Consider the following 230686-nt stretch of genomic DNA (forward strand, 5'->3'; position numbering starts at 1 on the left):
ATTTGGTGGCAACTTATAACGACTGAGCTTACAAATGTGATGCGAGATACTGAGAGCTTACAGAATACGATTGAGGAAATAAATAAAACGGAATTGATTAATGTAGACCAACTAAAATCAATGAAAAGAAAATAATCAATTTCTATTAACCTTATTTAAAAAACAGAGGGGGAAGGTGGCAACGAACCGGTTATAGATACAGAATGGGCAACTTAGGGATGTTCCAACTTTGAGGACATCCCTTTTATGCGTCGAAGCAGCGTACGATCCATCGATGAAGTTCAACTCTCGGTTCCTTATTTATTGGATATCGTTTTCAACATGGCAGAACCAAGTACCAACGTCGAAATATTGACAATCATAAATTTTAATAGTGACCAATTTTTCGATATTTGTAAAATTCCTCTTTTGTATAATTGCGACTCAATGACATACATGAAAAGAATCCCTATTGCCTGTATAAAAAAATTCTTTGACCATATTAAAGAAGTCATTAATCCAGATATGATTAAGTTGTATGGAGTAACATAGACGATATGATCCTTTCCTGCTCCCTTCAACATACCAGTTTTAAAGTAATGTGTATGAAAGAAGGCCGTTAAATAAAATCTTTGTGTTAAGAATATAGTTACTATATTTAAGTATAGCATGGCGATATGAAAAAATTTTGAGTGGGATTGTTGCATTAAACGAAACCACATCTTAGTAATTAAAAAGAATATCGGAATAGATCCTCCGGTCAGCCATAACCTCCACCATCCATGTTTATAGATCCCCAATTTTAAAAATATCTTTTCAATAGTGACAAAAATAAGTGTGAATAATATTCCCCATTTAAACTTTAATTGGTATGCGGTCCAAAAGACAGCTACTGTAGGTACAGCATATAATTGAGATACATTTGCACCAAAAATATTATCAAAATAAGAATTTTTTAATATCTTTGGATAGTAACGATAACTTTTAAATAATACAAGGACGATATACTCGAAAAGAAAGGCTAATCCTGCCATCGATAGAAAAAGTGAAAAGAGTTTGCTATCTTTTTTTCTTATGAGTGTAAATCCTAATAAAAAGGTATTTGTGATGATTAACAAAAAATATGGTGTGGAATTTCTCATTCATTTTCCCCTTTTCTTATTACCTCTGCTAACTCAAGTAACAATCTTCAGTACTATTTAATCTTTTACGAATCCCGAAAATATATTCAATCTATAGTAGCTGCAAGCACTTATAAACTTCTCTGAATAATACGAAGTCACTGAAAAAGTAATCGTCTTTCAAATCTTCCTGCGCTCTCACAGAGAGGACACGAGTGACATCTATTCATGCTACACTTCGTTTGGAATACTCGAATAATTAAATAAGCAATGAGCTGGATAGATGAAATGTCATTAAATTCTCAATAGTGTTATAATTAAGTGACGAATAGAAGGGATCGAAAAGCTGGCTTTTAACGCCGAGGTTGAAAGGGGAACATGTCAGTGGAAGACAAGCATATTGAAATAGAAAAGGCTATTGAATACATCCATCAAAACATTTATGAGCCACTGTCTCTTGATGAATTAGCTAGCTACGTCGCTTACAGCCCCTACCACTTTTCGCGTATATTTAAAAAGAAAATTGGGATCTCGCCGCTCTATTATGTTTCCTCTGTAAGGCTGCAGAAAGCAAAGGATTTGTTATTGAGCACAAATTTGAGCATTCGGGATATCGGTATGGAGATAGGACAGCAAAGCTTAGGAACATTTACGACGCGCTTTACTGAAAGAGTTGGTATGACACCTGCACAGTTTCGAAATTCAAGGGGCGAGGCCGACAGCCATTTACAATCGTTAAAGCAGCTTCATCGTTGGCAAGAGGACAATCATACATTGAATCACAATCCGAATGTTAACGGAACGATAGACTCAGAATTGCCATTACAAGGAGTGATTCTCGTAGGGTTATTTGCCAAGCCTATTCCAGAAGGACTCCCTTTATACGGAACACTGCTCCCCGCATTCGGTGATTTTTGTTTCTCGAATGTTAAAACAGGCACCTATTATCTCATGGTTACCTCGGTATCTTGGGGGATGAAGTCTAATGAACTGTTACTCCCGAATTCAACGTTGCGCGGACGAATAAAAGACCCGATTGTTGTTAAACCGTTTACTCCGGTCGCTCATCAGCATGTGATGCTCCACCCACCACGATTAGATGATCCGCCAATATTAATCTCTCTGCCACTTTTAATGAATAACTTCCTTAATAGAATGCGAAAATACCCGTCCACTTTTGAGAAAAAATAAGGAGGAAGACGTATGCAAACAGAAAGTAAACATAAAGAAATCATTCAGAAAGCGATTGCTCTCATAGATGAACATTATGTTTTTCAGGAAAAAAAGGCTGAAATCATTGACAGAATGAAGGGGAAAATGGATCAAGGGACATATGGAAACTGTTCAAACGACGATGCTTTGGCAAAAGCATTAACGACTGATTTAGTCGAAATAAGTGAAGATAAACATTTATATGTGAAGGCTATTCAAGAGAAGGAGACAATTGGTAAAGAACGTGTTGATGAGTGGATGAAGAAGGAAAAGGAAGATGAACGGAACGAAAACTTTGGTTTTATAGAAGTAAAAGTGATGGATGGAAATGTTGGCTATTTAAGAATAAGCCAATTTATGAATCCTGACCGTGGGATCGATACAGCGAATGCAGCGATGAAATTAATTGAGAATGCGGCAGCAACTGTTATCGACGTTCGAAATAACGGAGGTGGCTATGGTGGTTTAGCTGAGTACGTCTCAAGTTATTTTTTCCCAGACGAGCCTAAGCTGCTATCAACGACAGTTTTTAAGGAAAAAGAAATGACATCGTTTCAAACCTTTACCCACCCTTTCGTCGTAGGGAAAAGACGGTTGAATCATCAACTTTATATTATCGTTAACGAGAAGACAGCTTCTGCAGCAGAATATTTTGCCTATGTGCTGCAGGCAAACAAAAAAGCAGTCATAGTTGGAGGGACGTCCGCTGGGGCAGCGAATCGAAATACATATTTTGCATTAAGTGATAAGCTGAGAATCTCGATTTCTACTGGTACACCAATTATAGAGGCGACAGGAACGAATTGGGAAGGAAAAGGAGTCATCCCAGACCTCCCTTGTAAAGACGTCAATGTATTCGAGCGGATTTACGAGCACATAAAAAGTCAATCATAATCCAAGAAAAGGTTTAGAGAAGGTGGATATCTTTAAACCTTAAATAGTCATCAATTGATTGGTTAGATCGTGCGAAACTGAAATTAGTTACAATTCGTCAATATGCGAGTGGGCCCAACATCGTACTAGAACAAGAAGGTGCTTGGTCGCGGTAACATAAAAGGAACGGCAATCGTTTATACGTTTATGAGAATCACTGAGAATAAGGTCACCTATATGGCCCGTTTTGATCATAAGGAAGAAGCTTTCCGGTTAAGTCGGTTAAAAGAAGAAGATATTGTGGCAAAGTAACGGCTTTGTCGAGTCGTTACTTTACCGTTTTGCGAGCTTTTAAGCAAGGTCATAGTGACAAACTCATAATATACTGCTCGCCAATTAGGCCTGTTTTTCTTCTGCCAGTATCTATAAAGCCAACTTTCGCATATAGCTTTTGAGCAGCGACGTTTTTATAGTTAACTGCTAGCACAATTTCATTACATTGAGGGAACTCTTCGGTGACAAAGCTTCGCAAGGCGTTCATCCCTTTCAGAGCATAGGCCTTTCCTTGCTCCCGATGATTAATTGATAAAGCAGTTAACAACATCGCCTGTGAGTTACTAGAGTACTCTTTCACACGCTCACTATTGTGTAATAAGAAAAAGCCAACAACGTGATTTTCATTTAAGATGACAATAGGATGTTGTCCCGGTTTTACATGTAATATATCGCTAGGCATTGCAGTAAATTGTTCTTGGTTTTTCGGCAACTCAAAGGATTTTAGCTCTTCCAAATAATGTGGCTGATAATGCTGTAAAGTAATTCTGTCCATATCGTTCATGATGAACCTCCAGTTATAATTTTGACGGAAAAATGTAGTTAAGATGGAAGGAAAGCTGTAAACATTTTTTTAACCTGTTTAATCGTTGCTGGTTCAATTTCAAACCCACCAGCTAAAACGAGAGTTTGACTCCTCCGATGAATATATGTCCTTTTTGTCAGCTCGTACGACAATAACAAATGTTCCCACGAGTCAACGGCTTCGATCTTCGATACTTAAATCAAATTCGCCCATATGTAGCGGTTGTAAACGAGCTGCTCCTGTACGTGTCATGTCTAATTGAGTAAGTTCAGTTATAAAATGTTTTATCTGTTCGATTTCGATCCAAACAGATTTGTTTTCACCTGAAATACGATCATCGTCAATGCGAATCGATCATGCAACAGAAGAATGAACATCGACTTGAGTTTGAATGAGTTCAATGTCTATATGATTCTTTCGTTTCTGATTCGATCCTCCATTAGCCAACCCTATCAATCATTATTTTAAAACGATAACTCCCATCGTTCTTCGATAAGTTCCTTGTTTGATAGCAACTGTTTACGAGACTCCATTCGTTTAAAACCATGATTCTCATAGATTCGTCTAGCTGTAGTTAATTCACGGTTTGTCCAAAGAATGACTCTTTTATAGCAAGCTTTCTTGCAAAATTGAAGGGCGGTTTCGATCAACTGTCTTCCGTAACCAGTCCCTCGGACAGAAGGTTCAATGAGAAACAATCCTAATTGTGCAGTATGATCATTTACTTTTTTTATACTGATTGATCCTGAACGTTTTCCTTCAATCTCTATTATCCAAATGTTTTCACGTCCATCGTCTCTTTTTATAAAACCGTCTACGCTTTTGGCAATAAAATCGCGGAAAGATAAATCATAATGGAACTCCCGATTGTACAGTTCATAGTGTGAGTGAATGATATAATTTGCATCCTTTCGTGTATATGGTCGGATCATCGTATCACCTTCTCATAAATTCTCCATTTTAGTTTAACATTAAATTCCATAAGCGTGGGCTCTATGACATGCGAAGCGTCAAAATTTTTCGCAAAAGAGCAATTGATAAGAAATGAAACGATGAATGCGATGCTACAATGTTCATTGCATAACATCTTAACATCGTTAGGAGTGAATAAATTGAAAAAGCAATTGTTATTCATACATAGTGCTGGTTCGCAAAAAAGTGGGCAAGGAAGCAGCGGCTTAGCAGCATTTATAAAATCATCTTTAGGTGAGGAGTATCACGTGTTATGTCCGCGAATGCCTGAACCTGAAAACCCTCAATGCACAAGCTGGCAAGAGCAGCTAAAAGAAGAGTTCTCTTTGATAAAAAACGATGTGATGTTGATTGGACATTCTTTAGGCGGGTCTGTTTTATTGAAGTTTTTATGCGAGGAAGAGATCGACATCACGATTGCAGGCTTATTTCTAATCGCAGCTCCTTTTTGGGGAAGTGATGACAATTGGCAAAATGATGAGTTTACGCTGCCGGAAGGCTTTCCTTCTACGCTGCCGTCAATAAATAATCTAGTTTTATATCATAGCAAGGATGATCCGATCGTTCCATTCACACATATGGAGCACTACAAAAAGCATTTCAGCCATGCGCATGCCCGTGTCCTAGAAGGTGATGACCATTATTTTCATGAAGGCTTACCTCGTCTTATCGCAGATGTTCAGAAGTCACCTTCGAAAAACGATCAGGAGGGATTTTAATGTCTTTGGCGAACTTTTTAATGAAAGAGTTTACGGAAGAAATCGCTTCAACACGCCGGATACTTAAGCGGGTTCCGGAGGACAAATTGTCTTGGACACCGCACCAGAAGTCGATGTCGCTTGGTCAACTCGCCATGCACATTGCCATCATTCCAGGAGAGCTATCAAACTTTTTCAGCGAACTAAGCAGGGAAATCCCTTCAGTACCACTACGAGAAGCTACTTCTCTATATGAAATACTTACAACCCTTGACAATAGTGAAGAAATGGCTAAAAAGTGGCTGTCCACATGGAGCAATGAGGATCTAATGGCAGAGTGGAAAATGACGAAAGGGAATGAAACGATCATGTCGGCTCCAAGAATGTTGATGGTCCGTTCGATTATGTTAAACCATTGGTACCATCATCGAGGACAACTCACTGTCTACTTGCGCCTACTTGATCTGCCAGTACCTGCTATTTATGGTCCAAGTGCCGATGAAGACTCATTTGACTAAATGTGTGTAATTGTTTTAATGAAAATATAAAAAAGAGGTGTGTATGATGATTAAAGGAGTTACCCCGTATGTCATTACAGATGGAAATGGTCAGGAAGCGGTTGCATTTTATGAAAATGTTCTAGAGGCGAAAGTTATTCATGTCCAAACGTTTGGAGATTTACCTGAAAGTCCAGAGTTTTCCATACCTGAAGAGGCGAAAAATCGTCTCGTCCATGCTCATTTAAAAGTAGGAGACACTGACCTCATGATCTCTGATACGTTTCCAGGACCGCATCCGGAACAGCAACCTTACGAAACCGGCAATCATGTAACTGTAGCCGTTTCGGTGACAGATGTAGAAAAGGCAAAAGAAGTATTTGCAAAGTTAGAGGATGGTGGCAAAGTAGTCAAGCCGCTTCAAGAAACACATTTTAGTCCATCTTACGGTCAAGTTACAGATAAATTTGACGTCACATGGCACGTTTCTACAGAAAATGTTGAATAATGAAGCTGCTGAAGCACCATTTCACTTGATGTGAACTGGTGTTTTTCTATTTATCCGCGAAAATTTGAGTTTATCCTGTAAAAAAGCTAATTCATCCGCGAAAATAACGTTTTATCCTGTAAAAAAATTGTTTTATTCATGAAAAATAACGTTTTATCCGCTAACTAGAATCATTCTAATTTAACACCGCAACAACACAACACCACAAAAACACAATGGCAAACCACAGAAGAAAACCATTTCATTCGACGTAAATGAAATGGTAGCTTATCGTTTACTTTTGATGGAGCAGCGTTTCTAACTCTTCAAAGGAAAGCTTTTCAGTCATTTTGCTCATCTCGTCCGGTATATCTATATAACACATCAATTCTAAACTGTTTCCATCCGGATCGAGAAAGTAAACAGAAGCATTTTGCTGGTATGGTCGAACGAAAGGCTCAATCGATGTTCTGCTGCCAAACGGGACGATTTCGACATCTAACTGACGGAGCCATCGCAATGAATTCTTCAAGTTTTCATAAGAAACACGGAAAGCGATGTGTCTTAATGACGGGTGGTACGGAGTTTTATATTCTTCTCCTGCCCATAACCCTACCCAGCTTTTTCCTTCTTCAATCCACAGGAAAGCAGTATCCCCATCTCTTAAAAAAAATTTCAAACCTAATTTTTCATAAAAAGCAATCGATTTTTCTAAATTTTTTACCGGTAAATGTGCTTCAAATAAACCTTCAATCATTGTAAAAAACCTCCTTTTGTTTAGAATACACTGCCAGGTAGGGACTTTGCCTGCGTGAATTGTCTGAAGTGATCTACGACTTTAGAAGGAGGTTATTGATTTTGCGCGGAATTTAATGAAAAACGAGTAAAAAAGCGTTTCAACGAATAGAAACGCTCCAAGAAGTACTATACAGTTTAATGAACTACTTATTCCTCGCCAACTTTCGAGCAATGACTTTGAGTTTAGGATCCCTTTTTATTAATTCGAGTTTATTTAAAACGGCCATCATAAATTCATAATGAGCAAACCCTTTACTCGTAATGATGTTTTCGTATAGGCAAACATCGCTGTCTTCATACGTTCCGTGCTGAAAATAATGTGAATAATGATCTTTGATTTGAGGCATCGTCGTATAATTTCCTTGAATACGTCCAGCAGACGCAAGTAAAACAGCCGAAGCGCAGCTCGCTGCAATCATTCCTTCAAAATGAGAGATGCATGCTTTTAATTGTTCGTTTTCTACTAAAACATCTGTCATCTGACCACCAGGCAGCAGGAGAAGCTCGTATTTTTTCGAATCAGCATTACCGACAGGCTTATCAACTTGGATTACCATACCACCATCGGTGACGACGCTTGATCCATCAACGGAAAGAATGTCCATCTCCCAGCCTTTATCTTTTAAAAACTTTTGCAGTAATGTCACTTGCCAAATGGCACAATTGTCATAAACGATCATAGCAAATTTCTTCAAACGATCACTCCTCATTATGAAAGTTAATCACAATTGTACACACACAAATATTGGAAAAATAGTCTTAATTTTCTTGTCAAATCATGATATAATGATCTTAGGGGAAGCGATTCGTTGCAAACGAAGAGATCCCTTTTTTTGTGCTCATTTAAAGAAAAGCTAAACATATAACGACGATAAGTTTTCTATTTTTTATTCTCGGTTGTGGATTTTCGTGAAGCAGGAATAAAAAGGCACAATGTTGAAGTGATAGTGAATCCAAGGCGGATAGGAGGCGTAAGGATGACGAAAAAAATCGTTAGTTTTTCAATGATCGCGCTCATTGTCATCGCTGTTTCTATTGTTTTTCGCGATCCTGTGGAAAAGACGGTCGATGGAACAGAAGATCGCACAATTGAAGAGTTATTAGAAGAAAATGAGCAGCTACAAAAAGAAAACTTACAGTTAAAAGCCGATATTCAACTTCTTGAATCTCATCAAGTAGATCGGAACTTTGAAAATCACAATTTAATGTTAGTAGAATATGCAGATGAATTACACGAATACCTTGAAGTTGCTTTACACGCATTATTTTCTGAAAGTAAAGATGAGACAGATCGAACCGAATTAGATGATCTCTATCAGTATTATGAAGATTGGTTTATCGGGCGACCGAATTATGTGGAAAATGATGAACTGCTATTTCGTGTATCTCCGGATCCAGGGTTGAGAGCTGGCGAATCTTTCGGCTACCTTTTTCATTTTAGCGAACCTTTCGAAACGTATGAAGGAAAAGAATTAGCTATTTATGCGTATCATGAGGAAACAGAAGAGCGTGTCATCGCCGTGTCACCTAGAAAGGTTACCGAACCTAGTTCTGGTTATTCGAGTTTGGAACGATTTACTGCGAACTTTGAATTGCCAATAGGCGGTTTATGGAGGTATGAAGTCGAATTAGATGGCGAACTTTATGGGGACGTGATCTTGTCTGTAAAAGACTCTGCCGATTAGATGAGAAAATGGAAGCCAAACATTTTTCACGAAATGATAGAATAAAAGAATGACAATATAGAATTGGAGTTAAGAAGCATGAAGACGTTCCCATCAGCCGAAGACATACACCTATGCTTGGAACGATTACATACAACCTATAAAGTTCCAGATCGAATCATTAAAAACTTATTTGGCAAAGAAAATTATACGCGGTTAAACCGATTGCTTCAGTCGTTAGATAAAGAAAAGATTGACATGCAACAGCTGGCGAAAATGCTCATTGTAGAAAAAGGAGCTGAGCTCTTTTCCGGAAGCAACGCCGAAGTAAGAGAGCTAAGAAGCTATTTGTTAAAACAGTTACCGGAAGAAGATTTGGTTGCCATATACTCTCGCAACCCAGTTGCAAATAAGACGCTTACTTCACCTGCGTACATGGTCACCCCGCTCGCAAATAAGAGATGGACGATCGGAAGCAGATGGCCGCGTGATTTCATGAGAACACTCGGTTTTCCAGCGGTCTTCGCTGGCGTTTCCTTACCGAAAACCGCATCATCAAGCGCAGTCGTTGACATTGAACCTCGAAAAAAGGTTCCACCTCTCGTTGACTTCCAACGAAAACTTAAGGAGCAAATGTTTAACGTGCTCGCATTAGAAGGGGAGTACACACGCTGTATTGTTACGCTTCCTACTGGCGGCGGGAAAACAAGAGTTGCTGTAGAAAGCTTCATCGAGTGGATGCATAGCCGATTTAATCGTGGTAAATATTTCATTTGGATTGCCCAAAGTGAAGAGTTATGTGAACAAGCAATTACTTGTATAACAGATATGTGGCAGGAAAAAGATTACCCTGAATCATTGAGAATTTATCGATATTTTGCAGGAAATGAGATTGCTGAAGAGCAGCTCATGGGTGGTGCAGTCGTTGCGAGCATTCAACAGCTAAATTCGAGACTGAAAAATGACGACCCAGTCCTTACAGAAATCATCCGTGATTGTGGTGCGATGATTATCGATGAAGCACACCATGCGGCAGCAAAGACCTATCACGAATTACTGACGAAAGCAGCGGACATTTGCGGTCCAAAACTCTTCCCGATATGCGGCTTAACGGCAACACCGGGAAGAAGTGACGGTGAAACGGGCAAACTCGTTAACCGATTTGAAGCCCATTTATTACAGCCGGAACTGACTGAAGATCCCGTTTATGAACAAGATCCACTACAGTATTTTCGCGAACAAGGTTTTTTAGCAAAGCCGAAGCATATTATTTACGATTCAGGCCGTGAATACGCTGTTAATGAGCAAGATGTAGAAGTGACAGAAGATATCATAAATGCGGAGCTACTAGATGAACTAGCTAACGACGAATGGCGTAATGTGCAAATTATGAAACGGCTGCAAGAGATTCCGGCTCGCAGCCAAACACTCGTTTACGCTTGTACAGTGAAACATGCTGAATACCTTGCCACTGTTATGAATGCCCTCGGCAGAAAGGCTGCAGCGATTTCGGCAGAAACACCGAAAGCGACGAGACGCATTTATATTGACGCTTTTAAAAATGGTGAGGTTGAATTTTTGTTTAACTATGGTGTACTCACGACAGGATTCGATGCCCCGAAGACAGAATACATCGTCATTTGCCGGCCGACAACAAGTGTCGTGTTATACGAGCAAATCGTCGGACGAGGACTTCGAGGACCTAGGTTTGGCGGAACGGAATATTGTACGATCATCGATTTTGCCGACAATCTCCACCGTCTCGGAAAACCACTTGCTTATGCACGGTTCCAGCATTTTTGGCATCAAGTAGAAGTAAGCAGCAGCGAATGATAGTGTGATTTTCGGACTCATTTTTTAAAAGGAATATAGAATCTCTTTGCCGAAGTACTCTAAATCTCGTATTTAAAGGAGGTATGTCGTCAGATGAACTGGTCAACAAGGTTAACGAAGCTATTAAATATTAAATACCCGATCATTCAAGGCGGACTCGCATATTTGGCATATTCTGATTTAGCGTCTGCCGTTTCGAACGCAGGCGGCTTAGGACAAATTACCGCGATGTCGTTATCGACACCTGATGAACTTCGAGCAGAAATTAAAAAAGTAAAAGAAAAAACGAGCAACCCATTCGGTGTTAACTATGCAATCGGCCAGCATGGAAGACCGTTTGAACATATGTTAAAAGTTGCGATTGAAGAAGAAGTACCGGTCATCACCGTAACAGGCGGGAATCCAAAGCCTGTTTTTGATCAGCTCGAAGGAGTAGATACGAAGAAAATTGTCTTAGTCGCTGCACGAAGACAAGCAGAAAAAGCCGAGGAGTTAGGAGCAGATGCTGTCATGGTTGTCGGTCAAGAAGGCGGCGGGCATTTAGGCAGAGGAGATACTGGCACACTCGTGTTAATTCCGCAAGTGATTGATTCCGTTCAAATTCCTGTCGTCGCAGCCGGAGGGATCGGTGACGGAAAGTCAATGATGGCAGCGCTCTCCTTAGGGGCAGAAGGGGTTGAAATCGGAACACGGTTTATTGCGACGAAAGAATGTATCCACGCTCACGACTCATATAAACAAAAGATCGTCGAAGCAAGTGAAATGGATACAGTGGTGATCAAACGCTCACTCGGTGCACCTGCGAGAACATTAAAAAATGAACTAACCGAAAAGATTCTCGAACTCGAAAAAACAACGCCGACTTATGAAGCATTAAAAGACTATATTAGCGGTAAAGCAAACAAAAAATTCATTTACGAAGGTGTCGAAAGCGAAGGGTTTGGCTATGCAGGTCAAGTAGTTGGCCGAATTCATGACATTCCAACCGTAAATGAGCTCATTACTCGAATGATTGCAGAAGGAGAGAACATTCGAGCACGCTGGAGCTAGAAAAAAGAGTTTAAATCTGAGTTTCTGCGCTGTCTATTTGTGAACATTGTATGTTTATCCGCGAAATTTCCGGTTTATCCGGTAAAAATATTGATTTATCCGCGAAAATATCAGTTTATCCGGTAAAAAATTCGTCTTATCCGTGAAAAACAAGGGTTTATCCGCTAACTAGAATTATTCTAAACTACCCAAAAGACAGCAAGCACTAATTGGCCTAAACCAGCCCTTTGTAATATCCAAAATTAACCAGGTGCCAGGCACCTGGTTAATTTTGGATAAACTCACATAAGTATTGCTTAAAATTCACATATGAATAACCGGTAGCAGCACGTACGATGCGTAATTTTGGTCATGATAGATTTGCTGATTCGCTTTTTGCGTTTCAGTACTGTCTAGTAAGGATTTCCCTGTATTTGGATTGATATCATACATCGGGAAATTACTCGAAGTAATGCTGATCCCAAGCGAATGACCTTTGAGGAATACGATGCTCGTTGCCCACAAATCAATCTCATACAAGATGACCTCGCCGTTTATTGGCTCCGCTAATGGAGTAGCTTTTCCGTGCCGGTATTTTGCGCGCACGATACCTTCCGTAACATTAATCGACTTCCCGTCTGGCAATACATCTGTAAGTTTTACAGTAAAATCAGTGTCGGGTGCGTCAGATTTTGCGTACAAAAACACTTTAACAGGTCCTGTCACTTCAAGCGGTTCTTCAAGAGGATCTGTTGAATATACAAGCACATCATTGCGCTGCTCGATGTCATTTTGGGCGAGAGGACCGGTGTTCACCCCGCGGTAAAATAAAGTCGGACCACCGACTGTCGGTACGGGATCGTCGGGATCGTATACATATTGGTCATGAGGCTCATCTTGATCTGGCTGCTCAAAACGAAGCATCCCATGTTCAGTCCCAACATTTGCTTTGCCATCACTATGTAAATACAGTTTTGTATATTCAGTTCTCGCGAGCGGCCACTCTTTTTCAGAGCGCCACTTATTAATCCCCATAATAAAAATGCGAATTGGATCTTCATTATCAAAAGCAACATTTTTTTTGTCTTTTAACCAATAGTCAAACCATTTGATATGAAGAGACGTAATATCGTCTTTTCCGTCGATCAAGTCTCCGGAACTTTTTAAGCCGAAATATCGCTCTCCGAAATACGGGTTATGACTGCCGTGCCCCCACGGTCCGATTATAAGCTTCTGATTGTCATTTTTCTTTTTTAAAGAAAGGTAATTATTAATGGTCGGTCCTAAAAAGCAATCATACCAGCCTGCCAAATGAAACCCAGGTAAATCGATGTCTACTTCCTCATCGATGTTTTCATCTTCTTCAGAAGCAGATGATAGAAAAGTTTCATATAAATGCTGAATGTCTTTATGCTTCATGAGTGGCGGCCAATCTTTTACCGGTTTATAGTTGTGCCATTCAAAAACTTGATCTAAATCATCGATAATCTCAACTTGCGTTTTCTCAAATTGAGACTGATCTTGTTTACGTGACAAGTAATCAGTCGCGATCGAACCGAGAATCCATGATTGAATCATCCCAAGCTCTAATGCGCCGTTTCGTTTGGCGATGTCTTGTTGTAAATTGTTGCCCGTAAACGCTGGTGCAATTACTTTTAACGATGGAGGACGTTCCATTGCAGCAAATAATTGCGTAAAACCATAGTAAGATAAGCCGAACATGCCGACTTTTCCATTGCTGTACGGAAGTTTTGCTGCCCATTCGACAGCATCATAACCGTCCTCCCGTTCTTGGTGAAAAGGGTTAAACTCTCCTTCTGATGAATAGCGCCCGCGCACATCTTGAATAATGACGACGTAACCGTTTAATGCGAGTCGCGTTGGATCAATATACCCGTGAGAAAAAGGGGGTAAATCTTTATTGTATGGAAGGCGGTTCAACAAGACTGGAAAGCGCCCTTCACGATCAGGACGGTAAACATTAGCTTTCAGCTTTGTCCCGTCACGCAGCTCGCACGTCACATTTCTTTCAATTAGGATGTTTTCGCTCATCCTCTACACCTCACTTTTTTACTATAGGATTTATAAAAAATATGGATGATCACATAACTGCAATTAGGACTTGCAACAAGCATCATGCACTTGCTAAGAACCTCTGAAACGATAAGCCAAGTTTTGTTTAAAGAGAAAGGCCTGTCCCAGAATCCGGGTAACAGACCTTCATGATTTTTAAAAAAAGATTGAATATTCAATACTTTATTACATATTTTAACGGAGCTAATAAGTTTAGACAAGTTTTATCCTTACAGGAGGGGAGGAGGAAAATGAATTAATTTCCTAGCATCTCGTCAACTCGATCTTGGTTATTGTCGATCCATTCTTGTGCGACAGCTTGCTCATCTTCACCGTCTTCAATTTTTTGGATCATCTCTTCGACATCATCAATTGAAATGCTCCAGTTTTCAAGGAATTCAAATACTTCAGGTGCATGTTCTTCAAGTTCATGATTCGTGACTACGTGGACAGATGCTTGCTCGAAGTAGCCGAAGTCATCTTCTAAAATTTTAATGTCAAACTCATTGAACATTGTGTGTGGTCTCCAGCCATAAAAAATGACAGGTTCTTCATTGTTCATTTGACGCTGAGCTTGAGCAATCATTCCGCCTTCTGAAGATGCAACTAAGTCCATGTCAGCACCTTCTTCTTCAATAAATTCACGGATAAGGCTCGTCGCACTTGCGCCTTCTTCAATACCATAAATTTCATTTTCAAACATGTCTTCGTTTCCGAACAGGTCTTCTAAATTATTAATGTCTTCAAGGTAAGTCGGAACAGTAAGTCCGGCATCAGCATTGTCATAACTAATCGCAGTATCAACAACAGTATCGCTATACTCGTCAAAATAAACTTCGTGAACTGGCATCCAAGAATCCATAAAGACATCGATGTCACCGCGAGAAAGTCCCATAAATACAGAGCTGACATCGGCTTGTGTTTCCTCAACTTCATATCCGAGATCTTCAATTAATAATTTAGCTACTTCAGTTGGAGGAACCGTGCTTGTCCATGGCGTGACACCGAATGAAATCGTGCCTTTCACTTCCTCACTATTGTTTGTTCCTCCTTCAGCGTCTCCACAAGCTGCTAACAATAAAGCTAGTGATGATAACGTTAATAACGATTTTTTCATGTTCAATCTCTCCTTAATTTTAATTTTGGCCAATCCCTTGTGTAATACGGTCTAAAATAATCGCTAAAACGACAATTCCAAGTCCACCGACTAGGCCGAGGCCGACATTGACAGTTGAAATTCCGGTTAAAACGGTAGAGCCGAGCCCTGGAGCACCGATCATTGAAGCGATAACAGCCATCGAAAGGGCGAGCATGATCGTTTGATTGACCCCAGCCATAATCGTTGGCACTGCCATCGGGAGCTGTACTTTAAATAGTAGCTGCTTCGTTGTCGCCCCGAATGCTCGAGAAGCTTCGACGACATCAGTTGGTACTTGGCGGATACCTAAGTTCGTCATCCGCACACAAGGAGGAGTCGCAAAAATAAATGTCGCAATAACAGCTGGTACACCACCTAAGCCGAATAGTAATACTGCCGGAATTAAATAGACGAAGCTTGGTAATGTTTGCATGAAATCAAGTGTCGGTCGAATGAACCGTTGAACAGTATCATTCATCGCACTGACAATTCCGATCGGTACGCCGACAGCTAATGATAGTAATGTTGAAACGATTACGACAGATAGCGTTTGCATCGACTCTTCCCAAATATCAACAGAACCGATAAACAGGAAGCCGATTAACGAAAACAAAGCAATTCCTTTACCTGCAAACTTCCAGGAAATGAGAGCAATAACGATAGCAAAAAGTTCAGGTGGAACAGCTATTAATAGATTGGCAACTCCGTTAATAAAAGCGCGAAGGCTATTACTAAATGCGTCAAACGAGTTGCCTAACGTAGGAAGGAGCCACTCATTAACGAAGGAGTTCGTCCATTCCTCTAACGGAAAATAAAAATAGTTCATGAAGTTGTCACCTCATCTTTTTCTTTACCTAGCACTAACCCGGACAAAATCGAGACACGGGAGATAATGCCAAGTAGCTTGCCGTCGTCAAGGACAGCAATCGGGTATTTCGTTTCGGCTGCGATTCCAATAAGGTCGTTTAATTGTGTATCCGGTGACGTCGAATAGACGTTATCAATTAAGACCTCCTCCATTGGAATCTCTTCTTTATGAGAGCGAATCGCGTCATCGATCGTTAACAACCCTTTGAAATTATCATCTTTATCGACGACGAAAATGCTTGAAGCACCGACCTCTTCCATTTTTCGAATCGCCGTGCGCGGACCATTTTTGTACGTCGTCACGACCTCAGGTTTTCTCATCACTTGCGATGCTTCTAAAACTTTCGAACGGTCGACATCTTTAACGAAATTACTGACGTATTCATTAATTGGGTTTTCAAGAATGTCGTCTGATGTTCCAATTTGGACAATTTGACCGTCTTTCATAATCGCAATACGATCGCCTAGTTTTAATGCTTCATCTAAATCATGAGTGATAAAAATAATCGTTTTTCCGAGCTTACGCTGAAGGTTCAACAGCTCATCTTGCATTTCCTTTCGAATTAAAGGGTCGAGGGCACTAAACGCTTCATCCATTAGTAAAATGTCAGAGTCGTTCGCAAGTGCTCTCGCTAATCCGACACGTTGCTGCATCCCGCCGCTTAGCTGCTTCGGATAGCTATTTTCATAGCCTGTTAGACCGACATCTTCAATCGCTTTTTGCGCCTTTCGTTGACGTTCTTCCTTCTCAACGCCTTGCAGTTCAAGGCCGTATTCGACATTCGCTAACACTGTACGATGGGGGAGGAGACCAAAGTTTTGGAAAACCATCCCGAGTTTTTGCCGTCTCGTTTGAATCAATGTTTGCTTGTCCATCTTTGTGATGTCGTCACCATCAATGAGAACTTCACCATTAGTCGGTTCAATAAGACGATTGACGAGGCGAATCAACGTCGACTTCCCACTACCAGAAAGTCCCATAATGACAAAAAATTCACCGGCTTCGACGTGAAATGAAGCTTGATTTACACCAACGGTCTGACCGTATTCTTTTAAAATACTATCTTTTGACTTTCCTTGATTCAGTTTTTCAAGTCCTAGTTTCGGGTTTGAACCAAAAATTTTCGTCAGCTGGTTCACTTCAATTTTATTCATACACATTCTCCTCTTTTTAGAGATAAGAATCATTTAAGCTTTAGAACCACTTTAAGAAGCTTTTATTTTTTAATTCCAATCGTTCTTCCAGCTTGTTTCGGTACTTCTAACTGATCGTGGTCTTTCATCATTGTTTCGACTGTCGTCATAATTGCCTCAGGGAATGGAGCAGGACGATTTGCTTTCGTATTGATTCCCATTAACATTTGTTCACTCGTTGCGATAAGATCACCACTGCTGTTTTTCATGGAAAAAAAGATGTGTAACCTTTTGGTATCGTGGTTGAGTAGCTGCATGTGAACAGAGAGCTCTTCCTTTTCATGAGCTTCCTGCAAGTAACAAATGTGTGTTTCTAACGTGAAAATCGTATAGCTTTCTTTTTCTCTCGCGTTCTCATCTAGTCCAATCGCCTCGATCAAGGCGTCAACAGCAAGGCTGAAAACACGAGCATATTCTGCATCATTCATATGTCCGTTGTAATCGACCCATTCAGGCCGTACATTTGTTGAAAAATGAAATGGTTTCATAGTAAACACTCCTTATGGCCAATAATCATCGACTAAATCTATCAGTTTGACTAAAAAGTCATTTCGTTTTCGCTCAAGCTCAGCAACGGAACGTTCACCAGCATGTGTTTCACAGCCTGAGATGACCTTTTCCTTCAGTTCTTCTGTTAATTCGGGTGCTTCAAGTTTTGTCCACGGGAGCTTCAACGCTGGTCCAAATTGTTCGAGCATATGGCGCATCCCTTCAGAACCACCAGCTAAGTGGAACGTTAAAAACGGTCCCATTTGTGCCCAACGCAGCCCTGCTCCGTAAGTAATTGCTTTATCAACTTCTTCAGTTGTGGCAATCCCATCGTTGACAAGGTGAAGTGCTTCTCGCCAAATCGCTTCAATTAATCGGTCAGCGATAAAGCCTTCGATTTCTTTTTCGATAATCATCGGTTTCATTTGCAAAGATTCATAGAATGAGTAAGCTCGATTGATTGCTTGTATGTCTGTTTTTTCTCCGCCTACAAGTTCAACTAACGGTAATAAATAAACAGGGTTGAAAGGGTGAGCAACCGTTAACCGCTCAGGGTGCTTGAGATCTTCTTGAAGTTCAGTCGGCTTTAAGCCTGATGTGCTTGAAGCGATAATCGCATCACTTTTTGCGTGTTCGTCTATTTGAGCAAGCACACTCTTCTTAATATCAATACGCTCAGGGACGTTTTCTTGGATTAAATCAGCATCCGCAACAGCTTCTGCAAAAGTTGGAACGAAGGTAATTCGTTCCTTTGCAGCATTTTCTGCAATACCGAGCTCGGTAACAGAAGGCCAAGCGTTATCAATCGTCTCGTTCGTTCTTTTCTCAGCCCCGTCAGCAGGATCATAGGCGATGACGTCATATCCGTTCGCGAGAAATCTAGTAATCCAGCCGTTTCCGATGACACCTGTTCCGATGACGGCAACTTTTCGTATTTCTTGTTGTGTCATTACTTTTTGCCTCCACGTGGGTTTCTTAAGTTGTATGCTTCACGAGCTTCTTGCGGTGTCATAATCTCAATGTTTTGTGCTTGGATCATGCTTACTGCTTTATCGACGAGTTGTTCGTTTGAGGCTAACACGCCTTTTTTCAAATAAAGATTATCCTCTAATCCTACGCGGACATTTCCGCTGAGCTGAGCGACTTGAGCAGCCATCGGTAGCTGCATTCTGCCGATTCCGAATGCAGACCATTGTGCATGCTCAGGAATTCGACTTTTCATGTAAAGTAATGTTTCAATGTCTGCGTCAGCCCCCCAAGGGATCCCTAAACAAAATTGAAAAAATGGGTCTCCGTCAATCAATCCTTCTTGGATTAATTGGTTTGCGAAACGAATGTGACCAGTGTCAAAGCACTCAAGCTCTGGCTTCACACCACTTTTTTGCACGAGTTCAGCTTGCGTTCTTAACCAATCAGTCGGGCTCATATAAATCATGTCGCCAAAATTGACGCTCCCGCAATCGAGCGTGCACATTTCTGGGAGCAATTCACCAACTGGTTCATGACGTTCCTCTGGTGTTTGCATGTCCGTGCCATTTCCTCCAGCTGCAGGAGTAGCAAGGCTTGGAATGAAATCTCCCCCTCCGCCTGACGTAATGTTGATGATCACATCAGTTTCTGATTCGCGAATGCGGTCAACGATTTCACGGTAATGGTCAAGGTCGTGGCTAATCCCACCAGTCTCAGGATCGCGAGCGTGAACGTGTGCGACCGTCGCTCCAGCCTTTGCTGATTCAATGGCCGACTCCGCAATTTCTTTCGGTGTCACAGGAACATGGGGATTTTTATTTGCTGTATCACCAGCGCCAGTGACGGCAGCTGTTAACATTATTTTTTTTGCCATAATGATGTGCCTCCTTTTGTTTGAAAAAACATTTAAATGACTATACCATCCGGACGGTTCTGATTGAACGTTTATTAATGTACCATCCAGACGGTATTCTTTCAAGGCTATAAACAAGAACCTCACGTTTATTTGAACATGTAAATTCGCTTTCAAGCTTATGAGTGCAACGGTCGAATCAGGTCGATATTTTTTTGGAAAAAGGGATGATTAAAGGAGGATTGGAGTGGAAAGAGAAGAATAATGGTCGTGACCTATGCAAACTGTTGGAAAAATTGGTCAAGTATAGTATTGTTCAGTTATACGTAAAATAAGTAAATATAAACGTGTCATTGCTAATGAACCGTCTGAGTGGTATAGTAAAAATCGAAATTGTATTTTTTCAAAAGGGAGATTCTCCATATGAGTAAACAATCGACGAGAAAAATTGAGATTCTTAACGCTGCTTCTAAAATTGTTAGTGAAAAGGGAATCTTTAATTTAACACTTGAAGCAACGGCAAAAGAAGCAGGAATAAGTAAAGGTGGTTTACTGTATCACTTTCCTTCTAAAGAAGCATTAGTTCAAGGGATGGTAGATCATTTAGTAAACAATTATCAGCAAAAAATTGCGAACAATGTGGAAGATGACCCACTTGAAAAAGGTGCTTGGACGAGAGCGTTTTTAAACGTAACCTTTAATCAAGGATATCCAAATAATGATATGACATCAGGTCTCCTTGCAGCAAAAGCTGTCAAACCTGAATTGCTTGAACCGCTTCATAAAGCTTATGAAGATTGGCAGCACAATATTGAAAACGACGGCTTAGACCCGATTGATGCGACAATTATCCGCCTAGCAGCTGACGGCATCTGGTTATCGGATTTGTTAGAAACATACCAAATCGAAGAAGACCAAAAACGTGCCGTTTACAAGAGGCTGCATGAGTGGGTTCAAGATATGTACATGAAATCGAGTAAAAAAGAAAGAGAGTAGGACAAAGTACGACAAAAAGTACGACAACCAAAAATAACCAGGTGCCTGGCACCTGGTTATTTCTGGTTATGTTCTTTCGAGAGGACTATTTCGCTGTGCTTTGTTCTTTCATCCGGAGCTCGATGCGGCGGATTTTCCCTGATGTTGTTTTCGGGAGCTCATCGAGAAACTCAATTTTACGCGGATATTTGTAAGGCGCTGTTATGTTCTTCGTATGATCTTGCAGCTCTTTCACGAGTGCATCACCTGCAGATGCTTCACTCGGGTCCTTCAAGACGACATACGCTTTCACGATGTTGCCGCGTACTTCGTCTGGCGAGGCGACAACGGCACATTCGCGTACTGCCGGATGTTTAAGAAGCGCATCCTCAACTTCGAACGGACCGATCGTATATCCTGAACTAATAATGATGTCGTCACTGCGGCCTTCAAACCAAAAGTATCCATCCTCATCACGAGAGGCTTGGTCTCCGGTTAAATACCAGTCACCGCGGAAAGCAGCTTTAGTTCGTTCAGAATCTCGATAATACTCCTTAAACAAAGCCGGACAATCTTTATGGACGGCGATATCACCGACTTCACCGGTTTTAGCTGGCTGACCGAACTCATCGATAATTTCAACAGGATTACCTGGAGTCGGTTTTCCCATTGAACCAGGTTTAATGTCGAGCGATTGAGTCGTACATACGAGTAACGTATTTTCTGTTTGCCCGTATCCGTCTCGTAAATTAACATTAAATGCATTTGTAAATGCTTCAATTACTGGACGGTTCAGTGGTTCACCGGCAGAGACAGCACTCTTTAAGTGTGGCGCATCATAGGAGGATAAATCATCCACCTTTGCCATAAGCCGATATTCTGTCGGTGTACAGCATAGCACATTGATTTTTTCTTTTTCGATCATAGTTAAGTATGTGTGCGGATCGAAACCGCCGTGATAAACAAATGCGGTTGCTCCGAGCGTAATAGTCGATAGGAACGGACTCCAAATCCATTTTTGCCACCCTGGTGCAGCGGTAGCCCAAACGAGATCATTTTCCTCTACACAGAGCCATTCTTTCGCAGCTGTACGTACGTGCGCATACCCCCAGCCATGTGAATGGACGACGCCTTTCGGATTGCCTGTCGTACCAGATGTGTAGGATAAAAATGCGGTATCATCTCTTGACGTGAGCTCGCCTTCATAGGTAGTCGGCTGCTCAGCAGCTAAAGCTTCTAATGATTGCCAGCCATCTTCTTGTCCGCCGACAATTAATTTTTTCTTAAGCGCACGATGATTAACGTTGATTGCATTCACTTCGCCTGTCGTTTTATGGTAAGCGATGACCGCAGACGCATTCGCATGCTCAATCCGGTAAATTAAGTCTTTTTTACGAAGCATTTCTGAGCTTGGAATCGCAACGATCCCTGCTTTTAAACAAGCGAGGTATGTCATGTAAGCTTCAGGAATCCGCGGGAGAATAATGAGCACCTTATCTCCTTTTTGAATCCCTTGATTTTTTAGAGCAAGCGCGTATTGATTCGTTTTTTCGACGAGCTCTTTATACATAATGTTCCGCCGGTTCCCTTCACTGTCACACCAGCGGATCGCTTCGCGGTTCTCATCTCGCTCATAACGATCAAGCTCTTGGGAGATGTTGTATTGGATCGGTGCAATTAAATCTTCACGTTTCATTTGATGACTCCTCCTTTAAAAACTTGTGTTCATAGTATCTTTATTGCAAAGCACTCGTTGGCATGACTAAGTAATAGATGCTTGAGAAAAAGATAAAGACCGCAAGAACAGCCGCATATGCTTTCCACGAGGTAAACCCTTGTGTCGTTTCATGGATTTTGACGCAAATAAGGTACATCCAAACGACGCCAACTCCCATCATGAATAATGTAAAGACACTGTTCGCTGCTCCCGTTAACACTGGGAGGGCGAAAATGCCTGGAATGAGAGCGACAGACGTTGCTCGGTTCACCTCACTCATTTTTCCCGGTCCGCCAAAGCCTTTTGCTCCCGCCCATAATAAAACGGTCAAACCAATTTTTGTCAACCAAGCGGAAATGAGTCCGAATCCGATAAAGATGAGCGGGACGATAACCGTTCGCAGTAAACCAGATTCGAAGCTTGCAATAAACGTGGCATTGGCGATGATCCCGGCCACGCCGTAAGCGAGGCCGAGACATAAGACAATTAATTGGCTGATCAGTGCCACTTTTTGTTTTTGTAAAAAATGTTCGTACGCTGGACGATCAAGTAACATCATTTTTCCAATCATAGCTGTCTTCTCCTTCATAACTTACATATTCCAAGGCAATGCTGCCCAAATCGCAATAATTGTTGAAAAAACAACGGTAATGACTGCTCCGACTTTACTGTTATACCGTCGCGGATTGACGTCTTTCCAGCCGTGAATTCGTTCAATTAATTCATGGTCAGCCGCCGTCGTAAGTTTTGAGGCGAGACTTGGCATTCGATTTGTAATATACGAAATCACGATGAGTAAAATGAAGCTGATCGGAATCGCAAGCATTGCTCCGGACAAGCCCATTCCGTCTGTCACTTCATGACCGGTCAGGACGAAGCTCGGAAAAACGAAAGGTGAAATCGCAATATAGAGAACGCCACCGACAACGGAGGAAACGATCGCTCCGTACCGGTTCGCTTCTTTCCACCACACGCCAACGAGAATGAGCGGCGCAATTGTAACGCCAGCTAGGCCGAACGCCCAAAGGATACTGACGACGAGAAACGCTGGCGGGTTAATCGCTAACAAAATACTGACGATCCCTCCGCCAAAGATTGCGGCATAACCGAGTCGAACGCGCTTTTTCTCAGAAATACTCGGCTTTAATGTTGTAATGATGTCTTGTGACAACAAGGCGCCGATCGCAAGCAAATTGCCACTTAGTGTCGATAAGCCTGCCGATATTGCGGCTGCGATCACGAGGGCTGATACCCATTCAGGGTTGTAAACGAGATTTAAGATGATCGTCAGCTTGTCTGCATCAGCGGCAGAAATGGTCACTCCTTGTGTTTCTGTCGCAAAAACACCGACGAAGCCCATCGCATATGTCGCAGAGAAGACAAGACCGATGACGAAGGCAAACCAGACCATCGCAGAGCGGGCACTTTTTAAGCTCGATGCTGTGTAAATCCGCATCGCTAAGTGAGGGAGCCCGAGTGATCCGATCGTCAAGGCGATGAGACTGACGTACCATTTCGGTGAGTATTGATAATCAAAGAAATTAGGCATCGCTTCAAGCATCGCAGGTACCATGTCTGCGTATAGGAGCGGCGGGAAAAACCAGCCGCTTCCGCCCATTGCTTTCATAATCGCCCCAAGCGGAATGATAAACATAAGGGCAATGATCACCATTTGGATCGCAGCATTGTTTGATGCACCAGCCATGCCACCGATCGTAATGTAACCGACGATGATTAACCCGCCGACAATAAGTCCTGTTAAATATGGAATTCCGAGGACAGTTTCAAAAGCGAGGGCAATACCGATCATCTGGCCAAGTGCATACATAATGGAGACGAGAATCATAAACAGCGCTGCAATAATCGAAGCAGATACACCGTAACGATCGCGGACGAAGTGTGTAGGTGAAAAAGCCCCCATTCTCCGAAGCGAAGTTCCGTAAATAATCGTGATGAGCGGAATCGCTAAAATAAGCTGAATCCAGAGCATGATGAACGGCACTTGCAGCTGCAAAATAAGCGCTGTAATTCCAAGAAAGGTTGCTAAACTCATATATGTCGATGCCATCGCAAGACCATTCGTAAACGGTCCGACTGTGGCACCAGCGACGTATAAATCTGTAACAGACTTACTTTTCCGGTTTGATATGTAACCGACGAGATAAAATAATAAAAACGTTGCAACGATCGCGACTACACCTAATATTGGATTCGATAACTGCCAAGTTTCTTCTCCCATATCGCGTTAGGCCCCTTTCTCTCCCCGTTTTTTTAACTCAATGAGACTTTCTCTTTCAATGTCTTCATCAATTTGATTGCCCATCTTACTAGCAATGATCGTTAAAACGAAGATTCCGAACCAACCGGATAAAATCGGGACAATGTACATGATCGGAAAGCCAAAGAGCATCCCTTCCACTGGGAAGATCGAGAAGAAAAGACCGACATTTCCCGCGATAATAAACAGTGCTGACATGATGAGAGTAAAACGTACTTCCTTTTTATAAGCTTTCATGAATGACCTCCTTATAAAGGTTAGCTAATCTGACTAGTGAATTCTGAATCCAAACCCTGGATTTCGCTATTCTGATATCTGGATTCTGACTGATCGTTCAGTCATTAGTCACATGACTTAAGGCTTACAAAAATGTCTTTTTCCGTTCCCCTAAAAATCTCTTTTCATATCTTCGAAAACGAATTCGTCCGTGTAATCGCACTTTATTATAAACACCACTCCCTTCCAAAATAAGTAAAACATGCGAAATGTTATTGTTGTATTGTAAACGGTTTCAACTTCAAGTGTCAATATAGTTATTTAAATTTTTAGAAAATTAGTACAGGATTAGAAGATGGAGGTCACAAGTCTCGTTTTATGAAAGAACGATTAATCATTCCCCTTTTTCGTGAACGACTCGCAATGATCGACCATCTTCGTATACAATAGGGAAGGACAGGAATGTCATCGATCGTGATAGTATTCTTTTGCTTTGAGCGGACATATGATTCGTTATTTGTATAACATTGACTATTTTCAGGCTAAAAGGACAGGAGTTCCGTTAATAAGTAAAAAACGTGAGAAAAATACTGCATCAGCGATTGATAGCGGATCCAGTGGCCGTCAAACTTAAATAACTAGCCTTTTTGGCATCCATAGCGGATTCAATGGCCGCGTAAAAGTTTGGATGCGTTACTTACTTGAAGTGGGCTAGTGCTTCACGACAGTTTTTAAACGCGGATTTAAGAAAGGAAGAAGACAATGCAGCTAGGTGGAACATCAGGAGTCATTTATCGTGTAACAGACTGGATATTAAAGCTCGCATTTATTAATGTGATGTGGATCTTGTTTACGATTTTAGGACTAGGAGTTTTTGGATTTTATCCAGCATTCATCGCCATGACAGCGATGATCATTGCCTGGAAAAACGGAGAAGAGCCTCCGTATTTCAAAACCTTCTTCGACATATTTAAGCGTGACTTTTTAAAAGTAAATATGATTGCTCTAGTAGCCTTGATCCTAACAGGGATTTTATTTATGAACTTTTCAGTTATCGGTCATTTTCAAGGCTTTTTCTATTACATTTTCCTCGTCAGTACGTTGATGCTCGTCCTGTTACTTTGGTCGACACTCATTCTCGTCGCGATTGCTGTTGGCCAGTCCGACGAAGGAATAAATATACGTGTACATTTTAAACAAGCGTGGACGATGCTCGCGACAAACCCAATCAAGTTGCTCGCACTCGTTTTGACGATTGTCATCGTCATGCTAACCGTCTACTTCATACCGAGTATCGCCCCATTCTACAGCATGAGCATCATCGCATGGATCGCCGTGTTATTATTTTTGAGAAGCGCAAAACAATTACGAAAAACACATGACTGAAAAAACGTCATGTGTTTTTTAGTTAGTCGGATGAAGTGCGGGGAAGTTGCGTCGAAGAGTAGAGAAGTTGCGTCAAAGCGCAGAGAAGTTGCGCCAAAGCGCAGAGAAGTTGCGTCAAAGCGCAGAGAAGTTGCGCCAAACCACAGAGTTATTGCGTAAAACTGTCGAGTTACTACTACGACGAAATGCCAAGCAACTATGACGAACGACAAACCAATTACGACAAAAAACAGACATTGCGGACAAAACCTCATAATAGTTTTTAGAAAATTTAATTATTAAGCTTGTAAAAGTGGAGGGGTTATTTTATAATGAGAATAATTTAAATATCAGAATAATCGGATTATTAACCGTATATTCTCCTTTAACTATATACATTTTCATTAACTTGTTTTTTTTTATGAAATTTGATTAATCGTTTTACCAAAAATAGAAAAAGAGGTGAAAAGTGGTGGCAAGCTTAAAAGAAATAGCCAAAAAAGCGAATGTATCCGTCGCTACAGTATCAAATGTCATCAATAATAGAGGGCGAGTAGGAGAACAAACGCGGAATAAAATAAAAAAAATTATTGAAGATGCTGAATACAGACCGAATGAAATTGCGAAGAGCCTCAAAATCAAGAGAACTGGAACGATCGGTGTCATGGTAGAAGATATTTCCGTTTTCAATGCACCTGATATCGTCAATGGAATTCATGAAGCAGCTGAAAATAAAGGGTTAAACATCTTGTTGACAAATCTGCGGCTCTATAAAAAATTCGGAAATGATTTTCCTGAAATAGAGGAATGTAAAAGGCAAGCGACTTCTTTATATCATCAATTAATTGCAAACCAAGTTGAAGGAATTATTTACGTTGGGATCCATTCAAGAGATATAACTGGTCTGCTTCCTAATCCGAAAAAGAACATCGTCTATACATATTGCTACACGACAAACAAAGGTGATTATTCCGTTAATTATGATGATGAAGATGCATCATATAAAATCACACAGTATTTAATCAATAAAGGACATAAAAACATCGGGCTAATTAGTGGTTTAATTAATTCAGCTACTTCATATGCGCGTTTTCACGGTTATCAGAAGGCTCTTAGTTTAAATGAATTAGTTTTTAGGCCTGAGTCTGTCAAAACGGGAGACTGGAAATATGATTCTGGCTATTCGATGATGATAGATTTGTTGAAGCAAAAGAATACACCAACAGCGATCATTGCGATGAATGATTTAATGGCTGCAGGTGCGATTCAAGCGATAAAAGATAATGGGTATGAAGTTCCTCGTGATTTTTCAGTTGTTGGTTTTGATGATCGGGAGTTTAGTCAATATATATCGCCAACCATCACGACGATGTCATTACCACTAGAAGAAATGGGAAAAAAAGCAGTTGACATACTAGACGAATCAAGGAATGAACCTGAAATTGATCAAAAAAAATATAACTTAGCTTGCCAGCTTGTCGAGCGGGAGAGTGTGAAGGAATTAAATGAGTAATACCTTTCTTAAATAATGAAAACGCATTCAATTATTTCCTGGGAAAATTTGATGGTGAAATGACACGAAATGGCTGTACTTACATCATTGGGCATCACTTTCTTGAGGTTGATATAGAACTTTATTTCTTTTTATCCTTTCGTTATTTTCTACTTTGATGCTTTCTAGAAGTTTCATAGTAGAGAGTAAAATATAGTTTTATAAATTAAAAAGGAGGTCAAGAAGTTGAATAGAAATGTGCTCAGAAAGCTATATGCAGTCGCGACCATGTTAGGTTTAGCCGTGATTTTAGCAGCTTGTAATGGAGGGGAAGACGCGTCTGGTGATGAAACAGAACAGACTGACAATGGTGAAAATGGGGAAGCTGACAGCTCAGAGTCGATAACGATTCACATGGCCGTTTTTGAAAATGATCCTAATGGAATGATGGCAAATGCGCGGCAAAAATTTAATGAGGAACATAGCAATATCGATATAGAATTTGTAGAAATGTCAAATGATGCTTCACAAATGCATGACCAAACAGTTACACAGTTATCAGCAGGAGCGGCTAACTTAGATATTGTCAATATGGATGTCGTATGGACAGCAGAATTTGCAGAAGCAGGCTGGTTAGTTCCGCTTGATGATAAATTTACCGAAGATATGCAAGCCGACTATGTAGAACGTCAAGTTGACGCCGTTAAATATAATGATGAAACTTGGGCTGTCCCATGGTTTAACGATTTACATCCATTATGGTATCGAACAGATTTACTAGATGAGTATGGGTTTGACGTTCCGGATACTTATGAAGAGGCAGTAGAGATTGCACAAACGATTCAAGAAGGTGAAGGAATACAAGGATTCACAATGCACTGGGGGCGCTCTGAACAATTAATTGTTAGTTTTACAGAGTTTTTGCATGCTAACGGCGGAGACTTCTTTGATGAAAATGGAAACGTTATCATCAATAGTCCAGAAGCAGTAGATGCCCTTCAATTTATGGTAGACATGATTTATGAATATGAAGTTGTATCCCCATCGGCCATCGGCCATACAACGCCAGATGATTCAAGAATTCCTTTTACTCAAGGGCAGTCGGTCTTTAATCCAAACTGGGGTTACGTTTATTCGATTAACCAGGAAGACGGTTCAGCAGTAAAAGATCAGACATGGGTTGCAAGTAACTTTATGTTTGAGGGCGGACAGAAAGCGAATGCTGTAGGTGGCTGGAATTTCGCGATTTCCAATAGCTCAAATCATATTGATGAAGCATGGGAAGTCATTAAATGGTTTACTTCATTTGAAAATCAAAAAGAAATGCTAGTAGGCGGAGGTTATGCTGGAACACAGTTAGATTTATATGAGGATGAAGATGTAATCGACTCAAATCCACATTTAGAAGAATATTTACGCGTTTTTGACGATGCATCAAATCGACCAAGTCACCCGGAATATTCAAGAATGTCAGATATTGCACAGTCTTATATCCACCAAGCTCTTTCACAAGATTTAACCCCACAAGAAGCACTGGACCAACTTGCAGATGAACTAGAAGACATCGGATAAAATGGTAGATGGTTGGGACATGATGTCCTGACCATCTAATAAGGGAGTTTTTACTTTGAATAAAAAATACTTACCTTACTTATTATTGGTTCCTGTATTTTCTATGATCATAGTCGTTGTTTTAATTCCCTTATTAACAACGATTATCTATAGTTTTCAATCTTATAGCTTAACGAATCAAGAGGACCAAACGACGTTCATTGGTTTACAGAACTACATTACCTTGTTTCAAAGCAGCCGGTTCATTTCTTCTCTCATTACGAGTTTCATTTATATAGCTGGAAGTGTTGCAGGAATGTTGATTCTCGGTTTAATTACTGCACAACTAGCAAATCAAGCATTTAGAGGAAGGTCGATTTTCCGAGCTACTATTTTACTTCCATGGGCAGTAGCACCAGTCGTTGCTGCACAAGCGTGGAAATTCATGTTTGAAACCGACTTTGGCATCATCAATCATCTGTTAACTGGTATCGGATTGATAGAAAGAAATATACCGTGGCTCGTTTCATCTGATTATGCGATGTTAGGTGTCATCACGACAAATGTTTGGAAAACGACTCCATTGCTTACGTTAATTATCGTTTCAGGATTACAGACGATACCGAGGGATTTGTATGAAAGTGCTGAAATTGATGGTGCAAATTCGATTAGAAAATATTTCTACATAACTTTACCATTAATTAAGCCTTTTATTATTATGGGGTTAATTTTTACAACATTACAGACGATCAATGTCATTGATATTATTTACGTCATGACTGGCGGTGGACCAGGTGAGGCGACAGAAATTTTTACATTATACAATTATAAAGTGTTCTTCCAGTATCTTGATTTTGGTTTAGGTGGAGCGATGGCGGTAACAGGAGTCACGTTAATCAGTGTTTTAATATTCATTTACAGCAGAAACATGAACAAACAAGTAAACACCTAATCAAAATGAAGAAGGGAGGAATAGGAATGAAAAATAAATTAGGATTGTTCTTCTGGATCGGATTAATCGTCATTGTTTGTATCAATATCATCCCTTATTTATGGACAATATTAACGTCGATGAAACAGCCGAATGAAATTTATGATGTGAAAGTTTTTCCGAACGAATTTTTCTTAGATAATTATTTAGCGGTTATTTTTGAAAGCAATTTTATGACGAACATATGGAATAGTTTTGTCGTATCTGCAACGACCGCCTTAATCTGTATTTTGATTGGTGTTCCTGCAGCATATGCATTTGCCCGATTAAAATTCAAGTTTCAAAACACGTTATTTATGTTAGTTTTATTTATTACGATTTTTCCAGGTATTTTTATTATCAGTCCATTATTCGACTTTTTAAGCCGGATCGGGGCAATTGACACTTACTTAGCTCTTATCATTCCTTACGTTGCCTATTTCACCCCGTTAGTCGTTTGGATTTTAACCGGGTATTTTAAAACGATCCCATCAGCAATTGAAGAAGTCGCAATTATGGATGGTTGCAGCATTTTTAAGCTTATTTTACGTATTATTTTACCGCTATCTTTACCTGGAATATTAACTGTCGGGATTATAGCGTTTACGTTAGCTTGGAATGAATTTATGTTTGCTTTAATTTTTACTTCTTCAAATAGTGCGAGAACAGTCCCGGTAGCAATTTCACAATTTCAAGGGATACACTCGTTAAATTGGGGACAAATGACAGCTGCTGCAATCGTCGCAACGATACCGATCGTTTTAATATCGATCGCGTTACAAAAATATATTATTAGCGGCCTCACTGCAGGATCGATAAAGGAATAAAACGCTTAATAGATAAGACTTTACCGCTTATTAACAATGCAAAGAATAGTAAAAGGAGAGGGAGGCTTTGCTATTCTTTGTTATTGCTTGATTTTCAATTTTCATGAAAAGACTCTACTGATTTACTCCATTTACAACTACTGATGAACCTGCTTTACACGGTTCATTCATTCTTCCATCCAAGACCCACATAATGACACCGCGCGAATACACTGAGAACTCACATTCAATGACTATCAACATCAACAAATTGACCTAGATATTCTTACAAATTTACATGCTATTTTTAGGGGGTGATTCGATCGGGTAGGAACCATATGTTTTTAGGTTAATCGTTTAACTTAGTTAAAGGGGATCAACTCTCCTCATAGGAAGGAGGTTGGTCTTATGGTGTGGTGTAACTAATGATTTGGTGAGACGGTGTGAAAGAATCTAGTAAGGAGGAGAAAGAGTTGAAAACATTGTATAAGAAATCAGTCATATTCGTATTGATTGCTTTACTATTAATCTCAAGTATACCGACTACCATTTTTGCTGCCGACAATTCGGAAACACCTGATGTATATACTTACAAAGATTATCCTGGTATACCTGAGGCTGTTGATCCAGGAACACCTGAATACAGCGGCGAAGAGAATCCAGTTCCAGAAGAACCTGTTCCATATGACCCTTCTAGCAGTATGCTTGAAGATATTTACGAGGCAAATCTAGCAGCTGGAGGAGAAGAATTTTGGTTCGATGAAATTCTTGAACGAACAGGTGCAGCTGGTGGAACTGATTTGTTTACACGTGGAAGAGCACTATATATGTTTGTTCACAACCCGAGTGTGCTTGGATTTGCTGGTGGATATGCATACCGTGAAATGCCTTCTGGAAGTGAACGGGACATGTATACGATTACGTTATCTGACACATCACTTTCAGAGGATTCCTCAGAACGAAAACAATACCCAAGCTATTGGACGAGCGAGCATCATGGAGATGATGTGCGTATTGAACAGAAAAAGTTCATTACTCATAACAATGTGGCGGTGACCATTTTAAATATGACGAATACGAGTGATGATAGTTTGACAAAAACGCTCACCGTTTCGTCTCCTCTAGTAGATACACCTTCAGAAGATGGGACCGAGTTAACGGGGGTTCAAACGGCTAGATTTGATTTAACAACGATGTATCCTCGTTTGAGTGGTGATGGATTAACTGTTGACGATTCAGATTTAACGAGATCAATTACGTTAGAACCGGGAGAATCGACGACAGTAAAAATTCAAATGGGTGTCACGACAGAAGAAATACCAGAATCAACAACTGATTATGAAAGGTTTGCACAATATGATCCAAATACGGCATTTTCGACTCACCTAGATGAGTACAATCAATTCTGGCATGAAAATGTGCCGTATATCGACATTGACGATGAAAATATTAAAAAAATGTCTTATTACAGAACGTTTTTGAATCGTTTTAATTATTTAGATGCAAATATCCCCGGCAATGATTTTCAGTTCCCAGTATCGATTGAGGGGGTTCTCGGTTATAATAACGCGATTCAGTTGACTCAACCGATGCATATGCAAGATTTAAAGTATTTTAGAGATCCATTATTTTCATACGGGAATTGGGTGTCATCAGGAGAAAGCTCAAAATTCTCTGCCTTTCAAGATAACCCAGGCGATCCAAATAATTGGAATAACACATATGCCCAATGGATTGCAGATGAAGCTTGGGAATCTTATAAAGTCCACGGTGGAGATTTAGATATACTCGAAAACCTTGCCCGCTATACAGAAGGGGATATATACGGACAGTTAGAAAAATATGACACGGAAGAAAATTACCTCGTTCAGTATGATTGGGGATCTTTAACAGGGAATGATGCAGATGCTGTTGCCTTAAACTGGAGAGATAGAGACCAAGATCGAACAGATCAAAGTTCATTTAACTATTCAGGAGCGAGAGCAGCGGCTGAAATTTATGAAATACTTGGTAACGAAGAAAAAGCACAGGAAATGACTGAGCTTGCTGACAACATTCAACAGGCTATGCTAGACATATTGTGGGACGATTCAGAAGGGGATAACGGAAAGGTATTTAAGCAAAGAGACATTGAGTCAGGTGAATTAGTACCATGGAAAGACCAGCAAAACTGGTCACCATTCACTCATGGAGTTGTCCCGACTGATACCGATGAGTATATTGAAGCACTTCGGTTTTATGCAGATGCAGAACAGTTCCCAATTATGCCGTTTTTTACTGCGAACCAGTATGATAAACAGTTAGCTGTTGAAGCAGGAAGAGGAGGAACGAATAACTTCTCGAATATAAATTCTACACTTCAGTCAAGACTTTTTTCAGAAGCTATTAGAGAGTATCCGTCAGAATACATTTCACCTGAAATGTACAGAAAGCTGATCGAATGGCTGACGTGGACTCAATATATCGATGGCGATAATCGCTATCCAAACAATGAAGAGTTTTGGAATAGCTATAATGAAGAAACACAAACGATCGAATACAGATCATGGATTCCTCATAACATTCTTGGAGCATATAACTTCTCGATCATTGAGGATATTGCCGGGATGCAGCCAAGGCTGGATGATACGTTGGAACTTTGGCCAATCAATATGGGCTATGAATATTTTACAGTGAACAACTTAAGATATCACGATAGCGACTTGACGATTGTATGGGATGAACCGAATGGAACGCAACATTATGAGAATGCTCCAGAAGGTTATTCAGTCTATTTAGATGGACAACTCGTTTTTACAGTTAGTGAACTTGTTCACCTTACGTATGATCCTGCAACAGGAGATGTCACAATTGAAGATGAAAACAGCGATGCAGACATTTTGTTCAATGAAGCAAAAGAAGATACGTTTAAGGAAGCAACAGATGTCAGTTTGAAGAGCAATGAAAGAGCAGTCGATATGTTTCAAAAAGCAGGTGTTGACCTTTCTGAAGAAACAGGAGGATTAGAAAATCTTGCACAAGGTAAAGATGTATCGGCTTCTTACACTGCTGTCGGTTCTAACCCGGAAGATATGACAGCGGCAGAAAATGCAGTGAATGGCTTTACTGTCAGCGGGCTGCCAACAACTCGAGGAAGCCATTATGCAGCACCAAATCCGATTTGGGGAACGAAAGGTTCACCAAACGAGCAAGATTGGTTTGAAGTAGATTTCGGTGAAGAAACATCTTTTGATAACGTAAAACTGTATTTTTACAATGACAAACATGAAAATAACTACCGAGAACCGTTATATTATATGGTTCAATACTACGACGGCTCAGAGTGGGTAACCGTACCGAATCAGAAACAGAGCCCGCTTCAGGCAAACTTTAATGAAGTGAAATTTAATACGATTACAGCGGAAAAAATGAGAGTATTGATGACACCTTATCCAGGTGTTGATATGGGGCTGAAAGAAATCCAAGTTTTTGAAACAGGTATCGAAGTCCCCATTGAAGAAAATCAGGCACCGGAAGTTGAAATATTTATTGACAACAATTTTGACCAGCCGATGCAAAAACAATTATATGCGACAGTGAGAGACGACGGTCAAGAGTTCGATTTCCCTGAATTAACTTGGGACGTAGAATCAGGACCTGGCACTGTTATATTCTCAGACCCGAATTCGATTACTACCATTGCGAATTTTTCCGAAGAAGGAACTTACACGCTCTCACTCTCAGCTTTTGATGGTGAATATACGACGACTGCAGAAATTGAAGTAGAAGTCGAAATGACATTTGTCAATTTAGCGAGGAGCGCAACGCCATCAACGTCATTTGTCTCTTCATGGGAAGATATCAATGCGATAAACAACGGTATTGACCCTGAAAGCTCGACAGATAAAACGGGTGGTGCTTATGGAAATTGGAATCACCCTTCTGAAACTCAGTGGGTTCAATATACGTGGGAAGATGAGGTCGTCATCAACCAGTCAGATGTGTATTGGTGGACAGATGGTGGCGGTATTCAAATGCCTCAATCGTATGAACTTGAGTATCTTGATTCCGATGGGAATTGGCAGGACGTAGAAGTGATCTCAGGGTTAGAAGTAGAGCCAGACGAATATAACACAACGACATTTGAACCTGTAAAAACAACAGCGCTAAGAATGACGATCACAAGGGGCAATCAATGGACAGGCATATTAGAATGGAAAGTATTTGAGCCTCCGTATACGTTAGAGCCAGAAGACGTGAAAGTCCGTGTTATGACTGGAGAGGAACCTGAACTACCAGAAACCGTGACGAAAGTATACAACCATATCGGGATTACCCACGAAGTTGGGGTTACGTGGGAATCTCTTAGTGAAGAACAACTAGAAGAAACTGATGTGAGCTACGACATCTCTGGAGCTTTAGACTCCTCACATGAAATGATTCAAGGAACAGTGTATATAAGAAGTGAACCTCGATCCAGCATACAAATTAATACAGTAGAAGAAGAAAATCTAATTACGTTAGAAGGAAACGAGCCAAGATTACCGTCCTTCGTAGAAGTACTGTATAACGATGGATCTCGGGATAACTTATTTGCTGAAGTCACTTGGGATTCAATCGACCCATCCGAGTATTCTGAACCTGGTGAGTTTACAGTAGAAGGTACGGTTGAAGGCACAAACCTACCTGCGGTTGCAAACATAACAGTGCTAGAGTTGTGGTCAGATGTTTCTAGGATTATCCCTAAACGAGTAACAACGAATGTCGGAGTAGAACCAGACCTTCCATCTACTGTATCGTTAGTACTTGAGGATGACAGTACGATCGCGAGGGAGGTCACTTGGGATTCGATTGACCCATCCGAATATGAAGAAGTCGGGGAATTTACGGTTAGTGGCTCCGTTTTTGGAACAGACATTGAGGCAGAAGCACATGTAACGGTAGCGTTGACAGTCGATTCGTTTAATCAGTTACTAGATGAAGCAAAAGATTATTCAAATGAGTACTATATTTACACAGAAGACTCGTTTGGAGCATTGCAAGATGCAATCGAGACAGCAGAAAGTCTAGACTTAGACGAGCTGTCAGAAGAAGAACTATACGATGCCTACACGATGTTACAATCGGCAATTGATAGTTTAGAAGAAATCGCTACAACGTTTGACAATCTAGCACACTTAACAGAGACGTTCATAGTAGAAAATGATGCTCCAGGATCAGACGGGATTATTAACGCGTTAGTGAAAAAGCTAGAGAATGCTGAAAAGGCAAGTGATCAAGGAGATACTGAGGAAGCGAACGATTTATTACAATCGTATATCGACCAAGTAATCTCACAAACAGATCGCAGTATAACAGCTGAGCAAGCCGACGTATTCATTTGGTGGGCAGAACAATTAATGCTTGAAGAGTAATTTCCAAAAACTTTCTTGGTTCTTGTTATCACATGCTTATAATTAGACCCGCATTCCACGGACGACTTTGAAAAGCCTCATTATAGTTGGGGCTTTTCTTTTTGGAAAAAATGTGTGTAACGCTCGTTTTTCAAATAAAAGAGGCTAAACTGGAAAAGACGACTGTGCCAAAGTGTCTGATCGTTTAGCCTCATAAACTATTTTTTTGGAATCCAAACTTTCATTGCTCCTGGATCACGATTATCCCAAGCGTAATAGGGGACTGCAGTGAGTTCGACATCCTTTTCTTTTGGCAGATCTGGATTGTACAAGTTGTCATGATCTGCGGAACTTTCTAAAGCTTTAGCATTTCCGGTAATTTTCACTATGCCGCCTAATAATTGCTCATCATATTCAGCTCTTAACTCCTCCTCAGTTGGCAGAATGATATTGTGGATATGATGTTGATTGTCGACACCTTCAATGCAATAAACGAGAGGACCTCTTTGTATCGCGACATGATTGACATTTTGTCTCACTTGAGGATGCGAATACATTTTTTCAACAGCCATCGGCAGCACTAACGTAACATTGTCTTCGCTGCTCCACGTTTTGTCGATCATCACATACCCTTTATGACTATTACTTTGAATATCAATCGTTTTGCCGTTAACAACTAGTTTTGCATCTCTACACCATTGCGGTATTCTAAGTTTCAGTTTGAATGCAGTAGGGTTTTGAACGTTTATTGAAAAATCAATTTGTCCTTCCCATGGATAATTGGATGTTTGATGTAAAGTAACGTGTTCATTTTTTATATCGAAACGAGCAGTACTATCAATATAAAGGTGGACATTAATCGACTGGTTGTCATAAGAGTAAATATATTCTCCGAGTGAGGCGAGTAACCTTGAGATATTTGGCGGACAACAAGAAACTCCGAACCACTCTGCGCGATGAATATCACCTATACTAGCTAACGGGTTATTGTAAAAGTACTTTTTACCATCTAACGACACACCGCTCATCACTCCATTGTATAAAGCACGTTCCATTAAATCAGCATACTTTCGATTACAATCCAGCTGCAGCATTCGATGATTCCAAAATACTAACCCGATTGCTGCGCATGTTTCCGCGTACGATGTTTCATTTGGAAGGTCATAATCAAAAGTAAAGCCTTCATGCTTCGCTTCAGACCCAATGCCCGCAGTAATGTACATATTTTTACTATGTAAGCTGTGCCATAATTTTTCACAAGCTATCTTTAACTCTTCATCACCTAATTCATGCGCTAAGTCAGCCATCGCACAATATAAATACATAGCTCTGACAGAATGACCTACAACTTTGTCTTGCTCCCGAACAGGTTTGTGTGATTGATTATATTCCTTTAAATGATCAAATGTCTTGAAAACATCGTCAAAGTAACCTTTTATATGTTTTTGTTCTTCGTCAAAGTAGTGCGGTTCTTTTCCTCTCTCATCAATAAAAAATTTAGATAGCTTTAAATATTTGTCATTATGAGTGACACGATAAAGTTTGACAAGCGCTAATTCAATTTCCTCATGACCAGGATACCCCTTTAGTTTTCCAGGCTCTGGGCCAAAAACAGTGTCAATATAATCTGCATATTTACTAACGATATGAAGCAGTGACTTCTTTTTTGTCGCCTTATAATGTGCAACACCAGCTTCAATTAAATGACCTGCACAATATAACTCATGGGAGTCACGTAAATCTTTCCAACGGTTTTCCGGACATACGAGCGTCACATACGAGTTCAAATATCCATCAGGCTGCTGCGCCTTTTCAAGTAAGTCAATGACCTGATCGATTAATTCATCAAGTTGTGGATCGTAGTACTTCGCAAGACTATAGCTGCCAGCTTCAATCCATTTCGCAATGTCAGAATCCCAAAATGGATGAGGCTCCGGCGAATCAGGATTTAACTTTAATGCATCAACTCGCCCAGTATCTACACACTGTTTATATTGAAAAGGAATTGTCTGTTCTCGATTTATGTCAATTCTAGGCTTCCAAAAGTTATCACTAATGTCCACCTTTGATAGAGCTAAAGGAATATACTTCTCTTTTTCTAATTTCATGCAACCACTCCCATTCAAAAATTGTAAGTCGGGTTTAAACATGATGCGTATTCATTTGATGATGATAGATTAAAGATAGATTAAAGATAGATTAATCGTTTAACCTATGTACAGTATAATGGTTCATAGTCGCAAATGTCAAATAATTCTGTCATTTAGATTTTGTGGTGTATAAAATTGGAGTTGCTGCGGTATAGAGCGGAGAAGTTGCGTGTAAGCAAGGAGAAGTTGCGTCAAAGCAAAGAGAAGTTGCGTCAAAGCATGGAGAAGTTGCGCCCAAGCAAAGAGAAGTTGCGCCCAAGCAAAGAGAAGTTGGACTTCTGTCAAGAAAGTGGACACCTGATAAACGGGATTTAAATCTTCTAAATCCTACCGCACTGCGTTTGGTTAGACTTTCTAAAGGAATCAGGTAAATTTCCTACCTGATCCTTTAGAAAGCCTGCGAGATATTTATGAAACATTTTGAGATCCAAATAAATAGTAATTGCTCTCAAATTGACTAGGCGAAAAATAACCTAATGTAGAGTGCTTTCTATTTGTGTTGTAACGACTACTAATATAATAATTAATTGATTTTATTGCTTCTTCTCTGGTTTTAAAGCGCCGTCTATAAATATGTTCTTTTTTAATAGTTGCGTGAAATGATTCTATACACGCATTGTCATAAGGGTCCCCTTTGCGGCTCATGCTTAGCTTACAATCTTTCGATTGTAATAAATCTACATAGTCTTTTGAACAGTATTGAGAACCTCTATCTGAGTGATGTATGAGATTTTCAGATGGATTTCTATTTATAAAGGCCATATTTAAAGCTTTAATAGTTAGATCCTTTTTCATATGTTTGTCCATACTCCAACCAACTATTTTTCGAGAGAAAAGATCCATAATACTTGCCAGATAGACCCAACCTTCAAGTGTACGAACGTAAGTGATATCAGAAACCCAAACTCGATCTGGTTCTTCTACTTTGAAATCACGCTGTAATAAATCCGGGTACACTTTCAAATCATGATTTGAATCTGTTGTTGTCACAATATACTTTCCTTCTGGAGACGCTTTTAACCCGAGCTTTTTCATGTATCGTCCAACAGTTTTTTTAGAAATAGTATACCCCCATTCGACTAAGTCTTTGTGTACTCTGGGGCTACCGTAAGTTCCTTCACTTTCATGAAATGACTTACAGATTTTTTGTTTAATTTCTCTTTTTAATTTTTCCTTCTCAGACTCGAGCTGTTCTTGTAATTGACGCCACTTATAGTAACCGCTTTTTGAAACACCAAGGACCTTGCACATCTTCACAATAGAGAATTCTTTTCGGTGTGTATGAATAAAAGAAAACTTTACTCCTGGCCTTTGGTGAAGATGTGCATTGCCTTTTTTAATATTTCATTTTCCTCTTCCATATCACGCAACTTTTTTTCATAGTCACGTTTCAACTTCTTAAATTCAGAAGGAGTAATATATTCTTTTTCTTGCTTGGGACCATACTTCTTTTCTCTATAATTGGATATCCAACGAGACATCGTTGATGAAGGGATCTCTAGCTCGTATGATACCTCACTCATTTTACGTCCTTCATCAACCACCATCTTCGCCACGTACTCTTTATATTCTAGTGAGTATTGTTTTGACATGTGGACACGTCCTTTTAAATGGATTGTTTTAACAGTATGCCCATTTTTCCGTGTCCACTTTTTAGACTAACTTTAAAGTTGCGTCAAACCGAGGAGAAGTTGCGCCTAACCGAGGAGAAGTTGCGTCCAAAAGCAGAGAAGTTGCGTGAAAGCATGGAGAAGTTGCGTCAAAGTGCGGAGAAGTTGCGCCAAAGCACGGAGAAGTTGCGTCAAAGCAAGGAGAAGTTGCGTCAAAGCAAGGAGAAGTTGCGTGAAAGCACGGAGAAGTTGCGTCAAAGCAAAGAGAAGTTGCGCCTAAACGTAGAGAAGTTGCGCCAAACCTGTAAGTAACTACGACGAAATGCCGAGCAGCTTCGGTAGCAAATTTCTGGTAGCAATTTTTCCATATATACAATATAATAATTAGTACATTACATCAGTAATGCACTACCCTACATAAAGAGGAGGGGTGAGATGTTTGCTCCAGTCAAATGGCACAAAACCGATTTATATTCAAATTGCAGAGTGGCTTGAAACAGAAATATTAAATGGACAATTAACGACTGACAGTAAAGTTTTTTCTCAGTATCAATTAGCAGAGATGTTTACGATTAATCCAGCTACAGCGGCAAAGGGGCTTAATGTTCTTGCTGATGACGGAATTTTATATAAAAAGAGGGGGCTCGGTATGTTCGTTGCGGAGGGAGCACGAGAAAAGATATTAACGAAGCGGAAATCAAACACACTCGTTCAGATGATCGATAACTTAGTGCAAGAAGCAGATTATCTCGGGGTCCCGCATGAAGAGCTAGTTCGGATGATGAAAGCAGCAGAAAAGCGAAGAAAGGAAGAGAAACAATGACAGTCATTGCATGTGAAAAAGTATCGAAAGCCTTTCACCGTCAGAAAGCATTGAACGACGTATCGTTTAAGATCCGAGAAAATACGATCACGGGTGTTATTGGAAGAAATGGTGCAGGGAAAACAACGCTGCTGGAGATGATTGCAGGGTTGAAGAAGCCAACATCAGGATCGATTGAAGTTTTAGGGCAAAATCCGTTTAACAATTTATTCGTATCTGCAAATAGTATTTTCATAGATGATCTGATGGCTTTTCCAGATTCGATGAATGTAGATGAAATTTTGACAATGGCAGCGATGTTTTACCCGAATTGGGATGAGAAGATTGCAAGAGGTCTATTAAACTACTTTCAGATTAATGAAAAACAACGTCATAAACATTTATCCAAAGGAAAAACAAGTACTTTCAATGCCATCATCGGTATTGCTTCAAGGTGTCCGGTTACGATTTTTGACGAACCGACAACGGGCATGGATGAATCGGTGCGACGTGATTTTTACAGAGCGCTCTTAAAAGATTACTTAGAAATGCCGCGAACCGTGCTGATCTCGAGTCACCATGTTAATGAAATAGAAGATTTACTCGAAAATTTGCTGCTCATTCATAACGGCAAGGTCCATCTCCACGAATCGATGGATGAGATGAAGCAGTATGTAATAAAAGTCACTGGTCCGGTCGAAGCCGTCAGGGAAGTAACGAAAGGAAAGCTTGTGTTACATGAAGAAGGGCCGACACCTAACCACCAGACAGCAGTCATTCGCGTCGACGGCTCCAAAATCGATGAGAGAGATTGGCGCAACAAAGGCTTAAAAGTGACATATGCCACACCAGGAGAGGTGTGTGTTTATTTGACACAGCATCAGAGAGGAGGAATCGACGATGTCTACCGTCGCACCTAAAACCTCAGATATTGTAAAAAAGTTATTGCTGTATAAATTCCAGTCCTATGTAGGTGTTATATGGACATTAATGACGTTACAGGGCATTGGAATTTTGTTTTCAATGAACGGAGTAGGTCAAGCTGGATTTAGTATGTCCGGCATGCGAATAGATTCTATTCTATACAACGCGAATATGGTTTTTACCTTTACAATGCTTTGGATATTCATATCAGCGATTATCATCACAACGAAGGCGAACCAGCTCGATGATTACACCTTTATAACAACTCGTAAAACGAGTAACATAGCGAACGGGTTATTTTTAATTGTTGCTGCCTTATTCGGTGCGTTGACGTCGATGTTATCAAGTGCACTCATTCGTGTAATATATTCCATTTTTGGTGGAGAAGGAATAACACTGGCTGTCACATACAGTGTCAGTGACTGGTTATTAGGTTTTTGGACTGCATTCTTTTATCTCGTTTTCCTAGCTGCAGCAGGGTATTTTATCGGGATGATTTTTCAATTGCATGTTTTTATCCGTACGGTCGTCGTCATTTTGATAATCAGCGCATTTTTCGGTGCGAGCATAAGCGGTAATGTCGTCGAAGCCATTTTTGTTTTTATATTCCAAGAGTCAAATTTTATTCTTTTTGCCCTGAAAACGACGGTTAGCGCAGGGATCCTCTTTGTGGCTACACTTTTGTTTACTGAAAAAATGGAGGTGAGATCATGATCCAAATTATTATTATAAATGTCCTGATCTTAGTTGCCATATTATTCGTTGTAAGAAAGGTCGCAATGATTCCTAGCAAAAAAATAGGTGTTAAGACAATCTACAAAGTTTTCGCCGCTTATATCGGCCTCCTCCTATTAGCAGTTCCTATTTCATACGTGTTGAGTGCGAACGAAGAAATGCCTGAGATTGTCTCAATGGAAGATAAAGTCCTTGAAGAAGATGAGGCAGAAAAAGGAGCACTCATTCAAGCTGGAGAAGTAGAGACAATTTTATCTGACTATCGAGCTCAACGAGAAGTATTTCAGCTTAACGGTGATACACTGACATGGACATCGGCACTTTCAGAATACACTACATTTGATCTATATGTGGAAGAAACTTCAGAACTCACTTCAGAGTTTGAGGTGGTGCACATATACCCAAAGCTAATTATTACGAACATGGATCTAACGCAATATTATCCAAATGTCGACTTAATAATGGATGACGATCTGTTAACGATTCGTACAGAAAATGATATTGAGGTTCATATGAAAATGTTTGACTACGAATTTATCATCAACCAATTCCGAGACAGTGAAATCTATAGTTGGGGTTTATCAGGTGGTAGCTCTGAAGGACCGCACACCCTTTGGATCCGAGTTCCAGAAGGTACTGTACTGAATAGTGTCGAAACCGAAACCCCATTTCATTTCCAGTACAAATAATATAGCGTAGCTGCCAGAGGAAACCTTGCTTATCGCAAGGTTTCCTTTCGTTAGTGCGCCCAGCATGGGTGTAATCTATAGGGTGAAAGTCCCGAACCACGAAGGCAGAAGTAGTGGTTAGCCAAACGCAAGGGTGTCCATGGTGACGTGGAATCTGAAGGAAGCGAGCGGCAGACCTCCGGTCTGAGGAACACGAACTTCATATGAGGCTAGGTATCACGGGATGAGTTTGCTAAACAAAACAAAGTCCGTTCTGCCGAAGGTGGTACAGAGTAAATGAAGCAGATAGGTGGAGGGAAAGAGTGCACTCTTACCTGGGGAGGCCTGGCTGTAACGCCAAGCTCACTTGGTAACCTATTTAGTGATAAATAGCTGAACAGTCAGGCGTCAGCAGAGGCCATAGTACTTTGAATGACCTAGAGATTTAAGGGAAGGGCCGAATCATTTAAGAAGAATTAGCGCTGGGCGTACGTATTACTCAATGAAGCAGAAACATATAATCCTTCCTAATGGAGGACGTGGTGAATCCCACAGGGGACATAAGAAGGGCTGAGAGTAATACCACACAAGAAGATGATCTAATTCACGTAGGAGATTGATAAGAATGTTGGAACGAGTTCTATCACGGCAAAATTTAAATCGCGCACTCGAAAGAGTGGAGCGTAATAAAGGAAGTCACGGTGTAGATGGGATGAACGTACAAAACTACGACCTTATCTTCATGAACACTGGGCATCCCTGCGAGCTCAGCTCGAAAGTGGTACCTATCAACCTCAACCTGTTCGCCGAGTCGAAATCCCGAAACCGAGCGGAGGTAAGAGGAAATTAGGAATCCCGACTGTGATAGACCGTTTCATACAACAGGCTATTGCACAAACACTGAGTGAGGTTTATGACCCAACATTCTCCACCAAAAGTTTTGGGTTCCGACCAGACAAACGTGCTCACGACGCTGTTCGACAAGCTAGGGGGGATATTAAAGAGGGTTGTCGCTGGGTCGTAGACATTGACCTAGAGAAATGCTTCGATTAGGTCAACCATGATAGATTAATGAGAACATTAAGCTATCGAGTGGATGACCCCATACTACTTAGGTTGATACGTAGGTATCTTCAATCTGGTGTGATGGAGAAAGGCCTTGTCAGTCCTAATACTGAAGGGACTCCGCAAGGAGGACCGCTTAGTCCCCTCCTGTCTAACATTGTTCTAGACGAACTTCACAAGGAACTGGAGGAAAGAGGCCTTGCCTTCGTACGCTATGCCGACGATTGTAATATCTACGTCCGCTCTAGAAGAGCAGGTGAACGGATAATGGAAAGTATTACAACGTTTATTGAGAAGAAACTCAAACTGAAGGTGAACAAAGAGAAGAGTGCAGTAGACCGACCATGGAGAAGAACATTCCTAGGCTTCACTTTCACCAACAACATTAAACAACCGAAAATTAGAGTATCCAAGCAAAGTATTCAACGTTTTCAACTGAGAATACGAAAACTCACCTCGAGGAAATGGTCAATTTCTATGGGGGATAGGATAGAGAAAATCAACCGCTATCTGATCGGTTGGATGGGCTATTATCAACTAGCCGAAACTACCTCAGTCTTTAAAAGGATTGATGGTTGGCTTCGAAGAAGGTTGAGGATGATTCGATGGAAAGAGTGGAAGAAGATGAAAACGAAACAAAAGAATCTTAGGAAGCAAGGAATCAATGAACAACAGGCATGGGAGTGGGCTAATTCTAGACTAGGATACTGGCGTATAGCTAAAAGTCCTATATTAGATAGAGCCCTTGATAACCGATATTGGAATAATCAAGGGCTTAAAAGTCTACTTTTGAGATATCAATCGTTACGTTGGACTTAAATGAAACCGCCGTGTACCGAACGGTACGCACGGTGGTGTGAGAGGTCGGGGGTTAGTCACCCCCTCCTACTCGATTTCGCTAAAATGATTTTGCACCGAAGCATGGAGAAGTTGCGTCAAAGCAAAGAGAAGTTGCGCGTCAAAGTAGAGAAGTTGCGTCAAAGCACGGGGAAGTTGCGTCAAAGCAAAGAGAAGTTGCGCCAAAGCATCGAGAAGTTGCGCCCAAGCAAAGAGAAGTTGCGCCCAAGCAAAGAGAAGTTGCGCCGAAGCAAGGAGAAGTTGCGTCAAAGCACTGAGTTGCGCCAAAGCAAAGAGAAGTTGCGCCAAAGCAAAGAGAAGTTGCGCCCAAGCAAAGAGAAGTTGCGCCAAAGCATGGAGAAGTTGCGCCCAAGCAAAGAGAAGTTGCGCCAAAGCATGGAGAAGTTGCGCCCAAGCAAAGAGAAGTTGCGCGTCAAAGTAGAGAAGTTGCGCCAAAGCATGGAGAAGTTGCGCCCAAGCAAAGAGAAGTTGCGCCAAAGCATGGAGAAGTTGCGCCCAAGCAAAGAGAAGTTGCGCCCAAGCAAAGAGAAGTTGCGTCCAAACGCAGAGAAGTTGCGCCTAAACCTAAAAGTAACTACGACGAAATGCCGAGCTGCCCCTGATAAAACCGAGAATTAATCCCCGCTCGAATTCCCACAGCCTACTAAAATCCCTTCCCCCCTCCCCTGCGGATACGTTTACATTTTTTTGACCAAATTGCTTGGAATATATGGTCAGATCTTCCCATCTCTAATATCCAACTTATACGTCTAAGTATGTTTGGACGAGCTGGCAAGAATGAACTCGATAAAAAATTTATTTATGTAATGTTTAGATAAAAATGACAATATACATTGGTATATATGGGTTGGTAATTTGATCAGTATCTTATCCGTATAAGTTCCGAGTGCGGTGTTGTCTACATATGAGGATGATTGAAAATGTTCCTCTGAAAGGGATCTCCGCAAAGAAAACATGTAAGCGTTTTTCTCAGTAAACATTTATTTTAGGGGGGATTGAAGTGAAGAAGTTATTGTTCGTGTTAGTTGTGGCTTTCATGATAAGTACGATCGCTGCTTGTGGAAATGATGAAGCGACAGGTGGAGGCGACGGTTCTGAAGGGAATGGCTATAAAGTCGGTTTGGCTTTGCCGACTCAATCATCTGAGCGGTGGGTACGTGATGGCGATAATATGAAACAGGAATTTGAGAACCTTGGTTATGAAGTTGATATGCAGTATGCGGAGGATGTTGTTGAAACCCAGATTTCACAAATCGAAAATATGATTACACAAGGTGTCGATATTCTCGTAATCGCTTCTATCGATGGTGAAGCATTAACGAGTGTGCTCGAAATGGCTGAAGCATCAGATGTACCTGTTGTTGCGTATGACCGACTCATTATGAATAGTGAGCATGTCAGCTATTATGCGACGTTTGATAACTTTGAAGTCGGCGTCCTGCAAGGACAATATATTGAAGAACAATTAGGTCTCGATGAAGGCGAAGGACCGTTTAATATTGAGCTATTTGCCGGCTCACCGGACGATAATAACGCTTATTTTTTCTGGGACGGCGCAATGTCGGTTCTTGAACCGTACATGGAGGAAGGTCAGCTCGTCGTAAAAAGCGGCCAGACCGATTTTGAACAAGGGGCAACGTTACGATGGGATGGATCACTTGCACAAGAACGGATGGATAACATTTTAAGTGCCCATTATTCGGATGAAGATGTGGATGCTGTCTACTCTCCATTTGATGGAATTAGTCGTGGAATTATTTCTTCGCTAAACTCAGTTGGGTATGGCAGCGATAATAAACCGATGCCGCTAATTACGGGGCAGGATGCTGAACTGTCATCGATTAAATATATTATTTCAGGTGAGCAGACCCAAACGATTTTTAAAGATACGCGAGAGTTAGCGAAACAGTCTGTAAATATGGCCGATGCGATTTTACAAGACGGTGAGCCTGAAATCAACGATACGGAGACGTATGACAATGGTGTCAAAGTCGTACCCTCATACTTATTATCACCAGTCTCAGTCGATATTGACAATTACGAGGAAGTGCTAATTGATAGTGGCTATTACACCGAAGAGGATTTTGATTAATAACGAATGGATATGAGAAGTGGCTCAGTTCATCATTACTAGCTGAGTCACCTTCTTACTTTTCTCTTGAAAGGTGTGGCAAACATGAGTGAGTTTATGTTGGAAATGAAGCATATAACGAAAAACTTCCCAGGAGTAAAAGCGTTAGATGATGTGAATTTACAAGTGAAAAACGGTGAAATTCATGCGTTAATCGGCGAAAACGGTGCTGGGAAATCGACGTTAATGAAAGTGTTAAGTGGTGTTCATCCGTTCGGAACATACGACGGCGACTTTTTTTACAAAGGTGAAAAGTGTGCATTTAAAGATATTAATGAAAGTGAACGACACGGAATTGTCATCATCCACCAAGAGCTGGCGCTTATTCCGGAGCTGTCGATTGCGGAAAACATTTTTTTAGGCAACGAGCAGGCTTCAAAAGGTGTGATTAACTGGAGCAATACGATTTTAAAAACGAAGGAGCTTTTGTCAAAAGTCGGGTTAAGGGTCGATCCCCAAGAGAAGGTGAAAAATATCGGTGTCGGTCAGCAGCAATTAGTCGAAATTGCGAAGGCACTATCAAAACAAGTAGAGCTGCTAATTCTCGATGAGCCGACAGCTTCTTTAAATGAAGAAGACAGTGCGAACCTTCTTAAACTGCTGAAAGAATTCCAAGGCCAAGGGATGACGTCGATATTAATTTCTCACAAATTGAAGGAACTGTTAACGATCGCCGACAGCATCACGATCTTAAGAGATGGACAGACCGTACAATCGATGTCGCTAAATGAAAATGAAGTAACCGAAAGCATGATTATTAAAGGGATGGTCGGAAGAGAGTTACATCAATTGTATCCAGAGCGCCGTGCGGAAATCGGTGATGTTTATTTTGAAGTGAAAAATTGGTCCGCTGATCATCCGTTAAATCCGGACCGGAAACTATTAGATAACATAAACATTCAAATTAAAAAAGGGGAAGTCGTCGGCATAGCTGGGTTAATGGGAGCGGGACGTACTGAGTTTGCAATGAGTGTGTTCGGCAAGTCTTACGGAAAAAATATTACCGGTGAAGTTCTAAAAGACGGTAAAACGATCGATGTCAAAACGGTCGATAAAGCAATAAATAATGGGATCGCCTACGTTTCTGAAAATCGAAAGGAATTTGGCCTTATTTTACAAGATAGCGTCCGGAAAAACTTAACGTTATCAAACTTGCAAGCAATTTCTCATAAAAACATCTTAAATTTACAGGAAGAAGTGAAGGCGGCTGAATCGTTAAAAGACCGTATGAACATAAAGGCACCGACGGCTGAACAAGTGACCGGCAATTTGAGCGGCGGAAATCAGCAAAAAGTCGTATTAGGGAAATGGATTTACACCGAACCGGATGTCCTCATATTAGATGAACCGACAAGAGGCATTGATGTCGGGGCAAAATATGAAATTTATAAGATTATTAATCAACTAGCTGAAAAAGGAAAATCTATTTTGTTCATCTCCTCAGAGCTTCCAGAAATACTCGGTGTATGTGACCGGATTTATACATTGAATGAAGGAAGAATCACCGGAGAATTGTCCAAAGCAGAAGCGGACCAAGAAACGTTAATGACGTATATGACTGAAAGTTGGAGGTCGGAATAAATGGATTTAATAAAAAACTTGATTCGGAACAATATGAGAAAGTTCGGAATGATCATTGCACTCATAGGGATCACGTTATTTTTCCAAATTCTCACTGGCGGCACGATGCTTACGCCTTTAAATATTACGAACATCATTATGCAAAACAGCTATATCATTATTTTGGCCATCGGGATGATGATCATTATTATTACAGGTGAGATCGATTTATCAGTCGGATCGGTCGCCGCATTTATTGGCGCGATCGCCGGAGTATTATTAGCGACATTCAATTTGCCAGTTACTGTCGGGATCTTCCTTTGTCTGCTTCTCGGTGCTATCATCGGGGCGTGGCAAGGATTTTGGGTCGCCTATATGAAAATACCATCGTTTATCGTGACGTTAGCAGGAATGCTGCTGTTTAGAGGGTTAACGTTAGTCGTATTAGGCGGCCGAACGATCGCTCCTCTTCCAGATGAGTTTCGCTCGATCAGCTCAGCGTTTATTCCTGATTTTTTTGGAGGCGGGGAGTTGAAGCTGCTCACGATCATTATTGGTCTCTTCGCATCAGCACTTTATGTGTTATATGAAATCCGTCAAAGAAAAGTCGCGAAGTTTTATAACTTTAACACAACGCCATACGGCATGTTTCTCGTAAAAATCGCGATCTTACTCTTAGCAATTAATTCGTTTACGTATGTGCTTGCGCTCTATCAAGGGCTGCCAATTGTCGCGATCATTCTGATCGTACTCGTGATCAGTTATACTTTCGTGATGAACAAGACGATTATCGGCAGACATATATACGCGGTTGGTGGAAATGCGAAAGCAGCCCAGCTTTCAGGCGTTCGAACGAAAAAAATGAAGTTTCTCGCATTCGTTAATATGGGCGTTTTAGCAGCGTTAGCGGGGTTAATTTTCACAGCAAGACTAAACGCCTCGACACCACAGGCGGGAACATTATTTGAGCTTGATGCGATCGCCGCAGCTGTCATTGGTGGCGCCTCCTTCACTGGCGGTGTAGGAACGATCTTTGGCGCCGTCATCGGGGCGCTAGTTATGGGTGTCCTAAACAACGGGATGTCGTTAATGGGAATCGGAACCGACTGGCAGCAAGCGATCAAAGGCCTCGTCCTATTAGGCGCCGTCGCCTTCGACGTCCTCAACAAAAACAAAGGCCAATCCTAAGAAGATTCGACAAGTGCCTGGCACTTGTCGAATTTACTTGTATTTCTTTTTATTGAGTTTCTCTTTTAATTGAAACGCTTGTTCAAGGTCAACCTCATAGACATTTGCTAAGCCGATAATGTAATAAAGAACGTCATACAATTCTTCGTTGATCGTCCCTTTAATCGAACCTTGCTCCTCCATCCGCTTGTCTTTCCGCAGTACTTCAGCAAGCTCACCAACTTCTTCAATTAACTTTTGAAAATACTTACCTTTCAGCTCAGGATGATAGTCTTTATCTTTTATGTATTGCTGTAATTGTTTTAGTGTTATATTTTTCTCCATTTGGTAGCCCCTCCATATTAAAGCGGTATGCTGCTACTATTTCTACAATTGCGAGTTCAAGATTCCCATTCTGTTTTTAGCAATGAAAAGACGAAAGCATCGTGAGAATGGTTATTTTGGTAGAGGTAGCCTCTTAGTAATCCTTCTTTCGTAAAGCCAAAACGTTCTAATAATTGGATGGACGGCTTATTTTGCGGGTATGTAACAGCGCCGATTCGAAATAATCCTAATTCTTCAAACGAATAGCGTAACACTTCTTTAACTGCTTCCGACGTCATTCCTTTGTTCCAATGTGTAGGATGCAGTTCATAGCCAATTTCAGCTTTTTTGCTGCGAACACTTAAGTTGTTTAATCCTAATGTGCCAACAAATTCACCAGTCTCCTTTAAGACCATGCCCCACCTCATTCCTGATCCGTTCTCATATGCGTTTTCGAGAGATTTCACCATTTTTGACGCGTCTTCGATCGTTTTCAAGCTATCCATCCCATAATACTTCGTGACTTCCTCTTTCGACATAATCTCAAAATAGCTTTCTGTATGTTCATCTTTTACTTGAACTAAATTCAGGCGATTTGTTACCAACTCCGGAAACCCCATAAAGCCCTCCCCCTTCGATCATCTTATTAAATCCATCTCCGTTAATATTACCAAAGAAAAGGATTTAAAGGTAAAAAAAGTATTTACATAAATACCTAATTAGATTATAGTCTAATTAGATTGGAGGGACTGTTATGCAATTAAATCGACTTGTCGCTTTTCATAAAACGTTAGGTGATAAAACGCGCATTCGCATCATTGCCTTATTAAAAGATGGACCGCTTCACGGGCAAGCGATTGCTGGAAAATTGAAATTAAAGCATCCAACGATAACGCATCATTTAAACAAATTAAAACAAATTGACGTTGTCTATCAGCGCCGCGATAAAAATACGATTTATTTTTATTTAAATGAGCGTAAACTTACACAAATGTCAGATGCGATCAATCGGATCGGCGGAAAAGAAATGTTTGACACGTTTGACATAAGCGAGGAAGAGAAAGTAAACATCATTCGCAACTTTACGTTAAGTGACGGGCGGATCAAAAGCTTACCAGCGCAACGAAAAAAGAAGTTAGTGCTGCTGGAATATATGTTGCGCGGGTTAGAGCAAGGAGAACCCTACGAAGAACGTGACATTAATGAACATATAAAAAAGTTTCACGAAGACTTTGCAACGATTCGCCGGGAATTTATTATGGCTCAGTTTATGTACCGACATGATGGTATGTATGAATTGAACCCGAAAGAAATGTGGCCTGTTTAACAGGCTCTTATTTTTCGAGATCTAATTAGATGTTTATCTAATTAGTAGGGGAGGGAAATATCGATGCACGGATTTGAAATTATGAATATGGAACCTCAGTATCGGATCTTGTTTTGGAGTTCTTTTCTGAATGGAGTAGGCAGCCGTTTTGCTCAAGTTGGTTCTTTTACACTCATGTATTTGTTGACAGAATCGGGGGTTGCACTAGGAATATTGATGGCGTTAAGAGTATTACCTACAATTATTTTTTCACCGATTAGCGGCTACTTAGCTGACCGTTTTCATAAAATGAAGCTCTTGTTTGCAACAGATTTACTGCGAGCCCCGTTTGCCCTTCTGCCTCTCGTCGCTGTTTATACGGAGCAAATCGGCTTCCTATATATGAGTACGTTTATCATTGCGAGTGGTGAAGCTGTCTACCAACCTGTCCGCTATGCGGCAATCCCAGACATTGTTCAGCGGAAAAATTTAATTAATATAAATGGGCTAGAGCAAAATGTCGTAGGAGGGACACTCGTTATTGGATCCCTTACAGGAGGATTGATCGCTTTTGCAACAACGGTAAACATTCTGTTTATTTTCCATTCTCTGTTTCTTCTTTCTGCAGCGCTCATCGTGTGGAAACTCATTCATATTAAAAAAGAACAGACGACTGAAGAGGAAGCTGCGGATCAATCGTTAAAGGATACCGGACTGCTTATATTTAATATCGCGTTGATGCGTGTCTTTTTGCTCGTCATGCTGCTTATGCCGCTTGCGAACGGAGTCGACAACGTCCTTTTTAATTTGATTGCTCTAGACGTTTTTGAAAAAGGTGATTTAGGAGTAGGATTCATCTATGCGGCATTAGGTGCAGGGTTTATATTAAGTTCTGCTGCAACTAAGTGGATTCATCGAAAATATATCGTGATTGGCATATTAATGATCGCTTTAGAAGGTGTCGGTCATCTTTTATTAAGTCAATCCGTCATTTTTGCACAAGCTCTGCTCCTTGCTGTCTGTATTACGTTTGTCGGCGGAATCAGCAATATTTGCTTTGATACAACGCTAATGAAAGTCCTGCCGTCAGCGATACGAGGTAAAGTAGTAGGAATCTTGGCCATGATCCAAAACAGCTCCATGGGGATAGCGATGATTGGGGCAGGCTTTCTAACTGAATGGTTCTCACCGATGCAAAGTGCCTTTTATGTCGGGGTGACATATATCGGGTTCGCTGTCTTATTTATGATCACATTCAAGCAAGTCAAGTTCAGACAATCGTTAAGAGAACTAAAAGGAACGATCCAAAGGTAAAGATTCGACAAGTGCCTGGCACTTGTCGAATTGGAATATTTCACGTACCGTAATGGAGTTATAATGAACAATCTAAACAATAAAAAAGTTACGATAAAAGTGTTCAATAGACTGGAAGTTTTATGGTATTGTGGAGGCATTGAGGACAAAATCGCAAAAGCTAGGAGTAGGAGAAACATTATGCACCTTGATCATCAGACGTACAAAAAACGAAGAAACCTTGCGCTTATATTATCAGCGGCACTCATCTACTCTACGATTTTTACATATTCGATCTACCAAAATCTCACTCACGACGAACTGCTCATCCACGATGTAAGCCAGCTGTTTCCTGCCCACGTAAAAGAAATCGTCGAAGGGGAGGAAGAAGAATCATTAGTGGCTGCACTGCAGCAAGCAAATGAAGAGGACTTGAAGGTGTCGATAGCCGGGACGAGACACAGTCAAGGCGGTCACGCGTTTTATGAAGATTCACTTTGGCTCGATATGACGAGCTACAATGAGATTCTTGCGCTTGATGAAGACGAGAAGACGATCACTGTTCAAAGCGGAGTGACGTGGGAGCAAATCCAGGAGGCGGCGAATGAGCACGGCTTGTCGGTGAAAGTGATGCAGTCATCAAATATTTTTACCGTCGGCGGCTCATTGAGCTCAAATGTACACGGTCGTGATCCGAACTATGGACCGATCATTGAGACGGTCGATTCGTTTCGGCTCCTTATGGCTGACGGGACGATTCAAGAAGTGAACCGAGATGAGAACGAAGAGCTGTTTGAGCTTGCGATTGGTGGGTTTGGTTTATTCGGAGTCATCTTAGATGTCACGCTCGAATTGACCGATGATGAGTTGTACGTGTCGACGACGGAGAAGATCGATTATAAAGACTATCCTGACTATATTGAGAACGAAATCAAAGGTAGCGAGGATGTCGGGCTTCATTATGCTCGCCTATCTGCCACACCGAACGGACTTTTTGAAGATATGTACATGACAACCTACCACTCTTTGAAAAAAACAGATGAGCTGTACCCCAAAGAGGAGAATCTACCCGAGTTTTCAACATTGCAGGAAGAAAAAAATGTTCGTCGTGATCGGTTCTTCCTCGGTTTATCCCGCCATTTTGACTGGGGAAAAAATCTCGTCTGGTCGCTGCAACAACGGTTATATGCCGAGGCAGAGGAAGGGGAAGTCATCTCACGTAACAATGCAATGAGGCCGCCTGTCGAGTTCTTGGAATACGATTCATCACGTAACACAGACATATTGCAGGAATATTTCATCCCAACGGACGATTTTCCGCAATTCGTCGAAGAATTGAAAACGATCGTCGAGGCAGAAAATATTAATCTATTAAATGTAACCGTCCGATTCACACCGGAGCATGATGAAGGGCATTTGAATTATGCGACAGAAGACACGCTCGCACTCGTATTGCTCATTAACCATTCGCTTTCTGATGATGGCGTCGCGCACATTGAGCAAGCGACACAGCAAATCGTCGATGCAGTATTGGATCTAGGCGGCACACATTATTTGACGTATCAGAAGTTTCCGACGAACGAACAAATTCGCGAAGCGTACCCGAACATCGACAGCTTCTTTGAGGAAAAACAGAAGTACGATCCTGACGAACGGTTTATGAACTATTTTTATGAGGAGTATGTAGATGAACAATCTTAAATGGGTCGTCATTTCACAAAGCTGGGTATTGTTCGGAACAGGACTCGTCTTCCCATTTTATATCGTGTTTCTCCGGGAAGTGGGCGGCGATTTCTCCGAATTTGGTCTCGCATACGGGTTGTTCACATTAAGCGCTGCACTCGTACACCGTTGGATTGGCAAATTTTCCGACCGAATTGGGAGAAAACATTTATTACTCATCAGTACATGGGGCACATCAATCATCTTTCTCATGTTCCCAGTCGTCACTGACATTTGGCAAGTGTACGTCCTGCAAATCATTTTAGGTATGTTCGGTGCCATCCAAAAAACGAGTGAAAAAGCTCTCGTCGCCGACTTTACCGAAGGCAGTCAACGCGGAGAGAAAATCGGCTCCTACCATTTCTGGGTCTCGATCTTCTCCGGGCTCGCCGTCATCGCCGGCGGCTTTCTCATTGACCTTCTCACCGTTGACATCATCTTCTACATCGGCTCCCTCACCCTCTTCGTGAGCGGCGTGTGGATTATGAGGATTGAGGAGTGAATGTTAGAGAAACCAGAGTAGAAAAAAGGATAATCTTTAAAAAGCTTTAATTCTATTTTGATAGAGTTAAAGCTTTTTATTATATTCTTTGTAAACCACAGACTCTGCCTGTATAAAATAACCCTTTAAAGGTTGTATTCGTGAGAGCTAAAGTAACGAATAGTTGGAAGGTATACTGCTTGCTTTCACCCAAGGGTACAAGTGCGATATCCGCTCTTAACTTTGTACGTATTCACGGTGTCTTCTTTGCCACGGATGAACGGTTGAGCTACTTCGATCAAGCTCGAAGGGATCTCAACTCGTCCGTTTTTCCATAGGAAAGAGCATTGCTTCTTCGAAAATACATCGATTTGTCTCGACGGATAAACGACAAAGCCATACTAGTAGAGGAAGAGACAGTCGCGCAGTACATTCCACTTTTGGTGACAACTTTATTTTCGTTATGTCATTTATTATCTTAAATGATGGATACGAAATGAACATAAATATCTTTGATAACAAAAGCCCATCCCCATTTAAATGAGATAAAAATGAGAGCTGAGATACAACTTTCCACAACGTTTTTCTATGCTATTAGTATGCCATTTAACTATCATCATGTACTCGAAAGAGCGTCAGGCGGCGACTCAGGCGGGAAAAGCAATAGTCGAAAATCCCCTAGGTGCACACAGTGTGACACCTAGGAAGTTGAGGCATTGCCCGCTGCAAAGAAGACACTACGAATGCAAACGAAGTGCAGCACGAGTAGATGTCGCACTTGTGCTTGGTGAAAGCGTCCGCCTATAGCGATTTCGAATTCGATTATGAAAAGGGATATTCTCAAAAAATTTTTGGCACAGCCAAATTAAATAAGGTTCCTTAAGGGACTCTGGTGGTAAAGTGCCCTTATAACGCGAAAATAAAACCGCCCGTTTTACGGGCGGATATTTATTTTGAAGTTCCATAGGACTTATTCGATGTTTATATCCGATCAAATTTAATACTTTTCCACAAGAAAACAAATAATAAAATATTCAATAAATACTGAAAATTATCTTTATTTTTGAAATTTATTGTGCTAATATTGTAAAAAATTAAGTATGACTGAAATTATTATTGTATTATCAAACAAATATAGAATTTTTAGGAATACATGAGGGGGAGTTTTATGATTGAAGTGTCAGACAAAATACGTGCGAAGCGGACAGAGCAAAAACTAACATTAAAAGGTTTGAGTGAAAAAACGGGCTTATCTGTTAGTTTTCTCTCCCAAGTGGAACGCGGGTCTTCATCATTAGCTATTACATCATTAAAAAAAATAGCTGATGCACTAGAGACGCCAATCACCCAATTTTTTGAGGGATTAACCAACCATAACTATTCGGTAAAGTCTACAGATCATAAACCATTTCGAATTGAAGGATCTTCTGCAGAATATGTCAGACTTGGTGGCTCTTTTACTGGTAAAGCATTAGAGCCGTTGCATGTAACATTATCACCAGGAAAGCCTCAAGATAAGGTTTTCAGTCATCCCGGAGAAGAATTTTATTATGTTTTAGAAGGTGTTGTACTCTTCACTGTTGATGGGAAGGAATACATTCTTAAAGTGGGAGATTCAATTCATTTTCCGTCCCATTTACCACATACTTGGGAGAATCCGCTCAATGAAGATGCAAAAGTTTTATGTGTGTTAACTCCTGTCCTCTTTTAAGAGGGGAGAGTTCATAAATATTAAAAAAGAAGGGTGGTTTACCTATGAGAGTTGCGACGGATATTGGAGGTACATTTACAGATTTAGTATACGTGGATCAAGACGGCAAAATGGGAGTAGCGAAAAGTCACACAACACCTCCTCATTTTGAACAAGGTGTTATTGACGTTGTGAATGTAAGTGGAATTAACCCAGAGTTATTAGAAACATTTATTCATGGTACAACCGTCATTATTAATGCACTAACAGAACGAAAAGGTGTAAAAACAGGACTTATCACTACGAAAGGATTTCGTGATGTTTTAGAAATTGCACGTGGAAATCGCCCTGACTTATTTAATGTTCGGTATGAAAAACCAACTGCATTCGTTCCAAGATACTTACGTCAAGAAGTGGAAGAACGCTTAAATTACAAAGGAGAAGTCATCGAGCCTTTAAACAAGCAGCAAGTAAAAGAAATTATCGCAAACTTTAGAAATGAAGGTGTCGAAGCGATTGCTGTTTCGTACATTCATGCGTACAGCAACCCTTCACATGAAAAAGAAACCGTTAAACTAATAAAAGAATTGTGGCCAGAAGTTGCTGTGACAGCTTCACACGAAGTAACAAAAGAATGGCGCGAATATGAACGAACTAGTACAACAGTCTTGAACTCTTACGTAAAACCAATCGCTTCATCATATGTGAATCGATTAGAACATGAATTAAAAGAGATTGGGACAGATTCACAGAAGTACATTATGCAATCGAATGGTGGGACTACTACATTTGAACAGTCAAAGGAAACACCAATCAATATGATTGAATCTGGTCCAGTTGCCGGAATATATGGTTCAGCCATGCTTGGGAAAATGTTAGGTGAAGACAATATCATAGCTTTTGACATTGGTGGAACGACAGCAAAATGCTCTCTCATCGATAATGGAGAAGTAAAAGTTTCAACTGAATACAGCATTGAACGAACAGATAAAATGGCGGGGTATCCAGTAAAGGTACCAGTTGTAGATATTGTAGAGATCGGTAATGGCGGCGGATCGATCGCTTGGATTGATGATGGAGGCTCATTACGTGTAGGGCCAAAATCTGCAGGAGCTTTACCAGGACCAGTTGCTTATGGTAGAGGCGGAGAGGAACCAACGACGACGGATGCAAACTTAGTTGTAGGCCGATTATCGCCGGAAAACTTCGATAATAACGTCGATATGGCTAAAGTGAAACACGCAATTAAAGAAAAGATTGCTGATCCGTTTGGCACATCTATAGAAGAAGCAGCTCTTGGCATTATCCGGATTGCCAATTCAAACATGCTCAATGCCTTGAAACTGATTTCTGTAAGAAAAGGGTATGATCCTCGTGAATTCGCACTCGTTGCATTTGGAGGAGGAGGCTCCATGCATGCACCTGCCCTTGCAGAAGAATTAGGTGTTAAAAAAGTGATTGTACCGGTTGGAGCTTCTGTATTTTCTGCATTCGGTATGCTGATGACAGATTTACGTCATGATTTTATTCAAACATTTATTCGACGTGTCGAAGGAATTGACTTAGTAGAGCTAAATGAAAAGGTAAAGAAACAAGAAACCGAAGCAAATGAACAATTCAATGAGGAAGGGATTGAAGAAAGTCAAGTGATCCTTACTCGTTTTGCAGACTTACGTTATGTCGGACAAGAGCATACAGTTAAAGTTCCGGTTCCCGCAGGTGAAATTACTCAAGAAACGTTGAAACAAGTCATTCAAAAGTTTCATGAAACCCACGAACAGCTTTATACATTCAAATTAGAAGAGTCGCCGACTGAGATCGTAAACATTCATGTAACGGCTTTTGGGACAGTTAACAAGCCAGATATAGCAAAGTTAGAAAAAATCGGCGGTAAAGCAGAAGATGCTTTGAAAGAAGTTAGACGAGTTTTATATGAAGGTGAAGGTTGGATTGATACGAACGTTTATGATCGTACACAATTAAGTGTTGATGTATCAATAGAAGGTCCTGCTGTTGTGGAAGAACAAACAAATTCAACCATTTTATATCCAGGACAAAAGCTGACAGTTGATCATTATGGAAACTTAATGATTGATACGGGGGTGTAAAAAATGACAAAACCTGTCATGAGTTCAAAAGTAGATCCGTTTACGTTAGACATTGTAAAAGATTCATTAGTTGCCATCGGAGAGGAAATGTTTTACGCATTGGCAAGAACATCAATGAGTCCGATTATTTATGAAGTACTCGACTATGCTAGTGGATTGACCGACTCAAAAGGGCAGTTATTAACACAAGGGAATGGTGTTACAGGTTTTATCGGCATGCTTTCTTTCATGGTGAAAGAAACGGTTGAAAGATATGCGAAAGAAGGCGATTTAAAGCCAGGAGACATCATATTAATTAATGACCCATATGGAGGTGGGGGATCTCACCTTTGTGATGTTGGTTTAGTGATGCCGATTTTTTATGAAGGAGAGCTCATAGGTTTTTCTGCAAACAAAGCTCACTGGACAGAAGTAGGCGGGAAAGATGCTGGCTCAATGTCAACCGACTCAACTGAGATTTATCAGGAAGGTCTGCAATTTCCGTGTGTAAAACTTTTCGACGAAGGAAAGCTCAATCAAGCAGTTGTTGATATTATTGCTGCAAATGTGCGCTTCCCTGATCTTTCTCTTGGAGATATGTGGGCACAAGTTGCTGCATTAAAAACAGGTGACCGTCGCTTTAGAGAGTTATGTGACAAGTATGGAAAAGAAGTTGTAAAAAATTCGATCGATCACTTATTAGATCACGGTGAACAATTAACACTTAAAGCACTTAAACAGCTCCCTAAAGGAGAATATGAAGCCGTTGATTATATTGATGATGACGGAATTGAAGAAGGTCCGTTCCGTGTCCAATTAAAGCTGAAGATTACGGATGATGAGTTCATCTGTGACTTTCGTGGAAGTCACCCGCAAGTGACAGGATCAATAAATTCAACTTTAACTGGAATGATCTCCTCAGTGCGGACGATATTCCTTGCGGTAACGAACCCTTCTCAAGATGTGAATGATGGTGCGTTTCGGCCGCTCAAAGTCCTCACAGATGAAGGCTCCGTTTTTAATGCTGTAAGACCAGCACCAGTGTCGATGTATTGGGAATCAATGTTATTTGGTTGTGACCTAATTTGGAAAGCACTAGCACCTGTAATTCCTGAGCGGCTAACTGCAGGACACCTCTTATCTGTGTGTGTAGCAATCGTTTCAGGAAAACACCAAGATACAAATGAACCATTCTTAATTGTTGAACCTTCTGTTGGTGGCTGGGGAGCAGCAATAGATCGTGATGGTGACGCTGGACAATTTTGTATTCTTGACGGAGAAACGTTTAACATTCCTGTGGAAGTATGTGAAACAAGGAATGGAGTATTAGTTGATGAATACAGTCTCAACTCTGACGGTGCAGGAGCAGGAACATTCCGTGGTGGACAAGGTGTAATCCGTTCGTATCGAGCACTTACAGATAATCAGTCGTTCACAGGATCTTTTGGACGTCATAAGTTTAACGTTTGGGGTACAGATGGTGGAAAGGATGGATCAACGAATAAATTTGAAATCGTAAAAGCTTCTGGAGAAACAGACGGTCCATTTGGTAAATACAATCAATACCCACTGAACAAAAATGATGTCGTTCGCCTCATCACAGCAACAGGTGGAGGTTATGGAAGTCCTTATCAACGTCCTGCAGAAAAAGTAGCCATGGATGTGAAAAATGAATATATCACGGTCGAGCAAGCAAAAGAAGACTTTGGAGTGATCGTAGATCCAATTACATTCGATGTTGTTGGAGTCACTGAAGCAAGATCCTAAAGGAGTGAGATGATGCAGGTTGTAACAGTAAAAGATAAACTAGCAGACAATCATCACAACATCGAAATGAAAACACTTTTTGATGAATCTGTGTTTCAAGGTGCACGTGCTAAGTTTGGAACAGTTACAATTCCTCCACGGTCGCGAGTTCCTTTAAAAGGAACTGGTTCACATGAAGAAGATGAATATGCTCTCGTCATTAAAGGGGCAATCACAACTATGAGTGGTGGTAAACAATATCATGTTAAGGCCGGACAAGCTACCTTCATTCCAGCAGGTGAAGAACATTGGGCTTACAATGAACGAGAAGAAGATTGTGAAATTATTTGGACACTTGTAAAACGATAGTTTTTTACCGTCACAATGTTTTTAACGTAGAGGAAGACTCAAATTAGTGGCTAATTCATCCTTCAAATACAATAGCCATCTTGTGGAGTGCCAAGTCACATGAGTCTTCCTCGAACAATATTTTCTAATCAATTTCTGCGACAAATTTACAGAATATTCTAAAATTATCCAGGGGGGATATGTGTGGAGGAAAAAAATGTACCGAATACAGTGGTTAAAGATGAGGCTTTGTCGGCAATTCCGTCAACAGAACGACAACATTGGTTAACTCCGGCGGTCATTTTTGGTGGTTTAGAGTTTACAATTCCGGTCTTGATGGTAGGTGCAACATTAGCTGTTAGTTTTGGGATGTCGTCAATTTTTTGGATTTTAGTCGTTTCATTATTAGTTTTCCAATGGATTGGTAATGCTCTTCAAGGGTATATTGGAGCAAAAACAGGACGATCATCTTCCGTTATTGCACGGACTAGCTTTGGAGCTTTACAAGCGCGGTTTATTGTCGGTCTTACGATTTTTGCCGTATCGACAGGTTGGTGGGCACTGCAAACAGCTGTAGCAGGCAATGCGATTTCTGCAATGATGGGGATTAATTATACGACACAGTGGTTTGCTTGGGCATTGATTACGATCATTGCAGGTTTATTATTTGCTATTCCATCTATAATCGGCTATGCATCGATGAAGTGGACAGACTATATCGCTGTACCGGCTGGGCTATTATTAATTGGCTCTGGGATCTTTTATGCATTGACTACTACAGGGTGGGAAACGATTGCAAATTGGTCTCCAGAACCAACGATGACATTTCTTATGGGTGTAAGTTTAGTGATTGGTGCTAACGTTTCGCAATGGGTAATTGCATCTGACTATACACGTTATGCAAAACCGAGAGCAAAAGATAACATATTGATTCCATTAGGTATTATTGCTGTTGGGTTTCCGTTGTTTTATGTTGGCGCCATTATGTCAGTCGGTGTTGGATCTGCAGACATCGTTGAAGTTATGCTTGGACTTGGTTTTCCAATTTGGGGCTTCTTTATTCTATGGTTTGCGACTTGGACAAGCCAACTAGTAAACAACTACAGTATGGGACTAGCATTATCTAATCTTATGAATGTTAACTCTGGTAAAGGAAGAGCGATCCTGACGTTTATCGGAACAATCCTTGCAATTATCGTTGCATTAGCGGGGGTTCTTGATTATTTCATGGACTTTTTATACATGACAGCACTTATTTATCCTGCTATCGCTGGAGTTATGTTCGCTGACTTCTTCTTTGTAAGAAAGAAAAACTGGGCTGATCATCAAGGCTGGAACTGGATGGCTACCATTGCAATTGTCGTTGCAACGGCCGTTGGTTACTATACACAGTATGTCAATGAGTTCGGGCTACCTGCTGTTCAATCGTTAATATCAGCTGTTGTCGTATATATTATTGCGATGAAAATAAAAGCAAATGTAGCACCGGACCACTTTACTCCTGAAGAATGGTCAGATAAAAACACAAGCTCTGATTCTGAAAGTATTAGCTAAATAAAACAGCTGACTCAAGAGTGCCAACAAAGCACTTTTGAGTCTTTTTACGTGCAGTAAAGAGGGGAATATGCTTCGTTTATATGATCGAATAGGACGTTACTTAAAAGAGTGTTAACGCCAATAAAATGATGCATGATACGGAGACACTGCTCACTAGTGTTGATACGATTACTGCTTGTGCAGCAAATTCAGGCTCTTTATTATATTCTAAAGCGATCATCGCACTGTTTCTAGATGAAGGATAAGCACTTGATATAAGTAAAACTTGTGCGACCACGCCTTGAAGATCTAATAAAAAAATGATGAGCAAGGCGATCACAGGGCTAATTATTAGTCTAGTAAATGCAGTGAGGATCACATGACCGATCGCTTTCGAGAACGTAATGTATGCAATTTGAGCGCCTAACGTTATAAGGGCTATGCCAATTAAGGCAGAAGAGGTATTATCGAAAACGGTTAGAACAAAAGCTGGCAGCTTGATGTTAGTGACATTGAAAAACACGGCAAAAAAGAGTGCGAAAAAGATCGGGGTTTTAAAATAGTTTATAAGATTTTTAAAACTATTTTTTAAATTCCCTTTAGTTTTCGTTAAATTGTAGATCCCATATGTAAAAGCGAGCAGGTTTTGCGTGATCATTACAATGACTTGGATCGTCATAGCAAATGGGTCGTGACGAAAGGTTAATTCTGTTACGGGTATACCGAAATTTCCTGAGTTTTGAAGCATCATACTGTTTTGGAATACTCCCATTTTAGCAGGTGGTATACGAAAAAGCTTTATAATGATCAGGCCAATAATATGTAATGAGAGAATGAATAAAACGATAAAACTAATTAAGTTTAAAAAAGTTTGTAGCTGCAACGTAGGTGTTTCATATAATCGAATAAAGATAACAGAAGGAATAAAGATGTTCATCGTTAATTTTGACAATGTATGCATGTCATAGTTGAAAATACGGTGAGTGATCGCACCAACCGCTATTAAAATAAATAGGGGTAAAATAATGTTCACGAATATATGAAAAGTCATTGCCATCCTACCACTCCTAATTTCTGAAAATTCATAATTGACAATATTGTATTTTTGTATACAATTATACAATGAGAGCGCAACAAAATGACGATTTATTTTTAGGAGGGGAACAATGAGTTGGCTTATATCAAACAGAAAGAGAAATGAAAACCCTTTCAACGGACCTGAAGAAAAGATTACTATCATTCCCGGTGCTCATGATGCGATTACAGCTTTAATTGCTCAAAAAGTCGGCTTTAATACGCTATATATATCTGGTGCTGCTGTATCAGCTTCTTACGGGTTACCTGACCTTGGAGTTATGACAGTAAACGAGCTTTCACAACGAACAAAAGAAATCTATCGAGCAACGAAAGCAACTTTACTCGTTGATATCGATACAGGTTATGGCAATGTCATCAATGCTGTTAGAACAGCAAAAGAACTAGAAGAATCAGGTGCAGCGGCATTACAAATTGAAGATCAAGTTATGCCTAAGAAGTGCGGACATTTAAATGGAAAAAAGCTAGTTCCACCGAATGAAATGATGCAAAAAATTATAGCCATTAAAAAGCATTGTCCGAATCTAAAGGTCATTGCTAGAACAGATGCAGCAGGGGTAACAGGGCTAGAAGATGCGATTGACCGCGCCAATAAATATGCAGAAGCCGGAGCGGATGTCATTTTTCCAGAAGCTCTAAAAACAGAGGAAGAGTTTAAAGAAGCTTCAATGAAAATACATGCACCTGTACTGGCAAATATGACAGAGTTTGGGAAAACCCCTTATTACACAGCAGAGCAATTTGAGGACTGGGGGTATGATTTTGTTATATTTCCCGTGTCGTCTTTACGTATAGCCAACAAGGCTGTAGAAGCCTTTTATGAAAAGCTATTAGAAGGGGGGACTCAAAAGCCTGTTCTTAGTAACATGCAGTCAAGAGAAGAGTTGTATGAACTAATAGGTTATTTTGACTATGAAACACTCGACGAATCGATAGCAAAAACGAAATTATAAGGAGGTGGTATTTACATAGATGGAGGGATCAACGTGATAAATGAAAACCAAAGACAAAATACAAGTACATTAGCATATGAAAAAATTCGCAATAAAATTATTGAGCTAGAGCTTGAGCCTGGAGAGCATATAATCGAGGTTAAGCTTTCTGAAGAATTAAATATAAGCAGAACACCATTAAGACAGGCATTAAATCAATTACAGCTTGAAGGACTTGTAATGAAAGGGACGAACGGACGTATTTATGTAGCAGAACTGGATGTAAAAGACATCATTGAAGTTTTTCACGTTAGAGAGGTGTTAGAAGGATTAATCATTCGTGAGGCAACGAACCATGTAACAGATGATGATATTGAACAGATGGATCATTTCATTCAATTAATGAAAATGACGGCTGCTGAAAAAAAATACGATAAAACCGTCTTCTATGGCAGTCAATTCCATCATCGATTGTATGGGCCGAGCGGGTGTCAAACAGCAGTACGCTTTCTAGAACAAATAAAAGGTCACATTGAAAGGTTTAGACGAATTCCAGGTTATCGCCAACCAGATTATAATGTAGATCGAGTAGTTAAAGAGCATGAAGAGCTATTATTTTTAATAAAACAAAACAAACCCGAGGAAGCTGAGGCATCCATGAAAAAGCACATACAAAGAAGCTTAAAAACAACCCTGGAAGTGATCAATACTCATTGTAGGTTAAAATAATTTTTCTTAAGGGGATGAATGAATTGAAACGATCATTTTTTAGTAAGCGCTTACACTTTGTTGGTGTGTTCATTTTACTGTTCATGCTCGCTGCTTGTGGCGGAGATGGAGATGAAGAAGCAGCTGGAAATGATGACGATGGATCAGGTGGCAGCTGGGAGCCTGAAGGGACAATCGAAATGATTGCTCCAGCTGGAGCTGGTGGGGGCTGGGATACGCTCGCTCGAACGACATCAAGTGTTTTAGAAGAATCAGGTTTATTACCGGTAGCAATGGGAGTTGAAAATATGCCAGGTGCCGGTGGAGCTATTGGGTGGTCACATATCGCAAACCATGAAGGAGATCCTCACCACCTTTTCGTAACGAGTCCCCCAATCATTCTCGTTCCGATGACAGGTGATTCAGACCATGATCATACAGATTTTACTCCTTTAGCAAGACTCATTACAGATTATATGATTATCGGAGTGAGTGATGATTCACCGTACGAGACTCTTGACGATTTAGTGAATGACCTTAAAGCTGGTGAACAGGTAAGCGTTGCTGGCGGCTCTGCTCCTGGAAGTATGGATCATATTGCATTAGCAGGCGCACTCATTGAGGCTGGAGTTCCTGCCGAAAACATTAACTATACTTCCTTCGAGGGGGGAGGAGAAGCGATTGCTGCAGCTGTTGGCGGTCATGCGGATGTCGTGACGACCGGAGTCGGTGAATCGAGTGAGCATGTTCGGTCTGGAAATATTCGTATACTCGGGGTTTCTGCTCCAGAAGGAACCGAATTACCAGGGGACGCAAAAACATACCAGGAACAAGGAATCGATTTTACGTTTGACATTTGGCGAGGTGTCATGGGTCCAAAAGATATGCCTCAAGAAGCAGTCGAATATTATGAAAATTTATTTGCAAATATGCTCGAGTCAGATGAATGGATCCAAGCAGCTGATGACTTAGGCTGGGTGGATGCGTATTTAAATAGTGAAGACTTTAGTAGCTTCTTAGATGAACAGCAAGAATTATTTTCAGAAGTTTTAGAAAATATCGACTATTAGAGAGGTTCAGCTTTAGCTGAGCTTCTCTCAAGCAGGTGAATGATATGACAAACCTTAAATGGAATGCCAATCGAACAATCTCAGTTATTTTGTTCTTTTTCTCGATATTTTATCTGTTTATCGCATTTACAGGAATAAAAGAGTTTCGTGGATCTGTAGCGATTGATTCCGATGTTTTTCCAAAGATTTTAGGAGTTTTTCTTTTCGCTCTGTCGATTTTTCTATTTTTTGAAAAACGGGAGAAACCGGAAGGAGAAGAGAGTGATGAAAAGAACGAGAACGCCGGGCTAGCTAACAAAAATGAAGGTAACTCGACACATTGGATGTATAATCCATCTGCAAAGATTGTCGTAACAGTTGGAGCATTTTTGTTGTACATCTTTCTGTTTTCTAGACTAGGCTTTGTGATCAGTACATGGCTCTACTTATTTTTAATGCCGATTTATTACGGCTACAAGAAAATAGTTGTCAATTTAATCGTCGCAACTGTGTTTAGTGTTGGAGCTTATTACGCCATTTCAGAATGGTTAGGAATCAATTTACCTTCAGGTATTTTATCATTTTTCTAAAACTATGAGCAGGACCCGTAAAAAGGGGGTTATCCATTGCTAGCTGATATCTTGTACGGATTTAGTGTTGCATTGCAACCTGAGAATTTGCTGTTCGTTTTTATTGGAGTTACGGCAGGTATGTTAATAGGGGTTATCCCTGGATTAGGTCCGATTAGTGCAATCGCTCTTATGATCCCTATTACGTTCGGTATGAACCCTGCAACTGGATTGATTTTAATGGCTGGTGTTTATTACGGAGCTGTTTTTGGCGGTTCGACTTCATCAATCTTATTAAATGCACCTGGAATATCTGGGACCGTTGCTACGTCATTTGACGGTTATCCATTAGCAAGAAAAGGATTTGCCGGGAAGGCACTGGCAATTGCTGCATGGGCCTCCTTCGTCGGGGGAACGCTCGGGTTAATCGGATTAATGGTATTAGCACCTGTTCTCGCAGCGTTTGCTTTAAGCTTCGGACCGGCAGAGTACTTTTCATTAATGGTATTAGGCTTAACTGCTGTCATTTCTCTTTCTGGAAAGTCGATTGTAAAAGGGTTAATAGTGGCAGTACTCGGAGTGATGATTTCAATCGTCGGATTTGATCGTCAAACAGGGACGCTCAGATATACGTTTGGTTCGAGTAACTTATATGATGGAATCGACTTTTTGATCGTTGCTTTAGGAATATTTGCTATTGCAGAAGTGATGATGATGCTTTTAACGAAAGTGAACGATCAGAAGAAACAAATAGGCTCACTAAAGCTGAAAAAAGCAGAAGTGAAGGAATTAAGTGTGCCGACTTTAAGAAACTCGGTGTTAGGTTTTTTTACTGGTGTTTTACCAGGAGCAGGTGCAACGATTGCATCTTTCTTAGGCTATTCAATGGAGAAACGTTTATCAAAGGATCATAAAACGTTTGGAAAAGGGAATATCAAAGGGATTGCGGCCCCAGAGTCAGCAAATAATGCAGCGACTAGTGGTTCGTTTGTTCCGTTGCTGACTCTTGGCTTACCTGGATCATCAACGACTGCCGTTTTATTAGGGGCATTATTAGTTATGGGAGTTGCTCCTGGCCCACTTATGTTCCAAGAAAGACCAGATGTGTTCTGGGGCGTTATCGCAAGTATGTATATAGGAAATATGTTTTTGTTATTTTTAAATCTGCCATTAATTCCGTTATTCGCAAAGATTCTTGAAATTCCTAGAGCAATTCTAATGTCATTGATTGTCATTTTTTGCGCAATAGGAGTATATAGTTTGAATTTTAGCGTTTTCGATCTGTACTTATTAGTGTTCTTCGGTTTAATTGGCTTTTTTATGAGAAAATACGGCTTCCCGCCTGCCCCTTTAATATTAGGTCTCATCTTAGGAGCAATTATGGAGAGGTCTTTACGACAAGCGCTACAGCTGTCTCATGGGGATTGGAGTATTTTATTTACAAAGCCGATTTCATTAACGTTATTTATTTTAGCAGTCATTTCTGTAGTCGGTCCGTTGATGAAAAGATTAGCTTCAAAACAAAAGGAGGAGACCTATGACAGATAATACAAAACAGCAGAAGGACATTATTTTAAAACAAATTGCTAATTACACGAATGATTATCAAGTTAAGAGTGAAGAAGCGATTAGTACGGCAAGATACGTATTAATGGACACATTAGGCTGTGGAATCCTCGCGCTAAACTATCCTGAGTGCACGAAGCTGCTAGGTCCGATCGTTAAAGGGACAACAGTGCCAAATGGAAGCCGTGTCCCCGGCACTCAATTTGAATTAGACCCGGTAAAGGGTGCATTCGATATCGGCTGTACCGTTCGTTGGCTTGACTATAATGATACGTGGCTTGCTCAAGAGTGGGGTCACCCATCTGATAACTTAGGGGGCATTGTTGCAGTCGCTGACTATATGAGCAAAAAAAATCTTCATGTCGGAAAACCTCCACTAACGATGGGGGATGTGTTGGACAGTTTAGTGAAAGCACACGAAATCCAAGGTGTTTTAGCTCTCGATAATAGCTTTAATCGTGCAGGTCTTGACCATGTTTTGTTAGTGAAGGTCGCTTCAGCTGCCGTCGTTACAAAGCTACTTGGTGGAGAAGAGAACGAAATTGAAAATGCCCTTTCTCAAGCCTGGCTTGATAATTCAAGTTTAAGAACATACCGTCATGCTCCAAATACGGGTTCAAGAAAATCATGGGCAGCTGGAGATGCAACGAGCAGAGCTGTAAGACTAGCGATGATGACAATGGAAGGAGAGATGGGCTACGAAACACCATTAACTGCTGAAAGGTGGGGCTTTCAAGATGTCCTGTTTAATGGAGAAAATATTACATTAGCTCAAGAACTCGATTCATACGTCATGGAAAATATTTTATTTAAAATTTCCTATCCAGCTGAATTTCACGGACAAACCGCAGTAGAATGTGCGATTCATTTACATCCTCAAGTGAAAGATAAACTAGATGATATAAAGGAAATAAAACTAACGACACAAGAGTCAGCTGTAAGAATTATTAATAAAACGGGTCCGTTATATAACCCTGCAGATCGTGATCATAGTTTGCAATATATGGTAGCAATCGGTTTGATTTACGGTGAATTACATGCTGATCACTATGAAGATGAGACAGCTGCAAATCCATTAATCGATACGTTGCGTGACAAAATGATCGTAGAAGAAGATGAGCGGTTTACGAAAGAATACCTGGACCCAGGAAAGAGATCGATCGGAAACTCAATTCAAGTCGTATTCAATGACGGTTCTGCAACAGACAAAATTTCAATCGATTATCCACTAGGACATCGGCTTCGAAGAGATGAAGGAATACCTAAACTACTGGAAAAGCTAGAAAACAACTTACACACGAGATTCCCGAAGCATCGAGTAAAGAAAATGATGGATGTAACGAATGATCTCGACCAACTCAGATCAATGAAAGTTAACGAGTTTATCGATATGTTTGTCATCTAATCTCTGAAACGAACAAATGAAACAAAAACCAAAGCCAGCCTCTAATCGCATCGATTGGAGGTTGTTTTCATGACTTCAATTCACTACTGATCAAAAAGTTTAATAGTAATTTTGCGACAAAATAAGGCATATGACCTATCTATTTGGAATAATAGTAAAAAATACTGAAATTAGTAAGGGAACCAAACTTTGGTTGGGAATTATGTTGCAAGGAGGAAGCCATAATGAATGTACAGCCAATTATTAAAGAAAATCTTTATCAAAATCAGCTTTATTAGTAGTATAGTAGCTGTCTGTTATAGAAAAAAATCAACACAACTATTACTTAAAAAGTATTAGAGCTTCTTATTATGAGAATTTTATACCACACGAAAATAAATAACTTGTTATTTTACATTCGAAGTGTATGATCGTTTATTTTTAAAAAACTTTTTTGTACACCGTTCCATCAAAACGGAACGGTGTTATGCGTGTTTTGAGTTTCAAAATTAAACTAACAACTCTCCCCATTGTTCGAGTCCTTTATTTGATGTAAGAATAACTCGAACTCGTTCGTATAGATGTATTAACGAATTGGAAGAACAGATTTGCCTCGTTCTGGTCCATTGTCATAAACATGAGGTCATCAATTATTATTAAATCTGCCTCACGAATCCGTTTCATTTTTAACTGTGTCTATAAAGGTATTACTCTGTGTTTAATAGCGGTACATGGATAGGTTACACTTGATTGGACAAGTTAGTTAAGGACATATACACTTGGTTCAAATAAAAAGCCGAATAGAATTAAAATGGCCAAACGAGAAAGAAGAAGCTTTTCTACGATATGAAATTATCAAAGAATACGAGCTGATGCCATCTGTCTTTGATAAGTGGGTTCGTTAACACCGGGACAGCGGATCTTTTGAAGAGAAAAACAAACGCACACGAGTGATACAAACCACTAAAATAATCTTAATATTCAGAACTTTTTTGGTTTGTAATCGTTGCGAAAGGAGGGGTGTCTTATGTACTTAAATAAAAAGATAGCAGAAAAAATTATTCAAGATATGAGAAGTGTTGTAGACTATCATATTAACATCATTGATAGTAATGGATTCGTTATAGCAAGTACCAACGCTCGAAGAGTAAACAGTTATCACGAAGCGGCTCATATGATTATTAGAAACAATTATCATGAATTAATAGTAGAATATGATGAACAGTATAAAGGTTGTAAGAGTGGAGTCAACTTGCCAATCTATTTTTCTAATGAATTAATTGGGGTTGTTGGGATTACTGGTAATTCTCAAGAAGTGGCTAAATATGCTCGAATCATTCAAAAAATGACGGAAATGATTATGTATGAATTTTTTGATCTTTGGAATCGGAATAATCAAGAACAAATTAAGCTTGTATTTGCTAACGATTTAATTAGCGGGAACTTCCTTACATCACTTTTTGACATTGAGGAACGTTTGCAGCAAAATAACCTAAATGTTAAAGGGTCCTTCACAGTGGCTTTAATAAAGTATTCAAATCACAAAGATAAGAATAGTAATCGTAAATTGAACACCGTTCGACATAATATCGTAAAAAAATACATTTCTGATAAATTAGGATATAGATATTCTTTAGTTTCTTATAACGGAGAGTTTTTTGTCGTTATAACCAATTTACACTTAAGTGATCTCAGTAAAGAATTGGAGTATTTATGTAAAAAGGTTAGAGAAATTCATAGTGTATCACTACTATGTGCAATAGGGAACACACATGAAACATACGAGGATATACCAAAATCGTATAATGAAGCGCTAAGCATTTTTCAGTATTTAGGTGATAATGTGGGTGTTTATCAATTCAGCCAAACATCGCTTAATCTCACAATTAGCAAAATTCCAGAGAGTTACAAAATCACATTAAAAAACCAAGTCTTTTCTAAATGTAATCAAAAAGAAGTAGAAGAATTTACTGGTTTTATAAAAAGTTATTTTATATATAATGGTTCATTAAATAAATTAGCTAAGAAGTATTATATTCATAAGAATACAGTACAGTATAAAATTCAAAAGATTAAGGAGAAAACAGATTACGATTTACGTGTATTTAATGACATGGTTATATTGTATTTAGCATCCAAGTTTTAATAAGCATTATATGAGTGTCTACTGAAACAAACACAAGCAAATATCTCCCTGCACATTATATTTTTACTAAGCTAGTCTATGAAAATCCCAAAGTGTGGGGTGACTTTACTTTTTGATTCGTCTAAAAATAATGAGAGTTATAAATGTTACATTTTGAAAAATACCTCTACCTCCTCAGGCAGAATAAAGGAATAAACTCTTTGTATTATCTTCTTCACTGATATTTTTTCAGCCCCTAGTATTTAGAATAATTTCACAAGTAACGATTCACTCTGATAAAAGTTATGAATTTCAATAGTTCAGCCAAGGAGCAGCTGCGTTTTTGCACAAGTCGCTGTACTTCTATAGTCCGATTATGTCCTATATAACAATTGGAATAACACAAATGAAGTATAAGAACAAAAGATACATAGAAATTCTTTTTAAAACACGGATTCAGGGATAAGAATAAGTATAATTAATAGAAAAATTTCTAATGTGAAATATAAAACAAACTAGAAATTTATTATAAGGAACATATAAAGATCACTATATATATTATCTATAACATATCATCAGAAAAGTCTCTAAATTATAATAATTCATACAAATACCAGTTGTATTGACGTTTTAGATTTAAATATGTAAACGGTAACAAATTGATGTAAGAGAGGTTATGTGTAATGAAAGTAGTTATTGCAATTGATTCATTTAAAGGGAGTTGTACAACTTTTGAAGCTGCAAGTGCAGTGGAGAGGGGACTTCGTTACTATCGTGATGATATAGACACTGTGAAAGTCCCGATTGCAGACGGAGGGGAAGGAACAGTCGATATTCTAGTAAAAGCACTAAATGGAAGGTATGTCGAAGCTAATGTTTTAAATCCAGTTGGGAAAAAGGTTAATGCTAAATATGGTATTCTTCCAGGCGATATTGCTGTCATAGAAATGGCAACTGCATCTGGATTGGCGCTAATAACAAAGGAAAAATATAATCCACTAATTACAACAACCTACGGTACCGGAGAGTTAATTAAAAATGCAATGGATCAAGGGTGTAAAAAAATATATATAGGCCTTGGTGGAAGCGCTACCAATGATGCTGGTGCTGGTATGGCTCAAGCAATAGGAGTTAGTTTCAAAGATAAAGACAATCAAGAAATTGGTTTTGGTGGGGGAGAACTAATAAATGTTGAAACAATTGATACTTCCGCAATCGATGCTAGAGTTAAAAACACTGATATTGTCATGCTTTCTGATGTGACAAACCCCCTCTGTGGTAAGAATGGAGCTTCAGCTGTATACGGGCCTCAAAAAGGGGCATCTGGAAGAACGATTGAAATATTAGATCGTAATTTAGAGCACTTTGGAGAGTTTATCAAAGAACAAGTTTCGATAGATGTTTTGGAAATCCCCGGAAGTGGTGCTGCTGGAGGATTAGCAGCCGGTCTATTTGCATTTTGCAGTGCAAAATGCCACTCAGGTGTCGAAAAAGTAATAGATATTATTGGCTTAGAAAAACACCTTCAAGATGCAGATTTGGTAATCACAGGTGAGGGGAGGATTGATTTTCAGACAATTAATGGAAAAGTACCTATTGGTGTAGCTAGAACAGCAAAGAAATATGGTATTCCTGTTATAGCGATAGTTGGAAGTATAGGAGAAGGGGCAGAGGTTGTTTATAACTATGGGATAGATGCGATCATCGATATTGTTTCTGAACCGATATCACTTGACAAAGCTCTAGAAGAGGGAATTTCATTAATTGAAAAAACAGCCGAAAGAACAATGAGAATTTGGGATACTAGTGAGAATAGTAGAATTAGTTAAAAAGTAGTACAGAAAGGGCAATAAAACGGAGCATGTTTTTTAACTTATATTATGACTGGTAGGCTTAATATCAAATAAATAAAGATTAGGAGGTAATCAGATTATGATTAAGAGGAATAATAAATTATTATCATTTTGTGGTATGGCAGTATTAACTGGGGTATTTTTAACTGGCTGCGGTGAATCAAGTGATGAGTATAGTAGTTCTGGGGATTCAGGTGAGTACAGACTTGGAATGGTAGCAGCACAAAATAGTGTCCAACACCAAGCTGCTGAAATGTTTGCTGATTTAGTTAACGAAAAATCAAACGGAGAAATTTCTATTGATGTTTTTCCTGCAGGTCAAATTGGTAGTGATGAATCACTGGGGCAAGATCTTGCTCAGGGCAACTTGGAGTTTGCATTTATAAATCAAGGTTCACTATCTGGAATGGACCAATTACTAGATTTTCATTACTTACCTTATATCGTTTCTAACTATGAAGAAGCAGATGAATTGTATTATGGGGATGGTATCATTCCTAAAACAATGAGAGAAACGTTATCTGAATATGGAATCAAAGAACTTGGTTGGTATGAACTAGAATTCAGAGGTTTATCAAATTCAAGAGGAAAAGTAGAAACACCAGAGGATATAGCAGGATTATCTTTAAGAGTACCTGGTTCTCAAGCGATCATGGGATTCTTTAATGCTGTTGGTGCACAAACGACTACAATTGCAATGCCAGAATTATACACTGCCTTGCAACAAGGAACTGTTGATGGACAAGATAATGGTTTGTTGATTACATACGATAATCAGCTTCATGAAACAAATGAATATTATACAAGGTTAAACCATGTATTTGCTACAGGTACAATTGCTATGAGTGAGGAAATCTGGGAAACAATGTCTGAAGAAAATCAGGGAATACTGAAAGAAGCTGCAGAAGAAACACAAGAATGGCAGGTTGCAAATCAAAGAGAAGAGACTGAGAGTTATGTACAGGTGATGGAAGAAGAAGGCGTTGAAGTTATCGAATTAACGGAGCAACAAATCGGAGTATTCCAGGAAATAGGTATGGAGGTTTGGAATAGCCTCCATGATGTATATGGAAGTGAAAGGATAGAGGAACTTATTGAAGAAGTTGAAGAACTAAGAGATCTATAACAACGAGCGAAGGGTTATTTCTATTACCTTCATAGAGATGTCATGGTGAGTAATGGAATTGAATCATTTCTATCGAAGGGATAAAAATGATTTGTATGGGAAGGTGAGTACAGTTGTTGTCTATATATTCAAAACTTGAAAATGTATTATTCCACATTGAAAAAGCTATTGTAACTTTGATGATGGTGATCATGTTTATCACCGTATTTTTACAAGTACTTGCGAGGTTCTTCAACCTTCCAATACGAGATACTAGCGATATAAGTTTAGTATCATTTGCTATTATGACTTTTATTGGTGCAGGTCTGTTGGTCTACACTAAAGGACATATTTCTATTGAACTTACTAAACTTATTAAATCAAAGAAAATAGTATTCACATTTGACCTGTTAACGAATATTGCAATGCTTGTGATTGTTGCCGTTATTTTAAACATGGGGTACTCATTACTTGCCTATTCCATTGATAGCCGTGAAGCGACAATGGCATTACGGATTCCTATGGCTATTCCGTACTCAGCATTAGTTGTTGGGCTAGTTTTGATGCTTATTCATACAATAGGGAATATCATCGAGTTATTTAGCAATAAAAAAGGTATTGTTGCTTAACAATCTAAATAAAAGCGAGGGTAAATGAGATGGTACTTACAATAATGGTAGTATTACTCTTCATTTTGTTAATACTAGGTGTCCCAATTGGGTTTACATTTGCTCTTTCTGGCTTCTTAGGTGGCTGGCTAGCAGATTTACCACTAGGTATCGTAGCAACAGCACCTTATTATGCTGTTGCATCATTTCCTCTATTAGCGATTCCCTTTTTTATACTAGCAGGCGAATTAATGAATAGGGGGAAACTTATTGACAAATTGGTAGATGTAGTTGAACTTTTCTTTTCATGGTTACCAGGACGGCTAGGTCACGTAACACTAGTATCAAGTGCTTTTTTAGGAGCTATGACTGGATCATCAGTTGCTACCGTTGCTGCTATTAGTAGTAGTGTGGGAGAAAGAATGATGGGGAAAGGGTATAAAAGAGGTTATGTAGCCGCTTTAACAGGGTGTTCTGGATTGTTAGGCGTTCTCATTCCACCATCAATTCCGCTAATTGTATATGGGGCTGCAGTTGGTGTATCTGTCTCCTCACTTTTTTTAGCAACGATCGTTCCTGGAATCATGATGACCGTTATTTATATGATTGTTCACCGGATTACTCTTCCTAAGGTAATTGATACTGAAGGTATTGGTGAAAAAGAAAAGAGTTCAAGTTTTGATAAGGACACGTTTAAAAAAGCTCCTAAGTTAATGTGGAAATCGCTGCCTGCGATGATTCTTCCCGTTATTATTTTAGGTGGGATTTACTTAGGGGTTACAACACCAACGGAAGCAGCAGCAATCGCCGGTGTTTACGCGTTGGGTGTCATTCTATTTGGGAGAATAGTGAAGTTTTCCCAATTACCAGACATTTTTTATCAGGCAACACTTATTTCAGTTTCAATCATGTGTATAATCGCATTTGCAAGCGTCTTTAATAGAATTATGACGTTGATGCAAGTACCACAAACAATATCTGAATTTACAACAACTGTTACTGAGAATCCGATCTTGTTCTTGATTTTTGTTAATCTTCTCTTATTTGTCGTTGGAATGTTTATGGAAACAAATGCAGCAGTACTTCTCATGTCTCCTTTATTGTATCCTTCAGCAATGAGTTTTGGTATTGACCCCATTCATTTTGGGATCATACTTGTTACAAATATTCAAATAGGTTTAATTACACCACCTATGGCAGCAAATATTTTCGTTTCAGCAAGAATTAATAAGTCTAATATAGTAGAGATGTGGCCATACGTTTTGAGATTTTTAGTACCAGCAGTAGTAGGGTTGTTAATCATCACATATTTTCCTGCTTTAACATTATGGTGGCAGTAAAGCTAAAAGAAAATACCGTCAATTTAAGGGTTAGTAGATGATAATTTATAGAAAGTTAAAGGGAGGGTTTACTAATGAAAGGTAAAGTTGCAGCAATGACGGGGACTCGGGAAGTCGAAATTAAAGAATATGATGTCCCTAAAACAGATACAGGTTGCGTAACAATGGAAGTGATTAAAAGCAATATCTGTGGCTCAGACATTCACATGTGGGAAGGTAAACATCCTTTTAAAAATCATGTCCTTGGACATGAAATGGTTGGAAGAGTGCTAGAACTTGGGGAAGGTGTGACGACGGATTATGCAGGAGAAGAGGTGAAAGTTGGGGACCGTGTTGTTCCAGTTTACTATCTTACATGTCAAAAATGTGAAGCATGTTTAAATGGACATTTTAATATTTGTACTCATGGTAGCGACTTTCAAGGTCAGCATGCTGAAAAATATCCACATTTTACTGGAGGATTTGCAACACATTATGTGATTCAAGCAAACCAATATTTTTACAAGGTACCTGAGAATGTTCCTGATAATGTTGCATCTGGAGCAAACTGTGGGATCTCACAGATGGTATACGCTATAGACACTTCCGGTCTTAAAATTAACGACACCATAGTTATTCAAGGAGCCGGAGGTTTAGGACTATTTTCTTCTGCGATCTCTAAAACGATGGGAGCAAATGTCATAATTATTGATAGTATAGACTCGAGACTCGAAGAAGCAAAAGAGTTCGGAGCTGACCATGTTATTAATATGAAAGAGTTTGATACCGTTGAAAGACGTATCAATGAGATTTCACGTGTGACAAATGGAAAAGGTGCAGATTTTGTTCTAGATGTTGCCGGTGTGCCTGCAGCGTTTGATGAAGCGGTACGAATAGCAAAAATGGGTGGAATAATTCTTGAACTTGGGAATGTGGGTATTGATGAAAGTCAAAATGTATCGATTTTACCTGGGTTAATTACACGTAAGTGTTTAACTGTAAAAGGTATACTGCGATATCAACCATGGTACCTCCATAAAACATTACAGTTTCTTGAGAAATATAATGAGCAATACCCATTTAACAGTTTGACGGACAGATCTTACAGTTTAAAAGAGTCACAATTAGCAATAGAAAAAGCGGCAACAAAAGAAGTGACTAGGGCGATTATTGAGCCGAACAAGGTAGAGAAACTATAAAAATAGGTGGTGAAGGTCTTGGCACTAAATTCAGTGAGAAGATCGTTATTATATGTACCTGGCAACTCAGAAAAAATGATCAATAAAGCTCTTAACATAAACGCGGACAGTGTGATTCTTGATTTAGAAGACGCAGTAAGTGTGTCTGAGAAGGGATTTGCTCGGAAGACTGTTAAAAAGAGTATACGGAATTTTAAGAAAATTGGGAAAGAAATAATTGTCCGCATAAACGACATAAAAACACAACATGGGGTCTTAGATCTAGAAGCAATCGTTGAAGAATTACCCAATACAGTCATTGTTCCAAAAGCGGATAAAGAGGCGATCTTAATATCTGATATTTTAATCAAGTCGACTGAAAAACGCTACGGTATTGAAAACTTTGAAATAGGTATTATTCCTTTGCTAGAAACAAGTTATAGTATTGTTCATGCTTATATTATTTTATCCAGTTCTGATCGGATTTCTGCTGTACAGTTTGGGGCAGAAGATTTAACAAATGAACTGGGAATCGAGAGAACGAGGGAAGGAAAGGAAATCGAATATGCTAGAAACGTGATTGCTCAAGCTGGGAATGCATGCAATATTGATATTCTTGATACCCCATTTACAGATATCGAAGATGATGAGGGCTTAATAAGTGACACAATGTTTGCAAAAAGTGTCGGGTTTACAGGTAAAACATGTATCCATCCAAAACAAGTAGAAATTGTGAATGATATTTTCACTCCTGCTTCCCAAGATGTAGAGAAAGCAAGGCAGTTAATCAATACATTCGATGAAGCAGTGAACGCAGGAAATGGCGTCTGTATGTATGAAGGAAAAATGATTGATAATCCAATTGCTGACAGGGCAAGAAGACTTGTAACAAAAGCTGATCAAATCTTAGATTATAAATCTAAAGTGTAAATGGAGGTTTGTCTATATGACTAGTACAACAAGTGAATTAACTGATATCTCTAGGTTAATAGAAAGGGCAAGGAATGCACAAGAGACGGCAGAACAGTATAGCCAAGAAAAAGTAAAACGTATTGCAGCGAGTGTAGGCTGGTTCGCTGTAAATAAAGCAGATGATTGGGCGAATTATATTTATGAAGAGATAAAATTAGGAGATATCCAAAGTAAAATTAACAGAACCCAAGCACGAGCTAGGGGGATCATGCGTGATATTAAGGATGCGAAAACTGTCGGTGTGATCGAAGAAGATCATGAAAAGCAGCTTGTGAAAATTGGTAAACCAGTTGGTGTTGTTGCTTCGTTAGTTCCGATGACTGTTCCTGAAGGTGTCGTTTTTATTGGCATGATGAATGCGATTATGGGAAGAAATGCAATGATCTGTGCTCCACACCCAAGGGCAAAGAAAACTACGAAAAAAGTTGTAAGTGATATTAGACAATTATTTAAACGAATTGGAATACCAGAAGATTTGCTTCTTTGTGTTGAAGAACCAACAATTGATAAAACAAATGAATTAATGAAGCAATCTGATCTTGTTGTTGCAACTGGCGGTGCTGGGATGGTTAAGGCAGCATATTCATCTGGTACACCAGCCTATGGGGTAGGTGCAGGGAATGTCGTCGTTGTCATTGATGAAACAGCAGACCTTAAGACTGCAGCCAATAATATCATGGAAGCACAATTAAATGATTTAGCAAGCGGATGTTCAACAGAGAATGGTGCTGTCATCCAGGAAGATATATACAATAAAACCGTAGAAGAAATGGTTGCTTCTGGAGCTTATCTTTGTAATGAAGAAGAAAAACAAAAGTTACAAGAAGCACTATGGAAAGATGGGCACTTAAATCCAGACTTAATCATTAAGCCAGCAACGTTCATCGCAGAAAAAGCAGGGTTTCAAATACCTGAAGATCGAACTTGGTTAATTGTAGAAGAGAGTGGTGTAGGCCAGGACCATCCATTCTCAGGTGAAAAATTATCTGTTGTTGTTACATTATATAAATATGACACATTTGAGAATGCTATTAAACTAGTTAATAACATTCAAGCATACAGCGGAGCAGGACATTCATGTGGAATTCATAGTAAAGATGATGACCGTATTTTAAAATACTCTCTTGAAACGAAAACAAGTCGAGTTGCAGTAAACATGCCTGTAGGAAAATCGAATGCAGGAAATTGGAATAATGGAATGCCATTTACGATTAATCTCGGTTGTGGAACATGGGGAGGCAACATCACTTCAGAAAACATTACTCATAAGCACTACATTAATACTACTTGGGTTGCAAGAGAAATAAAAGGTTTCACAGCTCCAACGGACGAGGAACTGTTTGGGAATGTAATGAGGGATAAAAACATACTAGATTAAATTCTTAATGATATTTTAGACAGTCTTTCTTATGAGAATAAAGTTATTTCTTTTGAGATAAAGGAGGAGGAAATGTTAAAAGCTGTTGTATTAGACGGTTACACATTAAATCCCGGAGATTTAGATTGGTCACCATTAAAGGAATTAGTTGATGTGACAATTTATGATCGGACAACATATTCACCCGATGACTTATCATTGTTAATTGAACGTGCAAACGATGCTGATATTATACTAACTAATAAAACACCAATTTCAGAAGAGGTGATACAGAATTTACGGAGATTAAAATATATTGGAATGCTCTCAACTGGTTATGATGTTGTGGATGTGAAAGCTGCTAAGGAAAATGATATTTTCGTAACAAATATTCCAGCCTACGGAACAGAGACAGTGGCTCAGATGGCGATAGCCATGCTCCTTGAAGTATGCAATCATGTTGGAGTTCATAATGCAGCTGTTAAACGTGGGGAATGGTCAAAAAATGATGATTGGTGTTTTTGGAACCAACCATTGATAGAGCTAGCGGGTAAAACTATTGGCATTATTGGCTATGGCCGTATCGGTCAAGTAACTGGTCGAGTAGCTCAAGCTTTAGGGATGAAAGTATTAGCCTATGCCCGAAACAAAAGGATTCGACAGGAAAATGAGAATGTTAAAATCTGTGAGGAACTTGATGAATTATACAAATATTCAGATGTTATAGCATTACATTGTCCATTAACAGATGAGAATAGAGGTTTTATTAATGAAGAAAGCATTAATAAAATGAAAGATGGAGTAATTATTATTAATAATTCAAGAGGACAATTAATAAATGAAGAGGACTTAGCAAAAGCCCTGAATAGCAACAAAGTTGGTAGAGCAGCTCTTGATGTAGTATCAACTGAACCAATCGAGGAAAATAACCCTTTACTTTATGCAAAAAATTGCATTATTACTCCACATATTTCCTGGGCGACAAAGGAAGCAAGGAAAAGATTATTAGATATAGCGATAGAAAATTTAAAACGATATCTAGAAGGGAATCCAACAAATATAGTAAATGACATGTCGTAATAAAATATTGCGTACTGTATATAATCAAGAAGAGTTTATGATAACGACCGGTAGTAGGACCTAAGACTATATGTATAAAATCTTAATGGAAAGAGAAGAGGAGTGTTTATCATCTAATCATTGAAAAAAACGAATGAAACAAAATCAAAGTAGCCTCTAATCGACAAGATTGGAGGTTGTTTTCATATCTTTAATTCACTACTGATCAAAAAGTTTTATAAAAATTTTGCGGCGAAATAAGGCGTATGACCTATGTATTTGGTATAATAGTAAAAAAAATACTGAAATTTGGAAGCTGGGACGCTTCTTCACAGATTTGAATAAGAAGAGAAGCCCCTATATTAAAGGTGTGAAAGACATGAGTCACAAGTTAAAAGTAGGTGAGTTACAAGAAACCTATTTAACGGATGAAGATATTTGGAGAATTTTTACGATTGTTTTGTCGAGTAAATCGGTAAAATCATCAACCTATAAATATGCTTTAATCAAAGCATTGATCGAAAACTTATACCAAGTCAATGACAACCTTGTGCTAACTTATGACCAATTAGCCTATTCATTTACAAAGATTTATTGGAACTTAATCGTTCATCATAATCTAGTGAAACAAAACAGAGGGAAAAATGCGAGAGTTGTAACCATCATTAAAGACATACAGGTAAAGAATGCAATTCCTACAGAAATAAGTTTTGATAAAATTGACGCCAATTTACAAGTAGCGTTAGTGAGTAAAGTGAAATCAACAATGAAAGAAAATGTGTATGGTGCACTTTATGGTGATACAAAAGGTAGCTTCTATGCGTTTGATCACAAAAGGGAATATTTAAAGATTAATGCTGCTGTTCATCGTTTTATGTTGAACTATCAAAGGCTTATTGTGAACCTTACTAACTATCATATGGCAGCAATGATCGAACAGCTAAATGAAGTACCGAGTATTAATTATCTTCTTGGTAAGGTAGAAAGTATTGCAAAACGTTCATCATTACGTCCATTTGAAAAAATATTGCTACAGTACTTTCAGCCTAATTGTTTCTATTGTAATAAGGAACTAACTGGGAAAAAGAGAGAAATCCAAGTCGATCATTTTATCCCATGGTCATTTGTTCAGTCAGATAACATTTGGAACCTTGTCTTATCTTGTAACAAGTGTAACAGTTCCAAAAGTGATAAGCTGCCGAACGACCTTTATCTTGATTACATAATAGATAGAAATAATGAATTAAATGAACAAAAGGATGATCAAAACATTAGTAGTTTAATGACTAATTATAAACAGAAGAAAATCGTTATGCTCTATGATTATTCCATGAAAAATGGATACGATGAAGTTTGGAGCCCTAGATGAAATAGGGAAAATATTATTAACATATGGTATAAAATGGATTTTGGGAAAATTAATGATTATTCCATTAACTCTCATTTCGGGAAATTTAAAGTAATATAAGGGAAAATAAACATAAGGAATTTATATTAATCTTAAAATTGTTAAAAGGAGGGGCTAGTGGTGGCTAAATCCACTTTAGAAATAGGGATGACATATAAAAGAAAAGACATATATAAACTTTTTAAAGTTCCTATAGAGCAACAAAATGGTAATTGGAATACTGGTTATAATAGATTTCATGATGACTGGTTTATATTTGCAAATATTAATACTTCTGGACGAACAGGGCACGATTATAAAAATAGATTATTAGGGAATAAATTTGAGTGGTTCGGAAAGAACGGTTCTAAATTAAATCATAGCTCAATACAATCTTTAATTAATCCAGTCGGAAAGATATATATATTAATTCGTAGAGATAATAAGAATCCTTATTTCACCTATATTGGAAATGGTGAAGTAAAAGAAGTATATGATGAAAGTCCAGTTAGGCTTATTTGGAATATTTTACTGTAATAAGAAGAACGTGTATATTTTATAAGAATCCAATTAACATCTTTACACTGTTTCTCCTCATTTTATATAGTTAATAATAATAATATTATAGAGAATGACTTTGGAAAAATCCAAAGTCATTCCATTTACTCTTAAATTAGAGGTAACTGTTGAAAGGATTGCCTTTTATCTTTTAGAAATTCCATGTTTGCAGCACTCCATTCCGCTATGGGGCGAGAAATAACCCTTGCTAGCTCAACTGGGACAGCATTACCTATTTGTTTATATACTTTGTCTAATTTACCGTTTTTACTTATGTTCTCAGATCCATAACAATACTCGAACCAATCTGGGAATGTTTGTATTCTTGATACTTCTTTTATAGAAAGTCGTCGGTGTTTACTTTCTCCTCCTGGTAGTTCCCATTTATCTTTATCGATTTTTTTCATTGGTGGTCCGGAAGGGTGGAGAGGAGCTTGTCTACCGGATGCTTGTATTGTGAAGCTTTGCTCTGTCCATTTCTTTTTTCGGTTTCTAGACAGGTACATTGATGAATAGCTGCCTTCATACCATTCGCCAGGATCGTCTTTTAAATCACCGATAGCATCTTCCAAATTTTTGCGTGCTATTAACTCTTCTTTCTCACCGTGAGTAGGGGCTGGAAAAGTGTAATTATAGTTAATATCCTTCCTTACCCCTACAATGAACACGCGTTCGCGGTTTTGCGGTACACCATAATCAGATGCATTTACTAATTTAAACTGAACTTTGTATCCGGCAGATTCAAAGTCTTGAATAATTTGTTTTGCGACCTCACCTTTTCCTAACGTTAATAAACCTTTAACATTTTCAGCAATAAATAAAAATGGTTTTGTTTGTAATAAACATCTAATAAAGTGGATATATAAAAAGTTTCTTTCATCGTCAATTAATCTTGGACCCGCTTCACTAAAACCAGGACAAGGAAATCCTCCTAAAACAATATCTCCAATAGGAAAGTTTTTTATTTTTCTAATGTCCTTTTCTAATTGGATTACTGTTTTTGGAAAATTTTTCTTAAAGGTTAAGTTTGCTTCTTTAAACATATCTACTGCACATACTACATTAAAGATACTATTGTGCCTTTCATGTATAAATAAACTTTTATTCTTAAGAAGGTTGTTAACTTTTTTTTCACCGAAAATAACATCTAGACCAGATAATTCCAATCCTAAATCTAAACCACCACAACCTGAAAATAAGCTAACAACATTGAATTTATTGGATAAATAATGTATATTTTCAATCTCAACGTGTTCATCTATTTTTTTTATTCTCTGCTGTTCTTCTTCTAGTTTATTAATTAGGAGTTTTTTAACTTCGCTAACATCATAATTTTTTATAGGTCTAAATTTAGCCCGTCCTCTAGATTCAAGTTTCATAAAAATCACCTCGTATGTTAAAATTTTATCATTAAACACGAGAATCGCCCAATTTTACTTTGGAAAAATATTATACAATCTTCAAGGAGGGATAATTGTTGAAAGTACAGAAGTCAATTGGAAACGATCATGTAATAAAGGTCGCTGAATTAATAAATAATAAATTACATGGTACCAATTCACAAGCTCAATACGATGATACAGTTTTAAAAACTGTACATTACATTATAAATAAATTCCCTAATTCTGTAAAAGTAAGGTCGAAATTTGCAAGTGAATCTCCGGATAATCATTCAGATATTATGATTACACTGGATAATAATAAAGTAATTAGAATAAATCTTTTTAAAATAAAAGGTCAGGCGAAAATTCAACCAAAAAACTTAGGTGCTCTTAGTTTTCTTAAAAAGTATTTTTTAACAGAAAATCTCCAACAAAGGTTTAATTTATTTATTGAAGAAGAGTACAAAAGGTATTTAAAACAGATTATAAAGACGCAAAAGGTAACAACTAATTATAATTCAATGAGAGAAATGAAAAAAATAGTAAAAAAGATGTTTCCAAAATTTAATGAGGAAATTAATCCCATAAGAAATTATTTCTTGTTCAACTTAAGAGAATATTGTTATGAGCTTTTAAGTGAAGAATATAATAATAGAAATAATGGTATAAATAACGCTTTTAGAAAACTATTACTTTTAGATTCTAAAAACATTATAACACGATACAAAGATGGGAACAAGTGTTTGTCTGTGGAGGAGTTGAATTTTCAAATAGATCCTAATGAAAAAATATATTTATTTAAAAATGGAAAAAACTCAATAGGAATCAGGGTAGGATCAACTGCATTGTTATTGAGATTTAAATTTGAAAGCAACCCTACATCATCTATAAAGTTAGCAACAAGTTATGAAATATTTGAAGTGAAAGATAATGAAATAACACAGAATAATTTAGAGGATATTAAGAGGTTTGAAGAATTAATTTCCCAACATTTCTATCAAAGTGATGGAAATAAAAGTAATGCTATTGGTAAGTGTAATGAAGCAATAACCTATTATCAAGTATTAAAAGAAAATCCAACAATTAATCAAGTTGAACCTGACGAATACAAGCAAATGTTTATTAAATATTCTCCACTTGTTACAAAAAGTACAATTAACAAGATTATTACTACTGCTACTAGTATGAGTAGAGAAATATGTAATTATATTAAGTTGAAGCATGATGAGTTTATTATTGATAGCATTCAACTTGTACCAGATAGTTATTTAGAAGATAGATTAGATACAAGTGATTTAAAAATAGGAATAATAAAACAAGGTAAATTAATAGAAGAAGCTTTTTCATTAAAAGCTTATAAGAAAAGAGTAAAAAAGCTCACTTCAAAAAACCCTGGTGTTGGTACAATACTAGGGGATCAATACTTTGGTATTGGAACAATGAAAGATAAAATTAAAGAAGTTAAAGAGGAGTTTCTTGCAAAGTCAGTTGATCATCAACATTGTTTAGAAGTAATTTCGGGGACTATTGGGGATAAGCTGGGAAGTGCATCACAAAGTGAATTGAAGAGGGGGATACAAGCGTTACTAGGTAAAGCCCCACTCGCTGTATCTTTTTATGAAGATTCTGAGAGTATAGTTTTGGAGCATGGAGATATTAGCACAAAAATTAAAGTAATCAGAAACTATCCATCAAGTATTCAAAATACACTTATCTGGAATGACGATAGAGAAGAATTATCTCTTCGTGTTAAATTTAGTGGTGGTCACTCTAGAGGGTGGACGTCGTTAAAATTATCTTGTGAAGTGAAAATAAATTAAAAAACTATTTAAGTTCTCTAAGGGGGTTTAGAGCAAACTCAAGTTGCTTTAGAAAATAACCTCGATTTCTTAGAGAAAATTAAGGCAAAAAAAAAATTGAAATTTACTCTTATGTTTTTTTAAAAGTGATGTTAATGCTATTTATATGGAAGAAATTTGTAGGAGGGTAAAAACTGAAAACTTTATTTGTTATTTGAATAATTTTAATAAAGAGATTATCGGTAGCCAAATTACTAGTCTGGAAAAAAATGGATTCAAAGGGCATTTCAACACCTTCAGTATTGAGAAATAACACGGTAGATTATTTAGAGGTTTTAAAATAGAAAACGGCTGAAATAAAAGAGACATTAAAATAGTAATTTGTGAAGAAATACACCTAGGAAAGCGTGCGTTAATTCAACAATTATAAATGTTTTACAGAGCAAAATATACATTATTTTATTCATAGGAATGTATATTTTGCTCTTTGTTTCAACTTTGTCTATAAATTAAGACTATGATTTATAATGTCTTGTTTTTAGAGACTGCATTTCGCTTTGAAATAGGGACGATAATCTCCAGTAATGGTATGTCAGTTAGTTCAGAATAAATTGTGTTAATTTACATAAACAGGTTTAAACGTTATACAGATGAAATTCTAAATTAGCCCCTTTTAATTCCTTTAAGAGCGCATATTCCGCCTCTTCAACTGACTGATTATAAGGTATGTAAGCTATTCCATCTATATCAGTGGGTTTTTCGACGCTTGATTTTAAAATGCAACATACTTTTGAACGCCCCAGCTTTCCATAGAAAAAGCCAAGTTCAAATAGTACATTTTGTCTTGCACGAAATTTATGGTTAAGTGATTCTATTGGTGCGTTTTCATATAAAGCTCCTATATCATCAGGCGTAAGCAAAACAATGGCATATGAAACCTCTGAATACTTTTCAAACTTTTCAATCAAGGTTAAACCACTGTTTGCCATTCTATTTAGAACTATTGGTTTTAACCCCACTCTGTTTAAAATCCCTTCTGTCTCTAATAAAGCTGTTTTATCTCTTCCATGAACAATGAATACCTTTTTACTATCTTGTTGATTTTTTTCATTTTGTGGTTTCTGTTCTTTTATTGCAAAGACATTTGGCAACATTTCTTCTAATATGCTTATGTGTGTTATAAGTGAATCATATCCAACATCGTTTATTGTCTTTCCTGTATTTGAATAATGAAAGCTTTCAAATTCAAAAATAGGCAACTCTAATCTTTTCGAGCAATTATTTAAGATTAATACATATCTTTCAAAAGCATCGATATATCGCCACTCTTTATTATAGTTATTGATATCCCTGATCACTTTTTTCAATTGAAATACAGTGTTATTTACTGATTGTTTCAATAGACTTCCCTCCTATTTAAGACGGTAATATATTATAATGCTATTATAAATATTTTCTCATAGGGGCTGTGAAATGGACAGTAGAAGAGAACAAAAAATTAAAATTTTGATACAGGAAATAAGAGAATTCGAGCTGAATTTTAATTCCTATTTGGTAGATTCGGGGTACATTGAATTAGTTGATAGCATTTTAGAAGGAAAAGTGAGGGCTTTAAAATATTATCTTCACTACTTGAATATGGATACTCTTTTAAAAGAATTTGACAATCTTTCATTTGAAAGTGGTCAATCTGTTATAAACTTAGAGATTTTAAGAAATTTCATATTGAGCGAGGTGGAACTGGAATTAGAATATCATAAGGAATAGCCATTATTCGTAAGTAGTTAAATAATATAATTGACATTTGTAGCATTAAATGAGACTAACTATTTAATTTTTGTTTTATTTGGAAGTCTACTTTAGTGTGAATGACGATGTACTTAATGAGCTAACGTGCAGGATGGTAGAACAAGGGTTTACGTTCCTTTTTAAGTAAAGGGGAGAAGAATAAACGGGTGCCTTATGTTTAACTGTAAAGAAAATTATCAGGTCTAGCTGCTGCACAGTACAACCATATTATTCACTAGAAAATAATAAATCGGCAATTGTCAGAGTAGTGTAAGACCAAAAGTAATCCCTCGGCAAAGATAAGAGGATTATGCTTTTTTACTTCAAATTTTTTGATGATCTTCTAATAGTAAACGTTGACAGCAAGTGGTGTTTTATGGGAACTATTGGTACATTCTTAAGGCTGTAATCAAGCCCATTTTAGTACATTTTTCAAATATAAACACACCTACTTTTATGGTTGGCATGATGTATTTTTAACAATAGTGTTCTTAAGTAATAAAAGTTCTGGATTTATTAAAGGCATTGGATATATGTATTTCAATGCCCTAGTTTTTGCCTCTTAAATCACCACGGTGAACCATACCATAAATAAAAGTAACCATTTCATACGTATAATGGGGACTGATTGCTCCCGAATCTCGCAAAATGATACAAAAATAAACGCTTCAACTCCTGAACCAGTGAGTTGAAGCGTTTCATTCAAAAATAGAAGTATATAATTTTTCTCCTGGATTGTTGTCTCTCCAGCGCCCACTCGCTCGAGGTCGCTTCGAACCGTCATTTGAAGTCTAAGTTCGGACTACTTGCATGCCGGTTCTCCAGAGCTTTTAGCTCGTGGGAGAGGGCGCTTGGGCTTTTCCTAATAAATTATTCCAACACGCGTATTTGTACAGGCTGCCTTCCGAATGCTAATGCATCAGAGCGGTCATTCATAAAGATGTCGATTTTATTTCCAACAATGGCGCTGCCAGTGTCTGCAGCTAAAAAAGTTCCAAGCCCTTTCACTTCAACACGTGATCCTAATGGAATGACGTTTGGATCGACGGCAATGACTTTTGCATTAGGGTTTGCTTCTAAGTCAAGTCCCGTACTCGTTACACCTGAACACCCGTCGCAATTTGCCGTGTAAGCTGTCGCTGTGAAGGTCCTCCAATCGTTTTCATCCGAATTTGAACTTTCGTCTTCACTAGGGCTTGTTGAAGGATTTGACCTGCTGACAGTAGGACTGCTATTACGTTTTTCTTCCTCTTTTTTAGCCTCTAACTTAGCTTGCCTTTCAGCTTCTAAACGCGCTTCTTCTTGAAGACGTAATTCTTCAATTTGATCGCGCAGCGAATTCTCTTTAGAAGCTAATTCATGATCCTCATTCATTAATTGACTGATGAGAGCTTCTTGCTCTGCCTCATTCGCTTCCATCTTGTCTCGTAATTGAACTGTTTCTTCTCGTTGTTCTTCAATCTTTTCATGAATTTCATCCAGCTCAATGGCTTGATTGACTAGGTTATGTAACGTTTCTTCATAGTCACTATGCACATCAGCAAGCTCTTGCTGTCTTAATTCAAGCTGTTCGATAAAGTGATTGTCTGCTTCTGCTATTTGGTTGATACTAAAAACGCGACTAACGAAATCACCAAAATTCTCAGCCCCTAAAATAACTTCTAAATAGGAAGCAGTAGACGTTCCATTTCTTTGATAAGATCTAGCTCTATCTTTTAATAACTCAAAACGGTGGTCGATATCTTTCTCAAGTAACTCAATTTCAGATTCCAAATGGTTAATCTCTTCTTCATTGTCCTTAATTTTGTTTTCTATCTCATCAATTCTTTTTTCTTTAGCTTTAATCGCTTCGTCAAGTTCTAAAACCTCGTGATTTAATTGTTCGCGTTCTCGTACTAACTCTAAAAGTAAGTCTTCAGCATCCTCAAGCTCTGATTGGATCGCCTCACGTTCTTCTTGGACTTGCTTCTCTTCATCCACAAGTGCTTCTGTCGCAAAGACTCCGCCAGCGATGAACATATGTATAAATCCGCTGAACATAGTGATTATGATGACTTTTCTTAGCACGCTGTCATCCTCCTCGTATAACTTGTAAAAATAGTAAGCTACATTAACAATACCAGCCAAGTGTGACAACCTTGTAATAGAATTATGATATTTATGTAACAATTTAAAAGTCTATTTTACTATAACACTAGAATGATTTGTGAAACGGGGTGTGATTTCCGTCTAATAGACTAGAAAATGAAAATTGATAGGGGTTAATAATATCGTTCTTATACAGATTATGGGAAAATGAGAGGCTGATTTACTGGTGGGAAGATTCTCTTTTTTTCGGATGCTCTTTTGTTAAAAAAGGGAGATCGTTCCTCTTTAAGATGATGTTCAAAAAGTCCGGTCAATATGGCACATCGAATTTCTTCGTGGTTTGCTTTTCTGATTCTTTTAAAAGGAGCAAATTTCAATTGCTTTTTCTCCGAAGTGGGCGGAGCACTCCTTTACTTGTTCGAACTTAAACTAATCAAGATTTGGAAGAAACTTGTTAAATATTATATTTTTTATGTTAAAATAGTCGTGAACAAATGTAGTTATTTCCACTGAAATTTTCTCTATTTCGGAACATTTACGTTCAATGCAATTTTAGCTGTTATTGAGCTTTTAAATAATGGGGAGGATGGCTTAACAACAGTATAATTGTTATATTTTTTCTATTAATCTTAAATTCGACAAAAGGTTGTATTCGATTTAAATAAGTAGAAAGAAGTGTGAATGATGAAACGAATAGAGTACGGTATGCCAGCACTCACTAATTCAACAAAAGAGATTAAAGTAAAAGATCACACTGGTGAAGAAGTTTTTACATTGAAAAAGTATTATAATAATAATTTTCAAAAGTTTTTAAGCATATTAATGCCTGGATTCGTATCAAATGTTCTAGTAAAAAAACACGGAAAGTTAGTTGCAAAATCTAAAGATATTTTTACATTAGGTAGACCGAAATGGGACATATACGATCATCAACATAAAAATGATGAGGCTATTAGATTACAAGATATAAGAGTTGTGAGAACACATCCTAAAGCAAAATTCAGTATAGGTTCAGATAATTATAAAATAGAACGAGTTTTTGGTAGTAAGACTACAACTGTAATAAAAAATGGTAATAAAATTGTCGAGATGAAGTTTGACAAAAGTTTACCTCCTCGTAACATGGAAATTCATTTTATTGAAGAGAATAACTATGTTCCATTATTGTTATGTATACTTCATACTTACGAACTTTCCAGTTAATCAGTCTGATCAAATCTATTATAGTCAAAGATATTTCACTTTAGCAGGGATATAATATTCAACAAATGTTAAACGATCGGGGGAGAACATTGTTTGGTCTTACGGAAATGAAGTTGTATTACAAGTTTATTTAAAATAACGTTTCCTTATTAATATTATTAACCAGTACTGTGTAAGATACTTTTAATTAATCGGAGAGCTTTACTTCAAGCAGGAAGTAGAGCTTTTTTATTGAAGGAATGTGGATAAGGAAGTTTTAAGTGTTATCTACATAAACCAATTTTTACGGTCATTATAAAAGGAGGGATTGTGTGAAAAGGTTAAACAAGAAACATATGACTTGGAGTTTGCTAGTTTGTTTTTTTATTCCGTTTTTTATACCGAGTCCTTTTATGAATGATGGTATCGGAAGTTATACTTATGGTTTTCCGTTAGAATACATAACAATTTATCAACGACAACCTAGCAGTGGATGGTTTTTTAATAACTTTTTTTCTGGAAATGCTGGTTTACATATAAATCCTGCAACTTATGTATTGAATGTATTTATCATTTACTTAATAGTTAGGTTCGTCGTGAATATACGTTATAAGAAAAAAGGAATAGCTGTGAGTCAATAAGAGGCGATAGTTGTACAACTGTCGCTATTTTTGTGTCCGCAAATAAGGGTAAAAGTTAGAAACTTTTATCTCGCAAAATTCGTAAAAATGAACCTAGTAATTGATGAAATTAACGTGAAAAGAATGAACATTGGAGGATGGAACGTCCGAATGACTAGAAGCTGTAATACTCTCCCTCCTGAAAAATAATGCAATGATTCTAGTGGATAAAGTTGGGACGTGTAATCGGTGGAGCTTCGTTTAATTGATTATATACGAGTACTTATTAGTAGAATTCCCTCTTTGTAAATCATGCAACGTAAACATATTTCTGCAAAATTGGCCGTGTTTGGCGTACTTTATTCTCATAGGCTGACGTTTTAGTTAATTCCATGGACATTGTCCATTTTTCCCCTGATGGTTGATATTTGAAAAAAACTAGAAATATCTTTTTGCGGCTTGAAGTATACATTACAAAGGGGGGGAGTGGAAATGTCATTTGGACAATTCATGGAAGTTTTAGTTGCACCTATTGATTTCGTCGTAAACAGTTTTTCTTATGAAGTACTCATCGGATCTGTCTTTGTAATTCCCGCTGTTATCATGATATACGGGATCGTCGAATATCGTAAATTACACAAAGAAAATAAAGCATCATTTAATACAAAGCCTTAAGCGGAGGCTTTGTTTTTTATTCGATTCGAGATTATTTTTACGTCGTCATGAATCGAACATAGTGAATCACATAAACGTTAGCCTATTTATTTCGGTACAAGATGATTTGTTTTCGCTTTGTCATAGGATGATATTGACCTACGTGTTAATGACCTATATAAGGGGAGGTAATCGCTTGTACCCATATGATTATAACCAACAATCTTTTGATGGAAATAGTTATGGAAATGATCTTCAACCAATGCAGGAACAGTACGTGAGTGAAGCTGATGATCTAGAGAGGCAGTTTCAAATTGGGATTTGGCCACCAGGAAGACCGCCATTTGGACCACCAGGACCACCGGATGGAAGGCCACCTTTTGGACCACCGGTTGGCCCTCCAGGACCGCCATCACCACCTGGACCTCCGGGTGGAAGACCGCCTTTTGGCCCGCCAGGACGACCACCGGCATTTACTCCGGCTCCGACTGCAGATATTGGCTTGTTAGCAGTTGATCCTGGAGCTATTCGCAGATGTTTGTTCCGCTTTACGTATGTATGGCTAACGAATAGACAACAGTTTTGGTTCTACCCAATCTTTGTCGGACGAACTTCTGTAGCAGGATTTCGATGGACAGGATTCTCTTGGGTATATTTCGGAATCGACCTTAGATTCATCGCTTCATTCACATGTTTTTAAGCGACGTACGAAACCGTCTGATTAACGTAAACATCAGTTATTGAACTCGTAAAAATAGATTTCATTCATGTAAAGTCAACTATCAAGAATATCTTACTTTCTTATCTTTTAGGCTAACTGATATGGAACAGCAACAATACAACTCGCTGCAGAGTCGGTTCACTTCTATACAGAAGGATACTTGGAAAAGGAAAGAGGGCAGAAGCTTTAACAACTCCTGCCCTTCGTTTTCTTATTCAGATTTAGTTCCTTGGAATGGGAGAGTATCCCAGAAGCTAATGTCAGCAGAGTTAATAGAACCATCAGCAATGGCTTCAATTGCTGCGTTGATTGATACGACACCTTGCTGTATTAAGTAACCATTGCTCTTCTGGCCAAGGACATAAGGCTCATATTCGTGATCAGTCATCCCTCTCATTTCAAATAATAACGTAGCAATGTCATACTCGTATGCAAGCCCGTTTCTTGAAATGGTTGTCGCAGAACCACCATTATATTTTCCCAAGTGGCCAAATCCTCTGTCCTCAACTGCATCATACATAACAGAACCTAGCTGCTTGGACATTTCAACGACTTGTGGATCAACATCTTCGTTCGTTGGATAAAGAATTGAACCAGACACATATTTGTCATCAACTGCAGACTGTGTTCCTTGATGGTGGAAATCTACTAAATAGTCAATGTCATACTGCTGCAACACATTTGTGTGTAACGCATAAGTTTCCGGCTCTAGACGATCGACGTGGTCACGGTTCAAGTCTACTCCGTTAGCATTTAATCGAGTAGCTTGTCCTCCACCGACGTAATGAGAGATATCAAAGTTCACGTCTCCTTCTGCACCGTCGACGTTTAACCTAGGTACAAAAAGAACATTCACTTCATCTGCTAGCTCTCTGTTCGCTTTTTTGTTATTTGAAAGGTCTCGAATAACATTTAGCGCCGCCTCAGTGACTAACGCTTCATTCCCATGCTGTTGTGTAAGGAATAAAATTGTCGGGTTATCCGGGTTATTTCCGAATTTCACTAAGTGTAAATCACGTTCCTGTACGGACTGTCCGAACACTTCCAACTCTATATGTTGAGAGCGACTAGCTGCACGCTCTAGCTGATCTACCATATCTTCATAGCTTGCTAATCTTTCGTTTTTAATTGTTTCATTACCGTTATAGTTCGGTCCTTCCCCTACTGCTCCGGTCTGTGCTGGTAAAATTGCAAATGACAAAAGAAGAATAAATGATAATACAAGTGTTATAGTCTTTTTCAAAAAAAACATCTCCTTTTCATATTTTTAGTAAGGCGAAACAATTAAGTAAAAAAATCCCCCCTTAATTATACAGATTGTCAGTTTATGTATGTCTATTCATGCTGCAATATCTATTTTACCGTTAGAAAAAGAAGAATTATATCGGTCGAATCTATTTTTTGTTATAATATAAATGTAAGCGTTTTATGGAAATTGAATGGTTATTTCATTTATTGGTCATAGGTATATTTGATTGGGAGAGAGCTGTTACCTATAAAAGACAACGACTAATGGTCTAGGTATTTTATTGAATTTTATGAATTTTCACTGTTATCACTTCTTCACGATGTTTGCTGTATAGGGGTTATTCAGTTGTGAACTCAGTCTACGTTTCTTTACTATTCTTTAACGAATAAGCTGATAGATATTTTGTAACCGCACTAGAGTCCCTTATTGTCCGGTGAAGAATGGTGCCTCGTATTTAAAAGTTTTAGCTGGTATCAAGGTATGGTGCTCCAGCTCTTTCGATCCATTACAAGTCAAAAAATGCCTGCCTTCCTAACGGGGGAGGGCAGACACTTTCAAAATGGACGTTATTCTACTTTTTCACCTAAAACTTCTGGAATCATCGTAAACCCGTCAATGACAGTGTCTTCTTCTACTTCGATCATAAGGTAGCGTTTCCCTTCAAAGTTGATCTGTCTGACGTAGCTTAAATCCTGAGGACTAATCGATACGTTCGCGACCTTCGTTTCGATTTTAATTGATTTCGACGTATATTTTGGTACGATATTGCTTGCCTTTATTTCATATTGATTGTCATTGATCACTCTTTGGAATGCGGATTCGACTTGTTCCGTTTCAATATCCTTCACTCCGCTTTGTTTTAAAACCTGTTCCACGTCTTTGTAATCTAGCTTTGGATCTTCCTCTTCCTCATTTTCTTCAACGACCCGATGAATATTTTCATACACGTTAGAAAGGGTCGCTGGATTGAGCTGATCACCTGTGACGTTTTTGACGATTTCTTCAAAAACAATTTTGTCTTCCGCTGCTGTCATCGCTTCTTCGCCATTTAAGACTTCCTCTATGAACAGATAGTCGGGCTCATTTGCTTTTCCTGCTGAATAAAGAACATGGTTTACATCAGCACCACTATCGGTAAAACACGGGAAGAGAAAACCTCCGATCGGAGCGTTTAAATTGATAATCGGGTCAACGACAATGTTGTACTTAAATTCTTTACCGACATAGTCAAAAAGCAATTCTTTTTTTGGATCTTGGGTGCTATTCATTGTACATAAAATAAACGGATGAGTATAAACGGAATCTCGTTCACTTTCTTCAGCCTCTTCATTTTTCCGTTTCGCAGGCTTAAAATATTCACCGCGAATAAAGGTAATAACAACATCCATTTCGTATTGGCGATTTTGTAGCAATTTCTCAACGATACGAAGCATTTGTGCTTTCCAGTCCTCCGTATCGTCACTTAATAAACCTTGATGCAAAATAAGCTGACTATTGTCTTCTGTATTTCGCTTAAACTTTAGTTCAAACAACTTTTCATCTAATCGACCGCCAAGTGTTTTTTTAAAGCTATTGAAAAATAACTCTTGTTGGTCTGGATCAAGCATTTCGAAAGGCTGACTTTGATGGTGATAGATTTCACTAGATTCCTTCATAACATAAACGGTAAACATATCGCGAATTTTGAGTGAGTCGTTATTTGCTTTAAATTGCTTGCGTATATGTGCGATGTCTTTTTTGTTCATTATTAATATTCACTCCTGCACTGAATTGATTTGCAAATCTATGAGAATGATAAAATACAAAGATTCGAAATGCTACTACATAAACGATTCTATTATTTTAACATAAGGATGAAGAAGTATGGGGACGCTAAAACAATGATTAGCGTAGCACCTAGTTGGGAATCTCTACAATGATATAGAATCAATCTACCTTAGCAGTCTTTTTTGATTTGTAATAGGGAGAGTAGGTGCAGTAAAAACATTATGGGGTTCAATCTATACTATGAAAATAAATGCAGGTCATCGACACAATGTCTTGTCCGTACTCATTTAGATTATGTTAGACTGTTAGTAATCATCAATGGGAGGTATGTCAATGAAGATATTCGTCACACTTCTTATCATTATGGCTATTATTATGGTTGTAGTTGGCTTTAAAAAACAAAATCGCAAAATGATTACACTTTCTTCGATAACAACGATAGGACTTCTTGTGCTATATATGTTGTTATTTAGGTTTTAGTCGATAAAGTCGTCTGCCGATGATTAACTGAGCATGTGGATTTTTTATCATTCACATGCTTTCAGTTAGAAAGGCTTCAAGTCGAACGTTCTAATGAATGATAGCAGTCATAGTTTCAAAATCCCCTGTTCATTTTATGAACGAACGACTTAACAAAAGCAAATGACATGTCTTACTTTCCCTTTCATTCTTCATCTCCTCTTAGGACCCCAGTTTGTAAGTTTTCCATTAATTCTTCTTTTGTCTTATCTTTAGTTAATATTCATCTTCTTTTTGTGGACGAAAGAGAGTGAATGATTAGCAAATGTTATTTTCAGGCTAGCTTAAGAGAAAAATGTTTATAAAGACAAAGATTTTACAACAGAAAAAATAATTGTTATTATCTTTCAGTTATGTTTTTTTGATAGTACATTATAATAAATAAGTATGCTTAAAGAGCTATAATTGAATTTTTCATAGACGCACTCTGTAAGATGAAGAATGAAAATGAATCTAGCAAAAGCAAATTTGAACGGGTAATCGGATTTTCGTGTGGAAAACCATTTAAAGCGATGCTTACTGATCTACGTCCAAAATATGTTAATAAAAAAATTATACGTTTACCTTAACGGTACGTCATAATATAAACTTGTAGGAAAACAGCTATTTTTTCAGAGGAGTCATTTTATGGTTGATAATAATACGACTATGGAGTCTGGTAGATGTATTGAATGTGGGGCAAAGGAAATAGATGGTTTTTCCTGTTATGAATTATTTTGTTTTCCTCTTGCTTGGGAGCATAATGACCCAGAATTATATACTTTACATTTTTGGCTTGTTTCATGTTACATGATACAACACCCATCAAACTATACACCAGAAGGTTACAAGCATTTGATTCATTTATTTACTGACGCTTTTGATAATGACTGGGATACTGCTTATATTCTCAAGAAAAATCGGGAGAGAGTAACCAATATAAGTAAAATAACAAATCCCCTCCCAAATGAAGAAAGAAAGCGTACACCTAAATTATGGTCAATGACAATTGAACAAATTTACTTAGGCGGAGAAAAAAATGCAATAGAAAACATAATTAAGTGGAGAGAAAAAATAAGAGCTGAACTAAAATGAATTGAAAAAGACCCCGCCATGTTTTTCAGGATAGCCAATAGATAAAGTGTTTAAAGGAGTGACAACTATGTCTGAACAAGTCGGAAAAACGTTTGATGCAAAAATAGATAAATTAGATCGAAAAGGATCGGGCTTAGCTGCGGTATGGCGTGAAAATGAGGAAGGAAATCCAAAGAAATTAAAGCTGATCATTCCACAAACGCTTCCAGGAGAAACAGTGCGTGTGACAGTCGACAAAACGAAAAGCAGAAAAAGAAAAGTGATGCCAGAAGAGATTTTAGAGGAGCATCCAGAAAGAATCACCCCTGAATGTCCGCACTTTGATCGTTGCGGTGGCTGTGTATGGCAGCATTGGCGTTACGAGGGACAACTTAAAGAGAAGATGGAACATGTGAAAGAAGCTGTTACTTCTCAAGGGTTTGATTCTAGTCTCGTTCGCGAGACAATCGGCATGGATAATCCGTGGCATTATCGTAATAAAATGGAGTTTACTTTTTCGCCAGATGGTGAACTTGGTTTACACGAGCAAGGAAATTGGCGTAAAGTGATTTCGCTAGAGACATGCTTAATTGCGGGCGTTGAGATGGTCGAGGCTGCAATGGAAGTAGCAAGATGGGCGAAGCAATATGAATTAAAAGGGTATAATAAAGACCTTCATGAAGGATTACTTCGTCACTTAATGGTGAGACAATCATTTGCGACGAATGAAATCATGCTAGCGTTGTTTGCAACAGAATCTCCTACTGGAAATCTAAAAAAGGCCGTTGATGATTTAGTGAAACGAATCGGTGAAAAGTTCCCACAGGTGAAAAGCTTCATGTGGATGGAAAATAATGATGTAGCAGACCGTGTTCAATCAGAAGAGAGCCATATTCTCGCTGGCCGTGATTTTATTTATGATGAATTGGCTGGCTATCGCTATCGCCTTTGGTTTGATACCTTTTTCCAAACGAACCCGACACAAGCTGAAAAGTTAGTGGAACTTGCACTAGAAATCGGAGATCCAAAGGAATCCGAAAAAATGATTGACCTGTTCTGTGGTGTTGGTACCTTTTCACTACCATTTGCTAGTCGGGTCGCGGAGCTTGCTGGCATTGAAATTGTCGAGAGTTCAATTGAATCAGCTAAGCGGAATGCCGAAGATAATGGGATTTCAAACACTCATTTTTTAGCGAAGGATGCAAGGAAAGGAATTGACCAGGTGCTAGAGAGCTTTGGCAATCCAGAGCTATTGTTACTTGACCCTCCACGATCCGGTGCAGGCGGTAAAGTGATGAGAAAAATTGGTCGTTCTGGGCCGGAACGTATTGTGTACGTATCGTGTAATCCTGACTCGTTTGCGACAGATATTAAAGAGCTGGTGCCATTCGGTTATACGTTGAAAATGGTTCAGCCAGTTGATTTATTTCCGAACACAATTCACGTAGAATGTGTCGCTTTATTAATAAAAGAATAATTCATCATGATGGAGAGCTTTTCTGAATGGGAAAGTTCTCTTGTTTGTCAATAAATTCCCTAACCTATCAAATACTGTTTCTACTGTTACAGTAGTGTAAAAGCTCACAGGAGTAGATATCATTGGAGAAGAAAAGAAGTAAACTTAGATGGGGGATATTTGCTTCTGTATTGTTTGCTTATTTAATGATGTCCAGTCAACGAACAGCTCCGAGATTAATGACAGACTAATTGATGCTGGACTTTAGTGTAACAGCTTCGACGATTGGATTCGTGACAAGTATCCAATTTTTCGTATACACTAGTTTGCAAATTCCAATGGGGTTTTTGGCTGATCGTTATGGACCTAATTTTTTTCTCATAATAGGTGCCGCGCTTACAGGTGTAGGTACTATCGTTTATAGTTTTGGTACACATGAATTTGTCTTAATTTTTGCTAGGATCCTAACAGGAATAGGGGATGCGACCATCTGGGTAAACATGGTGTTAATTTTGAGCCAGTGGTTTAATGAGAAGGAATTTACTCGATTAATTGGTTTTGCAGGAATGACAGGAAGTCTTGGTTTTCTATTGGCAACAGTACCTTTCTCTGTATTAATTGTCTTACTTGGCTGGAGGGAAGCCTTTCTTTTAGCTGGGATACTTTTATGTTTATGTAGTCTTTTTCTTTATTTGGTTCTTGTAAAAAAAACAAAACAATCGGTATTTGTAAAAAATAAAAGACAACATGAAAAAACATCGGTTTTACTGAGAAGAATATTTTCGGCTCGTCAGGCATGGGCCTTATTCTTTTGTCACTTTGGGATTGTTGGAGGGTATTTAGGGTTTATCGGTTCGTGGGCAGTGCCATATGCGATGGATGTGTATGGAATGACACGCATAGATGCTAGTAAGCTCATCATGCTTAGTCTGATAGGAGCACTTATTGGTGCCCCTTTAATTGGTTGGGTTTCGAGCTGTTTAAAAACAATTAAACGGCCTTATATTGTTTTTCATATTACGGTTTTATTGTGTTGGTCTACTTTTCTTTTGTTTAGTGAGCATCCGCCATTTTACTTACTAATTATCCTTTTCTTTATCATTGGCTTTGGGTTTGGAGCAAATTCCTTAACGTTTGCAGTCGTACGCCAATCTTTTCCGGTTACAGAATCGGGCATTGTCACTGGATTTGCGAATACAGGTGGATTTCTAAGCGCAGTTTTGCTGCCAAGCATTTTTGGTTATATATTGGATTATTTTCAGTCAACTTCAGGTAGTTTTGGTGATGGATACTACTACGGCTTCCTCACCCCAGTGATCTTTTCCGTGTTGGGCTTAATTGGAGTGATATTGATTAAGGAAAAGCGTCAAAATGCTAAAAGGAAAGCGAGAAAAGAATGGGTTTCTCAATAAAGAAATATCGAAGCAAACGTACTAGCATCTCATGTATCGCAGCATACACGCTGGATATGTGAAGTATTTGTCGCAGGTTGAAAAGTAGTAGGTACCTAATAAAGGGAATTTGTTCCTTATTATGTCTTTTCCATAGAAAAAATCCCTGCACGAGTGTGTACCGCACAGGGATTTTTTTCGAATAGAGGGGAGTAAGTTAGCAGTCTTTTACTTTATAGGGAAAACAACTTACACCAACAATGATTAATAAGACAAACAATACGACAATTAAAGTAAAATAATTGGTATGACGAGCCGGAGCTGGATAGCCATAACCAAAAGCATGGTCATCATAGCCATAAGCTGGAGCTACTTGAGTAGGCATAGGTGGAATATTTGGATGAATATTTGCTCCGAGAGTCGGAGGTGCGTTTACATTAGAATACATTTTCACACTTCCCTTCGTTGAGTTAGTATGTTTATACCTATATACTACTCTCAGAGCTGAAATTGGAGCCCGTCTATACAAAAAATGGGTGGGTATAATGGGTAATACGACGATACAACAAGGAACTTAATAGATACATGTCCGTTCGGGAAAATGGATGTTAACGCATTAATGATGATTTCCGTTAGATAGATAATACAAATATTTGATATATGATATGGAGCTTTCATGATGGTATACAATAGGATGCAGCATTTTGTTTGCGCGATGACGTGTTTGCTGACTTACTAAGCTGGCTAAATAAGTAAACGAAGGTCTTGTTACTAAATTTGTCAAATAAGCCGATCGATAACTGCCCGGACTTCTCATGTCATTTAAAATTTCTATGATTTGTTCCTGCGTCCTTATCGAAAAACCATGTCCGAAGTATCTCCCATCGTCGAGAAGGACCGCATTAAGGCCTCTAAACCATGGAGTATGTGGGTGAAAGTCTGGATTATTAAAATAAATAACATCACCGGGTAAAAAATGATTCGAATAAAAGGTGACAATACCAAGGTCAGGGTCAGTATGCCAGCTATAAAGATAAAGCTCGCGAAACAAAGAATTAAATAAATTTCTGCCAATGCTTTTTAAAGTGGCATAGTATAAGAGGATGACAGCAGCAGTTGCACATTCAAATGCATAGAGTGTACTGTTCCTAAAAATATCCTGAATCGCATCAGCCGGCTGCACATCAGGTCTTAACAAGAACCCTCCTTCCATCGTTAATTGCCAGTAATTTGGATTGCATCTGTGCTCTTCGAAACTTACAAACAGAGATTCTCCTTCATTCATTTCGTTTGCACTTTCGATCATGTTTTTTCGTACGTTGAGTTCAAACAACAAGCCATCGACCGAATGATATGAATAATGGGTGGGAGCATGAAGCATACGTTGAACGATTGATTCTTCAACTCGATCGAGCTGCAAATTTTCATTGTGTTGAAACGGGACCCCCGATATTAGTATCATACATACCTCCATTCAAAGCTTACTTTTCACCGTATTCATACTAATCATATTCCCACTCCGCCTAAATCATGATCTCCTCCACAAATCAATTATAAATTTACATATCGTGGAAGGTGCCAGGCACTTGTAAATTTTTTTACAAGTGCCTGGCACCTTTATTGATCATATTGACGATACTCCTTCGGTGAACAGCCTGCTTGCTTGTGAAAAGCTCGGTAGAAGCTGGACAGGCTGTCGTAGCCGACTTGATAGCAAATGTCTGTGTTCGTTGCGTTTGTTGTCAGGAGGAGTTCTTTTGCTTTTTCGATTCGGACTTTTTCAACATATTGGCGCGGGGTGAGCCCGACTCTCTCTTTGAATGTCCGGTTTAAATGATAATCACTCACGCCAACTTCTTGTGCTAAGTCCTTCAATGATAGTTTTTGGCGGTAGTTTTTTTCGATGATTACCATCGTTTCGTGAATGATCGTTGAATAGGGATCGTATGTTGGTTTATTTAGCTGAGGCTGACACCTTTTACAGGCTCGAAACCCTTGTTTTTCAGCTTCAGCTGCATTTTTGAAAAAACAAATGTTACTCATGTTCGGCGCTTTCGATTTGCATGATGGTCTGCAATAAATGTTTGTCGTTTTCACCGCATAAATGAATTGTCCGTCATAGCTTCGGTTACACGAAACTGCTGCCTGCCACATCTCTTCAAAGCTTAATTGATTGATTACCTTCATCATTAACACCTTTCTGTTTTTCTCGGAAAGCTTTCATATAACCAAAGTAGAGGATTGCCACTACGATGGGAATATACAAATGGAGCTCGAAAAATGGAAGGATTGAGACGCATAGTAAAAATGCTAAAAGTGAACTAGTCCAAGCTAACGTTCCTCTCTTGAATAACTTCACCCCTGCTGCCATCGATAAAACATAAACGACTAGCCCTAATGATGTTGGAATAAATAAGAGGTCATAAAAGCTCATCGTCAATACTTCGGTCAAGATGACGCCAACTCCTGCAATCATAATTGCAAAGATGATCACCCTCCTAGGAGATTGCGAGTTACGATCGATTTTCATAAACCATGCAGGAAATGCACCGTCTCGACTTAAAGAATAGCCGAGCTGAGCAATACTTGCAACAAAGGCATTGACCGTTCCGATACAAATAATAAAGGCAAGGGCGGCGGTTATCATTTTTGCTCCGATCCCTAGTGTTTGCTCCATCATGATTCCGATAGGTGACAAATCGCTTTCGAAATTTCCATATATTCCGGTTCCAATAGTGACGACACTTAACATAAAGAAGAGAATGCCGATGATGACTGCGCTTATGAATGTACTTCTAACAATGTCTTTATTCGGCTGTTTAAATTGAGTTGACAAGCTGCAAATGGCTTCCCAGCCGAAGAATGACCAGAGGATCATCGTGATGGCGATGCCGATATGGTTCCAGCCGAACGGGTTAAACGGTACAAATTGATTCCAGCTTACGTTTGGCAAGTTTACGACGATAACGGTGACTAGCAAAATGAGCAGACATAAGCTGATCATTAAAGCTGCTTTTCCGCTAATGCGTAATCCAAAATAATTTGTCGTGCCGCCAATGAATAAAATGATGAGTGCTGTCATGATCGTATAGATGTGTGGGAGGTTGAAAGCATTGACGACATAAAAGGCTCCGGTAAGAGCAACAACCGTTTGTCCAATGGTTGCACAAACGAAGTAAAACCAGCCGACTAAATTGCCGAGATGGTAGCCAAATGAAAGCCTTACAAATGACGCTGTGCCTCCTGCATCAGGGTATTGACGGGAAAGACATGCAAATGTATAAGCAAGCGGAAAGCTTAAGACGATCACGACGAGCCACGATAATAAGGAAGCGGGTCCGGCAACGGAAGCTGTTGCACCGGAAATAAATAAGACCCCGGATCCGAGTATGGCTGTGACATATAATCCGATCCCTTCAAATAACCCTATCGACTTGTTCTCCACGACTCCCACTCCTTCAATTATTTTTCCTATGAATAGATATATCAAAGTGGAGGAGGAAAATCGTCTTTTTTCTTGCGGTGTCATTCAAGGTGCCAGGGACTTGTCGAATTCGACAAGTCCCTGGCACTTTGCAGTATATATGCCCGTGAGAGGAGTTGATCACCGAATGTTATCGCTTTCATGAACGAATTGCCCATTATCCTCACTATCTCACTGCTCCCCCTTGAAGTGAATGTTTGGCATGTTACGATAGATAGCGGAGCAAAAAAAGCAAAGACAACAACATCTTTGTTTAACAAAAGGAGTACGAATACAAATGACTAAACATCTACGTGTTGCGTTTATCGGTGCTGGAAATATGGCAGAAGCGATGATTTCCGGAGTCGTCAAAACGGGAACACTGGAGCCAGAGCAAGTAATGGTAACGAATCATAGTAATGAAAAGCGTTTACGAGAGTTACACAATCGGTATGGCGTACAAGGTATTGTGCGTGACCTTTTGCCAATTGAGACTATAGACGTGATCATCTTAGCGATGAAGCCGAAAGACGCAGAGCAATCACTGCTTTCAATAAAAGATCGAATCAAACCGAACCAAGTAATTATGAGTGTCTTAGCGGGCATTTCAACCGAATATATGGAAGAGCTTTTACCGGCAGGGCAGCAAGTGATCCGCGTTATGCCGAACACATCAAGCATGCTTCAGGAATCAGCGACAGCGATTTCACCTGGCGAAAATGTGACGATGAAAAATGTGAAGCTTGCGAAAGCATTGTTGAAAGCGATCGGAGAAGTGTATGTGATCGAGGAAGATCAAATGGACTTGTTTACAGGCATCGCAGGGAGCGGACCTGCTTACTATTATTATTTGATGGAGCACATTGAAAAAATAGCAAAGGAAAATGGTATGGATCCAGAGCAGGCGAGAGAAATCGGTGCACAAACGATCCTCGGCGCAGCAAAAATGATGCTTGAGCGCGATGAATCACCGGAAAAACTGCGTAAAAACATCACATCGAAGAATGGAACAACAGCATCAGGACTTGAAGCGTTAGCCGAAAACGGTGGCGGAAAAGCAATCAAAGCAGCGATCGAAGGCGCAATGAACCGTTCGAAGGAAATTAGTGAAGAACTCGAGAAAGTTGCGGTTGTACAATAAATGGGAAGGACTTGTCCTCACTATGTTGGAGTGGAGACAGGTCCTTTTTTGATGGTTGATGTTAAAATTACACACTTTTACAACTTTTGTTTTAGCAGATGAAGGTGGAATGTCCGTTGTACGACCTAAGCCCGATGTGAAGGCAATCAAAGATTGACAATGTTAATACTTTATTGAGGGAAATTTTTATAGTTTTTTAGGAATCCTTCTTGTATTGTGTTTTGAATAGAAAATTTAATTTATAGACCGAAATGATATGTTAGAATAGCAGACAAGTTGCTATGTGAGAGGAGTATGATCATATTGAATAAAAAGTGGTTTTTAAGTTTAGCATTAGTGGCATCAGTTTCAGTTATGGCTGCGTGCGGAGATGCTGACGAAACAGAAGAAGAAAATAATGAGGACGCAGAGACTCAGGAAGAGGAAGCTGCTGATGATGAAGAAGCGGCCATAGATGAAGGTGCCGAACAGCCAGAAATGCCTCAGCCTGACTTAGATGGTATTCCTGATGTCGTTGCAGAAGTGAATGGTGAAGACATTTCAGCTGAAGAGTTTGAAACAACTTACCTCGGGCAATTTGACCAAGCAATGATGCAAATGCAAATGACTGGTGAAGAGGTTGACCAAGAACAATTAAAACAGCAAGTTGCAGAAAGTATGATTGGTCAAGAGCTTCTTATCCAGGAAGCTGAAAACCGCGGTTATGATGCTTCAGAAGATCATATTAATGAACTATTAGAAGAATTAGTTTTACAAAATGGACTTGGTTCTGAAGAAGAATTTTTTACTGCGTTGGAAGAACAGCAAGGGATGAGTGAAGAGGAAGTCATGTCATTGCTTGAAACGCAAGTAAAAGTCGACCAGCTTGTTGAAAGTGAATCTGATGGTATTGAGCCAACAGAGGAAGAGCTAGAAGAAGCGTATGAACAGATGGTCGCTGAACAAGAAGCCATTGCTGGTGAAGATGCAGAGATTCCGTCATTTGAAGACGTTAAACCAGAAATTGAACAGCAATTGATGATGCAGAAAGAAGGAGAAGTCTACGAAATCCTAATAGATGAACTTCGTCAAGATGCAGACGTCACAGTCAACTTATAATATATTCAATCAAATAGTAACACGAGTATACCTCGTCCTCAGCTTCTCTGAGGGCGGGGTTTTGTTTTGTCTAGCAGTGTTTCAAAAAAGGGGGCGTTACGCGGCCATAGGATCCGCTATTTGTGACGAAAAGGGTGAAAAGCGGAGTTGAGCGGCCACCCGATCGCCGGCGAAATTGCGCGGCCATAGGATCCGCTATTTGTGACGAAAAGTGTGATAAGCGGAGTTGTGCGGGCCCCCGATCGCCGGCGAAATTGCGCGGCCATAGGATCCGCTATTTGTGACGAAAAGGGTGAAAAGCGGAGTTGAGCGGCCACCCGATCCGCTATTGAATAAAAAAGTCGCTGATGACTTGTGTTTTGGAGGAGATAACGGAACAGGTGTCCTCGAAGGCAGAGAAAAAGCTGTTTTTTAGTCAAATAAGAGATCTGATGTCCGCCAAAACCTCCTCAGACCGTGAGCGAGATTGAGCGGCCATAGGATCCGCTATTTGTGACAAAAAGGCTGATTAGCGGAGTTGTGCGGCCGCCCGATCCGCTATTGAAAGAAAAAGTCGCTGATTACTTGTGTTTTGAAGGAGATAACGGAACAGGTGTCCTCGAAGGCAGTGAAAAAGCTGTTTTTTAGTCAAATAAGGGATCTGATGTCCGCCAAAGCACTCCTCCGATCACCTGCGAGATTGAGCGGCCATAGGATCCGCTATTTGTGACAAAAAGGGTGATTAGAGGAGTTGTGCGGCCACCCGATCCGCTATTGAAAGAAAAAGTCGCTGATGACCTGTGTTTTGAAGGAGATAACGGAACAGGTGTCCTCGAAGGCAGAGAGAAAGCTGTTTTTTAGTCAAATAAGGGATCTGATGTCCGCCAAAAAACACCTCCGATCGCAGGCGAGATTGCGCGGCCAGTCCGCCCAAAAGCACATCAAATCACCTGTCAATTCCAGTTGAGGTGACTCGATCGGGTAATAAACGGCAGCTTCTCACAGCTGCCGTTAACCCGAAGTGTGTTCCCCTCAAGTAAATTATTCTGACTCAAACAGAATATTGATCACTTCCTCTGTGGCTGTAGCAATGAGTGTATCGTCATGTTCTGCATCAAGTTCGTCCTTGCTGGAAAGCACGGAAAGGAGAATGGGATCTTTGTCGGGCGGCCAAATGATGGCAATATCGTTTCGGGTCCCATGAGAGCCTGCGCCTGTTTTGTCTCCTACTTCCCAACCTTCTGGTACCCCTGCGCGGATTAAATCATCTCCGGTTGTGTTTCGCTTGAGCCAATCGATGAGCAACTCTTGTTTATCAGCGGGCAGAGCATCTCCTAAAGTGAATTCTTGAAGACTTAGCGCTAGTGCCTTCGGAGTGCTCGTATCTTGTATTTCTCCAGGTTCGACATCATTTAGCTCAGGTTCAATTCTTTCTGGTTCTGTTACTTCGTCACCGATGGCTCGTAGTCCTTCTTTAAAGCCTTCTGGCCCACCGATCTCATTAAAAATCAAATTTGCAGCTGTGTTATCACTGTATCGAATCGAGGCATCGCTAAGCTCTTTTAATGTCATTCCTGAATCAACATGATTTTCTGTAATCGGGTTGTAGTTGACTAAATCATCACTCGAATATGTAATGAGCTGATCTAAGTCGTCAATCGTTTTTTGTTGCAGAAGAACACCTACAGCGAGTGGTTTAAAAGTTGATCCATAAGTAAATCGTTCATCAGAACGATAAGCAACCGTTTCCCCAGTGCCTGTGTCTAACGCATAGACTCCTAAACGTGCGTCGTATTCTTCTTCTAGCTGACCAAAAATCTCTTCAGTCATATTGGCAGGACTTTCAGGTTGATCTGAATTAACTTGATCATAATCATTTGAACATCCGAAAAGTAAAAAGGCTCCTAAAAGGGTGGAGCATATCATTTTTGCCATCTTCATATATAATCTCCTCGTCTCTATGGTATTGATCTAGTCTATTTTTCTACTTTTTAATAGTTGGATCCAATATTTTAATAGTTTGTAGACTACATCTGTAATCGAATATTACACGTGTAATCTCGAATTGTCAACACCATTTTACAATCTGAGCCTAAAATGCTAAACTTTTAATGTTTATTAACGTGTAGTGCAGAACATGAAATAAAATCAAAGCCGTCGAAAAGACGATATTGGAGCTAAAAAATGACATTACCACATATGCTCACTTCTTTTGTTTTGTCAACGGTGACGATCATCGTAATTCTTTTAGTGAGAAAAATATTTCATAATCAGCTATCAGCAAAGTGGCGTTATCATCTATGGTTTTTGCTAATTTTTGTATTAACGCTCCCGTTCATACCGGTTAATCTTATAACGGTTCCAAATTTCTTTCATTTTGATCAACATGAAAGCCAAATTTTTTCTTCTGCTCAAAACAGTTTAAATCTTGCTGTACAAAATGAGCATTGGATGAGTGATTTTGGTACGGAGGTAAATCGTTTTGATGATACTTTCATCCATTTAACCGTCCTATCGATTTGGGCTATAGGAATGATCCTTTTCTTTTTGGTGACGTTATATCACCATGTCAAATTACGACGTATCGTAATGACAGCGACTAAAATAAAAAGTGTAAAAGTACGACAGCTATTTGCCGATTGTACGAACACATTGGGCATAACTAAGAAACCAATGCTACTAGAGACATCATCTATACAATCTCCACTGACATTCGGATTGTTTAAAACGTACATTTTGTTACCAAAAAATATGACATCCTATCTGTCAGAGAATGAAATCAAATATGTGTTGCTCCATGAGCTTCACCATTATAAAAGCAAGCACATCAAAGTGAATTATGTATTTGTAATTTACCAGATTGTTTATTGGTTCAATCCGCTTGTCTGGAAGGCTTTTAAAGAAATGCGACTAGATAGGGAAATGGCGTGTGATACAGAAGTCTTACGTTCATTGGATCGTTCCGATTATAAAAAGTACGGCAATACGATTATTCGTTTTGCGGAAAGGAATGCACAGTCGTCCTATCTACATTTAACGAACCCATTATATGGTCCGAAAAGGCATGTAAAGAGACGGATCATCAATATTGTTTCCTTTACTGAAGAATCCAAGCTGCTACAATTAAAAAGCCTCATTATCTTTACGTTGCTTAGTTTATTTGTCATCGCCCAATTTCCTGTTTTAACGGGAGCAGCTGTTTCCAGTGAGCGTTATGTATTTGATAATAATCAAACGGTATATGAGGATTGGAGCACACACTTCGGCGAGTATGAAGGCAGCTTTGTATTATATAGTACAAACCAAGATCAATTCCAGATTTATAATAAAGAAAAAAGTGTCACGAGGGTTTCTCCAAATTCAACATTTAAAATATACACCGCGTTAATGGCATTGGAATCAGGCGTGATTACAAGGGATGATTCACTGTTAGAATGGGATGGCGTGCATCATAATTATGATGCATGGAATACAAATCATAACTTGGCAACTGCAATGAATCAGTCTGTTACCTGGTACTTTCAAGAATTAGATAGACATATGCAAAAGGACAACATTCAACATTATATCAATGAGCTGGATTACGGCAATAAAGATCTCTCGGGCGGATTAAGGGAGTATTGGTTAGAATCTTCCTTGAAAATATCTCCTGTTGAACAGGTGGAGCTGCTTCGCGAGTTCTATGCAAACCAATTCAATTTTAGAGATAACAATGTGCATCACGTAAAAGAGGTATTAAAATTAGAAGAAAACAGAGGTGCAACCCTTTATGGAAAAACAGGCACCGGTATGGTTAACGGTAAAGTCATTAACGGTTGGTTTATCGGATTTCTAGAAACGGATACGGATACTTACTTTTTTGCAACGAACATCCAACACGATGATAACGCGTACGGAAGTGATGCCGCCGAAATCACGTTATCCATTCTGAACAGCGAAGGGATTTATTAAAGATCTGAAGAAAAGGAGGGGAAAAAGATGTCTAATCAACCACCTAGTATTTCAGAAGCAGAGTGGGAAGTTATGAAAGTCCTTTGGACAAATGGATCACAGACAGCGAATCAAGTGATAGCAGCTATACAAAAACAAACGGATTGGAAACCGAAAACGATCCGAACGCTACTGGACCGATTAACCAAGAAAAGTGTAGTGGGCGTCGACAAAGAGCAAAAAGTGTATAGCTTTTTCCCTCTATACTCTGAAGATGAATGTAAACGTGCGGAGGTACAATCTTTCATAAAGAGAATTTATGGTGGAACCGTTAAACCGATGCTGATTCAATTTATAGAAGAGGAACGGCTGACAAAAGAAGAATTGGACGAACTGAAATCGATTTTAGATCAAAAACAGGATGATCAATAAATTCCTACACAGAGGGAGGATGTATCATGGCTAAACATCAAATTTTTACAATGAGTGTCGCAAGAGTTTATCCCCATTATGTTGCGAAAGCGGAGAAAAAAGGACGTACGAAAGCAGAAGTCGATGAAATTATCCGTTGGTTGACAGGATACAGCCAGGAAGAGTTAGAAGCGCATCTAGAAAAACAAACAGAATTTGAGACCTTTTTTGCGGAAGCTCCCCAGCTGAATCCTTCGCGGGCTTTAATCAAAGGTGTAGTTTGTGGAGTCCGAGTAGAAGACATCGAAGAACCAACTATGCAGGAAATACGTTATTTGGATAAACTGATCGACGAGTTAGCAAAAGGCAAAGCGATGGAGAAGATTTTGCGGACATAATATTTAAAAAGAAGAAACACTGATTTCATTTATAAAATATAAAAGGATCAGTGTTTTTTTGTTGGCAAAAGTCTTGAAATTTCAGGCAAATGTGTATGAGGTTATTGATAAATAACCACGTTATTTCCACGCCATTTTCCAATCATCGAGTGATATAGCACAAAAGGTATCATATATTTCTATTAATCAACGAGCAGTTTAGTTGAAAAGCAAATATAGGTATAAAGGATTTAAAAGGAAAGATGGAGAATTATACATTATTTAGACTATTAATTTAGTTAGACAAATAGACTAAAGTGACTTAAAGGAGGAATAATAGATGGAAATGAAATACCCAATTGGAAAATTTGAATTCAAAGGCGAGATTACTAACAGCGTTACAAAGGATTGGATAAATGAGATTGAAGATTTACCAAGATTATTACAAGATGCTGTAAAAGACTTAGATAATGAACAGCTTGATACACCTTATCGTTCAGGAGGGTGGACTGTTCGACAAGTAATTCATCACCTTGCGGATAGTCATATGAATGCATATGTTCGCTTTAAATGGGCTCTAACAGAAGAAAAACTTGTAATAAAGCCATATGACGAAAAGAAGTGGGCGGAACTTTCTGATTATAAATTACCAATTGATATTTCACTATCTATGCTTGAATCGTTGCACAAACGCTGGACAACCCTTTTACGAAGTCTAAGTAGGACTGATATAGAAAAGACATTTATCCACCCAGAATTAGGTGAAGTTTCACTAGGTAAAAATATAGGTATTTACGCTTGGCACGGGCGACATCATCTTGCGCATATTACTTCTTTGTGTAATCGTAAGGGCTGGTAAGATAATTTGTGAGATTAACTTAAAGTAACGGGGAGCTTTAGTAAATTTACGTGTGGCAGTGTAGTAGCTTTTTTGCCAAAAAATGGAAAATATGTTATAATAATAAATCATCTATTGGGAAACGGACGATGAACGACAATATAGAAATTTTGGTTGGATAATAACGAAAAATTCTCAACCTTTTAACGTAAGGAAAAGTTTTGCAAGTTTTAAGAAAAACAAGGTAAAATAATATTCTTAAATTAGTAAGACTTTAGAAAAATTCACTATTCTTGAGTTTTTCTAAAGTCTTGACTAGCGATACAAATCGTTATTTATATTATTGAAAAGTCGAAGGTCCATTATGATTTATAAAGCCATACATTTAGACCGATTCCATCTTTTGTAATATTATGCTTTGAGAACTTGGTTTGAAGGATTAGGTCGCGAAACCCCTCGGCAGTGTATGCTCCGCTTTTTAGAAAAGTTTTGAAACTGAGCTTAACAAACCAGTTGTCAAAGCCTTTCATGTTTAACCGTTTTAATTCATATTCCAAATCTTTTTTTGAATAGGCATTATTCATATCAAGGATAAGTGCTGTACCACATGGTTTTAATACTCGATACATCTCATGCAAAGCTTGTAAAGGTTCCTTAAAATTTTTGAATGCAGCTGAACAGATGATGAAATCAAATTCCCCGTCTGGAAGAGGTAGGTCTGAGGCATTACCTTGTTTAAAGTCAATATCAACACCGGCCTCTTTTGCGTTACGTTTTTCTATTTCTACGAAATCGTGGCTGATTTCTACACCTGTAACGTGAAAGCCACGTTTGGCCAAGTCAATTGCAAGATAACCAGGTCCTGGGGCAACTTCCAATACGGTTGCATTCTTTTTTGTATTTGCTTCAACTAAATCGGCATAGCGTCGCATTTCATCGAGTCGACTGTTACGCGTATTTTTGTCATACCACTTTGCCATAATACCATTAATGCCCACATCTTTCTTTTTACGCTTCTTTTTCATGTAGGTCATATTCATAACTCCTCACTTTCTTTTGATAGCCATGAAGATGGCATTACTAATCAGTCCGCAAGCTACACCTAGCATGACACCTGCGCCTGCTCCTATGAGTGTATTAATCCATCCCTCACTTAAAAATGCAGAAACACCTCCACTAGATAAAAATCCAATTAAGGAACCAATGGTTAAACCCATAATCGTAAATCCACCGTAAAATAATCCCACAGTCTCTCCATGATAGACATTCCACTCTTTGGATATTGCCGCAGTGTATTCTTCCAGTCCAAAATCATCAAATTCATTCATAAATTCTTCAAAACTTTCTTGGAGCTCTGCCTCGTTAAATTTTTCCTTTGTAATCCGTAATGCCTCTTCTTCAGAAAATCCTTCTTCTATAAGGTCATATAGTCCATCCCTTAGATATGACTTAATTTCCTCTGCAAAATCAGTATTACTTGATTCCAAGCTAAATTTACGACGATATTTATCAACTTTTTCACGTGCTTTTTCCACAGTATCAGCAAATTTATTTTGGAGATGTTCCTTATATGTGATCTCTCCTCCTGCATATCCGGATTTGCGTGCGACGCGCTCCACCATACGGTCAAGTTCTTTTTGTGTTTCCCGTCTCAGCTTTTTCTCAGTCATCCAAATTTACCCCTTTCAAAAATAATTCAACAACTTGTGTGAGGACTTCAAAGTCTCGCTTTCTTTGCTTTAAAAATGCACGTCCTTCTGGTAGAAGTCGATAGTATTTACGTCTTCCACCGACTGACTCTTTCCCCCAATAGGATTGAATCAGCCCGTTTTTTTCCAGCCGTTTGAAGGCAAGGTACAAGGTTCCTTCTTTCAATTCAAACTTACCCTCTGTTTTCTCTGTAATCTGTTTTGCTAATTCGTAGCCGTATAATTCCTCCCGAAAGAGGCTAGAGAGAATAATAATATCGATATTACCTCTCAGCATTTCTTTATCGATTTCCAAAACTACCACCTCTTCTCCGAATAACGATGACGCTAAATACTATATCACACAGAGTATCATATCATAACTTACTCTATATAGCAAGGTATTGAAGCAAAAGTTGGAAGATGGGGACCTATCATGTCTTTATTACTTGTGTTAATAATCGTAATGATAGCAATGTATGTACCTCAAGGTGAGTTACGCTCTTTTTTGGGGGACAACATTATTTAACCTTTTCTAGGTCGTGGGAACCATAATTTCTATTACGTATTCATGGTCATCCATCTGATGGTTTGCTACTGCTACGTTTGTTAAAAAGTTAAGATATAAATAACGATATTTTAGAAACGGCGGGCAAGAGTAGGGGAAGAAACAATGCTTTATACTTTTGGTTTCACTATTATTTTTGCTGGTATTGTTTGATAATTGCATTTACATTGAGTGACGCTGCTGGTACCGTTATGGTAACTCAAATTAAACTATGGGCTCATTGTTGGTGCCTTGATTTGGGTTAGTATAAAATTGACCGAAAGATAAGGTACGTGCAAAGTGAAACACCTACTTAAGTTTTAAAAGGTAGTATCCGAACTGATGGAAGTTACATACATTTGATGAACTCTATCGAAGCAGCAGAGGTGATGCTTCCTTTGTAACGATTGGAATAGATTTTTTCAGGTTGAAAGATATGATTAAACTAAAATAACTATTCAGGAGGTTCGTGATGAGGATAATTAGGGATACAGGTAGAAGTTTTGATTTAGATAAGTTTCTTTCTATGCCATTAGTCGCGCATTTATCAACGGTGGCTGAAGATTTACCAAGAGATTCACCTGTTTGGTTTTATTGGAAGGATAAAAAAATTTGGATAATAGGTACAGCTTCAGATACATTTCCACATAGAATAAGGAAAAATCCAAAATGCGCTATCGGATTAGTAGATTTTGACCAACATACTGGTCTGTTTTTGCATGCAGGTTTTAGAGGCACAGCAACCGTTGAACCTTTTGATAAGAGTATAGCTAATCAGTTACTTTCTCGTTATTTGGGAGCTGAAATCGAAAAATGGGACCCGCGTTTTAAAAATTTAGATGATAGTAATGTTTTAATATGCTTTATCCCCGAAACAGTTGTAGTTCGTGATCAATCATATGTCCGTCAAAACAACAAAAAGTACGATTACTGAAAAGTATAGTCGCTTCTATTGCTAATGGAGAGCGTCAGCAAATTATGATAAACAGCATTTTATTGAATATTAGTAAATAGTTAATACCTAAAGATTGCTTCAAATATTAAGGACTGTATTTGCTCATGGAGTAATCTTACGTGATTTTTACATTAAACATACTAAATCTTAGTCAAGGTTGGGAGACTTAGTTGGACAAACCTGTTGTTCGTGAGTGGGGAGTAAAAGAAGAAGTTATCGGAGATCCAGATGGGTATAAAATATAGTTAGTACAAACCTTAGATTAAACGAAGGTAAAATTATTTTCTGATGCAGCAGTACTTCTAGTGGATGAGAACAAACAATAAAAGGATTATCTTATAAAACTTTTGGAAGTGTAACATGAATATTTCAATAAGTAAAGCATCTTCAGAGCATACGAAAGAAATTAGTAGAATTTGTTCAGTAGGTTGGAGGCAAACCGTCCAGAGTTTTTATAGTGAGAAATACCAAATTAAAATTGTAGAATATTGGTATAACCACAATAGAGTTCATGAGGATATTACCAAAGGTATATATACTCATGTAGCAAAGGTAGATGAAAGAGTTGTAGGGACGATTGGAGGGATTATGACTGAACTAACAGTAAGTGAAATTTATGTTTTTTATGTAGACGAAGCGTACAGATATAAAGGAATAGGGATAGATGCATTTACTAAAGAACATATAAAGAAAGGTGCAATAGAACAATATGTATCTGTACAAGAAGGAAATAGACTAGGCATACCTTTTTATGAATCTTGTGGTTTTCAACAAAATCATCAAACCAAACGCCATTGGAGAACAATTGCAAAATAGCGTAAATTTAGACTAAAGAAGGTTTTAGTGTAGCAAGCAGTTTTTGACCTTGTGTTGCTAACGGGAAGTTTTGTGGAACAGGAGTCTTTTATTATGGTATTGTATTCCAATAATAAGAGGAGGAATAAAGATGTTAGGCTTACCAAAAGGAGAGGTCTTTTTAGTTCCTTGGACAAAAGAGTGGGACAAGGAATTTTTATTAGAGAAAGAAAAAATACAAAATAAAATAGGTGAATACATTATAGATATTTACCATATTGGAAGTACATCAATAAAACATTTAAGTGCAAAACCAATAATAGACATAGCTATTGAAATCAAAGATTTTAATGATGGAGAAAATACTGTCTTGGAATTAGAGAAGTTGGGCTATTCATATAAAGGAACAAACATTTTACCAGATAGACATTATTTTAGTAAGGGCGAACCAAGGACCCATCAAATCCACATGTATCAAAGTGGAAATAAATATTTACTTGAACAGTTAAAGTTCAGAAATTACTTGAGAGACAATGATGAAGCAAGAATTGAATATGGGCGGCTCAAAATTAATTTAGCAAGGTCAAATAAAAGTAATAAACATAAATACGCAGAAGAGAAAACTGCTTTTGTTAAATCAATATTAGAGAAAATTTAAAGTGTCTCTTTGTTTAGCTAAAGGGTGCGTTAGTTGTAGAAGTAAAGATAAAATGAAAAGCGGAGAAATTCCCTGCTTTTCATTTTCTGAGCTAACTCCATCCTCTTCCATTTCCCCAATTTGTCCTGTGCTTCATTCTTCACTACTGCTCTTTTGTTTCACGTGTCACGATGTTTTCACGAAATCCAGAAACTTTTTCAAGGTAGGAGACACCCATTTATCGGAATGGATCGCAGAATATATCCCTATCTTCTGATCATCGCCTTGTAAAGGCAGCACATCAAATTGCCGTTTCTCCTTTTCATCTGTGACAGCAAAATCAGGAAGAATAGAGGACCCAAGTCCACATAAAACGCATTTTTTTATAGCCTCAATACTTGGAAGCTCTATTTTATGAGCATTATCAGCAGTTGTTTTCAAGTAGTTCTCCACTATTGGGCGCCAGCTGCACGCATACTCTGTAACTAACATTTTACCGGGTAATGTGGTCATATTAACGGGTTTTATGAGTGAAAGGTGTTCCTCTCTTAAGTTGACCGTCGTTAATCTGGGTGGCTTCCAATCGTGGGTTTCGACTAATAGGGCGGCATCAATCTCCCCTTTCTTTAATTGTGTTTCAAGATTATCGTAATGCAGCGCCTTTAAAGTCAGTTCTACCTTTGGATGCTTTTCCATAAATAAGAGAATAATTTCCGGCAGCCAGTAGATCATCAGTGATTCACTGGCTCCTATTGTAAGCTCTCCTGCAGGACCTTCATCACTTATAACCTCTTTTGATTTGGAATATAAGCGAATAATATCCGCAGCGTATGGGAGAAATTTCTTTCCTGCGTGAGTCAGTGAAATAGTTTTTCCCATGCGGTCAAATAAAGGCTGTTCCAGCTCTCGTTCTAATTCTTTAATATGGGCAGTAACAGAGGATTGCGCATACCCCAGTTCATCTGCAGCTTTTTTAAATCCCCCTGCCTCAACAATGGTGCGAAATGTAATCAGATGGCGAAGTTCCATCTTATCCCACCCTCTCTTTATATCATTGAAAATGATTATAATGATCGAAACTATCTATTTTACTGATCCACTCTTTTATTCTAAACTTTTCTTGAAGGTTAATCAATCTGCTAAAGCTGGTACGCCTTAAATGATGGTAAAAGGAGAGATTACGAGATGAAAATAATGGCACTGTTAGGCAGTTCGAGAAGGAATGGTAATACAGAATATTTAGTGGATCGCGCCTTAAAGGGCGTTACGTTTAAAAAGCGGTATCTTCTTGATTATCAAATTAATCCGATTATCGACCAAAGACATACTCCAGAAGGCTTTACCGAGTCGGAAGATGATTATGAAGAATTGTTCGCTGAGTTTATGAAGCAGGATATTATTATTTTCGCCACGCCATTATACTGGTTTGGAATGTCTGGCCAGATGAAAACCTTTTTTGACAGATGGAGCCAGTATATGAGGGAGGACCAGTATGAGTTTGAACATTTAATGAGCAGAAAAAAAGCGTATGTGATTGTGACAGGTGAAAATCCGGACCCGAAAGTAGCTGCTCTCCCTCTCATACAGCAATTTCACCATATCTGTGCTTACACAGGTATGGAATTGGCGGACTACATCATTAGCAAAGGTAATAAGCCTGCGGAAATTGAAAAGGATACATTGTCTTTACAGAAAGCATCATTATGGAATAAAGAATTCTCAAACTTAACAGCCAAAGCTGGCATAGTTGATTAAAAAAAGCCCTCTCTGTTCTTAAAACGGAGAGGGAGAAACCTTTCTATATAAGTTTTATTAGCAAGCTGATATCACCCAAAACCTGGGCTCACACTTTATGTTCCTGTCTTCTTCACCCGTGTCTGCAGATCCGGGTTTTTTCCCGTTCCACAGGTTTCTTTGACCAGATCGTGGCCAGAATCGGGCCCGGAAATGTTGTGCCAGACTGCGGCAATCACGTTTGGAAGCACCTTTTACTTTCATCCAGACGTATAAGGAACGCGGTCAGATAACCAAAGAACAGTTCCCCCCAGATTGTGGAGAAGAACGGCTGTGAAAATCAGAAGTCCCAAAGCAGCAATGCTTTCCACGTTGCTGCTCACTCCGAAACAATAATTATAATGGACGGTGAATTTAATAGTAAAAAAATTGTTGGAAACGGAGTTACTTCAGCCTTACTTAAAAGAAATGGGTTACAAGTAATTTCAGAAGAACAATTTGGTGAAAATTACTTTTAGTTATTAAACTAACGGGGAGCGATAGGGATACAACGGGTATCGGTTATTGTGCTAACGAGCAGAAGAGTGGAAGAAGCATAGCGAATTTTATGTTGCGAAAAAGTATCTATGGGGGAGAAAAATGAAAAAACGAATTCATATAATGGGAGCTTCGGGGTGTGGAACTTCAACACTAGGCTCTTCATTATCAAAAGTTTTGCCTCATACATACCTTGATACCGATGATTATTTTTGGATAACTAAATTCACTGAACAAAGAGAGGTACCTGAAAGAAGGTGTATGCTTAAAGAAGATTTATCACTTTATGAAAACTATATTCTTTCTGGTGCAGTGTGTGGTTGGGGTGATAACTTTTATTCTTATGGATTCCACAAGATATAAGGCTTGAAAGGTTACAGCAGAGGGAATTTCAGCGTTATGGAGATGAAATATTAGCTGGTGGTAGTAAATATGAACAATCGAAAACATTTTTAGAGTGGGCATCTTTATATGATAGTGCGGGATTCGAAGTTAGAAGTAAATCTTTACACGAACATTGGATGGCAGACTTATCTTGTCCAATATTAAAGATTGAAGGTGATTATTCAGTCAATGAAAGAGTTAATATTGTCTTAGATTATCTTAATACTAATTGAACTAAAGGGGGCGTTAGTTAAATTGTGAGTTGCACTGTTGCAGCTCTTTTTTGTACTTGAGGGTTGGGAAATAATGTTAAACTAAAGGGGGGGGTTCTGCAATAAATCCCCTTGATAAGTAATTTTGGAGAGAAGGTTGTATGAATGTCAAATCTGTTTGATTGTATTACTGAATTTATTTTTGTTGAAATGGAAGTTTCACCAGCAGATGTAATTTTGGTACCTGGTGCAAACCATCCTCAACTTATGGAGAAGGCTTCTACCTTGTATAAACAAGGGTTGGCTCCCTATATACTTCCTTCTGGTGGATATAAGCCTCACGTTGGAACTACTGAATGGGAGTATTTGAGAAACATCGGAATTGCAAGTGGAGTACCTGAAGAAGCAATTTTAATAGAAGATAAAGCTCAACATACGTTAGAAAATGCACGCTTTTCATTAGAGGTACTTCATAGAAAAGGTATATCCCCTAAAAAAGTAATTATTGTTTGTAAAGCAAGTCATTCCCGTAGAGCATTACTATGTTATCAAGCTGAATTCCCAAAAGGCTGTGAGATACTTGTATCGCCTTGTATTGATAGGTATGGAATAACAAAGGAAAATTGGTTTTTGTCTGAAGCAGGGATAAAACGCACAATGAGTGAAGTAAAGAAAATTGGTGCCTACTTTGGAGATTTCATCCCAAGTTGGGTTGAACAAAACAGTCATAAATTGTATTAGGAAAGTTCTTGCTTCTATTAAAGTATTGGGAAGCATTGTTCAATAATATTAATCGCTTCTTGTGGTAAGAAAAACATATTTAATTAAACATTAAAGGAGAGAATTTAATGGTATCATATTTGATAATTTTTATCTTACTAATAATAAGTGTTGCAAGTTTTAGTGCAGCAGAGAAAGCAAAGAAAAAAAGAAAAGGTTTAAAGTTTACCTTTAGCGTTACTTTAGCTCTAATGCTACCATTTTTAGTTGAAGGAACTGTACTATATGCTTTGTCTATCGTTCTTTATACAACACTTCAGCTTATTCTTTATGATATTGGATTGATGGGAAAATAGAGATAAATCGCTCTGCCTTCTTCAATAAAATAAGTGCGAGAGCTCAATAATCTATGGCAGACCCTATTAAACAAACAGGGAGTATACTGGAACATGAGCAGTAATGCTTTTCTTGAAATATTGAAGTAAAGTAGTTGTAGAAAAGGAGAGGGTTATTTGAGGAAAATTCTATCTTTCTTGTTATTAGTTACTTTGTTAATGATGGGATGTAGTGACGGTACAGATATTGAAACTACTAATAATAATGCATATAAAGAGGAAATTTCCACAAATAGTTCCTTATTCGGTATATCCGATGAGAAAGTCCTCAGTGGTGAGGTTATCAAAAAGAGAAGGAAAGAAATCACTCTAAAAGTAACCAGCGATTTCATGATGCCTGATGGTACAATCTGGGTTACCGTTGAAGATAAAAGTATGTTGGCTGACATAAAAAAAGGACAGAAAGTGAACGTATGGTATGACTACATTAGGGAGTCCAACCCTCCACAAACTAGAGGTTTAAAAATTGAACGTGAAAGCAAGTAGTGGTTTGTTGGTGAAAATTAACCAGATAATCAAACGCACCTTTTTTCACTAACGGAAGCAATGGTTTAATATGCCAGTTACTACTGTTATAGTGCTCCCCTCGCTAACTCGCAGGATTTCATATGATTTAAGGCGTGTGCTATCTGTATGGTAAACGAAAGAAGAAAGGGGTTTTAAACATGGAAAAAGAAAGAGTTCTCCCTGAACCTAATAGATATGCTGTTTGTGCGTCTGAAGGCGTATCAATTAAAGAATATTATAAAGGTGTTTTTGATGAAATCTATATTTTCTTCCATCCTTTTATTAAACCAGTAACTATTGATTCAGAACTGTTCTATCCTGAAACGTATCCAGACAAGTTTCAAATAATCAATAATTGTAAAATAGTAACATGGAAAGAATTTTTATCTCTTAGTGGAATGAAGAATTACGAGGAGTTAGATATTGGACTTCGCACAGGAATACTCGGTTTAAACCATAAATATGAGAATAAGAAATTAGAAAAGATTATTGATAATGTGAGTGAGAAGCATAATCTCGTTCCACCATCAGAAGGATCCCTGCCTGATATTTTAATAAATAATCTGTTAGAAGCAATAAAAAAAGAAAAATATGATTGGATTTGGGTAGGCGATGAATTTGATACTGAAAGAAAGTTAGAATATATAGATGACCTAATTAATCAAGATACATTAGCTAGAAATAATCTCTTTACACATGACAATTCAATACTCATAACCACTCATTGGGATAGCCATTTTTCGATGATATGTTCAGATGATAAAAAGAAGGTAGATAGAATAATCAAAACGTGTAATCTTGACGGCTTTTATTGTGATGATAACACCGAGATATATTGGAGCGTTCGTAATACTCACAAAGAGTTGTAAAATACCTAGATTTGTTTTGATCAAACAATAAGGATGAATTATATATTTTTACCTCTTAAAAACATACTTAGTAAACGATTCTGAGCTAAAATAAATAAAAGTATTCACCCTCACCAACTTTAGACATAGTTATGCGACTCATATGTTGAATAATCGTGCCCCGTTAGAAGTAATACAGAATCTACTAGGCCATGAGAAAAGTGAAACAACAAGGATTTACGCACAACTTAGTGGTGTGATGCGGCGAGAATTGTACCGTAAATACTTTTAATAATTTGAATAAACATCCCTTTAGCTAACCAACTATTTGGAAAATCATGTTAAACTAAAGGGGGAGCTACAATAAAGAAAAGGATTTTCTTTTTATTTTGAGTGTAGTTAATTTTGCACTTTTTAGTAGAGAATCATGCTAATATATAAAGAGTTGTATTTGATAGTATGATTTTACTTTTGAGAGGGTGAAATATTTGTGAAAACAATTGCAGTTTACTGTGGTTCTAGTAAAGGAATTGACCCAACCTATATGGAAGAAGCTAAAAAACTCGGGAAGGTTTTAGTAGATAATGGGATGGACCTTGTTTATGGAGGAGCGACAGTTGGTTGTATGGGGGCAGTTGCAGATGCTGTAATGAATGCAGGTGGTAAAGTAATAGGTGTTATCCCAGAGAAGTTAAAAAACGTTGAGATAGCTCACCAACAACTATCTGAATTACATGTCGTTAGCACTATGCATGAAAGAAAGGCGCTAATGGCAGAGTATGCTGATGGATTTATTGCATTACCTGGTGGTTCTGGAACTTTAGAAGAATGGTTTGAAGTATTTACATGGGCTCAACTAGGATACCATAATAAACCGTGTGCATTACTCAATATTAATGATTACTACTCACCTATATTATCGCTCTTTGACCATATGATTGGACAAGGGTTTGTTAAACCAGAGTATAAAGATTTAATAGTTATTGATAGAGATTCAAAAGAGTTAGTTAATAAGCTCAAAAAATATGAGGGTACTTATATACATAAATGGTAATAAAATATCACTATTTTTAATATAAAAGAGGGAAGAAATTATGGAGCAATTGCTAAAAGAAATAAAATTACTTAGTGAAAGAGAACCAAAAACGTTAGAACAAATGGCACTAAAGTTAACCGAGGAAGTCGGTGAAACTTCTCAAGCTGTATTATCTTACCTTAAAGCAAGTGGAAGTGACTATAAACAGTTAGGAATCGATGATGTAAAAGAAGAATGTATCGATGTTGTTTTGGTCGCCTTAGCTATATATTATAAGTTATCTGAAGATGAAGAAGAGTTCCAAAAGTTAGCTAGCAAAAAGTTGAATAAGTGGGAAAGTAAAATAAGTTACAAAAGATAATTTAATGATAGCAATGTTAAAAAATACATTTACATTAACGGATAGCGATAGCTGAAGAAGTTTATGCAGTTCTTGTTCAACAAACGGGGAGTAGATTTTATAATGCGCAACAACTACGGAAAGTTAGTATACTTTCACGAATAAAAAGATAACCGCCTTCATTAGACGGTTATCCTATAAACGCATGTAACATTTGAAGTAATTGTGGTCTAAATTTATTACATTGGCTACAGTGCCTGTAGCTTCATTAATAGTTCTTACTTGCTCGATTGCAAACAATAAATTTCCATTGGTACTTATTAGAACTTAAATTATTATCTATTTTTTTCATAATTAATGTAGAAAAAGAAGTTTTTTAACCTATAAAACTTTAGTCATTTTGTATTGGAAGAATAACAATGAAACTTCTTACTTATTTTTTCTTAAGAGTAACCATATCACTTATGAAAATTATGCAACAATCTTACCGTATACTCTTGTAGACCACCATAACACAATGATTGTTAAAGGTATCATAATAATAAAGGCTAACCAGATTTGCTGATCAATATAAACACCGTCAGCTAATAACCGTGAGGCTTCCACTACATAATACATCGGATTAATATGTGCAAGGGTTTGAAGCCAATTTGGCCCTAGTGAGATAGGGAGCAACACTCCTGAAAGTAACATAATAGGTAATTGTAAACTGGTTACAATAGCTGCTAGGCTTCCAATATCCTTTAAAATTAATCCTAGACTACTTGATACTGCTGAAACGATAGCTGTAAATAAAGACTGAAGAACTAATAAAATTAATATACCTCCCCAGTGTATCTGAAAACCAAAGAAAGATGCTACAATAATTACTAAAATGGCAGGGACAATAAACATCAAAATGTCTCTAAATACTGTACCCATAAGTAGAGAAAATCTACGTGTCGGACTAACACGAAAGCGTTCAATCACACCACTTTGTAGTTCAAATATAATCCCCCAGCCTGCACCCATTCCTGAACCAAATGCCAGAAGAGCTAATAAACCCGGTAAAAAAACATCAAGTACATCGCCAGAACCAAATATAGGCGCGTTCAAATTATTTAGTAGAGGTAAAAATAAAGCAAGATATAGAAGTGGAGTTGATAACCCAGCTATAATCCAGCTAGGTTCTCGCAATGTCTCTAACATCTTTCGCCAAAATAGTAACCTTATTTCCTTCAATAAAACCATTATTTTTCCTCCTTGTTAACTCCGGAATCACGTAAGGATTTTCCAGTTTGCTTTAAAAACACATCATCAAGTGATGGTTGAGAGAGAGAAACGGTATTTAATATTATCTGATTTGCTTTAAGCCACTCAATGATGCTAGGTAGGAAGGTTGCACTATCGTCAACATAAAGTCGAAGGCCATGTTTATCCCAATGAACCTCACGAATATACGGCTGGACAAGTAGCTCTTTCTTTAAAGATTCTGATTCTTTAATACTTTGTTTTAATTCTATTTCAATGACATCACCAGCAACTTGTTTTTTTAGAGCTTGTGGTGTACCTTGTGCAACGATTATCCCGTGATCTACAATAACTAACCTATCGGAAAGGGCATCTGCTTCATCTAGGTAATGGGTTGTTAGAAATATGGTTGTTCCCATACTTTTCAACATTTCAATCTGCTCCCAAAGGTTAGCTCGATTTTGAGGGTCAAGGCCAGAAGTAGGTTCATCTAGAAATAACACTTCTGGTTGATGAATAATTCCAAGTGATATTTCAAGTCGCCTTTTTTGTCCACCAGAATATGTTTGAACTTTACGGTCGATGACTTCCTTTAAGTCAAATATTTCTATTAGTTCATCAGTACGCCTCAATATTTCTTCCTTGCTCATACCGTACAGAAAACCTTGAAGAAGTAAATTTTCACGCCCGCTTGCATTAAGGTCACCGCCACCTAGTTGGCTAACATAACCAATGCGTTTCCTTACTTCTTGAGGTTGTTTTCTTACATCAAAACCTGCAATATAAGCAGTTCCTCCGTCAATTGGCAAAAGTGTAGTTAACATTCTCATAGTGGTTGTTTTTCCAGCGCCATTTGGCCCAAGGAAGCCAAATATTTCTCCGTGTTGAACACTTAAAGAAATATCTTTAACAGCTTCAATGGTTTCTTTTTTTCCTTTCACCTTCAATGGAAAAACTTTTTTTAGATTCTTTGTTTCAAGGGTAATAGACATATAATCCTCCTTTTCTGTTATCCACAACTAATTTAATTTATCTCGTGAGATAAGATAAAAAACATTAGTCTTGTGTCACAGCATCTTAGGTTAATAGATTTATTTCTGATATCGCGTTGTGCCATCATAACTGTTTTTTACTATAAATTAAAATTGTGATATAATTATCGTAATAGAAATTTTATCTCACGAGCTAAGATAATTTTATAGGAGGAAAATTGATATGTCAACAGACAATTTTTCTAGGGAACAACAACTTCAAAAATTGTTTTATGAATTCAGAGAAAACAGTACATTGACAATAATGGTTCATCAGGCAATAGCAACAAAGTTAGGACTTAATGTAACCGATCACAAATGTTTAGATATAATTGTAAAAAACGAACCTATGACTGCTGGACAATTGTCAGAATTAACGGGCTTATCAACTGGAGCTGTAACTGGTGTACTAAATCGTTTAGAAAAAGCAGGATATGTTTTTCGAGAAAAAGACACTATTGATAAGAGAAAAGTTATCATTAAAGTAAATCAAGTTAAATTAGAAGAGAAATTACCAGTTTTTGACAAGTTGATTATTGAGAGTAGAGATATGTTATCAATTTATAGTGATGAAGAGCTTCAGTTTATCTATGAATTTTATAAAAGGTGTAATCACGCTCTGCATAATGTATTAAAGGGAGAATAATGTTAAAAAGCACAAAATTTGAAAGGATTCTTTAACAAACTAAGCGTCACTTAACAAGATTATCATATATATCTAACGAACAAGCGATGTTGTAAAAGGCATTGCTTTATCTGTTTTTATGTAAAAGAGATTGTGAATAATTATACTTAAATGATAGTTCATTTTGAGTTGCAAATTTGCAGCTCATTTTTTAACCAAATAAATGGAAGAATATGTTACATTTATGTAAGAAATGTTCTACCTTGATATTCAAGTTGAGGAGGAGACTCCATTCACCATAACCAAAAATAAGGAGGGGAATAATGGATGAGTTATTACATAAGGTAGCAAATTGGATAAAGAGTCAAGACAAAAAAGTCATGATCGGGATTTCTGGTCATGGTGCTTCAGGAAAAACTTCGTTTGCAAACAATCTTATTAAGCTTTTGGGAGAAAATGAGGTGAATTACCTTAATACAGATCCCTATATTGTTAGCTCTACTCTTAGGAAGAATGCTTTTATAGACTATGAATATAACAATGAAAATCATCATTTTAAAATGACGGCTTGTCATCCTGATGCTCATCATTTATTGGCTATAGAGCGAGATATAAAGATGATAAGAGCTAATTTAGACATTTATACAATTGGCACCAATTATATGAAGAGCACCTTACTTTCTTCTAAAAAAAGTGTAAGTATTGTAGAAGGTATGAGTGTTGCCTTTATTCATCCAGATTTATTTGATTTAAAAATTTATTTATATACAGATGGTAAAACCGAATTAGCTAGAAGAGGTATAAGAGATGTCTCGGAAAGAAGTGCGGATATTAATTTTTTAAGACAATCTCATGAAGAGCGAAGAATTCAGTATGAATTATTTATGCACCCGTATCATGAACATTTTGATATCGTTATAAAAAATTCCAATGAAGCTTATAGTCTGGTAAAAGATCAATTAAATGGATCCGACTAGCGAAAAGTGTATTAAGTAAGATATATAAACGAAATGTTATCTTCTTTTACTAACGGACAGTGGAAGATGATGTCGTTGATGTTGTGTCAATAACGGGGAGAGGTCTATAAAATAATCTTCTAACAACAAAAGTAAGGAGGTCATTGCATTGGAAGGTCATTCAATAAGCAACAGATATAAAGGATGGACGATTTTTCTAACAATTGTGCTTATCTCGGTCATGACCATTTGGTTTTTTCAAAACAAGAATGCAAATGAGGAGACGGATCGGCAATACAGTTTGTTTCGAAATCATCTGTTCTCGACGATCATTCATACAGATCATTCTTTGGATATTTTGCTTGAAGGAAACCTTGATGAAGAAGAGGAGCAACCGGAGTTAATTCGTTTAGCACAACACCTTACAATACTTGAAAACTTGACGAGGAGGATTCCTAATTATTTGGATGATGTGAAGCCAGCGATCGGACCTTCAGACCCTCCATTTCGTCATTCTCTTTCGTTCATAACATCTGGGGTTGACGATGAAACTGTACAATTTCGACCAATTCAGTACAGTACTCCATTGAATGACACTGAGCTCGACTACCTTAATGAAGTAAAAGAATATATAACTTACCTTAGAGAGGAGATGGCTTCAGCAGATAATTATTGGTCAGAAGATCGCAATTTTACGCCTGAACAGTTCAATCAGCTAATGATCTCTATGAGGACGTATACCGAACAGTACAGATCGGTCTTTTCTGTAGAATCGGAATGTGAGGAATCAGGGGAAGTCAACGATGATAATACGGTTACGGTTGAAATTGAATGCAAAATGACCGAGCCGATTACGTTGACAGTGCCATCGAGAGAAATAGTCGTTGGTGATACGGTGAAAGTTCCGTTAGAGGAAGGTGACGGTCAAGCTTATTTTGTGATGGAAGAGGCATTCTTTGATGCTGCAATCATTGTCAGGAATCTCGATCCAAATGAGCTACACAAAATTGAAATTCATCAAGAGGGTACTTCTATTGCTTCATTTGGATCAGAAGAAAACGTCCATGTTCGTTTCGGAGAGAGTGATGGTGAAACGCAATTTCGACCAGCAGGTGACGGAACCCTTTATGTATCTATGATTATCCCAACAAGTCTAGTCGAGCATCCAGGTGAAATCCAAATTAAAGTTTGGAAAGATGGAGAGAAAAACGAAACTGCGGTTACTGAGCCAGTTCATTTGAGAGTAAATTAAGAATAACACACATCACACAGTATATCGGTGTTGGGCTTAAAAAAAATGATGGAAGTGCTCAAAGCTTGGATTGCTAAAAGACTATTGAGAGGAAATATTAGTTTTTCATTGGTTTTGTGGTAGAAAAGAACTTCATAGTATATTTACAGATTTAAAAATATAAAAACAAATAGAGGAGATACGATGAAAAAGAAATTTTATGTAGCATCTAGCTTTACTAATTTTGAAATTGTTAGAAACGTTGCTAGGCAATTAATGCAAAAGGGGTTTCTTCATACATACGACTGGACAGCAAATGATAGGGCTGACACTATTGAAAAGTTGAAAAAAATCGGCCAGGAAGAGAAAGAAGCAGTGAGAGACTCGGACTTTATTGTAATCATTTTACCTGGTGGAAAGGGAACTCATATTGAGTTAGGGATCGCATTAGGACTCAATAAAAGGATTTACCTTTATTCTCCCAACGAAGAAATCAATGACCCGTCTATATCAAGTACGTTCTATCAACTTCCGGAAGTAAATAAATTTGTCGGTGAAATCAATACTTTTATTGAAAAGGTAATAACGGAAGAAGGTAAACATATTTAAGTGTTGGAATACGTTAGTTAATTTTTGATTTGCAATTTTGCAGCTCATTTTTTAAAACGAAATAAATGGAAGAATATGTTCATTACGTGAGAAATGTATAGTTAGGTTGAAATAGGATGTTTTCTGACTATAAAAGAAGTCCATTCACCATAACAACATAATAGGATCGAAATGATGGAATCAAATTGGCTAAAGAGTCAAGACAAAAAAAGTTATGGTCGGACTTTCGGGGAAAACCATTGATGATTCAAACATTGGTCACTAGTTTCTATGAACTATTGAATGTGTCAAATGAAAAGTCATTAAATAGCTTCATCCTATGTTCGGAGTAATTTATAAACGTTAGTACCAACTAGACCTAAGATATTATTAATTTTATACACCGATTTTTAAGGAGGTTTAGGATTGGAGAGTGAAGAACTAAAATTATTTAAGAGAGAGTTAAAAAAAGAAATAGCTATTTTAAGGAAGGAGCAAAAATCATTCAAGCGACGTGTTAGTACTATTGCAAATTTACTTATACCTGGAGTTGGCTTTGTTGTATATGGTAGTTCTTATTTAACAGGTCTCATTTCATTTGTCCTTTTTATAGCATATAATTATTTCTATTTTAACAAGCTCACTCCTTCAATCGGTGAGTTGGCTGTAGCAATTATATATTATATTCCAGCACTAATCATTTGTATTGTTAGTACAATAATGGTTTTAAGTTTGGAAGATTGACTCTTGTATTTAATAGCTCAACTAGCGATAATTCCTTGAAGCTGAGACAATGGTAGAGAGAAATATGTTGATGGTTTGCAATAGTAAAAGATATCTCCAAAAAAGTAATCGTTTGGGACATTAAAATGATAAGATAAGGGGAATTTTTTATGTGGATTTTAATAGTTATTGTCATTATTGGGATAGGAACAGTTATTAGTTATCTAAGAGACCAAAAGAATCAAAATGAGAAAATCATCGAACTACTTGAGGAGTTAAATAAAAAATGAAACATAAGCTAATGTAAAACAATAAGTTGATGATATAAAGAGACATTTCAGTAGTAGAGAATGTGCAAACGAGGAGGAAAGGGAAAATTTGAGGGGGATGGCAGTTGAAAATATTATTAAAGGTCATTACTTGTCTCTTTTTGTTGAGTTCATGCAGCACAAGTGAAAATGGGGAAAAACTAGCTGAAGAAATGCCTGAAGATTTTAGTTTTGTCCTAAAATATGGCTTTGAGGCAAGAGACATTATAAACACATATGAAAACACGTATACAAAAAATATGATTATAGATGATGATCTAACGATCGAAATGATTTTTTCGGATGAGGAAATGGAAGTGATATACGAGGAAATGAAAGAAGCTGATATTCTCTATACCGCGAAAAAGGCTAGTGAGAATCAATGTGCAGAACCTCATGAACAAAATGAACTGACACTAACGTTAGATGGCAAAATGTATGAACGAGAATGGATAACATCCTATTGTGACAAAACGGCTGATAGAAAATTAAAAGAATTTATTAACTTTCTACACCATGAAATGATTATGGAAAAAGAAGGGTACGATGATTTACCGGAACCTTCAGGAGGATACGATTAATCTCTCCCGATCTGTTGGTGTGATTCTCAAAGTGCTGTTTTTTGGGTGAATAACGGATCTGATGTCCGGGAAAAACTGAAGTGGACTTAAGCGGCCATAGGATCCGCTAAATGCGCTAAAAAGCCTGGTATGCAGTGTTAATCGGCCATACGATCCTTTATTGAGACAAAAAGTCGCTAAAATCATGTGTTTTAGAGTGAATAACGGAACAGGTGTCCTCGAAGATTGCGAAAAAGCTGTTTTTTAGTCAAATAACGGATCTGATGTCCGCGAAAAACTGAAGAGGAAATATGCGGCCACAGGATTCGCTATATGCTCTAAAAAGGCTGATTTGCGGTGTTAATCGGCCATACGATCCTTTATTGAGACAAAAAGTCGTTGATTTGTTGTGTTGTGGAGGAGATAACGGAACAGGTGTCCTCGAAGATTGCGAAAAAGCTGTTTTTTAGTCAAATAACGGATCTGATGTCCGCGAAAAACTCAAGTGGATGTCCGCCCATAATCTCACATTAAGCTACTACCCCTCTAACTGGAAAAAGGTGTTAAACTAAAGGTGGGAATCAGTTAAGAGGGGGAGCGGAGCTTGGATTATCTAGACTTTAGCGCAATTATTTTTACTCTATTATCGTTATGGGTTATTTTCCTATTTTTTCACAGGTTGATCCATCGTAATCCGCAGAAAAATACGTGGAAAAGAGACCTGATCATTTCTTTTCTTCAATGTATTGTCGTTTTATTTATTATTTTCCCTATACTTAATTATTTTTTATAATAGTAAAAAGTCAGAATATTCTTGTTCGATCAAGTTGTTATCTTGGGCTATTTTTTTAAGGGAGAGTGAAATTGTCATATGAAAAATAAAGCTTTTGTTGATTTAAGCCATACGATAGATGAAGGGACAATCACTTACAAAGGATTTCCAGCACCAATAATCTGTGATTATTTAAGTCGAGAGGAATCTCGAAAAATCTATGAGGAAGGCACGGAATTTCAGATTGGAAAAATAGAAATGGTCTCTAATACGGGAACTTATGTAGATGTTCCATTTCATAGATATCCTAATGGAAAAGACCTTACAGAAACGACAATTGATAAGATGGCTGGATTAGAAGGAGTCATCGTTCATGTCGATGAAAGCACGAAAGAAATTGATGAACATTTATTTCATAACCTTGAGGTTGAAGGAAAAGCGGTTTTAATTCATACAGGCTGGGACAAACATTGGAATACAGATCAGTATTTTGAAAATCATCCTTATATAACTGAGAGAGCAGCAAGGTATTTAGTCAATCGTAAAGCTGCATTAGTTGGGATTGATTCTGTAAATATCGATGACACGTCGGGGAAAGCTCGTCCCGCGCACACAATATTATTAGGACAAGAAATATTAATTGTTGAACATATGTGTCATTTAAAGGAACTCTCAAATAAAGACTTCTTATTTTATGCTGTTCCCCCGAAAATTAAAGGATTTGGAACGTTCCCTGTTCGAGCTTTTGCAGAAATCGTAGCTAAATAGCATTTTGGGAAGCAGTAGTGCTGAAAATAGACTTTTAAAAAAAAGAAGACATGGAGGTATTTATGGAAGAAATATTAAATAAAGCTAAGACAGTAGCATGTAATGTCATTATAGAAGCGGGGAATATAGCAAAAGAAAGGTTTGATAACTTTACTAGTTTGGAAGAGAAAGGTGATTATGGAGATGTCATTACTGAAGTCGATCATTTAGCTGAAGATGTAATCTTGAAACAGTTAACTAGAGAATTTCCTGAGCATAAAATACATAGTGAAGAAGCTGGTGATAATGGATTGCAAAGTGACTGGCTATGGCAAGTAGACCCATTAGATGGAACGAATAATTTTGCCATTGGGCTCCCAGTGTTTTCCTCTTCTATTACACTTTTGTATAAACATGAGCCCGTTCTTGGCGTGATATATGAACCTATGGTTAATCGTTTATTTTTATCTAGTTTACATGGGGGAACATTTTGTAATGATAGAGTCATAAATATTAAAAAGAAGGATAACCCTAAAAGGTTTAATATTGCCTGGATACAAGGCCATAAAGTTCAAAATGAAGAGAACGCTGTAAGACTTAGGCAGTACATTGATTTAAATTGTAAGAGGATGATAAGACTTTGGGCCCCAACTTTACAATGGTGTATGCTTGCCAAAGGTAATATTGATGGAATTATACTTTATAACTCAGAAGGTGATGACTTATATTCTGGAATCCTCATGGTGAAAGAAGCCGGAGGAGTTGTCATAGACTTTCACGGAAATGACTTTACTGGTATGAACAACGAACCTTATCTAATTGCCTGTCATCCGGGAAATAAAGATTATTTTTTAAGCATGGTAAGTAATGGTTTAAACCTCTCCAAAGTGCCGGCACCGTAGTTAGCGATATCGTACACGTTTAGTATAACAAGTAAATTTCAAGGGGCTAGCACAAAAGTACAAACGAATTCGTCATTATTGGTTAAAATTTGGCCTCGGAATGGTTCTAAGAAAAGTTTAAACAATGCTATGCAATCTAGAGATAACATTCAGCAAATATTGGGTTAAGTTCAGCGAACGAGACGAAGTTACGATAAAAAGGCTGAAAGTTCAAAGATAAGTGAAAAATAAGACCAAAAAAAGAGGGAATGCTCAGTTTTTAGCATAAAGCCATGGTAATCACTGACCGTGCATTTTAAAAAATATACATAAAGAATGGACAACATTAAACAAAAAAGCTAGATATACGGAATGGAATAGGCCAGCCTAAAATGAAAAAAGGTGCGCTGGTTAGCACCTTTGTTTCTTCCCTTTTTGACGTCTCTATTAATCAGGAATATTTCAGTATCATCATTTTTCAATAATTGGATGCTTGATAGATTATTCATAAATTTGATCTATCAGCCTAGCAAATGCAAAAATCCCTTGAGTGAAAGTAACAAAACGGCAGTAAACAGGATTGATGTTGCTGCTTGTTTTGCTGTATGAGCAAATGCCTGCTTTATGCTAAACTCCCTTGCTATCGTCCAAATCGTAACAAGACATCCGGACAACGTAGAAGCGAGGAATATGAGGACGAATATCTCTGTTAGCGTGAATGTTGCGAGTAAAGCGCCGCTGCCTTCATTAAATAAAAGAATACCATCCTTTCTTAGTATGGAAAAAAAGACACCAAGCCCAGCCTCTTCGGGTAATGACAGTATGGAGATTAAAGGTTTAAATATTTGAGTGATCAGATAAATGATTTTCCATTCATCCAATAAAAATGCAATGAAACAAATGAATAAAAAGATTGGCATCGCCTGCTTAAAAAATTGACTGAGCATTCCAAACAATTGATTTTTTACATGCGTCAATGATGGTTTTCGGATTTTTCCTGGATTGGTGAATATCATTGGTATTGTTGGAGCTTCGTTGTACCAAACTCTTGTATGGATGGCACCAGCAACAAAGAGCAAGCTGATATATGGAATAAACAGCCAAGGCGCATTTGCAGCATTAAAGATTGATAACGTTGCCCCAATTTGATAGCTGCAGGCTGAACCAAATGATACCATTGATACACATTGCTTTCGTGTACAAGATTGACATGCTTTTGATTGCAGCACTGCAACAACATTGCAACCATATCCTGTTAAAACCGGGACGAAATCTGCACCTGAAAGACCAATTTTTCTCAGAAGAGGTTCAATCGTAAAGATCAATCTTTTCTGAATACCTGATTGTTCGGAGAGTGCAATGCTTAACCCAACAAAGACGACGACAGGAAAAGCCCATATAAACGAAAATGTCCCTAATGAGATCAAGCCGTAATCTCCAAGAAACAAAGAGTATAGAAAAGGTGGTGACGGAGCCAGTGCAGTTGAAATTGGGGAGATGAATACCGCATCTGCGATCGGGTCCAACGCCAGAGATACTTGATAGGCGATAAACACGGGAAGTCCATAAATAAGGAGAATGATAATAATCGCTGCTACTAGCTTGACCGGTGGCGGAAAAAGTGGAAGTTCCCGACAATTTGCAATCGAAGTATGTTTGCTCATGAAATTACTCCTAACAAATGCAACTATTGTCACAGCATGATAAATCATTTAAATACATGTGTGATTGGCGGTAAAATTCTAGCACACTTTCGTCGACGTTAAGTCCTAAACGATTACAGATTTCATTTGCAATGACAGCGAACCTTTGACGGTATTTATAAATAAAGCAGAAGATAACATCTTTGTGCTTTACTTGAGGACCAACTAAAAACAAACCATCAGAAATCGTCGATTCATCAATATCGGTCAGTTCAATGTCTCCATTATCATCCCAATAGAAATGCTCGAAAATTAACGTTAAGCTGCTCTTATATCCCGTAGCCATAATCGGTTTAGTAGAAGAGGTCAGGACTTCACCCGTTTTTAATTGAATGTAGAACTGATTGTCTTCCCGTATGATCTTCACAACCTCATGATTTTCAGCTAAGGTGAGCTCGCTTCTTTCTTCAATTGAGCATAAGCGGTCACTTGTAAACGGTGAAAGGGAAACGCTTGGATCTGGATCATCATTTGACCATGGAGCACCCTTTGCTAAAACGGTAGTATGATTACCGTTGTAAATAAGATGGTAGGCCGCATCAATACCGCTTTCGTATCCTCCAATAATGTAATAATGTTGTGGAGCGGGGAAATTGGACCACGCATCGACTTGGCTTGTATGAATACAATATTCACTTCCTTCGAAAGGATGAAGGTTAGGATACTGGAATTCTCCAGCTGCCCAAATGACGTATTTACTTTCGAAGGTACCTTTATTTGTCGAAATTGAAAATTGATGTTCTTCTTTTTCAACTTCATTTACTTCGACTCCTGTTTGTACCGGCAGTTTAAAGTGGTCAGAAATTCGCTGCAAGTAATCAGCATATTCTTTTCCGGTTAAGTGTTCGGAGGCGTAAGCGTATCCTGGTGATGTTGAAGGGACAATAGCATTTAAGTCAAGCTGGCCAAAGCCATGACCGGGAAAAGAAGGGGTTAGCAGTCTTGTTTCGGCTGGCCATCGTTTAAAAGTGCTTCCAACTTCATTTTTCTCAAGAATGGTAAAATTGTTTACACCTAATTGTTTGAGAATGGCTCCCATACCGACACCAGCTGGACCGGCCCCAACAATGATGATGTCAAATTGCTTCATGAATAAATTCCTCTTTTCAAGTGATTTTATGTGATTATTGTTCCTCCACAAATCGTAATGATTACGATTTAAATGTATTATAGTTGTATAGTCTTTTTTTGTCAAAGGAGAGGTAATTCCAAGTGTAATATTCTCTCCAAAAAGGTAACCTCATTTGTTCCAAAACTCGTCTTTTCTGCAATCGGTGTTCCAAGAGGGCGAGGGAATATAGATAGATTCTGTTTAACCATTTATCAATTATTTTTACAAGATTTACCCGGTTATTAACAGAATATTTATGCTAAAGTTTATAGAGAGATTTTGAAGAGTTGCACTAAGCATGATAGGTTTGTTTAACAAGGATTTGAAAGAATGAATGGTATAAAATTTTCTAAAAGGAGTGTTGGAAAAATGAAATTAAAAATTTTAGATTCAGTTTTTTCCGTTGTGAAATTTTCACCTACTGAAACAATACCATTGTGGGCAATGAACTCCGATGTATTTTCTATTACCCGAACAGATGAAGAACTGTCTATTGTGTGTCCTTCCGACTGTTTATCGATGAACGAAGTATTTAAGGATGTTGAAAATGATTGGAAATGTATTAAAGTAGAGGGAGTTTTAGACTTTAGCTTAACTGGAATATTAGCCTCATTAGCAAATCCATTAGCCGAAAATAAAATCAGTATCTTTGCTATTTCAACTTTTAATACGGATTACCTCCTTATTAAAAGCTATTCAATTGAAAAGGCAAAAGTCGTATTAGAGAATGAAGGTCACACTTTTAGCGATATTTAAAAAGACTTTATTGAATCATCGTGTGCTTATCTTAATAATTCCGGAGAAATGATAAAAGTCCACTTTCTTAATTTTAATGTTGAGAAATTGGACTTTTTATATTTATTTATAGTGCAAAATAGCGCTTAAAATAGGTGAAAAATAACTCCTGAAGTGACAAGAATCTCAATAAATAACAAATGATTTGAAAGAGTGCTAGACGCCTTGACACCATTTCCTAGGTGCCTGGCACTCTTTTACTTTAAGAGTTAGTAATAAGTTTTGTTTAAATATTAATCTTAAATTGGAAAATAGTGTTAAACTATAGAGGGGTGGAGAAATGATAATTTGAGATTCATAATAAGTGTAAACGTTTAAATTTTATAATGTAGAGTTAAACATATACTTAAGGAGAGAGAAACATGAATTTAGGCGAACCTATAGCTACCGGAAACACGGCCAAAATCTATCGATACGAAAACAAAGCCGTCAAGATCTTCAACGATTTTTTACCAGATAATGAAGCAACTAGAGAAGCACATAAACAAAAACTTGCCTCTTCATGTGGCCTTCCAGTACCAAAGGTTTTCGATGTCACGCAAATTAATGGTAGACAAGCAATTATAATGGAATTGGTCGAGGGAAGAACAATAGGGGATATTGTATTAGAAAACAAAGAAAAAAAAGAAGACTATATGAAGATTTCTATTGATATTCAACAAGAAATTCATAGGATTGTTCCGCGATCTCTTGAAACAATGACAGAAAAGTTAACCCGTCAAATTGAATCAGCTCATCATTTGGATAAAAAACAGAGAATCGCTTTACTTCAAAAAATGGAATCGATGACGTTTGAAGAGAGGCTCTGTCATGGAGATTATCATTTGTTTAATTTGATTATGTCAGAAGACAAAGAAAAAGTGACCATCATTGATTGGGTAGATTGCAGTGCTGGAGATATACGTGCAGATGTATACCGCACGTATTTATTGTATTCACAGTTTTCAGTAGAGTTAGCTCATATGTATTTGCGCCAGTATTGTGATCATAGCGGTTTGTCGAAAGAGGAAGTGTTTCAATGGGCGCCAATTATTGCGGGAGCTAGATTATCTGAAAATGTCTCATCAGAAAGCTCTAAGCGGCTTTTGGAGATCGTTCATGAGTTTTGTCCATCATCATGATAAAGTAAGTACCGTTTGCTAAATTAAAATAACATAACGTTGATTCGTCTTTTTGAGCGATTCTATCTCAAATGATGTAGGGGAGGATATGTCATGAAGTATGACAAACAAAATAAAACGATTACGACAAATAGGCTAGTTCTAAGGCTTTTTCAAAAATCAGATGCAGCAGCTGTAACGAAACTTTGTAATAACTACAATATTTATAAACATACGTTGTACCTACCTTATCCATACTCGATCGAGGATGCACTATCGTGGATTGTACATCATTCTGATCATTTTAACGCTGATAAATCGTATGAGTTTGCGATAACAGATAAGGAAAGTGGAGAATTATTTGGAGCGATAGCGCTATCTAACAACGAAACGTTTCAAAATGGCGAAATTGCTTATTGGATTGGTGAACAATTTTGGGGAAATGGATATGCTACTGAGGCAGCGCAAGCTATTATACAATTTGCATTTGATGAAAAGAACTACCATAAAGTATTTGCTCGTTACTTTCATTCCAATCCAGCATCAGGACGTGTGCTGCAAAAATTAGGCATGAAAAAAGAAGGAGTATTCCTTGACCACGTGAGAAAAGAAAACCGCTATGAAGATTTAGTTTATTACGGGATCATAGATGAGCGATCGTAAATGATTGATTGCCATTTTAGGCTTGATTAAATGTGTTTTAAATCGACTTGTGTATACTGACCTTGTTTATATTAGAGGATGTTGAAAAAGTCCGAGAAATATAGCTTTCGTATCTCTGCGTTGACTCGTTTCTCCGTTACTCACGTATGAACACCATACGCTCTATGACTCAAAGCATCGTCGCCTAGACAAAGCTTTGTCCCCTCCTCTACAAGCAAAGCTTTGTCGTGTATCCGTCAACCGGGCAAAACGTCATGTCCTGTGGAATGTCCGGCATTAGGATGTCCTGTCCGTCGAGATGACTCGTAAGACCAGATCTTCGGCTAAAACCCCCCTCGTCCTACGTGAACGCCAAAGTTACCAAATCCGTGTGGAAGCTCATAATGTGAAGCTTGTGTCTTTTTTTATCCTCCTTTCTGAATACTCACTATTGGTCTTTTTCTTCTTGTCCCCCATTGATAGCAGGAGTATTGAAGTTATCATTATTATTGCCCCTAAAGTATTCTTAATTGTTATCTCTATTGGGAAAAATGGAAAAGAAACAATTGCTAGCAATAATGGGCTAAAAGCTCTCGTTGCATTTGCAATAGAAAATCTTAAATATTTTAATGCCTCATATAACAATAGTGTTCCAAGAAATCCTCCTAAAAGTGTTGAAACTACTAAGTATCCAATTCCTTCAAATGAATAATTCCCATCAAAAAGTTCGCCGATTAATAATGAGTAAATCATGACAAATAGTAATGAAATACAATTATTTGTAAACATGATGGAGTTTGAACTCTTTTGGTTTGACATTGATTTTTTTATAAAAATGTTTGTTAAAGCAAAAAAGAATGTATATAAAAGAGCGAAAAAACTCCCCCATAAATTATTCGTGTAATCATCACCTGTTTCAACAAATAGAAATGCTCCGAGAATGGCTAAAGTGATAAAGGAAGTTTCTTTTCTAGTTAACTTTTCTTTGAGAATGATCACAGATAAAATGACAGCAAATACAGTATAGAACCTTCCTATAAAACCGATTTCCACTGGTGATAGCAAATCAATACTTAAAAATAGGAAAATGATACCAAGGGAATTAAAAACAGCTAATAGGATAATATTTTTCTCTAAATATAGTTTTACATAATTTTTCGTAAATAAACCTAATAAAAAACAGGCTGTTATGATTGTTAGCACATTGATAAGTGCAGCTTTTGCAGGGGAAATTTGCAGCAGTCCAAACTTCGATAATAACGGACCTATCGCTAACATGAAAACAGATAGCATATTAAAAAAATGTCCTTTTTGTATATCACTCATTATGATCACGTCCGATCATCATTTATTTCAGCTTTTAGTTTTGTAGTTACATGATTGATTATAGTTGTTAAAAGGAGAATAAAAAGTGTAAATTAGTATTAGTTATTACACCTTTTTTGAATGGGGGCCATCATGAGGTTAATTGAATATTACATTAGACTTTTTATTACTTATGCTGCAATCAAAACAGACTATCCAACCATCCTATCAAGGCAAACTATTAGCAATGAGCTAGAATGTTCAGAACGAAATGTTAATCATGTCCTAAGTAAAATGGAAGAAAACCATTGGATAAAGGTTATTCGTGGAAGGGGCAGAGGAAATAAGACTAAAATTACTTTTTTTAAGAAGCTTGAGGAAATGTTTGAGCTCTATGAGGAAATAAATCCGAAAACGGAAGATATTGAGCGTTTGATATCAATATTAGAGAATAATCATTTGATAAACAAAAATAATTTACTCGTAAGTATGTTGCTTAATAAGCTTTTTAGTACGAAAGATAAGTCGTTTTATAATGGACAAGACGAGAATGAATCCTTAAAAATACCCTATTATCGCTCTCTCTACTCTATGGACCCTGCACAAATCGAAAGGCAAACAGAAAGACATATCGTGAAACAAATATTTAATACGTTAGTAACATATAACGAAGAAAAAAGCGAAGTAGAGTCAAGTCTTGCTCATTACTGGGAGATGGATCATGATGGAAAAACATTCACATTTTATCTGAGAAAAGGAGTGACGTTTCATAATTCAAGAACGTTGATAGCCGAGGATGTCAAATTTACATTTGAAAGGTTGAAGCACACCCCATCTAAATGGATAGTTCAAAACTTAGCAACGATTACATGTATTGGGAAATACGTCATTCAATTTACATTTACTAAGCCTTCATTTCATTGGGTCCATCTTATTACGTCACCTAAATGTTCAATTATACCTTGTAATTATGCTAATAAGTCTATGGAAGAGTTTGCAAAGCATCCTATTGGGACTGGTCCTTATAAGATTCAGGAACATAGTATGAATTTTTTAAAGCTTTGGATTCATGATGGATATTTTCAAGAACGTGCTCATATTGAAGAGATCGCAATATACATACTCCCATCTATCGAAAAGTATTTGAATATAAATGATACTGATCAGGAACTGATTTTTTATATTCCATTTACGATTAAGAAAAATAATGATCCTCACCTTCAATATATAGAAAGAAAAAGATTATCTGTTAAGTATTTGATGTGGAATATGAAAAAACAAAAAAATACGAACAAAGAAGGATTTAAGAAAAATAATAGCAACAATCATTAATAAAGAAAGGATGGTAAATGATCTAGGGCATCCTAGATACGAACCTGCAAGTTCATTTATTAAACAATGTTCTTTTTCTAAGTGTGGTATGTATAATGAGAAAGTATCTACTGGAAACTTTAACGAACCACTAACCTTAATGACATATGATCTTCAACCACATATAGAGGATGCAAAATGGATACAGCAGGAATGTAAAAAACACGGAATTACAATTGAAATTAAACCTTTGCCGTTTTTGTCCTTTATAGATCAAATAAATGATGCTGATTTGGTTCTTTCAGAGTATGTCACCGAAGAAGCAGAAGAAGCTTCACTATATAACTTAGTTGAGTCTCAAACTGGAATCATAGATAACCTTATTGATTCAGAAAACAAATCAATCATACAAAGAGCACTGAATAACACTTTCCAGCAAGAAAAAATGCAAAATAGAATAGAAATGTTAAAAAAAGTGGATAGGTTATTAAACGAAGAGTGTATTTCGATACCTTTGTATTGGACTTTCCAAAAAGCTTTATATGACCAAAGCTTGATGGGAGTATCACTAAGTACAATTGGATTAGTCCCTTTTAAAAACTTGTTTTACAGAAAAACATAAGTTTAATGTTATTTGGCTTCAAACTTAACAAAAGGGTATTATGCTACCATCATATATAAATGATCCCCCTTAATAAAAGTCCAGTCACCCAATATTTTAAAAAAGTAAGTCATATTCGCTTAAAATTGTTGAAGATGTTAGTCAAATTCCATCCCTCTTAGGCTTCTCTAAAAATAATTGGTATCCGTATAGAAAGATTGAATAGATAAGATAGGTTATAAAAATGTAAATCGGTCTAAAGTTAATCAATTTAAAAAGCTTTAACTTTTGAAGGATCGTACATATCGGATAGGCAAGTAGAAAGTTCATTACTACATTTAACAATACATACAATCGAAATTTACCAAACGTGAAGTGGAATATCCATAAAGTACCGATAAAGAACGGTCCTAAAATGATGCTTAAATCAGTTGAAAGCTTCTCCTTCATTCCACCGTTTTCGACTACCCACAATTTTAAAGGGACTGAAATTAAGCTAGTGATTAATATTAAGCTTGCTGCAAAATTTGCAACAGGTAAATACTTTTTAAACGAGTTTTTCGGTAAATAAATAATCGATATCCATGATATAACGAGCATTGCGATTCGAGTGAATGTTGCCACGAAAAATCCTCCAATTTTCTATAAAATGACCTAATCCGAAAGGCTAAACGTTTTTTCATATGGTGTTGGAGATAGGGGCAAATTATGTAACCAATATCTACTATGTAGTTTGATTGAACGTCATGATCATGGTGGGGGTCAATCATATGTATCGTCTGAAAAATGTTGAGATACATGAGTAAACGCGTTTTCATAACAATCATAAAAATTGGTCTGTTTGGAAAAAAATGTGTTACTATCGATAGTGATACATTTTTTAATTGATGTTCATTGTTCAAGCTGATTGTTCAATTGTTAGCCTTTCAAAAAATAAAGTAATTGAAGGATAAGCATGTACCGTCGTTGTCCGACAAGCAATGATACATCTTTTATATCTGTGCCTTTACTATTATTCATAAATATAACCTTGGGGGTGAGGTGGTTGGGTAAATCAACCATTTTGTTAGTGGACGATGAACAAGGGCTTTTAGATTTACTGACCTTTACATTAAGAAAGTTTGATATCCATGATGTTTTAACAGCTACTACAGCGAAAGGTGCTTTAAAACTGCTTGAAAAATATGAAGTATCTTTAATTGTTTTAGATATTATGCTGCCTGATGGGGACGGTTTTGAGATCTGTAAGGAAATTAGATCTTTTACATCGGCTCCTATTTTATTTTTGACTGCAAAAAACCAGGATATAGATAAAATTAATGGGTTTAACCTTGGCGCAGATGATTATATTACTAAACCATTTAACCCTACTGAAGTTGTTGCTAGGATCCAAGTTCATTTAAGAAGGTATCAAATGATAGATAATGTATCTAAGTCCATATACGATTTTGGCTATTTTAAACTGAATAAGAGAAGTGGACAACTATTTGTCCAAAATAAGGAAGTAACGTGCGCTCCTATGGAATTTCTACTGTTAACTTTTTTTTGTGAGCATATAAACTTTATTTTTACAGCGAGTGATTTATATGAAAAGGTTTGGTTGCCATATCAACATGGGGATGAAAAAACAGTCGTTATACATATTTCAAGGTTAAGAAAAAAAATCGAACCTAATCCTAAAAAACCACAGTTTCTTATCAATGTTCGAGGGTTAGGCTATAAATTAGTTAAACCAGAGGCGAAGCTGTAATGAACATTTTTTATCGCTCAATTATATTTTCGTTCCTTTTTATTCTATCAGTGTTTTTTTTAGTAAGTTTAAGTGTAGTGTTAATCGTTGTTTTCTTAATTTTGATGATGGAAATATTCCCCTTTTTAAATAATATTGATATAAAAATTTATTACTTCTTCGTTTTGCTGTTTGTCTTACTGTTATTCAGTTATATGATGGGGTGGCTTATTGGTAAGCCATCCTTAGCTATTATTGAGTGGTTAAAAGGCTTATCGGAAGGGAATTTCGAAATAAACTTTTATCTTGAAAAATTTTCTTTTCTTTGGAATAAGAAGAATAATTTAAAAGTCTATTACTTTCCATTTAAAGGGATTTTATTATTTTTAAATGAGTTAACGATCTCTCTTCAACAACATCAATATCAAATTGAAAAATCGAGTAATTTAAAGGAACAATGGATAGCTGGTGTATCACATGATATTAAAACTCCTCTTTCGTATATAAAAGGTTATCTTGATATTATGTCTAGCGATGATTTAGAAATGACATATCATGAAAGAAAGCAAGCCATTCATATTTTAAAGCAGAAAGTGAATGATATTGAAGGATTAATGAATATGTTTCAGGTTAAACAAAGTCAAGATATTATACAAAAGGTTAAAAGTGACCTAGTAAGTTTTTTAAAAGAGCTTATTTTAGATGTTGCGAACAACCCAAAATCATCTCAATATACTTTTACTTTTGAGTCTAGAGCTTCTACTTATCACTACTATTTTGATCAGAAAATGATAAAACGGATTATGCAAAACCTTTTAATGAATGCCGTCTTACATAATCCGCCTGAAACGAAAGTAGTTGTTAAATTAGAGATTACAAAACAAGTGAATATTAAAGTCATTGATAATGGAACTGGAATCGACCCTTCTATTATTCAACATGTGTACACACAGCAGTCTAAAAAAAGAGTTAACACTTCTGAAAAAGAAGGGCTTGGTTTAGTTGTAGTAAAAGAGCTTGTCGAGAAGCACCAAGGGAGCTTACATATTGATACAAATCCAAATAAAGGTACGATCGTTACTATTGAGCTTCATAAAAGTGGATAAAGTTGTTTACCTTCTGTTTACTTCTCTCATATATAGTGATGTTAAGAATAAAAGTAAGAAGGTGAACAGAAAATGAATGAGTACGTATTAGAAACGAATCATTTAACGAAAGTTTATGGCAATCAAACGTCTGTGGATAAGGTCGATTTAAAAGTACCTTATGGTTCTGTATATGGTTTTTTAGGGCCAAACGGTGCTGGAAAAACGACGACAATTAAAATGATCCTTGGACTAGTCAAACCTAATGATGGAGATATCAATATATTTGGATCTCCTTTTTTGAAAAATCGTATTGACATTCTTAAACAGGTAGGTTCATTAGTTGAATCACCATCATATTATGGTCACTTATCTGGCTATAAAAATTTAAAGATTTTTTCTACTCTCTTTGGCTTGTCCGAATCAAATATTAATGAAGCATTGGAATTAGTTCGTTTAAAAGAGGCAGCCAATAAAGCTGTTAAAAAATATTCATTAGGGATGAAGCAAAGACTAGCTATTGCAATAGCAATACTCCATCGTCCTAAGTTACTTATTCTAGATGAGCCAACGAATGGATTAGATCCTTCTGGAATTCAGGAAATGCGTCAACTAATTAAGGATATGCCTAAAAAATATGGAATGACAGTGCTAGTTTCGAGCCATTTGTTATATGAAATTGAACAAATAGCAGATCAAGTAGGGATTATCAGTGAAGGGAAATTAATTTATCAGGGTTCGTTAGAATTACTTCAAGAGAAAAGTCCAAAACAATCACTAGAAAATATCTTCTTAGAAATGACTGGTTCAAGGAGTAGTCTATGATAAATCTTATTAATATGGAGTTTTTGAAGATAAGAAGGTTCTGTATTTTATTGCCGGCTTTAGCAGCGATCTTCCTTCTTTTTATGACAGGAGGATTATGGTTTTTAAATTACCGTGGTGGTCCTGGAGGTTTATTTTCTGCATTTTCGGTAATGTATTTCTTTCTTACATTAACACTTATGCTAAGTACAACCATTTTAGCGAGTATTATTGCTTTTAATGAACATGAAACGAAAACGTGGAGTCTAGTTTGTACTCTTCCAATATCAAAAATAAAAATTTACATAAGTAAATTTTCCATCGTTAGCTTATTAATTTTATTTGAGGTTGTATTAATTGTTGCTGGGACATCTATCATTTGGATGTTCATTGCAAATGAACCTATTCCTTGGGATATCGTGATAAAACAACCTTTATATTGTTTTTTTGCTTCGATTGCGTTTATTAGTATCCAAACGTGGCTTTCTACCTTTTTTCAAAATCAGTCTATTCCGATCGGATTTGGGGTGTTAGGCTCTATATCAAGTCTTTTTTTAGCAAGATCTGACTTTTCCTATTTTCATTATTTACCATGGAGTTATCCTGCTTTGTCCACCCCGTTAATAGCAGATCATTTGCAATGGGTAATCATGGGGATTACGACAGGAGTTGTTTTACTGATTATAGGGTCCCTACATTTTAATAAATTAGAATGGTAGAGGAGGATTTTTTTGAAAAAATTAGTTTCCGTTGAATTGATAAAAATACAGTGGCTTTTAATTATCGTACTAATATCTTTTGATCTTTTAGTAAATATTTCACTAGGGATCAGTGATTTGGATATGTTGACAGAATATTATGAACCTGTATGGTCAAATTATTTTATGTATGTGTTAAATCTTCATGCAATGTTTTTATACCCGCTATTTTCGGGTGTTATTGCAGCTTTAATTTGTTCTTATGAGCATAAGTCAGGTGGTTGGAAACAATTATTTACTTTACCTTATTCACGCACGAAAATGTACGTGGCCAAATTTATCGTATTGATCTCAATATTGGCTTTAATACAACTTTTCTTTTTTGGAACAGCTGTAACTGCTGGGGGCATCGTTGGTGTTGAAGGGACTATTAGTTGGTCGTTTGTCTTTCAAAGCGCTTTATTTGGTTGGATAAGTATTTTTCCATTGGCAGCCATTCAATTATGGTTTTCGACAAAGTTTAAAAACTTCGGTATAGCGTTTAGCATCAATTTGATCTTTGTACTACCTAACATTATCTTTTCTGGTATTCATTCGATGTATGGAATGTGGTTCCCATTTATTTTACCATTTTATGCGATGATGCCTCAGGGGACACCTTTTGCACCAAGAGTGGATGAAATCAGTTTATATTTGCTAATAGCGATAAGTTTTTTCTTGTTTCTATTTTTAGGGAATCGATCCTTTAAAAAAAGAGAATTTAGCTAATTTTTTATCGGAATGGTTAGGTATGAATGGTTAAATACATATCATCTCAGGATGATATGTATTTAACCATAAAATAGTGATTGATATTAATGGAGAAATAGTAAGGGATTGCTCGTAAAAATATAGATATTAGTTAAGGAGAAAGCAACGGTCCCATTTTAAGCATTTATAGTCTAAAGACGACAGTAGAGTAAGGGCAATACCAGGAGATCCTTCAAGTAGACCACCTTTGTTTACAACTATTTTTGTTCCTTTCTCGGTGGGCTCAATATCTTGGAACCCGAATGGTAAATCTGAGTTATATAATTCAAGTATTTTATTAACTAATTTATGAATTGACATTTTAAAAGGTATGCGTTGGGTATCTGCGTACATTGCAAGTAAGATTTGAAGTAACCCCGCATAACCATGACATAATATTGGTGAATCAATATTCCATAAATAATCAGGTCTAGTTAAAGTGCTTTCCAATGCATCTGTTGATAGTTTTTGCAATTTTTCGTCTCTTAAAGCTTTACCTGCTAAGAACAATGATCTTGAGACACCGGGAGTTCCATAACACCAAACTTCTCTTCCGCGTCTAGTGTTGTATTCTGAAAATTCGGCTTCGTATGGGACGACATGAGGCCAAAAAATGCCATATTGATCTTTAGACATATGTTTTAACAACCATTCAGCTATAGTATTTATTGCTTCTTTTTGCCCTTTTATCTCAATGCCGTTTATTAATGCTAATGACAAAATGCTTAAGGGTCCTGTAATACCGTGAGAGAGACCGATATTAAAATTTCCAAATGGAAAGTTCTCTTTGTCACTGTCTAAGAAAAGGTTTTCTTTTGGTATGTACCACCCTGGAACCCATTTGTTATTTATCTTTATAGGTTGGGTCAATACTAATAAATAATTTAAACATTTTATCAAAGAGTTTTGAAATTTTTCTTTTCCTAGTAAATAACTTGCAATACCGGAAATACCTTGAATGACATCAAAGGAACTAGAATGAGCACCTTTTTGTTGATTTAGTATCTTACATTCTAAGTCTACTCTTTTATCTATTTCATTAATGATATGATGGTCAACATTTGATAAGAAATTTTGATATCTCTCTCCATTTCTGGATGCAAGTTCTATAGAGTGGGCAATTCCTGTCCATCCGCTAAACAAAGAGATGTCACCAACACCTTCTTTTTCAATGCTCTTACCTAGCATGATAACTTGGTTATGAACCTCGAGATCCCAGCCTGAATCGGGATAAAGCTTGTCCATAAAGCTAAATAGTATAATCGATCCTGGATAACCATGAGATAGAGAAATACCATGCCAAGGATTTGTATCATTTAAAGTCGTTTTATTGTCTGAAGCATATATGATGGATCTTATATACCTATCATTTTTAAAAACGTCGGCAATTTTCTCTGTAACTGATTTAACTGTGTTATGACTATTTTGAACATTTCTCATTAAATGTGTCCTCCCTAGTTCTTTTTCAAGTACTAGTTAAAGTATCATAAAGGGTTTACAATGATCCTTAAAAAAATCTAAATTTTTTTTAAGATTATATTAAGGATTAAAAAATGGAAAAAATGTATTATTATTACATAACTTAAGAGAGGAGGAAAATTATGGCACAGAAAAATGATTTTGATCTAGATGTACAAGTTCAGAACATTCAATCTAGTGAATCTGACGTTGCTCCTTTAACTGGTGGAATTTGTACGCCTTCATGCTTAACTGGTACATTAAATTGTAGAGTAAGTCTTACATTTTGTAGAACATGCTAAAGACAGACTAGGGCACAGTAACACTGTGCCCCCTCTATTTTGTTTTTGAAGTTAAACATTCCTTAGTACATAAATAAAATAGTTGAGCGTTACACCACAAAAGCTTTCCCTTTACTATAAATAAAAGAAGTAGGAAGGAGAAAACGATGAAGTGTATTATCCTTGTTTCAACTAGTGAGTTATTTGAAAAAATGACAATAGAAGTGTTTTCACCAATAGTTAAGGTTATTACGATCTCTAATTTTTCTACCTTAAACAAAGAAGTGTTGAATAATTGTATTGGTATTATCATTGATGTTTCATCTACAAAATTATTACAAATGGATTTATTAGCCATTGAACAGCAAAATGTATATGTAGTTTTGTGTAAATCAACTAACCAATTATTAAACCTATCAAATAGTTTTATAGGCCAATTATCAGGTTATAAAGAGGAACATGAACAGGTAGTTAAATTATCTGGTGGAAATATCATCATCGATCTTTTAAATAATCAAATTATAAATGATAAGAAATCCTACTATATTACTCAAACAGAAAACAAATTATTACGTTACTTATTAGAGAACAAAAATACTGTTTGTTGTACTGAGTCGATTTTAGCTAATGTCTGGGGAGACGATAACTTTTCAACTTCAAGTACTGTATATGTGTATATACGGAAGTTAAGAGAAAAAATAGAGGGGGACCCTAGTAATCCAGAGTATATAATTACACATTACGGATATGGGTATGAACTCCAGTGGTATGACATAAATAATAATTATGAAAGGAGCCAAGCTGATGAATCATCAGTCTATGAGTTTATCTAATAAAAATCCTTATTTAAATTATGAAGTAATAGATTTTTTTCTTCTTCGTTCTCCAATCTTCCCTATGGAATTATATAAAAAGTTTTTTCTTACAGAATATAAGAGTAATGATTGGGATGAAATGTTGGAAGAAGCAGCAAGGCATTTAGAGCCTATTATACATAATGATCTTTTTAAAGAAGCAATCTTTTTAAGCAGTCCTTCTCTCTATAACAATCTAGATAATTTTAAAAGTAAAAATAAAAAAAAAAGAGAACAAGTAATTAAAAGTGTTGTGAGATATGTTATTAGGATGACAATGCGGAGTACCCCCTATGGCGTCTTATCAGGAGTTAATCTTGGTAAATTTGGGGAAAATTCAACTCTATCTATAAAGAAAATAAAAGAACACAAGAAAATAGCTAGACCTGATATGCATTGGTTAATAAAAGTAATCACGGGTTTGGAGAAAAATGATCAATTTCTACTCTCATTAAAATTAAGACGAAACCCTCTATATATTGAAAATGGATCAAGAGTTAAATTACCCTTTAATACAGCTTATGTAAAGGACTCTAAGTACGATATTAATATCACCACTAATTCTATTAGATTCACCCCTGTAGTTAATATGGTATTTCGTGAAACGGAAGAACCCATTTTATATGAGGACCTATTATATAAATTGAAAGGTCACTTTAATGAGGTCCCAATAGAATCTATTAAGAATTTTTTAAATCAATTAATTCATTTTGAATATCTAATAACGGATTTAAGGCCACCATTGACAGAAACATCACCTTTCGATTATATCTTAAAAAGACTTCAGATTATCGATTCTATAACTTATCCAATACCACAATTAAAGGAAATAAAAGATATGCTTAAGCAATATAATGAATTAGAGGTTGGGAAAGGGCAACAATTATTGATATCACTTACTCAGAAAATGAAGAACTTGGCAAAAGTAGATAACTATTTGCAGGTGGACCTAAACGTTAAAAAAGATGAATTGAGGTTATCAAAGCAACTTAAAAACGAGATTGGACAAGCAGCAGAAGTATTATGTTTACTGTCTCATAAAGATGATTCATTAGAGATGAGCGACTATTTAAATAAATTTTTAGAGCATTATGGAACGAGTAGAGAAGTTCCGATAGCCGAACTGTTAGATCCCGAAGTTGGATTAGGGCTACCAGAAGTATATAGAACGAATGATTATGAAGATAGGTCAACAAAGAGTTTTAATGAAATTCATAAAGCAAATTTATTTTCTGAATGGACAATGTCTGCTATTAGAGATAAAGATATTGAAATATGTTTAGATGAAGATAAGTTAGATCAATTGATAGATAATGAGAAAAACTATCGTAACCTTCCTGATTCGTTAGATATATATTTTCATATTGATGCATTATCTGAAAAACATATTGATAATGGTGAATATAATTTAGTACTTGGAGCTAGTGCAGGCTCTAATATTGCTGGAAAAACAACCGGTAGATTTTATCACATAATAGGCAATGAGTTTAAGGAATATTTTAAAAATATTAAAGAGGTACATCAAGAGATTCAAAAGGACAAGGTGATAGCTGAATTAGTTTATGTACCGACATCCGGACGTACAGCAAATATAGTTCAAACGTATAACTTTAGAGAATACGAGGTAGTTATTGGTACTAACCCAGCCAATAATAAAAAAAGTCGTATTGAGATTGATGATTTAGTAGTTGGCTCAACTTTGGAGCGCTTTTATATACGATCTAAATCCCTAAATAAAGAAGTGATATTAACAACAAATCATATGCTGAATCATAAAATCGCACCACCCATTTATCGTTTTCTTGTAGATATCAGCCATTCAACAATGGGGAATTGGTCATTTTTAAATTGGAATAGCGCAGACTTCCTTCCTCTTATACCTAGAGTAAAGGTTGGAAAAGTTGTTTTATCACCAGCCCAGTGGAAACTCAACAATGGAAGCTTACCTAGAACGGAAAATAGGGAGTGGTATCGTAATTTTAAGAGATGGAAAAAGCAATGGATGGTTCCTCGTTATATTTATTTAACAGTCGGTGATAACAGATTACTACTTGATTTAGAAAATCCTTTGCATATTAATGAGTTAAAAAGGGATTTCGGAAAAATAAAAGAAGGGGAGAGCTTACTTTTAACAGAAGCCTTAGGTGTTTTTTCATCTCCTTTATCAAGTGAGGAAGGATGCTTTAACGGTGAATACGTGTTTTCTCTCTATAATAAAAATAAAAAGGTAGAAAAATTACCTAATTATATCTTTGAAAGGAATTTTGGGAATATTCAAAATGATAATAGACGTTTCCTTCCAGGTAGTGAATGGCTTTATTTAAAACTTTATGGTTCCGGAGAACGCCAAGAAGAGTTGCTCGTTGATTTCCTCTATAATAAATCTTCACTATTTAATCAATGGAGTGAATCTTTTTATTTTATGAGGTATGTTGATGAAACGGATCATATTAGATTAAGATTCCAAGGATCTCCAAAAAAGTTGTTAAATGAAGGGATGCTGGAGTTAAACAAACATCTAGAAGTCATGGTAAGTGAAGGCATCATTTCGAAGTTTACAATAGATACTTATGAACGAGAAATTGAAAGGTACGGAGGTACAGAATTAATCAGTTACAGTGAAGAACTATTTGCTATTGATACCGAGTTTGTTTTGTATTGGTTAGCACATATAAGGTCAGGCGACGTTAATATAAATAAAGATATACTTGCAGTGACGAGTGTAATGAGCTATCTGAAGTGTTTTTATCAAACGTTAGATGAACAAATAGATTGGCTGAATTCAAGAATTAACCCTAAAAAGTATATGGAAGAGTATAGAAAATTAAAAAGGCAATTACTAGTTTCTAATATCGAGAATTTTTCGTCGGTCAATCAACATATTAAGGAGATAAATTCCAGAAGAGAAGAGGTACTATTAAACTATGCAAATAAAATATCTATATTTAACGATAAACAAGTTTTAACTAGTACTCCAGAAGAAATATTAGCTAGTATTATTCATTTACATTTAAATCGCTTTATAGGTATTGACCGAAATAGGGAAATTAAAATTTTAACCTTAACGAGGCATACGTTACTTTCGTTAAAACATATGGGGGGATTATAAGTGAACCAAGATTTAGTCTCGCTAAGTCCCAAAAATGTGGCTAGAACTTTTAAATTCTGGCCACGTATTTTTAAATTATTATGGAGAACCAATAAAACTTATTTTATCGGGATCTTGACTGTTAATATTCTGCAAGGATTTGCCCCTGCAGCGATAATATTGGCCATTCAAACTTTGATTAATAGTGTAGTAATTGCGACTTCTTCTGGGGAATTTCAATACATTTTAACAGCTTTCGTGCTTTTTTTGGTGATAACGTTTGCTAATGATTTACTTTCAATCATGGATTCGTACTATAGGAGCGTATATAATACAGCCTTAGGTAACCATATTAATTATGATATTGCAAATAAAGCCACTCAATTAGATCTTGAAAACTTTGAAAATGCAGAGATTCAAGATCATTTGAAAAGAGCTAAAGGAGAAGCAAGCTATAAACCATTTCAAATTTTTAGTGAAATACTTAATGTTATCAGTACTTTAGTAACTATTATTTCTGCATCATTGATATTGATTCTTTGGAATTGGTGGTTCGCTTTTTTTATCATCTTAATACCATTTCTCTCTTTTATATCTTTTCTAAAATTAGGGCAACAAGAATTTTTAATCCACTTTAATAGAGCACCAAAACAAAGAGAGAGCTGGTACTTATCCTATCTGATGACAAGAGACCTTACATATAAGGAGATTAAACTATATGGACTTGCCCCCTATCTTTTAAAGAAGTATAAAGGCATCTTAGATAGCTTTTTTTCTGAAGATAAAAAAATCGCACGGCAAAGACTACGGATTTTTATTTTATTTCAAAGTATAAATATTACAGCTATAGGTTTTATTGTTTATTTTATATTAAGAGAAGCATTCTTGGGAGCCGTTATGATCGGGAATGTTGTAGGTATGATACAAGCTGTTAACTTAACTCAAACGAATTCCAAAGGGTTAGTACAAGGGATTCTTAGTTTATGTCAAAATAATCTATACATCACCCAGTTATTCTATTTTTTAGATTATAAGTCTAAGTCAAATAAAGAGTTGGGAACATCAAAAGATGCCATTAAAAATATTGAAAGCATAGAGGTAAAAAATGTGAGTTTTAAATATCCTAATACTCATAAGAATGCTTTAAATAATATTAATTTAAGTATAAAAAAAGGGGAAACCGTAGCGGTTATTGGCAAAAACGGTTCAGGTAAAACGACTTTAATAAAAATCTTAACACAGCTATATAATAATCATGAAGGTGATATACTTGTTAATCAAAAGTCTATACAAAGTATAGATCTTGATTCTTACCACAAAAAAATAGGGATTGTTTTCCAAGATTTTATTCAATATGAAATGAAAGTAAGGGATAACATTGGCTTTGGAAACATTGGTTTAAAGGAAAACAACTTATATCTAAATAATGCTATAGAAAATGCAGGAATATCAGACGTAATAAATGCAATGCCAAAAGGGTTAGATACACAGTTAGGAAAATGGTTCCATAATGGTGAACAGCTGTCTGGTGGACAATGGCAAAGAATTGCGATAGCACGGTCTTTCTTTCGCGATGCAGACATGTATATTCTTGATGAACCAAGTTCTTATTTAGATCCAAACGCAGAGAAAGAGGTATTTACAAAATTTAAAGAATTAATAGATAGAAAGATAGGAATCTTTATTTCACACCGTATTTCTTCTGCAAAGTTGGCAGATAAAATTATTGTAATGGACAATGGAAGTATTGTTGAAGTTGGTACTCATCAAGAGTTAATGAATTTAGAAGGGTTATATGCAGAACTTTACAATATACAAGCAGAAGCATACAATAATGAAAGTTTAAGTGAAATTCAGCCTGTTTAATTATAATTTTCTCTACGATACTGAATGAAAAAGGAGTTGCTTTTCCGCAACTCCTTTAACGTTCGTCCATCATTACTGTTAAATATGGATGATTCACCATCTTCCGGTACAAATCTATTAGATGAAATTTCTTTGGCAGCAATTTTTAACATATAGCTTCTTTCAAAAATAGTTAGGAGGAATGTGAATCAAAAACATCTTTGCTGTTTTTATCTTTATCGATATGCTCTTCGAAGTCTTCTCTTAGCGCTTTACTTATTGAAACAATCTATAACTATGAAAGGGAATGCTGATACAATAGATGCTGCCTGCAATGCTCCAAGTCCTCTAAATGCTAGAAGTACAGGTGCTATAGTAACACCCATTCATAGATCCAAAAAAAGTTTCTGAGGCAATGGTATAGCTGCGAAGGGGCAACTTCATAAAAAATTTTTTCGATTACAAAAAACCTTCGTCGAAAGACGCAATGTCTTGTGAGACGAAGGCTAATACGATTCTTATTATTCATATGACGTGATTGTCTGAAATGCTGTACTTGGTGAAAAGAGTGGAATTAATCAATCTGGACAGATTTTACAGTGACCGCGCTGCCTATATCTGCACCAATACCGAGTTTGAAATGACATGATGAATAATCACCTTTTCGTTCAAAAATGGTTTTACCGTCGACGATGATTGAAGTTTGGCTCGCTTCCATTTTCCACTCGAGCGTTGTTAATGAATCATATGGCAATGCAGCATTTTGAACCCATATTTCTTCTTTCGTAATCGGATCGGTAAAACAAAGAGTACCTTCTGAACTCCATTTTACTCGAGCAGAGTGTCCACCGTAAAACACAGCCGAGCGTGTAAAACTATGAATGTCGGTTTTTAATGAAAAAGGGACTGAATAACTGTTTTCTGTACGGGCATAGCCCCAACGATCATCACAGCTAAGCCATAATCCTTCGCTTGTTGTAACCGCATGGCAGGAAGGGTCTGCGACTAGGCGGTCTTCGCCCGTTTCACCTGCTTTAACTAGTAAGTAAGCCGTTTTATCGTTATTAGACAACGTATCTACATTGAAAGATTTAACGGTTATTTGGCCCATTACCCCTGCTAGCGCAGCTTGACCGACGACGTTTCCGAAATATCCATCCTGACGATGAAATAGTTTACCATCAATGTGAATCTCCATACTGCGTTCATTGATTGTCCATGATACGTTAGCCCATTGCCCTAAAGGGATTGAGCCTTTATGATGGAACGTAAAATGTTTATTCATCTTCGGATTCACGATAAATAAATCATCACCGCTTCCATTTTTTTGAAGGTCCGGTGAGTTGCAAAAATTCAAAGCGACTAAACCATGGCGGCCATACGTTAAATAGAGGGAGCCTTTATCTATTCGAACAGTTGCTTCGATTTTTAAAGGTGCTTCATACGAAGTCTCCGTACGAGCATAACCTGTCAATTCAAGTCCATCAGAAGTTATTTTAGCGTGTTGAGCTTCGTCATTCACAATGAGCTGCGAACCTCCAGCATTATAGGTAATCTCTTGATTGTCAGTATTGGAGTTTTCTTCTTCGATTTCTTCACCAGTTCCTGGATCGCCACAAATCATGAGAAGGTTCCCGTCCGGATCTCGAAAGGTGAAAAAGGACATCCCTGGAAAATCCATAATATCTTCGACAATTTCAATTCCGGAATTTTTCACAAACTGATATGCTGCTCTTACATTTGGTGAATCGAACATAAGGATCGCTCTTTCCTCAGGAGGTAAGTTGCTATCATACCCATTTTGATCCAAAATAAAGTCTGATCCGCCATCCATCGAAATGGCATGTACTTTCTCTGTTGAGACCGATCGTTCAGACATTCCGAATAACTTGTGGTACCAGTTGCTTGATCGTTCCATGTTGCTAACATGCATAAACACTCCGCCCACCTTATTTCGGATCGGGTGAACGTTCTTTGATTTCACTTCCATTGTTTTGTTTTCCTTCATCTTATAAGCCTCCTTAATATGATTGGACATTTTATTGCCCTCAAACAATGTGATGCTGGAAATGATTTTTTCTTACATGTATGACTACGTTTTTTTTCGATTTAATAACAAAGCTGCTTCTTCCAATGCATTTGCTGCTTCTATTTCTTCTTCAGAAGCACGGCACAATAGCTGAGCAGAATGATCAGCTGGGCCAGGTGCGGTAGGGTCGGCACCAAATGGGAGCGGGAACAGTCTCGTGATAGTTTCCATTTTTTCAGAAATTCGGTCAAAAAGTAGAGCAGAATGTGCGATAGCTGATAATGATGATTCCGGCAGTGTTCGATCACCTTGTATGTTGTTACTTAAAAGTTTTTGTAAATACATTGAAGAATGTAAACGAGACTCCCGAGCTACAGCTAGATTATAGGCTACACTTAAAGGTTCAATCGATTGCTGCCGGTTGAATGAATCGATCCATTTGCGATAAGCAGACGTTCCACTGACAGAAAAACTAGCTTCCGTCATATCGTTCCCGTGGATGTTCTTTACTGCCTGTAACAAAATTTGAGCGATGAGATTTCGACGGTGCCCATTGAATCTTTGTTTCTGAGGAATGACGACGAACCATTCCATTGGCTGCTGATTTCGACTGAGTTTATTGTAAGGCAGTTTTTTACCACTTGTGGAAGTGTCTAAAATGACCCAGCTCTTCGTATCGTCGTTAAAGCCTGTGATCAGTCCAAACTCTGCATTATTCAAGCCCCAAGAAATAACCGGAATTCCATCTTCAAGTGCTTGATACATGTCTTCCATACAAGCAGTTAGCTCATCAGGTTGTTTCAACTGATAACGGGGGCTACCATGTATTTTTGCAGACAATCCAAGGTTATCCATTCCGGATAAAACCGATGAAGTCCAGTCATAGGAATATGGACCACTAATCCCAAGGTCATTTGCAGCATGAAACCGGAAGGCATGTCCTGTAGCAGCAAAAACATCAGTGAGGCTCATTTTACGAAATCCTAGTGAACCGGCTGCGATCAGGATCATCGAAGACAACGTGTCATAAGCACCGGCATAACGATGATATTGCGTGTGAAACGATCCTCCGGTATATGGTTTTCCACGTCGTCGTCTGGAAGAAATATACGTTTCTAGCTCATCTTCAAAACGAAAGTTAGTTAGCTTCGTCCTTGCACGCGATAATGCTGTGTAGACAGAACCACTTTTGATTCCAAGCTTTTTAGCTGTCTCAGAAATGCTCAGACCTTCCAGTACATGCGATCGGATAACCACACGTTCACGTTTACCTAATCTTTCGATGCTAGCTTCGACTTCCGAAAGTACTTGTGAACCAAGAGTATATGTAAAGGCTTCATCCGTGTCGTTATGGTGAAAGGTTGAACGAATCTCATCTAACGATTTATCCTCGACGAGCGATTCACGCCGTACTCCTGGTGACCGGAGAGCCATTAATGACTGATTACGGACGATTGACTTAAGCCAAGGTAAAAACTTTTCAGGATCCTCAAGGCTGCCAATATGACGGAGCGTTTGAATGAGAGCGTCTTGAACGATATCCTCAGCTTTCGTAGAATTACGTACTATTTTATTTGCCCATTGAAGCATTTTCCTCCTGTGTTGTCCGATCAAAGTACTTAGCGCTTCATGGCTGCCTTTTTGTGCTTTTTTCACTAACAATACGTGTGAAAGTTCTTCGTATGACTTCATTTTCATTCTCCTATAGCAGTAATTTTATTTATTAAAAAGTTGAATAGTAGAGTTTAATTTGGTAGCTCCGGACAATGGTATAGTTTCATTGCTCAAAATTTAATAAACAGAATTGAATTGTATATTGTCTATGAATGTAAAGATACGACAAGCAGTAGAGGAATCCTTCTAATAGTGTGAATCGACTTGTCTGGGACTGGATTTGTTTTGATGTGCAGGTTTTCGGGGGGGGGCTAAGGTGATCAAAAGGCTTTTTTTGGTCGAATAAGGTATCTGATGTCCGTGAAAAACTGAAGAGGAATTGAGCGGCCATAGGATCCGCTATGTGTGACGAAAAGGGTGATTAGTGGAGTTGTGCGGACACAGTGGACCTATGTCAAGAAAGTAGACACCTAAATAACGAATTTTTGGATTTATAGTTGCTTTAACTAGTTGGCCTTTGTTCACCTTTCGAAAAGTATAGATAATTCAGCGGAAGCGTCAAGCCCAAACCGCTTGACCCCTCCACTTCATCATCTGTTTGATGGTTAGGTGAAGTAAGGGCCAAACTACTACTCGTATTAAGCAGCTTTCCTATCAAACTGCTTTGCATATTGCATTGGTGACAGGTATCCAATAGAACTGTGTATTCTTTTGCGATTATAGAAAAACTCAATGTATTGGAACATACTAGTATAAGCCTGCTCCTTGGTTTTAAACCGACGACCTTTTAATAATTCTTTTTTCAAAACACTAAAAAATGATTCTACACAAGCATTGTCATAACAATTGCCAGTACGACTCATACTAGCTTCCATACCATAACTTTCGAGTCGTTGACGATATTCTTTTGATGCGTATTGAGTACCTCGGTCTGAATGATGGATTAAGTCTTTGTTTGGATTTTTTGATTCATAAGCATTTTCCAGAGCTTCTAACACGATTTCATTTGCCATGTGACCTTTAAGACTCCAGCCAACAATTTCACGAGTACAAAGATCAAGGATGACCGCCAAGTATAATTTCCCCTGGCGACAAGGAATATAGGTAATATCAGCACCCCAAACCTTGTTAGGAGCTGCTATACGAAAGTTTTGATCCAATTTATTAGGAGCGATAGGATTTGCATGATTAGAATCTGTTGTAACGACCTTGAACTTCTTTGACACACAAGAGCGTAACCCTAGCTCATTCATATATTTACTAACTGTTCTTTGACTAACTTGATAGTTTTCTTTCCACAACATTTGGGTGATTTTCGGACTACCATAAATCCCATGACTATCTTTAAAATGGTACTCGATTCGGTCTTGAATTTCTCTTTTTCGAAGCTCTTGTTGACTAACCTCACGTTTTTTCCACTTGAAATAGCCACTCCGCGATACTTGCAGTACTTTACACATCTTCTTCACTGAAAATTCGGAGCTATGCTTTTCAATGAATTCGAACCTCATGGCCGTGGTTTGCTGAAGATGTGCACCGCCTTTTTTACAATTGCCAACTCTTCTTGAGTGTCTGCTAGTTTGCGGTCTTTTTCTCTTAATTGACGTTCTTGACCTCGTAACTGTTGTTCTAATTTACGAATACGTTCTTCACTTGCCAGTGGTTCATTATCAAATTCTCGATATTGAGTCATCCACTGATGTAGACAACTTAATGGAATATCTAATTCTTGTGCTATGTCTCTCATCGTTTTCTTTTGCTTCTGCTCTTGAGCAAATTTAACTGTTTGACGTTTAAATTCTTCACTATACCTTTGCCGACGTTCACCCATGGGAACCCCTCCTTGTATTATCATCTCATCATGTCCAATTATAATGTTCGTTAAAGGGGTGTCCACTTTTTATTCTATATTCACAGGATCCTCTATTTAGTAAAAAAGTCGATAATTTCATGTATTTTGAGGTAGATAACGGAACAGCTGTCCTCCAAAGCTACCGAAAAGCTGAATATTGGCCAAATAAGGGATCTGATGTCCGCGAAATCACCTATCGTACAGGAGAACCCTGATGTCCGCGAAATCGCCACGCAATCACAGGTAACCACCTGCAGAACTATGCGGCCACAGGATCCGCTATATGTGCCGAAAATGCTCTTTTTTAAAGTTATGCGGCCACAGGATCCTCTATTAACCCCCAAATGAGATGATTACACGTGTTTTGGAGTAGATAACGGAACAGGTGTCCTCCAAAAGTATGAAAAAGCTGATCATTGGCCAAATAAGAGATCTGATGTCCGCGAAATCGCCTATCGTACAGGGAGATACTGATGTCCGCGAAATCGACTATCGTACAGGTGGAAACCCTGATGTCCGCGAAATCCCCACCGTACTGTGGGAAATTGATGTCCGAGAAATCGCCTATCGTACAGGTGAACCACTGATACCCGCGAAAATCTCCAGCCCGAACGGACTTCCATGTTCATTGTCATTTAAGATTCTAGAGTAACCCCGAAGGTTGTTTTCAGATTTTGTTTACCAACTTCTGTCACTTTGATCGCTCGAGTGTCAGGGACTTTTTGTATCCATTGTAGCTCAATAAGTCTTTTAAAAAGAGCGTTACCTACAGCTCCTGATACGTGATAACGTCTTTCACTCCAATCTAGGCACTTGTTAATGTATGCACGACGTTTCCTCTTTACTTCCTTAAGGTCAATTTGGAGATCTTCGAAAAATGTTTCCCCTTTTGAGGTGAGAGTAAATGAGTTTCCCTCATCTTTTACAAGTTCGTGGTCGAGCAAAAAATCTGTTATTTTCACGCCTACTTGTCCAGCAAGGTGGTCATAGCAGGTTCTCGCATAACGCATAGCTTTATCTTCGGTAGCTTGCTTAAAGGACTTAATCTCAACTTTTGGAGCAATAGACAACAAAGATTCTAAAGCGGTTGCAACCTCGTGGTTGTCTATGCCGTAATAACGGTGTCTTCCTTGTTTTACAACTTTGACGACATTCGCTTCTATCATCTTTTTCAAATGAAAGCTTGCCGTTTGGGGCTTAATTCCAGCTACATATGCGAGGCTGCTTGCAGGATGAAGCCTTCCGTCTAACAGAGCAGTTAAAATTGCAGCCCGGGACGGCTCACTAATTAATGAAGCGATGGAAGCAACATTCGGACTCATGTTCATATCATCTCCTTCTATGTAATCCATATTTCGATGATAATGGAAATGTTCATCGATTACAATGTTTATATCATGAAGGAGGTTATAGAATTGGAACAACAATCAGCTAAAAAAATTGAAATGGAAACGATTTATCCAAAAATCCTGTACTATGGTACACCTGTCATTTTATTAACAACATTAAATGAAGATGAAACTGTTAATATTAGTCCAATTTCATCATCTTGGGCATTAGGGAACTATATTATTTTAGGACTTGGTGTAGGAGGAAAAGCATTTGAAAATGTAAATCGACATCCTGAATGTGTAATAAATATTCCGAATCCAGTTCTTTGGAATCATGTAGAAATGTTAGCTCCCTTTACTGGTAAAAATCCAGTACCAGAGTATAAAGCAGAAATAGGGTTTACATACAATAATAAAAAATATGAAGAGAGTAAATTAACTCCTGTAAACTCAAAGTGTGTCCAGCCTACACGAATTCTAGAGTGTCCTATACAAATTGAGGCAAAAGTACATGCAATAAGGATTCCAAATTATTGCCCTGATCTATCAATCGTCGAAACAGAATCACTCCATGTTCATGCCCACAAGAACATCCTCTCAGAGGAAAACCACATTGACCCTGAAAAGTGGAGTCCATTGATTTATAATTTTCGTCACTATTTTGGCTTAGGGACGCACCTAGGAAAGACGTTCCGAGCGTAAAGGAGCGAACGCCATAAATAAAAGGATTTTGATAATAGATATCATGCTTTGACTCATGGTATCTATTTATTTACATTCAGTTTTTTGTCATAAGTGTGAAAATGATGATTGCACGTTGCGTAATAACGAAAAATGAATGTCCAACATTTTCATAGATTAGTAAGAAGATTGATTCCAACCTTGATTATTGATATAATTATATTGATTAACTGATCAAAAAATTGACTAATTAGTTAAAACGTTATAGAAAAGAGGAATTGTTCTTGGATTTTAAAACGGTTCTTGGTTTATCAAAGGTTGAGAAATTAATCATTATTATATTGCCGCCAATATTAGGCGGAGTTGTAGGATGGTTCGGGCAGACAGTAGCTTATTGGTTATCGAAGATTCCTTTTATTCCATTTGGAGGACCACTTAATTGGTATTCAGCTTTGGAGAATCCATGGATTCCAATCATATCTGGAAGTGCAGGTTTACTTGCTGGAATCCTTTTTACGATATATGCGTTTAGTGAATCACTTAAAATGACGATTTCAGATAAAGAATTGGAGCTGCACTTAAAAAATAAGGTGGAGATCTTTGCAAAGAAAGACATATTTGCACTTTTTATAGAAGGAAAAAAATTAGTTTTATTAGATCATCATGGAAACGAGCTTTTCCGGGGACAATTTGAATCAAAAAAAGATCATGTTGAAGAGTCTCTAAAGCGACATAACTATCCTCTGAAAATGAACGATCCTTATGAAAATCAATATCAACGTTGGGTAAAAGATCACCCTGACTTTTCAGGGCAAATCAATACACTTTTATCAGATAGGTATGATGCCTTGAAAAAAGGGGAACAAGAAGAAATACAATCATTACGTAAAGACCTCGTCAAACTAGGCGTAATTGTGAAGGATGAGGATGATCGACAGTATGTAAGGAAAGTAGAAAGCTAATATTTTTATAACAGAAAAGCGCACATGAGATATAAGTAAAATCACACCACTTTCACAACATGAATCACAAAAATGATTGACATTTAACAAGGACATGGAGAACACCTCCATGTCCTTGTTTTAGTGCGCCCAGCATGGGTGTAATCTATAGGGTGAAAGTCCCGAACCACGAAGGCAGAAGTAGTGGTTAGCCAAACGCAAGGGTGTCCATGGTGACGTGGAATCTGAAGGAAGCGAGCGGCAGACCTCCGGTCTGAGGAACACGAACTTCATATGAGGCTAGGTATCACTGGATGAGTTTGCTAAACAAAACAAAGTCCGTTCGGCCGAAGGTGGTACAGAGTAAATGAAGCAGATAGGTGGAGGGAAAGATTGCCCTCTTACCTGGGGAGGCCTGGCTGTAACGCCAAGCTCACTTGGTAACCTATTTAGTGATAAATAGCTGAACAGTCAGGAGTCAGCAGAGGCCATAGTACTTTGAATGACCTAGAGATTTAAGGGAAGGGCCGAATCATTTAAGAAGAATTAGCGCTTGGCGTACGTATTACTCAATGAAGCAGAAACATATAATCCTTCCTAATGGAGGACGTGGTGAATCCCACAGGGGACATAAGAAGGGCTGAGAGTAATACCACACAAGAAGATGATCTAATTCACGTAGGAGATTGATAAGAATGTTGGAACGAGTTCTATCACGGCAAAATTTAAATCGCGCACTCGAAAGAGTGGAGCGTAATAAAGGAAGTCACGGTGTAGATGGGATGAACGTACAAAAACTACGACCTTATCTTCATGAACACTGGGCATCCCTGCGAGCTCAGCTCGAAAGTGGTACCTATCAACCTCAACCTGTTCGCCGAGTCGAAATCCCGAAACCGAGCGGAGGCAAGAGGAAATTAGGAATCCCGACTGTGATAGACCGTTTCATACAACAGGCTATTGCACAAACACTGAGTGAGGTTTATGACCCAACATTCTCCACCAAAAGTTTTGGGTTCCGACCAGACAAACGTGCTCACGACGCTGTTCGACAAGCTAGGGGGTATATTAAAGAGGGTTGTCGCTGGGTCGTAGACATTGACCTAGAGAAATTCTTCGATAAGGTAAACCATGATAGATTAATGAGAACATTAAGCTATCGAGTGGATGACCCCATACTACTTAGGTTGATACGTAGGTATCTTCAATCTGGTGTGATGGAGAAAGGCCTTGTCAGTCCTAATACTGAAGGGACTCCGCAAGGAGGACCGCTTAGTCCCCTCCTGTCTAACATTGTTCTAGACGAACTGGACAAGGAACTGGAGGAAAGAGGCCTTGCCTTCGTACGCTATGCCGACGATTGTAATATCTACGTCCGCTCTAGAAGAGCAGGTGACCGGATAATGGAAAGTATTACAACGTTTATTGAGAAGAACCTCAAACTGAAGGTGAACAAAGAGAAGAGTGCAGTAGACCGACCATGGAGAAGAACATTCCGAGGCTTCACTTTCACCAACAACATTAAACAACCGAAAATTAGAGTATCCAAGCAAAGTATTCAACGTTTTAAACTGAGAATACGAAAACTCACCTCGAGGAAATGGTCAATTTCTATGGGGGATAGGATAGAGAAAATCAACCGCTATCTGATCGGTTGGATGGGCTATTATCAACTAGCCGAAACTACCTCAGTCTTTAAAAGGATTGATGGTTGGCTTCGAAGAAGGTTGAGGATGATTCGATGGAAAGAGTGGAAGAAGATTAAAACGAAACAAAAGAATCTTAGGAAGCAAGGAATCAATGAACAACAGGCATGGGAGTGGGCTAATTCTAGACTAGGATACTGGCGTATAGCTAAAAGTCCTATATTAGATAGAGCCCTTGATAACCGATATTGGAATAATCAAGGGCTTAAAAGTCTACTTTTGAGATATCAATCGTTACGTTGGACTTAAATGAAACCGCCGTGTACCGAACGGTACGCACGGTGGTGTGAGAGGTCGGGGGTTAGTCACCCCCTCCTACTCGATTTAATTTGTTGAAAAACGACCTTTTGATTGTTGAAATACAGTTGTTGTTAAGCTTCAACGTTTTTGGGCGATTACATCAGTAAACGTCTGAGATTGTGCGGACACTGGATCCGCTATATGTGCTGAAAAGGCTCATTTTCGAAGCTCACCGGACACCATGTTCCTCTATCTAGTCAAAAAGTTGATGATTTCTTGTGTTTTGAAGTGGATAACGGAACGTATGTCCTCGAACGCATCAAAAATGCCGTTTATTGACCATTTAAGGGCTCTGATGTCCGCGAAATTCCATCCCCCTCAAGGTGAATGAAGGCAGATGGATGTCCGCGAAAATTCACTATTCCCTCTGAGAAACACGCGATGTCCGTGGATCTCGAGCAGAAATGACTGCAAAAGGATTTAGTAATCGATTTGACCTTGGGATATGAATCCTTTACAATAAAGTTTAAATCGTAATAATTACGATTTACAAAAAGAATTTACAAAAAGATACTAGATCAAAAACTGGAGGAATGACATGTTAAATGATCTATATCGTAACTTGGTGATGGAACATGCTAAATATAGACGAAATTATCGTAAGCTTGAAGGAGATATGGTGAGAAAAGTGTATTACAAAAATCCAACGTGCGGTGATGTCATCACACTTTACTTAATAATAGAAGAAGACACAATTAAGGAGGTTTCGTTTTTAGGAGAAGGGTGCAGTATTAGTATGGCCTCATCATCGATGATGACAGAGCTTATTTATGGTCAGAAGTTATCTCACGTATCAGTGATGAGAAATGAGTTCGAGCAATTTATACGTCAAGGTCAACTGCCTTCTAGCGGAAGCGACTTTGGAGATGCTCTGTCATTACAAGGAGTCTATAAATTGAAAGCTCGTCATAATTGTGCCCTCATGGCGTGGCAAGCATTAGACAAACTATTAGATCTATCTGTTAAAGGAAAAGATGATTAATCAAATGAACTAACCTTAAGTGTACGAACACTTCAAATGGAGGTATTCACGATGAATATATACAACAAAGTTCCAGTTACGGTCCTGACAGGGTTTCTAGGAGCGGGAAAGACAACCTTATTGAACTATTTATTAAGTGAAAATCATGGGAAGAAGATTGCCGTTATTGTGAATGAGTTTGGCGAAGTAGGGATTGATAACAAGTTAGTTGTTGGAGCAGATGAAGAGTTTTTTGAAATGAATAATGGGTGTATCTGTTGTACGGTTCGCGGTGATTTAATTCGAATTCTTCATGACTTAATGGAAAGGAGAAGAGGGAAGGGTGAACAGAAAACACTTGAGTTTGATCGGATTGTGATAGAGACTACCGGGCTCGCGGATCCTGGACCGGTTGCCCAAACATTTTTTGTTGATCAAACCATTTCAAGTTATTATCAATTGGATTCAATTGTCACTGTCGTGGATGCCTACCATGCACATGAACAGCTCGATCGATCGATGGAAGCACAGGAGCAGGTTGCCTTTGCTGACGTCCTCTTATTAAATAAAATCGATCTCGTTGATGATGATGAATTATCAAAACTGGAAAATCGTTTAAGAAGGATAAACCCTTCCGCATCGATTCAATATGGAACATACAGCAAAGTTGACTTAGATTCATTGTTAGATTTGTATTCATTTGATTTAGATAAAAAGCTTGAAATAGCTCCAAACTTTCTTGACGATCACCATCACCATCATCATGATGATGATGTGAAGGCGATCGTTATGAGGTCCGAAAGACCATTGAATTTAAAAAAAGTGGAAATGTGGATGGAGACGATCATCAAAATACTCGGTCCGAATATGTACCGCTATAAAGGGATTTTAAATATTAAAGATGTAGAGGAGAGGATTGTATTCCAAGGCGTTCATATGATGTTTTCTGGGCATTCGGACAGGCGATGGAAATCAGATGAAAAACGGACGAGTGAAATGGTCGTCATAGGAAAAGAACTAGATGAAAACTGGTTTCAAGAACAATTTGAAAATTGCATTTGAAGATCAGGAAATCATTCGGTTTAGCTGAAGCGATCACGATTTTTTGATTAAAGGAGATAACGAAAAATGGCAACTTGGGATTTAACGAAGACACGCCACCATCTATTCATATGTAATGGTAGCAGCTGCAATAAAGCTGGTGCGGAAGAATTAACGCAAGCGGTAAGAAAAGAGATTTCATCTCATGGTGCAGATGAAATCATTCATACATCAAGAACTCTTTGTAACGGCAGGTGTCAAGATAAATGTGTGTTAATTACATATCCGGAAGGGTATTGGTATAAAGATATGACAAGAGATGATGCTTCAGAATTGATCAATGCGTTACTGGAAGGAAGATTTATGAACGAGAAAATCAGTCACTCTTTTACAGGGGGAAGTTTTGAACGGACTGAAGGGACGATTATCGGAATAGAAAAAGATCGAGAGTTAGTGGAAAAGGTATCAAAGAAGCACCAATGCTGCATATATAAAAACACGATTTCATAGCCAAGCAGCTAGAAATCGTGTTTTTATGTGACATTTTATCATTTCGTATTTAAATGGGTTATTGGCACTTCGGGGAAAAGGCATTCTTCTAAACGTTCCGCTATCATTTGTTTATCAAGCTGGTAGCCAATAAACAATAACTCCGTTAAAAAAGGAGCGCTCACTCCCTTTCCATAAAGAGAAATGTCTGAGTGAAATTCAATGGATGGACCTATTTGTGAAATATAATAGATCTCCTCCCCGATTGTTGGAGTGCACATCCCTTTTGTACGTAATAATCCGTCCGGGAGGTTATTGAAAAAATTCTCCAGTTTATTGAGATCGATCGGAAGATGACTTTGATATACGAACGTATTCATTCCGTGACCGCCAACGAATGATAATGGTGATGTTCGTTTAAATAGCTCAATTTGGTGTTTGTAAAGTGAGTGTGAAGGATAAACATTTTCCTCGAAATCAGTCTTCATAGTCATGAATTGTTCAATAGTGAAAATATTCGCTAACGGCTGAAGTTTTCGAATGAAACAAATTAATTCAGCCAGGTAATCATCTGGAGCATTCTTTGCATTGGATAAAATGATTGTGTGAGCCTCTTCTAAGGTAGTAATGAAAAGTTCTCCTAATGTATAGGCATCCTGTCTGTTCATAAGTGTGTCGCTCGAAGAATAATCGAACCAAAAACGTTCCGCATCAAGAACATAGATATGCTCCTGTAAACGTGAGAAGGGGTATATGTCGTAGAGTGATTCCACTTGAAAGCTAATCGGCACATCGATAATCATTTGAGCATTGTCTTTATCGTTTCGTCTGTTAGTTAAAATAGAAGAAAGCTCCTCAGATGTAGCTGCTTTTACGTCATGAACAACCTCTCTAATCACACTTTTTCGAATAGAATGAGGTTCATTTACATAGTTTTCTTTTCTCATTCTATCTTCATAAAGAAGGATTTCCCGATTGGGTTCTATTTTCTTAAGATGCTTTAGAACATCCGTTTTTTCTGAATCAGAGATCCCCGTTACAAGAATGTAAGGAATGTGTTCTTTCGGATTCATCTTACCTCTCCTTCTTATGCTGGAAAAGAACACCCGTGAAGGGCGAGTGTGCCGTTACAATCCTTTGTGACAAAGGGTTGGTGAGAACCATATGTTTCTTTACCAGCTGGATTTCTTCACCCCTGGAATTTGTCCTTTGTGAGCTAATTCCCGAAATGCAATTCTAGACAGTTTAAACTTACGTAACACACCTCGTGGTCTTCCGGTCATTTCGCACCTTCTTGTTAACCGGGTCGGGGAGGAATCCCTTGGCAGTTTTCTTAATGCTTCGTAGTCTCCTTTTTCTTTTAATTCCCTTCTTAAATCAGCATATTGAGCAACAAGCGCTTGGCGTTTTTTCTCTTTTGCAACCTTTGATTTTTTAGCCATATTCGAAATCTCCTTTCATTAAAGCGTAATGATTACGATTTGAATCATGTAAGTATCATAACGAAAGATAGAAAAGAAAGTCAACTGTTACACATTTTTTTGACAATAAAAAAAGAAAAGCGTAAAATACAAATCGTAATAGTTACGATTTACACTGTGGATGTCCAAAAAAGCAACTATGAATGAGGGGAACACGCTGACGTTTCCCCTCTATCATGTTGCTAAATAGGAGGGAAAATAATGGAGAGGAAAATACCAGTAACTGTATTAAGCGGCTATTTAGGATCAGGGAAAACGACAATATTAAATCATATGTTGAAAAATCGAGACGGGTTAAAAGTTGCTGTCATTGTGAATGACATGAGTGAAGTCAATATCGATGCAGAATTAGTCAAGCAAGGAGGAGAACTTGCGAGAACTGAGGAAAAGCTCGTGGAGATGTCTAATGGATGCATTTGCTGTACATTAAGGGAAGACTTACTAGTAGAAGTTGAAAAATTAGCGAATGCCGGAAATATTGATTACATTATGATCGAATCAACGGGGATAAGTAAACCCGTTCCGGTTGCGCAAACCTTTTCCTATATTGATGAAGAACTAGGGATCGATTTAACGAGGTTTTGCCAATTGGATACAATGGTGACGGTCGTCGATGCCAATCGGTTTTGGAAAGATTTCCGGTCTGGGGACAGTTTATTAGATCGAAAGGAAGCGCTAGGTGAAGAAGATACGAGAGAGATTGCTGACTTACTTATTGATCAGATTGAATTTTGTGATGTACTCGTCTTGAACAAATGTGACCTTGTGTCTGAGGAAGCTCTAGCCAAACTTGAAAAGGTGCTTAGAACTCTTCAGCCAAAAGCAAAAATGATTCGCACGACAAATGGGAATGTTTCTCCAAGTGACATTTTAAACACGAATTTGTTTAACTTTGAAGAAGCGAGTTCTTCGGCAGGATGGATTCGTGAATTAACACATGGGCATGATCAACATACACCAGAAACTGAGGAATATGGAATTTCATCTTTTGTCTATATGAGAAGATTACCTTTTCATTCCGAACGTTTTTACCAATTTGTTCAAGCGATGCCAAGTGAAGTCGTAAGGGCGAAGGGGATCGCTTGGTGCGCAAGTCGAAATAACCTTGCCTTGCTCATGTCGCAAGCAGGCCCATCTGTTTCGATTGAACCGATTTCATACTGGGTAGGTTCGTTACCAAAAGCTGAACAGCAGCAAATGTTAAGAGAAAACCCGCAACTGCTTGATGATTGGGATCCACAATTTGGTGACCGTCATACGAAGCTAGTTTTTATAGGGACAGATTTAAATAAAGAAGAAATCATTCAACAATTAGACCAATGCCTGTTAACAGCGACTGAATATGACTCGGATTGGTCACTCCTTACGGATCCATTTAAGTGGCAGCTGCAAAAAAATAACTAGGGAGTAAAAAATATTATGATTTTATCGGGGAAAACGATTTTATCAAAGCAGACAAAAGGAGAACTACTGATTGAACCTCTCACAAAAGAACAAGTTCAGCCAGCTTCTATCGATTTACGATTAGGTAGCCATTTTTTAGCAGTTGATGAACATAACAATCAAGTACTCTCGATGGAAAAAGAAGCGAACTATAGAGAGGTTCATTCAGAACAGAGTATTATTCTTCCACCGCAATCATTTTTGTTAGCGACAACGGTGGAAAAAATCGAGCTTCCGAACAATTTAACTGCATTTGTTGAAGGACGTAGTTCGATTGGAAGGTTAGGGTTATTTATCCAAAGTGCTGGCTGGGTCGATCCAGGGTTCAAAGGAGAAATTACGTTAGAGTTGTATAATGCGAACCGACTTCCAATAGAATTAATAGTCGGACGGAGAATTTGCCAATTAGTCATTGCTGAAGTCAATGAAGAGGCCGTTCCTTACAATGGGAAATATCTCTATCAGTCAGGGGCGACGAATAGTAGAGTATATGCGGATCAAGATATAGAAACCTAGACTCCTGATTTAAATAGGAACAATTACGATTTGAACTGAGTATGGATAGAAGGAAACCGTTGATTGTGCGCAACTTCTGTACGATTGCGCGCAACATCTGTATGATTGTACGCAACTTCTTCATGATTGCGCGCAACTCTATATGATTGTGCGATTTTATGGCTCTATTGATTACGTATTTAGAGTAAAAATCTCCCGGTTGCAATTCAAGCCGATATCTTATATGATATAAATCGTAATTGTTACGATTTGACCAAAATGAACAGGTGGTGATTGATTGTTAGACTGGATAATCATTGGAGGAGGCATTCACGGATGTACGGTTACCAACTTCCTCCTGAAAAGCGGAAAGACGACAACTGATAAAATACGAATCATTGACCCGCATCCAGAGCCTATGTATAAATGGCGGCGAAATACAGCGTTTATCGGGATGGAATTTCTTCGTTCACCTTCTGTTCACCATATTGATGTCGATCCACTCGCGTTGGAGAAGTATGCAAAAAAGAACAATGAATCAAACCGATTGTATGGAAAATATGACAGACCGTCTTTAAGCATCTTTAATGAATATTGTGACAAGATTGTTGAGGATGTTGGATTACGTCAAACTTGGGTGAAAGGGAAGGTCAATGGAGTTTTTAAGGAACAGGATGATTGGTGCGTGCAAACTGAAAGCGGCCAACGTTTTCATAGTAAACATGTCGTCATTGCTATTAGTATTAATCATCGTTTAAACATTCCGGATTGGGCAAAGGAGATCAACGAAGAAAAAGCGTCAGCCTATCATGTATTTAATGAATCATTGACAAATGTCACCGAACTTAGCCCTCCGATTACTGTCATTGGCGGGGGGATTACTGCCGCACATACGGCAATAAAACTTTCATCTATTTATCCCGGCAAAGTGACATTACTAAAAAGACACCCATTTAGAATCCATTCATTTGATAGCGACCCTGGCTGGCTCGGTCCAAAGTATATGGCTTCATTTAATAAGGTAAAAGACTATAGCAAACGGAGAATAATGATCAATGAAGCAAGACATCGAGGTTCATTGACCCGAGAGTTGTATCATCGGTTATTGCATTTACGAAACGATGGAAGTTTGTCAATTGTTGAGGGAGAAGTGGAAGATGTAAAACAGGAGAACAACGATCCGTTAACGTTGCATTTAAAAGACGGGCAGCATATTAATACAAGTTCTATTCTCTTCGCTACTGGGTTTATCCCATCATTCCCAAATGAAGAGTGGTTGATTGATTTAATGAAAAGAGAAGATCTTCAATGTGCAAACTGTGGCTATCCTATTGTTCGATCTTCTTTGGAGTGGTGCCAGCATTTGTTTGTAACAGGTCCGTTAAGTGAATTAGAACTAGGTCCTGTGGCAAGAAATATTTCAGGAGCGAGGAGAGCAGCAGAGCGGATTGTTCAAAATATAAACTAATTTTCGTAATGAATATGATTATCGATTGGAGAAAGGGTGCTAACATTGGACCGAAAAATACCAGTAACGGTTTTAAGCGGATATTTAGGATCAGGAAAAACAACATTGTTAAATCACATTTTAGCAAATAAAGAAAATAAGAAAATAGCTGTTATCGTAAATGACATGAGTGAAGTAAATATTGATGCTTCTATGATCAAGCAAGGCACATTTGCCCGTTCAGAAGAGAAGCTCGTCGAGTTGCAAAACGGCTGCATTTGCTGTACGTTACGGGAGGACCTTATTATAGAAGTAGAAAAATTAGTTCAAGCCGGGAATATTGACTATATTGTCATTGAATCCACGGGAATTTCCGAACCGATTCCGGTTGCTCAATCGTTTACGTATATGGATGAGGAATTGGGCATAAATCTTCCAGAGTTATGTCACTTAGATACAATGGTGACAGTCGTGGATGCGAATCGTTTTTGGGATGACTATGCTTCAGGTGAAAGCTTGCTGGATCGAAAGCAAACGGATGATGAGAATGATGTACGTGAAGTCGTTGACTTATTAATTGATCAAATCGAATTTGCGAACGTGATCGTTTTAAATAAAACAGACCTCGTCAGTCGTGAAGATGTTCAGGAGCTAAAAGGCGTATTAATGAAATTGAATCCAGAAGCAACGATCATTGAAAGTATCCATACAAACGTACCTTTAAATCAAATTATCGATACAAATGCCTTTGATTTTGAAAAAGCAAGTCAAGGAGCTGGATGGATTAAGGAACTGAATGAGGAGCATGTTCCTGAAACGGATGAATATGGAATTCAGTCATTCGTATACAAACGAAGACGTCCATTTCATCCAGAAAGATGGAAGCAATGGTTGGAAAGTTGGCCGGAAGACGTAGTCCGTGCAAAAGGCTTCTTTTGGCTTTCCACACGAAATAATATGGCAGGACTATTATCGCAAGCCGGATCTTCTTTAACGATCCAAGGTGCAGGAGAGTGGGTCGCTGCATATCCGGAAGAAGAAAGAGAACAAGTATTAAAAGAAGAACCAGAGCTTTTAGAGCAGTGGGATCCGAAGTTCGGAGACCGAGTAACAGAGCTCGTTTTTATCGGCATTGAGATGGATCAGAATGAAGTCGAAGCTTCACTTGACACATGTTTGTTAACCGATCAAGAAATGGAAGAAGACTGGGTAACTTTCGAGGATCCACTGCCAGCTTATACTTATTAATTGGCTCATACGCAAACGATACTTGACGATCGTTTTAAAAAGTCTGTTAATCTAGAATCTGAAACAACCTTTGCAAGCCTCGATGTTTGACTTGTAAAGGTTGTTTTTAAACTTGTATCGGGGTTGTAACTTTTTGAATCTTGACAGTGCTTTACAGTCAAATGTTGTTGACATACAAATAAAAAATCTAAACAGGAAGAGACGAACCTGTCAGAAGGTTCGTCTTTTCTAATACGAAAAATAATACCTTTTTACAAATGAACGAATATCGTCTAATTGTTTTTCGGATTCGTAGGAAAGAGAACAAAGTGGAGTTCCATCTACTAACGGGGTTTTGTCATAAACCTTACTCACTTCCACTTTTTCGGCACCAGCTACGTAACCGTCTTGAATTGTGATTTTTTCAGGATGTAGCATAATGACCGTTAATATTTCGTTTACCTCATCCAAATCAGCGTCTCGTAACTGTTGCAGCAACTCATGATTCGTTAAGGAGGTAATGGACTGTAAACCAATCTTTTTTTGCTCCGTAAAAATAAAAATTGCTTTTGCTAGTAACGCATCTAAAGCGAGAACGACGGGATGTAAGAACGTTTTGTGATCCTCATAAATAGCTGACATAATATGCTTACTCGTTTCCAAATCAGCTTCTACGTAGTTTCCGCTAAAAGAAATGTTTTTCAAAATCGAAGATGGTTTGACGTGCATTTTTCCAAGCATATAACAATCTCGCAAAAAACTATCTAAATGATCTGCGCTTAGAAATGATGTTTTATGGGCCAACGGGGAGTCCTCGTTAAGAATGTGTGTGATCCTTTCAGGTGAAAAATCGTATTTTCGTAAAATGCTTGAAATCTCTTCTCCTTGAATCTTTTCCTCCGTAATGTCATGGTGGTTAAAATTAAGTGTTCGTTCAACTGCATGTGAAAAAGGAAGATGCCCGATATCGTGAAGAAGCGCAGCTAGTCTCAGTTCTTCCTTTTTTGGAAAAAATGTCGAGATAATCGTCCAAACGCCGACAGTATGCTCATATCTAGAATGCTTGGCAGAAGTGACATAAGAGCCGGTTCCATAATGGGATAAACCTTTCAATCTTCGAACCGTTTTTGAATGTAACAATTCAAATTCCCACGGATAAGGCTTAATACTCGTCTCATAAAAAGGATCATAAATCTCTTTTTCATTGTTGAATATATACATCTTCTTCCCCCTTAAGATACAAAATAAAAAGCCAGCTTCATATCTGGTAAGAGATACGAAGCCGGCCCATTTTCATAAATGAGAGTGGAATGTCCACGGTTTATCAGCTCGTAGTAAATTGTTATAATATACCATCGATTATACAATAGTTATTTTTGGAGTCAACAGAAATAAATGTGATTTGATCGAACTATATTTAAAATGGGTTCGTCGCCCATTGTGCAGCTGTTTTGATGAAGGTTCGCTGTTCGAGTTTAAGCTGGCTAACGATATATTCTGCAACGTCTTCTGCTTGAGTATATTTATCGGGGGTTCTTTGATCATTATTTTTTCCACGAGTAAGGTCTGTTTCAACAAGGCTTGGCGTCAAGATACTTACGCGAATGTTATGCTTTCGTACTTCTTGCATAAGCGATTCACTCATCCCGATGACGGCAAATTTAGATGCACTATAAGCACTAGAGCCTTCTGTTCCTTTCAATCCGGACATTGAGGAGATGTTGACAATGTCTCCTTTGTTACTTTCAATCATTCTAGGCAAGGCAGCTTGAGTGACATGGACGATTCCCATAACATTCGTATCAAGAACTTTACGCCAATCATCAGTTTGGAGATCAAGAAATGATCCTCTCACGCCAACCCCTGCATTGTTGATCAAAATATCGATGGAACCTAGCTTATTTTCAATCTTTTTCACAGCTTCGTGAGCGCCTGATTCATTCGCAACATCTGCAACTGCGGTAACAAAGTTGACGTCAAGTTCAGAAAGTTCCTTTCGAACGGACTCAAAACTCTCTTCTGAACGTGCAATTAGCCCGAGATCCACACCTTCTTTTGCGAGTGCAATAGCCGTTGCTTTACCAATTCCTCTGCTTCCTCCAGTGATCAGTGCTTTTTTACCGTTTAATGATTGCATGTAGAAATCATCCTTTCTAAATCGTCTATGTATCCTATTGTAAACAGGACTCCAATGAATGAACAAAATTCTGCTCAACGTTTTGCACAGATAGCTGTTAAAATACGTTCGTCAGTTCACAACTATGAGGGGTATATTAGACTTTTGGCGGCCATGAGATTCGTTAAATCGAGGAAAAGAGGCGAAATCGTTGTGTTTGAGGACATCAGATTCGTTATTGCCTGTAAAACATCAAAAATGATCGCCAAATGGCGATGATAGCGGAACCGATGTCCGTGAAATTGCTGAAAACATCGTTTTTACAGGAGATAACGGAATGGATGTCCGCACAATTGTTAGAGTGTGATTAAGCACTGTTCGATACGTGCAGCGTGCTACCGTATCAGCAAATAGCTCCTCGATCGATACGAAAGCCCCACCATTGCAATGGCGGGACTTTAATTTTATTTTCGTATTTTTGCGATTTCATCTGCAACAAATTGGACATGTGTGCCGACGATCACTTGAATACTATGTTTGTCGATGACGTTAACTCCAGGTACACCTGTTGCTTTAATGCGGTCCTGGTCTACTTTATCCATGTCTTTCACTTCGATTCGCAGACGAGTAACGCAGTTGTCAACGGACGTAACATTGTCGTCTCCGCCTAAACCTTCATAGATTTCTTTTGCTGCAGTTGCATATGCTGTTTGTTTGTCAGTAGGTTCTCCGTCTTGTTCATCTTCTGCAACAACCTCTTCATCTTCACGTCCAGGTGTTTTTAAATTGAACTTAACAATTAAGAAACGGAAGAGGAAGTAGTAAACAACTGCAAATCCTAAACCTTGAACGATTAACATATAGGGATGGTTCGCAAGCGGGAGTCTTGAACTTAATACAAAGTCAACGAGACCGGCACTAAATCCAAATCCTGCTGTCCATTGGAAGGATGCAGCGATAAACATCGATAAGCCCGTTAATGCGGCGTGAACGACATAAAGTGCAGGAGCTAAGAACATGAATGCGAACTCTAATGGCTCAGTAACCCCTGTAAAGAATGCAGCAAATGACGCTGCTAGTAGTAATGATGCAGCTTGTTTTTTCCTTTTCGTTTTAGCAGTATGATACATAGCTAGTGCTGCTGCTGGTAAACCGAACATCATAATCGGGAAGAAACCTGCCATATATCTTCCAGTAATACCTAACTCACCTGTTCCTGCCCAGAAGTTACCGATATCATTGATTCCAGCAACGTCAAACCAGAACACAGAGTTTAGAGCATGGTGGAGTCCTGTCGGGATTAACAGGCGGTTAAAGAAACCATATAACCCGGCACCTGCAGCTCCTAGTGTACTGATGAATTCTGCAAAGGAAACGAGTCCAGAGTAGACAACAGGCCATACAAAGATTAAAATGGCTGATGCAACTAGCATCGCAACAGATGTCATAATTGGGACGAGACGCTTTCCGCTAAAGAATGCGAGCGCGTCAGGTAATTGAACATGACTGAAGCGGTTGTACATATTTGCAGCGACTAAACCCGATAAAATCCCGACGAATGCGTTTTCAATATTTCCAAAAGCTGCATTGACGTTATCCGGTTCGATTCCTTGGAACATTGCGACAGAGTCAGGATGTAAGATAGTCGTTACGACAAGGAAGGCAACTAAACCACTTAATGCCGCGGAGCCATCTTTTTCTTTCGACATCCCTAATGCAACACCTACCGCAAACAGAATTGCGATATGGTCAATAATAGAACTTCCGGCTGTAATTAAAAATGCCGCGATGACATTGTCTTCACCCCAGCCGCTAGGGTCAATCCAATAGCCGATCCCCATGAGGATCGCTGCAGCTGGTAATACGGCAACCGGGAGCATTAACGATCGGCCTAGCCGTTGTAAATATTTCATCATAAATAATTCCTCCTAAAAAAATCGTAGTGCATGTCATTGTTTGTCCTGCTGAAAATAAGGAATCTACATGATAATGTCTTTATAGTTTTTAATAAAAATTAGAAATAAATTCATCCTTTTTGCAGCCTTTCTATGTGGAGCGTAATGTAGCCCAGTTCTTCTTCAGGCAAGTCAATTCCATGTAACGAAGATAATTCATGTCGAACTTCCATTGCACAGCTATAAGAACGTTTAAATTTTTTCTTAATCATTTCTAGCATTTCTTTGTCCATCGTATGTGCTTCATAGTGATGGGCGCGCGTTAATGCAAACCGAATATGCGTAATGAGACGTTCATATGCTAAGTCTTCTTCGTTAATCGTAATATCAAGATAATTCGCGATGGTATCTACCATATTTCTTAAAATCGTTGTCTGTCTGACTGTTTCGTGTAAATCACCTCCTTGAATTTTCATCGTATGAATATGAAGCGCAATAAAAGCCGCCTCATCTACTGGCATTTCTATATCGAGCTTTTCTTTAATGCGTTTGATCGCCCACATGCCAATATCAAATTCTTGTTTATATAAAATCTTTATTTCTTGCAGCAGCTTGTTTTTTAAATGGATGCCTTGTGATTCTCTTTCGATCGCAAACGATAGGTGATCGGTAAGAGCTAAAAAAATGTGTTCATTCAGTTTCGTATTTAATCTTTTTTCAGCATGTTGAATGATTTCTTCTGAAAGGATGAAGTGCTCTTCTGGAATACGTAGTAAAAGCTGCTGTAGCTTTTCATTTCCTTTCAAGACGAAAAGCTTTTCAATTTTATGCCGGTTCACAACGTCATTTTTCCTTTTATTAAAGGCGACCCCTGTACCAATTGCGATTTTTTCCTGATCTTCGTCTGTTATAATGACGGCATTGTTATTTAAAACTTTACTTATTTTCATACATGCCACTTCCTTATTAACTTTAACTTCGTCGATATGAAATGAGGACAGTTTCTCCTGCCTTCGCTTTTTCGGTAACTTTCAAAGAATAGTTTTTGTCCTGATCGTGACTGTTCGTAATGACAACTGGAGTGATCACATCTGTTGCATGCTCTCGGATATATTCCAAGTCAAACTCCATTAAAGGTTGTCCAACTGAAAGTTTGTCACCGGTGCTGACTTGTACTTGAAACCCTGCCCCATTTAAGGAGACTGTGTCTAAACCGACATGGATTAAAAGTTCTGTACCATCGTCTGTTTGGATCCCTATTGCATGCTTCGTAGGTGCGACTTGAACGACCTTTCCATCAACGGGTGCAACGACGACTCCGTGATTAGGGATGATCGCAACACCTTCACCCATCATTTTTTGGCTGAAAACTGGATCCGGTACCTCTTCAATATTTACTACTTTCCCATCTATTGGAGAAAATATTTCTTTTTCACTAGTTTTCTTTAAAAGCTTCTTAAACATTCTTTTTCCGCCTTTCTCTGTTGTCATTAACATGCTGTTGATCATTTTTAATAGAACGAAAAAAGGCATGGCGGTATTTAAAGGAATAGAGACTACTCCCTCAAACATACCACCATGCCTGATCTAATCAGTAACATGTGATCCATAATTTATTTGTGAGTAAATAGTAACATTAGTCTATGTCGAAATCAATCATTTTTTGTAAGCGGAATCAGAAAGTAGGTGAATGGTTGATTTTTTTGGATGATCGTTTCGCGGCCAGGAGATCCGTTAAGTCGATGGAATGAGGCGTTATCGAGGTGTTTGAGGACATCAGATTCGTTAATAGCTGCAAATCTTCAAAAATGACCGCTCGAATTTGATAATAGCGGAACCGATGAATATAGAATAAAAAGTGGACACCCCTTTAACGAACATTATAATTGGACATGATGAGATGATAATACAAGGAGGGGTTCCCATGGGTGAACGTCGGCAAAGGTATAGTGAAGAATTTACACGTCAAACAGTTAAATTTGCTCAAGAGCAAAAGCGAAAGAAAACGATGAGAGACATAGCACAAGAATTAGATATTCCATTAAGTTGCCTACATCAGTGGCGTAATAACTTCGTATAGCATACATTATACGAAGTTATAAGATTACGAGATCAAGAGCGTCAATTAAGAGAAAAAGACCGCAAACTAGCAGACACTCAAGAAGAGTTGGCAATTGTAAAAAAGGCGGTGCACATCTTCAGCAAACCACGGCCATGAGGTTCGAATTCATTGAAAAGCATAGCTCCGAATTTTCAGTGAAGAAGATGTGTAAAGTACTGCAAGTATCGCGGAGTGGCTATTTCAAGTGGAAAAAACGTGAGGTTAGTCAACAAGAGCTTCGAAAAAGAGAAATTCAAGACCGAATCGAGTACCATTTTAAAGATAGTCATGGGATTTATGGTAGTCCGAAACTCACCCAAATGTTGTGGAAAGAAAACTATCAAGTTAGTCAAAGAACAGTTAGTAAATATATGAATGAGCTAGGGTTACGCTCTTGTGTGTCCAAGAAGTTCAAGGTCGTTACAACAGATTCTAATCATGCAAATCCTATCGCTCCTAATAAATTGGATCAAAACTTTCGTATAGCAGCTCCTAACAAGGTTTGGGGTGCTGATATTACCTATATTCCTTGTCGCCAGGGGAAATTATACTTGGCGGTCATCCTTGATCTTTGTACTCGTGAAATTGATGGCTGGAGTCTTAAAGGTCACATCGCAAATGAAATCGTGTTAGAAGCTCTGGAAAATGCTTATGAATCAAAAAATCCAAACAAAGACTTAATCCATCATTCAGACCGAGGTACTCAATACGCATCAAAAGAATATCGTCAACGACTCGAAAGTTATGGTATGGAAGCTAGTATGAGTCGTACTGGCAAGTGTTATGACAATGCTTGTGTAGAATCATTTTTTAGTGTTTTGAAAAAAGAATTATTAAAAGGTCGTCGGTTTAAAACCAAGGAGCAGGCTTATACTAGTATGTTCCAATACATTGAGTTTTTCTATAATCGCAAAGGAATACACAGTTCTACTGGATACCTGTCACCAATGCAATATGCAAAGCACTTTGATAGGAAAGCTGCTTAATACGAGTAGTAGTTGGGCCCTTACTTCACCTAACCATCAAACAGATGATGAAGTGGAGGGGTCAAGCGGTTTGGGCTTGACGCTTCCGCTGAATTATCTATACTTTTCGAAAGGTGAACAAAGGCCAACTAGTTAAAGCAACTATAAATCCAAAAATTCGTTATTTAGGTGTCTACTTTCTTGACATAGGTCCACTGTGTCCTCACAGCTGACAAAGTGCTCTGCTTTCGTCGTCATATCTCCTCGATGACTTCATGAACGAATTCGTGTGTTAAAATAAGGGCTGTGAAATTGAATTTGAGCAGGATGAAGGGATGAACGTTCGTGAATGGCATGTTATATGATTTATTTTTAATTTTATTTGGAATTGTCCTCGGGATGATCGTGAAAGATCCATTAAAAAATCTTGTGACTGGAAAATTTAAAGAAGATGCGCGGCAAAAGAAACGGGTTAAGCTTTTATTACATATTCGTCAAAACGAAAAGACACATTTTACGACAGAGGATCTTGCTCAAAAGGTGTTTGCTGGAAAACTAGATACAGCAAACGTTTCGAAGCTATTGAAAGATATCGAAGAAACCGGATTAATTAAAGGGGTCGTCAGCAGAGATCAGGATGTGCGAAAAACGAAGTGGATCTATCAAAAGCAACAGTAAATATGTACAAGAAAAGCCACCAACAGCTAGATGGTGGCTTCTCATCATTGCTCAAGTGAGATATTCGGCAGTTTATCAGGATTCAGAATCAAATACATTTCTTTTACTTTCTTATTTATAATATAAAAGCTGACAATACTATGAATTGTTCCGTTTGCATAATTGACAATCGCTGGCTGACCGTTTACATTTTTTACTTCAGGAACAAGATTGTCAGGAAATTTCTTAGCGATCCCCAATAAAAAGAGCACACTGTTCGCTTGACTGACAATCGGTCGAATAGCGGCTTTCACTTTGCCGCCACCATCTGAATAGAGCGTAATATTTTCTGAGAGCAATTCTAACAAATCTGCTCGATTTTGGGTTTGAAATGCATGGATGAATCGTTGGATGATCGATTTATTATGCTCATAATGCAAGCTTTCGTCACTGACGTTTGCAAGCTTTTTCTTAGCTCGACTGTACAATTGACGGCAGTTTGCTTCCGTTTTGTCGATGAAGGTGGCAATCTCAAGATAAGAAAATTGAAACACTTCTCTTAACAATAAAACAGCCCGTTCATGTGGAGATAAATGCTCCATCATTCGTAAATAAGCAATACTTAGTCCTTCTTGTTGAAGGACGACTTTAGCGGGATCATTTTCTTCGTCTAATGATGTCAACAATGGTTCAGGTAACCAAGGACCGACGTATTGTTCACGTTTATAGCGTGCAGATTTAAGTAGATCGAGACAGCGATTTGTCATCATTTTACAAAGGTATGCTTTTTTATTTTCGATCTTCTGCTCATCTACTTGGTAGCATCGTAAAAAGGTTTCTTGTACCATATCTTCAGCGTCTTTCACCGACCCTAACAGCCGATACCCTAATGAAAACAACAATGGTTGAAGCTGTTTGTATTCCTCATTCGTAATTTGCACGTCGTTACCTCATTTCTTTTTGGATAATTTCTTCAGCAGCTTGTTTTCCGCTGCACACTGCTCCTTCTGCTAAAATTGAATGTGGCGATGCCCAATCTCCAGCGATGTATAGTCCATGAATCTTCGTTTCTGAACGGATCAGCTCAGATTCGTCTCCGAGTTGAGGCAAACGTTGGTTTACGATGATCTGAGGCAAATACCTGCTCGTAATTTCATGCTTTTTCCAACCTGGTTGGATCATTTCTAAAAACTGTTCAAGCTCTTCCTGCACAGCACTGCTATTTATTCTCTCATCTAATTGATGATATTTTAATACGTGCAGAACATTACTTTGTCCATCTTCAGAAAGGCTCGCGTACTTTGAATGGACAGAATAGTAGAAGGGGGCAGTCACTCCCATCGCAAACAGCCGCTTTTCGTTAGGCAGTTTCTTTAATGCAACATCTAATACTGCCGCTTTAACTGGAGTTCGATTTTGTATGGCGCTATTGATTGGCTCGACTTCCTTTTCTTCAATTAAATAATTCAATTCACTTGGTTCGCCTGTGTAAAGCAAGTTTTTTCCGTGAATGACCTCGCCATTTGATAAATCAATACGAAAACTTCCATTGTTATGTCGGGCAAATTGTTTTAATGCAACTTGTGTTTGTACATGAACCCCGGCCATAATTGCTTTATTGTGAAGCTGGTCAATGATTGTTTGCCACCCTCTATCTTGGTATATAACACCTCGCAGCGCACATTTCATATGAGAGACAATGACATATGCACTGCTTTTTTCTGGAGAGTGGCAATAGGTTGCGAGCCTGCCAAGAGTAAACAGTAATGACTGGACTTTTTTATTACTTGTTGCTTGTTCAACCCACTGTTGAAAGGTCGTATCTTTTAAAAGGTCTGGAGTCGTTTTCGTCAACGCTTTCAAAGTTTTCAGCCATTCAATTCGTTCTTTCCAGCTAAAGTATGAGGATGTAAGTAACCCCTGAGGAGAAAATGGGGCTTCGTAAAATGCCCCTTCCTCTACTAAAAGACCACTCGTTTTCGGACTTTGCCCTTCTATTTTTATATTTAATTGTTCGAGAATCGGTACAGCTCTTCCTCCTTTGTATAGCGCATGCGGACCTGCATTAAAGTAGTTTTTCTTAATGTTATCTGTTTTTGCTCTACCGCCAACTCTTTTGCTTCTTTCTATTAATAAAACAGATAACGTCGATCGTGATAAAAAATTTGCTACAACAAAGCCTGCAAGTCCACCGCCAACAATGACAACATCCCAATTGTTGTGCATAAAAAAACCTCCTTTTTCGCTGTTTCATCAATCATGACGAAGATAGGAGGTGATTTGTGACAAGAGGACGAGCAAGGAAAGATTCGATTGGAAAAGATTACTACTTTTCTTGACAACAACGATCAAATAATAATATTATAATATTAATTAAAATGAAAATATTGTGAAAAGGGTGGGGTGAATGCTAAACATTTTTAAGCTAGGATATGTCGACTTTTATGTAAGAGACATGGAAGGAATGGCAAATTACTACTCTCACATCATGGGTTTTACATTGACTGAGTATGACAATGATGGAAGCGCTTACTTTAGCAGTTCAACAGATCATCACAATATCGTTTTGACACCTTCGGGAAAAACGGGGATACGAAAGTTTGGTTTACAATATCAATCCGACCGCTCGATTTATGAAATTGCTGAGTACTTGAAAAAATTGAATATTGATGCTGAGATCAAAATTAATCCGAAGCCAGGTGTCCCTGAATTGTTAGAGTTTACAGACCCTGAAGGTTACGTTGTAGACTTATATCCAACAATGGAAATGACAACACCAGGCTTTAAACGTGAAGGGATCATCCCAAATAAGGTCGGTCATCTTTCTGTTCGAGTGAAAGATGCGAAAAAGCAAGTTGAATTTTACCGCCAACTAGGTTTTGACAATACGGATTGGATTGAAGATTTCTTTGGATTTATGACATGTAACAGAGACCATCACGTATTGAATTTCTTTACTTCAGAAAAAGAGGGGATGCACCACCTTGCATTTGAAATGCGAAACTACTCACATCTTATGGAAGCACTTGATTACTTACGACTTCATGACAAATCAATTGAATGGGGACCGTCTCGTCATGGAGCAGGGCATAATATTGCCAGTTACCATTATGATGCGGAAGGAAATTTAATTGAACTTTTTACAGATGCTGATGTCTATATTAAGGAGCTCGGTATTTTTGATCCACGCCCATGGCACAAAGATTTTCCGCAAAAGCCGAAAGTATGGAGTACGGATGAATGTCTATCCCTCTGGGGTGTCGATTTTGAAAAAGCACTTGTATAAAAAATAACTGTCGTACATGATTGCTGACACCTTACATAGATGTGATGTAAGGTGTCTTTCGCGAGTGGCAGCACATGTGCTAAAGGGTGAAAGTCCCGAATGCATCGACTAGCCGGCAAGCATTAGCTGACAGGTAGTGCGTTGACTGTGAAGTAGCGTGCGGAGGATCTGAAGGCAAACCTCTGAACAGAGCTGATATCCCATGTTGGCACGAGAGTTGGATGACTGTGCAAGACAACAGAAAGTCCGAATAGTTAGAAACTCAAAGTGTTATGAGGGCTGGGTTAGAGGGAAAGTACATGATGTGACCCATTGAGATCTCCCTGCTTCCTAAAGTAGGTACTGATGTCACAAGGCTAAGCCAAGGACACAGGATGAGCTTTAAAGGGAGAAGTCAGAGATCGCCATAGTAGTGAAGAAGCACATGCCAATGACCTACTGGCGACAGTAGCGAGGACAGCACATGAGTGAAACTGTACATAGATACAGTTGCGAACCTATACTCAAAAGGTAGGGATTCGTGCGAAGGGCGTGACCCATAGAAGAACAATGTGAGTAGGCTTACTTATGACTGCGGAAGTAGACAGAAGCTGGACAAGAGCCAAGGGGGCTGATGCCAGGGTGGAACAGAAGGGTACACCGTCTACCGCCAAATGAGATGCACAAGTTATTGCCGTGAGCTATCAACCTTGTAGAATCACATTTATATGGGGAAGCAGAAACAAAGGAAGAAGCGAAAGCAATGGCGTAAGGGGAATAACAGATGAAAAGACGTGTATGGTACAGTTTGTATGACAAAGTGTACAAGAAAGCGAATCTAGTAAGTGCCTTCTATCAAGTGAAGAAGAATAAAGGTGCACCAGGGGTTGATAAGGTAACAATTGAAGGCTATGAAGCAAAGCTGGAGGACAATCTAGAAGTGCTCCAACAGAAGCTAAAAGATAAACAATATCGACCCAAACCTGTTCGACGAAAGATGATCGACAAAGATAATGGCAAGAAACAACGTCCACTAGGGATACCAACGGTGGAAGATCGCATCGTACAAGCTTCTCTTCGAAATGTATTGGAACCGATCTTCGAAGAAGAATTCCTTCCGTGTAGCTATGGTTTTCGGCCCGGAATAAGTGCTCATATGGCTTTAGACAAAGTCACTGAACACTTGAATGCAGGATACCATTATGTCATCGATGCCGACTTACAATCCTACTTTGACACGATCCCACATGATAAACTGGAACATCAAATAAGGAAACGAGTGACAGATGGGTCTATAATCAAACTCATTCACCGTTTTCTCAGAGCAGGTGTCATGGTAGGAGATCGATACGAAGATACCCCTGAGGGAGCTCCGCAGGGTGGCGTGCTAAGTCCATTACTTTCGAACATCTACTTACATCAGCTTGATCAACTGATGACTGAGCGAGGTCACCGAATCGTCCGTTTTGCGGATGATTTTATCATTCTTTGTAAAAGTTCAAAAGGCGCAGAAAGAGTTATGCGAAGTGTCTCAAGATTTCTTGAGGAAGAGCTAAGTCTAACTGTGAATCAAGAAAAGACTAAAGTTGTCAACGCCAACAAAGAGCCATTTACATTCTTAGGCTATGAATTCATCGGAGATATTCGAAGAATAGACCCTAAGAAAGAGGCGACATTCAAGGAACGAGTGAAAGAAATGACTCGTCGAAACCAAACAGTTGATATTCAACTACTTATCCAAGACAAATTAAATCCATACATTCGAGGTTGGGCAAATTATTTTCGTTATGGAAATGTGAAGAACAAATTCAAAGTATGGGATAGCTGGATAAGAAGACGGTTACGAATGGTACAACTAAGAAGCTGGAGACATATAAAGAACCTCCACCGCCTTCTGAGAAGAAAGGGATGGAGGGAAGAAAACCTTAGAGGAATCCGTATGTTTGCTTGGCGAAGTTCCAAAAGTCCAATGGTTCATGCGGCACTAGACAATAAGTTCTTTTCAGAACTTGGACTCGTTAGTTTATCATCTGTTTATGATGAACGTTATCTCTAAAAGGGATATATGGGAAGAGCCACATGCGAAGATCCGCACGTGTGTGCTCTGTGAGAGGCGTGGTCAGTAATGGCGACGCCTACTCGGTTGTAATTCTCATACTGCTGATTACCTATTTTCAGACAGGATGAATATGATATGATTATTTTTGTTATCGAGTAAAGTGCTGAAGTGTTTATATATACATTAGGGGAATTTACAGTTATGTGGAAGGAATGAACGATATGCCGCCATTGAATTTAAGCGAGCAATTATTGCATGACCTGGGATCACAAATTGTACAAGGGGAACTAAAGCCAGGCGATGTTCTGCCAAAGGTTGAAACGTTAAGTGAGATTAAAGGAGTAAGTAGAACGGTTGTCAGAGAAGCACTGAAAGGATTGTCTGCAAAAAGACTTGTAGAATCTTCAACGAAGGTCGGGACAGTCGTAAAGAATCGAAATGACTGGTTATGGTGGGACCCTGATGTGATAAGCTGGGCTGCAAATTCGAAAGATGGCAGGAAAATGCTGCTGCAGCTTTCAGACGTAAGGTTAGCAATCGAACCGTCTGCTGTCAGGTTAGCTGCGAAAAATGCAACCGAGGAAGATATCATACATATTAAAGAAAGCTTTAAGAAGCTAGAATCATCGCTGCATGATGAGGAAAAATGGGCAAAAGCAGATTTTGAATTTCATAACAGCATCCTCGATGCGTCACATAATGAATTGATGATCAGCTTAGTGAAAACATTACAAAATGGGTTAGTCCAAAGCAGGCAGACGACGATTAAAAAACTGAAAGAAAAAGATGAAATCGATGGGACGAAGGATGAGGCTTTAGCTATGCATAAAGCAGTCATGGAAGCGATAGTGACAGGTAATGACAGTCTCGCGTATGAAAAAATGCATGAACTGCTTTTATATGTCGTCGAACTAATAGAAGATTCCGACATATAACGAAAAAACCAATTTCTCAATTCGGAATTTGGTTTTTTCATGTTTTATAGAAATTAGACAAATTTCATTTTCTTGACATGAAAAAAATATAAATAATATAATAATATTAATAGAGAATTCTGAAAAAATATTTCATTTGGACAACTCACATGTTTAGAGGATGGTGAGAAAGTGAACGAGTTTACTAACCGATCCTTACTATTTATTCACGGGGCAGGAGGTAAAAAGGAAAAATGGCGGCTCATAAAAAAAGAACTGAACGATTACGATTCTACTTTTATTGATTTACCAGGAAGGGGGGCTGATGCGAATACTAAATTATTAACTATTCGTGATTATGCTGATTCCTTGAATCATTCGTTCAAAGGAGAGAGGATTTTGGTCGGACATTCAATGGGCGGATTAATTGCGCTCGAAGCGGCATCAAAAAATCGGAACGTCAAAGGGGTTGTATTGATTTCCAGCCATTATCGCTTGCCTGTCCATGAGAAAGTCTTAGAAAAACTTGCGAATGGAGTATTTCCGGACGGTTTATTTTATTCCTCTTTCAGTAAAAAAGTAGATGATGAGCTGCTAGCTGAGGAAAGAGCGGATATTGAATTAGTGAATATTGAGCAAACGTATTTTGATTACAAAGCTTGTGATGAGTATAAGAATGGTGCAAATGCCCTTCAGCAATTGGATATCCCGATCCTTTTTGTTTATGGTGATGAAGACAGACTCATTCCGGAACGCGCTTCTGAACAATTCATTGCTGTAAACAACACTACTGTTGTCAAAACGATTAAGCAATCCGGTCACTATATTATGCTGGAGCAGCCTGAAGCTCTAGGGAAAATAATCAATGAATTTTACGAACAATTTTTTTAGGAGGGAACGCGATGAAACTAGTCGCTCTTATTGGAAGTATTCGAAAAAACTCATACAATCATCAAATCGCTAATTTTGTGAAAAAGAGATATGAAGAATCGGTTGAGATTGAAAAGTTGAACATAACAGATCTCCCCTATTTTGACCAAGACATTGAAGAACATCCACCTGAAACAGTGAAACAATTTAAACATCATGTCAAGCAAGCGGACGGTGTGCTCATTTTTACACCAGAGTACAACCATTCTGTTCCCGGAGTTTTAAAAAATGCACTAGATTGGTTGTCAAGAGTCGATAGAGTATTAACAGGAAAGCCGGTCCTCATTATCGGAGCTAGCATGGGGATGCTAGGAACAGTCCGCTGCCAAATGCATTTAAGGCAAATTCTCGCAGCACCAGGTTTAAGTGCGAAAGTTCTTCCTGGAAATGAAGTTTTAATCGGAAATGTTCATGAAAAACTAGATCGCGACGGTCATTTGACAGATGAATCAACGGTACAATTTTTGGATAAAGTCGTTGAAAATTACCTTCAGTTTTCGAAGCAAATGATAAGGGAGCAAAATTAACGTATTTTTTTAGATTAGAGGAGGGGAAAAGATGGGGATCAATATCGTTCGATTTGATGAAAGAGGAACAATAAAGTGGGGCGTTTTAGATGATGAAAAAGTTTATGAAGTAAAGGGGGACTATCCGACACTAGCTGTTTTTTTAGAAAAAGGGGCTGATGTTGCTAGAAAAATTGTAGCTGGTGATAAACAACATGGAGGACTTGATCTTGATTCATTACATTTACTGTCACCGGTTACTTCTCCAGCACAAATTGTGTGCCAAGGTGCTAACTATTCTGCACACCGAGAGGAAGCAGGTTTGGAAAGTGAACGCCCTCCATTTAACTTAATTTTTACGAAAGCAAATAGCTCATTGACGGGACCGAATGATGATATTCTCTGTCCGAGCCATGTTAGATTATTAGATTACGAGATAGAGGTAGGTCTGATTGTCCGTAAAGAAATCACCGAACCGATTCATGTAACTTTAAATAATATTGCTGAATACGTAGCTGGCTTTGTTATTACGAACGACGTTTCCGCTCGCGATACACAGCTTTCTGAAGGGCAGTGGTTTAAAGGGAAGAGCTACCGTTCGTTCTGCCCAGCAGGACCGATCCTCTATTTAATAGAGGATCATGAAGCATCGTATATCCATAACTTAGAGCTGAAATTAACAGTTAATGGAGAAGTGAGACAGTCTGCTCATACGGAGCAACTGCTGTACAAGCCAGAGGAAACAATCACTGAACTTTCAGAAACGATGAGTTTTTACCCAGGAGATTTACTCATGACAGGGACACCGGGGGGAGTCGCCTTAAAGTTAACTTCAGAGGAATTTAACTTGCTTTCAAATCCATTTACAAAATATGAAGATAAAATGAAAATTTTAATCGACAGTCAAAAAGGGAATCGACACTATTTAAAAGATGGAGATGTCGTTACTAGCGAGGTTCAAAGCTCTGATGGAAAAATACATTTAGGAAAACAAACAAACCGTGTTGTGTTTAATTAGACGATACGATTCACCTATGAAAAAAGGAAACTATTTAATCCACTACTAAATCAAATCTATTAAAAATGGGGGATTGACAATGAACCGGAAACTTTTTAAAGGTGGGATTGTTTTAACACTCGATCAATCAATTGGTGACTTTAAAAAGGCAGATGTACTAGTTGAAGGCAGTAAAATCGTCGATGTCAAACCGAACATAGAAGCAGAAAACTGTGAAGTCATTGATGCAACAAATATGATCGTTATGCCTGGACTTGTCGATACACATCGTCATACGTGGGAATCCGTCGTTCGTAATGTAGGAGCAGATTGGTCGCTGCAAAAATATTTAAGCAGTATTTATTATGGAAATATCGGGTCGCAAAGAACGCCGCAAGATGATTATATTGGTAACCTGCTAGGAGGACTGGAGGCACTTGATGCAGGTGTTACGACCTTTCTTGACTGGACGATGATTATTTCACGTGATCATACGGAAGAAATGATTAGAGGGTTAGAGGAATCAGGGGCGAGAACAGTTTTTGCTCACGGATGTCCTGGTGATGGAGAATATTGGAATAGAGAGAGTCAAATCCAAAATGCAGATGAAGCAAGATATATAAAGGAAAAACACTTTTCATCAAAAGATCAATTAATGACGATGGGCTTAGCGATTCGTGGGCCAGAATTCAGTTCATGGGAAACGTCTGTTAAAGAAATTAAATTGGCTAGAGAATTAGATGCGTTATGCAGTATGCATTTAGGCTTTGGAACTTGGGGGGCAATTGATCGTTCGATAGAAAAGTTACATCAAGCTGGCCTTCTTGGTGATGATTTAAACTTTGTCCATGCAAATGCCGTAAGTCCAGAGGAAATGAAAATGCTCGCAGAAAAAGGGGGATCTGTCTCTGTTACGCCTGAAGTGGAAATGATGATGGGACATGGTTACCCTGCTACTGGTTTATGTGTTGAAAATGGGGTGCGGCCAACGTTAGGGGTCGATGTCGTGACATCGACTGGCGGAGATATGTTTGCCCAAATGAAATTTGCTTTGCAAGCGGAACGGTCGAGAGTGAACGAAACGATTTTAGCAAGCGGGGAAATGCCAGGACCGCCGCTACACATTTCCGCAAGAGATGTATTGGAATTCGCAACGATAGACGGTGCGAAAGCATTAAAGTTAGATAATAAAATCGGCTCATTAACACCAGGCAAAGAGGCAGACATCATCATGATTAGAACGACAGATTTAAATCTCTTCCCTGTTAATGATCCAGTCGGCGCTGTCGTTCAATGTACACATACAGGAAATGTCGATTCTGTTTTCGTCGCAGGAAATGCTGTGAAACGGGACGGGAAATTAGTAAACGTTGATATGGAACGAGTACGAAAACTCGCTTTACAATCAAGGGATTCCATATTTGATAAATACGGCAATCCTGATGGAGCTTAGTTAGTGTAATATGAAGTAGATTTAAAAATATAAAATGGGAAAATCTCGCAAATGGCTAAAGTTTGCGAGATTTTTTGTTAGTGTAACTTCCAAGGCTTTTGAATAATGTCATATTTTTTATATAACGACATCAGTCACTGTCTATACAAAATGATTCCATGGGTGGATTTTCCTAAAACGACTATGATATCGAGAAACTATATTGTAAATGGTGGAATATATCGTCCATCAATGTCAGTAAATTGATACTCTTCAGCTAAATCACCTGTTTTTAAAACCTGTCCACTTTTCTCCATGACATCAGGATCCTTTGCCAATGCGGCTATTGCACGTCCGACATAATAAGGCGTTTCAGTTCTCCTTAAATCTTCTGACTCCTTCCAATGTTCCTCATCTGATTTATGGTGCTTCAACACAAGTTCAGTTCTCATAAATCCTGGGGAAACTGCAAAAACAGCAATATTATCCTGTTTTAATTCTATAGAAAGTCCATAAGCCATGCGTATTAGTGCATTCTTAGCTAAATCATAGTAAAACTGTCCAGTGTACTTGTCATCATCCCAGAAGGTCGTATGAATAATGAGAGCTTGATTATTTTCACGAAGGAGTGGAATGGCGAAGTGATTCGTAGCCAGCTGGGCACGAACACCAGCAGTGAACATCGTATCCCAATGCTTCAAGGGTAATTCCCAAAACGGCTTGGCTTCAACACCTAGATCATGTGCCCCCCATACATTATTAACTAAAATATCTAATGTTCCTTGTTCTTCTCGAATTTTACTAATTACAGATTCCGTTTCTGAATCTTTCGTATGATCACAGCGAACAGCAATCCCTTTTCCACCAGAAGATTCTATTTGAGACACAGTGTCATCAATTGTTCCAGTCCAATTATTTGTGGAATTGCCTCTAGTGCTACGCCCTGTGACATAAACGGTTGCGCCTGCTTTTCCTAACTCTATGGCAATGCCACGTCCAGCTCCTCTGCTTCCTCCTGTTACGAGAGCAATTTTTCCTTTAAGTGGTTTCATAAACCCCATTCCTTTCATCTAAAGTTATTTTCATTATAATAAGTGATTCTTGACAACAAGTGTCATATTTAATTAAATAAATACAACGTTTTAAAAAAGGGTGAGTATGATGAGAGGGGATCGGTTAGTATCTATTCTTTTGTTATTACAGTCACATGGGCAAATGACGGCAAAAGAATTAGCAGAGAGGTTGGAAGTCTCCGAAAGAACCATTTATAGGGATATGGAAGCATTAAGCAGTACTGGTATTCCAGTTTTAGCAGAGCGTGGAAAAAATGGGGGCTGGTCATTATTAGAAGACTACCAGACGAAGCTAACGGGATTGAAGGAATCTGAAATACGAGCGTTGCTTGTTTCACCTTCCGCACAATTGCTTGACGATCTAGGATTAACCCGTACATCTGAAGATGCTAGAAATAAACTCATAGCTTCACTTCCTGCCATATATCGTGAAAATGCAAAAGATGTATGGAACCGAATTCATATTGATACTAGTTCATGGCGGAATAAGAAAGAAAAAATAGCGTCTTTTGAAGCTCTGAAAAATGCTATATGGAAAGATCGTAAATTAAAAATCATCTATGAGCGTGCAGATGGACAAACGAATGAACGTATTGTAGAACCACTTGGATTAGTGGCGAAAGGGATCAATTGGTATTTTATTGCCTCTAAAGTGAATGGTGAGATTCGAAATTATAGAGTTTCACGGATTCAAGATGCTGTACCTGTTAATGAAACATTTGACAGACCAAAAAACTTTGACCTTGGACAGCATTGGAGGTCCTCAACGAAAGCCTTTTTGGAAAAATTACCTACTTACGAAGTGTCGGTAGAGGTCATGGAGTCAATCGTACCGAGGTTAAAATTTACTGACCGTTTTGTACGAATAATTGAAATTGGAAATAGAAGTAAGGATGACTGGATACGTGTTAAACTTTCTTTTGATACAGAAGAAGAAGCTAAGGGATATATACTAGGATTTGCTGACCAAATAAAGGTAATTGAACCGAAAGAATTATCCAGTAAGATTGTAAAAATGGCTGAATCCACTGTTTCGTTTTATAAGCGGGAGGAATGATGTTCATTCCTTAGGAGATGTTATGATCCTAATTCAAATCGATAGCAAAGTAACTCGAGTACCTAAATGAGAGTTTGAAGAGTATAAGAAGTGATGAAAGAGACGATAAAAATTAGCTAAATCCGTTTGACAGGTGAACAAACGAAAAGCATGAAGATACTGCAGCAGCAATAGTAGATGAAGATCACAGTGAGGTTGAAAAAGTCTGAACCTCACTGTTTTTTGTCATTTAACCGTGATGTCTTTGTGACAATATAACTGAATGTTTTCTTTTTTTGTTAATTGTCTTACAATATGAATAGATGATGCTGAGGAGGTAAACATATGGATTTTAATAAAGAGGTGGAAATTAAATCGCTTAGCAGGAAGTCCCTTTCCAAACAAGTGATTGATGAAATTATTGATTTACTCATGACAGGACAATTACAGCCTGGTGATCGAATTCCATCCGAAATGGAATTAATGGAAATTTGTGATGTTAGTCGTCCTGTTATTAGGGAAGCACTAACATCATTAGAAGTAATGGGGATTGTCAATCGAAAAACACGTAACGGTACATTTTTCTCCGATAAAATCGGGAGTAAGCCATTTTCTATGATGCTTGCACTTTCAGCTAGTGATCTTCCTTCTATTCTTGAAACTAGAGTTGCACTTGAACTTGGCTTAGTCACTTTAGCAGCTGAGAAAATTACAGATGAAGAGCTAGAACAACTATGGAGGACCATTGAGGTAATGGAAGCACTTCCTACAGAAGATTCAACAGAGATCGATATGGAATTTCATAAAATCATTGCACATAGTGCGAGAAATCCATTGTTTGAGGGAATTGTAGATGCGTTACAAAATTTCCATCAAAAAATACTCTCACATATCCCTTTAGAGGAAAGAAATTTAAAACAAACGTTAGCATATCATGTTGATATTTATAACGCTTTAAAAAAACGTGACCCTATAGATGCTTATAACTGTATGTATCGGCATCTTGATTTTGTTAGGAAAAAAGCATTAAAAGGGTTAGAAAAAAGTCAGTAGAATAAATCCCGGATAATAGATCATGACATCTGTTATCCGATTTTTTTTTACGAAAAAAAACGATGGGCTATGTTTAGACAAGCACAGTTTGCTTGGAGATAACCTAGACATGTTTTTTGAATATGTAAGTGTACGGAAAATATTTTTTGAATATTCGTTATTGACTTATATTTTTAATTGTCTTACAATAAAAACATAAAATATTCAGTCAATTTGAATGATGTAAATTAACTATTGAAATGAAAGCGTATTCTTATGATTAAGGCGTCGGTTCATATAAAAAAATCGTGGAGGGGAAATGATGAAAGTATCGGTAACGACTACAAAATTTGAGTTAACGGACAATGAGCTTAAGCAAATGTGTCAATTAGGTGTAGATTGTATAGATTTTGGTATGGGCTCCTCTTTTCCAGGGGTTCGTGAAAAAGGGTATCCAGATTTAGATGCATTGTTAAAAATGAAACGGAAAATCCGGTCATTCGGACTTGATATCAATCGAGTTACACTTCCAAATCTATCTGAAAAGTTTATGAATAATGTCGACGGAAGTGAGATTGAATTAGAAAACTCAGTAAACGCTGTTAAAGTGTTTGGAGAAGCTGGAATTAAGATCGTTAGACAAAGGTTTGCTGGGGATACGTTCAACTATATGACGAAAAGTTATAGAGCGAGACAAAGAGGCGGAGCTATTGCGCGAGGGGAAAGCTTAGGTTTTCAAAAAGAGTCATTTGAAACACCTACATTAGAAGAACATGAAAATTGGTGGGGGCGTTTTCGTGAAGCTTATTCAAAACTTGTTCCTATATGTGAAGAGTATGATGTAAAGCTGGGGATGCACCCTTCTGATTCACCTAACCATGATACCCCTTTTGGCGGGTTAGGGTACCGAAGAATTATGGATGAATTTCCGAGTAAAAATGTCGGTTACATATATTGTGTTGGAACGAGAGCGGAAGAGGGCGGGAGTCCTTTAGTATTAAATGAAATTAATCATTATGGGAGAAAAGACAGGATTTTCTTAGTGCATTTTCGAAACGTCAGAGGTTCATTGCCAACAGCTGGAGCCTTTGAAGAGGCTTTATTAGATGATGGTGATATGAATATGTTCAAAATTTTACTAGAACTAAGAAAAGTAGGCTTTCAAGGGTGTTTAAACCCTGATCATGTACCTGTGCTTGAAGGGGATCAACCTGACTTAGACGGCAATTGGGCATTTTCAAATATTGGCTGGAGCTATGGAAGTGTTGGCTTTGCATACTCAATTGGTTATATTAAAGCGTTGCTTGCTGCGTTAGTAGAATTTGAAGGATAGTGATATAAAGAAATGAGGGAGGATACGATGTTTAAGCAATATAAAGATACTTATTCAAGCACTTTCTTATTAATTCTTTCTTTCATTATGTTTGTAGCCACTTTTTATTTCCAAAGGTTGACGGTTTCAAATGTAGGAGCGGAGTTTGTTCCCCGGTTAGTTGCGATTGGTATCTTTTTCTTAAGTGTACTTCTCTTAATAAATGCAATAAGACGGGTAAGAAATCCAGATAAACATCCGGATATTGAAGAGGAAGATGATCAGGAAAAGAACGATACACCTGCAAGCCCTCTTTCAGTAGTAACGACAATTGGTTTATTAATAGGGTATTTGATTCTGATGCCAACTGTAGGATTTCTTATTATGACAACGATCTATTTGTTCTTCCAAATGTACTTACTAGCTGCAAAAGCACAAAGAAATGTTGCTTTATTTTTAATCGTTTCTGTCATTTCTTCTTCTGCCATTTACTATTGTTTTAAATCTATCTTTTATTTAAGGCTGCCATCTGGAATTTTAGGATAAGGGGGTGCTCAAGTGTTTGAATTATTTTTGGAAGGGCTTACAGAAGTTCTCACAATTAAAACAGTCTTATTTATTTTAGCTGGCGTTGCAATGGGACTAGTTTTCGGATCTATTCCAGGGTTGACAGCGACGATGGCGATAGCGATTGCATTACCAATGACATTCGGGATGAGTGCTGTCGATGGTATGTCTTTATTAATGGGGTTATACATAGGAGGGATTTCAGGAGGATTAATCCCAGCCATTTTATTAAGACTTCCCGGAACACCGTCTTCGATCGCGACAACCTTTGACGGATATCCAATGGCGAAAAATGGTGAAGCTGGGAAAGCATTTGGATATGCCATTGTATTTTCCTTTTTAGGTGGTTTATTAAGTATTTTAATCTTAATGCTTTTAGCTCCCCCACTAGCTAGTATTGCTTTAAAGTTTGGTCCGTTTGAGTATTTCGCAATTACGATTTTCGCATTAACGATGATATCCAGTTTAGCTGGCGGATCATTAATTAAAGGAATACTAGCTGGGTTAATAGGAGTAGCTTTAGCTACTGTTGGATCTGCTCCTATTGATGCATTCCCGAGGTTTACGTTTGGGTTTAATGCGTTGGATGCAGGGTTTGATTTACTGCCCGTCCTCATTGGATTGTTTGCGGTATCTGAAATCATAAAAGCTTCTGAACGGAAAATTAGAAAGGGGAAATCCATTCACTATAAAATGAAAGGTTTCGGTTTTTCTGTACGAGACTTTTTCAAACAAGGATGGAATGGTTTAAGATCTAGTTTAATAGGAACAGGAATTGGTATTTTACCAGGTATCGGTGGTGGAACAGCCAATATTATCGCTTATATTACTGCCAAAAATCGTTCGAAAAACCCTGGGAAATTCGGGAAGGGGACACCGGATGGGGTCGTAGCTTCTGAGTCGGCAAATAACTCTGCTGTTGGGGGAGCTCTCGTCCCTTTGATCTCTTTAGGAATTCCGGGAGATACGGTAACTGCGCTTCTGCTTGGTGGGTTAGTCATCCATGGCTTAACTCCTGGTCCATTACTCTTTCAAAACAATGGGAGTGCCGTTTACGGAATCTTTATTGCTTTAATCATCGCCAATATAGGAATGATTATTTTATTGTACTTTGGTATGAGGTATTTTACGAGAGTGTTAAGTGTTCCTAGATATATTTTATTACCTATTATACTAGTGCTTTGTGTTGTAGGAGCAATTGGTGTAAATAACCGTATGTTTGATGCTGGTGCACTATTATTTTTTGGATTACTAGGATATGCAATGCTCAAATTTAAATTCCCGATAGCGCCAGTAATTCTAGGATTTATTCTCGGACCTCTCGTTGAAACAAATTTAAGAAGAGGTCTGATGCATACACAAGGCGACTTTATGCCATTTTTAACACAACCAATCGCTGCATTATTTTTAGGATTAGCCCTATTATCTATTGTTTTGAAAGTGAGAGATAATTTTAAGAAAAAGAAGAATCTAGATACTGGTAGTATAAATACTGGCATATGACGAAGTGGTTTTAGTAGGACAGGAGGACGTTCCTGACTATTAAGATATATTCATTATTGACATTAGGAGGGGAATTATGAGAAGGAGATTAAAGCTTATTTTGTTTATGTTGTCTGTATTGTTTATAGCAGCAATCGTTGTCGGATGTTCTGATGATGAGGGAGCAAGTGAAGCGAATACAGAGGGAGAAGTTCAAAATAGTGAATCGGATGATAGCGATGGTAATGAAGACGAAGCAGTAAATTATCCAACAGAGCCAATTACGGTAGTCGTTCCTGCTGGGGCTGGTGGAGATACGGATATTAATGCAAGAATTTTAGGAAAATATTTAGAAGAAGAGTTAGGGCAACCAGTTGTTGTTTCCAATGTAGCTGGTGCTGGCGGAACAGTTGGATCTACAGAAGTATTAGATGATGAAGCAGATGGTCATACTGTACTATTTTTCCACAACTCATTATTACTTAATCATATTTTAGGTCTTGCTGACTTTAGTTACAACGATTTTAAACTAGCTGGTATTGCGTTGTTAGATCACGGAAATACATTTATGGTCAATGCTGAAACAGGCTTTGAAGACCTAGAGGATATGGTTGATTACGCACGTGCTAATCCTGGAGAAGTTTCGATTGCTACTGAAGTAGGCGGGTTTACACACTTGCAATTATTAGCTTTAGAAGAAGACCAAGGTATTGAACTGAACATTGTCGATGTAGGTGGAGCAGCTGATAAACTAGCAGCACTCCTAGGAGGACAAATTGATATTAATCCAACAGCTTTAGGGTTAGTTCGGGAATACGTAGAATCTGGTGATCTTCGAAGTCTTGGGATTATGGCCGAGGATCGTATTGATTTAATGCCAGACGTTCAAACGTTTACAGAGCAAGGAGTGGATAGTGTTTTTGAAAAGTTCTTCTTCTATGGATTCAATCCTGATACGCCGGATGAATTCGTTGAAATATTTTCTCAAGCAGTAGAAAATGTCGTAAATAATGAAGAGTATAGAGCAGAAGCTGAAGAATACCTTGTATCACCAACTTTTATGGATCCAGAGGAAGCATTTGAATATATCAAAGAAACCGAAGAGTACTATAAAGAATTGCATGGGGAGTAAATAACGGTTTTATTTAATGCCCATAACAAAATAAGTGACGATGTTATGGGCATTTTATTATTTTTTTATGAATATATATCGTTTTAAAAAAATAAAATTTATTTGTAAGACAATTAAAATTACGAGAAGGGTTGGGTTTAAATGACGGTTGAAAGAAAAGCACCACGAGGAATACTAGGTTTTCCTACTGCACCTTTAGATGAGCAGGGAATGATCGATGAAACAGCGTTAGCAGCAAATGTTGAGTATCTCATTAAGGGAGGATTAGCTTCGATCTTTATTGCATGTGGTTCAGGTGAATTTCATGCTTTAAAAAGAGAAGAATACCGTACAATGGTTGAGGTTGCTGTGTCTGTAGCAGGTGGCAGAGTCCCTGTTTATTCTGGTGTAGGTGGAAATGTATCTGATGCCATTGAATTGGTTCGATTATCAGAAGAGTTAGGGGTGGATGGCTACTTAATCCTCCCACCATATTTAATTCAAGGTGAGCAGGAAGGTTTATACAATTATTACAAAGCAATTGTCGAAAAAAGTGAATTAAATGCTATTTTATACAATCGTGATAATGCAATCATTGAGTTAGATGTACTGCAGCGACTAGTAGATGAATTTCCTCAGATCGTAGGATTGAAGGATGGGCATGGAAATATGGAATTAAATCTAGAGTTGATACAGACAATCGGGAATCGTCTTGAATGGTTAAATGGGATGCCGTTTGCTGAAATAACGATGCCTGCCTATACACAAATAGGATTCAACTCTTACTCATCTGCTATGTCTAACTACATGCCGCACATTTCAAAGCTTTACTATGATGCTCTTTTAGATGGAAATGAACAATTAGCTAATGATATTTATGTAAATGTACTTCTTCCAATTAATCGTATTCGTAAGGCAAGAAAAGGGTATGCGGTGTCATTAATTAAAGCAGGGATGAACATACAAGGTTTGCCAGTGGCAAATACTGTCCGTCCTCCTTGTGTCCCTGTTGAAACAGAGCATTACGAACAATTGAAACAAATTATTGAATTTACTTTGGAAAGGTATCCGGTTGAACAAAATGAGGCGTCCAATCTATAGTTTCAAAGTTTATAAGGTAGAAGTTCGAATACTGCCTAAAGCATTGATAAGAGCAGGAGGATAAAAAATGACTGTAGACACAAAAAAAGAAACGTATTTAAACTTTGTAAATGGGTCTTGGGTGGAATCATCTAGCGGTGAAGTGAAGGAAAGCGTAAACCCCGCTAATCGAGATGATATTATCGGATCTGTTCAAATGTCTAATGTCCAGGAAGTTGATCAGGCTGTGGCATCTGCAAAGAAGGCTCAAAGCGCGTGGAGGAAACTCTCAGGGAATGAAAGGGGCACGATTTTATACAAAGCAGCGGATATTCTAGAAAGGAATTTAGAGGATGTTGCCAAATGTATGACGCGCGAAATGGGAAAAACCTTTCGTGAAGCAAAAGGAGAAACAGCTAGAGGGGTAGCAATCCTTCGTTACTATGCTGGAGAGGGATTACGAAAAACAGGTGATGTGATTCCTTCAACTGATCGTAAAGCGCTAATGTTTACGAATAGAGTCCCTTTAGGAGTTGTTGGCGTTATTACACCTTGGAACTTTCCAGTAGCTATCCCAATCTGGAAAATGGCTCCAGCACTCATATATGGAAATACTGTTGTTATTAAGCCAGCTCTAGAAACAGCAATTACTTGTGCAAAAATTTTTGAATGCTTTGAAGAAGCAGGCTTTCCTGATGGAGTAGTAAATATGGTCACCGGATCTGGATCAGTCGTTGGTAAGGCGATTACGGACCATCCAAATATAAATGGAATTACGTTTACAGGTTCAAACGGAGTTGGAAAAACAATTGGGCAAGGAGCGTTAGCGCGAGGTGCAAAGTATCAGCTTGAAATGGGAGGCAAAAATCCAGTCATTGTAGCTGCTGATGCTGATCTCGATCTTGCAGTAGACGCAACTATTAGCGGAGCCTTTCTTTCAACTGGGCAAAAATGTACGGCAACTAGCCGTGTCATTATAGAGGATTCAGTTTATGACATTTTTAAAGAAAAACTATTAGCTAAAACGAAAAATATTACAGTAGGAGATGGACTTAACGAAGAGGTATGGATGGGACCATGTGCAAGTGAAAACCAACTTCAAACCGTGCTTTCTTATATTGAAAAGGGTAGACAGGAAGGGGCTTCAGTCCTCGTTGGTGGGACACAGCTCACGGGAGAAAAATTTGAAAAGGGCTTTTTCGTAGAGCCGACAATCTTTGAAAATGTGACAAATGACATGACGATTGCTCAGGAAGAAATATTTGGTCCTGTCATTGCTTTAATGAAAGTAGATCATTTAGAAGAGGCGCTTGCATTAGCGAATGACGTTAAGTTTGGTTTGAGTGCATCGATCTTCACATCAAATATTCAAAAAATGCTCTCATTTATTGAAGAAATGGATGCCGGTCTTGTTCGTATTAATTCAGAAAGTGCGGGAGTCGAACTACAAGCACCATTTGGTGGGATGAAACAGTCGAGCTCACATTCACGTGAACAAGGTGAGGCAGCGAAGGAATTTTTCACTTCCACGAAAACGATTTTTGTTAAGTGACCGTATTTACTTTGAAATGGGGTGAAGGTGATGACTCATCGTACCGAACAACTAACTGAAGAAAAAGCGATAGATGCACCAATCATTACTGAAGTGAACGTAATTCCGGTAGCAGGCTATGATAGTATGCTATTAAATTTAAGCGGGGCACATAGCCCCTTCTTTACCCGTAACGTCGTTATTGTAAAGGATAATTCCGGAAATATCGGAGTGGGAGAAGTTCCGGGTGGTGAATCGATTCGAAAAACAATGGAAGATGCAACGCCACTCATGATCGGGCAGCCAATTGGCAAATATAACAATATTCTTAAACATTTAAACGTCCCAGTGGCAGCTCTGCTAGGTGAAGGACAGCAGAGAGACAAGGTAGAGATGTTAGGATACTTATTTTATATTGGGGACCGAAAAAAGACGGACCTTCCTTACCTTTGTGATCCTAAAAATGAAGTTGATTGGTTACGACTTCGTCATGAGGAAGCTATAACTCCAGAAGCAATTGTCAAGCTAGCAGAAGCAGCACATGAGAGATATGGATTTAATGACTTTAAGTTAAAGGGAGGCGTGTTACGTGGAGATGAAGAGATCGAAGCAGTAACAGCCTTAGCAGAAAGGTTTCCTAATGCGAGGATTACATTAGATCCGAACGGTGCTTGGTCTTTAAAAGAAGCGATTCGACTTTGTCAAGATAAACATCATATTTTGGCATATGCTGAAGACCCTTGTGGAGAAGAAAATGGCTATTCATCTCGAGAAGTGATGGCCGAGTTTCGCCGTGCTACAGGTTTGCCTACGGCTACTAATATGATTGCAACCGATTGGCGTCAACTCGGACATTCAATTCAGCTTCAGTCAGTCGATATTCCATTAGCAGATCCTCATTTCTGGACGATGCAAGGTTCGGTACGAGTTGCGCAAATGTGTCATGACTGGGGATTAACGTGGGGGTCTCATTCGAACAACCATTTTGATATATCACTTGCGATGTTTACCCATGTGGCTGCAGCTGCACCAGGAGAGATTACGGCCATTGATACACACTGGATTTGGCAGGATGGTCAGCGTTTAACGAAAGAACCGTTTCAGATTCAGGATGGCATGGTCAATGTTCCTAATAAGCCTGGTTTAGGGGTTGAAATTGATATAGATGAATTAGAGGATGCCCATCGACGCTACAAACAAAATGCCCTAGGAGGCCGTGATGACTCTGTTGCGATGCAAGCTCTTATTCCTGGCTGGAAGTTTGATAACAAACGTCCGTGTTTAGTAAGGTCATACACCGAATGATGAAGGCGGTTAACGAATGAGCTATACAATCCTTATTGCAAAGGGTGTCTCAGAGATTGGGAAAAAGTATTTACTCGAGCGGAATTATGACGTCATCTCTGAAGTAACAGAAGAAGTCATCCATGAGAAAATAACTAGCTGTGACGCAATATTGGCTAGAACAGAACCGTATACTGCAGAAATGTTAGCGAGTGCAAATCATTTAAAAGTCATCGCAAAAAATGGAGTCGGTGTTGACAACATTGATATCAACAAAGCGTCTGAGCTTGGAATTTATGTTACAAATGCCCCTCTCTCAAATGCTAACTCAGTTGCAGAACATACATTAGGTCTTATTATGGCGTGTGCTAAAAATATCCTTACAATTGATAATGAGTTAAGGTTAGGGAACTTCGATATAAGAAATCAAGTGGTGAGTTATGATTTAGATGGGAAAACCGTCGGAATCATTGGATATGGACGAATCGGGTCACTATTAGCAAAGAAAGCAGTAAAAGGGCTTGGCATGAGAGTAGTATGTTATGACCCTTATGTAAATCTTGAATCATTATCTCCTGAAGTTGAATTAGTCAATCATATAGAAACTCTCCTTAAAAAGGTTGATTTTGTCAGCCTTCATTTACCATTCACGAGTGATACAGTAGGACTCATAGGAGCAAATGAAATACAAATGATGAAAGAGACCGCATATTTAATCAACACAAGCAGGGGAGAATTGATTCATGAAGATGATTTATATAGAGCGTTGAAAGAGAATCAGATAGCAGGGGCAGCACTAGATGTCTTCAATCAGGAACCACCTAGTAAAAGGAACCCTCTTTTTCGTTTGAGCAATGTCATTGTTACTCCTCATAGTGCTGCTATGACTACTGAGGCAAAAGATCGCATGTCATTACATGCTGCTATCGGAATAGATGATGTATTATCTGGTAAAAAGCCAAGTTGGCCAGTAAATATTCCTATAATAAAGTGATTGAACACCTTCTACTAGAGTCAAGATTAAAAAGTCATTGTAAAGGAGAGGTATGATGTCTTTGAATAAGGAAGTAAACGAAGTCCCCCTTTACATTAAAGTTCATACAAAAGATAATGTTGCAATCATTGTAAATTCTCGAGGTTTGAGAGAAGGGACACAGTTTTCCTGTGGACTTACCTTACATGAATTTATACCTCAAGGACACAAAGTCGCTTTAACAAATCTTGAATTGAATCAAGCAATTATCCGGTATGGTGAAACTATCGGATATGCACTTGCTCCGATTAAAAAAGGCAGCTTGATTAAAGAGTCTCTTGTCAAAATGCCCACTCCACCAGAGTTAGATCAATTGTCGGTTACAAATGAGCGACCTGATGATCTGTCCCCGTTAGAAGGGTATACGTTTGAAGGATATCGCAACACTGATGGAACAGCAGGTGTTAGAAATATTCTTGGGATTACGACGAGTGTACAATGTGTCGCGGGTGTTCTTGATTATGCAGTTGATAGAATTAAAAAAAAAATCTTGCCAAGGTACTCTCATGTCCACGATGTAGTGGCATTAAATCATACGTATGGGTGTGGAGTTGCTATTCATGCACCTGAGGCAGACATTCCTATTCGGACGATTCAAAATATGTCGACCCATCCAAACTTTGGTGGTGAAGTCATGATTGTCGGATTAGGATGTGAAAAATTACAGCCTGAGCAAATAGGTGAACAAGCAGATATTGTAACACTCCAAGATCAACCAGGTTTTATCCACATGGTCGAACATATTATGAAAATGGCTGAAGAGCGTTTGAAGAAATTAAACGACAGGAAAAGAGTAACTTGTCCTGTATCAGATTTAGTCATTGGCTTACAATGCGGTGGAAGTGATGCTTTTTCAGGTGTAACTGCAAATCCAGCAGTAGGATATGCGGCCGATTTATTCGTTCGTGCTGGAGCAACGGTTTTATTTTCAGAAGTGACTGAAGTGAGAGATGCTGTTCATCTTTTAACTCCTCGTACGATAAACAAGAAAGTAGCCGAACGGCTGATTGATGAAATGCAATGGTATGATGATTACTTACAACGAGGAGAAGCAGACCGCAGTGCAAATCCGTCTCCAGGTAATAAAAGGGGAGGCTTATCAAATGTAGTTGAAAAATCGCTTGGATCTATTGTTAAATCAGGAACGAGTCCAATTGTAGATGTCTTGTCACCCGGAGAAAAGGTGAGACGAAAAGGACTGACTTTTGCAGCTACTCCTGCGAGTGACTTTGTATGTGGGACATTGCAATTAGCTTCCGGGATCCATTTACAAGTGTTTACGACTGGGAGAGGAACACCATATGGGTTAGCAATGGCCCCTGTCGTGAAAGTGTCAACTAGAAACGCCTTATCAGATCAATGGAGTGATTTAATTGATGTGAATGCAGGGAAGATTTCAACAGGTGAAGCTACTATAGAAAAAGTAGGATGGGAATTATTCCATTTTATTTTGGATGTTGCCAGTGGTCGAAAACAAACATGGGCTGAACATTGGGGGATAAGTAATGATCTCAGCTTATTTAATCCAGCTCCAGTAACGTAAAATAAATAATCTATATAGTACGTATTCAAAAAGGAGATATCAACGCGACGAAGTTTTGAGTCGCGGAGTGTATCATGTTCAAAGGAGAAACGAGCGAACGCAGAGACACGAAAGCTATTTTTCCAGGCTTCTTGAACATCCTAAGGTAGCAATTTTTTTCCGCTTTTCATTGAAAGGAGATGAAAGCTGTATGCGCAGTCATCTCATTTTGCTCATGTGTCTATTATTTCTAATATACTATTTCGTAGATTTCACATGGTTAGGGAACGTTGTCATCGTTGTATCGATTTTAGCATTTTTAGCAAGCGCAGCAAATGCTTCTCGTTTTCCTAAGGTCGTATCAATTTTAATGATGAGTACCGGAATCATATTAGAAATAAATAAAGGATCTGGATTGGATGGAGTGAGTCATGGGATATTATTAATTCTTCCACTACTCTGTTTAGTAACGCTTGCTCCTCTCCTTTCTATTCCATTAAAACTCGGAGGATACTTCGAATCGGTCGATTCTTTGTTGCGAAATTTGCTACATTACCCTAAACGAATGTTTGCAGGAATAACAATGATCCTATTTATTTTGAGCCCTATATTAAGTTTGGGGTCGGTTAGAATTATTAGTGAATTTCTAAAAGACCTTAAGCTTCCTTCAGCAATGTCTGCAAAAGGGTATTTAATTGGATTCTCTACAGCGATCATGTGGTCTCCATATTTTGCCTCAGTCTCTCTCGTTCTCTATTATTTAGACATACAAGTTGGAAGTTATATTTTATACGGAATCGGCTTGTCGGTACTTTCATTACTAGTCGGTAATGTATTATTTGCCTTTTGGGAAAGAAATCATCCTCTTGATCAATCAGTCATTTTACAGGAAGAAGGACTGGACAAACATTACCGTATTAAACTTTTACAATTGGCAATGTTTGTGCTGATGCTTTTAGCTGTTTCTTTAACAATAGAGTATTTAACGAAATGGTCAATGATTATTATCGTCTGTTTGATTTCAATGATATTGCCATTATTATGGGGGCTAGTAACAAATGGATGGAAGCGGCTGATTCCGTTACTAAGAACGTACCGTGACGATTCTGTACTCATGTTGAATAATGAGATTGCTCTTTTTATGAGTGCCGGTTTATTAGCACATGCGGTCCAAGGAACTCGTTTGGCTAATCAAGTAAGTCAGTGGTTAACAGACATTGCAAACGTGTCGTTTTTATTATTTGCCCTATCTGTTATGTGCATTGTTTTAGTTGTAACATATGTCGGAATTCATCAGATTGCAGTTATTGCTGCATTAGCGATGCAATTAAATTATGAGGAGCTCGGTATGACAAGCTTGTCACTTGCAATGCTCCTTTTATTAGCTTGGTCCGTTTCATCATCATTAAGCCCATTTTCCGGATTAAATTTAATGGTCAGCAGAATAGTAGGCATTTCTGGTATTGATACAGGTGCAAGGGCAAACGGGTTACACTTATCACTTCTGACCGTGATGGGAATTGGCATTTTTCTATTGATTAGTTAAAAAATGTGATGGTATAAAGTGAAGTTGTTAATGATCTTCTTTTGCTAATTGGCATTACTTGCCATGAAAGGGATGAGAGAGATGATCTTTACGCATGATTTATTAAAATCATATGTGATCGACGTATTAAAATCAGTCGGATTAACAGAGAAGAATGGGAGTATTGTAGCTGAAAGTCTAGTTTCAGCAAACCTTCGTGGTGTTGATTCACACGGTGTCACACGGCTTCCGATCTACGTTAAACGAATCAAATCGGGGGCAGTAACACCGAACCCGAAAGTCTGGATTGAAGAAGAAGGTCAGTCAACCCTTTTAGTAGACGGCAATGATGGTATGGGTCAAATTGTCGGACTAAAAGCAATAGAATATGGTATTAAAAAGGCAAAATTAAATGGTGGAGTTTATGTAGGTGTGAAAAATTCTACGCACTTTGGAACCGGGGCGTTTTTTGTTCAACACGCATTACAACATGATCTCATCGTTGTTGCGATGTCAAATGCTCCTTCTACAATGGCTCCTTATGGAGGAATTCAGCCGTACTTAGGAACGAACCCCTATGCTTTTGGACTACCATCTGATAAATATCGCCCGGTTATTTTTGACATGGCTACAAGTGTAGTAGCTAGAGGAAAAATTATATCAGCAGAGCAAAGAGGTGCGGATATTCCGTTAGGTTGGGCGATTGATCAAAATGGTAAAGAGACAACGAATGCAAAAGAAGCATTGGAAGGGACTGTTCTACCATTTGCAGGACCAAAAGGATATGCAATTTCATTAATGATCGATATAATGAGCGGAGTCTTAACTGGAGCGGGGTTCGGTCAGCACGTAAATAATATTTATGGTGATTACGATAAACCACAAAAGGTTGGTCATTTCTTTCAACTGATTGATATTAACAGCTTTATGCCAGCTGAAACCTTTAAAAAAAGAGTGGACCAAATGATTCGTGAAATAAAGTCTTCACCTAAAGCAGAAGGTGTAGAAGAAATATATTTACCTGGAGAAATAGAGTTTAATACTGAAAGGGAGAGGTTAAGAAATGGTATCCCTCTAGATCAGGAAGTGTACGAGGCATTAAAAATTGTCGGAGAAGAAGCAAATGTCGATATATCAAAATATCACACACCTGAAAAAGCTTTATAAACTCATCCATTGAATGAATCACATTTGTGAAGAGAAAGTAATCCCCGCTAAGGTTAAATAAAGATGTTAAGCTTCTAGTACAAACGATCCTTAAGGCGAAAGCTGAAAGGTTCGTTTTTTGTTTTGTATAAATCTTCTGTATATTTGTTCGATAAATATTGAACTTTTATTAATGTTCAAATAATATAGAACTATATAGAAGTTCGATAAGAGGTGAACGTAATGAGTTATGAAGTAAATATTGATTTTTGTGAAGCGTTCGAGCTGTTTAGTAGCTTTAATGCTTATACAAATAAAAAATCACATAAAGGTTTAGAATTGGGAAGCGGCTGGGTCAAGCGTATTCGAGAAAAAATGAGTCCAGCATTTCACGAAACGATTAAAGGTGTTCAATCGAGTGACCTTTCTCTTGACCTGCTTTTACTTGATTGTCCGCCTGAAAAGCGTTCTGCAAAAGAATTTTTGACTTGGATGGAGCAATTATCAGTTGGTGAACTGTATGAGCGAATGTCACCTTTCATACTAGAGGGAAGTGAAACGATGCGTGACTTAAACAATTGGCGGAACCGAATGGTCTACCTTTTTTCTTGTTGGAATGAAGAATACTTTCAACATTGCGATCGTTCGATTGTTGCGAGTCTCCAAAAAGATGCTGAAGAGAAGCAGTCTTTCATAAAGAAATCTTCTCCTGTTGAAATCGTTGAAGAAGTAACAAATGGACTGATGGTGGAGTCGATTGAAGGATTAAAGAAAGTCATTCTCGTTCCGCAATATCACTTTCGCCCATACAACTTAATCGCCAATTATCGAGGATTGCATTTTTACTATTATCCAGCAGATATACAAACATCAGATCCTGATATTCCTCCTTCATCACTGATGAGATTGACGAAAAGCTTAGCTGATGAAAACCGTTTGCGAATTCTTCGCTTTTTAATGGCAGGAGAAAAAAGTTTCACTGAAATTGTTCAGTACACAGGGCTTGCTAAAAGTACGGTTCATTATCATATGGTTTTGCTGAGATCATCTGGGTTAATAAGAGTTCATCTTGGATCAAACTCTGGAGAAACATTCAGCTTAAGACAGGGGGGAGTTGATCAGTTACACACACAATTGGCCGAGTATCTTCGACAATAGGACACGAAAGCTTTTGACTTGATTCAGCAATATCATTATCCGAAAATGGGAGGAAAAATCAATGGCTGAACTGTTAAGAAATCGTGCATTTATCTTTTTAGGTTTAGGGCAGGCTGCATCAGGGTTGGGAGGAACGTTTGCGACTTTTATTATGTCTTGGCTCGTATACGAACTGACCGGCTCGTTAGTCGCAATGGGGAGTATTTGGGTTGCAACGATGGTTCCGAGCATCATGACACAATTGTGGTCTGGGCCATACTTAGATCGCTGGAATCGCAAGAAAGTGATGATCTTTTCGGAGTGGATGCGTGCCGCAGCTTTTCTAATCCCAGCAATCATGTTTTCTCTAGGTGAGCTGCAAGTTTGGCATTTATATGTTACAGCTGTCATTATTGGGGTCGCTGAACCGTTGTTTCGTCCTTCAAGTATGGCGTTCGTCGCAGAAATTTTACCTAAAGATCGATTAAACAAAGGGAATGCCATCTTAGAAGGAACGATGCAAATCATGCTTCTCATCGGACCTCCGTTAGGCGGACTTATTTTACAATGGATCGGGTCACAAGCGGTTCTATTGTTACTAGTAGGTACAATGGGTGGAGCAGGCGTTTTACTCATGTTTCTTCCTAATAAAAAAGTGGAGGTTTCAAAAGCGAAAGAAACGTGGTTCAAACAATTCAAAGAAGGACTGCGATTTTACCGCGTTAACCCAGTGTTGTTGGGAGTTGGGTTGTTACTTATGCTCTGTAACTTTACAAACGGAGCTTCTACCCCGATGTTTCTCCCTTTCGTCACTGAAAACTTAGGAGGAAGCCCTTTTCAATACGGGCTGTTCACCTCGTCTTTTTCAATTGGTATGATCTTAGCATCTCTCGTGACTGGGATGACGAAAGAGCCTCAAAACCGTCGTCTTGTGATGCTCGGGTCGCTGATGTTTACAGGGGTATTTATGGCACTATTAGGCTGGATTAGTTATTTTCCATTAGCGATTTTAATCGTCATTTGTAGTGGATTTTGTATGATTATATTTAATGTCAACAATACAACTTTATATCAAAGAAAAGTTCCTGATGAAATTCGTGGCAGGGTCTTTGCGGTTCGGATTTTGTTAGCACAGGCCGGAGTGCCAGTCGGGGCATTCATTGGCGGAACATTTGCTGAAGCATGGGGAATTCCGACCTTATTTACAGTAATGGGAGGATTAGTGATTATTGCGACTGTAACAGCGTTTTTCCTGCCTGTTTTCTATCAGTTGAATGATACGACTTCTGCATCTGTTGCAGCTAAGGAGAAAGTACCTTCATAGAGGTTATCAAAGTAGCTGACTACTTTAGTTTCCAGTTTCCTGTTTTTGGATTTTCGGTAGAAACGGGTAACGGATGTTCGTCGTAGTCATTCATGGTTTCGTAGTAGTAACCCAGCATTTCGTCTTATTAACATCGAGCTTCTTCGCAACCTTTCTTTTTAGGCGTAACCTTCCTAGTAACGAAGCGGACACCAGATCCTTTATTTCAACCAAAAAGCTCAATTTGAAAGCATTTGCGGACTCAGGGTTCGCTATTTACACGTATTCACTATAAATGAACTCTAAAATTGCTTCATAGCGAACCTCATGTCCGTTTATTTTTCAAAATAAGGCTTTATGACCGAAATAGCGGATTACATGGCCGCGAATTAATCCTGTTCAAAATTTTGTGTAAGGGGGGAAACAAAAACATGGTTTGTTATAAAATAACAAACCAAACACGCATGGGAGCTGGTTAACTCCCACGCGATCAATATAGAAATTTAGGATTCTTCTTTTCTTCTGGAGATTTCATGTTTAATTTCATTTTTATCGGTACTAGGAAAACTAGTTAATTTAGGAGCTGCAGGGAAGTCGAATTTTAAATGAGAGTGAGGCAGCTCAAATATCAACGTACCGATTTTTTCTTGACTTTTATTTTCGATGACAATCCAGAACACACGAGTTTCATAGTGGGGTGTTCCCCATTTCGCCTTTTCGATCGAGTTTCTGAAATTTAAGCAGCCAGCAATGATAAAATCATCTTCCTTCGTTTCTTCAGCAGATTGATATCCAGCTTTTTCGATTTTCTGCCAAATGGGAGGGAGTAAATGGTCTAAATACATTCCATACGTTGCATCTTCGTACTCAGGAAATATATTTTCAAGTTCTACTCTATTCGTGTTTAGTACTTCTTCCCAATGGTGATGAATGTAGCTGGAGAAAACGTCGCCTAACTCCTCGATTGACATTTGTGAATGGAAATTATAATTTTCCAAATGAATTCCCTCCTAATATTTTTTAAAAGCGGAAAAAAGAACAGTGCAGACGAGCTTAATAGCAGTAATTCTTTTTTCTCTTCTTTTTTTACATATTCATCGTATAACATTAAAGCAAATTGAAGGTTTTAAATAAATGATTAGAATTATATAGCCTTTTCTATCTTAAAACTTTAGATGAGCTATAATGTATGTATGGAGGGAGGACAGAATATGAACAGCATCTATAAACCAATCGATATTGCAAGAAAACTTAATGTGAGTACGAGTACGTTAAGAGGTTATGAAGAGAGAGAACTCGTGCCACCAGCTGAGAGGATGGAACAGGGCTACAGGCTCTATACGAATATCCATTTTGCATATTTTGAATGTATCGTTCATATGTCTCCCGGGTTTGGGATGGAAACAACCTCTTCAGTAATAAAGAAAATTCAAAGGAATGATCTCGACTCGGCTTTATGGATCATAAATGAAGCACAAATGCAAAACTATAAAGATATAAATTTATTGAACGACGTAGAACATAACGTCTACGATATATTTCATTACAAAACTCGGATAGAAAAGCCTGAAACAATTCGCGTCATATCAGAAGAAACGAAAGTATCTCCTTCAACCATTCGATATTGGGATACAGAAGGTTACATTCAATCTCATAGAGACGAGCAAAACAATTATCGTATGTTTGATTCGTTTCAATTCTTAAAAATATTGTTAATGAAGTTAACTCAGTCGATGGTTTACTCTGAAGACGTCGTCCTCTTAAAACAATCCATTAAAGATTTGCAAGCTCAAGATATAGAAAGGGTAAAAACGATTTTAGATCAATGCAGGAAGCAGTTTAATAAACGAAATGAACGTCAGCTTCGAGCACTGTTTTATTTGCAAAAACTATGTGATGAAATAATGATCAATCATTGACCTGGAAAAAAAGTGATGGATCTCCATGAACGAGGGGATCCTTTTCTGCGTTTGGTCATAGTAATTCATAATTTTGTCATAGTAGCATGGTGTTTCGTCGTAGTCATTCATGATTTCGTCATAGTAACGCGGCATTTCGTCTTATTAACATCGAGCTTCGCCGCAGCTTTTCTTTTTAAGCGTAACCTCTCCTAGTAACGAATCGGACACCAGATCCTTTATTTCAACGAAAAAGCTCAATTTGACAACATTTGCGGACTCATTGGACCTATGTCAAGAAAGTAGACACCTAAATAACGAATTTTTGGATTTATAGTTGCTTTAACTAGTTGGCCTTTGTTCACCTTTCGAAAAGTATAGATAATTCAGCGGAAGCGTCAAGCCCAAACCGCTTGACCCCTCCACTTCATCATCTGTTTGATGGTTAGGTGAAGTAAGGGCCAAACTACTACTCGTATTAAGCAGCTTTCCTATCAAACTGCTTTGCATATTGCATTGGTGACAGGTATCCAATAGAACTGTGTATTCTTTTGCGATTATAGAAAAACTCAATGTATTGGAACATACTAGTATAAGCCTGCTCCTTGGTTTTAAACCGACGACCTTTTAATAATTCTTTTTTCAAAACACTAAAAAATGATTCTACACAAGCATTGTCATAACAATTGCCAGTACGACTCATACTAGCTTCCATACCATAACTTTCGAGTCGTTGACGATATTCTTTTGATGCGTATTGAGTACCTCGGTCTGAATGATGGATTAAGTCTTTGTTTGGATTTTTTGATTCATAAGCATTTTCCAGAGCTTCTAACACGATTTCATTTGCCATGTGACCTTTAAGACTCCAGCCAACAATTTCACGAGTACAAAGATCAAGGATGACCGCCAAGTATAATTTCCCCTGGCGACAAGGAATATAGGTAATATCAGCACCCCAAACCTTGTTAGGAGCTGCTATACGAAAGTTTTGATCCAATTTATTAGGAGCGATAGGATTTGCATGATTAGAATCTGTTGTAACGACCTTGAACTTCTTTGACACACAAGAGCGTAACCCTAGCTCATTCATATATTTACTAACTGTTCTTTGACTAACTTGATAGTTTTCTTTCCACAACATTTGGGTGATTTTCGGACTACCATAAATCCCATGACTATCTTTAAAATGGTACTCGATTCGGTCTTGAATTTCTCTTTTTCGAAGCTCTTGTTGACTAACCTCACGTTTTTTCCACTTGAAATAGCCACTCCGCGATACTTGCAGTACTTTACACATCTTCTTCACTGAAAATTCGGAGCTATGCTTTTCAATGAATTCGAACCTCATGGCCGTGGTTTGCTGAAGATGTGCACCGCCTTTTTTACAATTGCCAACTCTTCTTGAGTGTCTGCTAGTTTGCGGTCTTTTTCTCTTAATTGACGTTCTTGATCTCGTAACTGTTGTTCTAATTTACGAATACGTTCCTCACTTGCCAGTGGTTCATTATCAAATTCTCGATATTGAGTCATCCACTGATGTAGGCAACTTAATGGAATATCTAATTCTTGTGCTATGTCTCTCATCGTTTTCTTTTGCTTTTGCTCTTGAGCAAATTTAACTGTTTGACGTTTAAATTCTTCACTATACCTTTGCCGACGTTCACCCATGGGAACCCCTCCTTGTATTATCATCTCATCATGTCCAATTATAATGTTCGTTAAAGGGGTGTCCACTTTTTATTCTATATTCACATGGTTCGCTATTTACACGTATTCACTAAAAATGAACTCTAAAATTGCTTCATAGCGAACCTCATGTCCGTTTATTTTTCAAAATAAGGCTTTATGACCCAAATAGCGGATTATATGTCCGCGGAGCGAATTACGCTTAAGATTGACGTTTCATTGAAAAGAGAAAATTTACTCGAGAAATTTGGATTAGCAGCCAGCAATGATAAAATTAATGAATCTAGTAATCGGGGCTCTATTTACTCCAATTAATCCTTAGTTGGACTACTAGATTTAACGAATAAAATAGCTGAAAAATAGTAGAGTAGAGACTTACTAAATTAGACACAATCGGTTAAAATAGTCGATATTTTATATTAATACACTTGTGCATAAGTTTAGTGTGTTTTATAATTATATCAAATATCATCCGTACAAGTTGGTATTAGTTGAAAACGCTCTAAAAGATAAATTTTGATAAAAACCCATCTATATCAGTTTATGTAAGTTTATTGATAGAGTGGTATAACTGGTGATTAATAGGGAGATGTTCAACTTTGAAAGATAAAACATACAGGGTAATTTGTACGTACATATCGATCTGCATATTGCTATAGTCATGATGGTATTCATTAAATCATGGATGAAGAAAGAGAATTGAAAAAGGTACTATCATGGTTGTTCTATCTTATCTTTCCATTGTTTCACTTTATGTATTATTTTTAGGTGCCTTAATTCCGGTTTCGATCCATTTTGAAGGCGGTGCGCTATCTATTATAAAAAAATGCTTTCAATTTATTATCGGGAGAATACACATTGCTCTTTTATTTATTGTGTTAATTTGGGCTTCGATGTATCTTTCTCTAGCCTTCCCGGCAGCGATTATCTTTTTCTCGGGAAGTGTGTTGTCGTAAATGCTCATGTGGTTCTTTATTTGAAGTTTAGAAAAAATTGAAACGAAACAACAAGTAAAAGAGCGCTATTCTTAAAACAAGATTTATCTGTTTTAAATATAACTGTTTTGTAGTCACTAGATTTACAACGTAAGGAGAGAGTATGATGGACACATTACAATATCGAAACCCAGTTATAGAGCAACGGGCAGATCCGTGGGTTTATAAGCATGAAGATGGTTATTATTATTTCACTGGATCTGTTCCGGAATATGATCGAATTGAAGTAAGAAGAGCGAAAACGATCCAAGGTCTTGGTGAAGCTGAACCAGTCACAGTATGGCGTAAATATGAAACGGGTTCACTTAGTGCGAATATATGGGCTCCAGAGATTCACTATATCGAGGGTAAGTGGTATATCTATTTTGCTGCTGCAAGAACGACGGAAACGAAAGATGGTTTGTTTGATCATAGAATGTTTGCGCTAGAGTGTGATTCAGCGAACCCACTTGAAGGCCATTGGGTCGAACGTGGACAAGTGAAGTCAAAGTGGGAAACATTTTGTTTAGATGCTACCTCTTTTGAACATCGTGGAACACGTTACTACGTTTGGGCGCAAAAAGACCCGAATATTGAAGGGAACTCAAATCTTTATATCGCTGAAATGGAAAACCCATGGACGTTGAAGGAAAAGCAAGTGATGATTTCCACACCAGAGTATGACTGGGAAAAGATTGGTTTTTATGTAAATGAGGGAGCAGCAGTACTGAAGAGAAATGGCAAAATATTTATGACGTTCTCTGGAAGTGCGACTGATTTCAATTATTGTATGGGGCTTCTTTATGCAGATGAAGATGCAGACCTTCTTCATCCTGATTCATGGAAAAAACTTGATCATCCAGTCTTTGAAACGAGTGAGGAAAATAGCCAGTTTGGCCCTGGTCATAATAGCTTCACAGTAAGCGAAGATGGTAGTGAGGATATTCTCATCTATCATGCACGAAACTATAAAGAAATTAAAGGTGACCCGCTGTATGATCCGAACCGTCATACACGTGCACAAGTGATTAAGTGGGATGAGGATGGGTTCCCGATTTTCGGAGAACCTGTACCAGACGCGTAATTTAGTTGGGAGTGTTGGTTAAAAAGAGCAGTGGAGGAATCGAATGTCTCTTAATAGATGATCGTGCATAGGCTTTTTTACAGGGGCATGCTATACTAGATGTACGTATAAGTGGAGGTTACGAGGTGTTATAGTTATATGGAAACGAAATATAATTTTGTTAAAAATGAAATTATGACCAAAATTCTGCAAGGATTCATTCTTCCTCATCAAAAAATTGGTTCAGAAAATGAGCTGATGAAAACGTATCAAGTAAGTCGTCATACGATTCGAAAAGCGATTGATGACTTAGCACATGATGGGTGGCTGTATAAAAAACAAGGTTCTGGAACGTTTTGTGCTGACCGCTCGAATTACAAGCAGAGTTCAAACAAGAGGAAGAAAAATATTGCTGTCATTACGACGTACTTTTCAGAGTACATTTTTCCTACGATTATCCGTGGAGCTGAAGGATACTTAAGTGATCATGGATATCAAGTGACGGTTTTTAGTACAGATAATAATTTGGAGCAAGAACGTCGTTGTCTTGAGTCAGTACTTTCTCAACAATTTGATGGATTAATTGTTGAGCCGACAAAAAGTGCAATGCCGAACCCGAATATTAATTATTATTTAAATATTGAGAGAACAGGGATTCCTTACGTAATGATTCATGCTTATTATGATGAACTTGAACCGATTCACGTCGTTATGGATGATGTAAAAGGTGGCTTCGTACAGACGAAGCACTTGATTGATTTAGGCCACCAGCATATCGTTGGCTTTTTCAAACACGATGATATTCAAGGGATCAAACGAATGAAGGGATTTATTAAAGCTCATCGCGAAAGCTGGATTCCACTCAGTCCGCAAAACATTATTACGTATACAACAGAAACGAAGGACACTTTACCGAAACAAGTCTTAAAGAAAAAGCTGGAAGAGAAGAAAGAGTTACCGACTGCGATCGTTTGTTACAACGACGAGTTAGCGATCTTGCTTTTAGACATACTCCGAGATATGAAGCTGAAAGTGCCAGAAGACATTTCCGTAGTAGGGTTTGATAATTCAATTTTGTCTGTAGCTTCAGAAGTTAAACTGACGACAATAGAACATCCGAAAGAGAAAATGGGAATGCAAGCAGGAAAAACGATTCGACAGCTGATAGAACAAAAGGATGACCCCTCATTTACAAAACATGTTGAATCCGTCGTGTTTGATTCTGAGCTTGTCGCACGAAAATCTACAAGCAAACTAGGTGTAAAAGATTTAAATTAAGCACGTTCTTTTCGTCTCGTTGCAAGATACTCTAGTGTTCTTCTAATGAGAGAGCGATTTTAAATAGGGCCGAAGCATTTATGTGCTTCGCTTTTTTTGTACTATCAGAGTTTATTAATCTTATGGACGCTCGTATAGCTGCAACTAAGGCTCTGCCATTAAGAATTATACGAAAGCATAAGAGTTTCTAGACAAGTACAATTTGCTTGCTGAGAATCTCTGTAGTGATAAGTTAAGTTTTATTTATGGTTGCTCGTCTTGTTCATTCATTGATAAAGGAGTACCTGTTGAAGTATGCTCGTTTATCCAATCGAGAGAAGTATTTGACACAGCTTGCCAATCAGGAATTTGTTCTTTATGCTGCTCTACCCAGCCCATACAATATTGCGGGTCAATACTTTTTTCTTCACATTGTTCTAAAAATGATAGAATAGTCGAAGCTGTACAGTTTTGCCAAGTACCACAAGTGTTTTCAAAGATTTCTTCCATTTTTTGTTGAATATCATTAGCCATTTAACGAATCCTCCTTTAAAAAACGTAAGTACTGCCAACAATAAGTATGTCCAACAATAAACAATATATGAATAAATATAGAGAAAGAATCATTGTTAGATTGACGATAAGGGTGACGGTGTATATACTTAACCATATGGTTGATTATCCCACATCATTTTTTATAATATTGGAGGTGGCGGTTTGGACGAAACGGTACGTCGTTATTTTCAAGATCTTGAATCAAATGATAAGACTGAGCAGTATGAAGCGTATAATCAAATCATGAAAGCAATCGATAAAAAGGTAGACTGGGTTTATGACGTCTGGGATCAGTTGGTAGATGACTTGGACGATGCAAATAATCACCGAAGATCGAGAGCGGCTCAATTTTTAGCCGGTTTAGCAAAAAGCGATCCAGAGAAAAGAATATTGACTGCTTTTCCTAAGGTTTGGAAAGTGACATATGACGAGAAATTTGTAACAGCAAGACATAGTTTACTATCGATATGGAAAATTTGTCTGGCAGGTGATGAGCAGAAAGAACTCGTGATGCAGCACTTAATCGATCGCTTTAAAAGCTGTAAAGATGAAAAGAACTATACGTTAATCCGCTTTGATATTATCGAAAGCTTGAAAAAATTGTATGATGCGTTGGAAGAAGAAGAAATTAAACAAACTGCAATGGAATTAATTGAATTAGAAGATCAAAATAAATTTCGAAAAAAATATTTATCCGTTTGGAAATAAAGTTAAAAACACCACGTTCTTCATATAAGTGTGGTGTTTTTTTGTTGTGTGCCCCGCAGTCACACAGTCTAAGTGGTTCAAATCCACTCAGTAACTTTACCCTTTAAAGTACTGTAGCCGAAGCAACATCCTCCCTCTAATGAGAAGGATGGACAGGGTGCCCTCTGAGAAGGGGGATCTGAAAGGTCTGCAGGCAAAGTCCAGCCCGGAACAAAATGTGAACCAGAGGTGGCGGCAGTGTTGGGTGACCCGCCATCAAAACGGGGAAACCTGTGCAGACGCACACTTTATAGGAAAATACGAAAGGGACATGACCTATAAAGCCCACTGACGTGATTAGGGTCAGGATGGATGGAACAGAAGGTGTGATGACCGGGGGAAGCACTGTAGGTTCCTTCGTGTAAACATACGGAGGTAGGGGAGGTATAACCCAAAGGGGAAAACCAAACCGATGACACTGCAGGTGGCGGATAGATTCGTAGTAGTGACGAAGTTTGAGCCAATGAACTCTGGCAACAGGAGGGAGGATAAAACTCAAACGAGGAAGCGCTGGTCGCTTCACCCACCATCAGGCCAAAAGCCGGATGATGGAGGCGAAGGAATCTAACTTCGTTAACATTGTGAATGAACGTGAGTGGATAATGTAAGCGCCTTAATGAAAAGAGGTCTCCCGAGTAGGTGCGACCTTGCCAACCGTGAAACCCACGCGAGGAAGAGGGAACCGGCGACCTGAGTACACAAGGAAGAAAAGGAGCGATTGGGACATCCTAGACACGCATTTCTGACTTGATGGAAACAGAAAGGAGTCATTCTCTGTAGCGGACATAAGACCAATGTGGTGAGAAGCGCAGAAGGTGGTGATAACAATGACACCAACGCGTAAATATTATTCCATTATCGATAAAGTGTACACCATGACAAATCTACATGATGCTTGGAAAAAGGTGAAAGCGAACAAGGGAAGTGCAGGAATCGACGGTGTAACCATCGAATGGTTTGACGTCAACCTGAAGCAGAATCTCGAAGAGATTCAACGGCTACTAAAGGAAAAACGTTACGAACCTACTCCGGCTCTAAGACATTATATTCTAAAAGATAACGGGGAAAAACGACCGCTAGGAATCCCAATCATCCGCGATCGTATTGTCCAACAAGCTGTTCGTCAAATGATTGAGCCACTATTTGACCGAGACTTCTATCCTCATAGTTACGGGTTCCGAATCGGACACTCGCAACATCAAGCACTTGATACAGTCATAAGAGCGAAAAAGGCGGGATACGAATACGTCGTTGATCTAGATATTCAAGCTTATTTTGACACCATCCCCCATGACAAGTTGATGGAAAAGGTGAGAGGAAAAATCGCTGATGGGCGAATTCTAGACTTAATCGAAGGATGGTTAACAGTCGGAATCATGGAAGGTGATCAGTTTCATGATTCTGAGAAAGGATCCCAACAGGGCGGAGTGATTTCACCGCTATTAGCCAACATCTACTTGGACGAATTTGATTGGGAGATGAAAAAGGCAGGGTTCCCCGTTGTTCGTTTCGCAGATGATGCTTTAATTATGTGCAAGACGAAGAAGCAATCACAGAAGGCACATAACTTAGCAAAGAAAATCATAGAACAGAATCTAGATCTGACCATGCATCCAGAGAAAACAAAAGTGGTTCACTTCGATGAAGGTTTCCGTTTTCTAGGGTTTGAATTCTGGAAAGACTTTCTCGTTCTTCCGGAGAAAAGAATGATGAAATTCAAAAAGAACATCAGGCTTCTCACAAGAAGACAACAAGGGAAGAATCTTGAGCAAGTGATTTCAAGATTAAACCAAACCATCAGAGGTTTCGGAAACTACTTCGGCATTGGAAATACTAAAAAGAAGTTCCAAAGACTTGATGAATGGATTCGCATGAGGCTTCGTGCCTTCATGAGGAAGAAGAAGTCAACACTATCGAACCAAAGAATACCGAACAAGTTCTTCGAAAAATCAGGACTGATTTCGTTGGAAAGTCTTCTCACCGCTCGTTCCTAACTTAAGAGTGAAATTAATCTCTAACTCACTCCCGGGTATGGGGAACTAACGAAGGGAAAGCCGGATGCGGGAAATCTGCACGTCCGGTTTGATGAGGGGTCCGAGGGCGAAAGCCCTCGTCCTACTCTACTGTGAGGAGGAGTGTTTCTCAAAACAACTCCTCGTTTCGTCATAATAATCGAATCACTCTTGCCTTTCAATGTCAGACTGATTTAAACGATTAAGTTGGATTCGTTTGTTCATCTGTCTTTTTCAATTTATCTCTTACTCGTTTGCGTTCTTTACCAGGACTTGGCTTCGGTTTTACTTCTGCTTTAAAGGCTTTTAGCATAGAAAGTGACACGACGAACAGGACGAGAGTTAAAGGAAAGGCACTGACAATGATCGCTGTTTGCATCGCTTCCAGACCACCGGTTGCCATTAGTACAACAGCAGAAGCGGCTAAGATGATTCCCCAGATATATTTAACGATGTTTGGGGGCTCTGTGCTTCCGTTTGTTGTTTGCATTCCAAGTACAAATGTTGCTGAATCAGCAGACGTAATAAAAAATGTACTAATGAGAAAGATCGTGATTGTTGCAAGAATACCGCTGAATGGCAGCTGCTCGTAAACGAAGAATAGTGCCGTTTCAATGGCTTGTCCTGACACGTCGAGTCCCATCGTGTATTCGTAAAAGATTCCTGTACCGCCAAAAACACAGAACCATAACGTACAAACGAGTGTCGGCGCAACTAAGACAGCAATAACAAACTCACGAATCGTCCTCCCTTTAGAAACGCGGGCAATAAATGTTCCGACGAATGGTGACCAGGCGATCCACCAAGCCCAATAAAAGATCGTCCATCCTTGAAGCCAAGCAGCATTTCCTTCATCAAAGGGTGATAAACGCAAACCCATCGCAGGAATATTTTGTATGTAACTGCCTAATGTTGTAGTAAATAGGTCTAATAAGAAGATTGTCGGACCAAGAATAATGACGGCAATGAATATAATGCTCGCCAAAGCCATATTCGTATTACTTAAGTATTTAATCCCTTTTCTGATCCCTGTACCTGCGCTAATTAAAAAAAGCAATGTAACGATGGCAATAATCGTAAATTGAATCGAAAAATTGTTTGGAATCCCAGTTAAATAGCTTAATCCTCCATTGATTTGGGCAGCACCTAATCCAAGGGATGCACATACCCCGAAGATTGTCGCGAAAACGGCGACAATATCAATGATAACGCCAGCTTTCCCTTTGACGCGGTCGCCAAGTAAAGGACGCAACGTGGCACTCATAAGCCCTGGATACCCTTTTCGAAACTTAAAATATGCGAGTGCAAGCGCAATGATCGCATAAATCGCCCATGCATGAAACCCCCAATGAAGGTATGTATAGCGTAAGCTCATAATCGCTGCTTCACCTGTATCTCCTTCAATAAATGGAGGATTGGCAAAGTGTGAAATTGGTTCTGATACACCGAAGAATAATAACCCAATCCCCATCCCGGCACTAAATAACATCGCAAACCACGTTGGACGGCTGAATTCAGGTTGATCTTCGTCTTTACCGAGCTTGATTTTTCCATACTTACTGAAAATGAGAAAAAGAGCAAAAACTAAAAAGAACGTAGCTGCGATTTGATAAAACCAGCCGAAATTTTGCATGAAAAACCCTAGTGTCACATCCATAACACTTTCCAAGTGACCAGGTGCGAGCACGCCCCAAAGAACAAAAATAACCGAGATAACAATCGCAATCCAAAAAACAGTCGTTACTTTATTCATACAATAAAGCCTCCTTCCCTCACTAGTCTTTGAACATTCAACATTTTTATGTAGCGAAGTTCGTTCGACAAGTGCCTTCGTTCGACAAGTGCCTGGCACTTGTCGAATAAGATATAATGAGGGGGAATCGGTCAGACAATTTTGTGCACGAAAAGTCGGATCAACTTTTTCAGGTCCTGATATTCTTTTGATAAAGGAGGTCATACACATGGATTTGCTTAAAAATGTGAATGGGGCAATTGAGTACATCGAAGAAAACCTTACGAATGATATTGACTTTAAAAAGGTAGCCAGTCTTGCTCTTTGCTCGGAATACCATTTTAAAAGGATGTTTTCCTTTCTTGCCGGTGTCTCACTATCAGAGTATATTCGTCGCAGACGTCTTACCCTAGCAGCTTTTGAACTGAAAGGTAATGAGGGAAGAATTATCGATGTCGCGATAAAATACGGGTATAATTCTGCTGACTCATTTGCGAGAGCGTTTCAAAAAATGCACGGGATTTCCCCTTCTGATGCAAGAGATAATGGCCAGTCACTTAAAGCTTATCCACGTATGACTTTCCAATTATCAATCGAAGGAGGAAATGAAATGAACTATCGAATTGAAGAAAAAGATGCATTCCGTATCGTCGGAATCATGAAAAGAGTTCCTATCATTTTTCACGGGGTGAATCCCGAAATTGCTGAAATGTGGAAGAGCTTAAGTGAGGAAGACTTTGAGAAACTTAAACAGTTATCGAATGTTGAACCAAGTGGACTGATCAGTGCATCCACAAATTTTTCTGAAGGAAGAATGGAGGAAAAAGGAGAGCTCGATCATTATATTGGTGCCGCGACAACGAAGGAGTGTCCAGATCATTTAACAAAACTTGAAGTCTCTGCTTCAACTTGGGCTGTATTTGAAGCTGTCGGTCCTTTTCCTGACACATTGCAAGACGTGTGGGGACGCATTTATTCCGAATGGTTTCCATCTTCAAACTATGAACAAGTAGAAGGACCGGAAATCCTCTGGAATGAAGACAAAGATTTAGAATCGCCAACGTTCAAAAGTGAAATATGGATTCCAGTCGTGAAAAAGTAATGACATAAAAGCCGAGTGGTGAGGGGGAAACCTCAATCCACTCGGCTTTTAACATGAGTTGTCGACCTGTTTCACAATATTAATTTTTGGCGGAACGATCATAGCGCTACTGTCTTCCATTGCAATTCGTGAACGGAAATATGAAATCGGTGTTTTACGTGCAATGGGTATGAAAAAGCATAAAGTCGCTCTCGGTCTTTGGTCAGAGATGCTGATCATTACTTGCCTCTGCTTAGTTGTCGGTTTGACTGCCGGTACGATCATTGCTCAACCTGTAACAGATGTATTACTTAATCATCAGATTGAAGCTGCTGAAGCATCGTCTCAGCCTTCAAGTCCAATGGGGGGCATGGTGATGGGAGGAAATATAATGAATTCAGATGCGGAGCCGCTTCAAGATATTCATATTTCACTTGGTTTTAATACGATGCTCCAAGTGATCGGAATCGGCTTGTTGCTGGCGTCGCTAGCTGCACTTATCTCAATTAGAAAAATTACACGATACGAACCAATAAAAATTCTCATGGAAAGAAATTAAGGAGGAATATCGGATGAGTGTTTTAGAAGTAAAAGACGTATCATACTGCTATGATGGAACGAAAAAGGATGTCCTAAAAGATATCAATGTAGCGTTCGATAACTGGAAGGTGTATACGATTGTCGGGAAATCCGGATCAGGAAAATCTACTTTATTGTCTCTCATTTCGGGATTAGATATATGTAAGAACGGAGAGATTTTGTACGGCGGTACGAGCTTGAAAAAAATCAACCGAGATGAATACCGTTCAAAAAGAATTGGTGTGATCTTTCAAGGGTTTAATTTATTGACGAATGCAACTGCTGTTGAAAACATCGTACTTTCGATGAACATTAGCGGCAGGAAAGAAAAGGACAAAAAAGCAACCGCATATGAACTCTTACAAAAGGTCGGTATTGATAAGGAAACGGCTGCACGAAAAATATTGAAGCTTTCAGGTGGGGAACAGCAACGGGTAGGTATTGCCCGTGCTTTATCTCACAATCCAGACGTTATTATTGCTGATGAACCGACTGGAAATTTGGACCGTGATACAGAAGCAGAAGTGTTAAAGATTTTGACCTCACTCGCCCACAATGAAGGGAAATGTGTCATCATCGTCACACACTCAAAGAAAGTAACATCGATTGCTGATGAGGTTTGGGGAATAAATGCCGGAAGGTTGTTGCAAATCGATAACAAATAGCAAATAGGTGTTTTAACATTTCAGACAAATCGTCCAGAAAGGCAGTTGAATATGAACAATAAAAAAATTTCAATCATTAGTGTTACGTTGTTCGGTCTTGCAGGCTTACTTTTCCTTTATACTGTATGGGGGATATACCATTCATACAAATATATAACAGAAATGATCGAATTAAATCAGTTGACAGTGAGCGGGAATGTGTACGATATTGTGACCTTCTATATGACGAATAGCGGACAATATGCAATTTTTTCGATCATCCTCTTTATACTAGGGTGGCTGTTACAAAATCAGTATATAGAACAGAAGAATAATAGAGAGCCGGTAGTGATAACTAAAGCTGAAGTTGATGATAATTCGACGGATGAAGAAGAGGATTTTGAGGTGTGGTTTAGAAATAACGAGCAGTGAGAAAGGCTTTTGAAAAGTAAGATATAGTCGTAGTAATCACTGGTTAGGTTTTACGCTAAAAAATTATTTATCTTATAAAAAATTTAATAATCTTCGAATATAGAAGTTATCCTGTAAAAATCTTGGATAATTCTAATGTAACTGACCATACCCAAACGGTACAAGGGGCTCTTGCCACGCGGTATGAGTACTATTGATCGAAGCGGTTTGTTGACTTTTCCGTGCAAGGATCTTATAATAGCATCTGATATTAAACGATAAATTTAAGGAGGATTATTAAAAAATGTTACCATCCAGAATTCGATTCCGAACTTTGAACTCGTTAATTTAATACGTTCAAAGGCTCTGCTTGTGGATGCAGAGTAAACGGGATCAGTCTGTCCTTTTTTAATAATCTTCATACTCATTATATTATGTACAATGTGGAGAAAGGCGGCTCGTTCTGCCTTTCTTTATTTTTATTTGAATTGAATTTACAAAAGCAGGTTATTTCTTGATCATAATATTCCGGGTCGTGATGAATACTCTGCTTTAGAAAAAAATTTATGTGACAGTTCCTGAGCTTTTTCCTTATTCAAATATAGATAGGTTTACTTCCGTTTACTCTCGAGCACAGGCAGATTTGCCTGTGATTTTTTAATTTCAAGATTTTATTCAAAATAAACTGGAGGTAATGAGTAATGGAAAGGGTATTAATAGAATTGGAAAAAGTTGAACTTTCACTTTTAGATAAAGTGATATTAGATATTCCGCGGCTCGCGATTCATCAATTTGATCGGATCGGGATCGTTGGGAAAAATGGTGCTGGAAAAAGTACGTTATTAAAGCTGATCGATGGAAAAATAAAACCAAATAAAGGTCAAATCCATCGTTCTACTAGCTTTGCCTATTTTGATCAACTCGAGTCACCGATTGAAAAAGAGGCAGATTATGAAATGTTGGGCAAACTTTCGGTACCCCAAAGAGGCGTTGAACATTTAAGCGGTGGTGAACAAACACGGATGAAGTTAGCCCAATTGTTTTCCGAATACCATGAAGGGTTATTAATCGATGAGCCGACGACTCATCTCGATGCATCAGGTACTCAATTTTTCATCGATGAATTGATGTATTATTATGGTGCGCTTGTTCTCGTCAGCCATGACCGATATGTGTTAGATCAACTCGTTACGAAAATTTGGGAAGTGGAAGACGGGACAGTAAAGGAATATACAGGAAATTATTCAGAGTATGTCACTCAAAAAGAGCTTGAACGAAAACAGCAGCAAGAGCAGCACGAAAAGTATGTAAAAGAAAAGAACCGCCTTTTTAAAGCAGCTGAGGAAAAGAAGAAAAAGGCGGAGAAAATTACGCAAGCAAGTGGCAGCATGTCAAAAAAGGACACGAAAGCGACAGCAAATCGAATGTTTATGACGAAATCAAAGGGAACGAGTGAAAAATCCGTTCATCGAGCAGCGAAAGGACTGGAGCAGCGAATCGAACAGCTTGAAGTTGTCGAAGCACCTGAAAAGGAACAAACAATTCGTTTTCAACAGCCAGTTGCTCTTAAGCTGCACAATAAGTTTCCGATTATGGCCGATCGATTAACGCTGAATGCCGGAGATAATGTGATTTTAAACGAAGCAAGCTTTCAATTTCCATTAGGCAGTACGATTGCGATAACTGGAGAAAACGGTGCAGGAAAAACAACACTTCTTCGTTACATTAAGGAGCATGGAGAAGGTATTACGATTTCTCCGAAGGCTGTCATTGGCTCATATGAACAAATGGGATACCAATTTAAGAAAGACAAAACGGTTCTAGACTATATGAAGGAAAACAGTGACTATGATGAAAGTAAAATCCGTGCATGCTTACATGCAATGAATTTTACCGGAAACGATATTCGGAAAAAAGTTAGGAATCTAAGCGGTGGAGAGGCAATCCGTCTCGTGTTGTGTCAACTTTTTTTAGGAAGGTACAATATACTCATTTTAGATGAACCGACAAATTTTTTAGACGTCTTTTGTATTGAAGCGTTGGAGAAGTTTTTGACAGCATATGAAGGAACAGTGCTCTTAGTCTCACATGATCGTACGTTTATTGACCGAGTTGCCGATCATATTTATGTCATTGAAGACAAACAGCTTAAATTAAAAAAATCTTAAAAGGTAACGGTTGAATCAGAACTTAGATCGCATGAATTTCCAGGTCGGAAACTTCATGCGATTGTTTTAGATTTTTAGTTAAAACCTTTTTAGAAATAAAGGTGTTTGGAAAATGTTGCTAGAATAAAAGAGTATTAACGTTGTAAATCAGTACTAGAAGAAGCGATTTTAGTTTTGACTCTGATTATCAAATAGACTCAATAATAGATTCTATAAAAAGGTGGAATGAAACGGTGGTTAAGCACATCTTTTCTACAATAATTGTATTAGCTTTTTTGGTAGGGTGTACAGATGAAGAGTCAAGTAACACCAAAGAGGAAAACGATAAGTGGGAACGATCTCCAACTTTTGTTTCTGCAAATAGGGAGATGGTGGGCATAGAAGGAAAAGTAGGATTACTTGGTGGGGACTTCGTTGCTAATGAAGAATCCAAGCAGATGTGGCATTTTTGGGGAGATAGCGAATTCCTCTTTGAGAATTATTTTATTGTAGAAGCCACTCATGAAGATACGGATATAGTCATTGATTTATTTAGATTAACCCCCTCAGGTCCAAACAATGGAGCTGATGCTCATCAACCATCTAGTATAGAACTCCCTGAAACAGGGGGATGGAAACTTGACGTTTATTTTTATGATAAACATGAAAACGATCCTGATGAGAAAGGTTTATTCGAAACGATCGTTATTGAAGTTAAGTAAGGTTATGGATGTTATTCTTATGCCCCCACCTTGCGCCCTCCGTTACGTCATCAGTTAACATGAATTTAACTCTAATACGAAAGGGTGTTGTAAATGAAAGATATGACTTATACGATTAGTGAATTTGCCCGGCGAACGGGGTTGACGGTTAGGACTCTTCGCTTTTATGAAGAAGTGAATTTGCTAGTACCGAAAAATTTTAATGATGCAGGCCATCGTCTTTATGGGATCGATGAACTTAAGACATTACAACAAATTCAATCATTGAAGTTTATCGGGTATTCTTTACAAGAAATTCAACAGCTCCTACGAGAGTCAACTCCTTACTCCGAGTCATTTGAAAAGTCACTTTCTATGCAGCATAAATTGTTAACAGAAAAGAGAGATGAAATAGACAGAGCAAGAAATGCGGTCGAAACGATGCAGGTTCTTTTACAACAAGGCCACGAGCTCAATTGGTCAATTGTAAGTCCATTACTACACAGTATGAAGAACGAAGAAGAGCATAAAGAATGGATGAAAGAATACTTCTCAGAGGATTTTGTGAATAACGTGTATAACCTTTCAAAAGAAGAAAGACAATCTCTTGATATTGAATGGGTTAATTTATTAGCAAAGCTTAAAACACTTGTGAAAAATAATGTCTCACCACAGTCTGATGAAGCGAAAGCTGTTCTACTTGAATTAATAGATCTTGTTTTCAAATATGTTGATAAAGAAGAATTTACAAAAGGGTTAGAGGAAAATTATGAGGAAATAAGTAAGGATATGGACGATTTTCGTTTCCCAAACTTTTTTACCGAGGAAGAAGAACAATTTTTAGATAGCATATCAAAGGCGTTTGAAGAGGGAAGCCAGAATCAAAAGGATGAATAAGTCCAACGAGTGCAAATTAATGGTGTTTCATTAGTACAATAAAGATAGGTGAAAAGCGTCTCTATGTAGAGGCGCTTTTTACAATTCATAAAAATTAAAAGGATAAGAATGTTAAAATTAAAATAGATTTTTGGGAGGGATCACGTGCGACACTTTACTAAAAAAAGGTTCACCATATTGCTTCTTTCCACTTTCCTTCTTGTCTTTTAAGAGGTAATAGTACCGTCAAGAGGAGATTTTGGGCTCCTTGGTGGTAGGAAAAGTCGTAATAGAGCCGTCAAGAAGAGATTATGAGCCTCCAGAGAGCTTTACTTCAAGAAGGAAGTAAGGTTTTTTTATAGAAGTATTGGGTGAATCATTAAAGTGAAAATAAGAATTGGAAATCGTTATATTTATAAGCTGCTAAGAATTTAGAAACGTTTAAAAAATAAAAACGTCGATTTTAAATAGAAGGGATAAAATTCCAGATTACTTTATCCCATCAATAACGTTTCTTAAGGAGGTAAGCTTATAAAAAGGTTAGTAATCATATTACTACTTATTACTGTCACTATATTGGCTAGCTGCTATGGAGAGGAAGAAGATGGAATTCAAGAAGGTAAAACGAAATTACCTTTTCCTGAGGTCATTGTAGGTACAAGCAATATCCCAATTGTTCAAGGAGGGTATTGTTTGTATAAAAGCGAGGATGACAGAGATTGGAACGAATGTGCTGACGCTCCTTCTATACCACAAATTTTAGAGGGAAAGAGACCTACTGTAGTATCAAAAAATACCGATATATCTATCAACTTTGTATCCTCCGATAAGCCAAGTGATGTATACATCACTCAAATGAAACAAAATGAAGATAAAGTCTCTAATCAAGAATTAGAAACCCCTTCAGAACCAGGAATTTATTATTATGACATTTTTGTAAGGTGGGATGATCATCATCTTAATGCTGATTCATCATATGCCTTCGTGATTGAAATTAAGTAGCATTAGTATTTTTTGACGACGAAGTAAAAAACTGTTTTTTGGGGTGATTTGTTTGTTAACGGAAGTAGAGTTCGTTTTAGATGCCCGAGCAACATTAGGTGAAGGACCTTGCTGGAATCCAGAACTACAGTCGTTGTATTGGGTTGACATTATCGAAAATAAAGTATGTATTTTTGACCCAAAGATGAACAAAAATCGAGAAATTCAGTTCGAGCAGCATGTTAGTGCTGTCGTTCCAAAGAGCTGGAACAAAGCGGTTGTCACTTTAGAAGATGGTTTTTATGAATTACACTTGCAAACAGAAACTCTCTCTTTAATTCGTGAAATCGAGAGCCGATTCCCGAATAATCGATTTAACGATGGAAAGTGTGACGCTTATGGACGTTTTTGGGCAGGTACGATGAATAAAGTTAATCCTCATGAGAAACAGGGAGCGCTATATTGTTTGGATACGGATAGGACTGTAACGATGAAACTAAATAAGGTCGGTATTTCAAATGGGATTGCCTGGTCGAAAGATAATCAGTATATGTATTACATCGATACACTTACTCAAAAAGTAGTACGCTATCGCTTTCACATTCAATTTGGGGAAATCGAACATCCTGTTGAGATTATAAGTTTTGCTGAAGAAGAAGGATTTCCTGATGGGATGACAATTGATGAAGAAGGTATGCTCTGGATCGCCCATTGGGGAGGCTCGAAAGTATCACGGTGGAATCCGGACTCTGGAGAAAAATTAACTGCAATTGACGTCCCTGCTTTAAATGTTACTTCTTGTACATTCGGAGGACCTGATTTAT

General features: G+C 38.1%; 215 protein-coding genes and 7 pseudogenes (2 of these 222 running past the window's edge). 157 read left to right on the top strand and 65 right to left on the bottom strand.

Annotation, left to right across the window (positions count from 1 at the left end; all coding sequences use genetic code 11):
• Positions 1-135 carry the 3' portion of a VOC family protein gene (locus CD001_RS09140; RefSeq protein WP_096187203.1) on the top strand. Its footprint begins 93 nt before the window's first position, so 135 of the gene's 228 nt are visible here — the last part of the coding sequence; the start codon falls outside the window, past its left edge; its stop codon occupies positions 133-135.
• Between the two features lie 161 nt (positions 136-296).
• Here the strand turns inward: CD001_RS09140 and CD001_RS09145 are convergent, their stop codons facing one another.
• Positions 297-1121: a hypothetical protein gene (locus CD001_RS09145; RefSeq protein WP_096187204.1), complete on the bottom strand. Its 825-nt coding sequence runs from the start codon at positions 1119-1121 to the stop codon at positions 297-299.
• 363 nt (positions 1122-1484) lie between these two features.
• On the opposite strand from CD001_RS09145, the gene CD001_RS09150 reads away from it, so the two are divergent.
• Together CD001_RS09150 and CD001_RS09155 are read left to right on the top strand one after the other, a co-directional pair.
• The gene (locus tag CD001_RS09150) at positions 1485-2291 is read left to right on the top strand and encodes a helix-turn-helix transcriptional regulator (RefSeq protein WP_096187205.1); all 807 of its coding nucleotides are present in this window, start codon (positions 1485-1487) and stop codon (positions 2289-2291) included.
• Positions 2292-2303: 12 nt separating this feature from the next.
• The gene (locus CD001_RS09155; protein WP_096187206.1) at positions 2304-3206 is read left to right on the top strand and encodes a S41 family peptidase; all 903 of its coding nucleotides are present in this window, start codon (positions 2304-2306) and stop codon (positions 3204-3206) included.
• Between the two features lie 340 nt (positions 3207-3546).
• Here CD001_RS09155 and CD001_RS09160 read toward each other — a convergent pair whose 3' ends face one another.
• Together CD001_RS09160 and CD001_RS09165 are read right to left on the bottom strand one after the other, a co-directional pair.
• On the bottom strand, positions 3547-4023 hold the full coding sequence (locus CD001_RS09160) for a GNAT family N-acetyltransferase (RefSeq protein WP_096187207.1): 477 nt from the start codon (positions 4021-4023) through the stop codon (positions 3547-3549).
• A gap of 485 nt (positions 4024-4508) precedes the next feature.
• Positions 4509-4976 (bottom strand): GNAT family N-acetyltransferase, encoded by a 468-nt coding sequence (locus CD001_RS09165; protein ID WP_096187208.1) that lies wholly within the window; start codon positions 4974-4976, stop codon positions 4509-4511.
• A 171-nt stretch (positions 4977-5147) separates the two neighbouring features.
• Here CD001_RS09165 and CD001_RS09170 point away from each other — a divergent pair, with 171 nt between their 5' ends.
• The 3 genes from CD001_RS09170 to CD001_RS09180 are packed head-to-tail and all read left to right on the top strand — an operon-like array spanning position 5148 to position 6719.
• Entirely contained in the window at positions 5148-5735 is a 588-nt protein-coding gene (locus CD001_RS09170) for an alpha/beta hydrolase (protein ID WP_257009971.1), read from the top strand.
• Positions 5735-6232 (top strand): DinB family protein, encoded by a 498-nt coding sequence (locus tag CD001_RS09175; protein WP_096187209.1) that lies wholly within the window; start codon positions 5735-5737, stop codon positions 6230-6232. The genes CD001_RS09170 and CD001_RS09175 overlap by 1 nt, the downstream gene beginning before the upstream one ends.
• A gap of 46 nt (positions 6233-6278) precedes the next feature.
• Positions 6279-6719, top strand: a complete 441-nt coding sequence (locus CD001_RS09180; protein ID WP_096187210.1) for a VOC family protein — start codon at positions 6279-6281, stop codon at positions 6717-6719.
• A 274-nt stretch (positions 6720-6993) separates the two neighbouring features.
• Here the strand turns inward: CD001_RS09180 and CD001_RS09185 are convergent, their stop codons facing one another.
• Positions 6994-7455: a VOC family protein gene (locus tag CD001_RS09185; RefSeq protein ID WP_096187211.1), complete on the bottom strand. Its 462-nt coding sequence runs from the start codon at positions 7453-7455 to the stop codon at positions 6994-6996.
• A gap of 184 nt (positions 7456-7639) precedes the next feature.
• Positions 7640-8191, bottom strand: coding sequence for a DJ-1/PfpI family protein (locus CD001_RS09190; RefSeq protein WP_179298678.1), 552 nt, complete (start codon positions 8189-8191; stop codon positions 7640-7642).
• Between the two features lie 282 nt (positions 8192-8473).
• Here CD001_RS09190 and CD001_RS09195 point away from each other — a divergent pair, with 282 nt between their 5' ends.
• The 3 genes from CD001_RS09195 (at position 8474) to CD001_RS09205 (ending at position 12043) form a co-directional block, all read left to right on the top strand.
• Positions 8474-9181: a hypothetical protein gene (locus CD001_RS09195; protein ID WP_096187213.1), complete on the top strand. Its 708-nt coding sequence runs from the start codon at positions 8474-8476 to the stop codon at positions 9179-9181.
• Between the two features lie 78 nt (positions 9182-9259).
• Positions 9260-10993 (top strand): DEAD/DEAH box helicase, encoded by a 1734-nt coding sequence (locus tag CD001_RS09200; protein ID WP_096187214.1) that lies wholly within the window; start codon positions 9260-9262, stop codon positions 10991-10993.
• 93 nt (positions 10994-11086) lie between these two features.
• Positions 11087-12043: an NAD(P)H-dependent flavin oxidoreductase gene (locus CD001_RS09205; protein WP_096187215.1), complete on the top strand. Its 957-nt coding sequence runs from the start codon at positions 11087-11089 to the stop codon at positions 12041-12043.
• 303 nt (positions 12044-12346) lie between these two features.
• On the opposite strand, the gene CD001_RS09210 is transcribed toward CD001_RS09205, so the two are convergent.
• From CD001_RS09210 to CD001_RS09240, 7 genes are all read right to left on the bottom strand, one after another.
• Positions 12347-14074, bottom strand: coding sequence for a CocE/NonD family hydrolase (locus CD001_RS09210; protein WP_096187216.1), 1728 nt, complete (start codon positions 14072-14074; stop codon positions 12347-12349).
• Positions 14075-14351: 277 nt separating this feature from the next.
• Positions 14352-15212, bottom strand: coding sequence for a glycine betaine ABC transporter substrate-binding protein (locus tag CD001_RS09215; protein ID WP_096187217.1), 861 nt, complete (start codon positions 15210-15212; stop codon positions 14352-14354).
• Between the two features lie 19 nt (positions 15213-15231).
• Positions 15232-16059 (bottom strand): ABC transporter permease, encoded by an 828-nt coding sequence (locus CD001_RS09220; RefSeq protein WP_096187218.1) that lies wholly within the window; start codon positions 16057-16059, stop codon positions 15232-15234.
• On the bottom strand, positions 16056-17255 hold the full coding sequence (locus CD001_RS09225; RefSeq protein WP_096187219.1) for a quaternary amine ABC transporter ATP-binding protein: 1200 nt from the start codon (positions 17253-17255) through the stop codon (positions 16056-16058). Before CD001_RS09225 ends, CD001_RS09220 begins: the two co-directional genes overlap by 4 nt.
• 62 nt (positions 17256-17317) lie before the next feature.
• The gene (locus tag CD001_RS09230; protein WP_096187220.1) at positions 17318-17782 is read right to left on the bottom strand and encodes a thioesterase family protein; all 465 of its coding nucleotides are present in this window, start codon (positions 17780-17782) and stop codon (positions 17318-17320) included.
• A 12-nt stretch (positions 17783-17794) separates the two neighbouring features.
• Positions 17795-18733 carry an L-carnitine dehydrogenase gene (locus CD001_RS09235; RefSeq protein ID WP_096187221.1) on the bottom strand — a complete coding sequence of 313 codons (939 nt, stop codon included), beginning with the start codon at positions 18731-18733 and terminating at the stop codon, positions 17795-17797.
• Entirely contained in the window at positions 18733-19626 is an 894-nt protein-coding gene (locus CD001_RS09240) for a BKACE family enzyme (RefSeq protein WP_096187222.1), read from the bottom strand. The genes CD001_RS09235 and CD001_RS09240 overlap by 1 nt, the downstream gene beginning before the upstream one ends.
• Before the next feature lie 402 nt (positions 19627-20028).
• Between CD001_RS09240 and CD001_RS09245 the strand changes: the two genes are divergently transcribed.
• On the top strand, positions 20029-20601 hold the full coding sequence (locus CD001_RS09245; RefSeq protein WP_096187223.1) for a TetR/AcrR family transcriptional regulator: 573 nt from the start codon (positions 20029-20031) through the stop codon (positions 20599-20601).
• 85 nt (positions 20602-20686) lie between these two features.
• Here the strand turns inward: CD001_RS09245 and mbcS are convergent, their stop codons facing one another.
• From mbcS to CD001_RS09265, 4 genes are read right to left on the bottom strand one after another with little or no spacing between them, the layout of a single operon-like run.
• Complete coding sequence (gene mbcS, locus CD001_RS09250; RefSeq protein ID WP_096187224.1) at positions 20687-22276, bottom strand: acyl-CoA synthetase MbcS; 1590 nt, start codon at positions 22274-22276, stop codon at positions 20687-20689.
• Between the two features lie 40 nt (positions 22277-22316).
• Positions 22317-22868: a hypothetical protein gene (locus tag CD001_RS09255; protein WP_096187225.1), complete on the bottom strand. Its 552-nt coding sequence runs from the start codon at positions 22866-22868 to the stop codon at positions 22317-22319.
• Between the two features lie 21 nt (positions 22869-22889).
• Entirely contained in the window at positions 22890-24536 is a 1647-nt protein-coding gene (locus CD001_RS09260) for a solute symporter family protein (RefSeq protein WP_096187226.1), read from the bottom strand.
• Positions 24537-24542: 6 nt separating this feature from the next.
• A complete protein-coding gene (locus CD001_RS09265) occupies positions 24543-24812 on the bottom strand; it encodes a hypothetical protein (protein WP_096187227.1) in 270 nt (89 codons plus the stop codon).
• Positions 24813-25553: 741 nt separating this feature from the next.
• Here CD001_RS09265 and CD001_RS09270 point away from each other — a divergent pair.
• The 7 genes from CD001_RS09270 (at position 25554) to CD001_RS09295 (ending at position 36368) form a co-directional block, all read left to right on the top strand.
• On the top strand, positions 25554-26177 hold the full coding sequence (locus CD001_RS09270; protein WP_096187228.1) for a YesL family protein: 624 nt from the start codon (positions 25554-25556) through the stop codon (positions 26175-26177).
• 46 nt (positions 26178-26223) lie between these two features.
• Positions 26224-26379 (top strand): hypothetical protein, encoded by a 156-nt coding sequence (locus CD001_RS26360; RefSeq protein WP_179298680.1) that lies wholly within the window; start codon positions 26224-26226, stop codon positions 26377-26379.
• 249 nt (positions 26380-26628) lie between these two features.
• The gene (locus CD001_RS09275; protein ID WP_096190541.1) at positions 26629-27669 is read left to right on the top strand and encodes a LacI family DNA-binding transcriptional regulator; all 1041 of its coding nucleotides are present in this window, start codon (positions 26629-26631) and stop codon (positions 27667-27669) included.
• Between the two features lie 225 nt (positions 27670-27894).
• Positions 27895-29220: an ABC transporter substrate-binding protein gene (locus CD001_RS09280; protein ID WP_257009758.1), complete on the top strand. Its 1326-nt coding sequence runs from the start codon at positions 27895-27897 to the stop codon at positions 29218-29220.
• Positions 29221-29275: 55 nt separating this feature from the next.
• Positions 29276-30151 carry a carbohydrate ABC transporter permease gene (locus CD001_RS09285; protein ID WP_096187229.1) on the top strand — a complete coding sequence of 292 codons (876 nt, stop codon included), beginning with the start codon at positions 29276-29278 and terminating at the stop codon, positions 30149-30151.
• A 26-nt stretch (positions 30152-30177) separates the two neighbouring features.
• Positions 30178-30996 carry a carbohydrate ABC transporter permease gene (locus tag CD001_RS09290; protein ID WP_179298681.1) on the top strand — a complete coding sequence of 273 codons (819 nt, stop codon included), beginning with the start codon at positions 30178-30180 and terminating at the stop codon, positions 30994-30996.
• A 452-nt stretch (positions 30997-31448) separates the two neighbouring features.
• Positions 31449-36368: an Ig-like domain-containing protein gene (locus tag CD001_RS09295; protein ID WP_096187231.1), complete on the top strand. Its 4920-nt coding sequence runs from the start codon at positions 31449-31451 to the stop codon at positions 36366-36368.
• A 197-nt stretch (positions 36369-36565) separates the two neighbouring features.
• On the opposite strand, the gene CD001_RS09300 is transcribed toward CD001_RS09295, so the two are convergent.
• Positions 36566-38455: a glycoside hydrolase family 127 protein gene (locus CD001_RS09300; RefSeq protein WP_096187232.1), complete on the bottom strand. Its 1890-nt coding sequence runs from the start codon at positions 38453-38455 to the stop codon at positions 36566-36568.
• Positions 38456-38632: 177 nt separating this feature from the next.
• Here CD001_RS09300 and CD001_RS25970 point away from each other — a divergent pair, with 177 nt between their 5' ends.
• On the top strand, positions 38633-38812 hold the full coding sequence (locus tag CD001_RS25970) for a hypothetical protein (RefSeq protein WP_142303565.1): 180 nt from the start codon (positions 38633-38635) through the stop codon (positions 38810-38812).
• A 93-nt stretch (positions 38813-38905) separates the two neighbouring features.
• Here the strand turns inward: CD001_RS25970 and CD001_RS09310 are convergent, their stop codons facing one another.
• The 3 genes from CD001_RS09310 to CD001_RS27270 all read right to left on the bottom strand — a co-directional run bounded on the left by CD001_RS09310 (position 38906) and on the right by CD001_RS27270 (position 40483).
• Complete coding sequence (locus CD001_RS09310) at positions 38906-39838, bottom strand: IS3 family transposase (RefSeq protein ID WP_142303566.1); 933 nt, start codon at positions 39836-39838, stop codon at positions 38906-38908.
• The gene (locus CD001_RS09315) at positions 39796-40089 is read right to left on the bottom strand and encodes a transposase (RefSeq protein ID WP_096187235.1); all 294 of its coding nucleotides are present in this window, start codon (positions 40087-40089) and stop codon (positions 39796-39798) included. The genes CD001_RS09310 and CD001_RS09315 overlap by 43 nt, the downstream gene beginning before the upstream one ends.
• Before the next feature lie 61 nt (positions 40090-40150).
• Positions 40151-40483 carry a hypothetical protein gene (locus tag CD001_RS27270; RefSeq protein WP_179298682.1) on the bottom strand — a complete coding sequence of 111 codons (333 nt, stop codon included), beginning with the start codon at positions 40481-40483 and terminating at the stop codon, positions 40151-40153.
• 63 nt (positions 40484-40546) lie between these two features.
• Here CD001_RS27270 and CD001_RS09325 point away from each other — a divergent pair, with 63 nt between their 5' ends.
• From CD001_RS09325 to mmsB, 9 genes and pseudogenes are all read left to right on the top strand, one after another.
• A complete protein-coding gene (locus CD001_RS09325) occupies positions 40547-40930 on the top strand; it encodes a GntR family transcriptional regulator (RefSeq protein WP_096187237.1) in 384 nt (127 codons plus the stop codon).
• Positions 40927-41829, top strand: a complete 903-nt coding sequence (locus CD001_RS09330; RefSeq protein ID WP_096187238.1) for an ATP-binding cassette domain-containing protein — start codon at positions 40927-40929, stop codon at positions 41827-41829. Before CD001_RS09325 ends, CD001_RS09330 begins: the two co-directional genes overlap by 4 nt.
• Positions 41810-42547 carry a hypothetical protein gene (locus tag CD001_RS09335; RefSeq protein WP_096187239.1) on the top strand — a complete coding sequence of 246 codons (738 nt, stop codon included), beginning with the start codon at positions 41810-41812 and terminating at the stop codon, positions 42545-42547. Before CD001_RS09330 ends, CD001_RS09335 begins: the two co-directional genes overlap by 20 nt.
• The gene (locus CD001_RS09340; protein ID WP_096187240.1) at positions 42544-43257 is read left to right on the top strand and encodes a hypothetical protein; all 714 of its coding nucleotides are present in this window, start codon (positions 42544-42546) and stop codon (positions 43255-43257) included. The genes CD001_RS09335 and CD001_RS09340 overlap by 4 nt, the downstream gene beginning before the upstream one ends.
• 604 nt (positions 43258-43861) lie before the next feature.
• Positions 43862-45120: pseudogene (gene ltrA, locus CD001_RS09345) on the top strand (group II intron reverse transcriptase/maturase).
• Positions 45121-45231: 111 nt separating this feature from the next.
• Complete coding sequence (locus CD001_RS27440; protein WP_179298683.1) at positions 45232-45777, top strand: hypothetical protein; 546 nt, start codon at positions 45232-45234, stop codon at positions 45775-45777.
• Positions 45778-46159: 382 nt separating this feature from the next.
• Positions 46160-47251 (top strand): multiple monosaccharide ABC transporter substrate-binding protein, encoded by a 1092-nt coding sequence (gene chvE, locus CD001_RS09355; protein ID WP_096187242.1) that lies wholly within the window; start codon positions 46160-46162, stop codon positions 47249-47251.
• A gap of 84 nt (positions 47252-47335) precedes the next feature.
• The gene (gene mmsA, locus CD001_RS09360; RefSeq protein ID WP_096187243.1) at positions 47336-48871 is read left to right on the top strand and encodes a multiple monosaccharide ABC transporter ATP-binding protein; all 1536 of its coding nucleotides are present in this window, start codon (positions 47336-47338) and stop codon (positions 48869-48871) included.
• Positions 48872-50038, top strand: a complete 1167-nt coding sequence (gene mmsB, locus CD001_RS09365) for a multiple monosaccharide ABC transporter permease (RefSeq protein WP_096187244.1) — start codon at positions 48872-48874, stop codon at positions 50036-50038.
• A 33-nt stretch (positions 50039-50071) separates the two neighbouring features.
• Here the strand turns inward: mmsB and CD001_RS09370 are convergent, their stop codons facing one another.
• Both CD001_RS09370 and CD001_RS09375 read right to left on the bottom strand, forming a co-directional pair.
• Positions 50072-50362, bottom strand: coding sequence for a MazG nucleotide pyrophosphohydrolase domain-containing protein (locus CD001_RS09370; protein ID WP_218839249.1), 291 nt, complete (start codon positions 50360-50362; stop codon positions 50072-50074).
• 56 nt (positions 50363-50418) lie between these two features.
• The gene (locus CD001_RS09375) at positions 50419-50961 is read right to left on the bottom strand and encodes a GNAT family N-acetyltransferase (protein WP_096187245.1); all 543 of its coding nucleotides are present in this window, start codon (positions 50959-50961) and stop codon (positions 50419-50421) included.
• Positions 50962-51095: 134 nt separating this feature from the next.
• Here CD001_RS09375 and CD001_RS09380 point away from each other — a divergent pair, with 134 nt between their 5' ends.
• From CD001_RS09380 to CD001_RS09420, 9 genes are all read left to right on the top strand, one after another.
• Entirely contained in the window at positions 51096-51668 is a 573-nt protein-coding gene (locus tag CD001_RS09380) for a DUF2087 domain-containing protein (RefSeq protein ID WP_096187246.1), read from the top strand.
• A gap of 63 nt (positions 51669-51731) precedes the next feature.
• The gene (locus CD001_RS09385) at positions 51732-52961 is read left to right on the top strand and encodes an MFS transporter (protein ID WP_096187247.1); all 1230 of its coding nucleotides are present in this window, start codon (positions 51732-51734) and stop codon (positions 52959-52961) included.
• A 180-nt stretch (positions 52962-53141) separates the two neighbouring features.
• A complete protein-coding gene (locus tag CD001_RS09390) occupies positions 53142-54641 on the top strand; it encodes an FAD-binding oxidoreductase (protein ID WP_096187248.1) in 1500 nt (499 codons plus the stop codon).
• Complete coding sequence (locus tag CD001_RS09395) at positions 54628-55164, top strand: MFS transporter (RefSeq protein ID WP_096187249.1); 537 nt, start codon at positions 54628-54630, stop codon at positions 55162-55164. The genes CD001_RS09390 and CD001_RS09395 overlap by 14 nt, the downstream gene beginning before the upstream one ends.
• 1147 nt (positions 55165-56311) lie before the next feature.
• Positions 56312-56854: a helix-turn-helix domain-containing protein gene (locus tag CD001_RS09400; protein ID WP_096187250.1), complete on the top strand. Its 543-nt coding sequence runs from the start codon at positions 56312-56314 to the stop codon at positions 56852-56854.
• Positions 56855-56898: 44 nt separating this feature from the next.
• Positions 56899-58941, top strand: coding sequence for a hydantoinase/oxoprolinase family protein (locus CD001_RS09405; protein ID WP_096187251.1), 2043 nt, complete (start codon positions 56899-56901; stop codon positions 58939-58941).
• A 3-nt stretch (positions 58942-58944) separates the two neighbouring features.
• Positions 58945-60687 carry a hydantoinase B/oxoprolinase family protein gene (locus tag CD001_RS09410; RefSeq protein ID WP_096187252.1) on the top strand — a complete coding sequence of 581 codons (1743 nt, stop codon included), beginning with the start codon at positions 58945-58947 and terminating at the stop codon, positions 60685-60687.
• 9 nt (positions 60688-60696) lie between these two features.
• Positions 60697-61035, top strand: coding sequence for a cupin domain-containing protein (locus CD001_RS09415; RefSeq protein WP_257009759.1), 339 nt, complete (start codon positions 60697-60699; stop codon positions 61033-61035).
• Between the two features lie 183 nt (positions 61036-61218).
• Positions 61219-62568 (top strand): cytosine permease, encoded by a 1350-nt coding sequence (locus CD001_RS09420; RefSeq protein ID WP_096187254.1) that lies wholly within the window; start codon positions 61219-61221, stop codon positions 62566-62568.
• Between the two features lie 103 nt (positions 62569-62671).
• Here the strand turns inward: CD001_RS09420 and CD001_RS09425 are convergent, their stop codons facing one another.
• On the bottom strand, positions 62672-63607 hold the full coding sequence (locus CD001_RS09425) for an AEC family transporter (protein WP_179298684.1): 936 nt from the start codon (positions 63605-63607) through the stop codon (positions 62672-62674).
• A gap of 109 nt (positions 63608-63716) precedes the next feature.
• Here CD001_RS09425 and prpB point away from each other — a divergent pair, with 109 nt between their 5' ends.
• From prpB to CD001_RS09455, 6 genes are read left to right on the top strand one after another with little or no spacing between them, the layout of a single operon-like run.
• A complete protein-coding gene (prpB, locus tag CD001_RS09430; protein WP_096187256.1) occupies positions 63717-64598 on the top strand; it encodes a methylisocitrate lyase in 882 nt (293 codons plus the stop codon).
• A 33-nt stretch (positions 64599-64631) separates the two neighbouring features.
• A complete protein-coding gene (locus CD001_RS09435; RefSeq protein ID WP_096187257.1) occupies positions 64632-65306 on the top strand; it encodes a GntR family transcriptional regulator in 675 nt (224 codons plus the stop codon).
• A gap of 23 nt (positions 65307-65329) precedes the next feature.
• Positions 65330-66355, top strand: a complete 1026-nt coding sequence (locus CD001_RS09440; RefSeq protein ID WP_096187258.1) for a tripartite tricarboxylate transporter substrate binding protein — start codon at positions 65330-65332, stop codon at positions 66353-66355.
• Between the two features lie 44 nt (positions 66356-66399).
• Entirely contained in the window at positions 66400-66924 is a 525-nt protein-coding gene (locus tag CD001_RS09445; protein WP_096187259.1) for a tripartite tricarboxylate transporter TctB family protein, read from the top strand.
• Positions 66925-66960: 36 nt separating this feature from the next.
• The gene (locus tag CD001_RS09450; protein ID WP_096187260.1) at positions 66961-68451 is read left to right on the top strand and encodes a tripartite tricarboxylate transporter permease; all 1491 of its coding nucleotides are present in this window, start codon (positions 66961-66963) and stop codon (positions 68449-68451) included.
• Positions 68441-69874 (top strand): bifunctional 2-methylcitrate dehydratase/aconitate hydratase, encoded by a 1434-nt coding sequence (locus CD001_RS09455; protein ID WP_096187261.1) that lies wholly within the window; start codon positions 68441-68443, stop codon positions 69872-69874. The genes CD001_RS09450 and CD001_RS09455 overlap by 11 nt, the downstream gene beginning before the upstream one ends.
• 494 nt (positions 69875-70368) lie before the next feature.
• Here the strand turns inward: CD001_RS09455 and CD001_RS27285 are convergent.
• A pseudogene (locus tag CD001_RS27285) lies at positions 70369-70549 on the bottom strand (ATP-binding protein); the annotation flags it as partial.
• 331 nt (positions 70550-70880) lie between these two features.
• Between CD001_RS27285 and CD001_RS09465 the strand changes: the two are divergent.
• From CD001_RS09465 to CD001_RS09515, 11 genes are all read left to right on the top strand, one after another.
• The gene (locus CD001_RS09465) at positions 70881-71999 is read left to right on the top strand and encodes a CdaR family transcriptional regulator (RefSeq protein ID WP_096187264.1); all 1119 of its coding nucleotides are present in this window, start codon (positions 70881-70883) and stop codon (positions 71997-71999) included.
• A 662-nt stretch (positions 72000-72661) separates the two neighbouring features.
• Positions 72662-73807: a glycerate kinase family protein gene (locus CD001_RS09470; protein WP_096187266.1), complete on the top strand. Its 1146-nt coding sequence runs from the start codon at positions 72662-72664 to the stop codon at positions 73805-73807.
• A 103-nt stretch (positions 73808-73910) separates the two neighbouring features.
• Complete coding sequence (locus CD001_RS09475; protein WP_096187268.1) at positions 73911-74957, top strand: TRAP transporter substrate-binding protein; 1047 nt, start codon at positions 73911-73913, stop codon at positions 74955-74957.
• A gap of 116 nt (positions 74958-75073) precedes the next feature.
• Positions 75074-75565 (top strand): TRAP transporter small permease, encoded by a 492-nt coding sequence (locus CD001_RS09480; RefSeq protein WP_096187270.1) that lies wholly within the window; start codon positions 75074-75076, stop codon positions 75563-75565.
• A gap of 29 nt (positions 75566-75594) precedes the next feature.
• Complete coding sequence (locus tag CD001_RS09485) at positions 75595-76884, top strand: TRAP transporter large permease (protein WP_096187272.1); 1290 nt, start codon at positions 75595-75597, stop codon at positions 76882-76884.
• Between the two features lie 74 nt (positions 76885-76958).
• Entirely contained in the window at positions 76959-78062 is a 1104-nt protein-coding gene (locus tag CD001_RS09490) for a zinc-binding dehydrogenase (protein WP_096187274.1), read from the top strand.
• A gap of 18 nt (positions 78063-78080) precedes the next feature.
• Positions 78081-78971 carry an HpcH/HpaI aldolase/citrate lyase family protein gene (locus CD001_RS09495; RefSeq protein WP_096187276.1) on the top strand — a complete coding sequence of 297 codons (891 nt, stop codon included), beginning with the start codon at positions 78081-78083 and terminating at the stop codon, positions 78969-78971.
• A gap of 16 nt (positions 78972-78987) precedes the next feature.
• The gene (locus tag CD001_RS09500) at positions 78988-80391 is read left to right on the top strand and encodes an aldehyde dehydrogenase family protein (protein ID WP_096187277.1); all 1404 of its coding nucleotides are present in this window, start codon (positions 78988-78990) and stop codon (positions 80389-80391) included.
• A 72-nt stretch (positions 80392-80463) separates the two neighbouring features.
• On the top strand, positions 80464-81450 hold the full coding sequence (locus CD001_RS09505) for a D-2-hydroxyacid dehydrogenase (protein WP_096187279.1): 987 nt from the start codon (positions 80464-80466) through the stop codon (positions 81448-81450).
• Between the two features lie 358 nt (positions 81451-81808).
• Entirely contained in the window at positions 81809-82798 is a 990-nt protein-coding gene (locus tag CD001_RS09510) for an HNH endonuclease domain-containing protein (protein WP_096187281.1), read from the top strand.
• Between the two features lie 159 nt (positions 82799-82957).
• Positions 82958-83353, top strand: a complete 396-nt coding sequence (locus tag CD001_RS09515; RefSeq protein ID WP_096187283.1) for a DUF3427 domain-containing protein — start codon at positions 82958-82960, stop codon at positions 83351-83353.
• A gap of 131 nt (positions 83354-83484) precedes the next feature.
• Here CD001_RS09515 and CD001_RS09520 read toward each other — a convergent pair whose 3' ends face one another.
• Entirely contained in the window at positions 83485-84753 is a 1269-nt protein-coding gene (locus CD001_RS09520; protein ID WP_096187285.1) for a DNA cytosine methyltransferase, read from the bottom strand.
• A gap of 98 nt (positions 84754-84851) precedes the next feature.
• On the opposite strand from CD001_RS09520, the gene CD001_RS09525 reads away from it, so the two are divergent.
• Positions 84852-86576, top strand: coding sequence for a hypothetical protein (locus CD001_RS09525; RefSeq protein ID WP_096187289.1), 1725 nt, complete (start codon positions 84852-84854; stop codon positions 86574-86576).
• Between the two features lie 614 nt (positions 86577-87190).
• Here CD001_RS09525 and CD001_RS09530 read toward each other — a convergent pair.
• A complete protein-coding gene (locus tag CD001_RS09530; RefSeq protein WP_096187290.1) occupies positions 87191-87955 on the bottom strand; it encodes a TIR domain-containing protein in 765 nt (254 codons plus the stop codon).
• A 73-nt stretch (positions 87956-88028) separates the two neighbouring features.
• Between CD001_RS09530 and CD001_RS09535 the strand changes: the two genes are divergently transcribed.
• Positions 88029-88322 (top strand): hypothetical protein, encoded by a 294-nt coding sequence (locus tag CD001_RS09535; RefSeq protein WP_096187292.1) that lies wholly within the window; start codon positions 88029-88031, stop codon positions 88320-88322.
• An 891-nt stretch (positions 88323-89213) separates the two neighbouring features.
• Here CD001_RS09535 and CD001_RS09545 read toward each other — a convergent pair.
• Positions 89214-90410, bottom strand: coding sequence for a PcsB-like coiled-coil domain-containing protein (locus CD001_RS09545; RefSeq protein WP_257009760.1), 1197 nt, complete (start codon positions 90408-90410; stop codon positions 89214-89216).
• A gap of 702 nt (positions 90411-91112) precedes the next feature.
• Between CD001_RS09545 and CD001_RS09555 the strand changes: the two genes are divergently transcribed.
• From CD001_RS09555 to CD001_RS26370, 4 genes are all read left to right on the top strand, one after another.
• Positions 91113-91634: a tubby C-terminal domain-like protein gene (locus CD001_RS09555; RefSeq protein ID WP_142303569.1), complete on the top strand. Its 522-nt coding sequence runs from the start codon at positions 91113-91115 to the stop codon at positions 91632-91634.
• A gap of 311 nt (positions 91635-91945) precedes the next feature.
• Positions 91946-92254, top strand: a complete 309-nt coding sequence (locus CD001_RS09560; protein ID WP_096187299.1) for a hypothetical protein — start codon at positions 91946-91948, stop codon at positions 92252-92254.
• A gap of 471 nt (positions 92255-92725) precedes the next feature.
• Positions 92726-92908 carry a hypothetical protein gene (locus CD001_RS09565; protein ID WP_096187302.1) on the top strand — a complete coding sequence of 61 codons (183 nt, stop codon included), beginning with the start codon at positions 92726-92728 and terminating at the stop codon, positions 92906-92908.
• Between the two features lie 175 nt (positions 92909-93083).
• A complete protein-coding gene (locus CD001_RS26370) occupies positions 93084-93587 on the top strand; it encodes a hypothetical protein (RefSeq protein WP_257009761.1) in 504 nt (167 codons plus the stop codon).
• A gap of 232 nt (positions 93588-93819) precedes the next feature.
• Here the strand turns inward: CD001_RS26370 and CD001_RS09575 are convergent, their stop codons facing one another.
• Together CD001_RS09575 and CD001_RS09580 are read right to left on the bottom strand one after the other, a co-directional pair.
• Positions 93820-94851, bottom strand: coding sequence for a M14 family zinc carboxypeptidase (locus tag CD001_RS09575; protein ID WP_407081101.1), 1032 nt, complete (start codon positions 94849-94851; stop codon positions 93820-93822).
• A 572-nt stretch (positions 94852-95423) separates the two neighbouring features.
• Positions 95424-96602 carry a DUF4317 domain-containing protein gene (locus CD001_RS09580; protein ID WP_096187306.1) on the bottom strand — a complete coding sequence of 393 codons (1179 nt, stop codon included), beginning with the start codon at positions 96600-96602 and terminating at the stop codon, positions 95424-95426.
• A 355-nt stretch (positions 96603-96957) separates the two neighbouring features.
• Here CD001_RS09580 and CD001_RS26375 point away from each other — a divergent pair, with 355 nt between their 5' ends.
• From CD001_RS26375 to CD001_RS09595, 4 genes and pseudogenes are all read left to right on the top strand, one after another.
• Positions 96958-97104 carry a hypothetical protein gene (locus tag CD001_RS26375; RefSeq protein ID WP_179298685.1) on the top strand — a complete coding sequence of 49 codons (147 nt, stop codon included), beginning with the start codon at positions 96958-96960 and terminating at the stop codon, positions 97102-97104.
• A 666-nt stretch (positions 97105-97770) separates the two neighbouring features.
• On the top strand, positions 97771-98217 hold the full coding sequence (locus tag CD001_RS09585) for a DUF5946 family protein (protein ID WP_096187307.1): 447 nt from the start codon (positions 97771-97773) through the stop codon (positions 98215-98217).
• A 67-nt stretch (positions 98218-98284) separates the two neighbouring features.
• A complete protein-coding gene (gene rlmD / locus CD001_RS09590) occupies positions 98285-99673 on the top strand; it encodes a 23S rRNA (uracil(1939)-C(5))-methyltransferase RlmD (protein ID WP_096187309.1) in 1389 nt (462 codons plus the stop codon).
• A gap of 122 nt (positions 99674-99795) precedes the next feature.
• Positions 99796-101064, top strand: a pseudogene (locus CD001_RS09595) (MFS transporter).
• A 196-nt stretch (positions 101065-101260) separates the two neighbouring features.
• Here the strand turns inward: CD001_RS09595 and CD001_RS09600 are convergent.
• The 4 genes from CD001_RS09600 to CD001_RS09615 form a co-directional block, all read right to left on the bottom strand.
• The gene (locus tag CD001_RS09600) at positions 101261-101491 is read right to left on the bottom strand and encodes a YjcZ family sporulation protein (RefSeq protein ID WP_096187311.1); all 231 of its coding nucleotides are present in this window, start codon (positions 101489-101491) and stop codon (positions 101261-101263) included.
• 168 nt (positions 101492-101659) lie between these two features.
• A complete protein-coding gene (locus CD001_RS09605) occupies positions 101660-102505 on the bottom strand; it encodes a protein-glutamine gamma-glutamyltransferase (RefSeq protein WP_096187313.1) in 846 nt (281 codons plus the stop codon).
• A gap of 155 nt (positions 102506-102660) precedes the next feature.
• Positions 102661-103233 (bottom strand): bifunctional transcriptional activator/DNA repair enzyme AdaA, encoded by a 573-nt coding sequence (locus tag CD001_RS09610; protein WP_257009763.1) that lies wholly within the window; start codon positions 103231-103233, stop codon positions 102661-102663.
• Positions 103202-104488, bottom strand: a complete 1287-nt coding sequence (locus CD001_RS09615) for an APC family permease (RefSeq protein WP_096187316.1) — start codon at positions 104486-104488, stop codon at positions 103202-103204. The genes CD001_RS09610 and CD001_RS09615 overlap by 32 nt, the downstream gene beginning before the upstream one ends.
• A 316-nt stretch (positions 104489-104804) precedes the next feature.
• Between CD001_RS09615 and proC the strand changes: the two genes are divergently transcribed.
• From proC to CD001_RS26890, 4 genes are all read left to right on the top strand, one after another.
• Positions 104805-105647, top strand: a complete 843-nt coding sequence (gene proC / locus CD001_RS09620; RefSeq protein ID WP_096187318.1) for a pyrroline-5-carboxylate reductase — start codon at positions 104805-104807, stop codon at positions 105645-105647.
• 294 nt (positions 105648-105941) lie between these two features.
• Positions 105942-106745 carry a SurA N-terminal domain-containing protein gene (locus tag CD001_RS09625; RefSeq protein ID WP_257009764.1) on the top strand — a complete coding sequence of 268 codons (804 nt, stop codon included), beginning with the start codon at positions 105942-105944 and terminating at the stop codon, positions 106743-106745.
• 280 nt (positions 106746-107025) lie between these two features.
• Complete coding sequence (locus CD001_RS26885; RefSeq protein WP_257009765.1) at positions 107026-107160, top strand: hypothetical protein; 135 nt, start codon at positions 107026-107028, stop codon at positions 107158-107160.
• 77 nt (positions 107161-107237) lie between these two features.
• Positions 107238-107372 carry a hypothetical protein gene (locus CD001_RS26890; protein ID WP_257009766.1) on the top strand — a complete coding sequence of 45 codons (135 nt, stop codon included), beginning with the start codon at positions 107238-107240 and terminating at the stop codon, positions 107370-107372.
• A 393-nt stretch (positions 107373-107765) separates the two neighbouring features.
• Here CD001_RS26890 and bla read toward each other — a convergent pair whose 3' ends face one another.
• On the bottom strand, positions 107766-108665 hold the full coding sequence (gene bla, locus CD001_RS09630; protein ID WP_096187322.1) for a class A beta-lactamase: 900 nt from the start codon (positions 108663-108665) through the stop codon (positions 107766-107768).
• Positions 108666-108908: 243 nt separating this feature from the next.
• Here bla and CD001_RS09635 point away from each other — a divergent pair, with 243 nt between their 5' ends.
• The 4 genes from CD001_RS09635 (at position 108909) to CD001_RS09650 (ending at position 112301) form a co-directional block, all read left to right on the top strand.
• The gene (locus CD001_RS09635) at positions 108909-110675 is read left to right on the top strand and encodes a BlaR1 family beta-lactam sensor/signal transducer (protein ID WP_096187324.1); all 1767 of its coding nucleotides are present in this window, start codon (positions 108909-108911) and stop codon (positions 110673-110675) included.
• Between the two features lie 27 nt (positions 110676-110702).
• Positions 110703-111086: a penicillinase repressor BlaI gene (gene blaI, locus CD001_RS09640; protein ID WP_096187326.1), complete on the top strand. Its 384-nt coding sequence runs from the start codon at positions 110703-110705 to the stop codon at positions 111084-111086.
• A gap of 26 nt (positions 111087-111112) precedes the next feature.
• Positions 111113-111463: a DUF2200 domain-containing protein gene (locus CD001_RS09645; RefSeq protein WP_096187328.1), complete on the top strand. Its 351-nt coding sequence runs from the start codon at positions 111113-111115 to the stop codon at positions 111461-111463.
• 319 nt (positions 111464-111782) lie between these two features.
• Positions 111783-112301: a YfiT family bacillithiol transferase gene (locus tag CD001_RS09650; protein ID WP_096187330.1), complete on the top strand. Its 519-nt coding sequence runs from the start codon at positions 111783-111785 to the stop codon at positions 112299-112301.
• A gap of 341 nt (positions 112302-112642) precedes the next feature.
• On the opposite strand, the gene CD001_RS09655 is transcribed toward CD001_RS09650, so the two are convergent.
• Genes CD001_RS09655 through CD001_RS09665 form a run of 3 tightly spaced genes read right to left on the bottom strand, consistent with a single transcriptional unit; the run spans position 112643 to position 114284 of the window.
• A complete protein-coding gene (locus CD001_RS09655; protein ID WP_257009767.1) occupies positions 112643-113314 on the bottom strand; it encodes a class I SAM-dependent methyltransferase in 672 nt (223 codons plus the stop codon).
• Positions 113315-113326: 12 nt separating this feature from the next.
• On the bottom strand, positions 113327-113950 hold the full coding sequence (locus tag CD001_RS09660) for a hypothetical protein (protein ID WP_096187331.1): 624 nt from the start codon (positions 113948-113950) through the stop codon (positions 113327-113329).
• Complete coding sequence (locus CD001_RS09665) at positions 113943-114284, bottom strand: PadR family transcriptional regulator (RefSeq protein WP_096187333.1); 342 nt, start codon at positions 114282-114284, stop codon at positions 113943-113945. Before CD001_RS09665 ends, CD001_RS09660 begins: the two co-directional genes overlap by 8 nt.
• Before the next feature lie 703 nt (positions 114285-114987).
• Between CD001_RS09665 and CD001_RS09670 the strand changes: the two genes are divergently transcribed.
• The 3 genes from CD001_RS09670 (at position 114988) to CD001_RS09680 (ending at position 116923) form a co-directional block, all read left to right on the top strand.
• Positions 114988-115449: a pyridoxamine 5'-phosphate oxidase family protein gene (locus CD001_RS09670; protein WP_179298686.1), complete on the top strand. Its 462-nt coding sequence runs from the start codon at positions 114988-114990 to the stop codon at positions 115447-115449.
• Positions 115450-115830: 381 nt separating this feature from the next.
• Complete coding sequence (locus CD001_RS09675) at positions 115831-116286, top strand: GNAT family N-acetyltransferase (protein WP_096187335.1); 456 nt, start codon at positions 115831-115833, stop codon at positions 116284-116286.
• Positions 116287-116416: 130 nt separating this feature from the next.
• On the top strand, positions 116417-116923 hold the full coding sequence (locus tag CD001_RS09680) for a GrpB family protein (protein WP_096187337.1): 507 nt from the start codon (positions 116417-116419) through the stop codon (positions 116921-116923).
• Positions 116924-117088: 165 nt separating this feature from the next.
• Here the strand turns inward: CD001_RS09680 and CD001_RS09685 are convergent, their stop codons facing one another.
• Positions 117089-117931, bottom strand: a complete 843-nt coding sequence (locus CD001_RS09685; RefSeq protein ID WP_096187339.1) for a LysR family transcriptional regulator — start codon at positions 117929-117931, stop codon at positions 117089-117091.
• A gap of 156 nt (positions 117932-118087) precedes the next feature.
• Between CD001_RS09685 and CD001_RS09690 the strand changes: the two genes are divergently transcribed.
• The 10 genes and pseudogenes from CD001_RS09690 to CD001_RS09735 all read left to right on the top strand — a co-directional run bounded on the left by CD001_RS09690 (position 118088) and on the right by CD001_RS09735 (position 123636).
• Positions 118088-118657, top strand: coding sequence for a flavodoxin family protein (locus CD001_RS09690; protein WP_096187341.1), 570 nt, complete (start codon positions 118088-118090; stop codon positions 118655-118657).
• Between the two features lie 377 nt (positions 118658-119034).
• Positions 119035-119154 (top strand): annotated as a pseudogene (locus tag CD001_RS26895) (DUF523 domain-containing protein); the annotation flags it as partial.
• A gap of 121 nt (positions 119155-119275) precedes the next feature.
• Positions 119276-119790 (top strand): annotated as a pseudogene (locus CD001_RS09700) (ATP-binding protein).
• Positions 119791-119934: 144 nt separating this feature from the next.
• Positions 119935-120510, top strand: a complete 576-nt coding sequence (locus CD001_RS09705) for a YdcF family protein (RefSeq protein ID WP_096187343.1) — start codon at positions 119935-119937, stop codon at positions 120508-120510.
• A 107-nt stretch (positions 120511-120617) separates the two neighbouring features.
• Positions 120618-120845: a hypothetical protein gene (locus CD001_RS09710; RefSeq protein WP_096187345.1), complete on the top strand. Its 228-nt coding sequence runs from the start codon at positions 120618-120620 to the stop codon at positions 120843-120845.
• 156 nt (positions 120846-121001) lie between these two features.
• Entirely contained in the window at positions 121002-121370 is a 369-nt protein-coding gene (locus tag CD001_RS09715; protein WP_096187347.1) for a DUF3221 domain-containing protein, read from the top strand.
• Between the two features lie 179 nt (positions 121371-121549).
• Positions 121550-122260 carry a DUF2711 family protein gene (locus CD001_RS09720; RefSeq protein WP_096187349.1) on the top strand — a complete coding sequence of 237 codons (711 nt, stop codon included), beginning with the start codon at positions 121550-121552 and terminating at the stop codon, positions 122258-122260.
• A gap of 84 nt (positions 122261-122344) precedes the next feature.
• Positions 122345-122531 (top strand): annotated as a pseudogene (locus CD001_RS09725) (tyrosine-type recombinase/integrase); the annotation flags it as partial.
• A gap of 198 nt (positions 122532-122729) precedes the next feature.
• Positions 122730-123293: an LOG family protein gene (locus CD001_RS09730; RefSeq protein ID WP_096187352.1), complete on the top strand. Its 564-nt coding sequence runs from the start codon at positions 122730-122732 to the stop codon at positions 123291-123293.
• A gap of 40 nt (positions 123294-123333) precedes the next feature.
• Entirely contained in the window at positions 123334-123636 is a 303-nt protein-coding gene (locus tag CD001_RS09735) for a MazG-like family protein (protein ID WP_096187354.1), read from the top strand.
• A 450-nt stretch (positions 123637-124086) separates the two neighbouring features.
• Here CD001_RS09735 and CD001_RS09740 read toward each other — a convergent pair whose 3' ends face one another.
• Positions 124087-124845 (bottom strand): ABC transporter permease, encoded by a 759-nt coding sequence (locus CD001_RS09740; protein ID WP_096187356.1) that lies wholly within the window; start codon positions 124843-124845, stop codon positions 124087-124089.
• Positions 124845-125837 carry an ATP-binding cassette domain-containing protein gene (locus CD001_RS09745; protein ID WP_096187358.1) on the bottom strand — a complete coding sequence of 331 codons (993 nt, stop codon included), beginning with the start codon at positions 125835-125837 and terminating at the stop codon, positions 124845-124847. The genes CD001_RS09740 and CD001_RS09745 overlap by 1 nt, the downstream gene beginning before the upstream one ends.
• Positions 125838-126060: 223 nt before the next feature.
• Here CD001_RS09745 and CD001_RS09750 point away from each other — a divergent pair, with 223 nt between their 5' ends.
• The 8 genes from CD001_RS09750 to CD001_RS09785 all read left to right on the top strand — a co-directional run bounded on the left by CD001_RS09750 (position 126061) and on the right by CD001_RS09785 (position 133288).
• A complete protein-coding gene (locus tag CD001_RS09750; protein ID WP_096187360.1) occupies positions 126061-126522 on the top strand; it encodes a MarR family winged helix-turn-helix transcriptional regulator in 462 nt (153 codons plus the stop codon).
• A 302-nt stretch (positions 126523-126824) separates the two neighbouring features.
• Positions 126825-127478, top strand: a complete 654-nt coding sequence (locus tag CD001_RS09755) for a uridine kinase family protein (protein WP_096187362.1) — start codon at positions 126825-126827, stop codon at positions 127476-127478.
• A gap of 148 nt (positions 127479-127626) precedes the next feature.
• Positions 127627-128709, top strand: coding sequence for a hypothetical protein (locus CD001_RS09760; RefSeq protein ID WP_096187363.1), 1083 nt, complete (start codon positions 127627-127629; stop codon positions 128707-128709).
• A gap of 183 nt (positions 128710-128892) precedes the next feature.
• Positions 128893-129297 carry a nucleoside 2-deoxyribosyltransferase gene (locus tag CD001_RS09765; RefSeq protein WP_096187365.1) on the top strand — a complete coding sequence of 135 codons (405 nt, stop codon included), beginning with the start codon at positions 128893-128895 and terminating at the stop codon, positions 129295-129297.
• A gap of 405 nt (positions 129298-129702) precedes the next feature.
• Positions 129703-130020, top strand: a complete 318-nt coding sequence (locus CD001_RS09770; RefSeq protein ID WP_096187367.1) for a hypothetical protein — start codon at positions 129703-129705, stop codon at positions 130018-130020.
• Positions 130021-130393: 373 nt separating this feature from the next.
• On the top strand, positions 130394-130888 hold the full coding sequence (locus CD001_RS09775) for a hypothetical protein (protein WP_096187369.1): 495 nt from the start codon (positions 130394-130396) through the stop codon (positions 130886-130888).
• An 850-nt stretch (positions 130889-131738) separates the two neighbouring features.
• Positions 131739-132407 carry a cyclase family protein gene (locus tag CD001_RS09780; RefSeq protein ID WP_096187370.1) on the top strand — a complete coding sequence of 223 codons (669 nt, stop codon included), beginning with the start codon at positions 131739-131741 and terminating at the stop codon, positions 132405-132407.
• 62 nt (positions 132408-132469) lie between these two features.
• On the top strand, positions 132470-133288 hold the full coding sequence (locus CD001_RS09785; protein ID WP_096187372.1) for an inositol monophosphatase family protein: 819 nt from the start codon (positions 132470-132472) through the stop codon (positions 133286-133288).
• 500 nt (positions 133289-133788) lie between these two features.
• Here the strand turns inward: CD001_RS09785 and CD001_RS09790 are convergent, their stop codons facing one another.
• Together CD001_RS09790 and CD001_RS09795 are read right to left on the bottom strand one after the other, a co-directional pair.
• Positions 133789-134931, bottom strand: a complete 1143-nt coding sequence (locus tag CD001_RS09790) for a nucleoside recognition domain-containing protein (protein WP_257009769.1) — start codon at positions 134929-134931, stop codon at positions 133789-133791.
• A 10-nt stretch (positions 134932-134941) separates the two neighbouring features.
• Entirely contained in the window at positions 134942-136060 is a 1119-nt protein-coding gene (locus CD001_RS09795; protein WP_096187374.1) for an NAD(P)/FAD-dependent oxidoreductase, read from the bottom strand.
• 390 nt (positions 136061-136450) lie between these two features.
• Between CD001_RS09795 and CD001_RS09805 the strand changes: the two genes are divergently transcribed.
• The 3 genes from CD001_RS09805 to CD001_RS09815 all read left to right on the top strand — a co-directional run bounded on the left by CD001_RS09805 (position 136451) and on the right by CD001_RS09815 (position 138639).
• Positions 136451-136837, top strand: coding sequence for an ACT domain-containing protein (locus CD001_RS09805; protein WP_096187377.1), 387 nt, complete (start codon positions 136451-136453; stop codon positions 136835-136837).
• 401 nt (positions 136838-137238) lie between these two features.
• Positions 137239-137997, top strand: a complete 759-nt coding sequence (locus CD001_RS09810) for a phosphotransferase family protein (protein ID WP_096187379.1) — start codon at positions 137239-137241, stop codon at positions 137995-137997.
• Between the two features lie 93 nt (positions 137998-138090).
• A complete protein-coding gene (locus CD001_RS09815) occupies positions 138091-138639 on the top strand; it encodes a GNAT family N-acetyltransferase (RefSeq protein ID WP_096187381.1) in 549 nt (182 codons plus the stop codon).
• 378 nt (positions 138640-139017) lie between these two features.
• Here the strand turns inward: CD001_RS09815 and CD001_RS09820 are convergent, their stop codons facing one another.
• Positions 139018-139944, bottom strand: a complete 927-nt coding sequence (locus CD001_RS09820) for a DMT family transporter (RefSeq protein WP_096187383.1) — start codon at positions 139942-139944, stop codon at positions 139018-139020.
• Positions 139945-140076: 132 nt separating this feature from the next.
• On the opposite strand from CD001_RS09820, the gene CD001_RS09825 reads away from it, so the two are divergent.
• Both CD001_RS09825 and CD001_RS09830 read left to right on the top strand, forming a co-directional pair.
• Positions 140077-141255, top strand: a complete 1179-nt coding sequence (locus CD001_RS09825; RefSeq protein WP_179298687.1) for an ABC transporter substrate-binding protein — start codon at positions 140077-140079, stop codon at positions 141253-141255.
• A 10-nt stretch (positions 141256-141265) separates the two neighbouring features.
• Positions 141266-141856: a periplasmic substrate-binding domain-containing protein gene (locus tag CD001_RS09830; RefSeq protein WP_142303570.1), complete on the top strand. Its 591-nt coding sequence runs from the start codon at positions 141266-141268 to the stop codon at positions 141854-141856.
• Between the two features lie 141 nt (positions 141857-141997).
• Here CD001_RS09830 and CD001_RS09835 read toward each other — a convergent pair whose 3' ends face one another.
• A complete protein-coding gene (locus CD001_RS09835; RefSeq protein WP_257009770.1) occupies positions 141998-142459 on the bottom strand; it encodes a hypothetical protein in 462 nt (153 codons plus the stop codon).
• Between the two features lie 421 nt (positions 142460-142880).
• Here CD001_RS09835 and CD001_RS09840 point away from each other — a divergent pair, with 421 nt between their 5' ends.
• The 5 genes from CD001_RS09840 (at position 142881) to CD001_RS09860 (ending at position 146919) form a co-directional block, all read left to right on the top strand.
• Complete coding sequence (locus tag CD001_RS09840; protein WP_096187389.1) at positions 142881-143585, top strand: response regulator transcription factor; 705 nt, start codon at positions 142881-142883, stop codon at positions 143583-143585.
• The gene (locus CD001_RS09845; protein WP_096187391.1) at positions 143585-144670 is read left to right on the top strand and encodes a sensor histidine kinase; all 1086 of its coding nucleotides are present in this window, start codon (positions 143585-143587) and stop codon (positions 144668-144670) included. The genes CD001_RS09840 and CD001_RS09845 overlap by 1 nt, the downstream gene beginning before the upstream one ends.
• Before the next feature lie 72 nt (positions 144671-144742).
• A complete protein-coding gene (locus CD001_RS09850) occupies positions 144743-145474 on the top strand; it encodes an ABC transporter ATP-binding protein (protein ID WP_096187393.1) in 732 nt (243 codons plus the stop codon).
• Positions 145471-146172, top strand: a complete 702-nt coding sequence (locus CD001_RS09855; RefSeq protein ID WP_096187395.1) for an ABC transporter permease — start codon at positions 145471-145473, stop codon at positions 146170-146172. The genes CD001_RS09850 and CD001_RS09855 overlap by 4 nt, the downstream gene beginning before the upstream one ends.
• A 12-nt stretch (positions 146173-146184) precedes the next feature.
• Positions 146185-146919: an ABC transporter permease gene (locus tag CD001_RS09860; RefSeq protein ID WP_179298688.1), complete on the top strand. Its 735-nt coding sequence runs from the start codon at positions 146185-146187 to the stop codon at positions 146917-146919.
• Positions 146920-147048: 129 nt separating this feature from the next.
• Here the strand turns inward: CD001_RS09860 and CD001_RS09865 are convergent, their stop codons facing one another.
• A complete protein-coding gene (locus CD001_RS09865) occupies positions 147049-148380 on the bottom strand; it encodes a lanthionine synthetase C family protein (RefSeq protein WP_096187399.1) in 1332 nt (443 codons plus the stop codon).
• 161 nt (positions 148381-148541) lie between these two features.
• Between CD001_RS09865 and CD001_RS09870 the strand changes: the two genes are divergently transcribed.
• From CD001_RS09870 to CD001_RS09885, 4 genes and pseudogenes are all read left to right on the top strand, one after another.
• Positions 148542-148700 (top strand): gallidermin family lantibiotic, encoded by a 159-nt coding sequence (locus CD001_RS09870; RefSeq protein ID WP_096187401.1) that lies wholly within the window; start codon positions 148542-148544, stop codon positions 148698-148700.
• A gap of 530 nt (positions 148701-149230) precedes the next feature.
• Positions 149231-149443: pseudogene (locus tag CD001_RS27290) on the top strand (winged helix-turn-helix domain-containing protein); the annotation flags it as partial.
• 40 nt (positions 149444-149483) lie between these two features.
• Positions 149484-152642, top strand: a complete 3159-nt coding sequence (locus tag CD001_RS09880; RefSeq protein ID WP_179298689.1) for a lantibiotic dehydratase — start codon at positions 149484-149486, stop codon at positions 152640-152642.
• Entirely contained in the window at positions 152643-154487 is a 1845-nt protein-coding gene (locus CD001_RS09885) for an ABC transporter ATP-binding protein (protein WP_096187404.1), read from the top strand. It begins immediately after the preceding gene.
• 553 nt (positions 154488-155040) lie between these two features.
• Here CD001_RS09885 and CD001_RS09895 read toward each other — a convergent pair.
• From CD001_RS09895 to CD001_RS09910, 4 genes are all read right to left on the bottom strand, one after another.
• Complete coding sequence (locus CD001_RS09895) at positions 155041-156474, bottom strand: VOC family protein (protein ID WP_179298690.1); 1434 nt, start codon at positions 156472-156474, stop codon at positions 155041-155043.
• A gap of 84 nt (positions 156475-156558) precedes the next feature.
• A complete protein-coding gene (locus CD001_RS09900) occupies positions 156559-158187 on the bottom strand; it encodes an RNA polymerase sigma factor (protein WP_179298691.1) in 1629 nt (542 codons plus the stop codon).
• A gap of 560 nt (positions 158188-158747) precedes the next feature.
• Entirely contained in the window at positions 158748-159620 is an 873-nt protein-coding gene (locus CD001_RS09905) for an IS3 family transposase (protein ID WP_096186060.1), read from the bottom strand.
• Entirely contained in the window at positions 159617-159940 is a 324-nt protein-coding gene (locus CD001_RS09910) for a transposase (RefSeq protein ID WP_096185832.1), read from the bottom strand. Before CD001_RS09910 ends, CD001_RS09905 begins: the two co-directional genes overlap by 4 nt.
• 421 nt (positions 159941-160361) lie before the next feature.
• On the opposite strand from CD001_RS09910, the gene CD001_RS09915 reads away from it, so the two are divergent.
• Positions 160362-160613, top strand: coding sequence for a hypothetical protein (locus CD001_RS09915; protein ID WP_096187412.1), 252 nt, complete (start codon positions 160362-160364; stop codon positions 160611-160613).
• Here the strand turns inward: CD001_RS09915 and CD001_RS09920 are convergent.
• Complete coding sequence (locus tag CD001_RS09920) at positions 160597-161289, bottom strand: ArsR family transcriptional regulator (protein WP_096187414.1); 693 nt, start codon at positions 161287-161289, stop codon at positions 160597-160599. The two genes, CD001_RS09915 and CD001_RS09920, sit on opposite strands and share 17 nt — an antisense overlap.
• A gap of 117 nt (positions 161290-161406) precedes the next feature.
• Here CD001_RS09920 and CD001_RS09925 point away from each other — a divergent pair, with 117 nt between their 5' ends.
• From CD001_RS09925 to CD001_RS09950, 6 genes are all read left to right on the top strand, one after another.
• Entirely contained in the window at positions 161407-161994 is a 588-nt protein-coding gene (locus tag CD001_RS09925; protein WP_096190549.1) for a flavin reductase family protein, read from the top strand.
• A gap of 263 nt (positions 161995-162257) precedes the next feature.
• Positions 162258-162935: a YqeB family protein gene (locus tag CD001_RS09930; protein WP_257009771.1), complete on the top strand. Its 678-nt coding sequence runs from the start codon at positions 162258-162260 to the stop codon at positions 162933-162935.
• 674 nt (positions 162936-163609) lie between these two features.
• Positions 163610-164869: a group II intron reverse transcriptase/maturase gene (gene ltrA, locus CD001_RS09935; RefSeq protein WP_096187418.1), complete on the top strand. Its 1260-nt coding sequence runs from the start codon at positions 163610-163612 to the stop codon at positions 164867-164869.
• Between the two features lie 589 nt (positions 164870-165458).
• A complete protein-coding gene (gene sufU, locus CD001_RS09940) occupies positions 165459-165902 on the top strand; it encodes a Fe-S cluster assembly sulfur transfer protein SufU (RefSeq protein ID WP_096187420.1) in 444 nt (147 codons plus the stop codon).
• A 51-nt stretch (positions 165903-165953) separates the two neighbouring features.
• Positions 165954-166943, top strand: a complete 990-nt coding sequence (locus CD001_RS09945) for a CobW family GTP-binding protein (RefSeq protein ID WP_257009772.1) — start codon at positions 165954-165956, stop codon at positions 166941-166943.
• 66 nt (positions 166944-167009) lie between these two features.
• A complete protein-coding gene (locus CD001_RS09950; RefSeq protein ID WP_096187424.1) occupies positions 167010-167432 on the top strand; it encodes a (2Fe-2S) ferredoxin domain-containing protein in 423 nt (140 codons plus the stop codon).
• A gap of 38 nt (positions 167433-167470) precedes the next feature.
• Here CD001_RS09950 and CD001_RS09955 read toward each other — a convergent pair whose 3' ends face one another.
• Both CD001_RS09955 and rpsN read right to left on the bottom strand, forming a co-directional pair.
• A complete protein-coding gene (locus tag CD001_RS09955) occupies positions 167471-168484 on the bottom strand; it encodes a GTP-binding protein (RefSeq protein ID WP_096187426.1) in 1014 nt (337 codons plus the stop codon).
• 99 nt (positions 168485-168583) lie between these two features.
• The gene (gene rpsN / locus CD001_RS09960; protein ID WP_096187428.1) at positions 168584-168853 is read right to left on the bottom strand and encodes a 30S ribosomal protein S14; all 270 of its coding nucleotides are present in this window, start codon (positions 168851-168853) and stop codon (positions 168584-168586) included.
• 240 nt (positions 168854-169093) lie between these two features.
• Here rpsN and CD001_RS09965 point away from each other — a divergent pair, with 240 nt between their 5' ends.
• The 4 genes from CD001_RS09965 to CD001_RS09980 all read left to right on the top strand — a co-directional run bounded on the left by CD001_RS09965 (position 169094) and on the right by CD001_RS09980 (position 173525).
• A complete protein-coding gene (locus CD001_RS09965) occupies positions 169094-170296 on the top strand; it encodes a GTP-binding protein (protein WP_096187431.1) in 1203 nt (400 codons plus the stop codon).
• A 15-nt stretch (positions 170297-170311) separates the two neighbouring features.
• Positions 170312-170851 (top strand): dCTP deaminase, encoded by a 540-nt coding sequence (dcd, locus tag CD001_RS09970; RefSeq protein WP_096187433.1) that lies wholly within the window; start codon positions 170312-170314, stop codon positions 170849-170851.
• Positions 170852-171128: 277 nt separating this feature from the next.
• Entirely contained in the window at positions 171129-172298 is a 1170-nt protein-coding gene (locus tag CD001_RS09975) for an FAD/NAD(P)-binding protein (RefSeq protein ID WP_096187435.1), read from the top strand.
• A 45-nt stretch (positions 172299-172343) separates the two neighbouring features.
• Complete coding sequence (locus tag CD001_RS09980; protein WP_096187437.1) at positions 172344-173525, top strand: GTP-binding protein; 1182 nt, start codon at positions 172344-172346, stop codon at positions 173523-173525.
• 228 nt (positions 173526-173753) lie between these two features.
• Here CD001_RS09980 and CD001_RS09985 read toward each other — a convergent pair whose 3' ends face one another.
• The 5 genes from CD001_RS09985 to CD001_RS10010 all read right to left on the bottom strand — a co-directional run bounded on the left by CD001_RS09985 (position 173754) and on the right by CD001_RS10010 (position 178979).
• Complete coding sequence (locus CD001_RS09985) at positions 173754-174725, bottom strand: HD domain-containing protein (protein WP_096187439.1); 972 nt, start codon at positions 174723-174725, stop codon at positions 173754-173756.
• 196 nt (positions 174726-174921) lie between these two features.
• Positions 174922-175641 (bottom strand): 3-ketoacyl-ACP reductase, encoded by a 720-nt coding sequence (locus tag CD001_RS09990; RefSeq protein ID WP_096187441.1) that lies wholly within the window; start codon positions 175639-175641, stop codon positions 174922-174924.
• A 443-nt stretch (positions 175642-176084) separates the two neighbouring features.
• Positions 176085-177536, bottom strand: a complete 1452-nt coding sequence (gene nagE, locus CD001_RS10000; protein ID WP_096187444.1) for an N-acetylglucosamine-specific PTS transporter subunit IIBC — start codon at positions 177534-177536, stop codon at positions 176085-176087.
• Between the two features lie 110 nt (positions 177537-177646).
• A complete protein-coding gene (locus CD001_RS10005; RefSeq protein ID WP_096187446.1) occupies positions 177647-178465 on the bottom strand; it encodes a PRD domain-containing protein in 819 nt (272 codons plus the stop codon).
• Between the two features lie 22 nt (positions 178466-178487).
• Complete coding sequence (locus CD001_RS10010) at positions 178488-178979, bottom strand: PTS sugar transporter subunit IIA (protein ID WP_096190550.1); 492 nt, start codon at positions 178977-178979, stop codon at positions 178488-178490.
• Between the two features lie 460 nt (positions 178980-179439).
• Here CD001_RS10010 and CD001_RS25985 point away from each other — a divergent pair, with 460 nt between their 5' ends.
• The 3 genes from CD001_RS25985 (at position 179440) to CD001_RS10025 (ending at position 181259) form a co-directional block, all read left to right on the top strand.
• Complete coding sequence (locus CD001_RS25985) at positions 179440-179595, top strand: transposase (RefSeq protein ID WP_179298692.1); 156 nt, start codon at positions 179440-179442, stop codon at positions 179593-179595.
• Between the two features lie 134 nt (positions 179596-179729).
• Positions 179730-180602 (top strand): IS3 family transposase, encoded by an 873-nt coding sequence (locus CD001_RS10020; RefSeq protein WP_096187448.1) that lies wholly within the window; start codon positions 179730-179732, stop codon positions 180600-180602.
• Between the two features lie 333 nt (positions 180603-180935).
• Positions 180936-181259 carry a cupredoxin domain-containing protein gene (locus tag CD001_RS10025; RefSeq protein ID WP_257009973.1) on the top strand — a complete coding sequence of 108 codons (324 nt, stop codon included), beginning with the start codon at positions 180936-180938 and terminating at the stop codon, positions 181257-181259.
• 44 nt (positions 181260-181303) lie between these two features.
• Here the strand turns inward: CD001_RS10025 and CD001_RS10030 are convergent, their stop codons facing one another.
• Entirely contained in the window at positions 181304-182179 is an 876-nt protein-coding gene (locus CD001_RS10030) for an RNA polymerase sigma-70 factor (protein WP_096187453.1), read from the bottom strand.
• Between the two features lie 4 nt (positions 182180-182183).
• Positions 182184-183464, bottom strand: a complete 1281-nt coding sequence (locus tag CD001_RS10035; RefSeq protein WP_096187455.1) for a phytoene desaturase family protein — start codon at positions 183462-183464, stop codon at positions 182184-182186.
• Between the two features lie 181 nt (positions 183465-183645).
• Between CD001_RS10035 and CD001_RS10040 the strand changes: the two genes are divergently transcribed.
• The 7 genes from CD001_RS10040 to CD001_RS10070 all read left to right on the top strand — a co-directional run bounded on the left by CD001_RS10040 (position 183646) and on the right by CD001_RS10070 (position 191362).
• On the top strand, positions 183646-184524 hold the full coding sequence (locus CD001_RS10040) for a VOC family protein (RefSeq protein WP_096187457.1): 879 nt from the start codon (positions 183646-183648) through the stop codon (positions 184522-184524).
• Between the two features lie 763 nt (positions 184525-185287).
• Positions 185288-186559: a group II intron reverse transcriptase/maturase gene (gene ltrA / locus CD001_RS10045; RefSeq protein ID WP_096186455.1), complete on the top strand. Its 1272-nt coding sequence runs from the start codon at positions 185288-185290 to the stop codon at positions 186557-186559.
• A 215-nt stretch (positions 186560-186774) separates the two neighbouring features.
• Positions 186775-187497, top strand: a complete 723-nt coding sequence (locus tag CD001_RS10050) for a FadR/GntR family transcriptional regulator (protein WP_257009974.1) — start codon at positions 186775-186777, stop codon at positions 187495-187497.
• 171 nt (positions 187498-187668) lie between these two features.
• Positions 187669-188367 (top strand): alpha/beta fold hydrolase, encoded by a 699-nt coding sequence (locus CD001_RS10055; RefSeq protein WP_179298693.1) that lies wholly within the window; start codon positions 187669-187671, stop codon positions 188365-188367.
• Positions 188368-188378: 11 nt separating this feature from the next.
• Positions 188379-188933, top strand: a complete 555-nt coding sequence (locus CD001_RS10060; RefSeq protein WP_096187463.1) for an NADPH-dependent FMN reductase — start codon at positions 188379-188381, stop codon at positions 188931-188933.
• Between the two features lie 31 nt (positions 188934-188964).
• Complete coding sequence (locus tag CD001_RS10065) at positions 188965-189930, top strand: fumarylacetoacetate hydrolase family protein (protein ID WP_096187465.1); 966 nt, start codon at positions 188965-188967, stop codon at positions 189928-189930.
• A 79-nt stretch (positions 189931-190009) separates the two neighbouring features.
• On the top strand, positions 190010-191362 hold the full coding sequence (locus CD001_RS10070) for an amidohydrolase family protein (RefSeq protein ID WP_096187466.1): 1353 nt from the start codon (positions 190010-190012) through the stop codon (positions 191360-191362).
• A gap of 197 nt (positions 191363-191559) precedes the next feature.
• Here CD001_RS10070 and CD001_RS10075 read toward each other — a convergent pair whose 3' ends face one another.
• Positions 191560-192393 carry an SDR family oxidoreductase gene (locus tag CD001_RS10075; RefSeq protein ID WP_096187468.1) on the bottom strand — a complete coding sequence of 278 codons (834 nt, stop codon included), beginning with the start codon at positions 192391-192393 and terminating at the stop codon, positions 191560-191562.
• 109 nt (positions 192394-192502) lie between these two features.
• Here CD001_RS10075 and CD001_RS10080 point away from each other — a divergent pair, with 109 nt between their 5' ends.
• The 15 genes from CD001_RS10080 to CD001_RS10150 all read left to right on the top strand — a co-directional run bounded on the left by CD001_RS10080 (position 192503) and on the right by CD001_RS10150 (position 210536).
• Positions 192503-193471 carry a helix-turn-helix transcriptional regulator gene (locus CD001_RS10080; protein ID WP_096187470.1) on the top strand — a complete coding sequence of 323 codons (969 nt, stop codon included), beginning with the start codon at positions 192503-192505 and terminating at the stop codon, positions 193469-193471.
• Between the two features lie 324 nt (positions 193472-193795).
• The gene (locus tag CD001_RS10085; RefSeq protein ID WP_096187472.1) at positions 193796-194503 is read left to right on the top strand and encodes a FadR/GntR family transcriptional regulator; all 708 of its coding nucleotides are present in this window, start codon (positions 193796-193798) and stop codon (positions 194501-194503) included.
• 298 nt (positions 194504-194801) lie between these two features.
• The gene (locus CD001_RS10090; RefSeq protein WP_096187474.1) at positions 194802-195815 is read left to right on the top strand and encodes a mannonate dehydratase; all 1014 of its coding nucleotides are present in this window, start codon (positions 194802-194804) and stop codon (positions 195813-195815) included.
• A 27-nt stretch (positions 195816-195842) separates the two neighbouring features.
• Positions 195843-196340, top strand: coding sequence for a tripartite tricarboxylate transporter TctB family protein (locus tag CD001_RS10095; protein ID WP_179298694.1), 498 nt, complete (start codon positions 195843-195845; stop codon positions 196338-196340).
• Between the two features lie 12 nt (positions 196341-196352).
• Complete coding sequence (locus tag CD001_RS10100) at positions 196353-197864, top strand: tripartite tricarboxylate transporter permease (RefSeq protein WP_096187478.1); 1512 nt, start codon at positions 196353-196355, stop codon at positions 197862-197864.
• Between the two features lie 76 nt (positions 197865-197940).
• Positions 197941-198975, top strand: a complete 1035-nt coding sequence (locus tag CD001_RS10105; RefSeq protein WP_096187480.1) for a tripartite tricarboxylate transporter substrate binding protein — start codon at positions 197941-197943, stop codon at positions 198973-198975.
• A 141-nt stretch (positions 198976-199116) separates the two neighbouring features.
• On the top strand, positions 199117-200055 hold the full coding sequence (kdgD, locus tag CD001_RS10110) for a 5-dehydro-4-deoxyglucarate dehydratase (protein WP_096187482.1): 939 nt from the start codon (positions 199117-199119) through the stop codon (positions 200053-200055).
• A gap of 67 nt (positions 200056-200122) precedes the next feature.
• Positions 200123-201586, top strand: a complete 1464-nt coding sequence (gene gucD / locus CD001_RS10115; protein ID WP_096187483.1) for an alpha-ketoglutaric semialdehyde dehydrogenase GucD — start codon at positions 200123-200125, stop codon at positions 201584-201586.
• A 30-nt stretch (positions 201587-201616) separates the two neighbouring features.
• Complete coding sequence (locus CD001_RS10120) at positions 201617-202870, top strand: enolase C-terminal domain-like protein (RefSeq protein WP_096187485.1); 1254 nt, start codon at positions 201617-201619, stop codon at positions 202868-202870.
• Positions 202871-202886: 16 nt separating this feature from the next.
• Positions 202887-203843, top strand: a complete 957-nt coding sequence (locus CD001_RS10125; RefSeq protein ID WP_096187487.1) for a hydroxyacid dehydrogenase — start codon at positions 202887-202889, stop codon at positions 203841-203843.
• A 55-nt stretch (positions 203844-203898) separates the two neighbouring features.
• On the top strand, positions 203899-205425 hold the full coding sequence (gene garD, locus CD001_RS10130) for a galactarate dehydratase (RefSeq protein ID WP_096187489.1): 1527 nt from the start codon (positions 203899-203901) through the stop codon (positions 205423-205425).
• Between the two features lie 190 nt (positions 205426-205615).
• Positions 205616-206950 (top strand): hypothetical protein, encoded by a 1335-nt coding sequence (locus CD001_RS10135; protein ID WP_096187491.1) that lies wholly within the window; start codon positions 205616-205618, stop codon positions 206948-206950.
• Positions 206951-207031: 81 nt separating this feature from the next.
• On the top strand, positions 207032-208096 hold the full coding sequence (locus CD001_RS10140) for an Ldh family oxidoreductase (RefSeq protein ID WP_096187493.1): 1065 nt from the start codon (positions 207032-207034) through the stop codon (positions 208094-208096).
• A 222-nt stretch (positions 208097-208318) separates the two neighbouring features.
• Entirely contained in the window at positions 208319-209233 is a 915-nt protein-coding gene (locus tag CD001_RS10145; protein WP_096187495.1) for an ArsR/SmtB family transcription factor, read from the top strand.
• 61 nt (positions 209234-209294) lie between these two features.
• Positions 209295-210536 (top strand): MFS transporter, encoded by a 1242-nt coding sequence (locus CD001_RS10150; protein WP_096187497.1) that lies wholly within the window; start codon positions 209295-209297, stop codon positions 210534-210536.
• A gap of 482 nt (positions 210537-211018) precedes the next feature.
• On the opposite strand, the gene CD001_RS10155 is transcribed toward CD001_RS10150, so the two are convergent.
• A complete protein-coding gene (locus CD001_RS10155) occupies positions 211019-211513 on the bottom strand; it encodes a DUF6022 family protein (RefSeq protein ID WP_257009773.1) in 495 nt (164 codons plus the stop codon).
• 213 nt (positions 211514-211726) lie between these two features.
• On the opposite strand from CD001_RS10155, the gene CD001_RS10160 reads away from it, so the two are divergent.
• Entirely contained in the window at positions 211727-212434 is a 708-nt protein-coding gene (locus CD001_RS10160; protein ID WP_179298695.1) for a MerR family DNA-binding transcriptional regulator, read from the top strand.
• Between the two features lie 457 nt (positions 212435-212891).
• On the opposite strand, the gene CD001_RS10165 is transcribed toward CD001_RS10160, so the two are convergent.
• Positions 212892-213764: an IS3 family transposase gene (locus CD001_RS10165; protein ID WP_096186060.1), complete on the bottom strand. Its 873-nt coding sequence runs from the start codon at positions 213762-213764 to the stop codon at positions 212892-212894.
• Positions 213761-214084, bottom strand: a complete 324-nt coding sequence (locus CD001_RS10170; protein ID WP_096186059.1) for a transposase — start codon at positions 214082-214084, stop codon at positions 213761-213763. Before CD001_RS10170 ends, CD001_RS10165 begins: the two co-directional genes overlap by 4 nt.
• 734 nt (positions 214085-214818) lie before the next feature.
• Between CD001_RS10170 and CD001_RS10175 the strand changes: the two genes are divergently transcribed.
• From CD001_RS10175 to CD001_RS10185, 3 genes are all read left to right on the top strand, one after another.
• Positions 214819-215058 carry a hypothetical protein gene (locus CD001_RS10175; protein WP_096187501.1) on the top strand — a complete coding sequence of 80 codons (240 nt, stop codon included), beginning with the start codon at positions 214819-214821 and terminating at the stop codon, positions 215056-215058.
• 142 nt (positions 215059-215200) lie between these two features.
• Positions 215201-216160, top strand: a complete 960-nt coding sequence (locus CD001_RS10180) for a glycoside hydrolase family 43 protein (protein ID WP_096187503.1) — start codon at positions 215201-215203, stop codon at positions 216158-216160.
• A gap of 138 nt (positions 216161-216298) precedes the next feature.
• Complete coding sequence (locus CD001_RS10185; protein ID WP_096187505.1) at positions 216299-217417, top strand: GntR family transcriptional regulator; 1119 nt, start codon at positions 216299-216301, stop codon at positions 217415-217417.
• A 243-nt stretch (positions 217418-217660) separates the two neighbouring features.
• Here the strand turns inward: CD001_RS10185 and CD001_RS10190 are convergent, their stop codons facing one another.
• Positions 217661-217930 (bottom strand): hypothetical protein, encoded by a 270-nt coding sequence (locus CD001_RS10190; protein WP_096187507.1) that lies wholly within the window; start codon positions 217928-217930, stop codon positions 217661-217663.
• A gap of 183 nt (positions 217931-218113) precedes the next feature.
• On the opposite strand from CD001_RS10190, the gene CD001_RS10195 reads away from it, so the two are divergent.
• Together CD001_RS10195 and ltrA (CD001_RS10200) are read left to right on the top strand one after the other, a co-directional pair.
• Complete coding sequence (locus CD001_RS10195) at positions 218114-218659, top strand: hypothetical protein (RefSeq protein ID WP_096187509.1); 546 nt, start codon at positions 218114-218116, stop codon at positions 218657-218659.
• Between the two features lie 866 nt (positions 218660-219525).
• Entirely contained in the window at positions 219526-220692 is a 1167-nt protein-coding gene (ltrA, locus tag CD001_RS10200) for a group II intron reverse transcriptase/maturase (RefSeq protein WP_096186806.1), read from the top strand.
• A gap of 220 nt (positions 220693-220912) precedes the next feature.
• Here the strand turns inward: ltrA (CD001_RS10200) and CD001_RS10205 are convergent, their stop codons facing one another.
• Positions 220913-222463, bottom strand: a complete 1551-nt coding sequence (locus CD001_RS10205; protein ID WP_096187511.1) for a glycine betaine uptake BCCT transporter — start codon at positions 222461-222463, stop codon at positions 220913-220915.
• A gap of 208 nt (positions 222464-222671) precedes the next feature.
• On the opposite strand from CD001_RS10205, the gene CD001_RS10210 reads away from it, so the two are divergent.
• The 9 genes from CD001_RS10210 to CD001_RS10250 form a co-directional block, all read left to right on the top strand.
• The gene (locus CD001_RS10210) at positions 222672-223544 is read left to right on the top strand and encodes an AraC family transcriptional regulator (protein ID WP_096187513.1); all 873 of its coding nucleotides are present in this window, start codon (positions 222672-222674) and stop codon (positions 223542-223544) included.
• A 58-nt stretch (positions 223545-223602) separates the two neighbouring features.
• On the top strand, positions 223603-224082 hold the full coding sequence (locus CD001_RS10215; protein ID WP_096187515.1) for an ABC transporter permease: 480 nt from the start codon (positions 223603-223605) through the stop codon (positions 224080-224082).
• A gap of 13 nt (positions 224083-224095) precedes the next feature.
• Entirely contained in the window at positions 224096-224767 is a 672-nt protein-coding gene (locus tag CD001_RS10220; protein WP_096187517.1) for an ABC transporter ATP-binding protein, read from the top strand.
• A gap of 51 nt (positions 224768-224818) precedes the next feature.
• Positions 224819-225178: a hypothetical protein gene (locus CD001_RS10225; RefSeq protein ID WP_096187519.1), complete on the top strand. Its 360-nt coding sequence runs from the start codon at positions 224819-224821 to the stop codon at positions 225176-225178.
• A gap of 680 nt (positions 225179-225858) precedes the next feature.
• Positions 225859-227325, top strand: a complete 1467-nt coding sequence (locus CD001_RS10230; RefSeq protein ID WP_096187521.1) for an Msr family ABC-F type ribosomal protection protein — start codon at positions 225859-225861, stop codon at positions 227323-227325.
• Positions 227326-227558: 233 nt separating this feature from the next.
• Positions 227559-228026: a DUF4871 domain-containing protein gene (locus CD001_RS10235; RefSeq protein WP_096187523.1), complete on the top strand. Its 468-nt coding sequence runs from the start codon at positions 227559-227561 to the stop codon at positions 228024-228026.
• A 93-nt stretch (positions 228027-228119) separates the two neighbouring features.
• Complete coding sequence (locus CD001_RS10240) at positions 228120-228902, top strand: MerR family transcriptional regulator (protein WP_096187524.1); 783 nt, start codon at positions 228120-228122, stop codon at positions 228900-228902.
• A 672-nt stretch (positions 228903-229574) separates the two neighbouring features.
• Entirely contained in the window at positions 229575-229883 is a 309-nt protein-coding gene (locus CD001_RS10245; RefSeq protein WP_142303573.1) for a hypothetical protein, read from the top strand.
• Between the two features lie 52 nt (positions 229884-229935).
• A protein-coding gene (locus tag CD001_RS10250) for an SMP-30/gluconolactonase/LRE family protein (RefSeq protein WP_096187527.1) crosses the window boundary here: on the top strand, positions 229936-230686 show its 5' portion. 131 nt of this gene lie beyond the right edge of the window; the window shows 751 of its 882 coding nt (coding positions 1-751); its start codon is at positions 229936-229938; its stop codon lies off the right edge, out of view.

This window comes from Evansella halocellulosilytica (assembly GCF_002335745.1).
In the GTDB taxonomy this organism is placed as follows: Bacteria; Bacillota; Bacilli; order Bacillales; family Salisediminibacteriaceae; genus Bacillus_CA; species Bacillus_CA halocellulosilytica.

Excerpts from the sequence above, each read along its gene's own strand:
- CD001_RS09145 (WP_096187204.1), bottom strand. The coding sequence starts at position 1,121 with ATGAGAAATTCCACACCATATTTTTTGTTAATCATCACAAATACCTTT.
- CD001_RS09155 (WP_096187206.1), top strand. The coding sequence starts at position 2,304 with ATGCAAACAGAAAGTAAACATAAAGAAATCATTCAGAAAGCGATTGCT.
- CD001_RS09160 (WP_096187207.1), bottom strand. The coding sequence starts at position 4,023 with ATGAACGATATGGACAGAATTACTTTACAGCATTATCAGCCACATTAT.
- CD001_RS09165 (WP_096187208.1), bottom strand. The coding sequence starts at position 4,976 with ATGATCCGACCATATACACGAAAGGATGCAAATTATATCATTCACTCA.
- CD001_RS09175 (WP_096187209.1), top strand. The coding sequence starts at position 5,735 with ATGTCTTTGGCGAACTTTTTAATGAAAGAGTTTACGGAAGAAATCGCT.
- CD001_RS09180 (WP_096187210.1), top strand. The coding sequence starts at position 6,279 with ATGATTAAAGGAGTTACCCCGTATGTCATTACAGATGGAAATGGTCAG.
- CD001_RS09185 (WP_096187211.1), bottom strand. The coding sequence starts at position 7,455 with ATGATTGAAGGTTTATTTGAAGCACATTTACCGGTAAAAAATTTAGAA.
- CD001_RS09195 (WP_096187213.1), top strand. The coding sequence starts at position 8,474 with ATGACGAAAAAAATCGTTAGTTTTTCAATGATCGCGCTCATTGTCATC.
- CD001_RS09200 (WP_096187214.1), top strand. The coding sequence starts at position 9,260 with ATGAAGACGTTCCCATCAGCCGAAGACATACACCTATGCTTGGAACGA.
- CD001_RS09205 (WP_096187215.1), top strand. The coding sequence starts at position 11,087 with ATGAACTGGTCAACAAGGTTAACGAAGCTATTAAATATTAAATACCCG.
- CD001_RS09210 (WP_096187216.1), bottom strand. The coding sequence starts at position 14,074 with ATGAGCGAAAACATCCTAATTGAAAGAAATGTGACGTGCGAGCTGCGT.
- CD001_RS09215 (WP_096187217.1), bottom strand. The coding sequence starts at position 15,212 with ATGAAAAAATCGTTATTAACGTTATCATCACTAGCTTTATTGTTAGCA.
- CD001_RS09220 (WP_096187218.1), bottom strand. The coding sequence starts at position 16,059 with ATGAACTATTTTTATTTTCCGTTAGAGGAATGGACGAACTCCTTCGTT.
- CD001_RS09225 (WP_096187219.1), bottom strand. The coding sequence starts at position 17,255 with ATGAATAAAATTGAAGTGAACCAGCTGACGAAAATTTTTGGTTCAAAC.
- CD001_RS09230 (WP_096187220.1), bottom strand. The coding sequence starts at position 17,782 with ATGAAACCATTTCATTTTTCAACAAATGTACGGCCTGAATGGGTCGAT.
- CD001_RS09235 (WP_096187221.1), bottom strand. The coding sequence starts at position 18,733 with ATGACACAACAAGAAATACGAAAAGTTGCCGTCATCGGAACAGGTGTC.
- CD001_RS09240 (WP_096187222.1), bottom strand. The coding sequence starts at position 19,626 with ATGGCAAAAAAAATAATGTTAACAGCTGCCGTCACTGGCGCTGGTGAT.
- CD001_RS09245 (WP_096187223.1), top strand. The coding sequence starts at position 20,029 with ATGAGTAAACAATCGACGAGAAAAATTGAGATTCTTAACGCTGCTTCT.
- mbcS (WP_096187224.1), bottom strand. The coding sequence starts at position 22,276 with ATGAAACGTGAAGATTTAATTGCACCGATCCAATACAACATCTCCCAA.
- CD001_RS09255 (WP_096187225.1), bottom strand. The coding sequence starts at position 22,868 with ATGATTGGAAAAATGATGTTACTTGATCGTCCAGCGTACGAACATTTT.
- CD001_RS09260 (WP_096187226.1), bottom strand. The coding sequence starts at position 24,536 with ATGGGAGAAGAAACTTGGCAGTTATCGAATCCAATATTAGGTGTAGTC.
- CD001_RS09265 (WP_096187227.1), bottom strand. The coding sequence starts at position 24,812 with ATGAAAGCTTATAAAAAGGAAGTACGTTTTACTCTCATCATGTCAGCA.
- CD001_RS09270 (WP_096187228.1), top strand. The coding sequence starts at position 25,554 with ATGCAGCTAGGTGGAACATCAGGAGTCATTTATCGTGTAACAGACTGG.
- CD001_RS09290 (WP_179298681.1), top strand. The coding sequence starts at position 30,178 with ATGAAAAATAAATTAGGATTGTTCTTCTGGATCGGATTAATCGTCATT.
- CD001_RS09300 (WP_096187232.1), bottom strand. The coding sequence starts at position 38,455 with ATGAAATTAGAAAAAGAGAAGTATATTCCTTTAGCTCTATCAAAGGTG.
- CD001_RS09315 (WP_096187235.1), bottom strand. The coding sequence starts at position 40,089 with ATGTCAAAACAATACTCACTAGAATATAAAGAGTACGTGGCGAAGATG.
- CD001_RS09330 (WP_096187238.1), top strand. The coding sequence starts at position 40,927 with ATGACAGTCATTGCATGTGAAAAAGTATCGAAAGCCTTTCACCGTCAG.
- CD001_RS09335 (WP_096187239.1), top strand. The coding sequence starts at position 41,810 with ATGTCTACCGTCGCACCTAAAACCTCAGATATTGTAAAAAAGTTATTG.
- CD001_RS09340 (WP_096187240.1), top strand. The coding sequence starts at position 42,544 with ATGATCCAAATTATTATTATAAATGTCCTGATCTTAGTTGCCATATTA.
- mmsA (WP_096187243.1), top strand. The coding sequence starts at position 47,336 with ATGAGTGAGTTTATGTTGGAAATGAAGCATATAACGAAAAACTTCCCA.
- mmsB (WP_096187244.1), top strand. The coding sequence starts at position 48,872 with ATGGATTTAATAAAAAACTTGATTCGGAACAATATGAGAAAGTTCGGA.
- CD001_RS09370 (WP_218839249.1), bottom strand. The coding sequence starts at position 50,362 with ATGGAGAAAAATATAACACTAAAACAATTACAGCAATACATAAAAGAT.
- CD001_RS09375 (WP_096187245.1), bottom strand. The coding sequence starts at position 50,961 with ATGGGGTTTCCGGAGTTGGTAACAAATCGCCTGAATTTAGTTCAAGTA.
- CD001_RS09380 (WP_096187246.1), top strand. The coding sequence starts at position 51,096 with ATGCAATTAAATCGACTTGTCGCTTTTCATAAAACGTTAGGTGATAAA.
- CD001_RS09385 (WP_096187247.1), top strand. The coding sequence starts at position 51,732 with ATGCACGGATTTGAAATTATGAATATGGAACCTCAGTATCGGATCTTG.
- CD001_RS09390 (WP_096187248.1), top strand. The coding sequence starts at position 53,142 with ATGCACCTTGATCATCAGACGTACAAAAAACGAAGAAACCTTGCGCTT.
- CD001_RS09395 (WP_096187249.1), top strand. The coding sequence starts at position 54,628 with ATGAACAATCTTAAATGGGTCGTCATTTCACAAAGCTGGGTATTGTTC.
- CD001_RS09400 (WP_096187250.1), top strand. The coding sequence starts at position 56,312 with ATGATTGAAGTGTCAGACAAAATACGTGCGAAGCGGACAGAGCAAAAA.
- CD001_RS09405 (WP_096187251.1), top strand. The coding sequence starts at position 56,899 with ATGAGAGTTGCGACGGATATTGGAGGTACATTTACAGATTTAGTATAC.
- CD001_RS09410 (WP_096187252.1), top strand. The coding sequence starts at position 58,945 with ATGACAAAACCTGTCATGAGTTCAAAAGTAGATCCGTTTACGTTAGAC.
- CD001_RS09415 (WP_257009759.1), top strand. The coding sequence starts at position 60,697 with ATGATGCAGGTTGTAACAGTAAAAGATAAACTAGCAGACAATCATCAC.
- CD001_RS09425 (WP_179298684.1), bottom strand. The coding sequence starts at position 63,607 with ATGGCAATGACTTTTCATATATTCGTGAACATTATTTTACCCCTATTT.
- prpB (WP_096187256.1), top strand. The coding sequence starts at position 63,717 with ATGAGTTGGCTTATATCAAACAGAAAGAGAAATGAAAACCCTTTCAAC.
- CD001_RS09445 (WP_096187259.1), top strand. The coding sequence starts at position 66,400 with ATGACAAACCTTAAATGGAATGCCAATCGAACAATCTCAGTTATTTTG.
- CD001_RS09455 (WP_096187261.1), top strand. The coding sequence starts at position 68,441 with ATGACAGATAATACAAAACAGCAGAAGGACATTATTTTAAAACAAATT.
- CD001_RS09465 (WP_096187264.1), top strand. The coding sequence starts at position 70,881 with ATGTACTTAAATAAAAAGATAGCAGAAAAAATTATTCAAGATATGAGA.
- CD001_RS09470 (WP_096187266.1), top strand. The coding sequence starts at position 72,662 with ATGAAAGTAGTTATTGCAATTGATTCATTTAAAGGGAGTTGTACAACT.
- CD001_RS09475 (WP_096187268.1), top strand. The coding sequence starts at position 73,911 with ATGATTAAGAGGAATAATAAATTATTATCATTTTGTGGTATGGCAGTA.
- CD001_RS09485 (WP_096187272.1), top strand. The coding sequence starts at position 75,595 with ATGGTACTTACAATAATGGTAGTATTACTCTTCATTTTGTTAATACTA.
- CD001_RS09490 (WP_096187274.1), top strand. The coding sequence starts at position 76,959 with ATGAAAGGTAAAGTTGCAGCAATGACGGGGACTCGGGAAGTCGAAATT.
- CD001_RS09500 (WP_096187277.1), top strand. The coding sequence starts at position 78,988 with ATGACTAGTACAACAAGTGAATTAACTGATATCTCTAGGTTAATAGAA.
- CD001_RS09505 (WP_096187279.1), top strand. The coding sequence starts at position 80,464 with ATGTTAAAAGCTGTTGTATTAGACGGTTACACATTAAATCCCGGAGAT.
- CD001_RS09510 (WP_096187281.1), top strand. The coding sequence starts at position 81,809 with ATGAGTCACAAGTTAAAAGTAGGTGAGTTACAAGAAACCTATTTAACG.
- CD001_RS09520 (WP_096187285.1), bottom strand. The coding sequence starts at position 84,753 with ATGAAACTTGAATCTAGAGGACGGGCTAAATTTAGACCTATAAAAAAT.
- CD001_RS09535 (WP_096187292.1), top strand. The coding sequence starts at position 88,029 with ATGGACAGTAGAAGAGAACAAAAAATTAAAATTTTGATACAGGAAATA.
- CD001_RS09555 (WP_142303569.1), top strand. The coding sequence starts at position 91,113 with ATGATGAAACGAATAGAGTACGGTATGCCAGCACTCACTAATTCAACA.
- CD001_RS09565 (WP_096187302.1), top strand. The coding sequence starts at position 92,726 with ATGTCATTTGGACAATTCATGGAAGTTTTAGTTGCACCTATTGATTTC.
- CD001_RS09580 (WP_096187306.1), bottom strand. The coding sequence starts at position 96,602 with ATGAACAAAAAAGACATCGCACATATACGCAAGCAATTTAAAGCAAAT.
- CD001_RS26375 (WP_179298685.1), top strand. The coding sequence starts at position 96,958 with ATGAAGATATTCGTCACACTTCTTATCATTATGGCTATTATTATGGTT.
- CD001_RS09585 (WP_096187307.1), top strand. The coding sequence starts at position 97,771 with ATGGTTGATAATAATACGACTATGGAGTCTGGTAGATGTATTGAATGT.
- rlmD (WP_096187309.1), top strand. The coding sequence starts at position 98,285 with ATGTCTGAACAAGTCGGAAAAACGTTTGATGCAAAAATAGATAAATTA.
- CD001_RS09600 (WP_096187311.1), bottom strand. The coding sequence starts at position 101,491 with ATGTATTCTAATGTAAACGCACCTCCGACTCTCGGAGCAAATATTCAT.
- CD001_RS09605 (WP_096187313.1), bottom strand. The coding sequence starts at position 102,505 with ATGATACTAATATCGGGGGTCCCGTTTCAACACAATGAAAATTTGCAG.
- CD001_RS09610 (WP_257009763.1), bottom strand. The coding sequence starts at position 103,233 with ATGATGAAGGTAATCAATCAATTAAGCTTTGAAGAGATGTGGCAGGCA.
- proC (WP_096187318.1), top strand. The coding sequence starts at position 104,805 with ATGACTAAACATCTACGTGTTGCGTTTATCGGTGCTGGAAATATGGCA.
- CD001_RS09625 (WP_257009764.1), top strand. The coding sequence starts at position 105,942 with ATGATCATATTGAATAAAAAGTGGTTTTTAAGTTTAGCATTAGTGGCA.
- bla (WP_096187322.1), bottom strand. The coding sequence starts at position 108,665 with ATGAAGATGGCAAAAATGATATGCTCCACCCTTTTAGGAGCCTTTTTA.
- CD001_RS09635 (WP_096187324.1), top strand. The coding sequence starts at position 108,909 with ATGACATTACCACATATGCTCACTTCTTTTGTTTTGTCAACGGTGACG.
- blaI (WP_096187326.1), top strand. The coding sequence starts at position 110,703 with ATGTCTAATCAACCACCTAGTATTTCAGAAGCAGAGTGGGAAGTTATG.
- CD001_RS09645 (WP_096187328.1), top strand. The coding sequence starts at position 111,113 with ATGGCTAAACATCAAATTTTTACAATGAGTGTCGCAAGAGTTTATCCC.
- CD001_RS09650 (WP_096187330.1), top strand. The coding sequence starts at position 111,783 with ATGGAAATGAAATACCCAATTGGAAAATTTGAATTCAAAGGCGAGATT.
- CD001_RS09655 (WP_257009767.1), bottom strand. The coding sequence starts at position 113,314 with ATGACCTACATGAAAAAGAAGCGTAAAAAGAAAGATGTGGGCATTAAT.
- CD001_RS09660 (WP_096187331.1), bottom strand. The coding sequence starts at position 113,950 with ATGACTGAGAAAAAGCTGAGACGGGAAACACAAAAAGAACTTGACCGT.
- CD001_RS09670 (WP_179298686.1), top strand. The coding sequence starts at position 114,988 with ATGAGGATAATTAGGGATACAGGTAGAAGTTTTGATTTAGATAAGTTT.
- CD001_RS09675 (WP_096187335.1), top strand. The coding sequence starts at position 115,831 with ATGAATATTTCAATAAGTAAAGCATCTTCAGAGCATACGAAAGAAATT.
- CD001_RS09680 (WP_096187337.1), top strand. The coding sequence starts at position 116,417 with ATGTTAGGCTTACCAAAAGGAGAGGTCTTTTTAGTTCCTTGGACAAAA.
- CD001_RS09685 (WP_096187339.1), bottom strand. The coding sequence starts at position 117,931 with ATGGAACTTCGCCATCTGATTACATTTCGCACCATTGTTGAGGCAGGG.
- CD001_RS09690 (WP_096187341.1), top strand. The coding sequence starts at position 118,088 with ATGAAAATAATGGCACTGTTAGGCAGTTCGAGAAGGAATGGTAATACA.
- CD001_RS09705 (WP_096187343.1), top strand. The coding sequence starts at position 119,935 with ATGTCAAATCTGTTTGATTGTATTACTGAATTTATTTTTGTTGAAATG.
- CD001_RS09710 (WP_096187345.1), top strand. The coding sequence starts at position 120,618 with ATGGTATCATATTTGATAATTTTTATCTTACTAATAATAAGTGTTGCA.
- CD001_RS09720 (WP_096187349.1), top strand. The coding sequence starts at position 121,550 with ATGGAAAAAGAAAGAGTTCTCCCTGAACCTAATAGATATGCTGTTTGT.
- CD001_RS09735 (WP_096187354.1), top strand. The coding sequence starts at position 123,334 with ATGGAGCAATTGCTAAAAGAAATAAAATTACTTAGTGAAAGAGAACCA.
- CD001_RS09740 (WP_096187356.1), bottom strand. The coding sequence starts at position 124,845 with ATGGTTTTATTGAAGGAAATAAGGTTACTATTTTGGCGAAAGATGTTA.
- CD001_RS09745 (WP_096187358.1), bottom strand. The coding sequence starts at position 125,837 with ATGTCTATTACCCTTGAAACAAAGAATCTAAAAAAAGTTTTTCCATTG.
- CD001_RS09750 (WP_096187360.1), top strand. The coding sequence starts at position 126,061 with ATGTCAACAGACAATTTTTCTAGGGAACAACAACTTCAAAAATTGTTT.
- CD001_RS09755 (WP_096187362.1), top strand. The coding sequence starts at position 126,825 with ATGGATGAGTTATTACATAAGGTAGCAAATTGGATAAAGAGTCAAGAC.
- CD001_RS09765 (WP_096187365.1), top strand. The coding sequence starts at position 128,893 with ATGAAAAAGAAATTTTATGTAGCATCTAGCTTTACTAATTTTGAAATT.
- CD001_RS09780 (WP_096187370.1), top strand. The coding sequence starts at position 131,739 with ATGAAAAATAAAGCTTTTGTTGATTTAAGCCATACGATAGATGAAGGG.
- CD001_RS09785 (WP_096187372.1), top strand. The coding sequence starts at position 132,470 with ATGGAAGAAATATTAAATAAAGCTAAGACAGTAGCATGTAATGTCATT.
- CD001_RS09790 (WP_257009769.1), bottom strand. The coding sequence starts at position 134,931 with ATGAGCAAACATACTTCGATTGCAAATTGTCGGGAACTTCCACTTTTT.
- CD001_RS09795 (WP_096187374.1), bottom strand. The coding sequence starts at position 136,060 with ATGAAGCAATTTGACATCATCATTGTTGGGGCCGGTCCAGCTGGTGTC.
- CD001_RS09805 (WP_096187377.1), top strand. The coding sequence starts at position 136,451 with ATGAAATTAAAAATTTTAGATTCAGTTTTTTCCGTTGTGAAATTTTCA.
- CD001_RS09810 (WP_096187379.1), top strand. The coding sequence starts at position 137,239 with ATGAATTTAGGCGAACCTATAGCTACCGGAAACACGGCCAAAATCTAT.
- CD001_RS09815 (WP_096187381.1), top strand. The coding sequence starts at position 138,091 with ATGAAGTATGACAAACAAAATAAAACGATTACGACAAATAGGCTAGTT.
- CD001_RS09820 (WP_096187383.1), bottom strand. The coding sequence starts at position 139,944 with ATGAGTGATATACAAAAAGGACATTTTTTTAATATGCTATCTGTTTTC.
- CD001_RS09825 (WP_179298687.1), top strand. The coding sequence starts at position 140,077 with ATGAGGTTAATTGAATATTACATTAGACTTTTTATTACTTATGCTGCA.
- CD001_RS09830 (WP_142303570.1), top strand. The coding sequence starts at position 141,266 with ATGGTAAATGATCTAGGGCATCCTAGATACGAACCTGCAAGTTCATTT.
- CD001_RS09845 (WP_096187391.1), top strand. The coding sequence starts at position 143,585 with ATGAACATTTTTTATCGCTCAATTATATTTTCGTTCCTTTTTATTCTA.
- CD001_RS09850 (WP_096187393.1), top strand. The coding sequence starts at position 144,743 with ATGAATGAGTACGTATTAGAAACGAATCATTTAACGAAAGTTTATGGC.
- CD001_RS09855 (WP_096187395.1), top strand. The coding sequence starts at position 145,471 with ATGATAAATCTTATTAATATGGAGTTTTTGAAGATAAGAAGGTTCTGT.
- CD001_RS09865 (WP_096187399.1), bottom strand. The coding sequence starts at position 148,380 with ATGAGAAATGTTCAAAATAGTCATAACACAGTTAAATCAGTTACAGAG.
- CD001_RS09870 (WP_096187401.1), top strand. The coding sequence starts at position 148,542 with ATGGCACAGAAAAATGATTTTGATCTAGATGTACAAGTTCAGAACATT.
- CD001_RS09880 (WP_179298689.1), top strand. The coding sequence starts at position 149,484 with ATGAATCATCAGTCTATGAGTTTATCTAATAAAAATCCTTATTTAAAT.
- CD001_RS09895 (WP_179298690.1), bottom strand. The coding sequence starts at position 156,474 with ATGAAGGAAAACAAAACAATGGAAGTGAAATCAAAGAACGTTCACCCG.
- CD001_RS09900 (WP_179298691.1), bottom strand. The coding sequence starts at position 158,187 with ATGAAGTCATACGAAGAACTTTCACACGTATTGTTAGTGAAAAAAGCA.
- CD001_RS09905 (WP_096186060.1), bottom strand. The coding sequence starts at position 159,620 with ATGAGGTTCGAATTCATTGAAAAGCATAGCTCCGAATTTTCAGTGAAG.
- CD001_RS09910 (WP_096185832.1), bottom strand. The coding sequence starts at position 159,940 with ATGGGTGAACGTCGGCAAAGGTATAGTGAAGAATTTAAACGTCAAACA.
- CD001_RS09915 (WP_096187412.1), top strand. The coding sequence starts at position 160,362 with ATGAAAAAGCTGATCATTGGCCAAATAAGAGATCTGATGTCCGCGAAA.
- CD001_RS09920 (WP_096187414.1), bottom strand. The coding sequence starts at position 161,289 with ATGAACATGAGTCCGAATGTTGCTTCCATCGCTTCATTAATTAGTGAG.
- CD001_RS09925 (WP_096190549.1), top strand. The coding sequence starts at position 161,407 with ATGGAAACGATTTATCCAAAAATCCTGTACTATGGTACACCTGTCATT.
- ltrA (WP_096187418.1), top strand. The coding sequence starts at position 163,610 with ATGTTGGAACGAGTTCTATCACGGCAAAATTTAAATCGCGCACTCGAA.
- sufU (WP_096187420.1), top strand. The coding sequence starts at position 165,459 with ATGTTAAATGATCTATATCGTAACTTGGTGATGGAACATGCTAAATAT.
- CD001_RS09945 (WP_257009772.1), top strand. The coding sequence starts at position 165,954 with ATGAATATATACAACAAAGTTCCAGTTACGGTCCTGACAGGGTTTCTA.
- CD001_RS09950 (WP_096187424.1), top strand. The coding sequence starts at position 167,010 with ATGGCAACTTGGGATTTAACGAAGACACGCCACCATCTATTCATATGT.
- CD001_RS09955 (WP_096187426.1), bottom strand. The coding sequence starts at position 168,484 with ATGAATCCGAAAGAACACATTCCTTACATTCTTGTAACGGGGATCTCT.
- rpsN (WP_096187428.1), bottom strand. The coding sequence starts at position 168,853 with ATGGCTAAAAAATCAAAGGTTGCAAAAGAGAAAAAACGCCAAGCGCTT.
- CD001_RS09965 (WP_096187431.1), top strand. The coding sequence starts at position 169,094 with ATGGAGAGGAAAATACCAGTAACTGTATTAAGCGGCTATTTAGGATCA.
- dcd (WP_096187433.1), top strand. The coding sequence starts at position 170,312 with ATGATTTTATCGGGGAAAACGATTTTATCAAAGCAGACAAAAGGAGAA.
- CD001_RS09985 (WP_096187439.1), bottom strand. The coding sequence starts at position 174,725 with ATGTATATATTCAACAATGAAAAAGAGATTTATGATCCTTTTTATGAG.
- CD001_RS09990 (WP_096187441.1), bottom strand. The coding sequence starts at position 175,641 with ATGCAATCATTAAACGGTAAAAAAGCACTGATCACTGGAGGAAGCAGA.
- nagE (WP_096187444.1), bottom strand. The coding sequence starts at position 177,536 with ATGATGAAATATTTACAACGGCTAGGCCGATCGTTAATGCTCCCGGTT.
- CD001_RS10005 (WP_096187446.1), bottom strand. The coding sequence starts at position 178,465 with ATGAAAATAAGTAAAGTTTTAAATAACAATGCCGTCATTATAACAGAC.
- CD001_RS10010 (WP_096190550.1), bottom strand. The coding sequence starts at position 178,979 with ATGTTTAAGAAGCTTTTAAAGAAAACTAGTGAAAAAGAAATATTTTCT.
- CD001_RS25985 (WP_179298692.1), top strand. The coding sequence starts at position 179,440 with ATGGGTGAACGTCGGCAAAGGTATAGTGAAGAATTTACACGTCAAACA.
- CD001_RS10020 (WP_096187448.1), top strand. The coding sequence starts at position 179,730 with ATGAGGTTCGAATTCATTGAAAAGCATAGCTCCGAATTTTCAGTGAAG.
- CD001_RS10025 (WP_257009973.1), top strand. The coding sequence starts at position 180,936 with ATGTTATATGATTTATTTTTAATTTTATTTGGAATTGTCCTCGGGATG.
- CD001_RS10035 (WP_096187455.1), bottom strand. The coding sequence starts at position 183,464 with ATGCACAACAATTGGGATGTTGTCATTGTTGGCGGTGGACTTGCAGGC.
- CD001_RS10040 (WP_096187457.1), top strand. The coding sequence starts at position 183,646 with ATGCTAAACATTTTTAAGCTAGGATATGTCGACTTTTATGTAAGAGAC.
- ltrA (WP_096186455.1), top strand. The coding sequence starts at position 185,288 with ATGAAAAGACGTGTATGGTACAGTTTGTATGACAAAGTGTACAAGAAA.
- CD001_RS10050 (WP_257009974.1), top strand. The coding sequence starts at position 186,775 with ATGAACGATATGCCGCCATTGAATTTAAGCGAGCAATTATTGCATGAC.
- CD001_RS10060 (WP_096187463.1), top strand. The coding sequence starts at position 188,379 with ATGAAACTAGTCGCTCTTATTGGAAGTATTCGAAAAAACTCATACAAT.
- CD001_RS10065 (WP_096187465.1), top strand. The coding sequence starts at position 188,965 with ATGGGGATCAATATCGTTCGATTTGATGAAAGAGGAACAATAAAGTGG.
- CD001_RS10070 (WP_096187466.1), top strand. The coding sequence starts at position 190,010 with ATGAACCGGAAACTTTTTAAAGGTGGGATTGTTTTAACACTCGATCAA.
- CD001_RS10075 (WP_096187468.1), bottom strand. The coding sequence starts at position 192,393 with ATGAAACCACTTAAAGGAAAAATTGCTCTCGTAACAGGAGGAAGCAGA.
- CD001_RS10080 (WP_096187470.1), top strand. The coding sequence starts at position 192,503 with ATGAGAGGGGATCGGTTAGTATCTATTCTTTTGTTATTACAGTCACAT.
- CD001_RS10085 (WP_096187472.1), top strand. The coding sequence starts at position 193,796 with ATGGATTTTAATAAAGAGGTGGAAATTAAATCGCTTAGCAGGAAGTCC.
- CD001_RS10090 (WP_096187474.1), top strand. The coding sequence starts at position 194,802 with ATGATGAAAGTATCGGTAACGACTACAAAATTTGAGTTAACGGACAAT.
- CD001_RS10095 (WP_179298694.1), top strand. The coding sequence starts at position 195,843 with ATGTTTAAGCAATATAAAGATACTTATTCAAGCACTTTCTTATTAATT.
- CD001_RS10105 (WP_096187480.1), top strand. The coding sequence starts at position 197,941 with ATGAGAAGGAGATTAAAGCTTATTTTGTTTATGTTGTCTGTATTGTTT.
- kdgD (WP_096187482.1), top strand. The coding sequence starts at position 199,117 with ATGACGGTTGAAAGAAAAGCACCACGAGGAATACTAGGTTTTCCTACT.
- gucD (WP_096187483.1), top strand. The coding sequence starts at position 200,123 with ATGACTGTAGACACAAAAAAAGAAACGTATTTAAACTTTGTAAATGGG.
- CD001_RS10120 (WP_096187485.1), top strand. The coding sequence starts at position 201,617 with ATGACTCATCGTACCGAACAACTAACTGAAGAAAAAGCGATAGATGCA.
- CD001_RS10125 (WP_096187487.1), top strand. The coding sequence starts at position 202,887 with ATGAGCTATACAATCCTTATTGCAAAGGGTGTCTCAGAGATTGGGAAA.
- garD (WP_096187489.1), top strand. The coding sequence starts at position 203,899 with ATGTCTTTGAATAAGGAAGTAAACGAAGTCCCCCTTTACATTAAAGTT.
- CD001_RS10135 (WP_096187491.1), top strand. The coding sequence starts at position 205,616 with ATGCGCAGTCATCTCATTTTGCTCATGTGTCTATTATTTCTAATATAC.
- CD001_RS10140 (WP_096187493.1), top strand. The coding sequence starts at position 207,032 with ATGATCTTTACGCATGATTTATTAAAATCATATGTGATCGACGTATTA.
- CD001_RS10145 (WP_096187495.1), top strand. The coding sequence starts at position 208,319 with ATGAGTTATGAAGTAAATATTGATTTTTGTGAAGCGTTCGAGCTGTTT.
- CD001_RS10150 (WP_096187497.1), top strand. The coding sequence starts at position 209,295 with ATGGCTGAACTGTTAAGAAATCGTGCATTTATCTTTTTAGGTTTAGGG.
- CD001_RS10160 (WP_179298695.1), top strand. The coding sequence starts at position 211,727 with ATGAACAGCATCTATAAACCAATCGATATTGCAAGAAAACTTAATGTG.
- CD001_RS10165 (WP_096186060.1), bottom strand. The coding sequence starts at position 213,764 with ATGAGGTTCGAATTCATTGAAAAGCATAGCTCCGAATTTTCAGTGAAG.
- CD001_RS10170 (WP_096186059.1), bottom strand. The coding sequence starts at position 214,084 with ATGGGTGAACGTCGGCAAAGGTATAGTGAAGAATTTAAACGTCAAACA.
- CD001_RS10175 (WP_096187501.1), top strand. The coding sequence starts at position 214,819 with ATGGTTGTTCTATCTTATCTTTCCATTGTTTCACTTTATGTATTATTT.
- CD001_RS10180 (WP_096187503.1), top strand. The coding sequence starts at position 215,201 with ATGATGGACACATTACAATATCGAAACCCAGTTATAGAGCAACGGGCA.
- CD001_RS10185 (WP_096187505.1), top strand. The coding sequence starts at position 216,299 with ATGGAAACGAAATATAATTTTGTTAAAAATGAAATTATGACCAAAATT.
- CD001_RS10190 (WP_096187507.1), bottom strand. The coding sequence starts at position 217,930 with ATGGCTAATGATATTCAACAAAAAATGGAAGAAATCTTTGAAAACACT.
- ltrA (WP_096186806.1), top strand. The coding sequence starts at position 219,526 with ATGACACCAACGCGTAAATATTATTCCATTATCGATAAAGTGTACACC.
- CD001_RS10205 (WP_096187511.1), bottom strand. The coding sequence starts at position 222,463 with ATGAATAAAGTAACGACTGTTTTTTGGATTGCGATTGTTATCTCGGTT.
- CD001_RS10210 (WP_096187513.1), top strand. The coding sequence starts at position 222,672 with ATGGATTTGCTTAAAAATGTGAATGGGGCAATTGAGTACATCGAAGAA.
- CD001_RS10220 (WP_096187517.1), top strand. The coding sequence starts at position 224,096 with ATGAGTGTTTTAGAAGTAAAAGACGTATCATACTGCTATGATGGAACG.
- CD001_RS10225 (WP_096187519.1), top strand. The coding sequence starts at position 224,819 with ATGAACAATAAAAAAATTTCAATCATTAGTGTTACGTTGTTCGGTCTT.
- CD001_RS10230 (WP_096187521.1), top strand. The coding sequence starts at position 225,859 with ATGGAAAGGGTATTAATAGAATTGGAAAAAGTTGAACTTTCACTTTTA.
- CD001_RS10240 (WP_096187524.1), top strand. The coding sequence starts at position 228,120 with ATGAAAGATATGACTTATACGATTAGTGAATTTGCCCGGCGAACGGGG.